Consider the following 170,366-nt stretch of genomic DNA (forward strand, 5'->3'; position numbering starts at 1 on the left):
ACCTTCTTCGCGGGCGCAGCCGGGCCTTGCAGGGTGGCCGCCTGGGCGTCCACCGGTTTGTTCTTTTGCATCTGGCGCAGCAGCACGTCCGCCAGGCCGATACCGCCGCCCTCGCGAGACAGGGAAACCGCCAACTGCTGGTCGTACATTTCCTGGTACTGCTTGGCCGCCGGGGTATTCAGCGGGTTGTCCTTGCCCAGGGCTTCGGTGGCCGAACGCATGGACTTGAGCATCTCGCCGAGAAACAGCGACTCAAATTCCTGCGCGACCTTGCGCATGTTGCCGTCGCTGTTCTTGTCGCCGACCTTCAACTGGTTAAGCCGGTTGAGGTCGGAATAGGAACCCGAATCCGCCGTGCTGGTCAGGCCGCTCTTGCGCATGTCCATGGCCATGGCGTCAGATCACGATCAGGTCGGCTTGCAAGGCGCCGGCCTGTTTCAATGCTTCGAGGATCGCCATCAAGTCGCCGGGCGCTGCGCCCACCTGGTTCACCGCACGGACAATCTCGTCCAGGGTGGTGCCGGGGCCGAACTTGAACATCGGCTTGGCTTCTTGCTGGGCATTCACCCGCGAACGGGGTACCACGGCAGTCTGGCCGTTGGACAACGGGCCAGGCTGGCTGACGATCGGGTCTTCGGTGATGGTCACGGTCAGGCTGCCGTGGGTCACGGCCGCTGGCGAAACCTTGACGTTCTGGCCGATCACGATGGTGCCGGTCCGCGAGTTGATGATGACTTTCGCCACCGCCTGGCCCGGGTCAACCTCAAGGTTTTCCAGCAGAGACAGGTAGTCCACACGCTGGCTTGGGTCCAGCGGTGCCGTCACACGAACCGAGCCGCCATCGATGGCCTGGGCCACGCCCGGGCCGAGCAGCTCATTGATCTTGTCGACCACGCGCTTGGCGGTGGTGAAGTCAGAGCGGTTGAGGTTCAGGGTCAGGCTGTTGCCCTGGTTGAAGCCGCTGGGCACGGTGCGCTCCACCGAGGCACCACCGGGAATCCGCCCGGCCGACGGCACGTTGACGGTGATCTTCGAACCGTCGCGGCCTTCGGCATCAAAGCCACCCACCACCAGGTTGCCCTGGGCAATGGCGTAGACGTTGCCGTCGATACCTTTTAGCGGCGTCATCAGCAAGGTGCCGCCGCGCAGGCTTTTCGAGTTACCCATGGACGAGACGGTGATATCGACCACCTGCCCCGGCTTGGCGAACGGCGGCAAGTCAGCGCTGATGGACACCGCCGCGACGTTCTTCAACTGCACGTTGCCCGAGCCCGGCGGTACCTTGATGCCGAACTGCGAGAGCATGTTGTTGAAGGTCTGCAGGGTGAACGGGGTCTGGGTGGTCTGGTCACCGGTGCCGTTAAGCCCCACCACCAGGCCGTAGCCGATCAGCTGGTTGGACCGCACGCCGGAAATGCTCGCGATGTCTTTCAAGCGCTCGGCCTGGGCGCCTGCGCTCAGGGCCAGCAGCAACATCGCAGCCATCAGCTGTTTGAAGTTCAAAGTGATCACCTAGAAAGGGAACAGCGGGCTAAGGAAGAAACGGTCAAACCAGCCCGGCTGACTGGCGTCAGCAAACGAACCCGTACCCGAGTAGGTGATGCGTGCATCGGCAATCCGTGTCGACGGCACGGTGTTGTCGGTGGAGATATCGTCGGCGCGAACCATGCCCGCAATGCGCACCAGTTCGTCACCGGTGTTGAGGGTCATCCACTTCTCGCCGCGTACGGCGATGATGCCGTTGGGCAGCACGTCGGCCACGGTCACGGTGATCGAACCGGTCAGGCTGTTGCCCTGCCCTGCCGCACTCTTGCCGTTGGTGGCACGGTCGCCGCTGTAGCCGGCGTCCAGGCTCAGGTCACCGCTGCCCAGCGGGTTGTTGGTGTTCGGTACACCGCCAAACAATGAAGTCAGGCCGATGCTGGTCTTGCTGGTCTTGCCGATCTGCGAGTTGGCGTTCTTGCTCGCCTGGGTCTTCTCGTTCAGCGTGATGGTGATGATGTCACCGACCCGGAAGGCCTTGCGGTCGCTGTACAGGTTCTGTTCGAACCCGGCCTGGTAGATCGAGCCATTGTTGGCGGCCGCCGGCAACGGCGTGCGCGGCAACACCGGCGCATAGTACGGGTCATTGGGCTTAGGCGTCGGGGCGACACAGCCCGCGAGCACAGCAATCCCACTCAATGCCAGAACAGAAACATAGCGATTCATGACCCATACCTCACGGTGTTGCAGGCGCCTTCAAGGGCGCCCCATAGACTTGATTACAGATTCTGCGTTACGAACGAAAGCATCTGGTCGGCGGTGGAAATCACCTTGGAGTTCATCTCGTAGGCGCGCTGAGTGGTGATCATGTTGACCATCTCTTCAACGGTGCTGACGTTGGACGTTTCCAGGGTGCTTTGCAGGGTGGTACCAAAACCGTTGAGGCCCGGGGTGCCGATTTGCGGCGCGCCGCTGGACGCGGTTTCCAGGAACAGGTTGTTACCGATCGCCTGCAGGCCGGCTGGGTTGATGAAGTCGGCGGTTTGCAGGTTGCCGATCACCTGGGACGCCGGGTTGCCGGCCACGGTGATCGACACGGTGCCGTCGTTGCCGACGGTGAAGGTCTGGGCGTTGTTCGGCACGACAATCGCCGGCTCCAGCGCGAAGCCATTGGCGGTCACGACCTGGCCGTTGGAGTCCAGGTGGAACGTACCGTCACGGGTGTAGGTGGTGGTGCCGTCCGGCTGCAGGATCTGGAAGAAACCCTTGCCGTTGACTGCCAGGTCGAGTGGCTGGCCGGTCTGCTGCAGGTTACCGGCGCTGAAGTTCTTCTGGGTGCCAACGATTGCCACACCGGTACCCAGTTGCAGGCCCGACGGCAATTCGCTGTCCTGGGTCGACTGGGCGCCAGGCTGCTTCTTGATCTGATAGAGCAAGTCCTGGAACTCGGCGCGGTCACGTTTGAAACCCGTGGTCGACACGTTGGCCAGGTTGTTGGAAATGGTGGTCAGGTTGGTGTCCTGGGCGGACAGGCCTGTCTTGGCAACGTATAGAGCCGGAAGCATGTTCTTCTCCTTCGTGCGCCTGTTTTATGGCGCCGCGCTACAAAAATTAGTGTGTGGCTGCTATCAGCTCATCGCCAGGACGCGGGTCATGGCCTGGTCGTCTTCTTTGGCGCTGTTCATCATCTTGATGTGCAATTCGAACTGCTTGGACAGGGCCAGGACTGCCGTCATTTCTTCGACGGCGTTCACGTTGCTCGCCTGCAGGAAGCCCGACGTCAGCTTGACGTTGGCATCGGCCTGGGCCGGCTGGCCATCCTTGGTGTGGATGGTACCGTCGAGGCCCTTGGTCATGTTCTTGAGGTCGGGCTGCACCAGCTTGATCCGGTCCACTTCAGCCATCACCCGCGGGCCTTCGCCCATGGCGCGGATGCTGATGGTGCCGTCCTGGCCGACTTCGATCTGCTGCTGGGGCGGCACGGCAATCGGGCCGCCGTTGCCCATGATCGGCATACCGTTGCCGGCCCGCAGCACGCCCAGCGCATCGACGTTCATGCTGGCGCTGCGCACGTAGGACTCACCGCCATCCGGGTTTTGCACGGCCATCCAGCCATCACCGCTGACGGCCACATCGAGGTCACGGCCGGTTTCAATCATCGCGCCAGGGGAAAAGTCCGTGCCTGGGCGCTCGGTCAAGGCAAAGGCCCGCGCCGGAAAGCTGTCACCGAACACCGGCATCGAGCGCGCCTGTTCCAGGTCACGCTGGAAACCATTGGTGGAAACGTTCGCCAAGTTGTTGGCGTGGGCCTTCTGCGCCAGTGCATTCTGGCTGGCGCCGGTCATTGCCACGTAAAGGTACTTATCCACGCTCTTTCCTCTTTCTGACGGACGCTTGCCGCCCACCGCTGTACTGATGAGGCTTAAGCAATTTGCGAACCAACTTTTTGAAATGAGGAAAAGTCCAGGCGGGGCGGGGGTTTGCCGGCAGGTGGCAGCTGAGGGCAGCAGGAAGAGAGTCGAAAAAACGGCGGACTTATGCCGCTAACGGCAAGTGCAGGTATCAAGACCGACAAAGATCAACTGTAGGAGCTGGCTTGCCTGCGATGGCGGTGTATCAGCTACCACTTGTTTTGCTGACCCGCCGCTATCGCAGGCAAGCCAGCTCCCACAGGCTTAACCGCGTTCGGCTTTGACGACTTCGTAGTCGCGCAATTTGTTGGCGATGGTGGTGTGGGACACGCCCAGCCGCTTGCCCAACAGACGGCTGCTGGGATGTTCGGCATACAACTGCGCCAGCACCGCCTTTTCAAAGCGCCCGACGATCTCCTCCAACCCGCCTTCCAGGGAAAAATCCCCCAGCGGCTGGCGCACGCCATAGTCCGGCAGGCGAATGTGCTCGGCCTTGACGGTGCCGCCCTCACACAGCGAAACCGCCTGGAACAGCACGTTCTCCAACTGCCGCACATTCCCCGGCCAGTGGTAATGGCTGAGGCGTTCCATCGCCGCCGGTGCGAGCTTGGGCAGCGGGCAGCCGATCTGCCGGCTGGCCTGATCCAGGAAGTGCTCCACCAGCGGCGGCAAACCGTCGAGGCACTCGCGTAGCGGCGGGATATGCAGCGAGAGCACATTGAGACGATGGTAAAGGTCCTGGCGGAATTCGCCCCGGGCGCACAGTTCGGAAAGGTCCACCTGGGTCGCGCAGATCACCCGCACATCCAGGTACACCTCTTCATCACTGCCTACACGGCGAAAGCAGCCGTCCTGCAGAAAGCGCAGCAACTTCACCTGCAACCGCGCGCTCATTTCGCCGACGCCGTCGAGAAACAACGTACCGCCCGCCGTCAGCTCCAGCAGTCCCAACTTGCCCTCCGCCCTCGCCCCTTCAAAGGCGCCGGGACCATAGCCGAACAACTCGGTCTCGGCCATGGACTCGGGCAAACCGGCGCAGTTGAGCGCCATCAACGGCGACTGGCCGCGTGGGCTGGCCAGGTGACAAGCGCGGGCCAGCAACTCTTTGCCGGTGCCGGTTTCGCCTTCTATTAATAGAGGCGCATCCAACGGTGCCATGCGCCGAGCCTCACGCACCACGGCGGCCATGACCCTGGAGCTTTGGAAAATGCTGTCGAAGCCGCGCAGTTCCTGCTTGCGCACATTGTAGATACGCTCACCCACCCGGTCGGCGCGGTGCAGGGTCAGTACGGCGCCGGCCATGGCTTCGCTGTCGTCATGCTCGGAGGATTGCAGCGGCGCAATATCGGCCAGGAATACATCGCCCTTGACCTTGACCCGCAGGCCGTTGATTCGCGATTTGCTGGCCCGTACCAGTTCCGGCAAATCGAAATCTTCGGCGTAGCGTGACAACGGAATGCCCGGCACCTCATCCACCCGTACTCCGAGCAACTGCGCCGCCGCGCGGTTGGCCGCGACGATGGAGCCGCCCATGTCGATGGACAGCACCGGAAACTCCAGCGCCCCCAGCAGCGCGTTGAGCTCCATATGCCGACGCTCGCTGGGCATCAGCCCTACCCGCTTGACGCCAAATACCCCGGCAATCGCCTCGAACTGCGGGCGCAATGCCTGGAACTGCAGGTTCACCAGGTTCGGGCAATAGAGGTAGATGGCGTTGCCGTGCTCGCCACCGACCTCGCCCTTGGCAACGTTCACGCCGTACTCCACCAGCAGGTTGAGGATGTCCCGCAGGATGCCGATGCGGTTCTGGCAATGCACTTTGATACGCATGAGAAGGCCCGAAGAGGTGGAGTCGCTGCGTCTTTTTGCCGCTGGCCGCAGATAATCGTCAAGATTATGTGACAGCTGCGAGGCGATTCACACCCAAAATACGCCACAGGGAGAACGAATTGCCTCAGCCGTAACGAAAACTTTACGAATCTCAGTAACTTTTCCTACAAAAGCATGGCGCAGGAGGATGGCTTCCTGGCCCAGGCGGCGTATCAATAGGCTCATCCCAGGACATAACAAGAACGAATGCCTAGCAGGAGAGCAGTATGAAGCAGACGCAGTACGTGGCCCGCGAGCCCGACGCGAACGGTTTTATCGACTACCCGCCCGAAGAACACGCGGTGTGGAACACCTTGATCACGCGCCAACTGAAAGTGATCGAGGGCCGCGCCTGCCAGGAATACCTGGACGGCATCGACAAGCTCGGCCTGCCCCACGACCGCATTCCACAGCTGGCGGAAGTCAACAAAGTGCTGGCCGAGACCACGGGCTGGCAAGTCGCCCGGGTGCCGGCGCTGATCCCCTTCCAGACTTTTTTCGAATTGCTCGCCAACAAGCAGTTTCCGGTGGCGACGTTTATTCGTACCCGTGAAGAGCTGGATTACCTGCAGGAACCGGACATTTTTCACGAGATCTTCGGCCATTGCCCACTGCTGACCAACCCCTGGTTCGCGGAATTCACCCACACCTACGGCAAGCTCGGCCTGGCCGCCACCAAGGAACAGCGCGTGTACCTGGCGCGCCTGTACTGGATGACCATCGAGTTCGGCCTGGTGGACACGCCCGAAGGCCGGCGCATCTACGGTGGCGGCATCCTGTCTTCGCCCAAGGAGACCGTGTACTGCCTCTCGGACGTGCCCGAGCATCAAGCCTTCGACCCGCTCGAAGCGATGCGCACGCCATATCGCATCGACATCCTGCAACCCGTGTACTTCGCCCTGCCCAACCTCAAGCGCCTGTTCGAAGTGGCGCAGGAAGACATCATGGGCATGGTCGAACGCGGGATGCAGTTGGGGCTGCACGCACCGAAGTTCCCGCCCAAGCCAAAAGCGGCTTGAACTGCGGCTTTTAGGGCCAGGTGAGTCTGTTCCCTGGCCCCGCGTTGCTTTAGGGTGACGCTACTGACGACCGTTTCCAAATACTCGATTTCAGGAATACCCACATGACCACGTTGAACCAAGCCCACTGCGAAGCCTGCCGCGCCGACGCCCCGCAAGTCAGCGACGAAGAGTTGCCGGTGCTGATCAAGCAGATCCCCGACTGGAACATCGAAGTACGCGATGGCGTGATGCAGCTGGAAAAGGTCTTCCTGTTCAAGAATTTCAAATTCGCCCTGGCCTTCACCAACGCCGTGGGCGCGATCTCCGAAGCTGAAGGCCATCACCCGGGCCTGCTCACCGAATGGGGCAAAGTCACCGTGACCTGGTGGAGCCACTCCATCAAGGGCCTGCACCGCAACGACTTCATCATGGCCGCGCGCACCGACGAAGTGGCCAAGGATGCCGAGGGCCGCAAGTAATGCATTTCGACGCAATTGGCCGGGTGCCCGGAGACCCGATCCTCGGGCTGATGGAGCTGTATGCCCAGGACCCGAACCCGCTCAAGTTCGACCTCGGCGTGGGCGTGTACAAGGACGACCAGGGCCTGACGCCGATCCCGCATTCGGTGAAACTGGCCGAGCAGCGCCTGGTGGAGCAACAAACCACCAAGACCTACATCGGCGGCCATGGCAACGCCGCGTTCGGCTCGCTGATCAGCGAGCTGGTGCTGGGCGCCGGTTCGCCACTGCTGAGTGAACGCCGCGCCGGCGCCACCCAGACGCCTGGCGGCACCGGCGCGCTGCGCCTGAGCGCCGACTTTATCGCCCACAGCCTGCCCGGCCGTGGCGTATGGCTGAGCAACCCGACCTGGCCGATCCACGAAACCATCTTCGCCAAGGCCGGGCTCAAGGTCAGCCATTACCCGTACGTGGGCAGCGACAATCGTCTGGACGTAGCGGCAATGCTGGCCACCCTGTCGACGGTGCCTGAGGGCGATGTGGTGCTGCTGCACGCCTGCTGCCACAACCCGACCGGTTTCGACCTGTCCCACGATGACTGGCGCCAGGTGCTGAAGATCGTCCAGGAACGTCAGTTGCTGCCGCTGATCGACTTTGCGTATCAGGGTTTTGGCGATGGCCTGGAACAGGATGCATGGGCCGTGCGGCTGTTCGCGGCTGAGCTGCCTGAAGTGCTGATCACCAGTTCCTGCTCGAAGAACTTCGGCTTGTACAGCGACCGTGTCGGCGCGTTGATTGTGTGCGCGGCGGACGCCGAGAAACTGACGGATGTGCGCAGCCAGCTGGCGTTCATTGCGCGTAACTTGTGGTCGACGCCGCCGGACCATGGTGCTGCTGTGGTGGCGACGATTCTCGGTGACGCCGGGCTGAAAAAGCAGTGGGCCGAGGAAGTGGAAGCGATGCGGGCGCGGATTGCGCAGTTGCGCTCCGGGCTGGTGGAGGCGTTGGCGCCCCATGGGTTGTCGGAGCGGTTTGCGCACATCGCGGCGCAACGCGGGATGTTTTCCTATACCGGGTTGAGTGCGGACCAGGTGAAGCAACTGCGGGACAAGCACAGCGTGTATATGGTCAATTCCGGGCGTGCGAACGTGGCGGGGATTGATGCGACGCGGTTGACGCTGTTGGCCGAAGCCATCGCGGATGTTTCCCACACCTGACTGAAGAAACCGGCTCCAAATGTGGGAGCGGGCTTGCTCGCGAATGCGGTGGGTCAGTCGAATTATCTGGTGACTGACCCACCGCATTCGCGAGCAAGCCCGCTCCCACATTTAGACCGAGTGAGTCTGTGGGTTTGAGGCTTAGCCCGCGACCATTTCGGCCTTTAGCTGTGCCTCTTTCGCCTGGGCATCCGCCAATCGATACAGCTCGATATGCCCGTCCCAGTGCTCGATCAGCGCCGTGCACGACTCCACCCAATCCCCGCAATTGAGGTAGTCCACCTCGCCCACCTTGCGAATCTCCGCATGGTGGATGTGCCCGCACACCACACCATGCAATTCGCGCTTGGTCACTTCATGGGCGATCGCTTCTTCAAAATCACTGATAAAGCTCACCGCCGTCTTGACCTTGTGCTTGAGGTACGCCGACAACGACCAATAGCCGTAGCCATAGCGCGCCCGCCAGTGGTTCAACCAGCGGTTGAGCGTGAGGGTGAATTCGTAGGCCGAATCGCCAAGGAACGCCAGCCAGCGGTGATACCGGGTGATCACGTCGAACTGGTCGCCATGGATCACCAGCAAATGCCGGCCATCGGCAGTCACGTGCACCGCTTCGTCCACCAACTGGATATTGCCAAGGATCAGCTTCGAATAACGCCGCAGGAATTCATCGTGGTTGCCGGTGACGTAGATCACCTCGGTGCCGCGCTTGCTCATGGTCAGCAGGCGGCGGATCACGTTGGTGTGGGCCTGGGGCCAATACATGCCGCTGCGCAGCTTCCAGCCGTCGATGATGTCGCCCACCAGGTAGACCTTGTCGGCGTGGTAGCCCTTGAGGAAATGCGAGAGGTGTTCGGCCTGGCAATCCCGAGTGCCCAAATGCACGTCGGAAATCCACAGGGTACGCACGCGTTGCTTGCGGCTGGGTTTGGCGAGTTCGGCGCTGGTCATGGGCATGCCTCACGGTGTTTTCGCGAGCTTGCGCCCACGGGATTAATAGCCCATGACAGTGTTGCGTCAGTCTGATGACAGCGCCCACAGGCGGCGAAGCGATGTAAACTGCGGGCCTGCCCAGGAGACTGCGATGAGACCCAACCTCACGCTACGCCACTACCCCGATGCGCCTATCGCCCATAGCCACGACCATGCACAGCTGGTGTTTGGCCTGTCCGGGCACCTGGACTTCGAGGTGGATGGCCGGGGCGGCCAGGTTCAGCACAGCAGTGTGATGGTGCTGCCCTACTCCGCCCATCACGCATGCCGCAGTCGCGATGGCAGCCGCTGCCTGGTGCTGGACGTGCCCGATGAGCACTGGCTGGCGCAGTCCCTGGGCGAGCATGCCGACGCCAGCCGCCGCTTGCTCGACCGGTGCGCACACCTGACCCTCGACAATCGCCAAAGCCAACTGGTGCAATGGCTGGCAAGCAGCCCGGTGGACGATCCGCTGATCGCCCAGCAAGGCGCCGTATTGCTGCTGGCCAGCCTCAACCTTGCGCAGCCGCCGGTGGGCAAGCGCCTGCCCTATGCCGCGTTCGATGCGCATATCCAGCGGCACGCCGCGCACCCACTGCAAGTGGCGGACCTGGCGAAGCTCGCCGACCTGTCCGTCGCCCGCCTGCATGCACGGTTTATCGCGGAAAGCGGGCAGACGCCGATGGACTACATCCGCACCCGTCGCTTGCAGATGGCCCGCGGCCTGCTGCGCGACAGCCAGCTGCCGATCGGCGAGATTGCCGCGCGGGTGGGCTATGGTTCGCAAAGTGCATTTGCTGCGGCGATGTTGCGCGAGTTTGGCCTCTCGCCCCGAGCCTTCAGACGAGCACCGCCCGGTGTAGGAGCTGGCTTGCCTGCGATAGCATCACCGCGCGCTATCTGAACGACCGAGTTGTCTGCATCGCAGGCAAGCCAGCTCCCACAGGGATCTTCACCAAGCAAGAGTCCTGCGACAAAAGCCGCGAGCCCAACGACAGACGCGAATGCCTGCAACCCTCTAGACTGCGATCCTGTAAACCCGTCGTTTAAGGATCGCAATGACTCCCCGCACAGCCCTCGGCGCCCTGCATATCGGCGCATTGATGTTTGGCCTCACTGGTGTGTTCGGCAAACTGGCGGCCGCTTCGCCGGCGATTATCGTGTTCGGCCGCGCCGCGTTCGCGGTCATTGCCCTGGCGATCTTTGCGCGCTTTGCCAGCAACACGCCCTGGCAGAAGCTGCAAGCCCGCGACTGGCGCCGCCTGCTGGTCAGCGGCCTGCTGCTGGCCGGGCATTGGGTGAGTTTCTTTATTGCGGTAAAGGTCGCCGGTGTGGCCATCGCCACCTTGGGCTTCGCCACCTTCCCGGCGTTCACGGTGATTCTCGAAGGCCTGATTTTCCGCGAGCGGATTCGCGCCAACGAGATCCTGCTGGTGGTGCTGGTGAGCATCGGCCTGGTGCTGGTCACGCCGGATTTCAATCTCGCCAGCCAGGCCACCAGCGGCTTGTTGTGGGCGGTCGGCTCCGGGTTGTTGTTCTCGCTGCTGTCGCTGAACAACCGCGCCAGTGGGCGCATCCCGCCGGTGCAGGCCGCCTTGTGCCAGAACGTGGTGGTAGCGCTGTGCCTGTTGCCCGTCGCCGCGCCCGGGCTGGCCGAAGTGCGACCACTGGACTGGCTGTGGATCGGCCTGCTCGGGGTGTTCTGCACCGGCCTGGCCCATAGCCTGTTTGTCGCCAGCCTCGCGGTGCTCAAGGCGCGCACGGCGGCGGTGGTGTTTGCCATGGAGCCGGTGTACGGCATCACCGCGGCCTGGCTGCTGTTTGCTGAAACGCCGACCCTGCGCATGCTGATGGGCGGCGCGCTGATCATCGTGGCCATCGTGGTGTCCGGGCTGATGGGCGGCGCCAAACCGGCCAAGCAGCCGGCCACCACGGCCGAGGTTCACTGAGTACGGTCGTTATGCCCCAGGTCCCGTTGTGGGTCGATCTGGTCGCGCACTCTTTGCTTGAGCACCTTGGCTTCCGGGAAGCCCCCGTCGGCCTTGCGTTCCCAGATCTGCACACCGTCGCAGGTAATCCGAAACGCACCGCCGGTGGCCGGCTCCAGGGCCACTTTGCCGAGGTCATCGGCGAACGTGCTCAGCAGTTCCTGGGCCAGCCAGGCGGCGCGCAGCAGCCACTGACACTGGGTGCAATAGGTGATGACAATCTCGGGCTTGGCCGCTGACATGAATTGACTGGCTCCTGCTTGGCGGGTTGAAAGGATCGAGTGGCTATAATACCGGCCTTTATCGTCCTGCCTTGAGATTGATGATGCGCCGCCTGTTGTCCTGCCTGTTGCTGTGCCTGTTCCCTGTCCTCGTCCAAGCCGTCGAAAACCCGCGCCCGAAGATCGGCCTGGTGCTCTCCGGCGGTGCCGCCCGTGGCCTGGCGCACATTGGCGTGCTCAAGGCCCTGGAAGAACAGGGCATCCACATCGATGCGATTGCCGGCACCAGCATGGGTGCGGTGATCGGCGGGCTGTACGCCTCGGGCTACAAGATCGACGAGCTGGAAAAACTCGCGCTGAACATCGACTGGAAGCTTGCCCTGTCTGACGCGCCACCGCGGGAAGACGTGCCATTCCGGCGCAAGCAGGATGACCGGGATTTCCTGGTCAAACAGAAACTCAGCTTCCGCGACGACGGCAGCCTCGGCCTGCCACTGGGGGTGATCCAGGGTCAGAACCTGGCCTTGCTGCTGGAAAGCATGTTCGCCCACACCAGTAACGTGCGGGATTTCGACAAGCTGCCGATCCCCTTTCGCGCCGTGGCCACCGACATCACCAGTGGTGAAAAAGTGGTGTTCCGCAAAGGCCACCTGCCCCAGGTGATCCGCGCCAGCATGTCGATCCCGGCGGTGTTTGCCCCGGTGGAGCTGGATGGCCGGCTGCTGGTGGATGGCGGCATGACCGATAACATCCCGCTGGATGTGGCGCGGGAAATGGGGGTCGACATCGCCATCGTCGTCGACATCGGCACCCCGCTGCGCTCACGTAAGCAACTCAACACCGTGGTGGACGTGCTCAACCAGTCCATCACCCTGATGACCCGGCGCAATTCCGAAGAACAACTCAAGGCCTTGGCGCCCCGCGACGTGCTGATCCAGCCGCCCCTGGCCGCCTACGGGGTGACGGATTTCGGGCGCGCCAAGGACATGATCGACGCGGGCTACCGCGCCACCCGCGCACTCGACGTGCGCCTGGCGCACCTGCGCCCGGCCGAACCGGTGGACCCGTCGCTGGTGGCCGCGCGAACGCCCGGCGAGCGCAACCCGGTGATCACCGCAATCAAGGTAGAGAACGACTCCAAGGTGGGCGACGAGGTGATCCGCTACTACATCCGCCAGAACCTCGGCGAGCCCCTGGACCTGGCCCGCCTGCAAACCGACATGGGCACTCTGTACGGCCTGGATTACTTCGAACAGGTGCAATACCGCGTGGTGAAAAAGGGCAAGGACAACACCCTGGTCATCAGTGCCCGGGGCAAACGCAGCGGCACCGACTACCTGCGCCTGGGCCTGAACCTGTCGGATGACATGCGCGGCGACAGCGCCTTCAACCTCGGCGCCAGCTACCGCATGAACGGCATCAACCGCCTCGGCGCCGAATGGCTGACGCGGGTGCAGATCGGGGACAAGCAGGAGCTGTACAGCGAGTTCTATCAGCCGATGGACACCGGTTCACGCTACTTCGTCGCGCCCTATATCAGTGCCCAGGCGCAGAACGTCGAACTGATTGAAGACAATAACCCGATCTCCGAATACCGCCTGGAACGCTACGGCTTCGGCCTGAACGTGGGCCGGCAGATCGGCAACAGCGGCGAGATTCGTTTCGGCGTCGGCGAGGCCTGGGGCAAGGCGGATGTGCGCATTGGCGACCGGAATTCACCGAGCATCAACTTCAGCGAGGGTTTCTATGAGCTGAAGTACTCCTTCGACTCGTTCGACAACGTGTACTTCCCCCATACCGGCGAAGACATTGGCCTGGCCTTCCGGGAGTTCGAACCGGGGCTGGGTTCGGACCAGCGCTATCGCCAGTGGGAGTTCAAGCTGGACAAGGCCATGAGCAGCGGGCCGGACACACTGATCCTCGGCGGGCGCTATGGGCGCACCCTGGATAAGTCGGACGTGGTGATTTCCAGCTTCCTGCTGGGGGGCGCGCGGCAGCTGTCGGGCTTCCGGGAGGATGCGATTGCCGGGCAGAACATCAGCCTGATGCGCGCGGTCTACTATCGCCGGCTGACGCCGCGGTCTTATTTGCCGCTGGATTTCCCGTTGTACCTGGGCGCATCACTGGAGCGAGGGCGGGCTTGGAACAACGACAATGAATACGACAGCGGGTACATCAACGCCGCCAGTATTTTCCTGGGGTTTGATACGCCGCTGGGGCCGTTGAATTTCAGTTATGGGTTTAACGATGACAGTCAGCAGGCGGTGTACCTGAACCTGGGGCAAACCTTCTAACTACGCCGCAAAACCCATGTGGGAGCGGGCTTGCTCGCGAAGGCGGTGTGTCAGTCAGCACATGTATTCACTGACACTCCGCCTTCGCGAGCAAGCCCGCTCCCACATTTTTGATCTTCTGTGTACTTGGGATCAGGACTTCTCGAGATTTCCGAGGATGTGTTCATGCACCCGCATGCACACCCGCAGATCCTCTTCATCGACACCCACAAACAGCTCATGGCGCAAGGCCGTGGCGATGGTCTCGATCTGCTCGATCAGCGGCTTCGCGGTGTCGCACAGCACAATGCGCTTGGCGCGGCGGTCTTCCACCACGGCCTGGCGTTGCACCAGGCCCTGGCTTTCCAGGCTGTCGAGCAAACGGGCCAAGGTGGGCCCCTCTACCCCGACGCTCTGCGCCAGCTCACGCTGGGTAGGCGGTTCGGTAAAACGGGCCAGGTGCAGCAGCACCAGCCAGCGTGCCTGGGACAGTCCCAAACCTGCCAAGCGGCGATCCAGCTCGGCACGCCATCCTCGGGACATATGCGCCAACTGCATGCCAAAACGGTGTTGATCGGTTAACGGCATAAAAAACTCATGGATTAGACTGAAAATAAAGTGTGGCTAATTATTAGTCAGCTAAGCATGACCCATGCCAGTAGGCAAGACCCGGTATGTACTGATTCGTTACATTGTCGTAATTGGCACATCAAATCTCGAATTCCGACTGCAAAGCGGCCCTTACGCAGTACAAAACGCCCTCGGGAACGCGGCCGGTAAACAGCGGCGCAATCTCGGAAACGGGTGGCAATTCGCCTTCTCCGTCCAGAAATGCATCCTGGATTTCACCGAGCAAATCTTCCGGCAGATCAAGGGCCTGCTCCAACGACAACTGCTGCTTGCCAATGGACTCGGCGAGCAAGGTGTAGACGTTCTTTTCCGAGCACTGCAGCTGCCCGGCAATCTGGATCGGGGTCATGCCGGCACGGGCGAGGCTGATCAACTCGTGGCGGATGTCGGCGACCTCTTTCGGCGCCTCGACCTGGCCGCCGAGCACTTCGAGGAAGGCCTGGCCATAACGCTCCAGCTTGCGCGCACCGACGCCGCTGACCCTGGCCATCTCGCCGAGGGTAGTGGGATGGTCGCGGAGCATTTCCAGCAAGGTGGAGTCCGGGAAGATGACGTAAGGCGGCACGCTGTGTTCCTGCGCCAACTTCTTACGCAGCGCGCGCAGGGCTTCCCACTGTTCGCGCTCTTCGAAACGCACCAGTTGGCTGGCCTGGCTGGTGCTGCTCTTGGCGGTGGTTTGCGGCTTGAGGTCGCGGCGCAGCTCCAGGCTGACTTCGCCCTTGAGCAGCGGCCGGCAACTGTCGTTCAGGCGCAGGCCGCCGTAGCCTTCCAGGTCGATGTCCACCAGGCCACGGGCGACCATCTGCCGGAACAGCGAGCGCCACTCGCCTTCGGCGCGGGCCTTGCCCACACCGTAGACCGAGAGTTTTTCGTGGCCGAAGCTGCGAATCTTTTCATTGTCCTTGCCCAGCAACACGTCCACCAGGTGGCCGACGCCATAGCGCTGGCCGGTGCGGTAGATCGCCGACAACGCCTGGCGCGCCGGCTCGGTGGCGTCCCAGGTCTGCACGCCGTCCACGCAGTTGTCGCAGTGGCCGCAGGGCTTGGGCATGTCTTCGTCGAAGTAGGCGAGCAAGGTCTGGCGACGGCAGCGGGTTTCTTCACACAGCGACAGCATCGCGTCGAGCTTGTGCTGTTCCAGGCGCTTGTGGCGCTCGTCGCCTTCGGAGTTCTGCAGCATCTGCTTGAGCATCACCACGTCTTGCAGGCCGTAGACCATCCACGCATCCGCCGGCAGGCCGTCACGGCCGGCACGCCCGGTTTCCTGGTAGTACGCCTCAAGGGATTTGGGCAAATCCATGTGGGCCACGAAGCGCACGTTGGATTTGTCGATGCCCATGCCGAACGCGATGGTGGCGACCATGATCAGGCCTTCCTCGTTGAGGAAGCGCTTCTGGTGGTAGGCCCGCAGTTCGTTGGGCAAACCCGCGTGATACGGCAGTGCCGGGTAGCCTTGTTCACTGAGGAATGCGGCGACCTCATCGACCTTCTTGCGCGACAGGCAATAGACAATGCCGGCGTCGCTGCGCCGATCGGAGAGGAACGCCAGCAACTGCTTGCGCGGCTGTTCCTTGGGCACAATGCGGTAAAAGATATTCGGCCGGTCGAAGCTCGAGAGGAAGCGCTCGGCGTTCTGCAGGTGAAGGCGCTCGACGATTTCTTCGCGGGTCCGCTTGTCGGCGGTGGCGGTCAGGGCGATGCGCGGGACGTTGGGGAACAGTTCCGCCAGTTGGCCCAGTTGCAGGTATTCACGACGGAAATCGTGGCCCCATTGGGACACACAGTGGGCTTCGTCGATAGCGAACAGGGCGATTTCCAGACTCTGCAGGAACGCCAGCATCCGTGGCTGCACCAGGCGCTCGGGGGCGAGGTAAAGCATCTTCACTTCGCCGCGCTTGATCCGGGCGGCGAGGTCGCGCTGCTGTTCGGCGCTGAGGGTGGAGTTCAGCGAAGCGGCCGCCACGCCGAGCTCTTCAAGGGTGGCCACCTGGTCGTCCATCAGGGCGATCAACGGCGACACCACCACCGCAAGCCCTTCCCGCAGGAGTGCCGGTACCTGGAAGCACAGCGACTTGCCGCCGCCGGTAGGCATCAGGACAAGGGCATCGCCGCCGTTGGCCACGCGCTCAATGATCGCACCCTGGCGGCCACGAAAACTGTCGTAGCCGAAGATGTCCTTGAGGACGCGTTGAGCCTGCTCGAGCATGAAAAACTCCAAATATCGCCGAAATCCCTCTGTACAGGCTGGTCGAAAAAGCACGCTTGAGCGGGAAATAATCCGTAAGCGAACTTTTCCCGCGACTGGCGCTTGGCCTGCAGGGGCATCACAAAACGCGGCAGTATACCCGAGCGTTACCCGGCAAAGGGTGCCGTTGGTGAATTGCCGCCGGGCTCAAATACCTCTCAAATCTGTGCTGCGGCTGGCCTGGCAGCTCAAGAAAGCCTAGAATTGCCCATCGTTTATTCCCAAGGTAGTCCGTCAATGTCCTTCGCTGAGCAACTAACCCGCCTGCAAGCCTTCCTCGATGCCGATGAGCTGCACGACGAGGCGCTGGACTACGTGGCCGCCCACGGCTATCTGACCGCGCTGTCGATCTGCTCCGATGTCGTTCCCGACCGTGAATGGATCGACGCCCTGTTCTCCGAAGAGCCTCACTACAGTGATGCCGCCCAGCGCGAAGAAATCGAATCGACCCTGCTGGCCCTCAAGGCTCACATTGGCCGCCAACTGGCTTCCGATGAAGAGTTCGAACTGCCTTGCGACCTGGACCTGGGCGAAGACCCGGACGACTCCGAACTGCGCGGCTGGTGCATCGGTTTCATGGAAGGCGTGTTCCTGCGTGAAGAGGCCTGGTTCGAAACGGCTGAAGAAGAAGTCAGCGAAATGCTGCTGCCGATCATGGTCGGTTCCGGCCTGTTCGACGAGCAACCTGAGTTCTCCGACATCGCCGCCGACGCCAACCTGATGGACGACATGATCGTTCAGATCCCGGAAGCGCTGACCGCCCTGTACCTGCTGTGCAACGCACCTGACGAAAAGCCGGCGATCCTCAAGCCTCGCCACCACTAAGACCGTTGCCCGTGGCGCCCATGGGCAACCGTTCCGCGATCCTGCGTTACGTTCTGCTGGCCATCGGCTGGTTGAGCGTGGCGCTCGGGGTAATCGGCATCTTCCTGCCGGTGCTGCCCACTACCCCCTTCCTTCTGCTGGCTGCCGCCTGCTTTGCCCGTAGCTCCCCGCGCTTCTACCGCTGGCTGGTGGAACACCCGCGCCTGGGGCCGTGGATTCGTGACTATCTGGATGGCAACGGGATTCCGCTCAAGGGCAAGGTGTATGCCATTGGGTTGATGTGGGTGAGTATCGGGTTTTCCTGCTACCTGGTGCCGCTGATCTGGGCGCGAGGGTTCATGCTGACCAGTGCGGTGTTGGTGACGGTTTATATTTTGCGGCAGAAGACCTTGCCCAAGGCACCGCAGGACTAAATGTGGGAGCGGGCTTGCTCGCTCCCACATTTTTAATCCAGTCGCTTCAGAGGGATCAACGCATCGGCGGCAAGCCATACGCCGCCAAATCAAAGTCAGCCAACTTGCGAATAATCTGGTCGGCATGGTGATACTTGCTGTCCGCCATCGCCTCATCCGGCACCGCAATCGCGGTCATGTGCGCAGCCTTCGCCGCTGTCACGCCAAACGGCGAATCCTCAAACACCAGGCAATCCTCTGGTGCCACACCCAAGCGGCGCGCCGCCGTTAGGAAGATATCCGGCGCCGGCTTGGCCGCCCCGACCTCCGGGTCATCCGCCGTGACGATAGTGTCGAACAGCCCAAACCACTCACGGTGCAGCGTGGTCTTGTGGCCAAACGAATTGCGCGACGAACTGGTGCCCACGGCAATCGGAATGTTATGCGCCTTCAAGTGCCGCACCAGCGCCTCAGCACCCGGCATGCCCAAGGCCTTGGGGAAACGCTCGCTCATCAGCGGCTCGCGGATCACCAGGAATTCTGCGGGGGTAATCGGCAGGTCCAGCGCCTTGACCACGTAGTCGGCCAGGTCCTGGGCGCCGCGACCAATGATGTGCTGCTTGATCCCCCAGTCATAGGTACGGCCATAGCGTTCGGCGATGATCTGTGTGACTTCGGTGTAGATGCCTTCTGTGTCCAGCAACAACCCGTCCATATCGAAAATGACAGCCTTGATCGGGACAGCGGTACGCGGTGCATTCATCACTACAGATCCGTGGGCAAAAGGACTAAAAGGATTCAGCACAATAACGGCCAGCGTTACCTGCAAGCAACCGTTACGGCCTTGTGCCGAATCCAGTCAGTGCTTCACTCGGGAAAATCCGCCCCCTCAGTTACCTCAGCCCACGCATCAAAATCCGCACTCAGCGCCTTCACCTTGGTCCGCGCAAAGGTCAACGCAGCCTTGCCCAGCAACAGGCGCAATGGCGGTTGCTCAGCCTCCACCGCCTTGACGATGGCAATCGCCGCGCGCACCGGATCACCCGGCTGCTTGCCGCTGTAGTTGCGAACCATATTGGCCCGTGCCACCGCCGTTTCCTTGTAGTCGGCAATCCCGTGAGCCGCCTCGTTGGCCGAACGCCCGGCCCAGTCGGTGCGGAACGGGCCCGGCTCGACCAGCAACACCTTGATCCCCAACGGCGCGACTTCCTGGGACAGCGCCTCGGAAAGGCCCTCCACCGCAAACTTGGTCGCATTGTAGAAACTCAGCGACGGGAACGCCGCCACACCGCCCACCGAGGAAATGTTCACGATGCTGCCCGAGCGCCGGGCGCGCATGCCGGGCAAGGCCGCGCGGGTCATGGCGCTCAAGCCCCACACGTTGATTTCGAACATGTTGCGCACGTCATCCAGGTCGCTTTCTTCGAAGGAGCCGAAGTAGCCGACACCGGCGTTGTTGACCAGTACATCGATATGGCCGAAACGTTCTTCAGCTGCTTTGACAGCCGCCTCGACCTGGGCCTGGTCGGTAACGTCCAGCGTCAGGACCAGGGCGTTTTCTTCGTGACCGGCAACGATGTCTTGCACCTGCTGCGGATTACGCGCGGTGACCACGGTCGGGTAGCCGAGGCTCAGGGTGTGCAACGCCAGCTGGCGGCCGAAACCGGTGGAGCAGCCAGTGATGAACCAGACGGGTTTTGCGGTGGAAGTCGTCATAAAGGGCCAATCCTCGTGTGTGTAGGAAAAGTATGCGCGCCGCTGTTCTTGCTAAAAAGATGCATAATCCACAAGGCCCTTTCGGAAATACCACACAATGGACACGCCCGATTTTCAGCAGTTGCGACTGTTCCTGCAGGTCGCCCGCTCGAAAAGCTTCACCCAGGCGGCCGACGCCAGCAGCCTGTCGGTGTCGACCGTCAGCCATCGCGTGCGCGCCCTCGAGAAACAGTTGGGTGTGCAACTGCTCAACCGCACCACCCGCAGCGTCAGCGTGACCGAGGCCGGCGAGCAGTTGATCCAGAAGATCACACCGCTGCTGGAAGAACTGCAAACCAGCCTGCACAGCGTAGCAGCGGCGACGGTCGACGCCGCCGGCACCTTGCGCCTGAACATTCCCTCCACCGCCAGCCGAATGGTCCTGCAACCGTTGCTCCAGCGCTTCCTGCGCAAATACCCGGGCATCAACCTGGAAGTGGCGGTGGACAACAGCCTGGTGGACATCGTCGCCCAGGGTTTTGACGCGGGCATCCGCTACGACCATGTGCTGGCCGAAGACATGGTGGTGGTGCCGGTGGCGACGCAGTTGCGATTCGTCATCGTCGCCACGCCGCAGTATTTGCAGGGGCGCAAACTGCCCACTCATCCCCACGACTTGCTGGAGCATGAGTGCGTCAACTACCGCAGCGCGCAGACCGGCTCGCTGCACCGCTGGGACTTTGAAAAAGCCGGCAAGCAGATGCGGGTTACGGTAAAAGGCCGGCTGGCGACCAACGATGTTGAATTGATGGTGCGCGGTGCGCTGGACGGGTTTGGCTTTGCCTACGTGGCGCGCTCCAGCGTCGAGCAGTACCTGCAACGCGGTGAGTTGGTGGAGGTTTTGGACGACTGGATTGCCCACAGCGCGCTGTATTTGTATTACTTCAACCGTACGAACACGCCGAAGAAATTGCGGGTGTTTATCGAGTTCCTGAAGGAAGAATTCGGGACCTGATCCATTCAAAAAGCGAACCCCATCATGCTCTACCGCTTCGCCGCCGACGGCCTGGTGCTGTTTCATTTGTCGTTCATTCTGTTCGTGCTGTTTGGCGGTTTGCTCGCCCTGAGATGGCGGCCCGTGATGTGGCTGCACTTGCCCGCTGCTGCCTGGGGCGTTGCGGTGGAAGTGTTCCACCTGCCCTGCCCGCTGACACGCTGGGAAAACCTGTTTCGCCACCTGGCCGGGCAGGACGGTTATGGCGGCGGGTTTATCGAGCATTACATCCTGGCCCTGATCTACCCGGCCGGGCTGACGCCGCAGATTCAATTGGGGCTGGGCGCGCTGGTGCTGTTGATCAATATCGCGGTGTATGTGCGGCTGATCAGGCGCGCTTAGGCAAGCAGCCGATACCCACCAATGTCGCCTCAACCGCCTCGTCCAAAGGCGTGTGCGGTTCGCTGCCCAATATCTGTACGAGGCGGCGGTTGTCCATGCGCACCTCGGTTTGCCACAGGTAACGCATTTCCTGCATCTCGCGGAAGGTGGTGATAAAGGGCGCGGCCAGTTTCAGCAGCCACCACGGGAAAGCACGTACAGAAGGCTGTTGGCCGGTCCTGCGTGACACCACCCGCTGAATCGCCTGGCTCATCTGCCGACCATCGGCATCTATGTGCCCCGCCATATGAAAACGGGCGAAGGCATCAAGGCTGTCGCGGCGTGCAATCAACTCGACCATGGTCCTCGCCACATCAGGCAGGTAAGCCCACTGATGCCCCACGCCTGGTGCTCCCGGATAACTCACGCTGGCCACCGGTTTTGCGGGTTTGACCAGGCCTTGGGAAAACCAGCTGCTGCCGGCCTTGGCGCCGAAAAAATCGCCTGCCCGCACGATCAGCGCTCGTGCGCCCTGCCGGGTCGCCTCAAGCAAACGCTGCTCCAGCTCTACCCGGATCGCGCCCTTGCGGGTAAGGGGATGCTGCGGCGAATCTTCCTCCAACCGCGCGAATGCATCAGGCCCGAAGTTGTACACCGTGCCCGGCAAGACAATCGTCGCCCCTTCCGCGACTGCCGCCGCGATGCTGTTGTCGATCATCGGCAGCACCAGCTCCGCCCAGCGCTGGTAACCGGGCGGATTCACCGCATGCACGATCACCGAACAACCCCGGGCCGCTGCGACGACTTCCCCACGGTTCAGCGCATCACCTTTTATCCAGGTGAAATCGGCGTTCTGTTTGTGGGCCTTATCCACATCCCTCGTCAGGGCACATACCTGCCAGCCGGCAGCGAACAACTGCCGCGCCACCTCGCCACCAATCCCGCCTGTCGCGCCCAATACCAGAACCTTGTTCATGCTTTTTCCCCTGAGGGTTGTGTGATGGGGCGATTCTGTTCGCCGGCGAGCTATAGAGGAATTGCCGAAGATCATCCAGACGCTATACATTTATGCATGGCATCAAATATTGGTTGGGAGCTTTACCGGTCGTTCCTCGGGGTACTCAAGGAAGGATCGTTGTCGGGGGCCGCACGGCAGCTCGGCATCACGCAGCCCACGGTCGGGCGGCACATCGCTGCGCTGGAAAAATCCCTCAACGTGGTGCTGTTCACCCGCTCCGCCAGCGGCCTATTGCCCACGGCGGTCGCCCTCACCCTGCGCACCCATGCCGAAACCATGGAAACCACGGCTGCCGCCCTCGAGCGCGCCGCCTCTCCACAAGGCCCCGAAGTACGCGGCGTGGTACGGGTATCTGCCAGCGAAGTGATCGGCGTGGAAGTCCTGCCGCCGATCATCACCCGACTGCGCCAGCAGCACCCGCACCTCAGGGTCGAACTGGTGCTGAGCAATCGCCTGCTGGACCTGCTGCAACTGGAGGCCGACATCGCTGTGCGAATGGTCCGACCCAGCCAGGAACAACTTCTGGCGAAAAGGATCGGCGTTATCGAAGTCGGCCTGCATGCGCGCAACGACTACCTGCAACAGCATGGCATCCCCCAGGGCCTGAATGATCTCTCAGCTCATTCAGTCATCGGCTACGACCAGGAAAGCGCCTTCATCCGCAGCCTGGCCGTCAAAGGCTTCGACCGCAGCGCCTTTTCCCTCAGCAGCGACAGCGACCTCGCACAACTGGCCCTGATCCGCGCCGGCGCCGGCATCGGTGGCTGCCAGGTCAAACTGGCCCGGCAAGACGCCCGCCTGAGCCGAGTGCTGCCGGACGCATTTGCCCTGCAACTGGACACCTGGGTCACCATGCACGAAGACCTGCGCAACAGCCCGCGCTGCCGCGTCACCTTTGACGCCCTGGTGGCCGGTTTGCAGCATTACGTACAGGATTGAGACAGCTTCGCTGGTGAAGAATCAGAGTCCCTCAAACCCTTCATAGACGCCCCCATGTCCGAAGCCTTCGAAGTCCCCAGCCCCCACGAAAAACACGTCGAACACGCCACCGAACATGCCCACCGCAGCGGAGACAATTTCGCCAGCCGCATCGCCGTGATGACCGCCATCATGGCCACCGTCGGCGCCATGCTCAGCTACCAGGCCGGCTCCACCGAAAGCGAAGCGGCGATGGACAAAAACAACGCCGCCATCTTCAAGACCGAAGCCGCCAACCAGTGGAACTACTACCAGGCCAAATCCAGCCGGCAGAACCTTGCGGAGCTGGCGACGCATATTCCGGGGGTTGATGCCAAGCACTACACCGACGAGATCGAGCGTTATAAAACCCAGAAGGAAGACGTGCGCAAACAAGCCGAAAAGCTCGAAGCCACCTCGAAGGAATGGGATGAAAAGTCAGAACAGGCGCTGCATCAGCATCACCGCTGGGCGCAGGCGATGACCGCGATTCAGATCGCGATTTCGCTGGCGGCGATTACCTTGCTGACAAGGAAGGAATGGTTGAAGCGCATGGCGTATACCGCCGGTGGTGTGAGTGTGGTGTTGGGTGGGATGGCGTGGTTGCATATTTAGGTTCCATCCTGCCATCGCTATATAGTAAAACGCATAACGCCTGACACTATAAAGCCGAGGAAAAGCCGGTGACCGCACAATCATCCAAGGAAGCTGTGGGCGTCGCCTACAGCATCGACTCAATGCGCTACGCCCAGGCCATGACTTGGCGCGCCATCGAAGCTCTGTCCAAACTCATCCGCCCCGGCATGCTCGAATCCGAAGCCCGCGAGCTCGGCAAAAAAGTCCTCGCCGACCTCGACATGCAGCGCATCTGGCACCCGCTGCTGGTGCGCTTTGGCGCCAACACCCTCAAGACCTTCAAGGAACGCTCCGACGGCGACCCGGTGCTGGGGGAAAACGACATCTACTTCATCGACATGGGCGCCGTTTGGCAAGGCCATGAAGGTGATGCGGGGGCGACCTTCAGCACCGGTAACGACCCCGAGCTGAAGGCGTGTGCGAGCGCGGCAAAAGAGTTGTTTGATCGGGTTGAGCGGCGCTGGAGGAACGATAAAGTCGTCGGCCTGGAGCTGTATCGTTTTGCCGAAGAGCAAGCGAAGGCAATGGGTTGGGTGCTGAACCTGGACATCAAAGGGCACCGTGTCAGCGACTTTCCCCATGCGATTTACCGTGGCGGTGATCTTGGGGATTTTGACCAGTATCCGAATGAAGGGCTGTGGATTCTGGAGATACAGATCGCGCACCCGAGCGGGGCTTATGGTGCGTTTTACGAAGATTTGCTGGCTTAATTTTTCAAGGAATAAAGATGGAACGCTCGACCGAATTTCCCGTGCTGCTGTTTTCCTACGGCACGTTGCAGGACAAGGCTGTGCAGTTGGCCAACTTTGGTCGGGAGTTGGTGGGCCAGCAGGATGCGATGCTGGGGTATTCGACAAGCTGGGTAGAGATTACCGATCCCGAGGTATTGGCTGCGAGTGGCAAGACCCATCATCCGATTGTTTCGCCGAGCGGGCGGAATGAGGACAGTGTTGAGGGGATGGTGTTTCAGATTACCGAGCAGGAGCTGGCGGCGGCGGATGCGTATGAGGTGTCGGACTATAAGCGGGTTTCGGTGGGGCTGGCTTCGGGGTTGACGGCTTGGGTGTATGTGCAGGCTTGAGAGCGTGCAGTTGATCAATCGGAGTGATTTCCTACAGATCAATCGGAAGGCATGCCCTGCCGGGTTTGTGAGGTGGAGCATATAGTTCGCCGGTCGCGTACATGGCGACCGGGTTTGGCGACTCGACTACTAAGACGGCAGAAGCTTCCCGGCTAATTTGCGGGATGCTCCTGCGCGCAATAAGCTACCCAATGGTAGCTGTGCGTGGGAGACCTTCGGGTCTGCCGGCATTGTCCGTCTTGTTCCGGTTCGCCAACCCGCGTACGGCTGCCACCTTTTGTTTGGCGACAAATGTGTGGCTGCTCTCCTCCATTAAGAGAACGGACATCACATATGAACCAATACATGGCCCTCACCAGCAACGATTGCGAGACACCTGCCCTTTTTGTAGATACCACTGCGCCGCTGGACGTTTTGCTGGACGCTGCTGGGTATCGAATTCGTGCTGTTACTCAAGTTCTTGAAAATCTGGCACTGCGTGCGGAAATCAGCAGCGATACGGTTGTGCTCAGTGACTTTTCGCTACTGTGCTCGATTCCGTTGCGCGATGGTTGTGATTTGCTGGATGTTATAGGTCGGCGTATGGCCACGCAGTGTTCCTAAACCCATTGGCTTAATTTTCCTTAGCACAACCACATATTCAAACCCCAGAAACCACAAAACCCCTGATTTCTCTCGAAATCAGGGGTTTTGTTTACATCGAATTTGGCGGTGAAGGAGAGATTCGAAAGTACCCGCACCCTCGATCGCTCAGCCGAGGCCCCGGAATACAAGGGCTCCAGCGGTGCCGGTTGCGAGAAAGCATTCCCACGCCATTCCCACGGGCCTCAGATTGCACCGCGTTACGCGTGCGCATCACACGTGTAGGGGGGTGAGATTCGAAATCTAGAGGGGGGCAAAAAAAAGAGTAACATAAGTAATCCTGACCGTTTTTCACGCTCAAGCCATTGAAATTTAAGGTTTTTGCATTCCGACCAAAAAGTAATTTTTAAGTAATATTGAAGTAATCTGATTACTCTTTATAAATGTAATTCTCATTCTTATAAAAACCCTTTAAAAACAATAGCTTGGAAAATATTACCCTTTCAATTACTTCTCTGTTACTCCTTTTTGTAATACCGAACCCCACGGAATATGCGGCCTCCAGCCCATTACCCATACGTGGTTACTGAAATTACTCTTTTTGAAATACCCCCCCTCTACCTGCATAGCAACGCATCCAGACCTTTCGAAGGAATCCCCCCTCGGTGCAGGGTTCCGCAGGCTTTCAACCTCCCCACAATGCCAAGCAAGCGCCCAGCCTGAGCTGCCGGAAGTAGTCCGCAGGGGCGCAGAAAAACGACCCATTTAGCCCGCAGGCGAGGTGGGGGGACGACGGCGCGCGCTGGGTGATGAAGCACGTCACCGCCCCAATTGTGGCACGTCACTGCCCCGCCTGTGGCACGCCAACTCCCCGACCTGGCAGCCGCGAGCCGGGCCTGTCCCGGCTGCGACTGCGCGGTAGGCCAAACATGCTGAAAGCCCCGTGCTTATTGGCCCACGCAGCTCCCTACGCTTGCCGTGACAGCCAGCAAATGCTATGTTGGAGTGGGTTTTTTCATGCTGCTGAAGGGCAAACTTTCATCTATCTCAGCTGACATTTCCCTGCCAAAAACCTCTCTCCCCTACAGCTCGTCGCCTCAAATCGCGCCAGAGTCAAACCTCAATTACTGTATGCGTATACAGTATTGGATTCGCACTCATGAACAATGACGACGACACCTTCGGATGGCTGGGCCTTCCTACCCCGTTGGAAATGTACCGACAGCACTGCCGCCTACTGGAGAACGAGATCCAGGAACTGAACGCGCAGCTACGCAAAGCGCGGGCGGATGTTTTCGGTATCAGCCAGATGCTGTTGGACGCCCAGGCAAAGAACGCAGAGTTTGCTGGCTACCTTCGTCAGAAGGGTGGTGAAGCGGCTGAGATGCGGCAGCAGATCTCAAAGCTGACAACGTCCGACAACTTAAGCAGGCAAAAAGCAGATTGTTTGCAACAGATCATCAATGAAATGAGGCTTGGACCGATCACGATTGTCTAAGATCAAACGGAGAGGGCCTGACTATGTGCGGAAGACTGTCGCAGTACAGAGGAATCCATGACTTTGTTGCGGCACTGAGCATGCCCAATGCCTTGGCAAACTCGGTGGGTGATCAGCCGATCGAGCGATACAACGTAGCCCCAACCACCCAGGTGGCGTTACTGCACCTGCAGGGTGACCTGCTGCACGCTGATGCGGTTCGGTGGGGATGGAGGCCGCACTGGGCGAAAGACCGTGCCGCGCCCATCAATGCACGCGTCGAGAAAGTCGCCCACGGGCCGTTCTTCCGGGCGATCTGGCCACACCGGGCGATCACACCTATCGACAACTGGTTCGAATGGGTAGATGAAGGTGGGCCAAAGAAACAGCCTTATCTGATCCGTAGGCGGGACGGCTCGCCGATCTTATGCGCGGCCATCGGCCAACTACCTGACGCCGATGAAGGCCCAGGCGAGCATGACGGCTTTGTGATCATCACCGCCGACAGTGCCGGCGGCATGGTGGACATTCACGACCGAAGGCCCGTGGTACTGGCACCTTGCCTTGCCCGGGAATGGCTTGACCCGGCAACGCCGAAAGAGCGTGCCGAGCAGATGGTGTTGCACCAGGGCGAGCCGGCCGAGGCCTTTGAATGGTTCAAGGTCAGCGCCGCCGTGGGCAACGTGAGAAGCAAGGAAGCCAGTTTGATTCAGCCAGTGCCCTAGAACAGCCCCCCCAGTGCCGCCGGCTCCCAATTCATGATTACCAGCTCTCCGCTGATCTCGGCCTTCCCCTGCCGCTGATTGGTAGTGCTGTAACGAATGTCCACGGTTTCAAAGTGAAACCCCTCAAACACCCGTCGAATATCAGGGTGGTCGTTGATACTGACCATCACCTTACCCTTGCACCGCCGCATGAAATCGGCCATCCGCTCATAGTTTTCAAAGGGGAAGTCCACGCCATAGCCGGCGGTCTGCCAGTAAGGCGGGTCCATGTAATGGAAGGTGTGCGGCCGGTCGTAGCGCTCAGCACATTCAAGCCAGCCCAGGTTCTCGACATAGGTGCCAGACAGCCGCTGCCAAGCTGCAGACAGGTTCTCCTCGATCCGCAGTAGGTTAATGGCTGGGCCAGTTGTTGCGGTACCGAAGGTCTGTCCACTGACCTTGCCGGCGAAAGCATGGTGCTGCAGGTAGAAAAAACGCGCTGCCCGCTGGATGTCAGTGAGCGTTTCCGGCCTGGTCATTTTCTGCCATTCGAACACCTGGCGGGAGCTGAGCGCCCACTTGAACTGGCGCACGAACTCTTCCAGGTGGTTCTGCACGACCCGGTACAACGTCACCAGGTCGCCGTTGATGTCATTGAGAACTTCCACCGGCGCTGCCTGGGGGCGCATGAAATAAAGCGCGGCGCCTCCGGCAAAGACCTCGACGTAACATTCATGGGGCGGAAACAGCGGAATAAGACGATCTGCCAGGCGACGCTTGCCGCCCATCCACGGGATTATAGGTGTGCTCATAAGTGATCCTTGTTTCGACAATTGGATTCGCTTAGGCTTCGCACCCCCTGCGCAGTGGGGCGAGGCCTTGGTTGGAGCACTCGGCATGTACGAGTGTTTCAGCGTCGAACCGGTGTTGACGCACCGGTTCGTCGCCTCGTTTACTGCGCGGGGGTACTACTTCCCCCCTGTTGGAAGCTCAAATTCCTTGAAGCTGACAACCTCTTCACCCAGCCACTCGTTTACCTGGGCCAGCCTCGCCTGCAACGGCTCCAGCTCGTTGACCGCCCAAACCTCAGCTGCCTCCCGCAACGACCCAAAACCGCCCGCGTTCTGCGGCACGATGCCCATCAACTGCGGTGGAATGCGCAACGCCGCGAGCAAGTCGTCGCGGCTGATGTTCTTGATCGAGCTGAATTCGTCCTTGGCAGCGACCTCACTCACCGGGATGAGCTGAATGCCGTCCTTCTTCCCGGCCGGCGCGTAAACGAACAGATTTCGAAAGTTGCCTGGCCCTTTCGAGTTCTTCAGCGCGGTGCGTAGGGAATCGATGTCCTCTTCCTTCTGCGCTGCGTCGGTCATGTACAGGATGAAACCGGCGTGACTGCCGTTGTTGTAGTACTTGCGCCGGAACAGCGTGGCGCTCTCGTTGAGCAGTGCACTTTGCAGCGCTGCCAGCCACTCCGGCAGGCCGTAGATCTCCTGGTTGATATCGGCCTCGCGCAAGTGACAGATCGAGCCGGGGGCAAACTCGTGCTCGTCCTTCCAGCCACGCACCTGGTAATAGGTCTCCATGTCCACACCCCGGCGCATGTACTTCGCCAGTGGAGGCAGCAGGCCCATGGTGTTGCGGAGCATGTTGTTGCGCTTTTCCAGGTAGCAGTTGCCACACCAGAGCCAGTCCAGGGCGAACTGCTCAAAGGCCTGGCGACTCAACAGCCGGTGGGGAACAAACGTGCGGGCGAGCATGTTCCGCTTGAAGTTCAGCCCCGACTGGAGGTACACGCTGGCCCTGGTCGTTTTCGCCAAGCCGTCCATGGACATCGGGGTTTCAAACCAACGCCCGTTGGCCCAGCACTCCAGATAGTCGAGGATCTCCCGGCTATCCAGCACGGGAGCGGGATCACCGAAAGTGAACGCTTCAACCGGCCCGGACTCAGGCGGTAGCAAGTCCCCTTCAATGGTTGGCTGAGCGGTGGCCAGCTGGGTACCGCGCTTACGTCTGCTCATCAGTAGGACTCCATAAATCCGGTATTCGCCGTGGTCTGCCCTTCAAGGGGTTCGTTGTGCAGTGCGTGGAACAGCGCCCACGCCAGGTCGGCATGGCCCGTCTCGTCTGTGCGACCGGCCGTGTAAGTGAACATGCGCCCGGAGGCGGTGATTGTTTTGCGGATAGCCATCAATGACTGGGCCATATCCGTCCAGCCTGCATCGAATTCCAGACGGCCGTTTTTGATGACGTCATAAGCCTTCAGCACCAGGCGGGTTTTGACCTCGGGCGAGTAGCTGAACGTGGTGATGTTCGGGAAGAACTGCTTCACCAGCTGCGCCACGCCGGAACCCATGCCGGTGATATCGATCCCGATGTAGGTCACCCAGTAGCGTCGGGTGACCTGGCGAATGGCTTCGGCCTGGGCGGCAAAGTCCATGCCGCGGAACTGGTGTTTCTCCAGCACCCTGAACTTGCCGCCAGGCACCATGGGCGGGCCGATTACCACCAAGCCAGCGCTGTCACCATTCTCTGCTGGGTCGTAACCCACCCAGACCTGACGATCCCCGAACGGACGCGCGGCAAACGGTTTGTAGTCCTCGGCCCAAAGGTCCCAACTGTCCACCATGCACGGCTGCAACATCGCAAGCGGGAAGATGCTCGCCCCGTCGTCGATGAACTGGCACATCAGCAGGTTCTGGAATGCCTCGGCGTCGTACTCCTGGCGCAGCTCGTCGAGGTCGAACAGGTCGCAGCCACGGTCTTCCGCGTCGAGGATGGTGACGATTTGCCGCCAGACACGGTCCTCACACAACCGTCCCTGCTGCAGCGCGTCATGGGAGACATCGATTTTGACCCGTTGCGCCGCCGGTTTGCCTTTGTTGAACCGCTCGCCCGTCCAGAACGTATAGGCCTCGTGCGCCATGCTGGAAGGCGTCGAAAAGTAGGTTCGCCGGTACTGCTTCTGCATCGCCATGCCACTGGCGACCTTGTTCAGCTCCTTGAACTTGAACGTCCAAAAGAATTCGTCGAAGTAGAAATTGCCGTGGTAGCCCTGGGCGGTCCGAGCGTTGGTGCCCAGGAAGTGCAGCTCCGCACCATTCCCCAGAATGATCGGATCGCCCGTCAGCTCGACACCCACAACCTCGCGGGCAAAGGCCTGAATATAGGCCTTGAAGATATGCGCCTGGTTTTTTGAGGCCGACAGGAATATCTGGTTGCGGCCAGTCGTCAGCGCATCGATCAGCGCTTCGCGGGCGAAGTAGTACGTCGCGCCGATCTGTCGTGATTTGAGGATCGCTCGGGTTCGCTGGTTACCCGCTTTGTACCAATCCAACTGATAACCGAAGCAGCCGTCAATGAACGCCTCGGTCAGTTTTTCGACGTGTTCTTCGTCGAACTCGTTGCGCTTCGGTGCCTTCTTCGGCCCCTCGTTGCGCTTGGCCAGGTTCGGATTCAGCTCGGTTTCGGTACCGCCGTCGTTGAAACGCTGAATGCGGGCTTGCCGCTCCAGCTGGCGGTGCAGCAGGTCAATTTCCTTGTAGTCCGATCCTGACTTGGGGTCCTTCAGGATCAACTGCACCAGGCGGGCCTCGGTCGCCGCCTGGATACGTTCCAGAGGTGTCGCCCGGTCCCATTCGTCGCGGGCCTTCCAGCTGTGCAGGGTCTTTTCTTTCTCCCCGATCAGCTCGGCGATCTCGCACACGCGATAGCCCTGCCAATACAGGTGCTTGGCATGGCGGCGGTGATCAGTGGGCAATTCGACGATGGCATTCATGGCGCAGATGCTGCCGCCCGCGCGCGAACAGTTCTTGCTCCCGTCCTTGTAGTCCCGCGATCTACAACAGTGCCTCGTTGCCCGTCGCGCTCGCGCTCAACAACATGCGCTCATCGCCAAGGCACACAGCCACCGCTCTGAGGATTCACGCATGGCCGGCAAAACCGACAACCCAGGCAAAAAACAGCTCTCCAAGTTCTTCCGCGTCGCCGTCGAAGGCGCCACCACCGACGGTCGCCAGATCGAACGGCAATGGCTGGTCGATGCCGCCGAGACCTACAGCCAGAACACCTACGGTGCGCGAGTGTGGATCGAGCATATGCGCAGCCTGCTGCCCGACAGCCCATTCCGTGCTTACGGTGACGTGGTCGCGCTGAAGACTGAAGAAGTCGATATTGCCGGGGCCAAAAAGCTCGCCCTGTTTGCCCAGATTGAGCCGACCGCCGACCTGGTCACGATGAACAAGGCGCGGCAAAAAATGTACACCAGCATCGAGATTCGTCCGAAGTTCGCCGACACCGGGCGGGCCTACCTGGACGGCATCGCGGTTACCGATACCCCTGCCAGTCTGGGCACCGAGATGCTGACGTTCAGCGCTCAACACCCGGACATGAACCCACTGGCAGCCCGTAAGCGTGATCCTGGCAACCTGTTTTCCGAGGCTGTCGAGATCGAACTTGAATTCGAAGAAGTTGAGGACGAAAGCGGAAAGGTCGTAGGCCTGTTCACCCGCGTTCTCGAACTCCTCGGCAAGAGCAAGGACAAGGAAGGCAAGGACGCCGCTCTATTCACTGAACTCGGCGAAGCCGTCGAGGCCATGGCGGAGCATGTCGCCAGCCAGGGCGAAACCTTCGCCGCCGAAAAGACCGCCCGCGAAAAGTTGCAGATCGCCCACGACAAGCTATCCGCCGACTTCTCGGCACTGGTTACTCAGCTCGAAAAAACCCCGGACACCACGGGACAAAAAACGCAGCACTCCGTTCGCCCGCCGGCTACGGGCGGTGACGGCGCGCTCGTCACCGACTGCTGATCCACCAAACGGACAACACCCAGCCAAGGAACATCGGAGAACACCATGCGTAACGATACCCGCGTCATGTACAACGCCTACCTGCAACAACTCGCGCAACTGCATGGCGTGAGCGACGTCACCACCAAATTTACCGCCGCACCGAGCGTGGCCCAGACCCTGGAAACCCGTATTCAGGAGTCCAGCGCCTTCCTCAGTGCCATCAACGTGTTTGGCGTGTCCGAGCAGTCGGGTGAAAAAATCGGCATCGGTATCGACGGCACCATCGCCAGCACCACCGACACAACCGTCAAGGACCGCGAGCCGCGCGACCCGAGCGGACTGGACAACCGGGGGTACGTCTGCACCCAGACCAACTTCGACACCGGCATCCGTTACCAGAAGCTGGATCAGTGGGCCAAGTTCAAGGACTTCCAGGCGCGTATTCGCGACGCCATCATCAAGGCCCAGGCACTCAACCGGATCATGATCGGCTGGAACGGCACCAGTCGTGCCGCCACCTCCAACCCGACGCTCAACCAACTGTTGCAGGACGTCAACGTTGGCTGGCTGGAGAAAATGCGCCTGGAAAACCCTGCTCGTGTGATGAAGGAAGTCGTCGACGGCAGCGGAAAGATCCAGATCGGCGCCGGAAAGGACTTCGAAAATATCGACGCCCTGGTCGTGAGCATGGTCAACGAGTTCATCGAGCCCTGGTATCAGGAAGACACCGACCTGGTGGTGATCTGCGGTCGCCAACTGTTGGCCGACAAGTACTTCCCGATCATCAACAAAACCCAGGCGCCGACCGAAATGCTCGCGGCCGATATCGTCACCAGCCAGAAACGTATCGGTAACTTGCCCGCAGTGCGCGTGCCGCACTTCCCGCCCAACGGCCTGCTGGTGACCCGCCTCGACAACCTGTCGATCTACTGGCAGGAAAACACCCGGCGCCGCACCGTCGTCGACAACGCCAAACGCGACCGCATCGAGAACTTCGAATCGGTCAACGAAAGCTATGTGATTGAAGACCTGGGCTGCGCTGCCATGGCCGAAAACATCACTCTGAGCTGAGGCGGGCAACCATGACCAATCCTTGCCGCCGCCACTTCCAGCGCGTCACAGCAGCCGTTGCAGCGGCTGCCGTGGCCGGTCCTGCGATGACCATGGAAGGCGCATCTGTTTACGAGCTGCACCTCGCCAAGCTCCAGCAAGACTATCTGCGCCTGAAACAGGTGCAATCGACCGAAGGCAAGGCGGAACTGAAACGGCAATTGCTGCCTGAGTATGTCCCCTACGTGGAAGGTGTTCTCGCCGAAGGCAAAGGCGCCCAGGACCAGGTGCTGACCACGTTGATGGTCTGGCGCATGGACGCCACAGACTTTGCCGGTGCCCTAGACATTGCGGAATACGTGATCCACCACGCGCTGCTGATGCCTGACCGCTTCGAACGCACCACCGGCACCATCGTCGCGGAAGAAATCGCCGAAGTGGCGCTGAAAGCGCAGAAGGCCGGCGGAACCTTTGATCTGGATCTGCTGCTACGCACCGAGCAGATAGCAGGTGACGAGGACATGCCGGATCAGGCCAAGGCCAAGCTGCACCTGGCACTGGGTAAGGCGTATGCCGAGAAAGTTTCCGACGAGGATCCAGCAGGAAACCGCCTGATCGTCCTCGGCACTCTGGAGTCCGCCAAAACCCACTTGGCCCGCGCCATCGAGCTGAACACCAACTGCGGTGGCAAGAAGGATTTGGAGCGCGTTGAGCGCCTCCTCAAAAAATTTGCTGCTCCCAGCAGCTAACTGAGCGTCCCCACGCACCCCGCCGGCTCGGGGCGGATCGGCCAGGCCGCTCCTCCTGAACGTGAAGCCCCGACCACCGGCGACCCATTTTGAGTGCTGTTCCATGAGCGCATTTGTAGCCAGCGGCCCAGTCACCGGCGGTCACATCAACACCGACCCGTTCTGGCCCTCAATCGACCTTGAGCAGCTCCGCGCCACTCTACGCATCGACAACAGCGTCACTCCCGCTCGCCTGGAAACGGCCGTAATCGCTGCAGCGATCAACCTCAATCGCGAGCTGAAGTCGTGGAAGGCCCAGCAGCTGGCCGCCGGCTACACCAAGCTGGCCGATGTCCCAGACGACAAGATCAACGATGTATCGGTACAGGCCCACCTATACCGGCGTGCGATCGAGGCCGGTACCGGCGCCGAGGTTTGCGAGCGGTACCGCGACTACAGCGCAACCAACACCGGCACCGATAAAGCAGAAGAAACAGCCCCGACCATCGACGACTACCGCCGCGATCTGCGCTGGGCCGTGCGTGACTTCCTCGGTTTAAGCCGCACCACCGTGGAGTTGATCTGATGCCCGTCGCTGTCCGCACGAACCAAAACGACACCGTTGACGCCCTCTGCTGGCGGTTCTACGGCCGTACTGCTGGCGTCACCGAGGCCGTGCTTGAAGCCAACCCCGGCCTGGCTGACTACGGCCCCATCCTGCCGCACGGCCTTGTCGTCAACATGCCCGAAGCCCAAACCAGCGCGCCCCAGCGGCAGATGGTGCAGCTATGGAACTGACCCTCTGCAACCAAGGAAACCCACGACATGGCTGATCCGACTTCCAGCGTTGTGTCTGGCCTGCTCATTGGCTTGGGCCTGGCCAGCGTCACGCCAGTCATTGATGACGGGGCACTATTTGGCGCCATCCTCGGTGCCTGGCTAGTTACCAGCACCAAGCATGACCTGAAGGTCTGGCAACGGCTGGGCTCACTATTCCTTTCGGCCGGTGTGGGCTACTTATTCGCGCCAATGGCTTTACAGGCAATTCCGTTTATCACCAGCGGTGGCAGCGCCTTTATCTGTGCCCTGGTGGTCATCCCCATCAGCATCAAACTGATGGTTTGGGTGGAAAAGGCGGATATCTGGGACATCTGGCGTCGCATCAGAGGGGGCACCTGATATGCAGAACATCGAATTGGCTGTTCAAGTCATCACGGCAATCGCCTACCTGCTGAGCGCCCTGCGCCTGGCTTGCTACACCCGAGGAGATGCACGATATCGGCGCAGTATTTCGCTACTGGCGAGCCTGTTTGGCGCCACATTGTGCATCTGCGGTCTGGAAATTCTCCTTGACCGCCAGCCCACCAGCCTCTGGCAGGCCGTGTCCAGCGTTCTGCTCTGCACCCTGATATTCCGTTCACGCGGCAACGTCGCCGCCCTGTTGAGGCCCAGCGCATGACCACCACCCTCCGCCACGGCGACCGCTCGCAAGCGGTGCTGATGCTGCAAAAGAATCTCAACAAGCACGGTGCCAACCTGGCGCCGGATGGTGACTACGGCGACGCCACCGAGGCCGCCGTCCGCGCGTACCAGGTCACGGTGGGCCTGGTCGCCGACGGCGTCGCCGGCACCAAGACTCAAGCCAGTCTTGCAGGTGGTGACTGTACCCAACTGCTGCGCAACAACGACCTGGTGCTAGCTGCCGAACGTCTCGGCGTACCGCTTGCGAGCATCTACGCGGTCAATGAGGTGGAATCCAAGGGCAAGGGCTTCCTCGACAACGGCAAGCCAGTAATCCTGTTCGAACGCCACATCATGTACCGCCAGCTCGCCACGGCTCGAAACGCGGGCGATGACCCAGCCGAACTCAAACGTCACGCCGACCAGCTCGCCGCCGCCAACCCCGCCCTGGTCAACCCAAAGCCAGGCGGATACATCGGCGGTACCGCCGAGCACCAACGCCTGGCCATGGCCCGCCTGATCGATGACACCTGCGCCTTGGAGTCGGCTTCCTGGGGCGCCTTCCAGATCATGGGCTTCCACTGGAAGCGCCTCGGCTATGCCAGCGTGCAGGACTTTGTGGCGGCAATGAGTGCCGGCGAATCACAGCAGTTTGACGCCTTCACCCGCTTCATCGAAACCGACCCGGTGCTACACAAGGCCCTGAAAGCGCGCAAATGGGCCGAGTTCGCCAAGCTCTACAACGGGCCGGATTATCTGCGCAATCTCTACGACACCAAGCTCCAGCGTGCCTACGAGCGGCACGCAGGCTGTGAGTGCGGACAAGGGGTGGCGGCATGATCGACTTCGACGCGGTAGAAAAACTGCGGGTGCAGGATGGTGACGTGCTGGTGGTGCCCGCGTCGTCCGAACATGACGACATGCAGCTCCTGGCCGAGTCCATCCAGATAATGAACGGCGCCCGGGCCGTGATCGTGCGTGGCCCCATCAAGCAGCTCGACACCGCAGCCATGAACAAACTCGGCTGGTACCGCGCGTGAGCACCCTGCGCCAGGCCCTGTATGGCCTCGCCCTGCTGGGCGCCCTGTCGCTGATTATCTGGGGCCAGCAACAGCGCATCAATGCCGCAGAGAACAAGACCAAGCTTGCAGCAAAGGAGGCCACGGATGCCCGGAAGGACGCTGACCGCAACCTGGAAACCGCCAACACCCTCATCGCTACCTTGAAACAGGAGCGCGACGCCCAGAGCAACCTGCGCGTCCAACAGGATCAACTGCGCCAGGGTCTGGCGAAACGCGAGCGAACCATAGAGGACCTGAAACGTGAAAACGCCGAACTACGCAACTGGGCTGATCAGCCTTTGCCTGACGCTGCTCGCCGGCTGCGCGAGCGCCCCGCTCTCACCGGCGCCGCAGCTTACCGTGACTGGCTGTCCGGCCGTGGTACCGTGCCAACTACCAGCGACCAGCCCGCGCAATAACGGTGACCAGTTGAGCGATTTGGACCGCGCGGAAGCTGCCTGGGCCGACTGCGCCGCCCAGGTCGACATGGTCTACAAGCAACAGCAGGCCCAACCATGAACAAGCCCGAAAGCCTGCGCGCCCACCTGCTAGCCACCGTTGCCGAGTTCAAGCACAACCCCGACCGCCTGCTGATATTCATCGACAACGGTAGGGTTCGTTGCACCGCTGCCCATACCCTGTCGTTTGAATACAGCTTTGACCTGCAGATCATCCTCACCGAGTTCGCCGGTCATCCCGATAGCGTGATCCTGCCAATTCTGGGCTGGCTCAGCGTCAATCAATCCGAACTGCTGGAAAGCCTCGACAAGGTCAAGAACGGTATTCAGTTCGAAGCCGACATCCTGGACAAGAACAAGGTGGACCTCAGTATTACTCTGCAACTGACAGAGCGCGTCGTCGTGGGCAATGACGACCAGGGCAATACCACTGTCAAACACCCGAACGAACCACAGTACGTGCCGGGCTACCTCGATCCGAATTGGAAGCCGGGGGCCCAGGGCAACACCAGTGAATGGATTGTGCCCGATGGCAAGTAACCTGGAGGCGCTGGAGACCTGGGCAGCGGTTCTACTGGCACGGTTGGAGCCTGGGGAGCGCAGCAAACTGGCTCGGACCATTGGACAGGAGTTGCGCCGCAGCCAGCAGAAACGAGTGATGGCTCAGGAAAACCCGGACGGGAGCAAGTATGCCCCTCGCAAAAAGCGGGACCTGCGAGGGAAGCAGGGACGGATTCGCCGAAAGCTGGCGATGTTCAAGAAACTACGGACGGCTTCATATTTGAAGGTCCGTGGTGATAGCAATGCCGTAACGGTTGGGTTCACCGGCCGTATTGCCCGCATTGCCAGGGTTCACCAGTATGGTTTGAAGGATCGTGCAGAGCCTGGCGCTCCTGACGTGCGCTACGAGCAGCGGGAGGTTTTGGGGTTCACTGATGCTGACCTAGATTTAATTCGCGATAGCCTGCTCGCACACCTGACACTGTAACTCCCCCTCCTACAAGGCGACGAAGCTGCACCCGCACGCGCGTGGCGTCACCATCGCCGCCATGAACGATTTCGCCGCCTTTGCCCGCATGCTTGAAAATCTCATCCGCTTCGGCGTCATTGACGCCGTGCAGATGGAGCCTCCCCGTGTGAAGGTGAAAACCGGCGAACTTACGACTGCCTGGCTGCCTTGGATCGTCCAACGCGCCGGAGCCGATCAGGTGTGGGACCCTCCGACCATGGGCGAACAAGTCATGTTGTTCAGCCCATCCGGTCAACTCGCCAATGGTGTAGTTGTCACAGGCCTTTTCAGCGACCACATCCCCGCCAACGGCAACCGCCCTGGCCTACACCGCCGCACCTACGCAGACGGCACGGTGATCGAGTACGACAGTGTCGCCCATCACCTCAACGCGACCCTGGCCAACGGCGGTACCACCAACCTGGTAAGCACGGGCGGCATCAATCTCGTCGGCGATATCACCCATCAGGGCGACTACATCCAAACCGGAAACCAAAACGTCACCGGCACCGTGACCGTTATCACCGACGTAATCGCCGCCGGCATCAGCCTGGTCAACCACCCCCACGGCGGCGTGATGCCAGGCAACGGTAAGACGGGGAAACCAGAATGAACCGAGAAACCGGCGCCGCCATCGGTGAGCTGGACCATATCGCCCAGTGCTTGACTGACATCCTCACCACCCGCATCGGAAGTCGCGTTATGCGCCGCGAATACGGCAGCCTGCTGCCCGAGCTGGTGGATCACCCCTTCAATGACGTCACACGCCTGCGGGTGTATTCAGGCGCGGTCATGGCCCTGATGCGCTGGGAACCGAGGGTGAGCCTCAGCCGTGTGCAATTTTTGGGTGCCACCCTTCAAGGCCAGTCAGTGTTGGACCTGGAGGGCAGCGTGGTCGACAGCAATGAACCGTTCAGCCTAAGCCTGCCCCTCCAGCTCGGAGGCAGCGTATGAACACCTTCGCCGCCATCGACCTCAGCCTGTTGCCCGCTCCGCAGATCGTCGAGCAGATTGATTTCGAGCAGATCCTCGCCGAGCGCAAGGCCTACGCCATCAGCCTCTGGCCGATCGAAGAACAAGCGAAAATTGCCGCGCGTCTCGAAATGGAGTCGGAGCCACTGACCAAGCTGCTCGAGGAGAACGCTTACCGCGAAACCATCTGGCGTCAGCGGGTCAATGAAGCGGCAACCGCCAACCTCATCGCATTCGCAAAGGGCAGCGATCTGGAGAACCTGGCAGCGAACTACAACGTCAAGCGCTTGGTGATTCAACCAGCCAACACCACGGCTACGCCGCCGATCCCGCAAGTGATGGAGACCGACGACAGCCTGCGCGAGCGCACGCAAATGGCCTGGGAAGGCCTCAGCACCGCCGGCCCACGTAACAGCTATATCTTTCACGCCCGCGCGGCGGATGGGCGAGTGGCCGACGCCACGGCTGAAAGTCCATCGCCGGCAGTCGTGGTGGTGACCGTGCAGGGCATGCTGGTCGACGGCACGGCTGAGCCGGGCTTGCTGGAGGTGGTCAAGACTTACCTCAGCGACGACGACCGCCGCCCCGTGGCCGACCGGCTGACGGTTCAGGCGGCGCAGATCCTGCGCTACCAGGTCAAAGCCAAGCTCTACCTACTCACCAGCGGGCCTGAAACCGAACCTGCCCGCGCTGCAGCGGAACAGCGCCTGCGCGCCTATGTGCACCAGCGTCGCCGGTTGGGCATGGAGGTCTCCGAATCTGCGATCCACGCCGCGTTGCACGTTGAAGGTGTGCGCAAGGTCGAGCTGGAGAACTGGACCGATATCGTCGCTACGCCTTACCAGGCCCCGTATTGCTTTGCCATTCAGCTATCGGTTGGGGTGGAATGATGGGCGCCCAACACCTGCTGCCTGGTAACTCGACGCCGCTGGAACGCCAGGCTGCAGTAGCGTTAGCGCAGATTCAGCGGGTGCCCATCCCACTGCGCCTGCTGTGGAATCCAGACTTGTGCCCGCTGGCCGTCCTGCCCTACCTCGCCTGGTCCTTCTCTGTGGACCGCTGGGACAGCACTTGGTCGGAGGCCACGAAGCGCGCGGCCATCCGTGCCGCGTACTACATCCATTCGCGCAAAGGCACCGTTGGCGCCCTTCGCCGAGTGGTCGAGCCGCTGGGTTATCTCATTGAGATTATCGAGTGGTGGCAGACCGTCCCGAACGGTGAGCCAGGTACGTTCGCACTCAAGGTTGGCGTCCTCGATACCGGCATCACCGAAGAGATGTATCAGGAACTCACCTTCCTGATCGATGACGCCAAGCCCCGCAGCCGGCACCTCACCGGGCTCGCCATCAGCCTCGAAACACGAGGCCTACTCGGCATTGGGGTGACCGTCTACGAGGGCGATGAAATCAACGTTTACCCGCCCACGCAACACGACATTGAAGTCACCGGCTATCTCGGCGCCGTTGGCCGCGAACACACCATTGATACCCTGGACGTGTACCCATGATCGATTCCAACTCGCAATTTTTTGCAATTCTGACGGCTGTTGGCGAAGCCAAACAAGCCAATGCAAACGCCCTGGGCGTTCCGTGGAAACTCACTCAGATGGGTGTCGGCGATGCGAGCGGCACGGACCCCATTCCCAATCGCCTGCAAACCAGACTGATCAACGAGCGCCGACGTGCGCTGCTCAATCAGCTCAAAACCGATCCTGCCAACCCCTCAGTACTGGTCGCCGAACAAGTTATCCCCGCCGATGTAGGGGGCTGGTGGGTGCGTGAAATTGGTCTTTACGATTCCGACGGTGATCTGGTCGCGGTAGCCAACTGTGCACCGAGCTTCAAGCCGCTGTTGGCTCAAGGCTCTGGCCGCACGCAAATCGTGCGCATGAACTTCATCGTTTCCAGCATCACCAACGTGGTGTTGAAGATTGACCCCGCAATTGTCTTGGCAACACGGGAGTATGTAGACCTGTCGATTGATTCGGTGCTGCCGGCCAACAAGACGCCTGGCACCTATTTTCAAGTGACAACTGATAAGCGCGGCGTAGTGCAGTCTGGGCGCAATCCCAGCACCCTGGAAGGGTTTGGGATTACCAACGCCCTGGCTATTGGTCAGTACGGGCTGGGTGGTACCACGGCGCCGGAAATGGGTATCGATACTGTCGGGTTGCCGGGTGGCTTCTATTACTTTGGGGCCGGTAACACCAGTTTCGGCAATAACATCGGCCTGGTAAACATCCCCTACGGCGCAAAAACCTACGCCGGCCAAATAGGTTTTGAACAGGGCAACATTGAGCCACGGGTATTTGTTCGCGGCTGCAAAGCGTCCAACACCTGGGGCATGGCGCGAGAGCTATGGCACGCCGGTAACTTCAACCCGTCACTCAAGGCGGATCTGGCCACTACCCTGGCAGGTTATGGCATTACCAATAGCTATACCGCCACGCAGATCGACACGGCGCTGAATCTTAAAGCTCCCGCGAACAATCCGATATTGACCGGCCTGCCGGAGTGTCCTACCGCTCCTACAGGTTCAAATAACAGACTGATCGCTAACGCGGCATTTGTTCAAAAAACGGTTCAAGACGCGATTACGGCGGTAATGGATGGCGCGCCGGGCGCCCTTGATACGCTTAAGGAACTGGCGACGGCACTGGGTAATGACCCGAACTTCTCGACGACGATACTGACGGCGCTTGGCACCAAAGCGGATAAAGCCACCAGCTTGGCGGGTTACGGCATCACTGACGCCGTGAAAACCGGACAGTACGGTGTGGGCGGATCCACTGCGCCTACGGCAGCCATTGACACTGTGGGCTTGCCTGGTGGGTTCTACTACTTCGGCGATGGAAACACCGGGTTTGCCAATAACGTTGGCCTGGTGAACATCCCATACGGAAACAATGGATACGCGGGCCAACTTGGCTTTCGCCAAGGGTTGGTTGAGCCTGATATCTATGTGCGTGGCGCCCGCGCAGGCGGTGTATGGGGCAATACACGCAAGCTGTGGCACAGCGGCAATCTTGATCCCAACACCATTATGCCGCCTGGTACCACCATGACCTTTGCAGGGCCTACAGTGCCGCCAGGTTTCCTGAAGGAAAACGGCGCCGCAGTGTCGCGTGCGGCCTACGCGAACCTCTTTGCAGCGATTGGCACAACCTATGGTGCAGGCGACGGTAGTACGACTTTCAACCTGCCCGATAGCCGAGGCGAATTTATCCGTGGAGCAGATGACGGTCGAGGCGTCGACCCAGGAAGAACTGTAGGCAGTTGGGCAGACTCGCAAAACAAGGATCACAACCATCTCTACGGTGCGATTCACAACAACAGCTACGGCCTCAGCGCAACCGGCATTGCAGGTGTGAGCCCTGGTCAGGCGCAGTATGCGACCTCGTCTTCTGGCGGAAGCGAATCGCGCCCACGCAGCACCGCACGACTTATGTGCATCAAATATTGAGGTGATCCATGAATGATTCTGTACTGGTGGTGCATCAAGCCCACCCTGTGACTGGTGAATACCTTGGGCCATGCCAGGCCGATCCTGATCCTCTGGTGGAGGGAAACTGGCTGATTCCTGGTATGGCATTTGTTGAAAAGCCACCTGAGCCAGAGCCAGGCTTTGCGGTTGTGCATGTTCCTGGGAACGATGAGGTGTGGACTCAGCTCGCAGACCATCGCGGCACCGTGTACCAGAAAGAAACGGGTCAGCCGACGCAGTGGGAAACTTTTGGTGCTCTCCCTGACTTTGTCACTGACAAGCCATTCCCAGGTATGGGATTTCGTTGGGGTGGCCAGGATTGGCTACTTGACGAAAACCTGCGTCAAACTGGCTTGATCAACGCCGAGCGCCAATGGCGCGATAGCGAAATCGAGTCGGTCAAATGGCTGCGAGAGCGCCATCGAGATCAGCAGGAAATTGGGGTAACGCCTTCTCTTTCAGCGATTCAATTTAACGAGCTACTGGTCTACATTCAGGCCTTGCGCGATTGGCCGCAGGCTTCCACCTTCCCATCAATGGATGACCGCCCCACCCCACCGGCATGGATCGCCGATCAGTCACAGTAGTCGCAAGAACCTGTAATGCCTCTCCCTACAAGCCCCCGCGCTCGCCCAACCGGCGCGCGCGCGGCAGCCTGTGCACTGTCATTCCATCACAGCGCAGGCAACCACCCATGGCCGGTTCAGACTATCTCCACGGCGTGCGGGTCATCGAACTCAACGACGGCACCCGCCCCATTCGCACCATCCCCACCGCAGTCATCGGCCTGGTATGCACGGCTGAGGATGCAGACCCACTTATGTTCCCGCTGGACACACCTGTCCTTCTGACCAGCGTTCAAGCCGCCATCGGCAAAGCCGGTGTGAAGGGGACCCTTGCGTCCAGCCTGCAGGCAATTGCCGATCAGACCAAGCCATACACAATCGTGGTGCGGGTCAAGGAAGGCGCTGACGAAGCGACCACCACCAGCGCCCTGATCGGCACCACCACGGCCGACGGCAAATACACCGGCATGAAAGCTCTGCTCGCCGCCAAGGCCCGCGTGGGCATGACGCCGCGCATCCTTGGCGTACCAGGCCTCGACAGTTTGCAGGTGGCTACGGCTTTGGTGTCGGTTGCCCAAGACCTGCGCGCCTTCGCGTACGTCAGCGCCTGGAACTGCAAAACCAAGGAAGAGGTGGTCGCTTACCGCGAAAATTTCGGCGCCCGCGAAGCCATGGTGATCTGGCCAGACTTCCTCAATTGGGACACCGTCACCAGCAAGACCGTTACCGCCTCGGCAGTTGCACGCGCCCTGGGCCTGCGGGCGAAGATCGATCAGGAAACCGGCTGGCACAAGACTCTCTCCAACGTTGCCGTCAACGGCGTGACCGGTATCAGCGCCGACGTGTTCTGGGATCTGCAAAACCCGGCTACCGATGCCAACTACCTCAATAGCAACGAGGTCACGACCCTGATCAACGAGGGCGGCTTCCGCTTCTGGGGTAGCCGAACCTGCAGCGACGATCCGCTGTTCGCCTTCGAAAACTACACCCGTACCGCGCAGATCCTCGCCGATACCATGGCCGAGGCGCACATGTGGGCTGTGGACAAGCCCATGCACGCCTCCCTGGTGCGGGACATCCTTGAAGGCATCAACGCCAAGTTTCGCGAGCTGATCGCCCAGGGCTACCTGATCGGCGGCAGCGCCTGGTACCCGGAAGATATCAACGACAAGGACACCCTGAAGGCCGGCAAGCTGACGATCGATTACGACTACACGCCTGTGCCGCCGCTGGAAGACCTCACCCTGCGCCAGCGCATCACCGACCGCTACCTGATGCAGTTCGCCAGCCAGATCAACGGCTAAACCGGGGCTCCCCGCGAGGGGAGTTGACCCGTTGCCAAATACCCGGAGAAGACCGCCATGGCTATGCCACGCAAACTCAAGAACCTCATGTTGTTCAACGACGCCAACATCTACAGGGGGGTGGTGAAGTCCATCACCCTGCCCGTGCTCGGCCGCAAGATGGAAGCCTATCGCGGCGGTGGCATGAATGGCCCGGTCAAGGCTGACCTTGGCTTTTCCGACGACGGTATCCAGTTCGAATGGAAGACAGGTGGCCTGGATCTGATCAGCCTGAAACAGTTCGGTATGGCCAACGCGTCCGGTGTGGCCTTGCGCTTTGCAGGTGCCTTTGAGCAGGACGATACGGGAGAAGTCAGCGCCGTAGAAATTGTCGTCCGTGGGCGTCATGAGTCCATTGAAATGGGCGAAGCAAAGCCAGGCGAGGACACTGAGCACACCATCAAAACAAGCTGCACCTACTACAAGTTGACCGTCGACAACGAAGAGATCATCGAAGTCGACCTGCTCAACTTCATCGAGAAGGTTGACGGTGTTGACATGCTGGAGAAACAGCGTAACGCCCTCGGCTTTTGATAGCCCCACCGCGCCATAACCGTTTGCCCATCACTAGGAGCTTTACTCATGGACACCGCAGCTACCGCACAGACTGACGTTAAACCATTGGTCGACGACAACACCGTTATCCTCGATACACCGATCCGTCGTGGCACAACCACCATCGACAGCATTAGCCTGCGCAAGCCAAACTCGGGCGAACTGCGCGGCGTTAGCTTGGCCGAGTTGCTGAACATGGACGTTGCTAGCCTCCTCAAAGTGCTGCCGCGCATCAGCACCCCGACCCTTACGGCCGTCGAGCTTGCCGGCATGGACCCTGCCGACCTGTTCATCCTCGGCAACAAGGTGTCTGGTTTTTTGTTGCAGAAGCAACTGAAGACGGATGCATCCCTCGTTGCGTAGAAGACGCCATGGCCGATCTGGCCGTGGTTTTTCACTGGGCGCCGGGTGACATGGATCAGCTGGGCCTGCAGGAACTGATGGACTGGCGCGAACGGGCGCGTATTCGGAGCAGCGTCGATGGCAAATGATTTAAAACTGCGGGTGTTGCTTGACGCCATCGACAAAGCAACCGGCCCGTTGAAGAAAATCACCGGGGGCAGCACCGAAACGGCCCGCGCACTCAAGGCCGCTCGTGACCGCCTGAAAGAACTCAACACCCAGCAGAAAGATGTGAGCGCCTGGCGCTCCCAAAAAACTGCCGCCGACGAAACCAAGCAATCTCTGGACGCCGCCCGCGAACGAGTTAAAGCCCTCAGCCAGCAATTCGCCGCGACCGGCGCCCCGACCAGAGCAATGACCAAGGACTTTCGCGCAGCTGTGCGCGAAGCCCAACGCCTAAAACAAGAACACCTACAGCAAGGCATACAGCTCCAGGGGCTGCGGTCCAAGCTTTCCGATGCAGGTATCAGCACCAAAAATCTTAGCACCCACGAACGTCAGTTACGTGAGCAGATTAGCGCCACCAACAACAGCATTGCTGAGCAGGGGCGCCGTCTGCGAGCCCTGAACGCCAATCAGGAACGCGCAGCAAAAACCCGGGCACGCCTCGACAGCACATACAGCGGGCGCAAGCAGTTCGCCGGCAACGCTGCTATGGCAGGCGCCGCCGGTATGGGCACGGGATACGCCATCGGCCATGGCCTTTACGCGCCTCTACAAGAGGGTAAACAGTTCGCGCTTGAAGAAAACCGTGTTGCCGCCCTGGGCCTGGGCAAGGAAGACACCGGCAAAGCGATTGAGTTTGCCAAGCGCATGAAAACCTACGGCACCAGCGTGACGGAAAACCTAACGTTGGTTCGGGATGCAATGACGGTGTTTGCCGACGAGCATGAAGCGGAAATGGTTGCTCCCAAATTGGCGAAAATGAAGTTTGCCAACCACGCGATGTACGGTGAGGAAGAAGGCTCTGAGAACGAACGCAAGTTCATGGATATGCTCAAGGTGATTGAGCTGCGCGGTGGCCTGGCCAGTAAAGAAGCGTTCATCAATCAAGCCGATATCGTGCAGCGCATCCTTACCGCCACCGGTGGCCGTGTTGGGCCGAATGAATGGCTGAACGTGATCAAGACCGGCGGTGTAGCGGCCAAGGGCATCAAGGACGAAGCGTTCTACTACCAGATGGAACCGCTGGTGCAGGAAATGGGTGGCCATCGTGTGGGTACAGCGATGATGAGCGCCTATTCCAACATCTACCAGGGCAAGACCACCAAACGTGCGGCGAACAATCTAGAACAACTGGGCCTGGTCGACCCGGCCAAGGTCAAGCATGACAAGGCTGGGCAAATTGCTTTCCTCGACGTCGGTGCGATCAAGGGCAGTGAGCTGTTTCGTGAGAACCAGTTCGAGTGGATGGAGAAAATCCTGCTGCCGCAGCTGGCCGCCAAAGGCATCACGGACAAGAAGCAGGTGCTGGATAGCATAGGCAGCATTTTCTCCAACCGAACCGCCTCCAACCTGTTCGCGCAGATGTACTTGCAGCGTGAGCAGATCCACAAAAATGCCAAGCTCAATGCCGGTGCCGACGGCATCGACCAGCTCTACGACAAAGGCATGAACACCGCTCAGGGTGCTGAGCTGGAACTGCTCGCACAAAAAGCCAATGCCTACCGGGAAATGAGCGACGCGATTCTGCCCACCTACGTCGAGGCGCTGAAAAGCATCACCGCAGCGATCAAGGGCGTCACCGCATGGATGAAGGAGAACCCTGCAGCCGCCGCTGCCATGACGAAAACCCTGATGGTGGTCGGCGTGCTGGCGGGTGTCTTCGGTGCGCTAGCCTTGACCCTGGCCAGCTTGATCGGACCCTTTGCCGTGGTCAGCTACGGCATGGGCTTGTTCGGCCTCAAGAGCGCCGGGGTGGTTGCCGTCGCCCAGCGGCTGTTCCCGACATTGGTTGGCCTCGCCAAAAACGCGTTCCCGATGCTAATGCAGGGCATTCGCTTGCTGGCCGGGACCATGGGCGGCGCGCTGCTGACAGCAATTCGGATGGTAGGCATTGCCCTGTGGGGCCTTGCGGCTAATCCGATCGTTCTGATCATCGCCGCCGTTGTCGCCGCAATTGCCGGCGGCGCCTACTTGATCTACCGGAACTGGGACGCAGTGAAGCTATATTTCAGCAACGCCTGGACGGAGATCAAGGCCGGATTCGATGGCGGCATCGGCGGCATCATCGCCACGCTGGTGAACTTCAGTCCGTTGGGGCTCGTGTACCAAGCCTTCGCCGGGGTACTGAGCTATCTGGGTATTGAGCTGCCGTCACGGTTCACCGAGTTCGGCAGCATGATCGTCAATGGGTTGGTGAACGGCTTGATATCCGGCATGGGCTTGGTGAAAGACACCATCGTATCGATCGGAGACTCGACCATTGGGTGGTTCAAGGAAAAGCTCGGTATACACAGCCCATCGCGGGTGTTTGCGGAGCTGGGCGGCTTCACCATGGCGGGACTGACACAGGGGCTCGAAAACGGTGAAGGGGGGCCACTCACCGCACTGAGCAAGTTCAGCAAACAACTCACTGCCGCCGGCGCAATGACCCTGGGCACGATGAGCGGAACGGCGCTGGCAATTGATGACCGCCCGCCCATCAGCGCGATGAGCAGCCCCACTTACGACAGCCACGATCAGTACGAAATAAACATCCATCCCAGTCAGGGTATGGATGCCATGGCAATTGCGCGGGCCGTGCGTGCGGAACTGGCCCGTGTTGAGAGCGAAAAAAACGCCCGTACACGCAGCAAACTGTCAGACCTGGAGTAACCCCGCATGATGCTCGCCCTCGGCATGTTCGTGTTCAGCCTCTCAACCGCCGCCTATCAGGAACTGCAGCGCCAAACCGAATGGCGTCACGCCAGCAACAATCGGATCGGTGCCGTACCCGCGCGGCAGTTCCTTGGGCGTGGCGACGACACCATCACGCTGCCAGGTGTGATCCTGCCTGAGCTGGCGGGCAGCGGCCTCAGCCTGGACGCCATTCGATTGATGGCTAACACCGGCAAGGCCTGGCCTATGGTCGAAGGCAGCGGCCGCATTTACGGCCTATGGGTGATCGAAAGTCTGAGCGAAACCAAGACTATTTTCTTTAGCGACGGCACGCCTCGGCGCATTGAATTCAGCCTGTCCCTCAAACGTATCGATGATGACCGGATCGACCTACTGGGCGCCGGTACCGCCGTCGGCGTGAATATCCTGCGCAGGTTGCTATGATCGACGCCGCCCTTTCCCGTGTGACCGGGTTTCTGAAAGACACGGTCGACCGCTACAAACGCGATGCGGCGTATCCGGTACCGGCTTTTCGCGTGACCGTCGACGGCAACGACATCGCCCAACTCATCAGCCCGCGGTTGATGAGCCTTGAATTGACCGACAACCGCGGCATCGAAGCCGATCAGCTCAGCATCACCCTCAGCGACCACGATGGATTGCTGTCGATTCCCCCCAAGGGTGCGGTGGTGCGGTTATGGCTGGGCTGGAGTGACACCGGCTTGGTCGACAAAGGCACCTACACCGTCGACGAGATCGAACACAGTGGTGCGCCGGATATGCTGAGCATCCGCGCTCGCTCGGCAGATCTACGCAAGGCCCTCAAAACCAAACGCGAGCGCAGCTGGAGCAATACCACCCTCGGCGACGTCTTGGGCGATATCGCAATAGGCAACGGCCTCACCGCCACCATTGCCGGTGCGCTCGACGGTCTGCCCATCCTGCAGCTCGATCAGGCGAACGAATCTGACGCCAACCTGATCAGCCGCCTGGGTGAAGAGTTCGACGCGGTGGCCAGCGTCAAAGCGGGATGCCTGCTGTGCATGCCAGCCGGTGGTGGCAAGACCGCCAGCGGCCTGGACCTGCCCCACATCACCCTCACCCGCGCCGACGGCGACCAGCACCGCTACCTGTTGGCTGACCGCGACAGCTACGACGGTGTGCGTGCCTACTTCTACGACGTGAACAGCGCCAAGAAGCAGGAAGCCATTGCCGGCGGCGGCGAAAACCTCAAAGACCTGCGCCACACCTACAGCGACAAGCAGTCTGCCCTTCGTGCTGCCCGGGCGGAATTCAACCGCCTGCGCCGTGGCAGCGCGACCCTCAGCTACACCCTGGCGGTGGGCCGTCCCGATCTGATCCCGGAGCTGACCTACACGCTGCAAGGCGTGAAGGCTGAAATCGACGAAATCATCTGGTACGGCGGCAACGTGCAACACAACCTCAGCCCGGACAACGGCTACACCATGAGCCTGGAGCTGGAAAGCAAGTTGCCGGAAGACACCGTCGATGACCTGGCGGTGGAGAACAAACTGGATTACACCGGGATCATCGCCTACTACCGGGATGACAAAACCGGGAAAGAGAAAACTATGACGGCCGGGGACCAGGATAAGCCTCGGCGTCTGCTGTGGCTGTACGCCAACAAGAACACGGCCAAGCGGGCTGTGGATCGGGAGTGGAAGCGGCTTCAGGCGACGAAGGCTGAAACGGGAGGCCCTGCGGACGGCGGGGCCAAGGTGTAGGAAGGTTACTCGGCGAACACGGTAATGGTCGTGCCACCACCGTCACGGGCAAAGGCCTGGCATTCGATGGCCAGTCCTTTTTGCTCGACGGTCGCAATCTCGCTATCGTCTTTCAGTGCCTGTTGGCGGCATTGCTTGGACGCCTTCACCACTTCGGCAGCGGAGCGTTTTGATACCAGGCCGCCAGTACGGCCGACAAGGTCATAAAACGCTTGATCAGGGGCTGGGCCATCCCAAGTAACAGCAACGTTGGGAGCACCCAAGGCACAACTGAGCGACAGCGCGATATTCGGACCGTCACGATACTCGGTGGTTTGTTTGCCCTCAGTTTGCTTGACCTGGGAAAGGTGGCGTTCCTGCTGGAGCGCAGCGAGAACATCGTCGCAGGGTTCTGCCAGGGCGTTTGTGGAGAGTGCAAACAGCATCAGGCCGGTGAAGGCGCCCATCAGTACGTCAGTTTTCACAGCATTCCCTCTATGGATCATTCCTTGAGACCGTCGGATCTTTGGTGTTGCCAAAGCACATAGGCTATTTGGCAATCACTAATTCGGCAATAGCGCAAGCCTCATACTGGCAGCATCAGCCTCTTTAAAAAGCCCGGCGAACCGGGCTTCCCCTCCTACTGAGCGTTCAAGAGTGCATCAATAAAGCGCAGCACGTCGTTCCGGTGTTCCTCGCTCAACTGCCTGAACACCTTCACCAAGTGAAGCTCCGCGTGTGTAAAACGCTGTTCTTCACCGCTTGCGGTTTGATTGGTCTCTGCATCGCTGTTCACCAACATGTTCTACTCCCTTTACAACACGTAACGGGCGCCCGGCACTATCGGTAGTGCCGTCGAAAACACCCGGCGAACGAGCGATTCTCAGCATGTTTTGGTGTGCCACCACCCCCGCCATGCAAAAAAGGCAACGAACACTTTGGGCAGAGAAATAAGTCAGTGCAGTCCACAGGAACTAAGGCCGATTGGCCGCCGCAGACCTAGAACGAGACAAAAGTTTAAGTAGTAGTAGAGATTGCTAAAGCGCTCGTCAGCCTCTGGACGGATGCTTTATCGCCCTCCGATAGGGATCGGTAGTTTTCTAGAATTCGAGACTCAGCACTGTCAATCCCATCTTTCGACAGCAAGGTCTTCGCGCCTGTCAGCACGTACTGAATGTCCACACCCGCTCTCTCAAGAGCCGCCAGGTATCGCAAATCGGGCGAATTAGCGCCCTGTTCGTAAGCCTTCTGTGTCCCTCGGCTGACACCTCCGAACGCCCCGAAATCAGTCTGACTAAGGCCCAAACGGTCGCGCTCTTCTTTTAGGCGATCGCCCACCCCATCAGAAATGTACATTTTTATGAGCAACCCTTATTGACTTGTATATTTTTCTGTTCAAAAATGCCCTCACACAAACACGAACGAACACACATGAACACTATGCCCGCCCCTCTGACACCCGAGCAAGCCCGCGCAGCTCTTGACCGCAAGGGCGTCAGCATTGCCGAGTTCTGCCGTACATATGAGTTGAACAGAAATTTGGTCAGTGACCTGCTTAACGGCCGCAAGAAAGGTCGTCGTGGCGAAGCACACCGGGCGGCGGTATTGCTCGGGATCAAAGACGGCGTGATTACAAACTAGGGCCTCTGGCTCCAAGGGGATACCAGAAGATGAAACGCCCAGTTCTAGACAGCAGAAAAAGCGTCGTCATGGCCGTGATCGGTGCCTACCCTGGCGGTCGGTCGTACGCCTCGGCAGACCTCGGCATGCCGATTAAGAAGTTCGACAACCAGGCCTACGAAAATGCAGGTAGTCGCCCGCTGACCGACGAGCATATTCACCGCCTGGAGAAGGTTGCCGGTACCACCTTCCTACCGGACTACATCGCCTCAATGTACGGCGGCATGTTCGTACCGCTGAGCCTCCCGGAAACCCTGGACAACGTTGAGCTGTACACCCGTTCGCTCAAAGCCTCGGCCAAGCGCGGCAGGGTTGACCAGATCATGTCTGCGGCCCTGGATGACGGAGTCATCGAAAAGCGCGAGGCCGACGCAATCATCGCCGCCCTGGTCACCTACATGTCGGCTCGTTACGCCGAGGTGTTCGCGACTATCCAGCTTTACAGCCAGGGAGCTGTCTAGTGAGTACTTACAAACTCGTCTGCCCTTGCTGCAACAGTTCTATGCGCATCCGTACCTCCGAGGGGCAGACGCCTTGCTTCCGCTCGATGTACTCGGAATGCACCAACTTGCTGTGCGGTGCCACCTTCTCCGGGTCGTTGGTTTGGGAATATCAGCTCAGCCCGTCCGGCATTGAGCGGCCCCTGACGGTTTTGCCCACGGCTCCCACAAAGGTTCGGCTACTTGCACGTCAGAACCTCAAGTCGAAAAACGATCAACCCGATCTGCTGGACCAACTGGAAATGGAGCGCGCGTGATGAACCTCGATCAACAGACTCATGACTACCGCAGCAGCATGCAACAAGCTGCTTTCGCTTACCTGCAACGCCACGAGGCTGAACACCTGGTGGATTCCGATTTGCTGTTCGATCGCTGCATTCGCCACCTGACACTTGCGTTGGAAGTTCCGGTGTTCATGGCGCCAAAGCTTGTTCACAACGCCTGGACTGAACTGCAAATGATCAAAAAGCGTCGTTGGATCGGCGTCGACTGGGCCACCGGGGCTGACAGCACCCGTGTACACCTGGTGGACGTTCTCGCAGATCAACGCTTCCCAGTTCCGGCTCGCTTTCTGCCGCAAAAAATGCTCGACCAGCGCAACGCCGTACACAAGCCACACCCTCAGTAACGCTTCCTTTTAACCCCCCGCCCTGCCCCATTCCCAATGGGTTTGGGTGAGCTTTGCCCGCAATCCGAGGTGGACCATGGAAATCGACATCGCCATCACCGCAAAACTGCCCCGCGACCAGGCAGAGGCCCTGCTACAGGACCTGCGCGCGCAGTACTCGGCGCAGCTCAACGAGCACTGGTATGACGATCGGTTTCGCATGATCCCCGAGGGTTTGCGGCACGGCTCATTGCTGGTGGCCTTCCCCGGGTTGGCAGCAAGAAAAAGCCTGATGGGCGCCCTTAAACACAGTCTCGACGAAGCGAAGTAAGCCACGATGGAAATGAAAGAAAGGCTGCGCGCCGACGTCATCCAACGCATTGAGCGGGATTACCAGCTCAAGCACATGCGCGGCACCGAATATATGCGTAAGGGTGTTTGCCCTGCCTGTGGCCAGAAGACCCTCTACACCTTCTACGACTCGCCCTGGACACTGATCTGCGGACGGCCGGAAAAGTGCGACCACCGCGTCCATGTGAAGGACGTTTACGACGACTTGTTCAACGACTGGAGCAAGACCGCCCCGTCGACGCAAGACAACCCCCAGGCCACGGCACGCGCATACCTTGAATTTGCACGGGGCTTCAAATTTGAGCTGATTGCCGGTTGGTTCACCCAGGACAACTACTGGGATGGCCGGCTAAACATCGGCAGCGCCACAGTACGTTTCGCCCTGGAAAAGGGTGGGTACTGGGAACGGCTGATCGATCGGCCAGATCGCTTCGGCAAGATGAAAGCGCGCTTCCGCCCCACCGGCGATGGTTTGTCCGGCTACAAAGGCGTCTGGTGGTGCCCGCCGAGCGTCGACCTGCTGGAAGTCGACGAGCTGTTCATAGTAGAGGGAATTTTCGACTCCATTGCACTGGTGCACAACGACGTGCCAGCCGTGTCGATGATGTCCAGCGCGCCCTGCCCCATCGACTCACTCAAGGCTCTGGCCAAGCTGCGCCACGATGCCGACAGGCGCTTGCCGGTACTTGTGTGGGCATTGGATAACGAGCCTGTCGCCAAGGCCAACATGCGCCGTTGGGCGAAGGAAGCGCGCGAGCTGGGCTTCACCTGCAAGGCTGCGGTGATCCCACAGCCCAATGGAAAAAAGGTTGATTGGAACGACCTGCACCTACGGTGGAAGCCGATCGAGGGCGACGACAAGCGTGCCGAGCGGATCGAACAGGATCTGGACGAAGCCCGTCACCACGGCGATTTGCTGCTGGCTGACTCGGCTGAAGAAAAGGGGTTCCTCATTTACCTGCGCGACGAGCGCAAGGAATTCAACTTCACCTTCCGCAAGCGCCTTTACTGGTTTCGGCTGGACCTTGAGCGGTACGACCGTGCCATGGCCGATCTGGAGAGTTCAGACCGCCATGAGGACCAACTGCTCAACGACGACCAAAAGCGCTACAAGGCACTGCGCCAATCTGGCTCGGTGACCAGCATCGCCAACTGCAATTTCCAGGCGCTGTATTACATGCGCAACGACCTCACAGATGAGGCCTGGTACTACTTCCGTATTGAGCGCCCGCAAGGGCCGGCCATCAAAAGCACATTCACTGCCAAGCAGCTCACTTCGGCGCCTGAGTTCGCCAATCGCCTGCTCAACGTCTCCAACGGCGCGATGTTCGAGGGTAGCGCCCAGCAGTTGAAACGGATCCTGGCGCCGCAGCTCGATTGCCTGAAAACCGTCAACACCATCGAATGGATCGGCTACAGCCGCGACCATGGAGCCTACGTCTTCAACGATCTTGCTTTTCACGGCGGCAAGGTCCAGGTGCGCAACAAAGAAGACTTTTTTGACCTCGGCAAACTGAGCATCAAGTCACAGAGCCAGTCGCCGGTGTTGCACATCAACACCGACCTCAATGCCTACAACGAAGGTTGGTTCGACATTTACTGGCGCTGCTTTGGCGTACAGGGCCTTGTGGTACTGGCCTGGTGGCTGGGTGCATTGCACGCAGAGCAAATCCGCCAGATCCACAAGTCACTGATGTTCCTAGAGCTGGTGGGTGAAGCCGGCTCGGGCAAGACCACCCTGGTGGAGCTGCTGTGGAAGTCGGTCGGGCGGACTGATTACGAAGGCTTCGACCCGTCCAAAGCGACGGCCGCAAGCCGTGCGCGCAACTTTTCGCAGGTCAGCAACCTGCCGGTCGTGCTGATCGAGTCGGAGCGTGAGCAAAAGGAGGGCCAGCCGGTTAAACACTTTGACTGGGACGAACTGAAAACCGCCTACAACGGCCGCAGCGTTCGCTCCACGGGCGTGAAAAACAACGGCAACGACACTCACGAACCGCCATTCCGGGCCGCCCTGCTGATAGCTCAGAACAACCCGGTGAACGCTTCGGAACCGATCCTGCAGCGTATCTGCCATGTGCATCTGACACGCGAGCACCACACCCCGGAAACCAAGCAGTACGCCGAACAGCTGGAGCGTATGCCGATGGACAGCATCAGCGGCTTCCTGGTCAAGGCACTGGAACGCGAAACCGAAACCATGCGGCTGATGGAGGAAAACACCTCCGGCTACGAGCAGGAGCTGCTGGCCCAGCCTGGCGTGCGCACTGTGCGTATAGCCAAAAACCACGCCCAACTGCGCAGCCTGGTGGATGCACTCGCCGGGGTCGTTCCCCTCGGCGAGCGTCGCAAAGCCCTTGCACACGCCGAAATCAGCCGTATGGCCTTGGAGCGGCAGCAGGCGATCAACGCCGACCACCCGACCGTGCGCGAGTTTTGGGACCTGTACGACTTCCTCAATGGCATGGACGAGAAAGGCGCGCTCAACCATGCGCGGCGCGATGGCCTTATCGCCGTGAACCTGAATGAGTTCGTGGAGATGGCTGCCAACAAGCGGCAGCAGGTTCCCCCGCTGAGCGATCTGAAGCGCCTGCTCAAGACCAGCAAGTCACCCAAGTTTCTGGAGTCGAACAAGCCCGTCAATTCAGCGCGCCAGGTCGACGCATTCAACGCCAGTAAAACCATTCGCTGCTGGGTATTCCAGGGCGTGTAACCACCGCAAAAACAGGAGCAACACCATGCAAAACGAACTCAAATCGGCTATTCGCTTCAATGATTTTGTCGCCTACTTCGGCGCCAGAGGGGTAGTTGCTTTGGCCTGGTGGATGGGGGCTGCGCATGCCGCCCGTATCCGTGAAGACCAGAACAGCTTCCCGTTCCTTCAGATCAACGGCGCCGCCGGCAGCGGTAAGTCGCTGATGCTGGAGTACCTGCAAAAGTTGAACGGCCAAACCCCTTATGCACATTCGCTGGCTCACGCTACCCAGGCCGCACGGGCTCGCATCTACGCCAACGCAGAAGGGCCGATCGTCATTTGCGAACACCACGATGAGCCAGAACAACCCTTCGATTGGGATGAACTGAAGCCGCTCTATAGCTCCGGCGACGTCATCAGCCAGGAGGGAGGTGATCGGACCCAGCGCGTGACCTTCAAGGGTGCTCTCGTGATCACTGCAAACCAACCGTTGGAGTGCAGTGAGGCGGTCCGCAGTCGAATGGTTGTGGTCGATCTTTCAGGTGCCGACGCCCATACGCCCAGAATTCGGCCCGAGGCTATCGGCGACCTCAACGCAAACGAGGCAAGTGCATTCGGTATCAAGGTGGCTCAGGCAGAAGACTGGATTTCCAGCACCATCAAAGTTTTTTTGCCCGGTTACCAGGGGCAGCTAATGCACAAATACGGACCACGCCTGAACGCGCGCACCGCACTCAACTGCGCGCAAATGCTCGCTCTGCTCGACCTGCTTTGCTCTCTTCTCGCGATCCCGCAGGACGTCCAGCTTGATGCCAGGAAGGTGGTTCACGACATCGCTTTCCTCGACACCATTCCTTATTGATCCGGCCTTCGAAAGGAGAATCCGCATGAATACGCCTGCCCAAACCCAACAGCCCAACTGGTTTAAGCAGTTGCAAGAGTTTGAAGCCAAGCGCCCCGCCATCCGCAAGGCCGGTATTGAGGCACTGAACCGCCTGATCCCTGTCGCCCGGCGTGATACAGGCCAAAGCGCCGTGATTGGCCGGTTTCTACTCGGGCTCTACAACGGCCACGACTACCCCTTCGTGCTCACCAGCCTGCGCGGCCTCGACACCGCACTGTTCGACGACTGCCTGGCGGTGCTTCAACTGGACTACTCGCCAGAGCAAGAGGTGCATACGTACCTCCCCGATGGCGATGCCATCTGGGAAGAACTGATAGGGACATGGGCATGAAATGGGCGCCGAAGCGCAATAGAGACGGGCAACTCCAGCAGAACTGCTGGGTGACCGACAGCGGCTACACCGTCGCGTTGTGCCGGTTACCAGAGTCGCGCTACCCCGTCACTCGGCCAGGGGGCGAACTGCCCTTCGCTTATGCGAAAGACCGGGACGAAGTCATAACGATCATTCAGCAAGACCAGGCCAACCCGGCCTGAAAGATGGTGTCGAGGAGCGCCAACTCCCCGACACCTACCACCCAAAGGAGACGCACCATGCAAGTGAATCACCCCCAAAGCAGCACCGCAGAGGCTACCACAACCCCACTCGCCGTCGGCGATAAGGTCAGCTACGTCGCAATCAGTGGTGGCGGTCGCAGCTACCGTTTCAGCGCGCGAAAAGCCGTCATCCAGGCAATCGACGGCAACGTCGCCACCTTGCGTAGCGCCAATGGCCGCACTACCAAGCAGCCGCTGAGCAAGTTGACACCAGATGGCCAGCCCAACGCGCTGACACGAATGCTCATGGGAGGGCAGTGACCATGTCCGATTTTTTCTACAAGTCCAGCGAGCCCGCAACAGTTGCCATCGTTCGCGAGTTTTACGCACAGAAGGACATCCTGATCGCCCAAACGGCTGTGCTTGGCTCAATGTTCGGCGGAAAAGTTGCACCGATGCGAGATATCACTTCTCACTTTGCTGGTGGTGTGAAACTTACAGGCGGTGCTGAGCTGGATGCGCACTGGTGCCGCCCTGATGACTATGGCTATCGCTCACTGCGCAGCACCGCCAAGCTTGCCAAAGGCATGTCGAAGGAAGATCGCGCAGCAGTTCGGGCTGAGCATGAACGCCTGGTTGCCTTGTGGGCAGAGCATTGCCCAAAAAGGCTCAGCTCCCATGAGTATTGGCAGCGGTTGGGGGTAAACACAGGCCACTTGCTCATGAGCGGCGGGGTCAAGCTTGAACTCGACGGCACCGCGTACTTTCACCTGGGCTTTCAAATCAATGAAGCCGAGCACCTGGCCAACGTGGCGGCTGGGAAACCATCCTGTGGGTGGATTGACGGCGCGGTAGAGATACTGGCAAGCCAATACGAGTCCGCACGCGTGGCGAAGCTGGGGCAACGATCATGACTGTTTTCCTGCTGCTTTACTTGTGCGCGGATGCGACCCGCACAGATTGCCAGGTGGTGAAGGCTAATAGCTGGAGCGGCCCTTACGCCAACGAACAATGCGCCGCCGCCGTGCCAGGCCTGACCAAGGCACTGACTGCGCCCAACCGGGAGCGGCACCGGTTCGTTTGCGAGACTCAGGGCGCCGTGGCGAAACCTGCAGAACATACGGCTCAGCCGGCTCGCATTCATCAATCGTTTCGGATGTGAGGGGGGGGTAACCAATGACGATTACATCACCGGTCATCCGTTACCACGGTGCGAAGTTCCGGCTCGCACCGTGGGTGCTGCAACACTTCCCACAGCACACTTGCTACGTCGAGTCATTCGGTGGCGCCGCCGGCGTGCTGATGCAGAAGGTCCGATCATATGCCGAGGTCTACAACGACCTGGACGGCGATATCGTGAACCTCTTCCGAGTGCTACAGGATCAAAATTCCCGATCAGGACTTGTTGAACGCCTAGTGTTCACACCTTATTCGCGGGAAGAATTTGAGTTGTCGTGGGAGCCTTGCACCGATCCGATAGAACGCGCCCGCCGAACGATCATCAGGGCTCAGATGGGCTTTGGCTCTGCCGGCGCGACCAAGGGAGTCACGGGTTTTCGTATTGACACCAAACGCCAATACGGCACAGCCCAGTCACTATGGGCGGGCTACCCCGATCAACTTGCAGAGGTTGGCCAGCGGCTGAGTGGAGTGTTGATCGAGAACAGGCCGGCGATCGAGGTTGTTAAGGCGCACGACGGGCCGCAGACCCTGCACTACGTTGACCCGCCCTACGTGCACGACACCAGATACAAGGGTGCATCTAGCGGCAGGTACTACAAGCACGAAATGGATGACGCGGCCCATCGGGAATTGCTGGCAGTTCTGCTCGAGCTAGAAGGCATGGTGGTTCTGTCTGGTTACCCAAGCGACCTGTATTCCGAACTGCTACCAGGCTGGGCTAGTTACGGTACTTCCGCTCGTATCAGTGCCGGGCGCGGCTCCGCAACCCGAACTGAATGCATATGGATGAACCCCCAGTGCCATTGCCAGTTGAATCGCCTATCGCTGTTTGGAGAACTCAGATGAATAACCCGCGCATCATCTGCCAGTTCAGCTGCGGGGCAGCGTCGGCCGTGGCTACCAAACTGGCGCTGACTCAATACGGCGCAACGCACGACGTGCACGTCATCAACGCTTTTTTAGCCAATGAACATCAAGACAACCGCCGCTTTTTGCTGGACTGCCAGAAGTGGTTCGGTCAGGAGGTCGTCCAGCTTCGGGACGAGAAATACGGGGCTGACATTATTCAGGTTTTCCGTCGCGAACGGTTCATGAAGGGCCGAAACGGTGCGCCCTGCACCAAGCTGCTGAAACGTCGACTGCTCGATAGCTGGAAGCAGCCGGGAGACATGATGGTTTTTGGATACACCGCTGAGGAGGCAGATCGCTTAGACGACTTCCGCGACAGAAACCCGGATCGACCTGTTATTGCCCCTCTGATTGACGCTGGCCTGGGCAAAGAGGACTGCAAGGCAATGATTTTGCGGGCGGGTATTGAGCTGCCGCTGATGTACCGATTGGGCTACGACAATGCCAACTGCATCGGCTGCGTGAAAGGCGGTGAAGGCTACTTCCGTGCAATCCGGCAAGACTTCCCGGAGCAGTTCGAAGCGTTGTGCCAGGTCCAGGACGAGCTGGGCGAAGGTTCATACCTTTTCCGTGATCGAGCCACCAACGTGCGTTTTTCCCTGCGCGACCTGGGCGACGGTCCGGTACGGCGCAACGAAAAAATCCCGGCTTGTTCGTTTTTCTGCGAGATGGCCGAGGCCGATATCGCTCAGGAGGATCATACATGACGCATAAATGCTACCGACGCGATCCAGAAGTGCGCGCCATCACCGATCTGGTGAGCGATGAGCAAATGCAAGCCGCTTTCCAAGGCACCAACTTCGGACACACAGACTTCCGTGGCCTGTTGGCTCAGGGCTGCATAAAGGCGTTGGCCGGTTGGCACCAAGGCCACACCCTGACAACCATTCTCGACGAGTTGCGCATGATTAACTGGAACAAGCAGACCAGCAAGATCAAGGTTACCGCCAAAGGTCGCCACTACATTTGGCTCGCTTTCCAAAGCCGTCCGGGGGTGTAGCCGTGAACAACGGTAAATCCTTCCCCTGGAACCTCGACCTAACGGGTGTCTGCGACCAATGCAACAGATCCCGCGCCCACGGCAACCACCAGAAGTGCAGCAAGGCGCGCCAGGCGGCCAACGCCAAGCGCCGGGCAGAGGAGGCCCAAACCGGGGTCACACCGGCACCTAGAAAAAGTGCCAGCCTGTTCTGGTTACTTCGCCAGCAGTGATCGGCAACACTAAACCCGCAATACATCAGGCCCGGCGACGGGCCTTTTTTCTTCCTGTTGGAAGAATCTTTCGATACATCGCGTGGGGACGCATATGGCAGATGGCGTAGAGGCCCGTGGCAATTCGGTACGGGTCTATTTTCGTTTCAATGGCGAGCTGTGCCGGGAGCTGGTGCCCGGCGGTAACACACCAGAAAACCGGGAGCATGCAAAGCGCCTGGTCACAGTGATTGAGTACGAAATCCAGGCCGGCACCTTCGATTACCGCCGGCATTTTCCCGAATCGACCAAGCTGGCCGAGAACACATTCGGGCATTACCTGGACCTTTGGCTCACGATCAAGAGCAACAGCGTGGCCGCTACCTCTTTTCGTGGATATAAGAACAAGGCCGAGGTTCATGTGCGGCCGCGCTGGGGTGACGTTCAGATCGATCAAATTGACCACCTGGACCTGCAGGAATGGATTCAGGGGCCGCTGTCGAAGCGGCTGAAGAACAAGACCATCCGCGACATCATCAGTAATGTGCGCCAGGTGTTCCGGTTGTACCGCACCCGTAAGAAGGTCGCGCACGACCCAACCGAGGGGTTATTCGTCCGCCTACCCGATCCCGAGGCGCCCGACCCATTCACCAGGGCGGAAATCAAGCAGATCCTCGAAACACCCACCAGCCGGACCCAAGAGCTGCTGATGGTGCAGTTCATGATTTGGGCAGGCCCACGTGTGTCGGAGACCATTGCGCTGGCCTGGGAGGACGTCGATCTGAAACAGGGGACAGTGACTTTCCGCCGGTCCAAGGTGCGCGGTGCCTACCGCGTGACGAAAACCCGGCGCTCTACGCGCAAGGTGCGTCTGCTTGAGCCAGCGTGGGATGCACTGCGCAAACTGGACGCCATCAACCAGCTCAAGACTGTGGACACTGTCGACGTCGTCGAGCGGGACAATAAAACCGTCCGCAAGCACAAGCTGCACTTTGTATTCCTGAACACCAAGAGCGGCCTGCCGCACGTGAGCGACTTTGTCGTGAGAGACAGGTTCTTCAAAGCGCACTTGAAAGCGGCCGGCGTTCGTTATCGTGGACCTGGCCAGTGTCGTCACACCTACGCCAGCCAGTTGCTCACCACCGGCGTGGCTTCGGTTGACTGGATCGCGGAGCAGATGGGGCACACCAGCGCTAACATGATCCGGCAGCACTACGGCATGTGGATCAATGAAGACGGTCCGGACGTAATCGGTTTGCTGCAGATAGCGCTTAAATTATGACGCGTAAGGGCACTCCAGCAGGCAGGCCGCGGGCCTGCCCAAAGGTGTTGAAGTCAGAGCCTGAATACTGGATAAGCTGATCAAGATCGGCCAGGCAGGCAGACCTATTCGTTTTCGTTATCGGCAGCATCGAAAAGTTGGCTACGAGCCGCTTGGCGGAGCTGGTATGCAGCTCGTTTCGCGTCGATGTCTTCAATTACTTCTTTCATGCTCTTGTCTCGACTCCACTCTCCGGGATCGAGAACTGGTGCCGGAAATCCAGCATATAAACGAAGTTTCTCCGCTAAATCAGAAGCGTGGAGCCCTAGCACAGCATATCCCCGCTGCCGTGCTTGGAAGAACTCGATATGATCTGGTGGATCAGGATTGAATTCATTTATTCCAGCAAGGTTCCCGTTTAGCTGATCTTGCTCATCGGGAAGTCTGAGAATCGAATACATCAAGTCTTTCGGCAGGAGCTTCCAACTGACGTTGATATCTAAAGGCCTGAACTCTGGCGGTTTTGCAACAGTGACATATTCACCCCCCACCCCTGCCGGTTTACCTTGCTCGGTGCCATCGTCCATGGCGACCTCGCAACATCCGCTGGCAAATCGGTCCAAATGAGAAACAACGATAGCGCCCAGGTACGTAGTTTCTTGAATTTCTCTCGAATGGTTCGCGCGCCGTTCCTTAAAAGCGACGAGACCGTTGCCGAGTAGAACCCCAGTGATGCCCGCGATAGCTGAAATAATGGCTGAAACATGGGCAGGCTCCATGACTTGCTCTCCGCTTAATTAAGATCGTGCAGGTATTCTAGACACAGATTCGATACTAAAAAGCGGTTCCCTTGACAGGTTGTCAGCTGAGCATCGGCATTTTCTACGCCGCGGGAAAAGCCTTCGAATTCAAGAGCGTTCCGTCGGTATAAATTCGGCCTCACAAAAAGACACTACACCTGCACTAAGCGGCGACAAAGCTTACTGGGACGATGCCCGCATTCCCATAGATGTTCCCATATGGGCCTTTTTTGCCCCTCTGAAAACACAAAACCCCTGAAAACTTTAACGTTTTCAGGGGTTTAGTCGTTTCAAATTTGGCGGTGAAGGAGAGATTCGAACTCTCGATACAATTTCTTGTATACACACTTTCCAGGCGTGCTCCTTAAGCCACTCGGACACTTCACCGTATCTCGTCAAACTGATTCAGTCTGTCGAGGCGCGCTAATGTAGTCGAAAGCTTTTCCGATGGCAAAGGTTTTTTTCAGAATTTTCATGCGCTTAGGCGGTTATGCCGTTCCAGCCCTCTGTGGCGCCATGCGCACCACGGCGATTCTGCCATTCTCGGGCACTCGCGGCGCTTGTCTATAGTAGCTGCTGCGCCTTGCCGAAGGCCGCCTGCGGGCGGGCATGGGGGAAAAGTCTGACTGGGTAGTCAGTCATGGCGCTTTACCAGGGCGGGCGCGGTGGGTAACGTCTGCCGTCTGTCCTTCTATTACAAGCATTACAAGGAATCGCGTCATGAGTGAGTTGATTGCCTACCACCTCGAAGACGGTATCGCGACCCTGACCCTGAGCAACGGCAAGGTGAATGCCATTTCGCCGGCAGTGGTCAGTGCGTTTAATCAAGCGCTGGATCAGGCCGAGAAGGATCGGGCGGTGGTGATCATCACGGGCACGCCGGGGATTTTGTCCGGTGGCTATGATTTGAAGGTGATGACCGCCGGCCCTAAAGAAGCGGTGAGCCTGGTGACGTCGGGTTCGACCCTCGCCCGCCGCCTGTTGTCGCACCCGTTCCCGGTGATCGTGGCGTGCCCCGGGCACGCGGTGGCCAAGGGGGCATTCCTGCTGTTGTCGGCGGATTACCGGATCGGTGTAGACGGACCGTTCAGCATTGGTCTGAATGAAGTGATGATCGGCATGACCATGCACCACGCCGGGATCGAGCTGGCGCGGGATCGTCTGCGCAAGTCGGCGTTCCACCGTTCGGTGATCAATGCCGAGATGTTTAACCCGCAGGACGCGTTGAGCGCCGGGTTCCTGGACAAGGTGGTGGCGCCGGAAGCGTTGCAGGCAGCCGCACTGGAAGCGGCTCGCCAGTTGAAGAAGATCAATATGAACGCCCACAAGCACACCAAGCTGAAGGTGCGTAAGGCGCTGCTGGAAGCCCTGGATGACGCGATCATTCAGGACCAAGGGCACTTGGGTTAATCAAACCTACGCCTGCTGAATCGAAGCCCGACCTTGAGTCGGGCTTTTTCTTACAAAGAATTCCGGATTGCCTACAACCGCTCTAAACAGTGTCTGTCACAGCATGTTGAAACATGCGCTTAAACATCGCCTATCTCCTGACTCTATAGGGGCAATTGCCGAATACAGTGCACATCCGTACACTGCGCCACCTTTTGTCCCGATGGTCCGTGTCGATGCTTTTTTTGTTACGCATGTTGTTGATGGGCCTGCATTTTATGATTGCGGGCGTACTGGGCGTGCTGCTGGGGATCTGTCGGCCGTTCAATCCGGACAACAGCCGTTACTGCGCGCGCCTGTATGCGGTGCCGGCGATGTGGCTATTGCGCCTGCGAGTGAAGGCCGATGTCGACTCGCTGCGTAACAAGCCCAGCAGTTGCGTGATCATCGCCAACCATCAATCCAACTACGACCTATTTGTGTTCGGCACCGTGGTGCCGTACCGCACGGTGTGTATCGGCAAGAAGAGCCTGAAGTGGGTGCCGTTGTTCGGACAGTTGTTCTGGCTGGCGGGCAATGTGTTGATTGACCGGGGCAATGCGCACAAGGCGCGGCGTTCGATGCTGACCACCACCCACACCTTGCAGCATGCCGACACCTCGATCTGGGTGTTCCCGGAAGGCACGCGCAACTTCGGTGAAACCCTGCTGCCGTTCAAGAAAGGCGCGTTCCAGATGGCGATCGCCGCAGGCGTGCCGATTGTGCAGGTGTGTGTCAGCACCTATGTGAAGCAGATGAAGCTCAATAGCTGGAACAGTGGCGATATTCTGATTCGCTCGTTGCCGCCGATTCCTACGAAGGGGCTGACGATGGATGACATGCCGCTGTTAATGCAGACCTGTCGCGAGCAAATGCGCGACTGCATCGAGGCGATGGACCGCGAGCTGCAAACCACGCCTGCAATCACGGCTGAACCCCGCCGAATTTGCTGACTCTGATTGGGCAGGGCAGCTAAGCTGCCTGACAGTTGTCATCTGCCATTCAAGAAGAAGCGATCAGCACTATGGGTAGAGTTGTTGCGGCCGCCGTCTATAGCGCCGGAAAGAAAGTCACTGATATCACCCTCGACGAAGGCGCCGCGTGGGCCGCCAAGCCTGACCACTTTGTGTGGATCGGGCTGGAGGAGCCCAGCGCGCTGGAACTGGCCAACCTGCAGCGCCAGTTCAACCTGCACGAACTGGCCATCGAAGACGCCCTGGAAAAACACAGCCGGCCCAAGCTTGAAACCTTCGGCGACGCGCTGTTTATCGTGACCTACTCACCGGTGCGCGATAACGGCAAGCTGGAGTTTATCGAAACCCATATCTTTGCCGGCAACGGCTACATCATCACCGCCCGCAACGGCCACTCGGCATCCTACGGCTATGTACGCCAGCGCTGTGAGGCGCGACCGCTGTTGCTGGAGCATGGGGAAGATTTCGTACTCTATGCGCTGCTGGATTTTGTTACCGAGAACTACCAGCCGGTGAGCGAGGCGATTCATGCCGAGGTCGATGAACTGGAGCGCAACGTGTTGTGCAACTCCCTGAGTGAAGCGGATATCCAGAAGCTCCACGGCCTGCGCCGCGATGTGCTGCGACTGAAGCGCTATGTGGCACCGATGGTGGAGATCAGTCAGGAATTGCAGAAACTGAGCTTCCCGTTTATCGACAAGAACATGCGTCCGTACTTTCGCGATGTGCAGATTCACGTCACCCGGCAGATGGAAGACCTGACCACCTTGCGGGATATCGCCAGCCAGACCATCGAGATTGGGGTGTTGCTGGAAGCCTCGCGCCAAAGCGTGGTGCAACGCAAGTTTGCCGCGTGGGCAGCGATTCTGGCGTTCCCGACGGCGGTGGCCGGGATTTACGGGATGAACTTCCAGAACATGCCGGAGCTGCAATGGCACTATGGGTATTTCGCGGTGCTGGGGTTTATTGCGGTGGGGTGTACAAGTTTGTGGGCCAGCTTCAAGCGTTCAGGCTGGCTGTAGGAAAACTGCTGTTGTGGCGAGGGAGCTTGCTCCCGCTGGGGTGCGAAGCGCCCCCAAGGCTTGCGACTGCTGCGCAGCCGAACGGGAGCAAGCTCCCTCGCCACAAAAGGCTCGTCAATCAACCCGAATAGTTAGGCCACGTCCGCTTTTGGTTTGTGCGCCACAAACCGCATCATCCATTCCGCCACGGTAACGCCGTGATGGTCTCGCTCCAGGCTGGCCACACCGTTGGTGTAGACCTTCTCCCCCAGCGTTGTCTGAAGAATCTCCAGCAACTCGCGGGAATAGTCGTGGATAAATTCCGGGTGGCCCTGGAAGCACAGCACCTGGTCTTCAATGTGGTACGCCGCAAACGGGCAGAACTCGCTGGAGGCGATCACGGTGGCGTTTTCCGGCAAGGTGGTGACCTGATCCTGGTGGCTGATCAACAGCGTCAGTTCTTCCACCACCGGGCTCATCCACGGTGCCTTGGCGTTCAGTTTGTAGTCATGGATGCCCATGCCCCAGCCCTTGGTCGCCCGCTCGGTCTTGCCACCCAACAGCAGCGCCAGCAACTGGTGGCCGAAGCAGATGCCGATCAGCTTGTCGCCGCGGGCATGGCGGTCCAGCAGGTAGGTCTTGAGGGTCTGGATCCACGGATCGGTGCCAAAGGAGTCGGCCTTGCTGCCCGTCACCAGGTACGCGTCGAACACTTCTTCATCCGCCGGGTATTCACCCTGCACCACGTTATAGATGACGAACTCGGCGGCAATCGGCTGTTTGGAGAACAGGCGCTTGAACATCTGCCCGTACCCTTGGTACTGATCGATCAGCCCAGGACGCAGGATATCGGTTTCCAGGATGCACACGCGTAACGACATAAAAAATACCTGACACGGCGATGGGAATAATGAACACCCCCAGAGCCTGCCTTGAAATACCCTTTCAAGGCAAGCCCCGCACATGCCCAAAAGCGTCAGAAGGTCGCGTTCTGTGCAGCTTTCTCCAACAGCAGCGCCGGCGGCGTGAAGCGCTCACCATATTGCTCGGCCAGGTAGCGGGCGCGGGCGACGAAATCGTTCAGGCCGTACTGGTTGATGAATTGCAGCGCTCCGCCGCTCCAGGCGGCAAAGCCGATACCGAAGATCGAGCCGACGTTGGCATCAGCCGTCGACATCAACACGCCCTCCTCCACACAGCGCACGGTTTCGATGGCCTGGATGAACAGCAAACGGTCGCGCACGTCTTGCGGCGAGATCTGTTGGCCGGGCTTTTCGAAGCGGCTTTTCAGCTCCGGCCACAGGTGTTTCTGCCCGCCCGCCGGGTACTCGTAGAAACCGCCACCCGCCGCCTTGCCCGGGCGCTTGTATTCATTGAGCAACAGGTCGATCACGGCAAACGCCGGGTGCTGCGGTAACGGCTTGCCTTCGGCCTGTAAGTCCTTGGCCGTCTGTTGACGGATATGGCTCATCAGGCTGAGGGAAACTTCGTCAGAGACCGCCAGCGGCCCCACCGGCATGCCGGCCTTGCGCGCCTCGGTCTCGATCATCGGTGCGGCCACGCCTTCGCCGAGCATGGCGATACCTTCATTGGTGAAGGTGCCGAACACCCTTGAAGTGAAGAAGCCGCGGCTGTCGTTGACCACGATCGGGGTTTTCTTGATTTGCAGTACGAAGTCGAATCCCCGCGCCAGGGTTTCGTCGCTGGTGCGGGCGCCCTTGATGATTTCCACCAGGGGCATTTTTTCCACCGGGCTGAAGAAGTGCAGGCCGATAAACTTGCCCTGGTCTGGAACGGCGGTGGCTAACCCGCTGATGGGCAAGGTGGAGGTGTTGGAGGCGATCACCGCTTCGGCACCCACCACGCTTTGCGCGGCCGCCGAGACCTTGGCCTTGAGTTCCCGATCCTCGAAGACGGCTTCGATGATCAGGTCGCAGCCGGCAAGATCGGCGTCGGATTCGGTAGGAACAATCCGCGCGAGGATGGTTTCCCGCTGTTCGGCGGTCAATTGCCCACGCCCGACCTTCTTGTCCAGCAACGTGGCCGAGTGGGCCTTGCCCTTCTCTGCCGCCGCCTGGCTGATGTCCTTAAGCACCACCTCAATGCCCGCCGAAGCGCTGACGTAGGCAATGCCCGCGCCCATCATCCCGGCGCCGAGCACGCCGACCTTGCGTGTCACATACGGCGCAAAGCCCTGGGGCCGCGAACTGCCGGCATTGATTTCATTGAGCTGGAACCAGAAGGTGCCAATCATGTTTTTCGCCACTTGCCCGGTGACCAGCTCGGTGAAGTAGCGGGTCTCGATCAAGTGCGCGGTGTCGAAATCCACCTGGGCACCTTCCACGGCGGCGCAGAGGATTTTCTCCGGGGCCGGGAAGCAGCCGTTGGTTTTGGCGCGCAGGATCGATGGCGCAATGGCAAGCATTTGCGCGACTTTCGGGTTGGACGGCGTACCACCCGGGATCTGATAGCCCTTGATGTCCCAGCGCTGTTTCGCCTCGGGGTTGGCCAGAATCCACGCCCGGGACTTGGCCAGCAGCTCGTCTCGATCTGTCGCCAGCTCATCAATCAACCCGGCTTGCAGCGCCTGCTGCGGCGTAATCTTTTTGCCTTCCAGCAAGTAGGGCAAGGCCTTTTCCAGGCCCAGCATCCGCACCATGCGCACCACGCCGCCGCCGCCCGGCAAAAGCCCGAGGGTGACTTCCGGCAGGCCAATCTGTACCGACTTGTGGTCCAGCGCCACGCGGTGCTGGCACGCCAGGCAAATCTCCCAGCCACCGCCCAGCGCTGCGCCGTTGATCGCGGCCACTACCGGTTTGCCGAGGGTTTCCAGGGTGCGCAGTTGCGCCTTCAGCACCAACACGCTGTCGTAGAAATCCTTGGCGTGGGGCTTGTCGACCTTGATCAGTTCATTAAGGTCGCCGCCGGCAAAGAAGGTCTTCTTCGCCGAGGTGATGATCACGCCCGCAATCGAATCCTTCTCGGCGTCCAGGCGGGCGACGGTGGCCGCCATGGCCTCGCGGTACACCCCGTTCATGGTGTTGGCGCTCTGGCCGGGCATGTCGATGGTCAGCACCACAATCTGGTCCTGGCCCTTTTCGTAACGAATGGCATCGGTCATGACTGATTCCTTAGGCTCAGAGGCGTTCGATGATAGTGGCGATACCCATGCCGCCGCCGACACACAGGGTGGCCAGGCCATAACGCTGCTGGCGCACCTCCAGCTCATCGAGCAAGGTGCCGAGAATCGCGCAGCCCGTGGCGCCCAGCGGGTGGCCCATGGCGATGGAGCCACCGTTGACGTTGACCCGGGCGGCGTCGATGCCCATGTCCTTGATGAACTTGAGCACCACCGACGCAAACGCTTCGTTGACCTCGAACAGGTCGATGTCTTCAACCCGCAAACCCGCCTTGGCCAGTGCCTTGCGGGTTGCCGGTGCCGGGCCGGTCAACATGATGGTGGGGTCGGTACTGGTGACAGCGGTGGCGACGATCCGCGCCCGGGGTTGCAGGCCGAGTTCGCGACCTTTTGCTTCAGAACCGATCAGCATCAGCGCCGCGCCATCGACGATCCCGGAACTGTTGCCCGGTGTGTGCACGTGATTGATGCGTTCGACGTGGCTGTAGACCCGCAACGCCGTGGCGTCGAAGCCCATCTGGCCCATCATTTCGAAGCTGGGCTTGAGTTTGCCCAGGCCTTCGAGGGTGGAATCGGCACGGATGAATTCGTCCTGATCCAGCAGCACAATGCCATTTTGGTCCTGCACGGCGATCAGCGACTTGTTGAAGGAACCGTCTGATCTGGCCCGCGCCGCTTTCTGCTGTGAGTGCAGGGCAAAGGCGTCGACGTCCTGGCGGGTGAAGCCTTCCAGGGTGGCGATCAGGTCGGCACCGATGCCTTGCGGGGTGAAGTGGCTGTGCATATTGGTTTGCGGGTCGAGCACCCAGGCGCCGCCGTCACTGCCCATGGGCACTCGGGACATGGACTCGACGCCGCCCACCACCACGAGGTCTTCAAAGCCGGAGCGCACTTTCATCGCGCCGAGGTTCACGGCTTCCAGGCCCGAGGCGCAAAACCGGTTGATCTGCACCCCGGCGACGCTGATATCCCAGTCCGCCACCAAGGCGGCGGTCTTGGCGATGTCGGCGCCCTGGTCGCCAATCGGTGTGACACAGCCCAGGACGATGTCATCCACTTGCCGGGTGTCGAGGTCGGTGCGCTTTTGCAGTGCCGTCAGCAAACCGGCCACCAGGTTCACCGGCTTGACGCTGTGCAGGGCGCCATCCGCCTTGCCTTTGCCCCGGGGCGTGCGTATCGCATCAAAGATCAAAGCTTGGGTCATGACGTCCTCGAATCACTATGCAACGAATCGTGCCCTTACCTTAGGCGCCGGGGCGCCGGATTCAATGACCGAACCGCTCATTGACCTTGACGCTCACGCTCAGACGAACGGTAGGAGGCTACGGGAATCGGCTGATTAATCGTTTTAGCTGTCTAGCCGTAGGGCTGGCGTCTGGCTGGCAATTGGCCTCATGCCTTTTTAATAAGTTTTATTCAGGCGATGAGATGAAATGGATCTAAGCCATATAGAACGAGGGCTCTAAGGTTGAATCTGTAAGAGAAGTTAAAGGTTGCTGCCGGGTTTTGCTGGAGCACCTGTAGGAACTGTAAGAAAAGAGTCATGTAGCACCGTCATAGTTGAATCGACCGGCACGCATTTGACGCTCAGGAATAACAACAAAAGGCAGTCAGCCATGTTCAAGCATTCGAAAGTACGTCAGGCGGGACTTATTCTGTTCGCCACCACCCTGATTCTGATCTTGCCCAACCTCACCAAGGTCATTGGGTGACCTCTCACACTCCACATTCTGCGCAGACACAGCGCCAGGATCGCAGCCTTTGGCAGCGCCTTTCGGGATATTGCGTATAGCGATCCCGTCAGGAGCTGCCGTTTTGCGCGCCGATATTTTGTGATTTTGCGGTATCGTGAGTTCCACCGCCTTTTCCGATATGTGGCCCTTTCTTGAAACAGATCATCGTCCTCCTGATCCTGCTGCTGGCCTTGCCGGCGCACGCCGCGAAATTGACCGTCGAGCTGGATCACGCCAGCAAAACCTGGGAAACCACCGAACTGCTCAAGCGTCCGGATGTGCAGACGGTGCAGATCGTTGATGACGTTTCCTACAAGCGCAACATGACGTATCGCGCAGTGCCGCTGGCAGCACTGTTGCCGGGCATCACGCCGGAAAATCATCTGCAGGCGGTGGCCCTCGACGGCTTTGCCGCGGAACTGACGGCGGCACCGCTGCTATCAAAAAGCGGCGCGCGGGCCTGGCTGGCGGTGGAAGATCCGGCGCATCCGTGGCCGCCACTGGCAGACGGCAAGCCCAGTGCCGGGCCGTTTTATATGGTGTGGACCGATCCACAAGCCGGGCATATCAGCCCTGAGCAGTGGCCGTTTCAGATTTCCGGGATCAAGCAGTTGAAGACGGTGGCGGAGCGCTTCCCGGCGTTGTTGCCGGATCCGAAACTGGCGGCGAATGACCCGGTGAATCAGGGGTTCGCACTGTTCCAGAAGAACTGCCTGGCATGTCATCGCCTGAACGGGGCCGGCGATGCGCAGGTGGGGCCGGACCTGAATATTCCTTACAACCCCACTGAATATTTTGCCGGGGATTTCCTCAAGCGCTACATCCGCGATCCGCAAAGCATGCGGCACTGGCCACAGGCGAAGATGCCGGCGTTTGCCACCAGCGTGTTGCCGGATGCGGACCTGGATCTGCTGGTGGGGTATTTGAAGCATATGGCGGGCAGAAAGCAGCCTTAAGGCTCGGGTAAACCTGTGGCGAGAGAGCTTGCTCCCGCTGGGCTGCGCAGCAGCCCCAATCAGGCAATCACATTTCTCCAGAGAGAACTCGGGGGCATGCTTTGGGGCCGCTTCGCAGCCCAGCGGGAGCAAGCTCCCTCACCACAAAAAGCTTTCCTGGCACAGAGAGCTTTCCTGCTACACAAAGCTTCCTCTCTCTCCCGGAATCCTACTGCTGCTGCACCGAAATCGAAAAGCATGCGGCACTGGCCACAGGCGAAAATGCCCGCGTTTGCCGCCAGCGTGCTGCCGGATGCGGACCTGGATCTGCTGGTGGGGTATTTGAAGCATATGGCGGGCAGAAAGCAGCCTTAAGGCTCGGGTAAACCTGTGGCGAGGGAGCTTGCTCCCGCTGGGCTGCGCAGCAGCCCCAATCAGGCAATAACATTTCTCCAGACAGAACTCGGGGGCATGCCTTGGGGCCGCTTCGCGGCCCAGCGGGAGCAAGCTCCCTCGCCACAAAAAGCTGTCCTGGCACGGAGAGCTTTCCTGCTACACAGAGCTCCCTCTCTCCCTGGATCCTACTGCTGCTGCACCGAAATCACCGGTGTCGGCGCTACAAATACCTTGGCATGCATCTGCTCATGCCCTCCCCCACGACGCATGCCTCGTACCGGGCAGGCGTCCAGGTAATCCAGACCCACCGCCAGCTTCAAATGCCGCTCCGGCCGCGCCAGTTGATTGGTCACGTCAAAACTGTACCAGGCGTCATCCAGCCACGCTTCAGCCCAGGCATGGCTGGCGAGGTGCTCGCAGTCTTCGCTGTACAAATACCCCGACACATAACGCGCCGGAATCCCCAGGCTGCGGGCACAGGCGAGGAAGGCGTGGGTGTGGTCCTGGCACACCCCGGCACGCCCGGCAAACGCCTTGGCCGCACAGGTGTCGACTTCGGTAGAGCCGGGCGAATAGGTCATGTACTGGTTCAGCGCGTGCATCAGGTCGATCAATGCGCTGCGGTCGCGGCGTTGATGGCAATGCTTTTCGGCAAAGCTGCGCAGGGCCTCGTCCGGTTCGGTCAAACGGGTGCAGCGCAGGAACGGGAAGGCCGACTGGCTTTCATGTTCGGCCTCGCGCAATTCGTCGATATCCACCTGGCCACGGGCGCCAATGATGATGGCTTCATGGGGCTCGTCCAGGGTCAACACGTGCAGGATGTTGCCGAACGGGTCCAGTTGCGCCCGTACCGGCCGGGGCAAGTCCAACTGCCAACTGAGGACATGCTGGCGCTCGCTGTCGTGGGGCGTGAGCCGCAGGTACTGGATGCTGGCACGCACCTGGTCTTCGTAGTGGTAGGTGGTTTCGTGGCTGATGGAAAGTCTCATGCCGCCTCCAGGTAGGAACTGTAAATAGCATCGCCCAACTCGCGCACGAGCGGGATGAAGTCGGTCAGCCAAGCGTGCAGGCCTTCCTCGAGAATTTCGTCGATGGCTGTATAGCGCAGGCGTGCGTCCATTTCCGCTGCCAGGCGTTGGGCCGGGCGACCGTTGATGCCGGGCAGGCTGCCAAGGATCTGGTCGATCTCTTCACTGCAGGCCCGCAGCGACCGCGGCACGTCGGCGCGCAGCAGCAACAGTTCGGCGACTTGCCGGGCGCCGGGGGCATCACGGTAGATCTCGGTGTAGGCCTCGAACGACGACAACGCCCGCAACAACGCACTCCATTGATAGTAGGCATGGGCGGTACCATCGGTGACCGCTTCGGCCTGGTCGCCGGCCATTTCATAGCGGGCGTCGAGCAAGCGCAGGGTGTTGTCGGCGCGCTCGATAAAGGTGCCCAGGCGAATAAAACGAAAGGCGTCGTTACGCATGATGGTGCCGTAGGTGGCACCGCGGAACAGGTGGGAACGTTCCTTGACCCACTCGCAGAACCGGCTCATGCCGTAGCGGCTCAGGCCTTGCTGGGCGATGTCGCGAATTTCCAGCCAGGTGGCGTTGATGTTTTCCCACATGTCGGCGGTGATTCGCCCACGCACGGCATGGGCACTGGCGCGTGCAGCGCCGAGGCAGCTGTAGATGCTGGCCGGGTTGGCAGCATCCAGGGCGAAGAAGTGCAGCAGGCGTTCGGCGTGCAGTTCACCGTGGCGCTCGCGGTAATCGTCGAGGGTGCCGGTGATCAGCAGCGGCATCGCCAGTTCATGCAGGCCATCGCCGCGCCCGTCCTGGGGCATCAGCGACAGCGAATAACTGACATCGAGCATCCGCGCGAGGTTTTCCGCGCGCTCCAGGTAGCGTGACATCCAATACAAATCCGAGGCAGTTCTACTCAACATATTTCAATCCTCGACCACCCAGGTGTCTTTGGTGCCGCCGCCCTGGGACGAGTTGACCACCAGCGAACCTTCCCGCAGCGCCACACGAGTCAGGCCGCCGGGCACCACACGGGTTTCCTTGCCTTGCAGCACAAACGGGCGCAGGTCGATGTGGCGTGGCGCGATGCCGTTTTCGACGAAGGTCGGGCATGTCGACAGGCACAGGGTCGGTTGCGCGATATAGGCGTGGGGCTTGGCCTTGATACGTGCGCGGAAGGCTTCGATTTCCGCCGCCGAGGCGGCCGGGCCGACCAACATGCCATAGCCACCGGAGCCCTGGGTTTCCTTCACCACCAGTTGCGGAAGGTTGGCCAGTACGTGGGACAGTTCACTGGGATTACGGCACTGGAACGTCGGAACATTCTTCAGGATCGGTTCTTCATCCAGGTAAAAACGGATCATCTCGGTGACGAAGGGGTACACCGACTTGTCATCCGCCACCCCGGTGCCGATGGCATTGGCCAACACCACGTTGCCCGAGCGATACGCCGCCAGCAGGCCCGGTACGCCGAGCATGGAGTCCGGGTTGAAGGCCAGCGGGTCGAGGAACGCGTCGTCGAGGCGACGGTAGATCACATCCACCGCCTTGGGACCATCGGTGGTGCGCATGAACACGCGGTCATCACGCACGAACAGGTCGGCGCCTTCCACCAGTTCCACGCCCATTTCCCGGGCCAGGAATGCATGCTCGAAGAACGCACTGTTGAAACGCCCAGGCGTCAGCACCACCACACTGGGATTATCCAGCGGGCTGGAGCTTTTCAGGGTGTCGAGCAACAGGTTGGGATAGTGGTCGATGGGCGCGATGCGCTGGGCCGCGAACAGTTCGGGGAACAGGCGCATCATCATCTTGCGGTCTTCGAGCATGTAGCTCACGCCGCTGGGAGTACGCAGATTGTCTTCGAGGACGTAGTAAGTGCCGTCGCCATCGCGTACGAGGTCGACACCTGAGATGTGGGAATAGATATCCCGATGCAGGTCCAGGCCCTGCATCGCCAACTGGTACTGCTCGTTGGCCAGGACTTGCTCGGCGGGGATGATCCCGGCCTTGATAATGCGTTGTTCGTGGTAGAGGTCGGCGAGGAACATGTTCAGCGCCTTGACCCGCTGGATGCAGCCGCGCTCGACGATCCGCCATTCACTGGCCGGGATGCTGCGGGGGATCGTGTCGAAGGGGATCAGGCGCTCGGTACCTTGCTCATCGCCATACAAGGTGAAGGTGATACCGGCCCGGTGAAACAGCAAATCGGCTTCGCGCCGGCGCTGGGCCAGCAGTTCGGCCGGCGTGTCGGCCAACCAGCGGGCGAATTCGCGGTAATGGGGGCGCACCTGCCCTGCCCCGTCGTACATCTCATCATAATAAGTGCGGATCATGCCGTACTCCTTGTCACCCGGACGCCAGAACCATCGCAAGGCCCGTGCCAGCGGCATAAACACTTAAGTATCAATCAGTTGGATATAGACGCAGGTCTCATCGCACCGTCCCGGTGCAGCAAATGCCCGCTGTCATGGGCGGCGCCTCATTGCAATGCAGGCCATGACTATCACCAGCATAGTCAGAGTTGATTTCACTGCCCGGCAAACCCCGCGGATAATCACCTCCATCAGCTGAACAGGACGCGTCCTACAGCCTCATCCATTGCGCATTACCGTTTGTACCGAATCGCTCTCCTCCTTTGCGATCTTCCCTTTGGCCACCCTGCTCGGGTGGCTTTTTTTTGCGTAGGATTTTTCCCGCGCCAGAAACAAAAACGGCCGACCCAAAGGTCAGCCGATACGCTGTGTTGTTGCTCATGTCGCTACATGGGTAACCCACGCACCTCCTGTTTCACGCCCCATCCCTCGATGATTCCGCCCAAGGGCTCGACCACCGCCTCAAAGTCCTGCTCGAAGTCTCCTATGCCGTCGTAGGTGGCGAACATGATTTTGCTCAATTCCAGGTACCAGGCGCCGTCATCCCGTGCGCTGACCTGGGCATTCAGGGATTCCCCACGAAACCGACCCGCAGCCCGCCGCGCACGTTCCTCATCCGGGAAAATGGCGTAGAACTCGATGGGATGGAAACGCGAGAAGTCAAAGCCGCCCTCTTTCATGCGGCGCAACACGTTGGTGCTGATGTCTTCTTGATAGGCTGTGCTCATGAAACGTCCTCCTCAAACCGATGGATAGACTTTCCGTGCTTCCCAAGGCCCGCGCTGCAAGGGCGCGGGTGTTACGGCAGTGACGTCGCCGCTGGGAGACAAGCATGTAGCTGACAAGACCAGACCTTAGCGATTCATTCGCTGATCTCCATTGCAGAGTAGCGCGAAGCTATCACCTCCACCAGAGTCTGTTTAAAGGCGTACAGGGAATGTTCAGGCGGCGGGGTCGACCTTGAGGTCTTTGATGCTGTTTTGATCTTTCAGAATCTTGACCGTGGGTTCGGCAATACGCCCCTCCAGATCGTTGAGATCCAGTTCCTCCAGCACCGGTGATACGCGGGCGCGAACCAGGCGCGCGGCTTCTTCAAGCGTGGGTTTCTGCTCGCACTCGAATTGCTCGACTACCGACTCACCATGATCATTGGTGAAGGAAACGTTCCACTTTGGCATCAGAGCCTCCTCGATAAAACCCATGGGTGGGCTTACATCTATCTGGACCTTGAGGGCCTGGAAATCGTTCCACTCAAGGCAGGAGGCACCTGATCAACTGCAGTTATTTTTCAGCGTGTTCTTTCAGGGCTTTCAAGGTGTTGAACGGTGCGTCCACCACGAACTTGTTGGCCAACCAAGACGGCACGCTGCCACCTGGCTCGGTGTGCACCTGGTAGGTCACTTCGGTCAGGTTGTCGCCTTTAGGCACCAGCTTCCAGTAACCATCGACCTGGGCTACGCGCACATAGCCTTTGACTTCTGGCTGGTAGGTCGGCACTTCCAACAGCTTGCGGGTGACGGTGCCGTCGGCAGCCTTGGTGGTGGTGATTTCCAGGATCGAGTCACGATCGGTCACCGGGAACGGTGCCTTGAACTGGGTGTAGGTCCAGCTCTTGTCGCCTTCCTGCTTGAGCAGTTTCTGCGACTTGCATTCGTGGATCCAGGAGCAGGCCCCCGCCACGTCTTCCTGCAGCGCCTGGATCTTGGCCAGCGGCGCCTTGATGGTCGTCACACCGCGATAAGCCTTGTACTTGGAACCGGCAATTTCACTCAAGGACACTTTGATGCCGTCTTCATCCTTGGCCGTCTGCCAGTCTTCAGCATGCGCTGCGGCAGCGAACAACGCGGTAAAACCGCACAACACAGCAATTCGTTTCAGTGAACCCATGGTCTTATTCCTTATTGTTGAAGTTCAGTACTTTGAACAGCCCACTAAGCCGCCGTCATCTGTTCCCACCAGCCGATCAACCTGATCGCTTCTGCCTGGCTACTGCCGCAGACCTCGATATCCGCCTGGAACGAACTACACACTGCGGGCCGCTCAGGCTGGCCAAACAACTGGCACAGTTGTTCGACCGAAAGATGCAGGCAGCGTTCGCCCGCCGGTTTGCCGGCAGGCATTCCCGGCAACGGAGAACTGATGGATGGGGCAATGCAGCAAGCGCCACAGCCTTCACGGCATTTCATGACGAACAGATCCTCGACAACTCAAGTGTTGATGGCCACGTAAGACTACGCCCTTAAACAGACGTTTTAAATTGGCTTAACAGGGGTTTTTCACCGAAAACAAAAGTGACTGACCAGTCTGCGACAGAAGGTCAGGGGTGCGCGTCACGTTTACTCGTCGGGTTTATTGCTTGAACTGGAAATCCAGCGCCGCACCTTCAACTTCGCGGCGTTCTTCGTTGCGCAGTTGCAGCTGCATTTCATTGCTGAGCAGGCGCCCGTTGATCTGGAAGGCACTGTTGTCAGTGGGCTTTTCGGCAAACATCGGCGGCAGCAGCGGCACGTTCTTCGGCTGCGGCATGGTGCCGAGGGGTTGCAGGTGGCGAACCATGTTCGACGGCAGGCTCAAATCCAGCTCCGCGGGCGGCAGCGGCGTCTTGGCGACTTCGTGGGCCGACTTTGACTTGCTGGCGATAGGCGCACGTTTTTTAACCGGCGTTGCTTTCTTTGCGGGGGCTTTCTTCGCGACCGGTGCCTTCTTGGCCGCAGCGGCTTTTTTCGCCGGCACCGTTTGCTGGGAGCTGGCAGCAGGCACCGCTTCACTAGCGGGAGCCGCCAGGACAGCGCCAGCGTTACACAGGCTTAACACGCAGATCAGCAGGGCAGCAGGAAAGGTATAAGTCATATCGCCAGCAGCATTAACGGCAGAAGGCCATATGCTCGCTTGTTGAGGACGGTATGACAAGCATGGTAATTAGCCAGCTACCCGTCGTGTCCCCTTTCCATGCCTCAAAAACCCGCCGCAGTTTCCTGGCATAACTGGCTTGCCAGCATCCCGAGGGTCATCAAGGCGCGCTCCGCCTCGCGGTTCCACGGGGTGCCGCAGTTCAGGCGAATACAGTGGTTGAACTGTTCCGTATTACTGAAGATCAGCCCCGGTGCAATGCTGATGCCCTGCTGCAAGGCGCGCACGTGCAGTTCCTGGGTATTGACCCGTCCAGGCAAACTGACCCACAGGATAAAACCGCCGGTCGGGCGGGTCATCTGGGTGCCTTCGGGAAAATACTGCTGCACGGCCAGCTGGAACGCGCTGAGGTTCTTGCGGTACTCCTGGCGGATATAGCGCAGATGGCGGTCGTAGCCGCCATTCTCCAGGTACGCCGCCGTGCCCATCTGGGTCACGCTGCAGGCCGAATGGGTGCTGAACATTTGCAGGCGCTGGATTTCCTGCTGGTACTTGCCGGCAATCATCCAGCCAATGCGAATGCCCGGTGACAGGGTCTTCGAGAAACTCGAGCAATAGATGACCCGGTCCAGACGGTCGTAGGCTTTCAGGGCCTTGGTGCGGCCCAGTTCGAACATCAGTTCGCCATAGATATCGTCCTCGACCACCTGGATATCGAAATCCGAGGCCAGGCGCAGCAACTGTTTCTGCCGCTCTTCGGGCATGGTGCCGCCCAGGGGATTGCTCAGGCGCGTGGTCAGCACCAGGGCCTTGATCGACCATTGGTTGGCTGCCAGTTGCAGGGCTTCCAGGCTCATGCCGGTGGCCGGGTCGCTGGGGATTTCGATGACCTTCAGGCCCAGCAGATCGGCCAGTTGCAGCAAGCCGTAATAGGTCGGCGATTCGGCGGCGATCAGGTCGCCGGGGCGGGTCAGCACCCGCAGCGACATCTGCAATGCATCGACACACCCATGGGTGATCACCACTTCGGAGGGGTCGACCACCACCCCGGCATCGCGCATACGGATCGCCACCTGGCGCCGCAGCGGCTCGAAACCCGGGCTGAACATGTAACTGAACGCCCGCGGGCTCTGGAAACGCGTGACCTTGGCCAGTTGCTGATGCAGCGCGCGCACGGGCAGGTAGTCGACACTCGGCACGGCGGCGCCCAGCGGGAACACGCCTTCGCGACGGGATTCCACCAACACCTGTTGAATGATGCTGCTGCGGGTGACCAACCCTGGACGCTCGACCCGGGCGATGTCCGGCGTGGGCGCAGTGAGCGCCGGCGTCTGGTGCACGTAATACCCGGACTGCGGCCGCGCGCGAATCAAACCCTGGTCTTCCAGGTTCGCGTAGGCCTGCAACACGGTGGCGTGGCTGACGTTGAGCTGGGAGCTCATTTTGCGTACCGAAGGCACGCGCTCGCCCGGTTGATAGACACCGCGGCGGATATCCTCAGCCAGCTGCTGGGCGATACGTTGGTAGAGCAACAGATTGGTCATGACGCAGCACTCGATTTCACGGGTATTTTATTTTTGTGTGAAACATACCGGCACAGTTTAGAAGTGTACGGGGACAGTTGCCACAATAGTCGAGCGCGGGCGGCAGTGATAGAAAAAACTGTAAGGGTTGCGAACTGAATCGCGGGCATAAAAAACCCGATCATTGATCGGGCTTATGTGGGAGCTGTCGAGCTTCAGCGAGGCTGCGATGCAGGCGCTGCGGTCTCGCAGGTGCACCGAGGCGATCCTGTCGCAGCCTCGCTGGGGCTCGACAGCTCCTACAGGAATCACCCCTCCATCTTGAACAACAGGTTCAGCGAGCAGCGCCCAGCTGGCCTTTTTCGTCGGAGAACACAATTTCTACCCGACGGTTCTGCGCCCTGCCCCGCTCAGACGCGTTGGCTTCGACCGGATACTGATCGCCGTAGCCTTCGACCTGAATGCGTTTTTCGTCGATCCCCAGGTCGCTCAGTACATCCGCAACCGCTTGAGCGCGGTCCCGGGACAGTTTGATATTTTCCTGTTCGCCGCCGGTATTGTCGGTGTAACCCTCGATGCGCACCACGCGCTTGGGGTTCAGTTGCAGGAACTGCACCACTTTGAGCACGGTGCGGTTGGCCGAGTTTTGCAGCTCTGCATCACCCGTATCGAACAGCACGTCACCCAGGGTCATCACCAGCCCGCGATCAGGCTGAACGGTGGTCAGGCTGGATATCTGCGCCTCAATCCATTTGCCCTGTTGCTGAACGCTGGAGAGCTTGGCTTCACGCAGGGCCAGTTGCAGGCGCTGGCGTTCCAGCTCCAGCTTGACCCCACGCTCCTGATTGAGTGCCTGCTCGGTGTGTTCCCGGGCAATCGCGCTGTAGCGCTGGCTCAGGTAGGCGTAATGCGCCACATCGGCGCCGCTGCCCCAGAAGCTGGAGAAACGGTCGGCACGGGCCAGGGACTCACCGGCGCGAATCACGTCCTTGGGTGCGATACGCAGCACATTCGAATCTTCCTTGACCTTCTGGAAGTCAGTGCTGGCCTGTTGCAAGGCGAGGTTACTGTCGGGGTGCGTCGCACAACCACCCAGCGCACTGCCCAGCAACACCACACAGCTCAACCCACGCATCAACGGGCTCATTGGGCGTCTCCCAACTGCAACTGCTTGCGCAGGCGGGTGATGCGGGTGTTGAGCACGTTCAGTTGCTCCTGGCTTTTGCGGGTCAGCACCCGCGCTTCCGCCAGGCGGGCGTCCAGCTCGGCTTCTTCAGCCTGCATGCGGGCGTCCTTGTAGGATTCATCGGCCATGTCGGCACGGGCCTGGGTGAACTTGTCTTCCGCCAGCTTCAGCTCGGGCGAATCGCTGGCAACGGCGCCCACGGCGCTGGCTTGTTCCAGGGCTTGCTGGGTCAGGCGCATCTGTTCATTCGGCGCAGGATCGGCTGCACATCCCGCCAGAGCTACAACGGCGAGGGCCGCGAAAAGAGGTCGAATAGTCACTGAAAATCCCTACTTTGTTGGGGTGCCGACGGGTTGCTGCAACTGCGCTTTCCAGCGCTCAAGATTGCTCTGCAGCGCGGTTTCCGCCAGACCGGACGCGGGCAATTCTGTCATCTTTTTGGCGAGCTGTCCGCGCAACCACGGATCGTTGCAGGCGGAGTTGTGGGAAATGGCCAGGTACAGGCCCGGCTGGTCGATGGGGATTTCCCGCGCCACCAGGTCGTTGCTCATGCCCAACGTCTGGGCCATGGCCATGCCGGAATAACGTCCGGCGAGCACGTAGTCCACTTCTCCCAATAGCAGTTTCTGGAACGCCGGGGTCAGGCTGGGCAGGCGCTGCAGGGTCAGTTGCTCACCGGCGAAGGTTTCAAAGTCGCGGCTCAGGCGCGCCCTTTCCGACACCGCGCCCTTGTGGCCCTGCAGGTCGCTGGCCTGGCTGTAGGCCAGGGAGGAATCCTTGCGGGTCCAGACCAGGTAATCGGTTTGCACCAATGCCGGGTGGATGTAGTCGAGGGAGTCCAGGGCGTCGAGGGTCAATGGCGCGTCGGCGAGGATGTCCATGCGCCCGCTGCGCACTTCTTCCAGCGCCAGGGAACGTTTGCCGCCGTAAAGCAGGTCGATTTTCACCCCGAGGTCCTTGGCCACTTGCTGCAGCATGTCGGCGGTGGCGCCGATCAAGTGCGTGGGGTCCTGGGGATCACGCCACAGATAAGGCGGGGCGTCCGGGCTGCCGGTGATCACCAGGCGATCACATTTGCCCGCCGCCAGCGACACCGTCGGCAGCAGTGACAGGGCCAGCAGTACAGTCCAGGGACGCAATTCCATGGCAGGGTTCTCCAGTTGAAAAATTACCGGGCAAAAAAAAGCCCGGTCAAAAGACCGGGCTCTTTATAAGTGAAGCGGCTGGATTAGACCAGCTTCTCCAACTCGGGTACGGCTTCGAACAAGTCCGCCACCAGGCCGTAATCAGCCACCTGGAAGATCGGTGCTTCTTCGTCCTTGTTGATCGCAACGATCACCTTGGAGTCTTTCATACCGGCCAAATGCTGGATCGCGCCGGAGATACCGACGGCGATGTACAGCTGTGGCGCAACGATCTTGCCGGTCTGGCCGACCTGCATGTCGTTCGGTACAAAACCTGCGTCGACGGCAGCGCGGGAAGCGCCGACCGCAGCGCCCAGCTTGTCGGCCAGGGCGTACAGGTGCTTGAAGTTGTCGCCGTTCTGCATGCCGCGGCCGCCGGAAACGACGATCTTGGCAGCGGTCAGTTCCGGACGATCGGACTTGGCCAGCTCTTCGCCAACGAAGCTGGAAGTGCCAGCGTCGTGGGCAGCAGCCACAGCTTCAACCGCAGCCGAACCACCTTCAGCTGCAACCGGGTCGAAACCGGTGGCACGCACGGTGATGACTTTTACCGACGCAGTGGACTGCACGGTCGCGATGGCGTTACCGGCATAGATCGGACGCTTGAAGGTGTCGGCGCTTTCTACCGAAACGATCTCGGAGATCTGGTCAACGTCCAGTTGCGCAGCAACGCGCGGCAGGATGTTTTTGCCGTTGGAGGTGGCGGCAGCCAGGATGTGGCTGTAGCCAGCGCCCAGCTCTGCTACCAGCGGCGCAACGTTTTCCGGCAACTGGTGAGCGTAGGCTGCGTTATCGGCAACCAGTACTTTGCTCACGCCAGCGATTTTGGCAGCGGCCTCAGCCACGGCACCAACGTTTTGGCCAGCGACCAGGACGTGGATATCACCACCGATTTTGGCGGCGGCGGCGACAGTGTTCAGGGTGGCCGGAGCCACGACCTTGTTGTCGTGTTCTGCGATTACCAAGATAGTCATGGTTAGATTACCTTCGCTTCGTTTTTCAGTTTCTCGACCAGTTCAGCCACCGACTTGACCTTGATGCCCGCGCTGCGTGCAGCCGGCGCTTCGACTTTGACGGTCTTGTTGGTGGAGGCGGTGGAAACGCCCAAAGCATCCGGAGTCAGCACTTCGAGAGGCTTCTTCTTGGCTTTCATGATGTTTGGCAGGGACGCGTAGCGCGGCTCGTTCAAACGCAGGTCGGTGGTGACGATGGCCGGCAGTTTCAGGGAAACTGTCTGCGCGCCGCCGTCGATTTCGCGGGTCACGGCAACCTTGTCGCCGCTCACTTCGACTTTCGAGGCGAAGGTGCCCTGGCCGTAACCGGTCAGTGCAGCCAGCATCTGGCCAGTCTGGTTGTTGTCGCTGTCGATGGCTTGTTTGCCGAGGATCACCAGCGATGGCTGTTCCTTGTCGACAACGGCTTTCAACAACTTGGCAACGGCCAGGGAAGTCAGCTCTTCAGCGGATTCGACGAGGATGGCGCGATCGGCACCCAGCGCCAGGGCGGTACGCAGCTGCTCTTGAGCAGTGGTCGGACCGATGGAAACGACGACGATTTCAGTCGCAACGCCTTTCTCTTTCAGGCGTACGGCTTCTTCCACGGCGATTTCGCAGAAAGGGTTCATCGACATCTTGACGTTAGCGAGGTCGACGCCGGAATTGTCCGCCTTGACGCGAACTTTCACGTTGTAATCGACAACGCGTTTGACAGCTACAAGAACCTTCATGGATTCCTCGTTACTCTCCGGTGAAAAGAAAGTCGCCTAGGCGAACCTGGCGGTTTGATGCTCATCGGCACACAAGGGCACCTCCAAAAACACCGGCAATCGTCGGCGGGGGACCTTGCTCACGGGAGTGATGACCGTTCGTCAGCGGTGACTGAGAGGTCATTCATTATCGTGGCGTGTAAACTGCGCGCCATCGTGGCTCGCGCGTCACCCTTATTTGCCTTCAGCCTGTCTTTCGAGGTGGCCTTGAAACCCACAGTCTGCCTACGGGATGCGCAAAACCGACCGTATATTGACCGGAACGCCTATTCCGGTCAATACGGCAAAATGGTCAGTTATAAGCCGCGTTGCTTTGATTTACCTAGCTTGCGGGCAATTCAAACAAACGTTTGTATTGGACGCTGAGAGTGGTGTAGATATAATGCGCCACCTAGAGAGAAAGGTGGGTCGTCCCCTGCCCCTTGCATGAGATTGATGCAGGCATTGTGGGACGGATTACCGAACCTCCACCCATTAGAAAAAAAAGCCGTTGAGCCTTGAGTAGGAGATAGCCTGTGGAACGCGAATACATGGAATTCGACGTGGTCATCGTCGGCGCTGGCCCGGCAGGCCTGTCTGCCGCCTGCCGATTGAAGCAGAAGGCCGCCGAAGCCGGTAAGGAAATCAGCGTCTGCGTGGTCGAAAAAGGCTCCGAAGTCGGCGCTCATATCCTGTCCGGTGCCGTGTTTGAACCCCGTGCCCTGAACGAACTGTTCCCGGACTGGAAAGAACTCGGTGCACCGCTCAACACCCCTGTTGTGCGTGATGACATCTATGTACTGCGCTCCAGCGAAGCTTCCACCAAGGTGCCTGACTTCTTTGTGCCCAAGACCATGCACAACGAAGGCAACTACATTATTTCCCTGGGCAACCTGTGCCGCTGGCTCGCCCAGCAGGCCGAGAACCTGGGTGTGGAAGTCTACCCGGGCTTCGCCGCCCAGGAAGCGCTGTTCGACGAAAACGGCGTGGTGCGCGGGATCATCACCGGTGACCTGGGCGTCGACCGTGAAGGCAACCCGAAAGAAGGCGTCTACACCCCGGGCATGGAACTGCGTGGCAAGTACACGCTGTTCGCCGAAGGTTGCCGTGGCCACATCGGCAAGCAACTGATCCAGCGCTTCAACCTGGACAGCGACGCCGACGCCCAGCATTACGGCATCGGCCTGAAGGAAATCTGGGAAATCGACCCGGCCAAACACCAGCCAGGCCTGGTGGTGCACACCGCCGGCTGGCCGCTGGACATCATGAGCGCCGAGAACACCGGCGGTTCGTTCCTCTATCACCTGGAAAACAACCAGGTGGTCGTCGGCCTGATCGTCGACCTGTCCTACAGCAACACCTTCCTGTCGCCATTCGACGAGTTCCAGCGCCTCAAGCATCACCCGGTGCTGGCCCAGTACCTGGAAGGCGGCAAACGCATCAGCTACGGCGCCCGCGCCATCTGCAAAGGCGGCCTGAACTCGCTGCCGAAAATGGTGTTCAAGGGCGGCGCGCTGATCGGCTGCGACCTGGGCACCCTGAACTTCGCCAAGATCAAGGGCAGCCACACCGCGATGAAGTCCGGCATGCTCGCCGCTGACGCCGTGGCAGACCGCCTGTTCGCCGAATCCGAAGGCGGTGACGAACTGACCGCTTACGTCGACAGCTTCAAGAACAGCTGGCTCCACGAAGAACTGTTCGCCAGCCGCAACTTCGGCCCGGCGATGCACAAGTTCGGCCCGATCATTGGTGCCGGCTTCAACTGGTTCGACCAGAACATCCTCGGCGGCAAAATGCCGTTCACCCTGCACGACACCAAGCCGGACTACGCCTGCCTCAAGCTGGCCAAGGACAGCAAGAAAATCGACTACCCGAAACCCGACGGCAAGCTGAGCTTCGACAAGCTGAGTTCGGTGTTCATCTCCGGTACCAACCACGAAGAAGAACAACCGTGCCACCTGAAGCTGAAAGACCCGAGCATCCCGATCGGCACCAACCTGCCGCTCTACGATGAACCGGCGCAGCGCTACTGCCCGGCCGGCGTGTATGAAGTGATCACCAAGGAAGACGGCGAGAAGCGCTTCCAGATCAACGCCCAGAACTGCGTGCACTGCAAGACCTGTGACATCAAGGACCCTTCGCAGAACATTACGTGGGTGACGCCGGAAGGTGCGGGTGGGCCGACTTACCCGAATATGTAAATCCGCTGCTTGAACAGAAGGCTCCCAAATGGGGGCCTTTTTTATAGCCCGGAAAAAGACCCATCGACTCGATCAAATGTGGGAGCGGGCTTGCTCGCGAAAGCGGTGTATCAGTCACAGATGTTTTGGCTGAACCACCGCTTTCGCGAGCAAGCCCGCTCCCACATTTTTGACCGAATTGTGCCCGGGAGAGTTATGCCGCCCGCTCATCCCCGGGGCTGCGCTCGAAGTAGCGCTTGTACTCCCGACTGAACTGCGACGTGCTCTGATACCCCACACTGTGGGCCGCCTGCGCCACGCCCATGCCTTCCACCAACAGCAACTGCTGTGCCTTGAGCAACCGCAGACGCTTGAGGTACTGCACCGGCGACAACAGCGTGCAGCGCTTGAAGTGTTCGTGGAAGGTCGACGCACTCATGTGCGCATAACCTGCCAATGTCTCGATATTCAGCGGCTCGGCGTAATGGGCATGCAGGTGATTCAACGAAGTCGCCACCCGCGAAAACTGCCCCTGCTGCTCCACCAACGCCCGCAACACATCCGCCTGTGGCCCGCGCAATGCGGTGAACAATAATTCCCGCACCCGCGCCGGACCCATGATCCGGCTCTCCAGCGGATCGTGCAGGCACTGCAACAGGCGTTCGACACAGCCGCGCATGGCGTCGTCCAGCACCACCGAACTCATCGACTCCAACGTTTGCGCCGCTGGCGGTGGCCCGCTCTGGATCCCCATCGCCATCACCAACTCACCCAGCACCACCCGATCAATGCCCACCGTCACCCCCAACAGCGGTGCATTCGGCATGGCAAAAGTCTCGCATTCGAACGGCACCGGCATCGCCTGGATCAGGTAATGCCCCGCGCCGTACTCCAGGGTACGCGGGCCCAGGTACGCGATCTTGCTGCCCTGGGCGACGATCATCAGGCTCGGTTCATAAATCTGCGGGCCCCGCGCCACGTCGCAACTGGCACGCAATACCTGCACGCCCGGGAGGTTCGTGGGCGAGAACCCATCACGGGGTGTCAGGGGTTCGATCAAGGCAACCAACGCGGCATTGGCATCGACATGGCGGGTCAACAACATGGCAAAAACTTCGCGAAAAAGGGGATGAGACCATCATCGCAGGTCTGGCGCCACAACGATCCAATCCAGGTGCACTCCCGGACGAATAGGCATGAGACTCGGAGCAATCGCCATGGCCGCACCCAGGCACGGCGCGGAGAATGCGCCACCTCACCTGTTACTGCACCTGCGAGGTTTCTCCATGTACACCGCCATCGGTTATGCCGCTCAATCGGCCACCACTCCCCTCGCCCCCATGTCCTTCGAACGCCGCAGCCCGCGCGCCGATGACGTGGCGATCGAAATTCTCTACTGCGGCGTCTGCCACTCCGACATCCACCAGGCACGCAACGAATGGGGCATCGCCGTGTACCCGCTGATGCCGGGCCACGAGATCGTCGGTAAAGTCACCGCCGTCGGCGCCAGCGTCACCGCGCACAAAGTCGGCGACCTGGTGGGTGTTGGCTGCATGGTCGACTCCTGCCGTCACTGCGACGCCTGCCACGCGGACCTCGAGCAATACTGCCTCGAAGGCCCGACCATGACCTACGCCACCCCGGACCGGGTCGACGGCAGCAACACCATGGGCGGCTACTCCGACAGCATCGTGGTCAGCGAGCACTTCGTGGTGAAGATCCCGGCCAAGCTCGACCTGGCCAGCGCCGCGCCGATCCTCTGCGCCGGCATCACCACTTACTCGCCGCTCAAGCACTACGGCGTGAAGGCTGGCGACAAGGTTGGCGTTCTGGGCATGGGTGGTTTGGGCCATATGGGCATCAAGTTCGCCAAGGCCATGGGCGCGGAAGTGACGCTGTTCACCCGCTCCGCGAGCAAGGCTGAAGAAGGCCGTCGCCAGGGCGCCGACCACGTGATCGTGTCCACCGACGAAGCCCAGATGAAAGCCGCTGCCGGGCATTTCGACTTCCTGCTGGACACCATCCCGGTGCAGCACGACTTGAATCCCTACCTCGACGTACTGCGCTTTGACGGCGCGCACATCCTGGTAGGTTTGATCGAGCCGGTCGACCCGCCCGTCAACGCTGCCAAGCTGGTGCTGGGCCGCAAGGTGCTGGCCGGTTCGTTGATCGGTGGGATTGCCGAAACCCAGGAAGTCCTGGATTTCTGCGCCGAGCACGGCATCACTTGCGACATCGAGATGCTCGACATCCGCCAGATCAACGAAGCCTACACCCGCATGATTGCCGGTGATGTGAAGTACCGCTTCGTGATCGACATGGCGACCCTGAAGGCCTGATCATGATCGTTCCCACGCTCTGCGTGGGAACGCATGCTGTGACGCTCTGCGTCACCGTTGCGCAGGGCTCAAGTCCTTCTGGACGCGGAGCGTCCGAAGCGGCATTCCCACGCGGAGCATGGGAACGATCACGGCCTGATCAGGCCTTCGCGCCCAACTCCGCTGACAGCCGTGCTGCGACCTGTTTGATCACAGGGATCAGCTCGGCCATTTTCTCCAGCGGCATGTAGGGCACGGTACTGGCGATGCTGATGCCGGCGACGATTCGCCGGCTGGCATCGCGCACCGGTGCCGCGACACAACGGATCGACGGTTCGTTGTCTTCCAGATCGAATGCATAACCGCCCGCCACGTATTCCTGCATGCGCTGTTCAAACTGCGCCCAGGATTGCTCGGGGTGCTGCGGCCACTGCAGATTCTTCCCGCCCGTCGGCAAGCTGACCTGATACAGGCGCTGCCACTCTTCCACGCTGTCATCCAGCAACAACGCCTTGCCGATCCCGGTGCGCGCCAGCGGCATGCGATGGCCGACGCGCGAGCGCATTTCCGGGCCGTTGCGGCCAGGGTTCTTGTGCAGGTACAGCACGTCGTCGTATTCGCGAATAGCCAGGTGGATGGTATCGCCGGTCAACGCCGACAACTCGTCCAGATACGGCACCGCCAGGCTGACCAAAGGCAGTTCTTCACGGGCCTGGAAACCCAGCTCGATCAATTTGGGGCCCAGCAGATAACCGACTTGCGGCACTACGCGCAGGTAGCGTTCTTCCACCAGGCAACTGGCCAGGCGGTGAGTGGTGCTGCGGGTGGTGCCGATGCGCTTGGCGATTTCCTTCAGATCCCGCGCACCGGCCGCCACTGCCTGCACCACGCCCAGGCCACGAAGCAGGGTTTGAGTGCCGGTGGGCGCGGCTTCTTTGACGGGAGTTTGGGCGTTTTCCTGCATATCGGGCCTATTGGGAAGTACGAAAACGGCGAGCATTATGGCAAATGCGGACCAGCAAAACAGAGGAGATCAAAATGTGGGAGCGGGCTTGCTCGCGAAGGCGGTTTTCCAGTTAATGCATACGCTGACTGACACACCGTTTTCGCGAGCAAGCCCGCTCCCACATTGGTCGTGTGGCGCCCTTTTTATCGCTGTTTCATGCGGTCGATAATCACCGCCAGCAACAGGATCGAGCCGCGAATCACGTATTGGTAGAAGGTGTCGATGTTCTTCAGGTTCATCGCGTTCTCGATGATCGCCAGAATCAGCACCCCGGCAATCACATGCCGGATCATCCCGATTCCGCCGCTCAGCGACACCCCGCCCAGCACGCACGCCGAGATCACCGTCAGCTCGAACCCCTGGCCAATCATCGGTTGCCCCGAGGTCATCCGCGACGCCAGGATCACCCCGGCCAACGCGCCGATCACGCCGTGCACGGCAAAGATGATGATCTTGGTGCGATCGACATTCACCCCGGCCAACAGCGCCGCTTCCTGGTTGCCACCGATGGCCATGGTGTTGCGCCCGTAGGTGGTGTAGTTCAGCAACCAGCCAAAAAACACAAAGCACAGCACGGTGATGACGATTGGCACCGGCACGCCAAACAGCTGGCCGTTACCAAAGACGAAGAAGTTTTCGTCCATCACGCCGACCGCCTTGCCGTTGGAAAAGATATACGCCAGCCCACGCACGATCTGCATCGTCGCCAGCGTCGTGATCAACGCGTTGATCCGCAGCTTGGCGATCACGATGCCGTTGATCAGTCCCACCACCAGGCCCATGGCCAACGCCGCCGACACGCCGAAGAACACGCTGTCGGTGTCGCGAATCACGATCCCCGCCACCACGCCCGAACAGGCGATCACCGAACCCACCGACAAGTCGAAGTGCCCCGACGCCAGGCAAAACAGCATGGTGCAGGCCGCAATCCCCACAGTGGAAATCGCCAGACCCAGGCCACGCATGTTCAGCGGCGAGAGGAAGTTGTCGATGAAGATGGCGCTGAGCACAAAGATGCTCAAGGCCGCCAGCAGCATGACCCAATCATCAAGAAACTTGCGCTGGTTGAACCCCGGCCAGAAGCTTCTTGCGGTTTTTACCTGTGACATACCCACCTCGTATTCTTCAGTCCCGCGTACGCGGAAGAGCCAGTTGCAGCAGCCGTGCTTCGTCCGCTTGATCGCGGGTCAATTCGCCGGTCAGGGCGCCTTCGCTCATCACCAGGATGCGGTCGGAGATGCCCATCACTTCCATCAGGTCGCTGGACACCACGATCACCGCGATGCCACTGGCCGCCAGGTTATGAATGATCTGGTAGATCTCCGATTTCGCACCGATATCGATGCCGCGGGTCGGCTCGTCCAGCAGCAACACTTTCATCGGCATCGACAACCAGCGGCCGAGAATCGCCTTCTGCTGATTGCCGCCCGACAGGAACAGAATCGGCTGGTCCGCCGACGGCGTGCGCACGTTGAGCGCGCTGATCTGCCGCTGGGCGTTGGTGCGTTCCCAGCCGCCCTGGATCAGCCAGCCGAAGCGCGCATGGTCACGCCGCGCACTGATATTGATGTTCTCCGCAACACTCGCGCGGGGCACGATGCCTTCCTTCTTGCGGTCCTCGGGGCAGAGCAACACCCCCGCCGCAATCGCATCCCGTGGTGTCTTGAACGTCTGCGCCTGGCCATGCAGCACCAGGGTCCCCTGGGTGCTGCGGGACAGCCCGGCGAGCAGGCGCAACAACTCTGTGCGCCCGGCCCCCACCAGGCCGAACAGCCCGAGAATCTCGCCCTTGTTCACCTGCAGGCTCACCGGTTCCTGCAACCCCGGCCCGAGCAAACCTTCAACTCGCAGCGCTTCACCGCAGTGCTCGCGCGGCCGGTAGTCGTAGATATCCTGGATATCGCGCCCGACCATGCAGTTGACCAGTTGGTCGACGTTCAACTGCGTCATGTCCTCGAACGTGCGCACGAAGCGCCCGTCCTTGAACACCGTCACCGCGTCGCAAATGCGGAACACCTCCTCCATGCGGTGCGACACGTAGAGGATCACCCGGCCTTCATCCCGCAGCCGGGCGATGATCACCATCAGCCGCTCGATCTCACGGGCCGAGAGGCTGCTGGTGGGTTCGTCGAACGCAATCACATGGGCGTTGCGCGACATGGCCTTGGCGATTTCCACCAGTTGCCGCTGGCCGAGGGACAGGCTGCCCAGGCGCATGTTCGGATCGATTTCATCCGCCAGGCCCTTGAGCAGTTCCCGTGCCTTGCGCACCATCGCGCCGCGATTGACCACGCCAAAGCGCGACGGCATATGCCCCAGCAGCAGGTTCTCGGCGACGGTCATTTCCGGCACCAGTTGCAGCTCCTGGTGAATCACTGCGATGCCGCTGGCGATGCTGTCGGCCGCCGACTTGAAACTCACGCTGCGTTCGCCCAACTGCAAGCTGCCGCTGTTGGGCGGATAAAAACCGCCGAGGATTTTCAGCAAGGTCGACTTGCCCGCGCCGTTCTCGCCCATCAGCGCATGCACCGAATGGGGCCGCGCTTCAAAGCTGATCTGCGCCAGGGCCTTCACCCCGGGAAACTCCTTGCCGATGCCGTTGAAGCGCAGGCTTTCTGCTGCGGCGCTGTTCATTTCCACAGACCGATCTTGCTCAACTCTTCCTTGAAGTTGGCGCGGGTGATCAGGGTCACGTTATCCAGTGCGGTGAACTTGGCAGGCTCAGTGCCTTTGGTCACCCACTCGAACATCGAGGTCGCGGTTTTATAGCCGGACGCATCGGGGCTGAGCAGCATCGAGCCGTAGAAACCGGTGTCGGATTTCTTCAGTTCTTCGATGGCGTCGGTGCCGTTGATGCCCACGCCAATCACGTTTGTGGCCTTGAAGCCGGCGCTTTCGGTGGCGCGTACGCCGCCCAGTACGGTGCTGTCGTTCATGCCGCCAATCAGCAGGTTTTTCGCACCGCTGGGCAGTTTCACCAGGGCCGAGTTGGTGGAGTCCATGGCGCCCGGCACGTCGAGGGTTTTTTGCGCGGTGAACAGGATATGGTCAACCGGCAGGCCGGCGGCCTTGAGGCCTTCTACCGACCCGTCGGTGCGTTTCTTGCCGGTTTCCAGCTCGTCGAAGGTATTGATGACGGCGTAGGTGTCCTTCCAGTCCCAGTTGCGATGCTTGGCTTCGGTGGCCATGGCTTCGCCTTGTTTCTGGCCGATCTTGTAGGCGTCCAGGCCGACGTAAGGCACGTCTTCCATGGGCTTGCCCTTGGCGTCGACGAAGCGGTCGTCTACCGCCAGCACTTTGAGGTTATTCAGCTTGGCCTTGGCCATGATCGCAGGGCCGAGGGACACGTCCGGCGGGCAGATCACGAAACCCTTGGCGCCGTTGGCGGCCAGGGTATCGATGGCGGAAAGGGTTTTCTCGCCGTCGGGCACGGCGATCTTGATCACGGTGAAACCATGGTCCTTGCCGGCTTTTTCAGCGAAGGCCCATTCGGTCTGGAACCAGGGCTCTTCCGCCTGCTTGACCAGGAAGCCGATCTTTACTTCTTCGGCAGAGGCCAGGCCGCTGAGCGCCATCGTGAGGGCAAGGGTGCCTAGTGTTTTCTTGAGCATGAACCACCTCTTCTTGTTATTTGGAAAAGTTTTAATCGTGGTACATCACCGACCGCCCACCATCGATCATCAGGCAGGTGGCATTGATAAAGGGCGCCTCATCGGTCGCAAGAAACAGTGCCGTCATCGCCACTTCAATCGGCTGGCCGATGCGCTTGGGCGGGTGCAGGTCGAAGGCACGCTGGCGCTCGGCGTGCGGGTCGGCAAAGCCGTTCCAGTAATCGACGTTGAGTTGGGTTTCGATATAGCCCGGCGCGATGGCATTTACGCGGATGCCCTTGGGCGCGTATTCGATGCCCAGCGCGCGGGTCAGCCCGAGCAAGCCGTGCTTGGCCACCGGGTACGGGAAGCAGCCGGGAATGATGTGGCTGGAGTGGGTGGAGGCGATGTTGATGATGTTGCCGATGCCTTGCTCGATCATGTGCGGCAACACGGTACGGCAGCCGTACCAGGCGCCGTCGAGGTCGATGGCGAAGCAGCGGCGCCAGTCTTCGTCGGTCATTTCCAGCGGGTCGCGGAACACGTTGACGCCGGCGCAATTGACCAGCACATCGACGCGGCCAAAGCGTTCGATGGCTACGTCCACCAGGGCGCGCCATTGATCCTTGGAAGTGATGTCGACAGGTTGTGCGTAGATCTCGGCGCCGTGTTCGCGCCAGTGGGCGGCGACCTGCTCGACCTTCTCGCCCTGGATATCACCGATCACCAGGCGCGCCTGCTGAGCCTGGAAGCAGGCGACGATAGCCTCGCCAATGCCTTGGGCGGCACCGGTGATGACCACGACTTTGTTCTTCAGTCGCTCGCCGTAAGTCGGCTCGGGCACCGGAGGTAACGACAACGGTTGTGCCTGCATCGCTTCACCTGTTTTGTTTTTGGTAGTGAGTGCTGATGCGCAAGACTATAAACCCAGAAACCGGAACATCTCAATATATAAATTATCATCCCATATAGTGAGCAAATATATAAAAAAACCGGCTTTAAAAGCCGGTCCTTTATGCACACTTAACCCTGTGCGAAATCCCTGAGGGCGTCGCCTTCCATGCGGTAGCGTACCCACTCTTCCTGGGGCTGGGCGCCGATGGATTTGTAGAACGCGATGGCCGGCTCGTTCCAGTCCAGCACGCTCCACTCGAAACGCCCGCAGCCGTTGTCACAGGCGATTTTCGCCAGGTGGCGCAGCAACTTCTTGCCTGCCCCGCCACCGCGTTGCTCGGGGTTGATGTACAGGTCTTCGAGGTACAGGCAGTTGCTGCCCAGCCACGTGGAATAGCTGAAAAAGAACACCGCAAAGCCGATCGGCAAACCGTCGCGCAGGCAGATCAGGCCGTGGGCGGTGGCACCTTCACTGAACAGGCTGCGCTCGATGTCCACCACGCTGGCGATCACTTCGTGCCGGGCTTTTTCATAGTCGGCAAGCTCGGTGATGAAGGTCAGGATCTGCGCAGCATCGCTGGGCACGGCGGGGCGAATCTCGATGGTCATGGGCAGGCCTTGTCAGGGAAAGAGAGCACACATACTAAGGCGCTTTAATGACCGATTGCAGTGCAATTTGATTCGCGGCTAACCTGCAGGCCATCGACCTTTGAGAATCCCCATGCCCTTCACGCCCTTGACCGACCTCGCCGCGACGTTATTGCCTCACGCCCTTGAGCCTTCGGAAGACGGCGCCCACGACCTGTCCCACTTGCAACGGGTGTGGCACAACGTGCGGTCGATCCAGGCAGAGGAAGGTGGCGATCTGGAGGTGCTGCTGGCGGCGGTGCTGCTCCATGACTGCGTCGCGGTGGAGAAGAATTCGCCGTTGCGTTCCAAGGCCTCAACATTGGCGGCGGACAAGGCCGGGCAGATTTTGCAGGGGCTGGCGTGGCAGCCCGGGAAGATTGCAGCGGTGACCCACGCCATCGAGACCCACAGCTTTTCGGCGGGCCTTATTCCGGTGACGCTCGAGGCAAAGATCATGCAGGATGCCGACCGTTTGGACTCCCTCGGCATGATCGGCGTGGCCCGCACATTTTACATCGCCGGGCGCATGGGCAGCGGGCTGTATGACCCGGCTGACCCAACGGCACAGCATCGCGAGTACGACGACAAGCGCTTTTGCCTCGACCATTTCCAGACCAAGCTGCTGCATCTGGCGGGCGGATTTCAGACGCCGACGGGGCAACGCATGGCCCTGGCGCGCCATGAGCGGTTGAAGGGTTTCATGAACCTGTTCATCGAAGAAATAGGCACGCCATACTCCGCTGCGGGCTAACGCAAGCGCCGCGAACCACAGAACAATCCCACGTGCCGTGCATGGTAAAAAGTTGGGCATAAATCCAACAGACGCAAGGCTCCCCCATGCACGCCTCACCTGCGGTCGGCGGAAAACTGTTCGCCCTCTTCTGCCTCGCCAGCTACCTGCTTTCCCTGTCCTATGGCTCGACATTCTTGCTGTCGCTGCTGATCCATTCGCGCGGCGGCAACGAACACGACGCCGGCAGCGTGATCTCCATGGCGATGCTCAGCACCTTTGTGGCGGTGCTGGTTTCCGGGCATCTGGCCGACCTGCTGGGGGCTGCCAGGTCGATCGCCCTGCTCGGCGTATTGCTGGTGGTGGCGTGCCTGGGCTTTGCGCTGGCGCCGGGGTTCGGCGAGGGCTTGATGTTCTTTGGCTTGTCGTTGGGATTGGGCTGGGGCGTGTTCTACACGTTGGGGCCGATCATCGTCGCGATGCTGGTGGAACCGGCGCAACGGGCCAAGTATTTTGCCCTGCTGTCGGGCAGCATGATGACCGGAATCGGCTCCGGGCCACTGCTGGGGCGGGCGGCAAGTGCCCTGGATTTTTCGCTGACGGCGGCCTTTCATATAGCAGCGCTGGCGAGCTTGGTAGGTGTGCTGATTTTCTGGCGACTGGGTCGCGCGCTGAGTCAACACACCGCGCCGGCGGCGAAGATTTCCTGGTCGGCGACACGCAAGGTGCTGTCGTCACGGGCGGTGTTCGCGATCATCATGGTGGGCCTCGGCGGTTGCGTGTTTGGCGGGCTGTCGAGTTTCCAGACCAGCTACGCGGCGTTGCACGGGCTGGACTATTCGCTGTTCTTCCTGGGCTTCATGAGTGCGGCGATTACCAGCCGCCTGCTGATCGCCGGCATCGTGGTCAAGCGTGATCCGTATTGGGCGGCGTGTGTGTTGTCGGGGTTGATGCTGGTGTCGATTTTCCTGTTCGGGTTCAGGGTCAGCGGCAACTACAGCTACCTGCTGGCAGCCGTCACTCTGGGCGTCGGTTACGGCCTGACGTATTCGGTGATCAATGGTTTGGCTGCGAACGAGGCACCCGCTGGCACCACCTCCCAGGCGTTGCTGTTGTTCAGCCTGGCGTACTTTATCGGGGTGTTCGGTTTCCCGCTGCTGGCGGGCAAGGTCATCGTCGAATACGGCATGCCGACCCTGTTGATGAGCGTACTGGCGGTGGCGCTGCTCAATTGGCTGATCACGGTGGCGCGGTTGATCTGGCGCCGAATCTCGTCACACAAAATCTTACAAGCGACCTAAGACCGTTCGTCGGTATCGAGGCACGAATCACAAACGGGGGCGGACCAATATCAGGTAAGGACATTAATCATATGGAGACACCATCATGACGACTTCCAAATTTGCCGCCCTCGCCCTCACCGGTTTGCTGTCTGCTGTTTCGCTGAGCAGCTTTGCCGCCTCAACCTCCACCGGCCCGACGAATCCCATCGGCAGCCCGGAAAATCCTGCCACCCAAAAGTCCCAGGACTCCATGGGCACCGGCAGCAAAGCGATTGATGGCGGTTCCACCGTGGACCCGAGCGGCACTGACCCACGCGTCCAGGGCAATGACCAAAATCGCCAGGGCTTGGGCACTGATGTTGAAAACGGAAAAATGGGCACCGGTACCGGCAAGAGCGTCACGCCGGGTGGCGACGACTCCAATGTTCCCGGCGCGCCAAAACAGCCACACCCTTAAGCAAGTATCAGTCAGACGAACACCCAACCATTTCCCAGTGAAGAGGTATGCATGAACGTCGATCACAACCTTGAAAAAGAAGTCCTCACCCGTCTGCTCCACGCTCATCCCAGTGGGTTGGGCAAAGAAGTGCTGGACAACTACCGAGGTGAAAAAGTGGTAGCCAGCGCCTTGGCCACCTTGCAGGACCGCGGGTGGATCAAGGAAGGCCATGTGACCTGCAACGATGCCGGGGAACACTCGCTGAACCTGCCGATCAAGCTCACCGCGTCCGGCGTGGAAGCGGCTCGCAAGCTGGAAAGCGAAGCGGGCCAATAACACACCTTGCCTGGTCTGGCCCTCGTATTTTGTATGAGGGCCAGAAGGAGTATCGCAATGCCTCGTGGAAGCAAAGCCAAATACACCACCGAACAGAAGCGCAAGGCCGCCCATATCGAAGCGAGTTATGAGCACCAGGGCTTGTCGAAAGAAGAAGCCGAGGCGCGGGCCTGGGCCACCGTCAACAAGCAGTCTGGCGGCGGCGAAAAGGCCGGCGGTTCAGGCCAGCGCAAGGCGCCGGCAAAGAAGTCCCAGGACCGGCATGAGTCGGCCAAACGGGCTGCGGCCAGCCGTGAGGGGCATCCGCGTAACAGCCGGGTTTCGCTGGGTACGCAGACCAAGGAAAGCTTGCTGAAGGAAGCGCGTGCCAGGGACATTCCCGGGCGCTCGACCATGCGCAAGGATGAGTTGATTGAGGCGCTGAAAAAGGCCGGTTAAAGCGGATCAAAATGTGGGAGCGGGCTTGCTCGCGAAAGCGGTGTATCAGTGCCAGATTCATTGGCTGAGCCACCGCATTCGCGAGCAAGCCCGCTCCCACATTTTTGGTCGGGTTTTCACCCAAGGAATCAGCGGTGGGCGGCCACCAGTAGCATCATTGGGCGCTCAAGCTCTTCTGCAAGTGCGGGGCGGGCTTTCAGGTCCGCTTCGCTCGGGCCCCACTCGTCGACATGAGTCAGGGTAAACCCCGCCTGGATCAACAGCGTCAGCAACGTGCCCACGGTGCGATGTTGCTTGATCACACCCTCCGCCAGCCAGTTTGTCACCCGTGGTCCTTGCAACTGGTAGCTGTCCACCGGCCAGCTCTTGCGCCCTTGCTCATCAATCAGCCAGCCCGGTTGCCGGGGCGCCATGAAAATCGGGTGCTCGATGGAAAACACCAACCGCCCGCCCGGGACCAGCGCTTGATGGATGCGCGCGAACAGGCCTTTCAGATCGACGATGTAATGAAACGCCAATGAGCTGTAGGCCAGGTCGAAAGTGGCGTCAGGCAGCTCGAGTTTTTCCAGGTCGGCAATGGCGTAGGTGATGGCCGACGACGAAGTCATCTCCTTTGCCCGCGCCAGCATTTTTTGCGAGACATCCAGCCCCAGCACCTGCTCGGCGCCCTGCTCCCGGGCCCAGCGACTGAACCAGCCGTAGCCGCAACCCAGGTCTACCACTTTCAATCCCGACATGGGCGGCAGCATGGATTGCAACGCCGGCCACTCCGGCGCGCCGGCGAGGCCTTCTACCGAGCGGCCCATTTTGCTGTAGCCCTCGAAGAAAACCTCGGTGTCGTAGATGTTCTGAGTCATGACGCTGCTCCGTGCTGAATGGCGACTATTCTGCCGAATCAGCCCTCGCTCAACAACGCATCCACTTCAGCCGTGCCCGGTGAGGTGGCCGGCCCCCAGCGCGTGACCGCCAAGGCCGCCGCCGCGTTCGCGCGACGTGCCGCGACAGCTGGCGCCAAACCATTGGCCAGGCCGGCGATAAACACCCCGGCGTGAGCATCGCCGGCACCGTTGCTGTCCACCGCCTTGACCTTGAATCCCGGCACATGCTCGCCCTGGCCATTACGGCTGATCCAGCAGCCATTCGGCCCATCGCGCACCACCAGCAAGGGGTCGGCGGGCAAGTGCTCGTTGAGCTTGAGCAATGCCCCCGCCAGATCGCTCGCGCCGGTAAAGGCCAGCGCTTCCGGACCGTTGCTGGTCCAGATATCGATACGCGGCAACAGGGCGACCATCAAGGCCGAGTCCGGTGCCTTCACCAGCGGGCCCGGATCGAACACCACCTTGATCTCGCGCGGCAATGCCAATAGCCAATCGAGCAACGCCTTGGCCTTGCCTTCCAGCAGCAGGCTGTAGCCGCTGACGTACACATAGTCGTCGTCGCCGGGCACCGCATTGGCCAGGTCTTGCGCCAGCAAGTCACCCTCAGCACCGATATGGGAAATGAAGGTGCGCTCGGTAGTGGCTTCGGTCAGGGACACACACAGGCCTGTGTCCTTGTCGTCGCTGGCGGCCAGGGCCATTTCAATGCCCTCGGCCTGCATCGCCGCGCGCGCCAGGTCGCCGAAGCGGCCGGTGCCATGGCGGCCCAGGTAGACCACCGGCAAGCCGTTGCGTCGGGCCGCGGCCATCACGTTGAAGCCACCGCCGGCTTCGAAGCTGGCGGAGTTGGCCAATACATCGCCACCGGTGGCAGGCAATGTGTCGAGGGACATGACCAGGTCAACGATGACCTGGCCGCTGTGCAGCAATCTAGACATTAGCGCTCTCTACCAAAGCCGGGCGACGATCAGCCGCGCCACCCAGTACCGCATAAATCCCGCCGGCCACCAGGAAGGTGACGATCCAGCCCAGGCCGTTGTGGCCCAGCCACGAATCGGACAGCGGACCGGCGAACCAGATGTTCTCGGCCGTGGTGCCGATGGTGGTGAAGCTGAAGCCCAGCACGATCGCAATCGCCCAGGCGCCGAACGCACGCCATTCAACTCCGCCACGGTACCAGTAGGCGCTGCTTGGCGTTACGTCCAGCAGGTCTTTGGGGCTGTAGTAGTGGCGATGAATCAGGTCGACGACAAAGATCCCGACCCAGGCGGTGATCGGTACCGCCAGCAACGAGATGAAGGTGATGAACGGGCCGTAGAAGCTGTCGGCGATCAGCATGAAGTAGATCGAACCGGCGAAGATCGCAACGATGTCGACGATCACCGCGTGCACGCGCTTGACCTTCAAACCGAGGGTCAAGGTGGTGAGCCCCGCCGAGTACACCGACAGGTTATTCGACAGCAACAGCCCGCCAAACGCGGTGATCAGGTACGGCACCGCCATCCAGGTCGGCAGCATGTCGCGAATCGCGATGATCGGGTCAGTGGCCGACGCCAGGTCGTTGTTGCCCACCGACAGCAAACCGCCGAGGGTGATCAACAGCACCAGCGGAATCCCCGCACCGAATGCCGCAGAGGCCACAAGGCGCACGGCCTTGACGCTGCGGTGCTGGTAGCGCGACATGTCGGCACCGGCGTTGGCCCAGCCGATACCCGTACCGGCGGCCATGGTGCCGATGCCAATGATCATCGCGCTCAACGGCGCAGGCGTGGCGTTGAACACCGCGCTCCAATCGATGGTGGCGCAGAGGAAACCGCCCACCAGGATATTCAGTGCGCCGAACACGTAGGTGGCCCACTTCTGGATCACCAGCAAGGTGGCATGGCCCAGGCCCGACACGGCGAGGGTCAGCAGCACGAAGATGCCGATGAACAGCAGGGTCAGTACCGGAGCGCTTTTGGCGGCAACCGGCGAATTGAACAGGATCGAACACAACGACAACAGCACGAACGCAGCCGTAGTGGTGTTGACGGTTTCCCAGCCGAGGCGCGACATCAGCGACACCAGCGTCGGCCCGATATTGCCGCGTACGCCAAAGATCGCCCGGGACAGGGTCAGGCTCGGTGCACGGCCACGACGGCCGGCGATGGAGATGATGCCCACCACCGCAAACGAGCCGGCGGCGCCGAGGATCGCCACGATGATTGCCTGCCAGATCGCCAGGCCGCGAAACGCTACGAGGGTCGCGCCCAGGGGCAAGCCGAGGATGCTGATGTTGGCCGCAAACCAGACCCAGAACAGTTGCAGCGGATGGCCGTTGCACTCGCCTTCCGGGACCGGCTCGATGCCGCGTGTTTCCAATTGCCCGGCGCTTTGGCCGGAAGAGGACGTACTCATGGTGGGGTGCTCCTGATGCCTGTTTTTTTGTGGTTGTGGCAGGTTGGCAAGTTGAATCTGTGTGCCGGTCTTCCTGACTCGACTGGATCAATGTGGGAGCGGGCTTGCTCGCGAAAGCGGTGTGTCAGGCAACGCATGTGTCACTGATGCACCGCTTTCGCGAGCAAGCCCGCTCCCACATTTTTTAATCTGCGGTGCTCAGCGCAGATCGAGCAGGCCTTGGACCAAGGGTTCCAGGTCCAGGCGGTTGACCTGCTTGACCTGTTCGATCATCGCCTCAGGCCAGCACTGCATCCCCAGGCACGCACCGAGCATCGCGCCGAGAATCGCGGCGATGGTGTCGGTGTCGCCGCCGAGGCTGGCGGCCATGCACAGGGCTTCGATGGCGTTCATTTCACCCACCGCGACTTGCTGCGCGAGGGCAAACGACACCACCACCGATTCCTGGGACGCCACGGAGGTGCCGATCAATTCGTAAAGCAGGTCGGTAAACAGCGCCTTGTCGCCGCTGTCGACGCTCAAGGTGCGCGCCCAACTGATGCGGGTGGCGATGCGCCCGCCGGCAATCCAGTGGCCGTGGTTTTCCGCCTGCTGGGCGATCTGCGTGCCGATGTTCAGCGCTTCGCCCAGATCGACGCCGTTGATCCCGGCGGAAACCACCGCCGCCACCGCCGCCGCGCTGGAGATGCCCAGGTTGGTGTTATGGGTGACCTGGCACGCCTGGATCACCGCCTGGATAAACTGCGCCGGGTCGTTGACGTCCGCCGCGATGCCCACCGGGGTGATGCGCATGGCGGCGCCGTTGGTGGTGCCGTAGCGACCGGACTCTTCCGGGGTATGGCCCGCCAGGATCATGTCGATCGCACGCTTGGTCGAGGGGCCCAGCAAATCCTGGGAACCCTTGGCGCGCATCACCGCTTCCCAGTCGATCAAACGTTGGGCGAGTTCGGTGGGTTCAATCCTGCCCTGCCCGTCCACCAGCAACTGGCCGACGAGGATGGCCTGTTCGGTGTCATCGGTGATCGAGCCCTTGGGCATGTTCGGCGCGATCGGCTGATCGGCGTCGGCATCTTCCAGGCCGGTGATCGCGCCGAAACGCGCCTTGACCTGCTCGCGGCTCAGGGACTGGGTGGGCATGCCCAACGCATCGCCCAAGGCCAGGCCGTAGAAGGCGCCGAGGGCGCGGGTGGTGGCGGTCATGTCGGTGTTCCAAATTGAAGGTGCAAGCGGAAATGCAGAGGGTCGAGCAGGCTTTCGACGGATTCCATGAAGCGGTCCTGGCGGTCGTAGGTGGTGCGCAGGGCCTTGAGGAACACCGTGCCCACCGGGCGCCCCAGGAGCTGGGCGTCTTCTTCGTTCAGAGGCTCGGCACCGATCCATTGGTTGCCGGTGGCGCCGACATAGCCATAGGCCGCCAGGGTGATGGTCAGGGAATTATCGATCAGGCCGACTTGCGGCAGGCTTTCCAGGCCACCCGAGGCCGGCATCAGCGAGCGCTCCAGGGACACGAACGTGCCGTCGGCAGCGCGACGGCGGCGGTCGAGGGCGATGAATTGGTCGCTGCCGTGACGGCTGAGCAGGTCCGGGCGGGTGACCGCTTCCAGGCGCAGGATTTCGGAGGTCACCACCGCGCCGGTGTCGGCCAGGGCTTGGGCCCAGCCGCTGCGCTGGTCGAGCACCATGCCGTCGAAGGTGACGATGGAGCCGACACCGCTTTGGGTGGCGATGTAGCTGCGGCGCTTGAGTTCGGCCAGGGCTTCACGCAGGGTGCCGCGGCTGACGGAAAACTCTTCGGCCAGTTGGTGCTCGCCCGGCAGCAGGACACCGTCAGCCATCACTCCACCCTCGATACGGCGGATCAGCTCGTCGACGACGCGTTTTTTCTTATCAAATCGGACATGTCTAATCATGTACAAATTGATAACCGAAAGCGCCCGGCTACAGCAAGCGATTTATTTCAGGGAGAGCGAGAAATCAGCCTCAGGGCTCCAGGCCGATGGGGAAAAATACCCCGCCGCTCCAGACGCCAAGCCAGTTCTTACCGTTGATCGGACGGGTCACCGCCAACTCCACCAACTGATAGAACGCATTGCGATGGACCAAGGCTTCGAGGTTGGTGCGCACCCGCAGGTACGGCGAGGGTTCCTGGGTTTCCGGGTCAATCATCACCCGCAGCGGATGTTCGATACCGGCTTCGACCTGTTCATCGACATTGGTGGTAAAGCGCAGGACTTGGCTCTCGCCCTGCCCTTCGACTTCCAGGGTCACGGCGACAAAGGGCGCGTCATCGACCTTGATCCCGACCTTTTCCACCGGGGTGATCAGGAAATAATCATCGCCATCGCGGCGAATGATATTGGAGAACAGCTTGACCATCGGCTTGCGGCCAATCGGCGTGCCCATGTAGAACCAGGTGCCGTCGCGGGCGATGCGCATGTCGATATCGCCGCAAAACGCCGGGTTCCACAGATGCACCGGCGCGGGCCCCTTGCCCTTGGGCAATTGCGCCAACAACTCATTGGCCTTGGCCGAATCGGTCATGCTGCTCTCCTTGTGTCTTACTGATCGCTCATGCCCAACAGGCTGCGCGCGTAGTGCGCCAGGGGCTTGCCGATCAGATCATCAGGCTTGTTGTCGTGGAACGTCAGTAAACCGCCACGGCTGTGAATGCGCACAGTATCAATCAAATACTGGGTGCTGGTCTCGATCAACATGACCTGAATGGTGCCGGTGTCGATGCCCAGGCGATCCACCGCCTCCTGGTCAGACCATTCATCGGCGTTACCGATCCGGTCATCCGCCTGGGCAAAGCGGCAGTACAGCAGGTAATGCGCACCGGCCGCGCGGGCTTCAGACATCGCCTGTTCCAGGCCTTCGGGTTTGCGGGCGCGGCGGACCATCGGAAAATATTCGACAAAGCCGTTGAAGGCTTCCTCGGCCACCACGTTAGGCCGCGGATAAGCACTGCCCGGCGGGGTGAAGGCGCCCTGGGCGATGAAGACGAAGGAGTCCGGCTGTATGCGGACCGAATTGACGCGGCGAGTATCGCTGTGGTCCAGCAGCCCGGCATCGCTCATCTGATAGCGCGTGCCTTCGGCCATATCACTGACGGTCATGCAGCCACCCAGCGCGAGTGACGCCAGCACCAAAACCAGACTACGCATCCTAATTCTCCAAAGGCCGGTGACGGAAAACCGGCGAATGGGCACGAGATGCAGATTTTGCGCCAGCTTGCGAGACTAGCCGCCGATGATCTTCATGATGGTGGCGCCGCCGGAGAAGGCCACTTCCTGCTTGTCACCCAAGGCCTTGACCAACAAGCGCTGCAAGGCCGGCAGGGCCTGGTGGCGGGGTTTGTCCAGCAGGTCGCCGACGTAGTGGCGGTTGCTCGACGACAGGCAGCCATGCAGCCAGCCGGTGGACGACAGGCGCAAACGCGAACAGGTCCGGCAGAACGGCACGCTTTCGTTGGCGATGACACCGAAGAAACCTTTGCCGGGCACTTCGTAGCGCACGGCAGTGGCGTCCACCGGGGCGTTGGCTTGCAGGTATTCGTACTGTTCGCCGATCAGGCTGAGCAATTGCTGGAGGCTGACGAATTGCTGCAGGAACGCGTTGGAATCGTTGGCCAGGTGGCCCATGCGCATCAATTCGATAAAGCGCAACTCGTAGCCACGCTCCAGGCAGTAGTCGAGCAGCGGCATCACCTGGTCGAGGTTCTGGCCGCGCAGCGGCACCATGTTGACCTTGATCTTGATTCCGGCGGCGCTCGCCTGGTCCATGCCATCGAGCACGGTGGCCAGGTCGCCACCGCGAGCGATGCTGCGGAAGGCGTCGGCGTCCAGGGTGTCGAGGGACACGTTGATCCGGCGAATCCCGGCGTCCACCAGCAGCGGCAGTTTGCGCGCCAGCAGTTGGCCGTTGGTGGTCAGGCTGATATCACTGAGCCCCATCTGCCCCACCGCGCCCATGAAGGCTTCCAGCTTGGGGCTGACCAACGGTTCACCGCCGGTAATCCGCAGGCGCTCGATGCCGGCGGCCTCGATCAGGTACTCGACACCCCGCGCCATCGCCTCGGCCGACAGTTCGTCCTGCGCAGCCACCAGCCGCTTGCCGTTGGGCACGCAGTAGGTACAGGCGTAATTGCAGGCTGAGGTCAGGCTGATCCGCAAATTGCGGAATCGCCTGCCTTGACGATCAACGATCATGGATCACTCCGGCAGAGGATAATTCGGGCGCGCTAAAACCTGACTGAAAAATCAAGTTTTAGCAAGGTCCTTGCCTGAGTATATTCCTGGGTTACTGCGCTGGGCAGGAAATCATATCGCCATCACGCTGGCGAATGATTCAAGTGGCCGGCGTTTCGGCGTTCGGCAAATCAGTGCTGTGCTTGCGCTTGTTGCCCATGCGCACGCCGATGTCCATCAGGAACTGGAAGAAACCTTCCTGGTCTTCCAGCACATTGCTCCAGAACGGCGAGTGGTACAACGCCACGGCGCCGTGCACCAACGCCCAGGCGGCGCAGTAGTGGAAATACGGTGGCACGTCTTCGAGCTTGCCTTCGCTGATACGGCCCTTGATCAGCAGGGTCAGGCGTTCGAAGTTCGAGGCACGGATCTTGTGCAGCTCCTCGACCATTTCCGGCACCTGATGGCCCTTCACCACTTTTTCTTCCAGGCGATCAAACAAGCGGTAGCGCTGCGGGTCACGCATGCGGAACTCGAAGTAGGCGCGGGACAGCGCTTCCTTGTCCTTGTCGACATCGGCCGAGTGCAGCAGCTCGTTCAGGTCGCGCTCGTAGTCGAGCATCAGGCGCAGGTAGATCTCGGCCTTGGACTTGAAGTGCTTGTAGATGGTGCCTTTGCCGATACCCACGGCATCCGCAATCATCTCGACGGTGACGCTGTCTTCACCCTGGTCGAGGAACAGCTTGAGTGCGGTGTCGAGAATTTCCTGCTCGCGGCGGCGAAACTCACGGACCTTGCGGGGTTCTTTGTGCATAAGAAAAAGGTCTGCAGAGATGGATATTGGAAGGGCGTTCGCTCCCCAAGCCGTGCTTGTCGGAACGTTTTACCCGGTGCGCGGGATTATCCCGACTGAACGGTCGTTGGGCAACGCCTATATGAACAACCTTTGCACTTAACTTACAACACGCCAACGAATGTGCCGATTCGAGTCAGAAATAAAACAGGTGATTGGCGCGTGTGCATCGCATCCAATGAGAACTCAACCGAAGCGGGCGTATTCCAAATCTGTTTAAAAAACGATCAGATGTGGCTGGACTGAATCGGATACTGATCAATACTTGAAATGTCGGCGTGGCATCTCCCCCAAGTGACGCGTCGACCTGGGTACCGACGGACTGCGTACCCTTGTTTTACTCCTAATGGTCTTAGCCCGGATTCACCCCCCAGAACCCGGGTTTTTTTTGCCTGCGATTCAGTGGCCGACGTGGGCCAGCGGGAACAGGCGCTTGAAGTTTTCGGTGGTCTGTTCGGCAAAGCGCTCGTAGGACTCGCCCCGCAGCATCGCCAGGTAATCCGCCACATCCCGTACGTATTCCGGCAGGTTGGGTTTGCCGCGATGGGGAATTGGCGCCAGGTACGGCGAATCGGTTTCCACCAGCAGGCGGTCTGCCGGGACCTGGCGTGCAACATCGCGCAGGGCATCGGCGTTGCGGAAGGTCACGATGCCCGACAAGGAAATGTAGAAACCAAGGTCCAGCGCGGCCTTGGCCATGTCCCAGTCTTCAGTGAAGCAATGCAGCACACCAGCCTGGGGCAGCGCGGCTTCGCGCAGCAGGGTCAGGGTGTCGGCACGGGCGCCACGGGTGTGGACGATCACCGGCTTGCCAGTCTGCTGGGCGGCTTGCAGGTGCAGACGGAACGACGCCTGCTGCAACTCGGCAGCTTCCGGTTCGTAGTGGTAATCCAGGCCGGTCTCACCGATGGCCACCACGCGTGGGTGATTGAGTTCGCCGAGCAGCCAGTCGAGGGCCGGGGCTTCGCCGGGCTTGAGGTCCAGCGGGTGAACGCCCACCGAGCAGTCGACGTCGGCATAACGATCGGCCAGGGCTTTGACGTCGGCGGCGTTTTCCGCGCTGACGCCGATGCACAGGAAGTGCCCTACCCCGCGCTGGCGCGCAGCTTCAAGGGCGGCGTCGAGGGAGCCGCCGTGCTGGGCCAGGTCGAGGCGATCAAGGTGGCAATGGGAATCTACGAGCATAGGGATCTACAACTTGAGTCACGGAAAGTGTCTGGCCAACGATACACCCGTCGGCCACTGAAATTAACGGCGGCCGAGCAAACCGACCCACTGCACCAGCAAGGCCTCAAGCAACAGCACGCGATTGAGGTTGGCCTTGCCGAGGACCTTCTGGCGTTGGGCGAGGATCCAGTCCTGGATGTTCAGCACCTTGTCCTGGGCGCTCTTCTGCGCCAGGTATTGCACGACTTTGCGCATGTCCGGCAGCCCAAGGCCGTTTTCGTCCTGGGTCAGCTGGTAGCGCAGGATCAGGCTCGACCAGTCGCAAAACCAGTCGAACAGCAGCAGCAAGGGAATGTCTTTCCAGGCGCTTTCGGCCAGTTGCGTGGCCGACACTTCCTGCTTGAGCAGTTTCTTCACCCCGTCCACCACCAGCGCACGCTGTTCACGCACGCCCTGGGCCTGGAGCTTGACCGCCGCCAGGGGCGAACCGGCCGCCAGGGTCAGCAACTCGACGCGCTCCGCCTCGCCGCAGTCCGGCAACGCCTGGGCCAGCCACTGCAGGCTCATGGCTTCGCTCGGCAACGGGCAGGCCTGCTGCACGCAGCGGCTGCGAATGGTCGGCAGCAGGCGGCTGGACTGGTGGCTGACCAGCAGCAGCACGGTATCGCCGGACGGTTCTTCCAGGCTCTTGAGCAAGGCATTGGCGGCGTTGATGTTCATCGACTCCACCGGTTCGATCAGCACCACCTTGCGCCCGCCCATCTGCGCGGTCTGCACCACGAAGCTGACCAGATCACGCACCTGGTCGACCTTGATCGCCTTGTCGGCCTCTTCCGGTTCCAGCAGATAGTTGTCCGGGTGGCTGCCGGCCTTGAGCAGCATGCAGGATTTACATTCGCCGCAGGCTTCCAGGCCGTTGGGCCGCTGGCACAACAAGCTGGCCATCAGCCGCTCGGCCAGGGCGCGCTTGCCGATGCCCACCGGGCCGTGGAGCAGGTAGGCGTGGGCGTGCTGGGCACGGCCCGCCAGTTGCTGCCAGAGGCTGTCCTGCCATGGATAGGCTTCAGCCACGGACACGCTCCACAAGCTTCGGCAACAGGGCGTCAATGCACTGCTGAACCTGAGTCAACGGTTGTGCGGCGTCCAACAGGTAGTAACGAGCGGGGTCGGCTTCGGCGCGCTTGAGAAACGCGCCGCGCACAGCTTCAAAAAAGACTCGGGTTTCCAGTTCGAAACGATCGAGGCGACCCCGGGCGGTGGCACGGGCCATGCCGACTTCCACCGGGAGATCGAACACCAGGGTCAGGTCGGGCCGCAAATCGCCCTGGACGAAGGTCTCCAAGGCCGCAATGCGCTCCAGGGACAAGCCACGACCGCCGCCCTGATAGGCATAGGTGGAATCGGTAAACCGGTCACAAATCACCACGGCGCCCCGGGCCAGTGCCGGGCGAATGACTTCGGCCAGGTGCTGGGCGCGGGCGGCGAACACCAGCAACAGCTCGGTGTCGGGGTTCATCTGTTCGTCGCCCGGGGTCAGCAGCACTTCACGGATACGCTCGGCCAGTGGCGTGCCGCCAGGCTCACGGGTCAGCAGCACCTCGATACCTTCGGCGCGCAGGCGCTCGGCCAGGTATTCACGATTGGTGCTCTTGCCGGCGCCTTCCGGGCCTTCCAGGGTAATAAACAAGCCAGTCACAGGCAGTCCTTAGTCAGAGTCATTGCGGGCTTTGCGGTGCGGCGTCATCGGGTGCCGGAGCCGGCTCGGCGGGCGTATCCAGCGGCGCGTCCGCAGGCTTTGCCGCCGGCGCCGGGCTGGAACGGTAATCGGCGCGACGCTTCATCTGGAACTCACGCACTGCTGCGTTATGCGCATCCAGGTTATCCGAGAAAATATGGCTGCCATCGCCTCGGGCAACGAAATACAGGCTGCTGCCCGCCACCGGGTTCAGCGCAGCATGAATCGCCTCCCGCCCGACCATGGCGATCGGCGTCGGCGGCAGGCCGGCGATCACGTAGGTGTTGTAGGGCGTGGCTTCCTTGAGGTGTGCGCGGGTCAGCTTGCCGGTGTAGCGCTCACCGAGGCCGTAGATCACCGTCGGGTCGGTTTGCAGCAGCATGCCGATCTGCATGCGCCGCACGAATACCCCGGCGATCTGGCCGCGCTCTTCCGGCACGCCGGTTTCTTTCTCCACCAGCGAGGCCATGATCAGCGCTTGATAGGGGTCGGTGTACGGCGCATCGGCCGCGCGCTTGCTCCACTCCTGGGCGAGGACATCGTCCAGACGGTTGTAGGATTTTTTCAGTAGTTCGACGTCGCTCATGCCGCGCACGAAGCGGTAGGTGTCCGGGAAGAAGCGCCCTTCAGGAAATACGCCCGGGTGGCCGAGTTTTTCCATCACCTCGCTGTCACTCAGGCCGGACAGGGTCTGCTCGATCTTTTCATGCTTGGCCAGGGCCGCGCGCACCTGGCGGAAGTTCCAGCCTTCCACCAGCGTAATGCTGTACTGCACCACTTCGCCACGCTGCCACAAGCCGATCAGGCCCTCGGCGGTGAGGCCCGGGGTCATGCGGTATTCGCCGCTGTGCAGCGGCTGGCCGTCGAGGTTGAAGCGCCAGTAGAGACGCAACCAGAACGCATCCTTGAGCACGCCGTCATTTTCCAGGCGATTGAAGGTGCCGGTGGGCGTCGCGCCAGCCGGTACGTCCAGCAATTGCTCCTGGGTCAGATTCAAGGGCTGCTCAAGGGCCGAGTTCAGCTTCCAGGCCGAAGCGCCCAGCAGCAAACCCGCCAGGACCAGACCGATCTCCAGCAACAATACAAATTTACGTCTCAAATCAAATATCCAATAGTGCGCGAACAATGCCCTGCAGTTTACGGGTGAGCGGCCCAACCGGCCAGCTCATCGCAGCACATCCGCGCACCGGCCAAATGCCATATACGCTGTTGCACACCAAGACTTCATCGGCCTGTTGCAGCTGCTCAAGGCTGATATCGGCCACGCTCGTCGGAATGCCCAACGCCTGCGCCTGGGCCAACACCTCGGCCCGCATGACGCCGGCGACGCCGCAGCGTTTCAGATCAGCGGTCAGCAACACGCCGTTACGCACCAGAAACAGGTTGCTGAAGACGCCTTCGATGACTCGACCGGACATATCCAGCATCAAACCTTCGGCGTGTTCGGCATCCTGCCATTCGGCGCGGGCGAACACCTGTTCCAGTCGATTGAGGTGCTTGAGGCCGGCGAGCAACGGTTGCTCGGACAAACGCGTGGTACACGCAAACAGGCGGATGCCTGACGCTGCATGTTCCGGGGGATAAGTGGCAGGTGGACTGCCTTGCAGAATGCGCCGCGCCGGAGCGCCAGCACTGATGCCATAACCGCGCTGGCTGTCGCCACGGGTTAGGATCAACTTGAGTACACCGTCACCGAGGGCAGCGGCGTAGGCCAGCAATTCGCTGCGGATCAGGGGTTGATCCGCAACAATCGCCAACCGCCTGCAACCTTCTTCAAGGCGCTGCAGGTGGCGGTCAAGCAGCACGGGCTGCCCGGCCTTGACGGCAATGGTCTCGAACAGCCCATCACCGTATGCCAGGCCACGGTCTTTCAGGGGCACTGCGCCCGCCGGCTGACCGTCGACCCAGCTCTCCATCACTCGGCGAACCGGCGGAACACCAGGGAACCGTTGGTACCACCAAAACCGAACGAGTTGGACAGCACCACGTCGATCGGCATCTTCTGCGGCTCGTGAGGCACGAAGTTCAGGTCGCAGCCCTCATCCGGTTCATCGAGGTTGATGGTCGGCGGAGCGACCTGATCCTTGATGGCCAGCACGCTGAAGATTGCCTCGACCGCGCCCGCCGCACCCAACAGGTGCCCGGTCATGGACTTGGTGGAACTGACCGCCAGCTTGTAGGCATGCTCGCCGAACACCGACTTGATGGCCTCGGCTTCCGCCAGGTCGCCGGTCGGGGTCGAAGTGCCATGGGCATTGATGTACTGCACCTGGTCAACGTTGACCTTGGCATCACGCAACGCATTGGTGATGCAGCGTGCAGCACCCGCGCCGTCCGACGGAGGCGAGGTCATGTGGTACGCATCACCGCTCATGCCGAAACCAATCAGCTCGGCGTAGATGGTGGCGCCACGGGCCTTCGCGTGCTCCAGCTCTTCGAGTACCAGCGCACCGGCACCGTCGGCCAGAACAAAACCGTCGCGGCCCTTGTCCCACGGACGACTGGCACGGGTCGGCTCGTCATTGCGGGTCGACAACGCACGGGACGCGCCGAAGCCGCCCATGCCCAAACCGCAGGCGGCCATCTCGGCACCGCCGGCGATCATCACGTCGGCCTCGTCATAGGCGATATTGCGCGCCGCCATGCCGATGCAGTGAGTGCCCGTGGTGCACGCCGTGGAAATGGCGTAGTTAGGCCCCTGGGCACCCAAGTGGATGGACAGGAAACCGGAAATCATGTTGATGATCGAGCCAGGCACGAAGAACGGTGAAATTCTGCGAGGGCCGGACTCATGCAGGGTGCGGCTGGTTTCTTCGATATTGGTCAGACCGCCAATACCCGAACCCATGGCCACGCCGATGCGCTCACGGTTGGCGTCGGTGACTTCCAGGCCGGCATTACGCACTGCCTGAAAACCGGCTGCCAGGCCGTATTGAATGAACAGGTCGAGTTTGCGGGACTCTTTGACCGAGAGATATTCCTCGACATTGAAGTCCTTTACCGAGCCGCCAAAACGGGTGGAATAGGCAGAAAGGTCCGTGTGTTCGATCAGACCAATACCACTGCGGCCAGCCAGAATGCCCTGCCAACTGCTCGGCACATCCGTACCCAGTGGCGACAACATACCCATACCGGTGACTACGACGCGTCTACGCGACACAGCACTCTCCTTTTTCTAATGACGACACTTTGCATCAGGCTTAAAGGAAAAAACCGCACGCCATAGGGCAGTGCGGTTTTTCCATCACAGCAAGCGACGATTACAAACTATTACGCCTGGTGGCTAGTAACGTAGTCGATAGCAGCTTGAACGGTAGTGATTTTTTCAGCTTCTTCGTCCGGGATTTCGGTCTCGAATTCCTCTTCCAGAGCCATCACCAGCTCAACGGTGTCAAGGGAGTCGGCACCCAGGTCTTCAACGAAGGAAGCGCTGTTGGTCACTTCTTCTTCTTTAACGCCCAGTTGCTCGGCAACGATTTTCTTGACGCGCTCTTCGATGGTGCTCATACCTTGTTTTCACTCCTAATGGACAAATTCAGGCAGCTGGCCAGTGGGTAAGTGTATAGAAAGACTTTTCAGCTTTTCAACTGAAAGCTTCACCCTCGTACCCTATTGGCCATCTGCCTATAAATAGATTGCAGCTTTATAACGGATTTTAGACAGCTCGTATGACATTTTTTTGAAGCGATCCGTCACAATTTAACTCATGTACATCCCGCCGTTCACCGGGATTGTAGCCCCAGTCACGTATGCCGCACCGTCGGATGCCAGGAAAGCGACCACATTCGCGATCTCTTGGGCCTGGCCCAGACGGCCCAGCGGAATCTGCGTCAGCAACGCTTCACGCTGCGCTTCAGGCAATTCGCGGGTCATATCGGTGTCGATGAACCCTGGGGCCACCGAGTTGACCGTAATCGACCGCGAGCCTACTTCACGCGCCAATGCACGGCTGAAACCTTCCAGACCGGCCTTGGCGGCTGCGTAGTTTACTTGGCCTGCGTTGCCCATGGCACCCACAACAGAGCCAATATTGATAATTCGACCCCAACGAGCCTTGGTCATGCCGCGCAAAACACCCTTGGACAGGCGAAACAGACTGTTCAGGTTGGTATCAACGACGTCATGCCACTCGTCGTCTTTCATACGCATCATCAGGTTATCGCGGGTAATACCGGCATTGTTCACCAGAATAGCCGGTGCACCGAATTGCGCCGTGATTTCAGCCAATACGGCCGCCACGGACTCATCGCTGGTCACGTTAAGCTCAAGACCGGTGCCCTGGACGCCGTTTTCCTTCAGCGTCGCGGCAATACGTTCAGCGCCGGCGGCGGAGGTTGCGGTACCGATGACCACAGCGCCCAGACGGCCCAGCTCCAGGGCGATCGCCTGGCCAATGCCACGGCTTGCGCCGGTGACCAGTGCAACTTTACCTTGCAGACTCATGCAGGCTTCTCCTAGGTTCGGAAATTAACGTCAGGCCAGGGCTGCGCGAGCGGCAGCGAAGGCATCCGGGGTATTGAGGTTGGAAGTCGACACGCCTTCGGCGCAACGCTTGTTCAAGCCGGCGAGGACTTTGCCCGGGCCGCACTCTACCAATTGGGTGGCGCCGTTGGCGGCCAGGGTCTGCACCGACTCAACCCAGCGAACCGGCTTGTACAGCTGTTCCAGCAGATCGCGCTTGAGGGTTTCCAGGTCAGAGGCCACGGCGGCACTGACGTTCTGCACCAACGGAATCTGCGGCGCCTGCCAGTTGATCGCAGCGATCGACTCGGCGAAACGCTCGGCAGCCGGGCGCATCAGTTCGCAGTGGGACGGCACGCTGACCGGCAACGGCAACGCACGCTTGGCGCCACGGGCCTTGCAGCTTTCGATGGCGCGCTCTACCGCCGCCTTGGCGCCGGCGATCACCACCTGGCCAGGGGAGTTGAAGTTCACGGCGCTGACCACTTCGCCCTGGGCCGCTTCGGCGCAGGCGGCAATCACGTCAGCATCTTCCAGGCCGAGAATGGCAGCCATACCGCCCTGCCCGGCAGGAACCGCTTCCTGCATCAACTGGCCACGACGCTCCACCAGCTTGACCGCTTCACCGAGGGTCAGGCTGCCAGCAGCTACCAGGGCGCTGTATTCGCCCAGGCTATGACCGGCAACGTAGGCCGGACGTGCGCCGCCTTCAGCCAGCCACAGACGCCACAGGGCGATGGAGGCGGTGAGGATGGCGGGTTGGGTCTTGTCGGTTTGATTGAGCAGCTCTTCCGGCCCTTGCTGGGTCAGTGCCCACAGGTCGTAACCCAAGGCATCGGAGGCTTCCTTGAAAGTGTCCAGGACCAACTGATGTTCCGCGCCCAGCTCGGCCAACATGCCGAGGGACTGCGAACCCTGCCCTGGAAAGACGAATGCGAGGGATGTAGACATGTAACAAGCCCCTAATGATCTGGTCGTCGGAAATTGGCACCCCACACGTGGGAGCGCAAGAAACTGACAGATTGGATGGTCAATTGAACTGGCCGGTCACATTTAAGCATTTCCGGCCCGATTCGCCTAAGGCAACAGATCCTCAAGGCGGCCGTGCAAGCGTTGCGGCAGGTTTTCCTGGATCTCGATCAAGGCGCGCTGGATGGCACTTTGAAAACCCTGCACCCCCGCCGAACCATGACTTTTCACCACGATGCCCTGCAACCCGAGGAAACTCGCACCATTGTGCCGCGCCGGAGCCAGGTCAGCCTGCAAGCGCCGCATCAAGGGCAGCGCCAGGGCGCCCACCAGGCGTGACGCCAGGTTGCGCTTGAACAAGGCCTCGATGCGCGCAGCAATCATCGTCGCCAGGCCCTCGCTGGACTTGAGCAGGATATTGCCGACAAAACCGTCGCATACCACCACGTCGGCTTCGCCGCGGTACAGACCGTCACCCTCGACAAAGCCGATGTAGTTCAGGCCTCGCGCGCTTTGCAACAGCGTCGCCGCCAGCTTGACCTGCTGGTTGCCCTTGATGTCTTCGGTGCCGATATTCAGCAGCGCCACCCGAGGCCGGGCCACGCCCAGCGCTTCGGCCGCCACCGAGCCCATCAGGGCAAAGTGCAGCAGATGCTCGGCACTGCAATCGACGTTCGCCCCCAGGTCCAGCAACTGGCAATAGCCCTGCTGGGTCGGAATAGCCGCAACCATCGCCGGCCGGTCAATGCCCGGCAGGGTTTTCAGCACATGCCGGGACAACGCCATCAACGCCCCGGTATTGCCGGCACTGACACAGGCCTGGGCCTTGCCGTCGCGTACCAGCTCAAGCGCCACCCGCATCGAAGAATCAGGCTTGCCGCGCAAGGCCTGCGCAGGCTTTTCATCCATGGTGATGGTTTCGCTGGCCGGTGTAATAGTCAGCCGCGCGCGATCCACCGCCGGATGGCTGGCAATCAGTTCTTCAAGTAAGGAGGGTTGACCGACGAGGGTCAGGTGCAGCGAGGGCGTGGCAGACAGGCAAGCAATGCAGGCCTGAACAATGCTGCGGGGACCGAAGTCCCCGCCCATTGCGTCAATCGCGATGACTTGAGCAGACAAGTGATTACTCGTCAGCGCCCTTGTCGATCACTTTACGGCCACGGTATACGCCTTCTGGCGATACGTGGTGACGCAGGTGAACTTCACCGGTGGTTTTTTCTACAGACAGAGTGCTTGCCGTCAGGGCGTCGTGCGAACGACGCATGTCACGGGCAGAGCGGGATTTTTTGTTCTGCTGAACAGCCATAATTGATTAACTCCTAAACGTTTGGGTCACGCTTTAACTGCGCCAATACACTGAACGGGTTGGACCGCGTTACCTCGTCCTCGCTCGGTTCGGGCTCATCGAGACCCGCCGGCTGCTGGCATTCTTCCGGATGATGAGCAGGCACAATGGGCAAGGCGAGCAAAAGCTCCTCCTCGATCAGTGACTGCAGATCCAAAGGATCTTCGCCCAGTTCCAGCACGTCATAACCTTTCGGCAACGACTGGGTATTCGCACCCTCTTTCACCACAGCATAACTGCATTCGCTGTGGATCGGCAGGGTGACCAGCTCAAGACAACGCTGGCAAACCATTTTGACTTCGGTGTCGATAAAGCTGTGGATTACCACAGACTTACGTTCATCTCGTTCAAAAACGAATTTAGCCTGCACCGTACCGACAGTGTCGGAAAGCGGGTCGCAGAGTCTCTCCAAATCGGCCAGGAGCAGCTCACCTTGAAGGGTGGTGCCACGATCAGCCAATTTGCGCGGGTCAACGTGAGGTGGAATCGGGTCATTCAACATAGGCGCAGCATTATAGGGATGCACCCGGCCATGTCAAAGGAAATTCAGCCCTGTCCGTCACCGGGCCTCCCCGCTAGAATCCGCGACTGCCTTGAGGAGACGCCCATGCTGCCTTTATTACTCGCTTCCAGCTCGGTTTATCGCCGGGAATTGTTGAACCGCCTGCACCTGCCGTTCATCTGCAGCTCGCCGGATATCGACGAAAGCCACCGCCGGGACGAGTCCGCTGTGGAGCTGGTCAAGCGCCTGGCCGAGGAAAAGGCCCGCGCCCTGGCTGACAGCCATCCGGGCCACCTGATCATCGGCTCGGACCAGGTCGCCGCGCTCGACGGCCAGATCATCGGCAAGCCCCACACTTTCGAGAAGGCCCGTGAGCAACTGCTGGCGGCCAGTGGCAAGCGCGTCAGCTTCCTGACCGGCCTGGCTGTACTGAACAGCGCCACCGGCCATTGCCAGGTCGACTGCATCCCCTTCACCGTACACATGCGCACGCTGGACGCCGCACGCATCGAACGCTACCTGCGCATCGAGCAGCCCTACGACTGCGCTGGCAGCTTCAAGGCCGAAGGCCTGGGGGTGAGCCTGTTTCAAAGCACCGAAGGTCCAGACGCCACCAGCCTGGTCGGACTGCCGCTGATCCGACTGGTGGACATGCTACTGGCCGAAGGCGTACAGATTCCCTGAGAACACCACAAACGAATGTGGGAGCTGGCTTGCCTGCGATGCAGACACCTCGGTACATCAGTTGCACCGAGGTGATGCTATCGCAGGCAAGCCAGCTCCCACACTTTGAGCCTTGTCGCGCTCAAGATCTCAGCGCAGGGTCGGACCCTGAAAGCCCATCCACATCGCCAACTGCTCAGCCACACTGGCACCCAGCTTCTTGGAGAAACGATCAAACGGCGATTCCTGAACAGTGAAGTCCACCAGTTCTTTCTCGCCAATCACGTCCCGCGCCACCGAACTGGCACTGCCCAGGCCATCGATCAAGCCCAATGGCAGCGCTTGCTCGCCAGACCAGACCAGACCGGAAAACAGCTCCGGATGTTCCTTATCCTTGAGCCGGTCACCGCGCCCCTGCTTCACACTGGCGATGAACTGCCGATGAGTGGTATCCAGCACACCCTGCCAGAACTGGGTTTCATCCGCCTTTTGCGGCTGGAACGGGTCCAGGAACGACTTATGCTCACCTGACGTGTAGGTACGACGCTCAACCCCGAGCTTCTCCATGGTGCCGACAAAGCCATAACCGGCCGCCGTCACACCAATCGAACCCACCAGACTGGCCTTGTCGGCATAGATCTGGTCGGCAGCACTGGCGATGTAGTAGGCACCCGAGGCACCCAGGTCGGAAATCACTGCATACAGCTTGATGTCCGGGTGCAAGGCGCGCAGGCGACGAATCTCGTCGTACACGTAACCCGATTGCACCGGACTGCCGCCCGGGCTGTTGATGCGCAGGATCACAGCCTTGACCTTGGAGTCCTCGAAGGCCGCCCGCAGGCTGCTGACGATGTTGTCTGCACTGGCAGACTCCTTGTCGGCAATCACTCCGCGCACTTCGATCAACGCCGTGTAATTACCGCTTCGGGTGGCGCTCTTCTCCATGTCCATCAGCGGACTGAACAGCACCAGCATGCCCAACAGATAAATAAAGGTCAGAAGCTTGAAAAAGATCCCCCAACGCCGGGAGCGGCGCTGCTCCTGAACACTGGCCAGCAAGGTCTTCTCCAGCAACTTCCAGCTTCTGTCATCGCCATTGTTATTGGCATTGGCCTTCTCAGGCGCTTTCCACTCATCGGTCATGCCATCTACCCCAGCAAAGACTTAATGGGCCCGGCTGAGCCAGGCCTGCAATTCAGAAAAACGGTCAATTGTCAGGCGCGGCTCGTAGGCCTGCAACGCCTGGGCAGATTGGGCGCCGTAGCTGACCGCCACGGAGTCCATGCCAGCATTACGCGCCATCATCAGGTCGAACGACGCATCACCCACCATCAACGCCTGCCGAGGCGACACGCCACATTGAGCGAGGATCTGCTCGAGCATCAGAGGGTGGGGCTTGCTGGCGGTTTCGTCCGCCGCACGGGTGGCGTCGAAATAATCTTCCCAGCCATGAGCCTTGAGCACCCGGTCCAGGCCGCGACGGGCCTTGCCGGTCGCGACCGCAAGGTGATAACCGTCGGCGCGAAATGCTTCCATGGCCTGCGCCACGCCTTCAAATAGCGGCGAAGGCTGGGCGTCGAGCGCCATGTAGTGATCGGCGTAGTGCTGACGAAACGCTATCAGCTCGTCATCACCAATCTCCGGGTACAGGGTGCGGATCGCTTCCGGCAGGCCCAGGCCAATAATGCCCTTGACCGCCAGGTCGTCGCACAATGCATAACCGGAACGGGTCGACGCCGCGTGCATCGACTCGACAATCCGACCAATGGAATTACACAGCGTGCCATCCCAGTCAAAGATCAACAGCTTGTAGTCAGGGTGCGACACTCAGGCGCTCCACGGTCTTGGCCCACATTTCATCGACAGGCGCTTGCAGCTTCAATTCGCCACCATCGGGCAGCGGCACGGTCAGCATGTAGGCGTGCAGGAACAGGCGTTTGCCACCCAGGTCGCGGATTTCCTTGGAGAAATCTTCATCGCCGTATTTGGTATCGCCGGCAATGCAGTGCCCCGCATGCAGGGTGTGCACACGAATCTGGTGGGTACGGCCAGTGACCGGCTTGGCCTCGACCATGGTGGCAAAGTCACCAAAGCGGCGCAGCACCTTGAACAGGGTCAGCGCCTCCTTGCCCTCCTCGTCCACCTCGACCATGCGCTCGCCGGAACGCAGGTTGCTCTTCTGCAACGGCGCGCGCACGCTCTTGATCGAGGTGGCCCAGTTGCCACGCACCAGCGCCATGTAGCGCTTGTCCACGCCATCACCGCGCAGGGCGGCATGCAGGTGGCGCAACATGCTGCGTTTCTTGGCGATCATCAACAGGCCGGAGGTGTCACGGTCCAGACGGTGGACCAGCTCCAGCTCCTTGGCATCCGGGCGCAACTGACGAAAGGCTTCGATCACCCCGTAGTTGAGGCCGCTGCCACCGTGGACCGCGATGCCACACGGCTTGTTGATCACGATCAGTGCCTTGTCTTCGAAGACAATCGACGCTTCAAGGCGCTGCAACAGGCCCTGGGCCAGTGGGACCGGTTCGTCACGCTCAGGCACCCGCACCGGCGGCACGCGGACGATGTCGCCCGCCTGCAGCTTGTACTCGGGCTTGATCCGGCCTTTGTTCACGCGCACTTCGCCTTTACGCAAAATGCGGTAAATCAAGGTCTTGGGCACGCCTTTGAGCCTGGCAAGAAGAAAGTTGTCGATGCGTTGGCCGGCATATTCCGGCGAGACCTCGAGCAGCTGGACGCTGGGGGTCTGGGGGGCGGTAGTCGTCATGGCGGCGATGATAACAATTTTTTATGGAATTGAAGCACTTAATCATTGCTGCTATAGTCGCGAACGCCGCCAAAAGCGGCCTGGACAGAGGACTAGCGGCAAACTGCCGGCCCTGACCATCGCAATTCATCAGGACGCGAGGCCGTCCTACGGGGCTTTCGCCACCCTGGAAGGCTCGAGATTGTAACAAGCGCAGGTGACATGAGGCCTGAAGCGAGTGCAAAAAGCAGAGTGATTACTCGCCTTTTGCGCCGATATTTACGGCCAGTTCACAAAGTGCAGTCAGTCTGGAGCCAGACCACGGCGAATGCTTCGGAAACAACGCCTGTTACGAGCTGAGTGAGAGCACAATCGCCCACACCCGGTCTTGTTTAGCCATGAGCGTGGACTCCCCATTGGAGAACACGGTAAATGCCAACCCGCTGCGGATTCTGCGCGCGGCAGCACCCGAATTATCAGGGATACGTGTAGGGTGGAGATGCACAACCGTCGGACTGTGTAGCACTAGGCTTATATTTAGACGCTTCATCTCGTCCACAGTCGCCGGTTGATTCCTCCTCCTGACTGAGTGCTTAAGTCACCACAGCAAGCAGGAAGCGTACGTCGCGATACCGCCCATTTTGGCGGGTATTGCTGGACACTGGAGTGGCCAACCACTCTTGACGCACCTGACACCGACCGTGAGAAGTCGTGTGTGCCGAACGCCGTTTCCGGCAGCCCGGAAACCGACGGTACAACATGAAAAGAATGCTGATTAACGCAACTCAACCCGAAGAGTTGCGTGTTGCACTGGTAGACGGCCAACGCCTCTACGACCTGGACATCGAGTCCGGTGCACGCGAGCAAAAGAAGGCCAACATCTATAAAGGCCGGATTACTCGCATCGAACCAAGCCTTGAGGCTGCCTTTGTCGATTTCGGCTCCGAGCGCCATGGTTTCCTGCCCCTCAAAGAAATCTCCCGCGAATACTTCAAGAAATCCCCTGAAGGCCGCGTGAACATCAAGGACGTCCTGAGCGAAGGCCAGGAAGTCATCGTTCAGGTAGAAAAAGAAGAACGTGGCAACAAGGGCGCCGCCCTGACCACCTTCATCAGCCTGGCTGGCCGTTATCTGGTCCTGATGCCGAACAACCCGCGTGCCGGCGGTATCTCCCGTCGCATCGAAGGCGAAGAGCGCAACGAACTGCGTGAAGCGCTGAACGGCTTGATCGCTCCGGCCGACATGGGCCTGATCGTGCGCACTGCCGGCCTGGGCCGCAGCAGCGAAGAAATGCAGTGGGACCTCGACTACCTGCTGCAACTGTGGACCGCTATCAAGGAAGCGTCCCTGGATCGTTCCGCGCCATTCCTGATCTACCAGGAAAGCAACGTGATCATCCGCGCCATCCGCGATTACCTGCGCCAGGACATCGGCGAAGTGCTGATCGACAGCGTCGAAGCCCAGGACGAAGCCCTGACCTTCATCCGCCAGGTGATGCCGCAGTACGCCAGCAAGATCAAGCTGTACGAAGACAGCGTTCCGCTGTTCAACCGTTTCCAGATCGAAAGCCAGATCGAAACCGCTTTCCAGCGCGTCGTCGAACTGCCTTCCGGCGGCTCCATCGTGATCGACCCGACCGAAGCCCTGGTGTCCATCGACATCAACTCGGCGCGTGCCACCAAGGGTAGCGACATCGAAGAAACCGCCCTGCAGACCAACCTGGAAGCGGCTGAAGAAATCGCCCGCCAGCTGCGCCTGCGTGACATCGGCGGCCTGATCGTGATCGACTTCATCGACATGACCCCGGCCAAGAACCAGCGCGCCGTGGAAGAGAAAGTCCGCGAATGCCTGGAAGCTGACCGTGCCCGCGTACAGGTCGGCCGCATTTCGCGCTTCGGCCTGCTGGAAATGTCCCGTCAGCGCCTGCGTCCATCCCTGGGTGAAAGCAGCGGCATCGTCTGCCCGCGTTGCAACGGCACCGGCATCATCCGTGACGTTGAATCGCTGTCGCTGGCGATCCTGCGCCTGATCGAAGAAGAAGCCCTGAAAGACCGCACTGCCGAAGTGCGCGCCCAGGTGCCGATCCCGGTCGCTGCGTTCCTGCTCAACGAAAAACGCAACTCGATCACCAAGATCGAACTGCGCACCCGCGCCCGCATCGTCATCCTGCCGAACGATCACCTCGAGACGCCGCACTTCGAAGTGCAGCGCCTGCGTGATGACAGCCCGGAAGCCCACGTCAACCAGTCCAGCTACGAAATCGCTGCTGCCGCTGCCGAAGTGGAAGAAGTCCAGCCAGCCGCTGCGACCCGCACCCTGGTTCGCCAGGAAGCCGCCGTGAAGACCGCGCCAGCCCGTGCCAACGCACCGGTTCCGGTCGAGGCAGCTGCGCCGGTTGCCGCACCAGCTGCCCTGCCTGAGCCAAGCCTGTTCAAGGGTCTGGTGAAGTCGCTGGTCAGCCTGTTCGCCACCAAGGAAGAGCCGGTGGCTCCAGTTGTGGTCGAGAAGCCTGTGACTGAACGCCCTGCACGCAATGAAGAGCGTCGCAACGGTCGCCAGCAGAGCCGCAATCGCAACGGTCGCCGTGACGAAGAGCGCAAGCCTCGTGAAGAACGTGCACCCCGCGAAGAACGCGCCCCACGTGAAGAGCGCCAACCGCGCGAAGCCCGTGAAGAAACACCAACCGTAGCCCGTGAAGAGCGTGCACCACGCGAAGAACGTGCACCGCGTGCTCCACGTGCTCCACGTGAAGACCGCAAGCCACGTGGCGAACGTGAAGAACGCGTGCGTGAACTGCGCGAGCCGTTGGATGCCGCTCCAGCCGTAGCCGCTGCTGCTGCCACCGCTGCCACTGCTGAAGAGCGTCCAGCTCGTCAGCCGCGTGAAGAACGTGCGCCACGCCCTCCTCGTGAAGAGCGTCAACCACGTGCCGAGCAAGCGGCTCCAGCCGGTGAAGAAGAAGAGCTGCTGTCCAACGAAGACCAGCAACAGGAAGACGGCCAGGACAACGCCGAAGGCGATCGTCCACGCCGCCGCTCCCGTGGCCAGCGTCGTCGCAGCAACCGTCGTGAGCGTCAACGTGATGCCAACGGCAACGAAATCGAAGGCTCGGAAGAGACCGGCGAAGCCAACGCAGCCGCTACCGGCGAACCGACTGGCGCCGAACTGGCTGCCGGCCTGGCCGTTACCGCTGCTGTCGCCAGCTCGGTCATCAGCGCACCTGCTGAAGCCCAGGCCAACGAGCAAGCTGAAGCAGCCACCGCTGCCATCCAGGAAAACACTGTTGTAGAGACGCCAGCCGTCGAAGCGCCAGTGGTTGAAGCAACGACCCCGGTCGAAGCCCCGGTTGTTCCGGAAGTGGAAGTAGCTCCGGCTCGTCACGTTCGTGAAGTTCGTGAAGTTCGCGAGCCTCAGCCTGAAATCGACGTGGTTGCCGAGCCTGCCGTGGTTGTTGAACAACCGCCCGTGGTTGAAGCTGCCGTTGAAGCACCGGTAGCCGAGCCAACCCCTGAAGTGCGTGAAGTTCGCGAAGAACAGACCGCCTTCCAGTGGTCTGCCGAACCTGCCCCGGTGGTTGAAGCGGTTGAAGCTCCAGCGCCTGCGCCAGTGGTCGAAGAAGCTCCAGTGCCAGTCGCTGAAGTGGTGGTCGCTGCTGAACCTGTGGCCGTTGTTGCCGAGCCTGCGCCAGTGGTTGAAGCGCCAGTGGTTGCCGAAGTGGCAGCCCCGGTGGTTGAAGCCGCTCCGGCCAGCGCCCTGACCGAAAATGGCCGTGCGCCGAACGACCCACGCGAAGTGCGTCGTCGTCGCAAGGAAGCTGAAGCGGCTGCCGCTGCTGCCAAGGCCGCTGCCGAAGCCGCTCCAGCCGTCGCTGAAGTTGCCGAGGCAGCCCCTGCTCCGGTCACCGAAGCCGTGGTTGAGCACAGTGCCCCTGCCATCGACGAGAACGTACGTTCCGTTGAAGAAGTGGTAGAGCACCACCCTAAGGCCCAGGAAGAAGAGCACGAGCCTAAACCCCTCGTCTGATTCCATCGGCCACTAAAAAGCCCCGCCTGAGTGATCAGGCGGGGCTTTTTTATGCCCGTTACATCAGTTAGCGGTAGTCCAACAACCCTGGCACATCGACGTCCCACAACACACCGGGATCATCGACTACGACTTCCTGCACCGAAGCCTTGGCAAATAACGGTTTTGCTCCGCGGTCTCCGGTCAGCGCGATCAAGGCCGGACCGAATGAACGGCCAAACCCCACGGGGTGCCCGTACTGACCTGCATGCACCGGGGCGCTGATACCGTCTTCCTCCAGGCCTGCCATCACTTGCTCGATACTTGCCGGCAGGACAAACGGCATATCCCCCAACACCACCAGCCAACCAGCCGACGGCCCACTGGCCGCCACCGCTGCGGCGATGCTGTCACCCATGCCCGGCGAGCGCAAAAGCAATACTTCGCAACCGTGCACCTTAGCCAACCGAATCACTTCGGTGCGATCCGGTGACGTCACCAGCCAACGTCTCGTAGCCACAGGCGGCAGATTCACCAATACCTGCTCGATCACCGACCGCGTGATGCCATCCCGGCCCACGCAGGGCGCCAGCAACTTGTCCTGATCGGCACCCGCCTCGGCCCGAAAACGACTGCCCTGCCCCGCCGCCAGGATGATTACGGCGATGCCCGTCAACTGACCGCTGCCTGCAACGGCTTTTTCTGCAGCAGATCGATCCCGTTCTTGATGGCGACGATTTCCGCCATCAACGACAAGGCGATTTCCGCCGGCGTATGGCTGCCGATATGCAGGCCAATCGGCCCATGCAGCCGCGCAATGGCGTCCGCACTGAGCCCCAGTGCCGCGAGGTTTTCCCGGCGCTTCTGGCTGTTGACCCGCGAACCCAGCGCGCCTATGTAGAACGCCCGGGAATTGAGGGCCGTCAGCAACGCCATGTCATCCAGGCGCGGGTCATGGGTGAGCGCGACAATGGCGGTGCGTTCATCGGTCTGGATATTCAACACCGCTTCATCCGGCATACCCGGCACAAAGCGCCCGTGCTGCTCCTCCCAGCCATAAACAAACTCCTGGCGCGGGTCGCAGATCAGCACTTCGAAATCCAGCAACCGAGCCATTTCCGCCACATAACGTGACAGCTGGCCCGCGCCGATCAGCAGCAGGCGCCAGCGCGGACCGTAAATCGCGCGCAAACGCTCGCCGTTGAAGCTGACCACATCGGTCTTGCTCGCACCGCTCAACACCACCTCGCCGGTGGCCAGGTCCAACTCACGGGCGACAATCTCGTGGGCCTCACAGCGCGCCAGCAGTTCAGCTACCCAACCCGGATCACTCACCCGCTCTTCGGTGAGACGCAGGGTGCCGCCACACGGCAGGCCAAAACGCGCCGCTTCGTCCCGGGTGACACCGTAGGTGACAAGCTGCACCGGCGGCCCGTCGTCAGGCAGCCGACCGTCCTGCAACCGGGCGATCAAGTCGTCCTCGATACAGCCGCCGGACACCGAGCCAATCACCACCCCGTCGCCGCGCAAGGCCAGCATCGCCCCCGGCGGACGCGGGGCGCTGCCCCAGGTCTGGACCACGCTGTACAGCACCACTCGCTGCCCGGCGAGGCGCCATTCCAGCACGCTGCGTAATACATTCAGATCAACACTGTCCATCAGGCTTTCGCCTCCCGCCAACCTTGCAACTGATTTTGATAAACAGCATCTATGGGTTGATCAAAAATATCGGTAGTCAGCTAAGTTAACTCACCGGCAATAAAAAAGCCCTGCAATGCAGGGCTTGGTGCGTCAAAAAACAAGCTTAGTTCAATAGCGATTCGGCTCCATTTCCAGCACCACCTTGAAGCGCTTTTCGATGTCCTGCTGGATACGCAGCGCGAGCCCGGCAATGTCCTGGCCGCTGGCCGCGCCGTAGTTCACCAATACCAGTGCCTGCAAGCGATGCACGCCGGCATCGCCATCGCGAAAGCCTTTCCAGCCGGCCTTGTCGATCAGCCAGCCGGCGGCCAGTTTCATCTGCCCGTCGGCCTGGGGGTAAGCCACCAGGTCCGGGTATTGACGCTGCAACTCGGCAGCCAGTGCCTGGGACACCAGCGGGTTCTTGAAGAAACTCCCCGCATTGCCGAGCACCGCCGGGTCGGGCAGTTTCTCGCTACGAATGCTGCAAATCGCGCGGCTGACATCGCTGGGCGTGGCCTGCGCGATGCCTTGCTCGGTCAGGCGCTGTCGCACCGGCCCGTATTCAAGTTTCAGATGCACGGCGCGGCTCAGGGCAAAACGCACCCGCAGGATCAGCCAGCGCCCCACTTCGTGCTTGAACAGGCTGTCGCGGTAGGCAAAGTTGCACTCGGCCAGGCTGAAATCCCGCAGTTCGCCGGTCTGGCGATCAAGGGCGGTCAGGCCGCTGAATACATCCTTGATCTCTACACCGTAGGCGCCGATGTTCTGCATCGGTGCGGCGCCGACCGTGCCGGGAATCAGGCTGAGGTTTTCCAGGCCGGAAAAGCCCTGGGCCAGGGTCCACAGCACAAACGGATGCCAGGCTTCGCCCGCTTCGGCCTCAACCACGACCTGCACGCCATCGTCGTGCAACACCCGGATGCCCTGGCTGGCCATGCGCAGCACCAGTGCGTCAATATCCTGGGTCAACAGCAAGTTGCTGCCACCGCCAATCACCAGCAACGGCAGTTGTTGCTCGGCGGCACAGGCCAGGGCCTCACGCACGTCGGCGTCATTGTGGGCCTCGGCAAACAGCCGGGCATGCACGTCGATGCCAAAGCTGTTGAACGGCTTGAGCGAAACCTGTGCCCGTACCTGCAAAGTCATAACCGGCCCTTCAATTCAATCACCAACAGGTCACAGGCGCGCTCGATCAGGTCGAGGACAGTTTCAAAGCCCTGGTCACCTTCGTAGTACGGGTCCGGCACTTCATCCACCATCCAGTCGTAGCGGCGCAGGAACAGGTCCAGGTCCGCCTTGCCCTGAGCCGGCTGCATGGCCTTGAGGTTGCGCAGGTTGCTCTGGTCCATGGCGAGGATCAGGTCGTAGCGGGAAAAGTCGGCACGCGACACCTGTTGTGCACGCTGGGCCGACAGGTCGTAGCCGCGTTGCAGCGCTGCACGCTGGCTGCGCTTGTCCGGTGGGTTGCCGACGTGCCAATCACCGGTACCGGCAGAGGCCACTTCAACCTGATCGGCCAGGCCGGCTTCGCGCAATTTGTGGCGCAGAACGCCTTCGGCCGTGGGCGAACGGCAGATGTTGCCCAGGCAGACGAACAGAACCTGCATCAGGCCCCCAGCAGGCGACGGACGCGCTCGAGGTCTTCAGGGGTGTCGACGCCCGCCGGCGGCGCTTCCAGGGCATCGCCCACATGAATGCGCACGCCGTGCCACAGGGCACGCAGTTGTTCCAGGGATTCGGTATTTTCCAGCCAGCACGGGCCCCAGCTCACGAAGTCGTGCAGGAAACCGGCGCGGTAGGCGTAGATGCCGATGTGGCGACGGTAAGGCACGCCAGCCGGCAGCACGTCAGGCTGTTTGGCGAACGCATCCCGCGCCCACGGCAAGGTAGAGCGACTGAAGGTCAGCGCCAGGCCATTGATGTCGCTGACCACTTTCACCACGTTGGGGTTGAACAGGGTCTCGATGTCTTCAATCGGCTCGGCCAGGGTCGCCATGCGCGCTTCGCCATGGGCTGCCAGGTTGGCCGCCACCTGATCGATCACGCTGGGCGGAATCAACGGCTCGTCACCTTGCACGTTGACCACGATGGCGTCCGCCGCCAGGCCCAGCTTGGTGGCCACTTCGGCCAGGCGGTCGGTACCGGAGTTGTGGTCTTCACGGGTCAGCACCGCTTCGGCACCAAAGCCTTTGCAGGCCTCGATGATGCGCGGATCGTCGGTGGCCACCACTACCCTTTCGGCGCTGCTTTTGCAGGCCTGTTCCCACACCAGCTGGATCATCGGCTTGTTGCCGATCAGTTGCAGCGGCTTGCCGGGCAGGCGGGTGGAGGCGTAGCGGGACGGGATGACAACGGTGAAGGCGGTGGTCATTTATCCAGGCGCTCGTCGGTGGTCAGGGTGCGGGCTTCGCTTTCGAGCATTACCGGAATGCCATCACGAATCGGGTACGCCAGGCCGGCGCCCTTGCTGATCAGCTCGGTTTTGTCGGCGCTGAGCTTGAGCGGACCCTTGCAGATCGGGCAAGCGAGGATATCGAGCAGTTTGGTGTCCATGAGTATGTCCTGGAGAGCAGCGTTTTAAGGCAAAAGGCGAGCGGGCAGCAAGCGCATCAACTGCGTGTCGAACCAGGCGATAAACGCCGGTGACGGTGCCGCGTCCACCGCAAGGTACCACCAGTCGGGCCTGGCAAAGGCGCGGCACTTCACCGCGTCCTTTTCAGTCATGACCAACGGCAGTGCCGGTGTGAAATTCAAGACCTCGGCGCTGTACGGCGCGTGGTCGGCAAAAGCATGGGGTATTGGGCGCCAGTGTAGCGTTTCAAGGGTATTGAAGAAACGTTGCGGGTTGCCGATGCCGGCCACCGCATGTACCTGCTGCCCCACCGGGAAGTGTTCGACGGGTTTACGCTCGCCGGTATGCAGGTTGACCAGCGCGGCAGGCAACAGACGGAAGGCATAGCCGTCGTCACGGTCAGAACCTGCGCCGTTGTAAAGCAGCGCATCGACGCTCTGCAAACGCTCGACCGGCTCACGCAACGGCCCCGCCGGCAGGCAGCGACGGTTACCCAGCCCGCGGGCGGCGTCAATCAACACCAGTTCCAGATCACGGGCCAGGCGGTAATGTTGCAGGCCGTCGTCGGAGAGGATCAGGTCGAGGGTTTCGCTGGCCAACAGCGCCTTCACGGCGCGGCTGCGGTCGGGGTCGATCATCAGCGGCACGCCGCTGCGCTGCACGATCAGCAAGGGTTCGTCCCCCGCCACCGCTGCGGTTTGATCGGCCTCTACGCGCCATGGAAACTGTGGCGGCTTGGCGCCATAACCGCGGCTGACCACACCGACGCGCAAACCACTGCGCTGGCAATGGTCGATCAGCCAGAGAATCATGGGCGTCTTGCCGGTGCCACCCACCGTGATATTGCCTACCACCACGACCGGCACCGGCGACTGATAGATCTCGCCCTCGCCCGCCAGGAACCGTGCGCGCTTGCGCTGCACCACCCGGCGATAGAGGGATTCCAGCGGCTGCAATAACGCAAGTGCAGGATGGCCTTCGTACCAGGCCTTGAGCAAACGATCAGTCATGGCCATCAGGGTTGGCTCGCCGCCTCGACGGTGGTCATGCGCAAATGGCTGAAGCCGAGCTTGCCGGCAGCGTCCATCGCCGTGATCACGGCCTGGTGCTTGGTGTTGCCATCGGCGCTGATGGACAGTGGCAAGTTAGTGTCGCCACCGGACTCCTTCTGCAGTGCTTCCATCAGGCTGGCCAGGTCATTTTTCTCCAGCAACTGGTTATTCACCGAGAACACGCCATCGGCGCTGATGGCGATGTCCAGTTGCTTGGCCTGCTGGTCTTCCGCCGGCGAACCGCTGACGGCTTCCGGCAGGTCGACGCGCAGCTGGGTTTCCCGGGTAAAGGTGGTGGTGACGACAAAAAACAGCAGCAGGATAAACACCACGTCGATCAACGACGCCAGGTTGATATCGACGTTTTCCCGTTGCTTGCGACGAAATTTCACGCGTTGCCCTCAACCAGGTCCACGTCACGGTCGCCCTGTACCACTTCCACCAGCTTGATGGCTTCCTGCTCCATGCCCACCACCAGTTCGTCGATGCGCCGTTGCAGGAAACGGTGGAAGAACACCGAAGGAATACCGACCATCAGGCCCGCCGCCGTGGTGATCAAGGCCTTGGAAATACCACCGGCCAGCACTGCGGCGTTGGTGGTCATGCCCGACCCCATGAATGAGCTGAAAATATCGATCATGCCCAGCACCGTACCGAGCAGGCCGAGCAACGGTGCCATGGCGGCGATGGTGCCCAGGGCATTGATGTAGCGCTCCAACTCATGGATGACCCGGGCGGCGGCCTCTTCGATGCACTCCTTCATGATCTCGCGACCGTGCTTGGAGTTGGCGAGGCCGGCGGCGAGGATTTCACCCAGGGGCGAGTTGGCGCGCAGTTCCTTGAGTTTTGTCTTGTCGAGCTGCTTGTTCTTGATCCAGCCCCAGACCTGGCCCAGCAGGTGGTCAGGCGTTACACGGCTGGCACGCAGGGTCCACAGGCGTTCGGCGATGATGCCGAGTGCGGCGATGGAACTCAAAATGATCGGCAACATCATCCAGCCGCCGGATTTGACCAATTCCCACACAGTGAATGTCCCCTCGAAAAAGTGCGCCACTTTACCATAAGGGTCCGGTGGAAGGGCTGGCCTGCCCCAGAGCATCCTGTCGCAGGGGCCGCTCTTTGGTAACGCTGTTTTGCGGCGGGCGCTCGCGCCAGAAACGCCGCTGGCTGCGCGCGGCCAGCGGCGGCTGGAAGGTGCCCAGTCGCAGGCGGAGTGCGCCTTGCTCGGCACTGTCATAAATCGCGCTGCCCACGGCCTGGTAACGCTCCAGCACCTGTGGATGCGGGTGGCCAAACCCATTGCTGCGCCCCCGGGAAATCAACACGGCCTTGGGTGCCAGGCGCTGTAGAAAGGCCCATGACGACGAGCTGCGGCTGCCGTGGTGCGGCGCTTGCAGCCAATCGACAGGAGCGCCCATGGGAGTGGCCAGCAATGCCCGCTCGGCGTCATGGTCAATATCCCCGGTCAGCAACAAGCGCTCGCCATTGGCCTGCACCCGTAACACGCAGGACATCTGGTTACCGTCCGTCGCATCAGGCCATTGCCATAGCTCGAACCTCACGCCGTCCCACTCCCACTGCTCGCCGCTGACACACGCCTGGGTACCGAGCGAGGCCGGCAGCCGTGCCGTCTCACCGCCCACCACACGCTTGACCGGCAACCCATGGGCGACGGCCAACGCGCCGCCGGCATGATCGGCATCGGCATGACTGAGCAGCATCACGTCCAGCTCTGCGACCCCCAGCTTGCGCAACGCAGGCAATACGACACGCGCGCCAAGATCGAACTCACCGGAGCGCGGCCCGGCGTCATACAGCAGTACATGGTTGCGGGTACGCAGGATGATCGCCAACCCCTGGCCGACATCCAGTTGCACCACCTCGACCAGCCCATGAGGTATCGACTCCCGCGGCGGGAACACTGCCAGCAGCAACATCGGCCAGCCCAGCAGCCGAAACGGGACGCCCTTGGGCAGCAATAACAGCACCGCCCCCAGCAGGCTCACCAGCCAATAGCCAATGGGCACTTGCGCCGGTATCCAGGCCGGCAAGTACTGCGCCAGCAGCGCCAAGGCCTTGAACAGCCCGTCCAGTGTGCCGCCCGCCAGCCATAACAACCCCTCTCCTATATAAGGCAGCGGCAATAACACCGTACCCAGCAAGGCCAGGGGCAGCACCACCAGGCTGATCCACGGCACCGCAACCAGGTTGGCCAGCGGCCCGCTCAGGCTGATAGGCAGGCCGAGCACCAGCAGCAGCGGAAACAGGCCGATGGCAATCATCCATTGGGCGCGGGTCCAGGCTTGCCACAAGGGCCAGGGGCCCAATCGGCCACTGAACGCCAAAATCAGCACCGCAACAGCCGCAAAAGACAGCCAGAACCCCGGCTGCAGGCTGGCCAACGGTTCGAGGATCAGCACCGCGTCCAGCGCCAGCAACAGCGGCCACCAGATTCCCAGGTGACGAAACCGCAGACGCCACAGCAATACCAGGCCCACCATCACACAGGCCCGTTGCACCGGCACCTCGAAACCTGCCAGCAGGCCGTAGCCCAGCGCTGCAGCAAACGCCAGGCCGCAGGCCCAGGGCAGCCACGGCAAAGGTTTCGGCCAACCCCCGTAGCGCGCAAGACCGGCGACCAGGCCATAGATCAACCCCGCCAGCAGGCCGATGTGCTGCCCGGATATCACCAGTAAATGCACGGTGCCAGTGGCTTGCAGGACCCGCCAATCCTCGGCGGCCAACCCGGAACCATCGCCGAGCACCAGCGCCGCCAGGCCCGCCTCTCGCCCCTGGGCATCCACTGCCAGCAGCCGCTGGCGAATCCCGTCGCGCCAGGCATGTCGTGCCGGTGCCAGCAGTTGGCCGTCCTTGACCGAGCCGGTGGCGCCAATCCGCTGGGCCAGCAGCCAGGCTTCATAGTCAAAGCCATCGGCATTGAGCAATCCGGAAGGACGCTTGAGAGTCACCGCCAGTCGCCAGCGCTCACCGCTCTTAACCGGTGGGCCGCCGCGCCAGGACACGCGAATGCGCTTGGGAAGCAGGTCCTTGCGTGACCGGCTGTCGGTCAGTTCGAAGCGCACACCGTCGCCCATCTGCTGCGGCAACCCGCTGACACGCCCCTCCACCCAGCGGGTCTGGCCATCCAGATGCGGGGCCAACCGGTCATCCAGCGCCCACTGCGCGCTGAGGCATGCCCAGCCCAGGCCAAGCAGGAAAAACCCCAGCGGATAGGTACGAAAAGGCAACAGCATCAGGGCCAGCACCGGCATCAGCAACAGCCAGCCGCCGGACGGCAACGCGGGTAAAAAACGCAAGGCGAGCAGCCCCAGCGCGAGTGCGAACATCCCTGTTCTCATGGATCTTTCCTTGAAAGCGACCCATTGAGTCTTAGCCGGGCTAGCGGTGTGGCCTATTATTATTTGTCACAAAGTCTGAATTTCACGTTCGTGGAATGCGGGCATACTTGCCCCTCGAACTGACCTGGACCCCTTATGCCACGGCGCTTATTCAAACGGTACATGCCCGATCCGACCAGCATTCGGGAACACAAGTCCTTACGCTTTCTCGGCAAGTTGCTGCATGACCCGAATCTCTGGCACCTCAATCGGCACTCGGTCGCGCGGGCCATGGCCGTTGGCCTGTTCGCGGCATTCATCCCCATTCCCTTGCAGATGCTGCTGGCAGCGGTCCTCGCCATCAGCGTGCGCGGCAACATGCCGATTGCCGTGAGCCTGGTCTGGCTGACCAACCCGATTACCATGCCGCCGGTGTTTTTCTGCACCTACATGACCGGGGCCTGGCTGATGAATGTGCCACCCCGCAGCATGCCCGACGAGCTGACCTGGGAATGGATCAGCGGGCAGTTGTCGACGCTGTGGCAACCGTTCCTGCTGGGCTCGGTAGTACTGGGGCTGGTGATGGCGGTGCTGGGTTATTGCCTGACCATGGGCTATTGGCGCTGGTGGGTGGCCCGACAGTGGAAAAAACGCAAACAGCGCAGGTTGTAACCGTTAGCGCGCCAGCAAGCGCATGTGCACACGTAAACCCTGGCCGGTATTTTCCGCCCACAGGCTGCCGTCCTGACGCTGCACAGCGTTGCGCGCAATGCTCAAGCCCAGGCCAAAGCCGCCGTCGCCGGGCCTTGAACCGTCCAGCCGGGTGAATGGCGCAAAGATTCGCTCCAACTCCACCTCATCGATCCCGCCGCCCTGGTCTTCCAGCCACAAGTGCCAGTGATCCCCCTCACGCTGCCCGCCCAATTGCACCGTTCCGTCTTGCGCAGAGTGCCGGATGGCATTGCGCAGGATGTTCTCCAATGCCTGGGCCAGCAGGTTCAGATGACCGCGCACCCAGCAGTCGGCCCCCAGCTCGCACTGCAAGCGTGAAGCCGGCCAGCCACTTTCAAAACAGGCGTTTTCCCGGAGCATGTCCCACAGCGCCTGCACCTGGATGTCTTCCTTGGGCAACGGCGCGCGCTCGGTGTCGAGCCAGGCCAGTTGCAGGGTGTCCTCCACCAGGCGCTGCATGCCGTCGATCTCCCTCCCCAGGCGCTCGCGCAGTTGGGTCAGGTCCTGCTCGCTGTCACAGGCGACGCGCAAACGGCTCAACGGTGTGCGCAGCTCATGGGACAAATCCCGCAGCAGTTGCTGTTGCAGGGCCACGGTGCCTTGCAGGCGTTCAGACATCTGGTCAAACGCGCGGCCCAATTCCCCCAGTTCATCCTGGCGGCTGGTGGTGTCGCGGGAAAGCCGGGTGCCCAGTTGATCGGCACGCCAGGCGTTGGCCTGCTCTCGCAGGTGGTTGAGAGGCATGATCAACAGCCGGTAGAGACCGATGCACAGCAGCAGGGTGAACAGGCCGGGAATCACGCCATTGGTGACGATCCGCCAGAACAGCTGGTTTTGCCCGGGCATGAAACGCCGCGGCAATTCGATCACCAGGGAGCCCGCACCCGGGTCGAGCGGGAACGGGATTTTCAACCACGGCAGGCCCTTGGCATGCCGGCTGACGGGCCAGTCCAGGCCGCGCAGGAAGGTCAGGCGCTGGCTCTCCTTGTCCGTCAGTGGGTAGCTGCTCAGGGATTGCAGGTCGTTGCCGATGACCCCCACCCAGGTGCGCTCGCGCTGGCCCAGGGTGTGCAACCATTCGTCCACACCGGCGTTGCCGCCCTTGTTCCAGGCCAGTTCCGCGCCAGCGGCATAACCGCTCAGGGTGGCGCGGGCCTCGCTGGACAGAAAGGCATTCTGCTCTTCCATATACCGGCCCCATGACCAACTGAGCCAGATCATCAGCAAGCAGAACGCGATCAGCAGGCAGGCCAGTTTCCAGAATAACGAATGCTTGCCCGGCAGCCGTGTGAGGGAGGCCTTAAAGCCTGTCATCGTGACCGCTCAACACATAGCCCTTGCCCCACACCGTGCGCACTTCCCGCTCGCTGTAGCCGACAGCCTTGAGCTTGCGACGAATCTGGCTGATGTGCATGTCCAGGCTGCGGTCATGGGGCGCATAGCCGCGCTGGAACACATGCTGGTAGAGGAAGGCTTTGCTGAGGACTTCTTCGGCGTTGCGGTGCAGGGTTTCCAACAGGCGATATTCGCTGCGGGTCAGGCCGGCCCACTGCTCCCGGTGAAACACATCACACAGCTCGTCATCGAAACGCAGGCTGCGGGCATCGCCGCGCACCGCCGCCAGGGCCGGCAACGGCCGCCGGTCCAGGGCGACCCGGCGCAGGATCGCTTCGATGCGCACCCGCAACTCGGCCATGCTGAACGGCTTGGGCAGGTAATCGTCGGCCCCCAGGCGAAAACCGCTGATGCGATCGGCTTCGGCCCCCAGGGCCGACATCAGGATCACCGGCATCGAATGGCTCTGGCGCAAATGCGTGAGCACCGACAAACCGTCCATGCCCGGCAGCAGGATGTCCATCAACACCACGTCGAAGCGCTGATCGCGGGCCATTTGCAGGCCCTGCTGGCCATTCTGGCACCAGGTCACCTGGAAGCCACAGAGGCCCAATTGCTCATGGACATAGGCGCCAAGCACAGGATCGTCTTCAATCGCCAGGATACTGGGTAAGCCAAGTGCTGCGGGATTCATTAGCGTCTGCAAGTCATTCTCAATGACTGATTATTCAAGATTGCCCCCCCATGAGCAACCGCCGCCGGGCGTCCGGCGGCCCAAGGTTTGCCTCAGGTCATTAATTTTGCAAGATTCCCCGCCGCGCAAATGGCTACACTGCGCAGGTGGCGCGGGCCGGATGCCTGCGTGGAATTCGACAACAGTGTGGTAGCAGGAGAGTGGCGTGCTTAAAAGAATGGGGATAAAAGGCCGCGTACTGTTGCTGACCTTATTGCCTACCAGCCTGATGGCGTTGCTGCTGGGCGGGTACTTCACCTGGATGCAGCTTTCGGAGTTGCAGTCGCAGTTGCTGCAACGCGGCGAGATGATCGCCGAGCAACTGGCGCCGCTGGTGGCCCCGGCCCTCGGCACCAGGAACACCGACCTGCTGGAACGCATCGCCACCCAGTCCCTGGAACAAACCGATGTGCGCGCCGTATCGTTCCTCGGGCCCGACCGCACGCCCCTGGCCCACGCCGGGCCGACCATGCTCAACCAGCCGCCCATCGGCAACAGTTCGCACCTGTTGCAGCGCACCGGCAATGACGCCACCCGTTATCTGCTGCCGGTGTTCGGCCGCCATCGCAACCTCGCCGGTGAACTGATCCCGGATGAATCCGACCGCCTGCTCGGCTGGGTCGAGCTGGAACTGTCCCACAACGGCATGTTGCTGCGTGGCTACCGCAGCCTGTTCGCCAGCCTGCTGCTGATCGCCATCGGCCTGATCTGCACGGCGGCCCTCGCCTTGCGCATCAGCCGTACGATCAACTCACCGATCGGCCTGATCAAACAGGCCGTCGCGCAACTCAAGGACGGCAATCTCGAAACCCGCTTGCCACCCCTGGGCAGCCAGGAGCTGGATCACCTGGCCTCGGGCATCAACCGCATGGCCGAGACCCTGCAAAACGCCCAGGAAGAATTGCAACACAGCATCGACCAGGCCACCGAAGACGTGCGGCAAAACCTCGAAACCATCGAGATCCAGAACATCGAGTTGGACCTGGCCCGCAAGGAAGCCCTGGAAGCCAGCCGCATCAAGTCGGAGTTTCTGGCCAACATGAGCCATGAAATCCGCACGCCGTTGAACGGCATCCTTGGTTTCACCCATTTGTTGCAGAAAAGCGAACTGTCACCGCGCCAGCTGGATTACCTGGGCACCATCGAAAAATCCGCCGACAACCTGCTGGGCATCATCAACGAAATCCTCGACTTCTCGAAAATCGAGGCCGGCAAGCTGGTGCTCGACAGCATCCCGTTCAACCTGCGGGACTTGCTGCAAGACACCCTGACCATCCTCGCCCCGGCCGCCCACGCCAAACAGCTGGAGCTGGTGAGCCTGGTCTACCGCGACACGCCGCTCGCCTTGGTGGGTGACCCGCTGCGGCTCAAGCAGATCCTCACGAACCTGGTGAGCAACGCGATCAAGTTCACCCGCGAAGGCACCATCGTTGCCCGCGCCATGATTGAAGACGAACAGGAAGACAGCGTACAACTGCGCATCAGCGTGCAGGACACCGGCATCGGCCTGTCGAACCAGGATGTGCGGGCGCTGTTCCAGGCGTTCAGCCAGGCGGACAATTCGCTGTCACGCCAACCCGGCGGGACCGGCCTTGGCCTGGTGATTTCCAAGCGCCTGATCGAACAGATGGGCGGTGAGATCGGCGTCGACAGCACGCCGGGAGAAGGCTCGGAATTCTGGATCAGCCTGAACCTGCCGAAAACCCGTGACGATATCGAAGACCTGCCCTCCGCGCCGCTGCTGGGCCGGCGCGTGGCGGTGCTGGAAAACCACGAACTGGCGCGCCAGGCCCTGCAACATCAGCTGGAAGACTGCGGCCTGGAAGTCACCCCGTTCAACAGCCTGGAAAGCCTGACCAACGGCATCACCAGCGCCCACCAGACCGAACAGGCGATTGACCTGGCCGTGCTGGGCATCACCGCCAACGACATTCCGCCGGAGCGTTTGAACCAGCACCTGTGGGACCTCGAACACCTGGGCTGCAAGGTACTGGTGTTGTGCCCGACCACCGAACAGCTGCTGTTCAACCCCTCGGTGCCCAACCCCAACAGCCAGTTGCAGGCCAAGCCCGCGTGCACCCGCAAACTGCGTCGCGCCCTGGCCGACCTGATCAGCCCGCGCCCGCTGCGCAGCGAACCCGGCGAGCCCCTGTCCAGCCGCGCGCCGCGGGTGCTGTGTGTCGACGACAACCCGGCCAACCTGCTGCTGGTGCAAACCCTGCTGGAAGACATGGGCGCCAAGGTCCAGGCGGTGGAAAGCGGTTACTCGGCCATCGAGGCAGTGAAGCAGGAAGCCTTCGACCTGGTGCTGATGGACGTGCAGATGCCGGGGATGGACGGTCGCCAGAGCACCGAGGCAATCCGCACGTGGGAAAGCGAACGCCATGGCACACCGTTGCCCATCGTCGCGCTGACGGCCCATGCGATGGCCAACGAAAAACGCGCCCTGCTGCAAAGCGGCATGGATGATTACCTGACCAAACCCATCAGCGAACGGCAACTGGCCCAGGTGGTGTTGAAATGGACCGGGCTGGCCCTGCGCAACCAGGGCCCGGACCGTGGCACCGAAAGTTTCGGGCATGCCACGCAATTGCCGGTGCTGGACCATGAAGAAGGTTTGCGCCTGGCGGCCGGCAAGGCGGATCTGGCGGCAGACATGCTCGCGATGCTGCTGGCCTCGCTGGAAGCGGACCGTGAAGCGATTCGCGTCGCCCGTGACGCCAATGACCGCAACGCCCTGATCGAACGGGTGCACCGCCTGCACGGCGCCACCCGGTATTGCGGCGTGCCGCAATTGCGTGCGGCCTGCCAACGGGCCGAGACCCTGCTCAAGCAGGACGACGCCAAGGCCATGCCGGCCCTGGATGAACTGGACATGGCGATTGCCCGGCTGGCCAGCGAGGCGCGGGTCAGCGCGTAAACTTTCGGGGTAATGTGGACAGGGAGGCTTGCTGTGGCGAGGGAGCTTGCTCCCGCTGGAGTGCGAAGCGCTCCCAGGATTTTGGGGCCGCTGCGCAGCCCAGCGGGAGCAAGCTCCCTCGCCACAACAAGCTCCTCACCACAGCAAGCTCACTCACCACAGACAAGCCCCCTCGCCACAAAATCAGCTTTCCATCATCAAGAAGGAATATTTGATGCGCATCATCCTCTTCAGCAGCCAGACCTACGACCGCGACAGCTTTCTCGCCCAACCGCTGCCCGAAGGCATGCAGCTGCAATTCCAGCCGGCCCGGCTGAACCTCGACACCGTGGCCCTGGCCGAACACCACGAAGTGGTCTGCGCCTTTATCAACGATGACCTCAGCGCCCCGGTGCTGGAGCAGTTGGCCAGCGGCGGCACCCGCCTGATCGCCCTGCGTTCCGCCGGTTACAACCATGTCGACCTGCCCGCCGCCAAGCGCCTGGGCCTGACCATCGTGCGGGTGCCGGCCTACTCGCCCCATGCGGTGGCCGAACATGCGGTCGCGTTGATCCTGGCCCTCAATCGCCGCCTGCACCGCGCCTACAACCGCACCCGCGACGGTGACTTCAGCCTGCACGGCCTGACCGGGTTCGACCTGGTGGGCAAGACCGTCGGCGTGGTCGGCACCGGGCAGATCGGCGCCACATTCGCCAAGATCATGGCCGGGTTCGGCTGCCAGTTGCTGGCGTACGATCCCTATCCCAACCCGCAGGTCGAAGCCCTCGGCGCCCGGTATGTGAGCCTGCCGCAGTTGCTGGGCGAGTCACAGGTCATCAGCCTGCATTGCCCGCTGACGGCGGACAGCAAACACCTGATCAACGCCCAAAGCCTCGCCCATATGCAGCCCGGCGCGATGCTCATCAACACCGGGCGCGGCGGCCTGGTGGACACCCCGGCGCTGATCGACGCACTCAAGGACGGCCAGCTCGGCTATCTGGGGCTGGATGTGTATGAAGAAGAGGCCCAGCTGTTTTTCGAAGACCGCTCGGACCTGCCCCTGCAAGACGACGTATTGGCGCGCCTGCTGACCTTCCCCAATGTGATCATCACCGCGCACCAGGCCTTCCTGACCCGCGAGGCGCTGGGGGCGATTGCCGGCACCACCCTGGCCAACATCGCGGCGTGGGCTGGCGGGCAGGCGCAAAACCTCGTCGAAGGATGATCAGCGGTCACATAGCCGCGCCATGATGGGTAGCGACGCATGATAGGATGCCGCGCCTATTTGGAGGATCCATGGCCGAACACGATTTCCGCTTCAGCTTGCTGAGCCCGCAACACACCCTGATCGAATGCCGGGCCCTGGTGCCGGGCCGTTATCAAGTCACCGGCAACGGTGGCTCGATCAAGAACGGCGACGTTCTGATCGTCACCCTGCGCGGCAGCAAAACCCTGTCGATGCGCCTGACCGTCGAAGGCGATGCGCGCTACTCCATCCGCCCGGCGGGCCAGTGGGTCGCCATGGCCCAGGGGCCGAAATTCGGCGAACTGGAGATTCACACCTGGAAGGTCAACTGCGACAGCTGCGACAACGTGCTGGAGTTTGAATTCGCGGTGGAAACCAAGCTGACCAAGGAGCCGCTGCAACCGGCCGCCACTGCACGGGTTACCGAGTTGGGCTGGGCCACCCTGGGTGACAAGCACCGCTGCCCGAAATGCCAGCAGGCCGCGCAATGAAAGCCCTGCTGATGCTGGCCGTGCTCGGCGCAGGCCTTGCGGGCTGCGCCAGCGACGAGGTCAAGCTCAAGCAGGATCACAGCTACGTGGTGGAATGGATCGGTGAGCGGCCGCTGATGGATTACGCCCACCTGACCGTGACCCTCGGCGCCGATGGCCGGGCCTATGGCAATGGTGGCTGCAACCATTGGTTTGCGCCCTACACCCTGGACGGCGACAAGCTGAGCTTCGGCAAGGTCGGCAGCACCCGCAAACTCTGCGCCGAAGCGCTGATGGAGCAGGAGCACCGCTTCTTCCAGGCCCTGCAGGGCGTGCAGCGCTGGGACATTTCGCCGATCGAACAGACCCGCTTCTGGCCGGCGGATGGCAAGCCGTTGCGGTTGTGGCTGGAAGAAGGCTGATCTGAAGGCGCAACACATCTAAATGTGGGAGCGGGCTTGCTCGCGAAAGCGGTGGATCAGTCGATGTATCCGGTGACTGTCACACCGCATTCGCGAGCAAGCCCGCTCCCACATTTTTTATCCGCGCAACGCCTTGAGCTTGGCCAACACCCCTTCCGCCGTCTGCTCACCCATCAGTTGCTCGCGCACCTTGCCCTTGTCATCAATGATGTAGGTCACCGGCAGGGCTTCACTGCGGGGAATGTCGAAGATCCCGTCCGGGTTCTGCGCCAGTACGGTGAACTTGATGCCCAGCTTCTCGCTGGCGCTCTTGAGCTCTTCACCCTGGACGTTGTCGAAATTCACCCCGAACACCCCCACCGACTGGCCCTTGAGCTGTTCGGCCAAGGCGTTGAGTTCCGGGATTTCGGTACGGCACGGGCCACACCATTCGGCCCAGTAGTTAACCACCAGCCATTGCTTGTCCAGGCGCTCGGCGGCCACTTTCTGACCATATTGGTCAACGCCATAATCATTGCCACAGCCGCTGAGCAGCAGTGTGCCGATGATTGCCAATGCGCCTAACAGTCGCCTCGTCATGGGGTAATCCTTCGTAAAAATGAACGTTGGCTGCGGCCTATCGCCTCTCATGGTTTAAGGACGCGGCGCAGCGCGGGTAGAATACCCGCCACCTTACGCAAGATGCGACCCGCACATGACCGATCTGACGCTTTATCACAACCCGCGCTGCTCGAAATCCCGCGGTGCGCTCGAACTGCTGGAAGCCCGTGGCCTCACACCGACGGTGGTGCGCTACCTGGAAACCCCGCTCGACGCCGCGCAATTGCAGGCCCTGCTGGGCAAGCTGAACATCAGCGCGCGGCAACTGCTGCGTACCGGCGAGGACGAATATAAAACCCTCAACCTGGGTGACACCAGCCTCAGCGAAGCACAGTTGATCGCTGCCATCGCCGCTCATCCGAAACTGATGGAGCGCCCGATCCTCGCCACCGCCGACAAGGCCGTGATCGGCCGCCCACCGGAGAACATCCTGGAGCTGGTTTCGTGAGTGCGCCGTATGTGCTGGTGTTGTATTACAGTCGCAACGGTTCAGTCAGCGAAATGGCCCGGCAGATTGCCCGGGGCATCGAGCAAGCCGGGCTTGAGGCGCGGCTGCGCACCGTGCCGGCCATCTCCAGTGAATGCGAGGCCGTGGCGCCGGACATTCCGGTCGACGGCCCGCTGTACTGCAGCCTCGACGACCTGAAGAACTGCGCAGGCCTGGCGCTGGGCAGCCCGACCCGTTTCGGCAACATGGCCGCGCCGCTCAAGTACTTTCTCGACGGCACCAGCAACCTGTGGCTGACCGGCGCCCTGGTCGGCAAGCCGGCAGGTGTGTTCACCTCCACCGCCAGCCTGCACGGCGGCCAGGAGACCACGCTGATGTCGATGCTGCTGCCGCTGCTGCACCACGGCATGCTGATCACCGGACTGCCCTACAGTGAACAGGCGCTGCTCGACACCAAGGGCGGCGGTACGCCTTATGGCGCCAGCCACCATTCCGGGGCCGACGGCAAGCGTGCGCTGGATCAACACGAGATCGCCCTGTGCCGCGCTCTCGGCCTGCGCCTGGCGAAGACCGCTGCGCTACTGGAGAACGGCCGTGGCCAGGAAGCCTAAGGTACTGCCGCCCCAGGCCTGGCTGGAGCCACGGGTCAAGGCGATGCGGGCGTTGAGCCTGCTGGCGTTCCTGGGATTGGTGGGGCTGCTGTGTGCCTACTACCTGGCGTTCGCCGATCTGCATGGCGCGCGGCCGTGGGTGATTCTGCTGATCGAATTGGTGCCGCTGCTGTTGCTGGCGCCGGGGATGATCCTGGGCAGCGCGCGCGGGCATTCATGGATGTGCTTTGTGGTGAACCTGTATTTCATCAAGGGCGCGCTGGCGGCCTATGACCCGAACCGGCAGTGGTTTGGTGTGCTCGAGATGCTGGCGAGCCTGGCGGTGTTCTGCACGGCGTTGATGTATGTGCGGTACCGGCATCAGCTGAATCGGCGGTTGGCGGGGGAAGGATTGCCTGCCTGAATACACTTTTCGGGCAAAGCCGCAATCAATGTGGCTGGGGAGATTGTTTGAGAGGGAATCCGTTGTGGCGAGGGAGCTTGCTCCCGCTGGAGTGCGAAGCGCTCCCAAGATTTTGGGGCCGCTACGCAGCCCAGCGGGAGCAAGCTCCCTCGCCACAGCAAGCTCTCTCCCCACTGGGTATTTTCGGGCTTAGTGGTTGACGGTATACGCCAGCATCATCGACAACTGGCACATCGGCCGCCCGCTCTCGGCATGCCACTGGTTGAATGCGCCCTGCACCGTGGCCAGGTCCCGCAGGCTGGTGGGCACCTTGTCGACGATCTTCTGCGCATTCAGCGCCGCCACCACGTCATAGCTCGGCACGAACGTGTCCTTGCCCACCATCCGCAAAAAGCGCGGCGCCGACAGCCCGCCCAACTGGTGGCCGTGCTTGCTCAGGTACTTCCACAGGCCGACGATATCGGTCACCGGCCAGTCGGCAATAAACCCGCCGAAGCTGCCTTTTTCCTTCTCGATATCCAGAATCATCTGCGCATTGCGCGGCACGCTCTTGAGCTTGCCCAGGTGACGGATGATGCGCGTGTCCTGCATCAGCCGCTCCAGGTGCTCGGCGCCCATGAGCACGACTTTTTCCGGGTCAAACCCAAAGAACACCTGCTCGAAGGCCGGCCACTTGGCGTCCACCACGCTGTGCTTCAGGCCGGCGCGAAACACCCGCAGCGACAAGGTCGACAGGTAGCGGTCATCGCTGATCTTGCGCAGTTTCGCCGGGGTCAGGGGCACAGGCAGGTGGGCTTCCAGCTCGGCCGCCGAACCAAACCGGTTCAGACAATATTCGTGCAGCCACTTGTAATCGCGCATGCCCTCTCCTAAGGATTGAAATGAAAACGGCGCCCAGGAGCGCCGTCTGTCAGAGCGGTGAAAACACTCAGAGGTTCACTACGTTGACGAAGCGCGACGCCGCACTTTCGTCGATACGCAAGCTGGTGAAGTCGAACAGGTTACGGTCGGCCAACTGCGACGGCTGCACGTTCTGCAGACTGCGGAAGATGCTGTCGACGCGGCCCGGGGTCTTGCGGTCCCAATCCTGGAGCATGTCCTTGACCACCTGGCGCTGCAGGTTTTCCTGGGAGCCGCAGAGGTTGCACGGGATGATCGGGAATTGCTTGAGGTCGGAGTAGGCCTGGATGTCCTTCTCATGGCAGTACGCCAGTGGGCGGATCACCACGTTGCGCCCGTCATCGGCCCGCAGCTTGGGCGGCATGGCCTTGAGGCTGCCGTTGAAGAACATGTTGAGGAAGAAGGTTTCGACGATGTCATCGCGGTGATGACCCAGGGCCATCTTGGTCGCGCCGATTTCGTCGGCAAACGTATAGAGCGTGCCACGGCGCAGGCGCGAGCACAGCGAGCAGGTGGTCTTGCCTTCCGGGACCAGCTCCTTGACCACCGAATAGGTGTCTTTCTCGACGATGTGGTACTCGACCCCCAATGCCTTGAGGTAGGCCGGCAGCACATGCTCGGGAAAACCCGGCTGCTTCTGGTCCATGTTCACGGCGACGATGTCGAACTTGATCGGCGCGACCTTTTGCAGGTGCATCAGCACGTCGAGCATCGTGTAGCTGTCCTTGCCGCCGGACAGGCAGACCATGACCTTGTCGCCCTCTTCGATCATATTGAAATCGGCGACTGCCTCGCCGGCCAGACGACGCAGGCGTTTTTGCAGTTTGTTCTGGTTGACCGTAAGAGTGCCCATGGCGCTTGGATCCGCGAAAGGTGTGTGACGAAAAGCCGGGTATTTTACCGGGATGGACGACCGAGTTCCAATGTGGGAGCGGGCTTGCTCGCGAACGCGAAGTGTCATTCGCCAGGTGTTTAGCTGACCCACCGCATTCGCGAGCAAGCCCGCTCCCACAGTTGACCGCATTCCAATCAACAGACCCCGCCGCGATTAAGCCCAATGTTTACAGCGCAATTTGCTCTAAAGCCCCACACTTTTTCCGGTCATCACTTCCTATACTGCGACATAAGGTCGCACATATATCCAGACCTTTCAGGCCAATTGGCCCGTGGGCGCTCCGCTGGGGGGCGATGGTAATAACGACAGGAGTGACTGGCATGATCCATCACGTCGTGGGACTTTTCACCCACCCCGATCAGGAATGGCGGGAAATTCGTGGCGATAAAGAAGAAAGCATCGGCCACATGTACCTCACCCACACGCTGATTCTCGCGGCCATCCCCGCTGTCTCAGCCTTTATCGGTACCACTCAGGTGGGTTGGGTCATCGGCAGCCGCGCCCCGGTGATGCTGACGGTGGAAAGCGCGTTGTGGATGACCCTCATGTCCTACGCGGCGATGCTCGGCGGCGTGGCGGTGATGGGCGCGTTCATTCACTGGATGGCCCGCACCTATGACGCCAACCCCAGCATGGCGCGCTGCGTGGCGTTTGCCACCTACACCGCGACACCGCTGTTTATCGGCGGGCTGGCGGCGCTGTACCCGCATATGTGGCTGGGCATGGTGGTGGGCACGGCGGCCATTTGCTACACGGTGTATCTGCTGTACGTGGGGCTGCCGACCTTCATGAACATCCACCCGGACGAGGGCTTCCTGTTTTCCAGCTCGGTACTGGCGGTAGGCCTGGTGGTGCTGGTGGCGATCATGGCCTTTACCGTGATCGTCTGGGGGCTGGGCGTAGGCCCGATCTACACCAACTGACGCGGTTTACCCGCAGGAAAAGCCACCGCAAGGTGGCTTTGTGCGTTATGCATGACCATTCGGCGCCTGACAGATTCGGATACACCCTTGTTTGCGGCATACTGGACGTCTCTGGAGATATGTACAGCATGCCCGAGCAACTCAATACCCGCGTCGAAGATTGTTTCCTGCAAGCCGAATCCTTTTTCAAACGAAGCTTCAAACGCCCCCAGGTCAGCCTCAAGCTGCGGGGCCAGAAGGCCGGTGTCGCGCATTTGCACGAGAACCTGCTGCGCTTCAACCCGCAGCTCTACCGTGAAAACAGCCAACACTTCCTTAAACAGACAGTCGCCCATGAAGTGGCCCACCTGATTGCCCACCAATTGTTCGGCGAGCGCATCCAGCCCCATGGCGAGGAATGGCAGTTGATCATGCGTGGGGTTTACGAACTGCCGCCGGACCGCTGCCACACCTATGAAATCCAGCGGCGGCGCGTCACGCGGTATATCTACCGCTGTCCGTGTGCCGACAGTGACTTCCCGTTTTCGCCCCAGCGTCACGGGTTGGTGGGCCAGGGGCGGCGGTATTTGTGCCGCAGGTGCCGGCAGACTTTGGTGTTTACCGGGGAAACCCGCGTCGAGTGAGGTTTGTGGTGCTTGTATGGCCCTCTTCGCGAGCAAGCCCGCTCCCACATTTGATCGCATTCCAACGATGGAACTCGGTTGAATGTGGGAGCGGGCTTGCTCGCGAAGGGGCCGGCCCAGGCGCTACTGAATCACCTTGGCACGCCGCAAATCGTCTATCTGCTGAGCACTGAATCCCAACTCCGCCAACACCTCATCACTGTGGGCGCCCACTGCCGCGCCTATGTGCCTGGCCGCCGGCAAGCCCTCGGAGAACTTCAGCGGGCAGGCGATTTGCGCCTGGCTGGAACCATCGCCCCGCGGCACCTGGCTGACCAGCCCCCGGGCTTTCAACTGCGGGTGTTCAACGGCCTCGCTCAGATTCAGCACCGGCTCGACACACGCATCAATCCCGGCAAACAGCTCACACAGCTCATCAAAGCTGCGTTTCTCGAACTCGACCTGCAGCGCCAGCTTGAGGGCTTTCTGCTGCTCGGGTTTGGGCGATAGGCCCATTGCCGCCAATTCAGGGCGGCCAAGGGCCGTACACAACTGCTGCATAAACGCCGGCTCCAGACTGCCCACCGACAACCAGCGTCCTTCCCGCGATCGGTAATAGTCATAGAAACTGCCGCCATTGAGCACCTGGTTCTCCCATGCCGGCTCCACGCCGCACGCCAGGTAACCGGCACCGGCCATGGCATTCAGGCTGAAGGCGCAGTCGGTCATGCTCACGTCCAGGTATTGCCCCACCCCACTGTGCTGCCGGGCAATCACCGCCGCCAGCAAACCGATCACCGCATGCAACGAGCCGCCCCCCACATCCGCCAACTGCACACCCAAGGGCAACGGCCCGCTGTCCTGGCGCCCGGTGTAGCTGGCAATGCCTGCCAGGGCCAGATAATTGATGTCATGGCCGGCGCGATCCTTGTAGGGGCCGGTCTGGCCGTAGCCGGTGATGGAGACGTAGATCAGCTTTGGGTTGATCGCCTTCAACGCCTCGTAACCCAGGCCCAGGCGCTCCATGACCCCGGGGCGGAACTGCTCGAGGACGATGTCGTAGTCCGCCACCAGTTGCCGCACGATCGCCACCGCCTCGGCCTGTTTGAGGTCCAGGGCCAGGCTGCGTTTGTTGCGGTTCAGATAGGCATGGCTGGCCGACACGCCCTGGTCATGGGGCGGCAGTACTCGCAGCAGGTCCATGCGTGTGGGGGATTCGATGCGCAACACCTCGGCGCCCATGTCGGCCAGCAGCAACGAGGCGAACGGCCCCGGCAGCAAGGTGGAGAAATCCAGTACTTTGAGGGACGCCAAGGGACCTGACATGCGGACTCCGATTCCGATTCGATTGGCCACAGAGTAGGCAAACCCGGCGGTCGGCGGCAATCACATAAACCATCATCCGAAGTGACTGATGCTTCCCGAAGGCATAAAAAAACCCATCCGAAGATGGGTTTTTCACAAACGCTGCAGCCTTACTTGACGGCAGTTGGAGCCGGGCCTTCGGCCACGCCCAGGTCGTCTTCTTCACGGGTGTCGGAGATACCGCGACCACCGGAAGCCAGTTCGACTTTCAGCTTGTCTTCGTCCAGTTCCTTGACCCACTTGGCCACAACCAGGGTTGCAACAGCGTTGCCAACCAGGTTGGTCAGTGCGCGGGCTTCGGACATGAAGCGGTCGATACCGAGGATCAGCGCCAGGCCGGCAACCGGCAGGTGGCCAACAGCCGACAGGGTAGCGGCCAGTACGATGAAGCCACTACCGGTCACGCCAGCAGCGCCCTTGGACGACAGCAGCAGTACCAGCAACAGGGTGATCTGGTGGGTGATGTCCATGTGGGTGTCAGTCGCCTGGGCGATGAACACGGCAGCCATGGTCAGGTAGATCGAAGTACCGTCCAGGTTGAAGGAGTAGCCAGTCGGGATAACCAGGCCGACTACCGACTTCTTGGCGCCCAGGCGTTCCATCTTGATCAGCATGCGTGGCAGTGCGGATTCGGACGAGGAAGTACCCAGTACGATCAGCAGTTCTTCACGGATGTAGCGGATCAGTTTCAGGACGCTGAAGCCGTGTGCGCGGCAGATGGCGCCCAATACCAGCACCACGAACAGGATGCAGGTGATGTAGAAGCAGATCATCAGCTGACCGAGCTGCACCAGCGAGCCTACGCCGTAGGCACCGATGGTGAACGCCATGGCGCCCAGGGCACCGAGTGGCGCGAGCTTCATGATCATGTTGATGATGTTGAACATGACGTGGGCGAAACGATCGATGAAGTCCAGCACCGGCTTGCCGTAGGCACCCAGGCGGTGCAGGGCGAAACCGAAGATCACCGAGAACATCAGCACTTGCAGGATGTCACCGGTAGCGAACGCGCCAACGATGGTGTTCGGGATCACGTTCAGCAGGAAGCCAACGATGCTCTGGTCGGCACCGGCAGTCACGTAGGCCGCGACTTTGGAGGCGTCCAGGGTAGCCACGTCGATATGCATGCCGGCGCCCGGTTGCACGACGTTGACCACGACCAGGCCGATCAGCAGGGCGATGGTGGAGACGATTTCGAAGTACAGCAGCGCGTAGCCGCCGGTCTTGCCGACCGATTTCATGCTTTGCATGCCAGCGATGCCGCTGACAACGGTGCAGAAGATGATCGGGGCGATGACCATTTTGATCAGCTTGATGAAGCCGTCACCCAGTGGCTTGAGGGCCACGCCGGTCTGCGGGTAGAAGTGACCGAGCAAAATACCGATAACGATTGCAACGATCACCTGGAAATACAGGGATTTGTACAGTGGCTGACGAGTCGTCATTGCAAAGTTCCTCAATCGTCCCGTGTGGCAAATATCCGCCATTGCCCACGACACTTGAATTGCGAACCCTCCTGCACTGGAGGGATTTGTTGTTTGAGAGCCTGCTCGAGGCGGTCTCCCTGCGCTCTGTATCGCAAGCGTCGTGCCACTTCTGCTGAAACCCCCTGAAGGCCTTTAGACATCAGCGCTCGGGCGATTTCCAGCTTAAGGTTATGCCTACAGACAGTGGCGGATTTCCGCCTGCTCGCCTGATCTCGTCCTACAATTTGGCGGATATCCGCCTTGTTGCACCCGCCCGGGGTGGCTAACATCCGCCACTCAATGGACGAGGCCCCTCATGCGTGAACGAACCATCGCCAGTCACTACGCCCGAGCCGCCCTCGGCGGTGCTCGCCGGGCCGGCTACGATTATTCGGGCCTGCTGCAGCAAGTCGGCATCACTGCGGAACTGCTGAGCGAGCCCCGCGCCCGCATCGCCCCCGAGCAATTCACCCAGTTGTTGCAAATGCTGTGGCTGGCGCTGGATGACGAATACCTGGGCTTCGCCGAAGGCCCGAGCAAGCGCGGCACTTTCGCCATGATGTGCCACGCGCTGATTCACTGCCGCACCCTGGAGAAGGCTCTGGAACGCGGCTTATTATTTTATAGCCTATTCCCGCAGGGTCCGCGCTGGCGTCTGACACGTGAAGGGGAAATGGCCCGCCTGAGCCTGGACGATTCGCAACTCTGGGACCCGGATCACTTCCTCAGCGAATGCCTGCTGGTGATCTGGCATCGACTCGGCAGTTGGCTGATTGGCCAGCGCATCCGCCTGCACCAGGCCACCTTCAGCTACCCGACGCCGCCCCACGCCGGTGAGTACGACTTGCTGTTCCCCTGCCCACAGGTATTCGCGGCGCCCACCAGCAGCCTGGTGTTCCCCAGCCGCTACCTGAGCCTGCCGTTGTTGCAGGACGAGCGCACCCTCAAGCATTTCCTCGAACGCTCCCCGGCCGACCTGCTGTCGCGGCCGGATGAAGGCGACAGCCTGAGCAGCCAGTTGCGCCGCCTATTGAGCCGCGACCGCACGCCCTGGCCCGACCTCGAAGCCGTCGCCCAGCACCTGCATATCAGCCCGCAGACCCTGCGTCGGCATTTGCGGGAGGAAGGCACCAGCTTTCAGGCGCTCAAGGATGAGTTGCGCCGGGACATTGCGATCTATCATTTGGGGCGGGCGGATTTGTCGTTGCAGGAAATCGCCGAGCAGCTGGGGTTTTCCGAACCGTCGGCGTTTCATCGGGCGTTCAAGAAGTGGACCGGGTTGACGCCGGGGGCCTATAGAGCACAAGAAACCTAGGTGTGTATTGATGCGACTGGCCTCTTCGCGAGCAAGCCCGCTCCCACATTTGACCGAGTTCCACCTTGGGAATGCCATCGAATGTGGGAGCGGGCTTGCTCGCGAAGAGGCCGGCACAGCCAATAAAGATCAAACAGCCGGGAAGTGAATCTTGAACGCAGCCCCACCCAGCGGTGAATCCCCAAGGGTCAGCCGGGCGCCATAGCTTTCAATGATGTCCTTGACCACCGCCAGGCCAATCCCCTGCCCCGGATGCTGGCGGTCGAGCCGCTCGCCCCGCTGCAGGATGCGCGCACGCTGGTCCGGCGGCACGCCGGGGCCATCGTCTTCGATGCACAACTCGGTGCCCTCCAGGCTTTCCTGCAAGGTGATGCGCACTTCGCTCAGGCACAGGCGATAGGCGTTCTCCAGCAGGTTGCCGAGCAGTTCCAGCAAGGCGCCCTTCTCGATCGGCACGTCGCATTCGTCCGGCAGTTCAAAGGCGACCTTCACGCCCTTATCGCGATAAACCTTGTCCAGCGTGTCGCACAGGCTTTGCAGCACCGGCTCCAGCCGCACCTGGTGGCGCACCAGGCCGCTTTTACGCAGGCTGGCGCGCTGCAATTGGTAGCTGATCTGCTGGCTCATGCGTTCGATCTGCGATTGCAGTACCCAGGCCTGGTCCCGATCTTCGGGGCGCTGGGCCATGTCTTCACTCACGCCTTGCAACACCGCCAACGGGGTTTTCAGGCTGTGGGCCAGGTCATCCAGGGAATCGCGGTAACGGGTGCGTTGCTCCCGCTCGCTGTGGAGCAACCGGTTCAGGGAGCCGGTCAGGCGCAGCAGCTCGCGCGGGTGTTGCTCGCTGAGGCTTTCCCGGGTACCGCCTTCGATTTCATCCAGTTCCTGGCTCAGCCGGCGCAGCGCCTGCAGGCCCCAGGTCAGGCCCAGCCACAACAGGGTCAGCAGCACCAGCAAGGCGGCGCCGAAGCCCAGGTAGAGGTTTTCCCGCAGGCCTTCGAGGGTCAGTTGGTATTCACGCACCGGTTGCAGGGCGACGATACTGAACGCCGCGCTCTTGCCGCCCAGCAGCTTGACCTCGACGTCATAGACAAAAAATTCCTGGCCGTTGGCCTCGCGTATCCGCGCAAATTCGTTGCCGCGCCCGTCATAGCGCGGCTTGTAGTTGATGTTCTCTTCCTGTGTGGCGCGCGACCGCCAGACCAGATGGCCTTCGCGGTCATAGATGTAGCCCAGCAGGCGGCTGTCGGTGAGGTTGAAACGCTCGTCCGGCAGCTGCGCGGGCATCAGCAGGCGATTGTTTTCAACCCGGGCAGCCGAAATCAGCGTGGTGACATCCGACGCCAGGCGCTGCTCGATGGAGTCCTGCAGGGCCAGGCTGAAGGCGCCCTGCATGGCCGGCAACAAGGCCAGCATAAACAGCACGGCCAGGATGGTGGCCGCGAGCATCAAACGTACACGTAGCGAGCGAATCAACGGCAGCGCTCATTGAACAGGTAGCCCAGGCCACGCACGGTGTCGATCGGCTTGAAACCCGCCGGGCCTTCCAGCTTGCGGCGCAGGCGGCCCACCAGCACTTCGATCACGTTCGGATCGCGCTCGTCGTCATCGGGGTAGAGCTGTTCCATCAGGCGGTCCTTGGCGACCACTTGCTGGTGATGCCGCATCAGGTATTCGAGGATGCGGTATTCGTAGGCGGTCAGCGCCAGTGGCTGTTCGTCGAGGGACGCCTGCTTGCGATTGAGGTCCAGCAGCAACGGCCCGGCGACGATGGTTGATTGGGTGAAACCGCTGGAGCGGCGCAACAGTGCGTTCATCCGCGCTTCCAGCTCTTCGAACTGGAACGGCTTGACCACGTAGTCGTCGGCACCTGCTGCCAGGCCTTCAACCTTGTCCTGCCAGTTGCCACGGGCGGTCAGGATCAGGATCGGGAAGGTCTTGGCCTGGGCGCGCAATTGGCGGATCAGGTCCAGGCCGCCCATGCCGGGCAGGCCCAAATCGATGATCGCCAGGTCGTGGTTGAATTGCCCGGTCTGGTACAGCGCCTCTTCGGCGTTGGCGACGGCCTCGACCACGTGACCGCTGTCGGTAAGGCGGGTCAACAGGTGATGGCGCAGCAACGCCTCATCTTCGACAACCAGCAATTTCATAAAGCTCTCCAAGGCAAATCAACTTTCCAACTGGGGTATATCATAGCGGCCCTGCAGGTCTTGCTGGCGCAATTTACTGCCGTTGAAGTGACCTGACAGGTTTTCGTTGCCCACGCGATAGTCTGACTGCGGGGTGTGCTGGCCCAGGGACTGGCCCCATGGAGCCGCCTGTTCACCGGCATCTTCGAAGCTCACCCGCTGGAGAAGGCTGTAGGGCTTTTTGCTCTTCTCCTTGGAGAAACCCGCGAAACTCGAATCAGAGGCCTGGACGCCAGCGGTGGCGCTGAGCATGGTTAAGGCCAACATCAGCTTCTTGATCGCAGTCATGGTGCTACCTCATACGCTTGGGCTTTGGGTACGGGGCCAGACTACGCAGACGCCCCTGAACTCCCCCTGAACACTCTCTGAACCTGGGCTGAACCGAGGCCGGCTACTGTGTAAAGAGTTATTTACGTATCCCCGGCCGCAGGCTATCCAGCGGCCCTGCAACTCGGCAAAATACCCGGCATGAATTCCCTACCCGCCTGCTGCACCCCACTTGACGCCCATTGGCCGTTGCCCGATGCCTTGCCCGGCACGGTCTTGCTGAGCACCCGTTTTGACCCGGCCCTGCTGACCATCGGCGATTTCCAGCGCAGCGCCGTGCCGCCACCCGCGAGCATCCAGCGTTCGGTGGCCAAGCGGCAGGCGGAGTTCCTGGCCGGTCGCCTGTGCGCCCGCGCGGCCCTGCAACAGCTGGACGGGCTGGATTGCGTGCCGGCGATCGGCGAGGACCGCGCGCCGGTCTGGCCCGCGCACATCAGCGGTTCGATCACCCACAGCACCGGCCATGCAGCGGCCATCGTCGCCCACAAGACACAGTGGCGCGGGCTGGGGATGGACCTGGAGAACCTGCTGCCCCTGGAGCGGGCGGAACGCCTGGCCGGGGAAATTCTCACTCCGGATGAATTGCTGCGCATGGCCGCCGGGCCGCGGGAGCAGGTTGCACAACTGGTGACGCTGACGTTTTCGGCGAAAGAGAGCCTGTTCAAGGCGCTCTACCCGATCGTGCAGAAGCGCTTTTATTTTGAGCATGCCGAGTTGCTGGAGTGGTCGGATACCGGCCATGCGCGGCTGCGGTTGCTGACGGACCTGTCCGCAGAATGGTGCCATGGCAAGGAACTGGAGGCGCAGTTTGCGGTGGATGAGGGGCAGTTGTTGAGCCTGGTGGCCGTCCAGGCCTAGACCTTCTCCTGATCCCGTGGCCAACTCAGGCTGAAACACGCGCCACCCAGATTGTTGCTCTTGCTGATCAACGCCCGGCCGCCGTGCCAATAGATGATCCGCCGCACAATGGATAACCCCAGGCCGTGCCCACCCGACGCGCGGGTCCGGCTGTCATCCAGGCGCAGGAACGGCGTGAAAATCCGCTCCCAGGCACTTTCCGGTACGCCCGGCCCGTCGTCTTCCACGTCGATGCGGCAACGCACCTGGCCCACCTGGTAACTGATCAGCACCTGCCCCTGGGCGTGGCGCATGGCGTTGCTCACCAGGTTTTGCAGGGCACGGTGCAGGTAGCGCGGCTCGGCCTCCACCCATGCATCATCCCAATGCGCCGAGGACAGGCAGATGCCCCGCGCCACGTTGATTTCCGGGCGCAGCGGTGACAGTTCATCAATCACCTGATCCAGCAACGCATTGAGGTCGACCCGCTGGAAATTCAGTGCCGGCGCCCCCTGTTCCAGCCGCGCGTAGGTGAGCATTTCGTCCACCAGGCCATCGAGGTCCTGGATGTCGCTGTCCATGCCCTCCATATACTTGCGCCGCGCTTCAGGCGTGGCCGCGTCGCCGATCATCTCCAGGCCGAACCGCAGGCGCGCCACCGGGGTGCGCAGTTCGTGGGACACCGCCCGCACCAGTTCGCGCTGAATTGCCAACAGGCGTTGCAGGTGCTCGGCCATGCCATTGAACGCTGCCGCCAGGCGCCCCACCGAATCGGCGCCGCGGGCCGGCACCCGCACTTCCAGGCTGCCTTTGGCGATGCGCGTGGCGGCGGCTTCCAGGCCACTCAGACGCCGCTCCAGCTGGCGCACCAATAAATAGACGATCAAGCCGATCAAGGTCAGGCTGATCAGCGCAATCAGGATCAGCCATTGCGCCGGGTACGGATTCATCTGATACAGCGGGCCGATTTCCAGGACCCACGGCGTGCCGACCATGCCGGCAAATACCCGGATCGAATCCCCGCCCTTGCCCAGGGCCATCACGGTATCGCCTTCGGACACGCGGCGGCGCTGGTCTTCGTCCATATCAGCCTGATTGAGCATCACCAGGTGCATCTCGAAACCAAAGCCCTTGGCTTCCTTCAGGTCTGCGAGTTTCTGCGGTTGCTCCGCCACCGGGAAACGCACCAGCTCATCGGCCAGCAGGTAAATCGTCGCGCGGGCCAGTTGTTCGCTGATTTGCTGCACCTCACCGGTCAGCAACAGTTGCTCCTGGTCACTGACCAAGCGCAGTACCCTGGCCGCATGAGGCCCGGTTTGCTCCACCAACACCTGGCCGCGTTGCAGACGGGTACGCTGGGTCAGGTCCAGGTGCGCCTCGGCCACGGTCTGCAATTGCAGCGGGATACCCAGCAAGCGCTCCCACACTGCCAGGGCACGGCGGCGCTCGATGGCACTCATGGGTTGCAGGTTGTCGCCCATCAGCGCGAAGGTGCCGTGGGCCAGGCGCTCGCGGTACTGGCCGCTGCGCACTTCATTGAGCAGGTGCAAGGCCAGTACGCCGAGCAACGCCACCAGAATCAGCGCCGCGCACATGCCGCCGTAGATGCGCAGGAAGATTGAGTTCACGGCGTCAGGTCAGCCGCAGCTTCGGGGACGAACAGGTAGCCTTTGCTGCGAATGGTCTTGATCAGGCGTGGGTGGATCGGGTCGTCGCCGATTTTCGGGCGGATGCGCGAGATGCGCACGTCGATGGAGCGGTCCTGGCCGTCATAGCCAATGCCGCGCAAGGCGGTGAAGATTTCTTCCCGGGACAGGATCCGCCCGGCATTCGCCACCAGCAACCACAGCAGGTCGAATTCGGCGCTGGTCAGTTCGATGCCGCCCTCATGCAGCCAGGCTTCACGCAGGGCGTTGTCCACCACCAGCGGGCCGAATTGCAGGCGCCGCTGTTTTTCGGGGAGTGCCGGCTCGACGCTTTCGCTGCGCCGCAGCAGGGCCTGGATGCGTGCCAGCAACAGGCGAGGACGCACGGGTTTGCACACGTAATCGTCGGCGCCCATGTCCAGGCCCAGCACCTGGTCCATGTCGTCGGTGCGCGCGGTGAGCATCAGGATCACCCCGTCGTAGCGCTCGCGCACCTTGCGGCAAATGCTCAGGCCGTCTTCACCGGGCAACATCAGGTCGAGGATCACCAGGTCCGGCTGCTCGGCGATGATCCGCGCCGCCGCGAGGGCGCCATTGCCTTCCACCGACACCCGCAAGCCGTTGCTCTCCAGGTAGTCACGGGTCAACTCGGCCAGTCGCTCGTCGTCCTCGACAATCAATACCTGCCAGGCTTCTTGCTCCATGCGTTACCTCGGTTCTAATTATTGTAGGGGCGGGTTTGCCCGAGAAAACTCGAGGGCGCCGCGTTTATTCAGGTTTCCAGCGTCATCGTTGACGTCCTTCGCGGGCAAGCCCGCTCCTACAGTTGTCATGTAGGCGAGGCATAAACTGTATGGATAACCGCCGATTGTAGCAACGGGCCGGCCCTCTGCCACAAGCGCGCAAATGCGTTCGGACATCGTGTTTTTTTGTGATAGGGTTCGCGCCCGCAAAAATCCAACCGGTTGTTTTTACCTCGGAATATTCGGTGACAAACGGCGCAATGCAGCAGTACTGCGGCCTACACGGCCATTCCACGTTTCATACACATTTTACCCACAGCGTTATCCACAGGTAGTCCGTTGCTAAGCCCCCCAAAACGCATTATCTTGTAGGTCGTCGCCAAAAAAACCCTACATGTAGGGTTTTCAGCGAAAAGACCAAACACAAATCAGACAAGAAACTCAAGCTCTTTCTTGCTCCTGTTTGGTGAACTTAAGCCTTTTTCAGAAGACCAAACCGCGCACGCGGATGGCAGCCGTTTTCTGCCCCGATCAGGCGAAAACGGTACGGGTGTTGCAGTACGAAACTGTCACCCACCAGGAATACGGTAAAGAGCCCCAAGGCTTGTAACCGAAGACTTCGGCATGGAAGCGGCGCGAACAGCTCCCTTCCTCCTGTCCCGAAGTTGTTATGCCAGGCCCCTGGCCTGTTGTAAGTGCTTCAGGACGGAACGGTGGGCACCGTGATGGTGCCCAAATAAATATAGAATGTGGAGACAACCCCCCATGCAAACCGACACAACTCGCGAGAACCCGCAGGGCTCCGTGCCGCAGGCCGCTGATTCGAACCTGGATCTGTCCGCCACCGCGCCCGGCCAATTGCGCGTGATCAAGCGTAACGGCACTGTCGTTCCTTACACCGATGACAAAATCACCGTCGCGATCACCAAAGCGTTTCTTGCAGTTGAAGGCGGCACCGCTGCTGCCTCGTCGCGCATCCACGACACCGTTGCCCGCCTGACCGAACAGGTCACCGCAACCTTCAAGCGTCGCATGCCATCGGGCGGCACCATTCACATCGAAGAAATCCAGGACCAGGTCGAACTGGCCCTGATGCGTGCCGGCGAGCAGAAAGTCGCCCGCGACTACGTGATCTACCGTGACTCGCGCGCCAAGGAACGTGCCGTACGTTCCCCGGCCGAAGAAGCTGCCGTACAAGCTCACCCGTCGATCCGCATCACCCTGGCCGACGGTACATTTGCACCGCTGGACCTCGGCCGCCTGAACACCATCATCACCGAGGCCTGCGAAGGCCTGGAAGAAGTCGATGGCGACCTGATCCAGCGCGAAACCCTGAAGAACCTGTACGACGGCGTGGCCCTGACCGACGTCAACACCGCACTGGTGATGACCGCCCGTACCCTGGTCGAGCGTGAGCCGAACTACTCGTTCGTCACCGCGCGCCTGCTGATGGACACCCTGCGTGCCGAAGGCCTGGGCTTCCTGAAAGTCGCCGACAGCGCCACCCACCACGAGATGGCCGACCTGTACGCCAAGGCCCTGCCGGCCTACATCGCCAAGGGTATCGAATTTGAATTGCTGAACCCGATCCTGGCCACCTTCGACCTGGAAAAACTCGGCAAGGCGATCAACCACGAGCGCGACCAGCAGTTCACTTACCTGGGCCTGCAAACCCTGTACGACCGTTACTTCATCCACAAGGACGGGATCCGCTTCGAACTGCCGCAAGTGTTCTTCATGCGCGTGGCCATGGGCCTGGCGATCGAAGAGAAGCAGAAAGAAGACCGTGCCATCGAGTTCTACAACCTGTTGTCGTCCTTCGACTACATGTCGTCGACCCCGACCCTGTTCAACGCCGGTACCCTGCGTCCACAGCTGTCCAGCTGCTACCTGACCACCGTGCCGGATGACCTGTCGGGCATCTACCACGCGATCCACGACAACGCCATGCTGTCCAAATTCGCCGGCGGCCTGGGTAACGACTGGACCCCGGTGCGTGCACTGGGTTCGTACATCAAGGGCACCAACGGCAAGTCCCAGGGCGTTGTACCGTTCCTCAAAGTAGTGAACGACACCGCCGTAGCCGTGAACCAGGGTGGCAAGCGCAAGGGCGCTGTATGTGCCTACCTGGAAACCTGGCACATGGACATCGAAGAGTTCATCGAGCTGCGCAAGAACACCGGTGATGACCGTCGTCGTACCCACGACATGAACACCGCCAACTGGATCCCTGACCTGTTCATGAAGCGCGTCTTCGATGACGGCAAGTGGACCCTGTTCTCGCCATCCGAAGTACCGGACCTGCACGACCTGACCGGCAAGGCTTTCGAAGAGCGCTACGAGTACTACGAAGCCCTCACCGAATACCCGGGCAAGGTCAAGCTGTTCAAGACCATCCAGGCCAAAGACCTGTGGCGCAAAATGCTCTCCATGCTGTTTGAAACCGGCCACCCATGGCTGACCTTCAAAGACCCGTGCAACCTGCGCAGCCCGCAGCAGCACGTGGGCGTGGTCCACAGCTCGAACCTGTGCACCGAGATCACCTTGAACACCAACAAGGACGAGATCGCCGTTTGCAACCTGGGCTCGATCAACCTGCCGAACCACATCGTCAACGGCAAGCTGGACACCGCCAAGCTGGAACGCACCGTGAACACCGCCGTTCGCATGCTCGATAACGTTATCGACATCAACTACTACTCGGTACCCCAGGCGCAGAACTCCAACTTCAAGCACCGTCCGGTCGGCCTGGGCATCATGGGCTTCCAGGACGCGCTGTACCTGCAGCACATTCCTTACGGTTCGGACGCTGCAGTCGAGTTCGCCGACAAGTCCATGGAAGCGGTCAGCTACTACGCGATCCAGGCTTCCTGCGACCTGGCCGACGAGCGTGGCGCCTACGAGACGTTCCAGGGTTCGCTGTGGTCCAAAGGCATCTTGCCGCTGGATTCGCAACAGATCCTGATCGAGCAACGTGGCCAGAAGTACATCGACGTTGACCTGAACGAATCCCTGGACTGGGCGCCGGTACGTGCCCGTGTGCAGAAAGGCATTCGTAACTCCAACATCATGGCCATCGCACCGACCGCCACCATCGCCAACATCACTGGCGTGTCGCAGTCGATCGAACCGACCTACCAGAACCTGTATGTGAAATCGAACCTGTCGGGCGAATTCACCGTGATCAACCCGTACCTGGTTCGCGACCTGAAAGCCCGCGGCCTGTGGGACTCGGTCATGATCAACGACCTGAAGTACTACGACGGTTCGGTGCAGCAGATCGAGCGCATCCCGCAAGAACTCAAAGAGCTCTACGCGACTGCCTTCGAAGTGGACACGAAGTGGATCGTCGACGCCGCCAGCCGTCGTCAGAAGTGGATCGACCAGGCTCAGTCGCTGAACCTGTACATCGCCGGCGCATCGGGCAAGAAGCTCGACGTGACCTACCGCATGGCCTGGTACCGTGGCCTGAAAACCACTTACTACCTCCGTGCCCTGGCTGCCACCAGCACCGAGAAGTCGACCATCAACACCGGCAAGCTGAACGCTGTTTCCAGCGGCGGCAACCACGGTGATGATTCGGTTCTCGCCGCACCTGCCGGCCCGGCGCCAGTGCCTAAAGCCTGCGCGATCGACGAGCCGGATTGCGAAGCTTGCCAATAAGCTGAGCACACCCTGGGTCTAACCACCCAAGGTTGAAAAACCCCCGATAGGCCTACGGCGTATCGGGGGTTTTCTTTTGCCTGGAACAACACCGTCGCGATTCGCGCAGGTATTTCACCTCCTTGAAAACATCGGTGGGCTTCTGACCGACGTGCATCATGGCGACCTTTATCGCTGAAACAGTGATGCAGTTGCCGCCAGGGCCCTGACTGAATCCGCTCCAGATATCGCCCGGTTGGCCTTGTACCGTTCCGACAGCCGTGTATCCGCCTGTGACGCCCCCGCCTATAGGCGTTATCTGAACGTCCAAAAAAAAGCCCCTCACGCGAGGGGCTTTTCGGTAAAGCGAGTTAAAGCGACAACATCAGGTCATCTGAATGATGGTCTGCATGATGGTGCTTTGGGTGGAGATGGTCTTGGCGTTCGCCTGATAGTTGCTCTGGGCCTTGATCAGGTCCACCAGCTCGTTGGTCAGGTTGACGTTGGAGTTCTCCAGGGAGTTGGCCACGATCGAACCCAGGGTGCCGACTTGCGGGGTATCAAAACCCGGCTGGCCCGACGCGAAGGTTTCTTTCCAGGTGGTGCCGCCGGCTGGCTGCAGGCCCTGCTCGTTGTTGAAGCTGGCCAGGGAGATCTGGCCGATGGCCTTGCTCTGCTGGTTGCTGAACGTGGCGAACAGTACGCCGCTGCCGTCGATTTTCAGCCCGGTGATTTGCCCGGTGGCGTAGCCATCGGTGGTCGGCGGGTTGCGGTAGGTGGCGGAGTTGTACTGGGTGATGTTCCCCATGTTGACGGCCACGCCGTCTGCGTTGGCGGCCGCACCGTTAGGCGTCCAGACACCATTGACCAGGCCGCCCGGCTTCCAGTCGGAAATGGTCAGGGTGGTATTGGAAGCGGTGGCTGGCGGGGTAACGATCCCGGTCAGCTTGCCGGAGGTGTCAAACGACAGCGTCGAGGCGACTGGCGCTTTCACGTCAGTACCGGTGCCGCTGATCGGCGAGCCGTCAGGGTTGCGCCCATCGATCAGGGTGTAGGACTTCCAGGTGTTGGAGTCGGTCTTCACCAGGTACTGCACCATCGGATGCGCGTTGCCCTGCGTATCGTACAGCGTGGTGGAATATTGAGTGGTGAAGCTGTCCGATTTGGTCGGATCAAACGGGTGCGCCGTCTGGTCGATCGCCGTCTCGGAGGAGTTCAGGTTACTGGTGGAGTCCACCTTGCTCGAAGCCTTCGGTGGCAGGTACGACAGGTTGAGCTGCAGGTCGGTCAAGCCGCCCTTCTGGATGTTGCCATCGGCATCCGCTGCGTAGCCTTGCAGGCGCGAGGTGCCGGTGTTGTTGGTGATGTAGCCGTCCTTGTCGGCCCGGAACGCACCGTTGCGGGTGTATTCCAGCGAACCGTCGCTGCCCTTCTGCACGAAGAAGCCGCCGCCCTGGATCGCCATGTCGAGCGTGCCGCCGCTGTTGTTGACGTCACCCTGGGTGAACTGCTGGGACACGGCCGCCAGGTTCACGCCATTGCCGATGCTGTTCTGGCCGGTACCCAGCTTGGAAGCCGCGTAGATATCCGCGAATTCCGCACGGGACGACTTGAAGCCGGTGGTCGCGACGTTGGCGATGTTGTTGCCCGTCACGTCCAGTTGTTTGTTGGCCGCATAGAGGCCGCTAAGGCCGATGTTAAAAGACATTGTTCTCTCCTTTTGCCGTATTTAGCCGGCTCTATGTACCGATAGTCTGAATTTGCGACAGCTTGATACTGCCCAGGCCGCCCGCCAGGTTCAGCACCATTTCAGCGCCGTTCGTGCCCAGGGTTACGCTGGTCACCGTTGCCGGCAGCGAGGTGGCGAGGGCCACCGAGTCACCCTTGTCATTCTTGGTGGTGGCATTGAAGGTGTAGGTGCCGGGTGGCGCCGTCTCACCCGCATCGGTCTTGCCGTCCCAGACGAAGCTGGAGTTGCCGGCGCTCTGGGCGCCCATGTCGATGGTGCGAACGACGTTGCCATCCTTGTCGGTGATCTTGACGGAGACGTTGCCCGTCGCCGCCGTCACCGCCACGGAACCGGTCATGCTCTTGCTGGTATCCACCATCGCCTTGTCGGTCTGGGTGATGACCGAACGCCCCACCAGCGACGAAGCCTGCAGCGCCTGGGAGGAGCTGAAGTTGCTGGAAATCGCATTCACCGAGTCATTCAGGTTGTTGATGCCTTCCAGACTGCTGAACTGCGCCAACTGTGCGACGAACGCGCCATTGTCCTGGGGCGACAGCGGGTCCTGGTTTTTCAGCTGGGTCACCAGCAATTGCAGGAACGCGTCCTTTCCCATCGCCTGGTTGCCCGTCGCCGACTTGGCGGCGTCACCGACGCTGGTGTTATCTGTCGCCGTCTTGACCTTGGAGTTAAAAAGGTCCTGGACTGCCGTGTTCGTCGAACTGTTATCAACAATGGCCATTATTTGGCGCCCCTTATCACTGACCCAGGGTCAGGACCTTCTGCATCATGGTTTTGGCGGTGTTCATCATTTCCGCGTTGGTCTGGAACGAGCGGCTGGCGGAAATCATGTCGGCCATTTCCTCGACCACGTTGACGTTGGGGTAGTACACGTACCCTTTTTCGTTCGCGGCAGGGTGGTTCGGCTCGTAGCGGGCTTCGAGGTTGCTCTGGTCTTCGACCACACCGAGCACCTGCACGCCCTGGCCTGCGGCATCCTGGTTCTGGAACAGCGAATCGCCGCTGCCACTCTGGCCGCCCTGGCCGCCCTGGAACATGGTGGCGAACACCGGGTGCCGGGCGCGGTAGGTCTGGTCAATGCTCGAAGACACGGTCTCGGCGTTGGCGATGTTACTGGCGACGGTGTTGAGGCGCGTGGTCTGCGCACTCATGCCACTACCGGCAATATTGAAAACACTGGCGAGGGACATGGCTTATTCTCCACGCAGGGCTGACATCAGCCCTTTGAATTTGCTGTTGAGCAGGGTGAAGCTGGCCTGGAAGTTCACTGAGTTCTCGGCGTAGGCCGATTGCTCCAACTGGGCGTCCACGGTGTTCTGGTCGATCGACGGTTGCATCGGCGTGCGATACAGCAGCGACTCGTCACCATTGCCCAGGCCTTGCGCCTCGATATGACGGCTGTTGGTCATGTTCAGGGCGAAGGTGCCGTTCTTGGTCTTGTCTTGCTGGGCGGCGAGCACGGCAGAGAAGTCCAGGTCCCGAGCCTTGTAGTTCGGGGTGTCGGCGTTGGCGATGTTGTTGGCCAGGACTTCGGCACGCTGGGCGCGAAAGCCCAGTGCTTGTTCGTGGATACCGAGCGCTTTATCGAAGCTGATGCTCATGGCGGAAACCTTTAGGGGCTGACCTGCTTTTCGTAACAAGGATTTAGCAAGGGCCATGCCAAGTTGCTTGAGCCCCGTAAATCAAGGGTTTGAGAGGGAATTGCCGGCGGCAATGCCAGAAAAGCGGCAAAGGGTTTCCGCGAAACGCCAGTAAAGCGGCAATGAGGGCTTGCCGCTTTGCGGCCATAAAAAAGGGAGGCCTGTGCAGGCCTCCCTTTTTGTCCAAGCACTCATCACTTGGCCTGGTAAATGATTCCAGGACTGCACTGCACCATCTGGTAATGATCCGGCAAACCGTTCAGCGCCTCGGAAGCCCCCAGGAACAGATAACCGCCACGCTTGAGGGTGCCGTGGATGCGCAACAGAATGTCTTTCTTCACCTCGGCCGAGAAGTAGATCAGCACGTTGCGGCAAAACACCATGTCGAACTTGCCCAGGCTGGCATAACTGTCCAGCAGGTTGAACGAACGAAACTCCACCCGGCTCTTGATCGGCGCCTTGACCGCCCAACGCCCTGCTCCCTTGGGATCGAAGAAACGCTGCAAGCGCTCCTGGGACAACCCGCGCCCCAGCGCCAGGCTGTCGTACTCGCCGGTCTTGCAGTTGGTGAGCATGGTGCCGGACAAATCCGTGGCCACGATTTGCGCCCCGGCCTTCAACTGGCCCATGTTGGTCCGCTCGAACTCATCGATGGCCATCGAAATCGAATACGGTTCCTGTCCCGACGAACAGGCCGCCGACCAGATGCGCAGGCGCTGGCCGGGAGCGGCCTTGATCGCCTCGGGCAGCACCTTGTTCTTGAGCACTTCAAACGGATAGGTATCGCGAAACCACAAGGTTTCGTTGGTGGTCATGGCGTCGACCACCATCTCCTTGAGCCCGCTGCGTGGCTGGCCCTGGATCCGTTGCACCAACTCCCCGAGGGACTTGATGCCTTGCTGCTCCATCAGTTTGTTGAGACGGCTGGATACCAGGTACTGCTTGTTTTCACCGAGCAATATGCCACAGGCCTTTTCCAGGAAGACCCGGAACTGTTCGAAATCCAAATTACCCGTAGACAATGATACCGCCTCTTAAATCGTGTGACCGCCAGGGAAAAGGCCCCTAGCCGTGATCTGCTGCCTTGATCCGGTCGACTACCCGGGATGCCAGGTCATCAGGGCGGAATTTGGCCAGGAAGTCATCGGCACCGACCTTCTTGACCATCGCCTGATTGAATACACCCGACAACGAAGTATGCAGGATGATATGTAGTTTTTGCATGCGTGGGTCGTTGCGTATCTCGGCCGTGAGGGTGTAGCCGTCCATTTCCGGCATCTCGATGTCGGAGATCATCATCAGGAATTCTTCTTCCGGCTTCTTGCCCTCATCCACCAGCTTGCGCAGGTAATCCAGGGCCTGGCGACCGTCATTGAGCGCGACCACTTCGACCCCAACGGTCTGCAGGCAACGGGACACCTGCTTGCGCGCAACCGAAGAATCGTCCACCGTCAGCACCCGCAGTGAGATCGCCTTGTGCGCGGTTTCGGCGTCTACCACACCCACCGATATCGCCTCGGAGGTCGGGGCCACTTCGGCGAGGATTTTCTCCACGTCGATGATTTCCACCAACTGGTTGTCGACCCGCGTCACCGCCGTGAGGTAGTGATCGCGACCGGTGCCCTTGGGCGGCGGATGGATCTCTTCCCAGTTCATGTTGACGATGCGCTCCACCGAGCGCACCAGGAAACCCTGGGTCTTGGTGTTGTACTCGGTAATGATCACGAACGGGCTCTCGCGGTCCTGCAATCCCGCCGAACCGGTGGCCATTGCCAGGTCAAGAATCGGGATGGTCGCGCCACGAATGTTGGCCACACCGCAAACCACCGGGCTGGACTTGGGCATTATTGTCAGCTTGGGACACTGCAACACTTCGCGAACCTTGAAGACATTAATCCCGTACAGCTGCTTGCCGTCCAGACGGAACAACAGCAACTCCAGGCGATTCTGCCCCACCAGCTGTGTGCGCTGGTTCACTGAATCCATTACACCGGCCATGCCCAGACTCCTACGCTAAAACTTAGGGGTACGACGCGTACCCAACACTAAACGGCACGAGCTTTGCTTTTTTATTGGCCATGGACATCAAAACGACAGTTTCCCGACGCCTCCGATCCCCACAGTACCGCAGATTGCTCTGCGTCTCGATGGCGTTGCTTGCCTTGGCTACGGGCCAGCCGGCCCGCGCCGATAACGTCACCTTGCCTGATCTGCTTATCGGCGTCACTCAAGGCTTTCTTGAGTTCACTGTAGAAGATTATCTGGCCACGACGCAGACACCGGGCCGCTACGAAATCCAGGTCAACCAGCTGGATCCGCGCCTGCGCATGCCCATGTGCGACAGAGAATTGACAGCTTCCCTGGAAAGCCCCGCCCAGCCCATCGGGCGCGTGACCGTGAAAGTGCGCTGCGAAGGCGCCTCGCCCTGGACGGTGTTCGTGCCCGCCCAAGTCAAACTGTTTCGCGAAGTGGTGGTGGTGACGCGCCCGCTGAAACGTACCGGAATCATTGGTTATGATGACGTCGCGATGCGCGAGCGCGACATCAGCATGATCACCCAGAGCTACCTCACGTCCCTTGACCAGGCACTCGGGCAGAAACTTACCCGACCAATGGTTGCTGACCAGGTGATTACCCTGGTCCATCTCGAGCAGGCCGAAGTCGTGCGCAAAGGTGACCAGGTGGTGATTTCCGCCAGCAGCGGTGGCCTGAATGTAAAAATGCCGGGGGAAGCCCTGTCCAACGGCGGCATGAGTGAACAGATTCGCGTCAAGAACCTGAATTCCAACCGCGTGATCAAGGCCCGGGTGACTGCGCCGGGGCAGGTTGAGGTGGCTTTATAGATCACTGGCATCGGACGCCAGCTTTTCCTACACTGTGCGCAAAGCGGCATCGCGCATAGGTTTATTGTCAATCGAGCCTAAAGTTTGTCCGGGTATGGCCGAAAACATGGCAAGCGTCCAAATACCCAGAGGTTTTTTTAACATGGTCATCGATTTCAGTCGTTTGAATAACGCCCTGCCAACGCCCGGTTCTTCGCGCACCAACGGTGCCAAAGACAGCGTTGAAGCCAAGTCCCAGCCTCTGCCTGCCAAGACAGAACAGGCCGGTGCGAGCCAAAGCGGGGAATCGGTACACCTGAGCAATGAGGCTCAACAGTTGCAGAAGGTCACTGACTCGCTGAGCGATCAGCCAGTTGTCAATAAAGCCCGTGTGGCCGAATTGAAACAGGCGATTGCCGATGGCAGCTATAAGGTCGACAGCAACCGTGTAGCCAGCAAACTGCTTAACTTCGAAGCCGAGCGCTAGGCAAAGGCCTGCGCCAGGCTTTTGGACGCTTAAACCCCAAGGCCAGCCATGCACGACGAAAACTTGCTACAACTGATCATTGAAGACCTGCCTCCCGCACAGCAGCTGCTGGAGCTCCTTCGAGAAGAATCACTGGCCCTGTACGGCCGGGACATGCGCATGCTGGAAGAAATCCTGGCGCGCAAGCAATCGCTGATCGTCCTGCTGGAACAGCACGGCAAGAAGCGCAGCCAGATTCTGATCAGCCTGGGCCTCACGGCCGACCACAAGGGCCTGGAACAACTCGCCAGCCACTCCACGGTGGGCGACCAGTTGCTGGCCCAGAGCAAAGAACTCAACCAGTTGCTGACCCTGTGCCAGGAAACCAACCTCCTCAACGGCCAGGCCATCCAGCTTCAGCAAGCCACGACCGCCAATCAGTTGCGTATCCTCCACGGCGGCGAGCCTCCGGCTCTCTACAACGCTCAAGGCTCCACCTCACGCCTGGCCAAGCCAAGCACCCGCAGCCAAGCCTGAAACCAGTTTGAGCGCGCCCTATCCAAGTCGCGCCACATACTGGCAAAATGACATCACTTGCGTGTAGTCGTATTTTGTCTGGAGATGGAAGAACCGTGTTCAACACCCTTAACGCGGAAGATGCTCCGCAGCCACCCAAGGTACTCACCACGCCGCTGGAAATCGCTGGCACCTTGCGGATGCTGCAAGAAAGCCATGATCCGCTGATCATCACCTTCCATGAACGCAACCAGCGGTTTCAAAGCTACCTGGTGGAAATCGACCGGGACAGCAAGACACTGGCCCTGGACGAAATGGTCCCGCGCGACGGCGAACGCTACCTCGAGAATGGCGAAGCTTTCCGGATCGAAGGTTTTCACGAGGGGGTGCGGGTAGCCTGGGAAAGCAACGGCACCCTGACCCTCGATGAAGCCGGCGGCCATCGTATTTACCGCGGCAGCATGCCTGGCGAGGTGATTTACCATCAGCGTCGCAACGCCTTCCGCGCGGCGTTGAAGCTGGCGCAACTGGTGAGCGTCGAACTGGGCGGCGACAAACTCAAGGCCCCCATCAGCGGCAAGTTGCTGGATATTTCCGCCACCGGCTGCAAATTGCGCTTCGAAGGGGATATTTCCGAGCGCCTGCAACTGGGCCAGGTCTACGACCGATTTATCGCCGCGCTACCCTTTGGCAGCATGACCACCTCGGTAGAACTGCGTTACCTGCACTTCGAAGAAAGGATCAACACCACCTTCGCCGGCCTACGTTTTCATAACATGAGCGGGCTGGTGCAGCGTCAGGTCGAGCGGTTTGTGTATCAACTGCAGCGTGAAGCGCGGCGGTTTGACAAGGACGACGACCTTTAAACAATAAAGGTCGCGACAAAAAAACGGGCAGTCCCTCAAGGGGGCTGCCCGTTTTTGCTTTCAGGGGCGCGCCCTGCTCAAGTCATGGGGGTGATCATCCGGGTCCGGATGCTCTGGTGGCTCGGTGACAGGCTCCGGCTGATCCAGTTCGGGATCGACTTCCGGCTCGGGATCCACAACGGCGGTCTGCATCTGGTCCTGCACCACCTGTTCGTCCACTCGCGGATCGAGGCATGCTACCAGGGGCGAACTGGACATGCTGTCGGGCATCGCCACGTGATGCAGCGGTGCGTCGTCCACCTGATGCAGGTTGGTGACCGCCTTGGGCCGGATGCGCCACACCAGGATCAATGCACACACGCTGAAAAACGCATACAGCATATGGCTGCCGAACAGCTTCATCACCACACCGGCCAACAGCGGGCCGACACTGGCGCCGATGCCGTAGGTCACCAGCAACATCGCAGTGAGCGACACCCGGCGATCACCCTCGACGTGGTCGTTGGAAAACGCCACGGCCAGCGGGTACAGGCAGAACTGCACCAGGGAACAGAGAAAGCCCGCGACGAACAGCACTTCCAGTGGTACCTGGGTCATGATCGCCAACGGCAACGCGGCCACCGCCAAGCACAAGGCGAAACAGCGAATCAACAGCGCGCGGTCATATCGATCGGACAGCCAGCCCAATGGCCACTGCACCAACAGCCCGGCGAAAATGCAGCTACCCATGAACAGGCCGACCTGCTCGGTGGTCAGCCCTTGCTGAGACGCGTACAGCGGCGCCAAGCCGTAGAACGAGCCGACGATCAGCCCGGCCCCCAACACCGTACTGAGGGACTGCGGCACCCGCTTGATAAAGAAGCGCGGCTCCATCGGCGCTGGATGCAGCGGCGCCGGGTGAATACGGCGAGTCATGGCCACCGGCACCAGGCACAGCGCAAAACACAGCGCGACCAGCATCAGCAACTCAAGCCCCAACTGCGGGTGCATCACAAGGATCAACTGGCCCAGCACCAGGCCCAGGTACGAGGCGATCATATAGCCGCTGAACACCGCACCGCGTTGCTTGGCTTCAGCCTGTTCGTTAAGCCAGCTCTCGATGACCATGTACTGGCACATCATGCCCAGGCCGACAATCATCCGCAGCACAATCCAGGCTGGCAGCCAGTTGATCAGCCCGTGGCCCAACACCGCCGCGCCGACGATCCCGGCACAGGTGGCGTAGGCCCGGATATGCCCGACGCGGCCAATCAGGCGGTGACCGATCTTGCCCCCCAACACCAGGCCAAAATAGTTGGCGGCCATCAACGCACCGACCCACAGGCTGTCGACGTGATCTGCCGCCAGGCGCAAGGCCAGGTAAGTACTGAGCAGGCCAGAGCCGATCAGCATCATCAGGGAAGCAAAATAAAGGGCTCGAAAAGGTTTCCAGATCTGGCGCATCGGCGTTCCGAGCGGCTCCTTGCTGTGGGTGTCAGGACTACCGGAATGATAGTCCCGGGTCGTCGGGTCCGGACAGCCAAAACATGCGGTTGCCGGGGAATATTTTGCTCATGCCAATTGGCTACGTGTCAGACGCTCGCCAGTCACCCGCGAGGTACACGATGCAGACGAATACTTGCGCCGCCCCGTTCTTGCCTCCCGTGTGAACCTCAAACGCGGGCAAGGTTCGGTTGGTGTTTGAAAAGTCTGCCGCACTCAAACGCCCGGCCACAAAAAAGCCCCGCCAGATAAATCTGATCGGGGCTTGCGGACGTCGAGGCCGCATGGGCAGCAACGGTGAAGTGGTGTCCCAGGGCCGGTTCGAACGGCCAACCTTCCCCTTAGGAGGGGGATGCTCTATCCAATTGAGCTACTGGGACTAATGACAGCCAACCGGCGATGGGCACGGCGACGGACGGCGTGCATGTTAACGGCGCAGGTGAATTTTGTCATGTCGTCCGTTGGCTTTTTGAGTGTAGGCCCATGCCAGTGACAGCCGGTGGTATTCCGCTCAACGATTACGGACGGTTCGGACCATCGTGCAAAATGCACTCCCCCAAAATGCCATCATTGCAAATTGCAACAGCATGGCAATCTGGACGCTATATAAATGTATGATTTTAAAGGATTTATTGTCAATTAAAGACTGGCACGACACCTGCAATCCTTTATCCTACAAATACAGTCCGGCCCAGCCATCTGCGGAGAACATGCACATGAACAGCGCACTTCTACTAGCCCTCAATACCGTTGCACTGGCTGCGCTGGTGATGTTCCATTTTCAGTCCACCACTTCCGACGACGCCGCGCAGGTCAGCCAGGCGATTCCCCATCACCTGCAGCAGCGCCCGCAACTGGCTGTCATGAAGCCGAACATGCAATCCCCACTGCAACTGACCCAGGGCACTCAAGCTGCTCCTGCCGCTGAACACTGGGTTTTCTGAACCGCTTACCGGAGCATTCCATGAACAAGTCCGCCTGGCTGTTTCTGACCCTGGCACTGGCCGCCGCCGGCCTCGGCCTGAACGTATTGTCGCAAGACGTACAGACAGTCTCCTTCGTCGCCGCCGGCGTGTTTGGCAGCCTGTGGGTATTGGCAGTCTTCATTGGTCGGCGCATCAAATTCGATCCCGTACTGCGCTGAATCCCTCCGCTCGTCGCCCTCGCTAAAATCGCTGCCACGCCTCGGCTCGTCCGTCCGGACAGCCGACCATATGTCGCTCCGCATTCGTAAATTGGCAATTTGCCACTAATCTTAAAGTTAAGGGCAAAAGGCCATATTGCTATAGGATGTGCGCCCGAAAAGCCTTTTGCGCCCAGGGTCTGCGGGCTCAACACTCATTTGGGTGCGTCCGCGGAAAGTTTTCCAACCAGTCCGCAAATTTTGAAATGAGTACTGGCATAAAGCCGGTAGCCGGTTCAATATTTGTCACAGAATTGACGCCAAGGAACTGGCAAATCTGAGGCATGATGCGGCCTCTTTGCAATTCAGGTTGAACATTTGGCAGCAAACCTTGTCCTAACATGCATCTTGCGGCCAATTCCAAAAACCGCTCCCCTGAACTAACCGGTTAAATATGCGGATTCCACGCTGACTCGGACACCCATTCCACGCGCATCCGGACAGTGATTCCACGCTGATCCGGACACTCATT

The 170,366-nt window shown here is 60.7% G+C and carries 188 protein-coding genes, 2 tRNA genes and 2 pseudogenes (1 of these 192 only partly in view); 93 read left to right on the top strand and 99 right to left on the bottom strand.

Translation table 11 applies throughout. The annotated features are described in order from the left end of the window. The 6 genes from flgJ to AC3WKX_RS02110 all read right to left on the bottom strand — a co-directional run. Positions 1-392, bottom strand: the 5' end (the start) of a protein-coding gene (gene flgJ, locus AC3WKX_RS02085) for a flagellar assembly peptidoglycan hydrolase FlgJ (RefSeq protein ID WP_102604681.1). It extends 871 nt beyond the left edge of the window; only the first 392 of its 1,263 coding nucleotides appear in the window; its start codon is at positions 390-392; its stop codon lies off the left edge, out of view. Between the two features lie 4 nt (positions 393-396). Further along, positions 397-1,485, bottom strand: coding sequence for a flagellar basal body P-ring protein FlgI (locus AC3WKX_RS02090; RefSeq protein ID WP_032899355.1), 1,089 nt, complete (start codon positions 1,483-1,485; stop codon positions 397-399). Positions 1,486-1,512: 27 nt separating this feature from the next. Next, positions 1,513-2,208, bottom strand: coding sequence for a flagellar basal body L-ring protein FlgH (gene flgH, locus AC3WKX_RS02095; RefSeq protein WP_003214607.1), 696 nt, complete (start codon positions 2,206-2,208; stop codon positions 1,513-1,515). A gap of 53 nt (positions 2,209-2,261) precedes the next feature. Next, positions 2,262-3,047 (bottom strand): flagellar basal-body rod protein FlgG, encoded by a 786-nt coding sequence (gene flgG / locus AC3WKX_RS02100; RefSeq protein WP_003214609.1) that lies wholly within the window; start codon positions 3,045-3,047, stop codon positions 2,262-2,264. 63 nt (positions 3,048-3,110) lie between these two features. Next, positions 3,111-3,851: a flagellar basal body rod protein FlgF gene (locus AC3WKX_RS02105; protein ID WP_003214611.1), complete on the bottom strand. Its 741-nt coding sequence runs from the start codon at positions 3,849-3,851 to the stop codon at positions 3,111-3,113. A gap of 306 nt (positions 3,852-4,157) precedes the next feature. Beyond that, on the bottom strand, positions 4,158-5,723 hold the full coding sequence (locus AC3WKX_RS02110) for a sigma-54-dependent phenylalanine hydroxylase transcriptional regulator PhhR (protein WP_003214613.1): 1,566 nt from the start codon (positions 5,721-5,723) through the stop codon (positions 4,158-4,160). Between the two features lie 266 nt (positions 5,724-5,989). Between AC3WKX_RS02110 and phhA the strand changes: the two genes are divergently transcribed. From phhA to AC3WKX_RS02125, 3 genes are all read left to right on the top strand, one after another. Beyond that, entirely contained in the window at positions 5,990-6,781 is a 792-nt protein-coding gene (gene phhA / locus AC3WKX_RS02115; RefSeq protein ID WP_003214615.1) for a phenylalanine 4-monooxygenase, read from the top strand. A gap of 104 nt (positions 6,782-6,885) precedes the next feature. Next, positions 6,886-7,242 carry a 4a-hydroxytetrahydrobiopterin dehydratase gene (locus AC3WKX_RS02120; RefSeq protein ID WP_010166022.1) on the top strand — a complete coding sequence of 119 codons (357 nt, stop codon included), beginning with the start codon at positions 6,886-6,888 and terminating at the stop codon, positions 7,240-7,242. Further along, on the top strand, positions 7,242-8,438 hold the full coding sequence (locus AC3WKX_RS02125) for an amino acid aminotransferase (protein WP_102604680.1): 1,197 nt from the start codon (positions 7,242-7,244) through the stop codon (positions 8,436-8,438). Before AC3WKX_RS02120 ends, AC3WKX_RS02125 begins: the two co-directional genes overlap by 1 nt. Positions 8,439-8,579: 141 nt before the next feature. Here the strand turns inward: AC3WKX_RS02125 and AC3WKX_RS02130 are convergent, their stop codons facing one another. Then, on the bottom strand, positions 8,580-9,389 hold the full coding sequence (locus tag AC3WKX_RS02130; RefSeq protein WP_003214618.1) for a UDP-2,3-diacylglucosamine diphosphatase: 810 nt from the start codon (positions 9,387-9,389) through the stop codon (positions 8,580-8,582). A 133-nt stretch (positions 9,390-9,522) separates the two neighbouring features. Between AC3WKX_RS02130 and AC3WKX_RS02135 the strand changes: the two genes are divergently transcribed. Both AC3WKX_RS02135 and AC3WKX_RS02140 read left to right on the top strand, forming a co-directional pair. Continuing rightward, positions 9,523-10,314, top strand: a complete 792-nt coding sequence (locus AC3WKX_RS02135) for an AraC family transcriptional regulator (protein WP_102606513.1) — start codon at positions 9,523-9,525, stop codon at positions 10,312-10,314. A gap of 154 nt (positions 10,315-10,468) precedes the next feature. Next, positions 10,469-11,359, top strand: a complete 891-nt coding sequence (locus tag AC3WKX_RS02140) for a DMT family transporter (protein ID WP_003214622.1) — start codon at positions 10,469-10,471, stop codon at positions 11,357-11,359. On the opposite strand, the gene AC3WKX_RS02145 is transcribed toward AC3WKX_RS02140, so the two are convergent. Then, positions 11,353-11,640, bottom strand: a complete 288-nt coding sequence (locus tag AC3WKX_RS02145; RefSeq protein ID WP_003214624.1) for an Rdx family protein — start codon at positions 11,638-11,640, stop codon at positions 11,353-11,355. The two genes, AC3WKX_RS02140 and AC3WKX_RS02145, sit on opposite strands and share 7 nt — an antisense overlap. An 83-nt stretch (positions 11,641-11,723) precedes the next feature. Here AC3WKX_RS02145 and AC3WKX_RS02150 point away from each other — a divergent pair, with 83 nt between their 5' ends. Next, positions 11,724-13,913: a patatin-like phospholipase family protein gene (locus AC3WKX_RS02150; RefSeq protein WP_003214625.1), complete on the top strand. Its 2,190-nt coding sequence runs from the start codon at positions 11,724-11,726 to the stop codon at positions 13,911-13,913. Between the two features lie 132 nt (positions 13,914-14,045). Here AC3WKX_RS02150 and AC3WKX_RS02155 read toward each other — a convergent pair whose 3' ends face one another. Next, entirely contained in the window at positions 14,046-14,480 is a 435-nt protein-coding gene (locus tag AC3WKX_RS02155; protein ID WP_004371158.1) for a MarR family transcriptional regulator, read from the bottom strand. 121 nt (positions 14,481-14,601) lie between these two features. After that, positions 14,602-16,728, bottom strand: a complete 2,127-nt coding sequence (recQ, locus tag AC3WKX_RS02160) for a DNA helicase RecQ (RefSeq protein WP_004371161.1) — start codon at positions 16,726-16,728, stop codon at positions 14,602-14,604. A gap of 276 nt (positions 16,729-17,004) precedes the next feature. On the opposite strand from recQ, the gene AC3WKX_RS02165 reads away from it, so the two are divergent. Both AC3WKX_RS02165 and AC3WKX_RS02170 read left to right on the top strand, forming a co-directional pair. Then, positions 17,005-17,592, top strand: a complete 588-nt coding sequence (locus tag AC3WKX_RS02165) for a UPF0149 family protein (protein ID WP_004371163.1) — start codon at positions 17,005-17,007, stop codon at positions 17,590-17,592. A 20-nt stretch (positions 17,593-17,612) separates the two neighbouring features. Next, on the top strand, positions 17,613-18,005 hold the full coding sequence (locus tag AC3WKX_RS02170) for a YbaN family protein (RefSeq protein WP_102606413.1): 393 nt from the start codon (positions 17,613-17,615) through the stop codon (positions 18,003-18,005). A 55-nt stretch (positions 18,006-18,060) separates the two neighbouring features. Here AC3WKX_RS02170 and AC3WKX_RS02175 read toward each other — a convergent pair whose 3' ends face one another. Both AC3WKX_RS02175 and AC3WKX_RS02180 read right to left on the bottom strand, forming a co-directional pair. Beyond that, positions 18,061-18,747 carry an HAD-IA family hydrolase gene (locus AC3WKX_RS02175; protein ID WP_004371166.1) on the bottom strand — a complete coding sequence of 229 codons (687 nt, stop codon included), beginning with the start codon at positions 18,745-18,747 and terminating at the stop codon, positions 18,061-18,063. A gap of 104 nt (positions 18,748-18,851) precedes the next feature. Next, positions 18,852-19,700 carry an oxidoreductase gene (locus tag AC3WKX_RS02180; protein ID WP_087692746.1) on the bottom strand — a complete coding sequence of 283 codons (849 nt, stop codon included), beginning with the start codon at positions 19,698-19,700 and terminating at the stop codon, positions 18,852-18,854. A gap of 97 nt (positions 19,701-19,797) precedes the next feature. Here AC3WKX_RS02180 and AC3WKX_RS02185 point away from each other — a divergent pair, with 97 nt between their 5' ends. Both AC3WKX_RS02185 and AC3WKX_RS02190 read left to right on the top strand, forming a co-directional pair. After that, positions 19,798-20,694, top strand: coding sequence for a LysR family transcriptional regulator (locus tag AC3WKX_RS02185; RefSeq protein WP_004371170.1), 897 nt, complete (start codon positions 19,798-19,800; stop codon positions 20,692-20,694). Positions 20,695-20,718: 24 nt separating this feature from the next. Continuing rightward, complete coding sequence (locus tag AC3WKX_RS02190; RefSeq protein ID WP_087692747.1) at positions 20,719-21,075, top strand: DUF2784 domain-containing protein; 357 nt, start codon at positions 20,719-20,721, stop codon at positions 21,073-21,075. Here the strand turns inward: AC3WKX_RS02190 and AC3WKX_RS02195 are convergent. Further along, on the bottom strand, positions 21,062-22,030 hold the full coding sequence (locus AC3WKX_RS02195; RefSeq protein ID WP_102606414.1) for an SDR family oxidoreductase: 969 nt from the start codon (positions 22,028-22,030) through the stop codon (positions 21,062-21,064). The two genes, AC3WKX_RS02190 and AC3WKX_RS02195, sit on opposite strands and share 14 nt — an antisense overlap. 96 nt (positions 22,031-22,126) lie before the next feature. Here AC3WKX_RS02195 and AC3WKX_RS02200 point away from each other — a divergent pair, with 96 nt between their 5' ends. The 7 genes from AC3WKX_RS02200 (at position 22,127) to AC3WKX_RS02230 (ending at position 27,530) form a co-directional block, all read left to right on the top strand. Further along, positions 22,127-23,011 carry a LysR family transcriptional regulator gene (locus AC3WKX_RS02200; RefSeq protein ID WP_102606415.1) on the top strand — a complete coding sequence of 295 codons (885 nt, stop codon included), beginning with the start codon at positions 22,127-22,129 and terminating at the stop codon, positions 23,009-23,011. Positions 23,012-23,065: 54 nt separating this feature from the next. Beyond that, positions 23,066-23,644, top strand: coding sequence for a DUF4337 domain-containing protein (locus AC3WKX_RS02205; protein ID WP_008434886.1), 579 nt, complete (start codon positions 23,066-23,068; stop codon positions 23,642-23,644). Positions 23,645-23,712: 68 nt separating this feature from the next. Beyond that, positions 23,713-24,375 carry a M24 family metallopeptidase gene (locus AC3WKX_RS02210; protein WP_102606416.1) on the top strand — a complete coding sequence of 221 codons (663 nt, stop codon included), beginning with the start codon at positions 23,713-23,715 and terminating at the stop codon, positions 24,373-24,375. A 17-nt stretch (positions 24,376-24,392) separates the two neighbouring features. After that, entirely contained in the window at positions 24,393-24,746 is a 354-nt protein-coding gene (locus AC3WKX_RS02215; protein ID WP_008434891.1) for a gamma-glutamylcyclotransferase family protein, read from the top strand. Between the two features lie 333 nt (positions 24,747-25,079). Further along, positions 25,080-25,349: a hypothetical protein gene (locus tag AC3WKX_RS02220; protein WP_004371186.1), complete on the top strand. Its 270-nt coding sequence runs from the start codon at positions 25,080-25,082 to the stop codon at positions 25,347-25,349. Positions 25,350-26,487: 1,138 nt separating this feature from the next. Beyond that, positions 26,488-26,826: a hypothetical protein gene (locus AC3WKX_RS02225; protein ID WP_057709724.1), complete on the top strand. Its 339-nt coding sequence runs from the start codon at positions 26,488-26,490 to the stop codon at positions 26,824-26,826. A gap of 23 nt (positions 26,827-26,849) precedes the next feature. Next, complete coding sequence (locus AC3WKX_RS02230) at positions 26,850-27,530, top strand: SOS response-associated peptidase family protein (protein ID WP_102604847.1); 681 nt, start codon at positions 26,850-26,852, stop codon at positions 27,528-27,530. On the opposite strand, the gene AC3WKX_RS02235 is transcribed toward AC3WKX_RS02230, so the two are convergent. From AC3WKX_RS02235 to AC3WKX_RS02245, 3 genes are all read right to left on the bottom strand, one after another. After that, complete coding sequence (locus AC3WKX_RS02235; RefSeq protein ID WP_102604846.1) at positions 27,527-28,321, bottom strand: DNA adenine methylase; 795 nt, start codon at positions 28,319-28,321, stop codon at positions 27,527-27,529. The genes AC3WKX_RS02230 and AC3WKX_RS02235 overlap by 4 nt on opposite strands. 156 nt (positions 28,322-28,477) lie before the next feature. Further along, positions 28,478-29,530, bottom strand: a complete 1,053-nt coding sequence (locus AC3WKX_RS02240; RefSeq protein WP_102604845.1) for a phage portal protein — start codon at positions 29,528-29,530, stop codon at positions 28,478-28,480. Further along, entirely contained in the window at positions 29,530-31,287 is a 1,758-nt protein-coding gene (locus AC3WKX_RS02245) for a terminase ATPase subunit family protein (RefSeq protein WP_102604844.1), read from the bottom strand. The genes AC3WKX_RS02240 and AC3WKX_RS02245 overlap by 1 nt, the downstream gene beginning before the upstream one ends. A 151-nt stretch (positions 31,288-31,438) precedes the next feature. Between AC3WKX_RS02245 and AC3WKX_RS02250 the strand changes: the two genes are divergently transcribed. The 26 genes and pseudogenes from AC3WKX_RS02250 (at position 31,439) to AC3WKX_RS02375 (ending at position 49,952) form a co-directional block, all read left to right on the top strand. After that, entirely contained in the window at positions 31,439-32,317 is an 879-nt protein-coding gene (locus AC3WKX_RS02250; protein ID WP_102604843.1) for a GPO family capsid scaffolding protein, read from the top strand. A gap of 45 nt (positions 32,318-32,362) precedes the next feature. Then, positions 32,363-33,370 (top strand): phage major capsid protein, P2 family, encoded by a 1,008-nt coding sequence (locus AC3WKX_RS02255; RefSeq protein WP_102604842.1) that lies wholly within the window; start codon positions 32,363-32,365, stop codon positions 33,368-33,370. Between the two features lie 11 nt (positions 33,371-33,381). Beyond that, positions 33,382-34,098, top strand: a complete 717-nt coding sequence (locus AC3WKX_RS02260; protein ID WP_102604841.1) for a phage terminase small subunit — start codon at positions 33,382-33,384, stop codon at positions 34,096-34,098. 103 nt (positions 34,099-34,201) lie between these two features. Beyond that, entirely contained in the window at positions 34,202-34,663 is a 462-nt protein-coding gene (locus AC3WKX_RS02265) for a head completion/stabilization protein (protein WP_102604840.1), read from the top strand. Beyond that, positions 34,663-34,875, top strand: a complete 213-nt coding sequence (locus tag AC3WKX_RS02270; RefSeq protein ID WP_057709715.1) for a tail protein X — start codon at positions 34,663-34,665, stop codon at positions 34,873-34,875. The genes AC3WKX_RS02265 and AC3WKX_RS02270 overlap by 1 nt, the downstream gene beginning before the upstream one ends. Before the next feature lie 27 nt (positions 34,876-34,902). Then, positions 34,903-35,256 (top strand): putative holin, encoded by a 354-nt coding sequence (locus AC3WKX_RS02275; protein WP_102604839.1) that lies wholly within the window; start codon positions 34,903-34,905, stop codon positions 35,254-35,256. A 1-nt stretch (position 35,257) separates the two neighbouring features. Continuing rightward, entirely contained in the window at positions 35,258-35,536 is a 279-nt protein-coding gene (locus AC3WKX_RS02280) for a phage holin family protein (RefSeq protein ID WP_102604838.1), read from the top strand. After that, entirely contained in the window at positions 35,533-36,378 is an 846-nt protein-coding gene (locus AC3WKX_RS02285) for an N-acetylmuramidase domain-containing protein (protein ID WP_102604837.1), read from the top strand. The genes AC3WKX_RS02280 and AC3WKX_RS02285 overlap by 4 nt, the downstream gene beginning before the upstream one ends. Continuing rightward, a complete protein-coding gene (locus tag AC3WKX_RS02290) occupies positions 36,375-36,578 on the top strand; it encodes an RraA family protein (protein ID WP_010176293.1) in 204 nt (67 codons plus the stop codon). The genes AC3WKX_RS02285 and AC3WKX_RS02290 overlap by 4 nt, the downstream gene beginning before the upstream one ends. Then, positions 36,575-37,018 (top strand): Rz-like lysis system protein LysB, encoded by a 444-nt coding sequence (gene lysB, locus AC3WKX_RS02295; RefSeq protein ID WP_102604836.1) that lies wholly within the window; start codon positions 36,575-36,577, stop codon positions 37,016-37,018. The genes AC3WKX_RS02290 and lysB overlap by 4 nt, the downstream gene beginning before the upstream one ends. Beyond that, positions 36,933-37,118 (top strand): annotated as a pseudogene (gene lysC, locus AC3WKX_RS02300) (Rz1-like lysis system protein LysC); the annotation flags it as partial. The gene lysB and the pseudogene lysC, both read left to right, overlap by 86 nt. Next, positions 37,115-37,597, top strand: coding sequence for a phage tail protein (locus AC3WKX_RS02305; protein ID WP_057709710.1), 483 nt, complete (start codon positions 37,115-37,117; stop codon positions 37,595-37,597). The pseudogene lysC and the gene AC3WKX_RS02305, both read left to right, overlap by 4 nt. Beyond that, a complete protein-coding gene (locus AC3WKX_RS02310; protein ID WP_057709709.1) occupies positions 37,587-38,045 on the top strand; it encodes a phage virion morphogenesis protein in 459 nt (152 codons plus the stop codon). The genes AC3WKX_RS02305 and AC3WKX_RS02310 overlap by 11 nt, the downstream gene beginning before the upstream one ends. A 61-nt stretch (positions 38,046-38,106) precedes the next feature. Beyond that, on the top strand, positions 38,107-38,679 hold the full coding sequence (locus AC3WKX_RS02315; protein ID WP_102604835.1) for a phage baseplate assembly protein V: 573 nt from the start codon (positions 38,107-38,109) through the stop codon (positions 38,677-38,679). Continuing rightward, positions 38,676-39,020: a GPW/gp25 family protein gene (locus AC3WKX_RS02320; protein ID WP_102604834.1), complete on the top strand. Its 345-nt coding sequence runs from the start codon at positions 38,676-38,678 to the stop codon at positions 39,018-39,020. Before AC3WKX_RS02315 ends, AC3WKX_RS02320 begins: the two co-directional genes overlap by 4 nt. Beyond that, positions 39,017-39,928 (top strand): baseplate J/gp47 family protein, encoded by a 912-nt coding sequence (locus tag AC3WKX_RS02325; protein ID WP_102604833.1) that lies wholly within the window; start codon positions 39,017-39,019, stop codon positions 39,926-39,928. Before AC3WKX_RS02320 ends, AC3WKX_RS02325 begins: the two co-directional genes overlap by 4 nt. Next, on the top strand, positions 39,928-40,545 hold the full coding sequence (locus tag AC3WKX_RS02330) for a phage tail protein I (RefSeq protein WP_102604832.1): 618 nt from the start codon (positions 39,928-39,930) through the stop codon (positions 40,543-40,545). The genes AC3WKX_RS02325 and AC3WKX_RS02330 overlap by 1 nt, the downstream gene beginning before the upstream one ends. After that, positions 40,542-42,500 (top strand): phage tail-collar fiber domain-containing protein, encoded by a 1,959-nt coding sequence (locus tag AC3WKX_RS02335; protein WP_102604831.1) that lies wholly within the window; start codon positions 40,542-40,544, stop codon positions 42,498-42,500. Before AC3WKX_RS02330 ends, AC3WKX_RS02335 begins: the two co-directional genes overlap by 4 nt. 8 nt (positions 42,501-42,508) lie before the next feature. Further along, entirely contained in the window at positions 42,509-43,108 is a 600-nt protein-coding gene (locus AC3WKX_RS02340; protein WP_102604830.1) for a phage tail assembly chaperone, read from the top strand. A 107-nt stretch (positions 43,109-43,215) separates the two neighbouring features. Next, on the top strand, positions 43,216-44,391 hold the full coding sequence (locus tag AC3WKX_RS02345; RefSeq protein WP_057709702.1) for a phage tail sheath protein: 1,176 nt from the start codon (positions 43,216-43,218) through the stop codon (positions 44,389-44,391). 57 nt (positions 44,392-44,448) lie between these two features. Continuing rightward, on the top strand, positions 44,449-44,964 hold the full coding sequence (locus tag AC3WKX_RS02350) for a phage major tail tube protein (protein ID WP_102604829.1): 516 nt from the start codon (positions 44,449-44,451) through the stop codon (positions 44,962-44,964). A gap of 48 nt (positions 44,965-45,012) precedes the next feature. Continuing rightward, complete coding sequence (locus AC3WKX_RS02355) at positions 45,013-45,348, top strand: phage tail assembly protein (protein ID WP_057709700.1); 336 nt, start codon at positions 45,013-45,015, stop codon at positions 45,346-45,348. 8 nt (positions 45,349-45,356) lie between these two features. Continuing rightward, positions 45,357-45,476, top strand: coding sequence for a GpE family phage tail protein (locus AC3WKX_RS02360; RefSeq protein ID WP_102604828.1), 120 nt, complete (start codon positions 45,357-45,359; stop codon positions 45,474-45,476). Beyond that, the gene (locus AC3WKX_RS02365; RefSeq protein ID WP_102604827.1) at positions 45,466-48,204 is read left to right on the top strand and encodes a phage tail tape measure protein; all 2,739 of its coding nucleotides are present in this window, start codon (positions 45,466-45,468) and stop codon (positions 48,202-48,204) included. The genes AC3WKX_RS02360 and AC3WKX_RS02365 overlap by 11 nt, the downstream gene beginning before the upstream one ends. Before the next feature lie 6 nt (positions 48,205-48,210). Next, a complete protein-coding gene (locus tag AC3WKX_RS02370) occupies positions 48,211-48,651 on the top strand; it encodes a phage tail protein (protein WP_057709698.1) in 441 nt (146 codons plus the stop codon). Beyond that, positions 48,648-49,952 (top strand): phage late control D family protein, encoded by a 1,305-nt coding sequence (locus tag AC3WKX_RS02375; protein WP_057709697.1) that lies wholly within the window; start codon positions 48,648-48,650, stop codon positions 49,950-49,952. Before AC3WKX_RS02370 ends, AC3WKX_RS02375 begins: the two co-directional genes overlap by 4 nt. Positions 49,953-49,957: 5 nt before the next feature. Here the strand turns inward: AC3WKX_RS02375 and AC3WKX_RS02380 are convergent, their stop codons facing one another. From AC3WKX_RS02380 to AC3WKX_RS02390, 3 genes are all read right to left on the bottom strand, one after another. Continuing rightward, the gene (locus AC3WKX_RS02380) at positions 49,958-50,398 is read right to left on the bottom strand and encodes a hypothetical protein (protein WP_134327138.1); all 441 of its coding nucleotides are present in this window, start codon (positions 50,396-50,398) and stop codon (positions 49,958-49,960) included. 173 nt (positions 50,399-50,571) lie between these two features. After that, positions 50,572-50,733 carry a hypothetical protein gene (locus AC3WKX_RS02385; protein ID WP_157255539.1) on the bottom strand — a complete coding sequence of 54 codons (162 nt, stop codon included), beginning with the start codon at positions 50,731-50,733 and terminating at the stop codon, positions 50,572-50,574. 215 nt (positions 50,734-50,948) lie between these two features. Continuing rightward, positions 50,949-51,287 (bottom strand): helix-turn-helix domain-containing protein, encoded by a 339-nt coding sequence (locus AC3WKX_RS02390; protein WP_057709695.1) that lies wholly within the window; start codon positions 51,285-51,287, stop codon positions 50,949-50,951. A gap of 84 nt (positions 51,288-51,371) precedes the next feature. Here AC3WKX_RS02390 and AC3WKX_RS02395 point away from each other — a divergent pair, with 84 nt between their 5' ends. The 17 genes from AC3WKX_RS02395 (at position 51,372) to AC3WKX_RS02475 (ending at position 61,763) form a co-directional block, all read left to right on the top strand. Further along, on the top strand, positions 51,372-51,572 hold the full coding sequence (locus AC3WKX_RS02395; protein WP_057709827.1) for a DNA-binding protein: 201 nt from the start codon (positions 51,372-51,374) through the stop codon (positions 51,570-51,572). Between the two features lie 29 nt (positions 51,573-51,601). Next, entirely contained in the window at positions 51,602-52,072 is a 471-nt protein-coding gene (locus AC3WKX_RS02400; RefSeq protein ID WP_102604826.1) for a YmfL family putative regulatory protein, read from the top strand. Next, positions 52,072-52,368 carry an ogr/Delta-like zinc finger family protein gene (locus tag AC3WKX_RS02405; RefSeq protein WP_057709693.1) on the top strand — a complete coding sequence of 99 codons (297 nt, stop codon included), beginning with the start codon at positions 52,072-52,074 and terminating at the stop codon, positions 52,366-52,368. The genes AC3WKX_RS02400 and AC3WKX_RS02405 overlap by 1 nt, the downstream gene beginning before the upstream one ends. Next, positions 52,368-52,739 (top strand): hypothetical protein, encoded by a 372-nt coding sequence (locus AC3WKX_RS02410; RefSeq protein WP_057709692.1) that lies wholly within the window; start codon positions 52,368-52,370, stop codon positions 52,737-52,739. The genes AC3WKX_RS02405 and AC3WKX_RS02410 overlap by 1 nt, the downstream gene beginning before the upstream one ends. 76 nt (positions 52,740-52,815) lie before the next feature. Next, positions 52,816-53,049 (top strand): hypothetical protein, encoded by a 234-nt coding sequence (locus AC3WKX_RS02415; RefSeq protein WP_057709691.1) that lies wholly within the window; start codon positions 52,816-52,818, stop codon positions 53,047-53,049. A gap of 12 nt (positions 53,050-53,061) precedes the next feature. Continuing rightward, positions 53,062-55,779 carry a toprim domain-containing protein gene (locus AC3WKX_RS02420; RefSeq protein WP_173883017.1) on the top strand — a complete coding sequence of 906 codons (2,718 nt, stop codon included), beginning with the start codon at positions 53,062-53,064 and terminating at the stop codon, positions 55,777-55,779. Positions 55,780-55,804: 25 nt separating this feature from the next. After that, entirely contained in the window at positions 55,805-56,623 is an 819-nt protein-coding gene (locus tag AC3WKX_RS02425) for a hypothetical protein (RefSeq protein WP_102604824.1), read from the top strand. Positions 56,624-56,648: 25 nt separating this feature from the next. Beyond that, positions 56,649-56,996: a DUF7673 family protein gene (locus AC3WKX_RS02430; RefSeq protein ID WP_102604823.1), complete on the top strand. Its 348-nt coding sequence runs from the start codon at positions 56,649-56,651 to the stop codon at positions 56,994-56,996. Further along, entirely contained in the window at positions 56,993-57,199 is a 207-nt protein-coding gene (locus AC3WKX_RS02435) for a hypothetical protein (protein ID WP_102604848.1), read from the top strand. Before AC3WKX_RS02430 ends, AC3WKX_RS02435 begins: the two co-directional genes overlap by 4 nt. A 57-nt stretch (positions 57,200-57,256) precedes the next feature. Further along, on the top strand, positions 57,257-57,520 hold the full coding sequence (locus tag AC3WKX_RS02440; protein ID WP_102604822.1) for a hypothetical protein: 264 nt from the start codon (positions 57,257-57,259) through the stop codon (positions 57,518-57,520). A 2-nt stretch (positions 57,521-57,522) separates the two neighbouring features. After that, positions 57,523-58,113, top strand: a complete 591-nt coding sequence (locus tag AC3WKX_RS02445; protein WP_102604821.1) for a Mu-Gp12 family protein — start codon at positions 57,523-57,525, stop codon at positions 58,111-58,113. Next, a complete protein-coding gene (locus AC3WKX_RS02450) occupies positions 58,110-58,361 on the top strand; it encodes a hypothetical protein (RefSeq protein ID WP_102604820.1) in 252 nt (83 codons plus the stop codon). Before AC3WKX_RS02445 ends, AC3WKX_RS02450 begins: the two co-directional genes overlap by 4 nt. Before the next feature lie 14 nt (positions 58,362-58,375). Continuing rightward, positions 58,376-59,227, top strand: a complete 852-nt coding sequence (locus AC3WKX_RS02455) for a DNA adenine methylase (protein ID WP_102604819.1) — start codon at positions 58,376-58,378, stop codon at positions 59,225-59,227. Continuing rightward, complete coding sequence (locus AC3WKX_RS02460) at positions 59,224-59,997, top strand: hypothetical protein (RefSeq protein ID WP_102604818.1); 774 nt, start codon at positions 59,224-59,226, stop codon at positions 59,995-59,997. The genes AC3WKX_RS02455 and AC3WKX_RS02460 overlap by 4 nt, the downstream gene beginning before the upstream one ends. Then, on the top strand, positions 59,994-60,290 hold the full coding sequence (locus tag AC3WKX_RS02465; protein WP_102604817.1) for a hypothetical protein: 297 nt from the start codon (positions 59,994-59,996) through the stop codon (positions 60,288-60,290). The genes AC3WKX_RS02460 and AC3WKX_RS02465 overlap by 4 nt, the downstream gene beginning before the upstream one ends. 2 nt (positions 60,291-60,292) lie before the next feature. Beyond that, a complete protein-coding gene (locus AC3WKX_RS02470) occupies positions 60,293-60,502 on the top strand; it encodes a hypothetical protein (protein ID WP_102604816.1) in 210 nt (69 codons plus the stop codon). Positions 60,503-60,596: 94 nt separating this feature from the next. Then, positions 60,597-61,763 carry an Arm DNA-binding domain-containing protein gene (locus AC3WKX_RS02475; RefSeq protein ID WP_102604815.1) on the top strand — a complete coding sequence of 389 codons (1,167 nt, stop codon included), beginning with the start codon at positions 60,597-60,599 and terminating at the stop codon, positions 61,761-61,763. A 104-nt stretch (positions 61,764-61,867) separates the two neighbouring features. On the opposite strand, the gene AC3WKX_RS02480 is transcribed toward AC3WKX_RS02475, so the two are convergent. After that, entirely contained in the window at positions 61,868-62,521 is a 654-nt protein-coding gene (locus tag AC3WKX_RS02480; protein WP_102604814.1) for a hypothetical protein, read from the bottom strand. A 318-nt stretch (positions 62,522-62,839) separates the two neighbouring features. Next, positions 62,840-62,929: transfer RNA gene (locus AC3WKX_RS02485), tRNA-Ser, on the bottom strand. A gap of 333 nt (positions 62,930-63,262) precedes the next feature. Between AC3WKX_RS02485 and AC3WKX_RS02490 the strand changes: the two genes are divergently transcribed. The 3 genes from AC3WKX_RS02490 to AC3WKX_RS02500 all read left to right on the top strand — a co-directional run bounded on the left by AC3WKX_RS02490 (position 63,263) and on the right by AC3WKX_RS02500 (position 65,966). After that, positions 63,263-63,952, top strand: a complete 690-nt coding sequence (locus AC3WKX_RS02490) for a crotonase/enoyl-CoA hydratase family protein (RefSeq protein ID WP_102604813.1) — start codon at positions 63,263-63,265, stop codon at positions 63,950-63,952. Positions 63,953-64,167: 215 nt separating this feature from the next. Continuing rightward, positions 64,168-64,923 (top strand): lysophospholipid acyltransferase family protein, encoded by a 756-nt coding sequence (locus AC3WKX_RS02495; protein WP_004371188.1) that lies wholly within the window; start codon positions 64,168-64,170, stop codon positions 64,921-64,923. Positions 64,924-64,994: 71 nt separating this feature from the next. Continuing rightward, positions 64,995-65,966 carry a magnesium and cobalt transport protein CorA gene (locus tag AC3WKX_RS02500; RefSeq protein ID WP_004371189.1) on the top strand — a complete coding sequence of 324 codons (972 nt, stop codon included), beginning with the start codon at positions 64,995-64,997 and terminating at the stop codon, positions 65,964-65,966. A 131-nt stretch (positions 65,967-66,097) separates the two neighbouring features. Here the strand turns inward: AC3WKX_RS02500 and AC3WKX_RS02505 are convergent, their stop codons facing one another. The 3 genes from AC3WKX_RS02505 to AC3WKX_RS02515 form a co-directional block, all read right to left on the bottom strand. Further along, the gene (locus AC3WKX_RS02505) at positions 66,098-66,826 is read right to left on the bottom strand and encodes an amidotransferase (RefSeq protein WP_008434897.1); all 729 of its coding nucleotides are present in this window, start codon (positions 66,824-66,826) and stop codon (positions 66,098-66,100) included. 95 nt (positions 66,827-66,921) lie between these two features. After that, complete coding sequence (locus tag AC3WKX_RS02510) at positions 66,922-69,066, bottom strand: 3-hydroxyacyl-CoA dehydrogenase NAD-binding domain-containing protein (RefSeq protein ID WP_102604812.1); 2,145 nt, start codon at positions 69,064-69,066, stop codon at positions 66,922-66,924. A gap of 16 nt (positions 69,067-69,082) precedes the next feature. Then, on the bottom strand, positions 69,083-70,288 hold the full coding sequence (locus tag AC3WKX_RS02515; RefSeq protein WP_102604811.1) for an acetyl-CoA C-acetyltransferase: 1,206 nt from the start codon (positions 70,286-70,288) through the stop codon (positions 69,083-69,085). A gap of 681 nt (positions 70,289-70,969) precedes the next feature. Between AC3WKX_RS02515 and AC3WKX_RS02520 the strand changes: the two genes are divergently transcribed. After that, on the top strand, positions 70,970-71,773 hold the full coding sequence (locus AC3WKX_RS02520) for a c-type cytochrome (protein ID WP_102607487.1): 804 nt from the start codon (positions 70,970-70,972) through the stop codon (positions 71,771-71,773). A 231-nt stretch (positions 71,774-72,004) separates the two neighbouring features. Beyond that, positions 72,005-72,127 (top strand): annotated as a pseudogene (locus AC3WKX_RS02525) (cytochrome c); the annotation flags it as partial. 206 nt (positions 72,128-72,333) lie between these two features. On the opposite strand, the gene AC3WKX_RS02530 reads toward AC3WKX_RS02525, so the two are convergent. The 14 genes from AC3WKX_RS02530 to AC3WKX_RS02595 all read right to left on the bottom strand — a co-directional run bounded on the left by AC3WKX_RS02530 (position 72,334) and on the right by AC3WKX_RS02595 (position 84,005). Then, positions 72,334-73,137, bottom strand: coding sequence for a transglutaminase family protein (locus tag AC3WKX_RS02530; protein WP_004371203.1), 804 nt, complete (start codon positions 73,135-73,137; stop codon positions 72,334-72,336). Continuing rightward, on the bottom strand, positions 73,134-74,084 hold the full coding sequence (locus AC3WKX_RS02535; protein WP_004371204.1) for an alpha-E domain-containing protein: 951 nt from the start codon (positions 74,082-74,084) through the stop codon (positions 73,134-73,136). Before AC3WKX_RS02535 ends, AC3WKX_RS02530 begins: the two co-directional genes overlap by 4 nt. A gap of 3 nt (positions 74,085-74,087) precedes the next feature. Further along, positions 74,088-75,497 carry a circularly permuted type 2 ATP-grasp protein gene (locus tag AC3WKX_RS02540; protein WP_004371206.1) on the bottom strand — a complete coding sequence of 470 codons (1,410 nt, stop codon included), beginning with the start codon at positions 75,495-75,497 and terminating at the stop codon, positions 74,088-74,090. A gap of 425 nt (positions 75,498-75,922) precedes the next feature. Further along, positions 75,923-76,264 carry a ribonuclease E inhibitor RraB gene (locus tag AC3WKX_RS02545; RefSeq protein WP_003193463.1) on the bottom strand — a complete coding sequence of 114 codons (342 nt, stop codon included), beginning with the start codon at positions 76,262-76,264 and terminating at the stop codon, positions 75,923-75,925. Positions 76,265-76,477: 213 nt separating this feature from the next. Next, a complete protein-coding gene (locus tag AC3WKX_RS02550) occupies positions 76,478-76,738 on the bottom strand; it encodes a hypothetical protein (protein WP_004371213.1) in 261 nt (86 codons plus the stop codon). A 79-nt stretch (positions 76,739-76,817) separates the two neighbouring features. Beyond that, positions 76,818-77,423: an START domain-containing protein gene (locus tag AC3WKX_RS02555; RefSeq protein ID WP_004371215.1), complete on the bottom strand. Its 606-nt coding sequence runs from the start codon at positions 77,421-77,423 to the stop codon at positions 76,818-76,820. 44 nt (positions 77,424-77,467) lie between these two features. Further along, the gene (locus tag AC3WKX_RS02560; RefSeq protein WP_004371217.1) at positions 77,468-77,722 is read right to left on the bottom strand and encodes a YkgJ family cysteine cluster protein; all 255 of its coding nucleotides are present in this window, start codon (positions 77,720-77,722) and stop codon (positions 77,468-77,470) included. 163 nt (positions 77,723-77,885) lie between these two features. Beyond that, on the bottom strand, positions 77,886-78,386 hold the full coding sequence (locus AC3WKX_RS02565; RefSeq protein WP_102369692.1) for a translation initiation factor 2: 501 nt from the start codon (positions 78,384-78,386) through the stop codon (positions 77,886-77,888). 104 nt (positions 78,387-78,490) lie between these two features. Continuing rightward, a complete protein-coding gene (locus AC3WKX_RS02570; RefSeq protein WP_008434911.1) occupies positions 78,491-79,930 on the bottom strand; it encodes an aminotransferase-like domain-containing protein in 1,440 nt (479 codons plus the stop codon). A gap of 313 nt (positions 79,931-80,243) precedes the next feature. After that, entirely contained in the window at positions 80,244-81,056 is an 813-nt protein-coding gene (locus AC3WKX_RS02575) for an OmpA family protein (protein ID WP_004371220.1), read from the bottom strand. Then, entirely contained in the window at positions 81,053-81,415 is a 363-nt protein-coding gene (locus AC3WKX_RS02580; protein WP_008434912.1) for a DUF4398 domain-containing protein, read from the bottom strand. The genes AC3WKX_RS02575 and AC3WKX_RS02580 overlap by 4 nt, the downstream gene beginning before the upstream one ends. Before the next feature lie 9 nt (positions 81,416-81,424). Continuing rightward, positions 81,425-82,240, bottom strand: coding sequence for a substrate-binding periplasmic protein (locus AC3WKX_RS02585; protein WP_102369693.1), 816 nt, complete (start codon positions 82,238-82,240; stop codon positions 81,425-81,427). An 83-nt stretch (positions 82,241-82,323) separates the two neighbouring features. Beyond that, positions 82,324-83,253, bottom strand: coding sequence for an electron transfer flavoprotein subunit alpha/FixB family protein (locus AC3WKX_RS02590; RefSeq protein WP_004371223.1), 930 nt, complete (start codon positions 83,251-83,253; stop codon positions 82,324-82,326). Positions 83,254-83,255: 2 nt separating this feature from the next. Next, a complete protein-coding gene (locus AC3WKX_RS02595) occupies positions 83,256-84,005 on the bottom strand; it encodes an electron transfer flavoprotein subunit beta/FixA family protein (protein WP_004371224.1) in 750 nt (249 codons plus the stop codon). Between the two features lie 554 nt (positions 84,006-84,559). Between AC3WKX_RS02595 and AC3WKX_RS02600 the strand changes: the two genes are divergently transcribed. Continuing rightward, on the top strand, positions 84,560-86,224 hold the full coding sequence (locus tag AC3WKX_RS02600; RefSeq protein ID WP_087692763.1) for an electron transfer flavoprotein-ubiquinone oxidoreductase: 1,665 nt from the start codon (positions 84,560-84,562) through the stop codon (positions 86,222-86,224). A 193-nt stretch (positions 86,225-86,417) separates the two neighbouring features. Here the strand turns inward: AC3WKX_RS02600 and AC3WKX_RS02605 are convergent, their stop codons facing one another. Next, complete coding sequence (locus tag AC3WKX_RS02605; protein ID WP_102604809.1) at positions 86,418-87,308, bottom strand: AraC family transcriptional regulator; 891 nt, start codon at positions 87,306-87,308, stop codon at positions 86,418-86,420. Between the two features lie 181 nt (positions 87,309-87,489). Here AC3WKX_RS02605 and AC3WKX_RS02610 point away from each other — a divergent pair, with 181 nt between their 5' ends. Continuing rightward, positions 87,490-88,542, top strand: coding sequence for an NAD(P)-dependent alcohol dehydrogenase (locus tag AC3WKX_RS02610; RefSeq protein ID WP_102604808.1), 1,053 nt, complete (start codon positions 87,490-87,492; stop codon positions 88,540-88,542). A gap of 139 nt (positions 88,543-88,681) precedes the next feature. On the opposite strand, the gene AC3WKX_RS02615 is transcribed toward AC3WKX_RS02610, so the two are convergent. The 6 genes from AC3WKX_RS02615 to AC3WKX_RS02640 all read right to left on the bottom strand — a co-directional run bounded on the left by AC3WKX_RS02615 (position 88,682) and on the right by AC3WKX_RS02640 (position 94,620). Beyond that, positions 88,682-89,485 (bottom strand): IclR family transcriptional regulator, encoded by an 804-nt coding sequence (locus AC3WKX_RS02615; protein WP_004371229.1) that lies wholly within the window; start codon positions 89,483-89,485, stop codon positions 88,682-88,684. 185 nt (positions 89,486-89,670) lie between these two features. Beyond that, entirely contained in the window at positions 89,671-90,636 is a 966-nt protein-coding gene (gene araH / locus AC3WKX_RS02620; protein WP_004371231.1) for an L-arabinose ABC transporter permease AraH, read from the bottom strand. Positions 90,637-90,652: 16 nt separating this feature from the next. Then, positions 90,653-92,161 carry an L-arabinose ABC transporter ATP-binding protein AraG gene (araG, locus tag AC3WKX_RS02625; protein WP_004371233.1) on the bottom strand — a complete coding sequence of 503 codons (1,509 nt, stop codon included), beginning with the start codon at positions 92,159-92,161 and terminating at the stop codon, positions 90,653-90,655. Further along, positions 92,158-93,138: a substrate-binding domain-containing protein gene (locus AC3WKX_RS02630; RefSeq protein ID WP_008434927.1), complete on the bottom strand. Its 981-nt coding sequence runs from the start codon at positions 93,136-93,138 to the stop codon at positions 92,158-92,160. Before AC3WKX_RS02630 ends, araG begins: the two co-directional genes overlap by 4 nt. Before the next feature lie 31 nt (positions 93,139-93,169). Continuing rightward, the gene (locus AC3WKX_RS02635) at positions 93,170-93,991 is read right to left on the bottom strand and encodes an SDR family oxidoreductase (protein WP_004371237.1); all 822 of its coding nucleotides are present in this window, start codon (positions 93,989-93,991) and stop codon (positions 93,170-93,172) included. Between the two features lie 149 nt (positions 93,992-94,140). Further along, the gene (locus AC3WKX_RS02640; RefSeq protein WP_004371239.1) at positions 94,141-94,620 is read right to left on the bottom strand and encodes a GNAT family N-acetyltransferase; all 480 of its coding nucleotides are present in this window, start codon (positions 94,618-94,620) and stop codon (positions 94,141-94,143) included. A 112-nt stretch (positions 94,621-94,732) separates the two neighbouring features. Between AC3WKX_RS02640 and AC3WKX_RS02645 the strand changes: the two genes are divergently transcribed. From AC3WKX_RS02645 to AC3WKX_RS02665, 5 genes are all read left to right on the top strand, one after another. Then, complete coding sequence (locus AC3WKX_RS02645; protein ID WP_102604807.1) at positions 94,733-95,392, top strand: HD domain-containing protein; 660 nt, start codon at positions 94,733-94,735, stop codon at positions 95,390-95,392. 86 nt (positions 95,393-95,478) lie between these two features. Beyond that, positions 95,479-96,672 (top strand): MFS transporter, encoded by a 1,194-nt coding sequence (locus AC3WKX_RS02650; RefSeq protein ID WP_102604806.1) that lies wholly within the window; start codon positions 95,479-95,481, stop codon positions 96,670-96,672. An 85-nt stretch (positions 96,673-96,757) separates the two neighbouring features. Next, complete coding sequence (locus AC3WKX_RS02655; protein ID WP_102604805.1) at positions 96,758-97,111, top strand: hypothetical protein; 354 nt, start codon at positions 96,758-96,760, stop codon at positions 97,109-97,111. Between the two features lie 51 nt (positions 97,112-97,162). Further along, positions 97,163-97,429, top strand: a complete 267-nt coding sequence (locus AC3WKX_RS02660) for a hypothetical protein (RefSeq protein WP_004371249.1) — start codon at positions 97,163-97,165, stop codon at positions 97,427-97,429. Positions 97,430-97,486: 57 nt separating this feature from the next. Beyond that, positions 97,487-97,867: a Rho termination factor N-terminal domain-containing protein gene (locus tag AC3WKX_RS02665; protein ID WP_004371251.1), complete on the top strand. Its 381-nt coding sequence runs from the start codon at positions 97,487-97,489 to the stop codon at positions 97,865-97,867. A gap of 128 nt (positions 97,868-97,995) precedes the next feature. Here AC3WKX_RS02665 and AC3WKX_RS02670 read toward each other — a convergent pair whose 3' ends face one another. From AC3WKX_RS02670 to AC3WKX_RS02770, 21 genes are all read right to left on the bottom strand, one after another. After that, positions 97,996-98,724 carry a class I SAM-dependent methyltransferase gene (locus tag AC3WKX_RS02670; protein WP_004371253.1) on the bottom strand — a complete coding sequence of 243 codons (729 nt, stop codon included), beginning with the start codon at positions 98,722-98,724 and terminating at the stop codon, positions 97,996-97,998. Positions 98,725-98,762: 38 nt separating this feature from the next. After that, on the bottom strand, positions 98,763-99,683 hold the full coding sequence (locus tag AC3WKX_RS02675) for a PfkB family carbohydrate kinase (protein WP_102604804.1): 921 nt from the start codon (positions 99,681-99,683) through the stop codon (positions 98,763-98,765). Beyond that, a complete protein-coding gene (locus AC3WKX_RS02680; RefSeq protein ID WP_063027958.1) occupies positions 99,676-101,142 on the bottom strand; it encodes a purine-cytosine permease family protein in 1,467 nt (488 codons plus the stop codon). Before AC3WKX_RS02680 ends, AC3WKX_RS02675 begins: the two co-directional genes overlap by 8 nt. Positions 101,143-101,340: 198 nt before the next feature. Then, entirely contained in the window at positions 101,341-102,342 is a 1,002-nt protein-coding gene (locus tag AC3WKX_RS02685; RefSeq protein WP_102604966.1) for an ADP-ribosylglycohydrolase family protein, read from the bottom strand. Continuing rightward, the gene (locus AC3WKX_RS02690) at positions 102,339-103,052 is read right to left on the bottom strand and encodes a GntR family transcriptional regulator (RefSeq protein ID WP_080673275.1); all 714 of its coding nucleotides are present in this window, start codon (positions 103,050-103,052) and stop codon (positions 102,339-102,341) included. Before AC3WKX_RS02690 ends, AC3WKX_RS02685 begins: the two co-directional genes overlap by 4 nt. A 70-nt stretch (positions 103,053-103,122) precedes the next feature. After that, complete coding sequence (locus AC3WKX_RS02695; protein WP_102604967.1) at positions 103,123-103,683, bottom strand: DUF1285 domain-containing protein; 561 nt, start codon at positions 103,681-103,683, stop codon at positions 103,123-103,125. Positions 103,684-103,700: 17 nt separating this feature from the next. After that, the gene (locus AC3WKX_RS02700; protein WP_063027950.1) at positions 103,701-104,306 is read right to left on the bottom strand and encodes a DUF4823 domain-containing protein; all 606 of its coding nucleotides are present in this window, start codon (positions 104,304-104,306) and stop codon (positions 103,701-103,703) included. A 75-nt stretch (positions 104,307-104,381) separates the two neighbouring features. Continuing rightward, a complete protein-coding gene (locus AC3WKX_RS02705) occupies positions 104,382-105,350 on the bottom strand; it encodes a GTP 3',8-cyclase MoaA (protein ID WP_004371275.1) in 969 nt (322 codons plus the stop codon). Between the two features lie 139 nt (positions 105,351-105,489). Further along, a complete protein-coding gene (locus AC3WKX_RS02710; protein ID WP_004371278.1) occupies positions 105,490-106,143 on the bottom strand; it encodes a TetR/AcrR family transcriptional regulator in 654 nt (217 codons plus the stop codon). A gap of 438 nt (positions 106,144-106,581) precedes the next feature. Then, on the bottom strand, positions 106,582-107,367 hold the full coding sequence (locus AC3WKX_RS02715; RefSeq protein WP_102604968.1) for a TatD family hydrolase: 786 nt from the start codon (positions 107,365-107,367) through the stop codon (positions 106,582-106,584). 63 nt (positions 107,368-107,430) lie between these two features. Next, positions 107,431-108,420 (bottom strand): DNA polymerase III subunit delta', encoded by a 990-nt coding sequence (locus AC3WKX_RS02720; protein WP_004371282.1) that lies wholly within the window; start codon positions 108,418-108,420, stop codon positions 107,431-107,433. After that, a complete protein-coding gene (gene tmk / locus AC3WKX_RS02725; protein WP_008434959.1) occupies positions 108,413-109,045 on the bottom strand; it encodes a dTMP kinase in 633 nt (210 codons plus the stop codon). The genes AC3WKX_RS02720 and tmk overlap by 8 nt, the downstream gene beginning before the upstream one ends. 19 nt (positions 109,046-109,064) lie before the next feature. Further along, entirely contained in the window at positions 109,065-110,183 is a 1,119-nt protein-coding gene (mltG, locus tag AC3WKX_RS02730) for an endolytic transglycosylase MltG (protein ID WP_023659249.1), read from the bottom strand. A gap of 1 nt (position 110,184) precedes the next feature. Then, on the bottom strand, positions 110,185-111,000 hold the full coding sequence (gene pabC, locus AC3WKX_RS02735) for an aminodeoxychorismate lyase (RefSeq protein ID WP_008434963.1): 816 nt from the start codon (positions 110,998-111,000) through the stop codon (positions 110,185-110,187). Then, the gene (fabF, locus tag AC3WKX_RS02740) at positions 111,000-112,244 is read right to left on the bottom strand and encodes a beta-ketoacyl-ACP synthase II (protein ID WP_004371291.1); all 1,245 of its coding nucleotides are present in this window, start codon (positions 112,242-112,244) and stop codon (positions 111,000-111,002) included. The genes pabC and fabF overlap by 1 nt, the downstream gene beginning before the upstream one ends. A gap of 110 nt (positions 112,245-112,354) precedes the next feature. Next, entirely contained in the window at positions 112,355-112,591 is a 237-nt protein-coding gene (acpP, locus tag AC3WKX_RS02745; protein ID WP_004371293.1) for an acyl carrier protein, read from the bottom strand. A gap of 192 nt (positions 112,592-112,783) precedes the next feature. Then, positions 112,784-113,527 (bottom strand): 3-oxoacyl-ACP reductase FabG, encoded by a 744-nt coding sequence (gene fabG / locus AC3WKX_RS02750; RefSeq protein WP_004371297.1) that lies wholly within the window; start codon positions 113,525-113,527, stop codon positions 112,784-112,786. Positions 113,528-113,557: 30 nt separating this feature from the next. Then, complete coding sequence (fabD, locus tag AC3WKX_RS02755; RefSeq protein ID WP_102604969.1) at positions 113,558-114,496, bottom strand: ACP S-malonyltransferase; 939 nt, start codon at positions 114,494-114,496, stop codon at positions 113,558-113,560. Between the two features lie 126 nt (positions 114,497-114,622). Then, positions 114,623-115,633, bottom strand: a complete 1,011-nt coding sequence (gene plsX / locus AC3WKX_RS02760) for a phosphate acyltransferase PlsX (RefSeq protein WP_080673274.1) — start codon at positions 115,631-115,633, stop codon at positions 114,623-114,625. A gap of 4 nt (positions 115,634-115,637) precedes the next feature. Continuing rightward, positions 115,638-115,820, bottom strand: coding sequence for a 50S ribosomal protein L32 (gene rpmF / locus AC3WKX_RS02765; protein ID WP_004371305.1), 183 nt, complete (start codon positions 115,818-115,820; stop codon positions 115,638-115,640). Positions 115,821-115,833: 13 nt separating this feature from the next. Then, entirely contained in the window at positions 115,834-116,361 is a 528-nt protein-coding gene (locus AC3WKX_RS02770) for a YceD family protein (RefSeq protein WP_004371317.1), read from the bottom strand. 105 nt (positions 116,362-116,466) lie between these two features. On the opposite strand from AC3WKX_RS02770, the gene AC3WKX_RS02775 reads away from it, so the two are divergent. Next, positions 116,467-117,045, top strand: a complete 579-nt coding sequence (locus tag AC3WKX_RS02775; protein WP_008434969.1) for a Maf family protein — start codon at positions 116,467-116,469, stop codon at positions 117,043-117,045. Between the two features lie 129 nt (positions 117,046-117,174). Here AC3WKX_RS02775 and AC3WKX_RS02780 read toward each other — a convergent pair whose 3' ends face one another. Genes AC3WKX_RS02780 through rluC form a run of 3 tightly spaced genes read right to left on the bottom strand, consistent with a single transcriptional unit; the run spans position 117,175 to position 119,797 of the window. Further along, positions 117,175-118,167 carry a S49 family peptidase gene (locus AC3WKX_RS02780; protein WP_102604970.1) on the bottom strand — a complete coding sequence of 331 codons (993 nt, stop codon included), beginning with the start codon at positions 118,165-118,167 and terminating at the stop codon, positions 117,175-117,177. Between the two features lie 21 nt (positions 118,168-118,188). Continuing rightward, the gene (locus AC3WKX_RS02785; RefSeq protein WP_004371323.1) at positions 118,189-118,851 is read right to left on the bottom strand and encodes an HAD-IA family hydrolase; all 663 of its coding nucleotides are present in this window, start codon (positions 118,849-118,851) and stop codon (positions 118,189-118,191) included. Beyond that, on the bottom strand, positions 118,838-119,797 hold the full coding sequence (gene rluC, locus AC3WKX_RS02790) for a 23S rRNA pseudouridine(955/2504/2580) synthase RluC (RefSeq protein ID WP_004371325.1): 960 nt from the start codon (positions 119,795-119,797) through the stop codon (positions 118,838-118,840). The genes AC3WKX_RS02785 and rluC overlap by 14 nt, the downstream gene beginning before the upstream one ends. A gap of 738 nt (positions 119,798-120,535) precedes the next feature. Here rluC and rne point away from each other — a divergent pair. Continuing rightward, complete coding sequence (rne, locus tag AC3WKX_RS02795) at positions 120,536-123,799, top strand: ribonuclease E (RefSeq protein ID WP_173883030.1); 3,264 nt, start codon at positions 120,536-120,538, stop codon at positions 123,797-123,799. Positions 123,800-123,866: 67 nt separating this feature from the next. On the opposite strand, the gene AC3WKX_RS02800 is transcribed toward rne, so the two are convergent. The 10 genes from AC3WKX_RS02800 to AC3WKX_RS02845 form a co-directional block, all read right to left on the bottom strand. Further along, positions 123,867-124,454, bottom strand: coding sequence for a nucleotidyltransferase family protein (locus AC3WKX_RS02800; protein WP_102604972.1), 588 nt, complete (start codon positions 124,452-124,454; stop codon positions 123,867-123,869). Continuing rightward, a complete protein-coding gene (locus AC3WKX_RS02805; protein ID WP_008434978.1) occupies positions 124,451-125,437 on the bottom strand; it encodes an XdhC family protein in 987 nt (328 codons plus the stop codon). The genes AC3WKX_RS02800 and AC3WKX_RS02805 overlap by 4 nt, the downstream gene beginning before the upstream one ends. A gap of 150 nt (positions 125,438-125,587) precedes the next feature. Further along, positions 125,588-126,607, bottom strand: a complete 1,020-nt coding sequence (gene murB, locus AC3WKX_RS02810; RefSeq protein ID WP_102604973.1) for a UDP-N-acetylmuramate dehydrogenase — start codon at positions 126,605-126,607, stop codon at positions 125,588-125,590. Then, positions 126,604-127,068: a low molecular weight protein-tyrosine-phosphatase gene (locus AC3WKX_RS02815; protein ID WP_102604974.1), complete on the bottom strand. Its 465-nt coding sequence runs from the start codon at positions 127,066-127,068 to the stop codon at positions 126,604-126,606. The genes murB and AC3WKX_RS02815 overlap by 4 nt, the downstream gene beginning before the upstream one ends. Then, a complete protein-coding gene (gene kdsB / locus AC3WKX_RS02820; RefSeq protein WP_008434982.1) occupies positions 127,068-127,832 on the bottom strand; it encodes a 3-deoxy-manno-octulosonate cytidylyltransferase in 765 nt (254 codons plus the stop codon). Before kdsB ends, AC3WKX_RS02815 begins: the two co-directional genes overlap by 1 nt. Continuing rightward, positions 127,829-128,014, bottom strand: coding sequence for a Trm112 family protein (locus AC3WKX_RS02825; RefSeq protein WP_003174668.1), 186 nt, complete (start codon positions 128,012-128,014; stop codon positions 127,829-127,831). The genes kdsB and AC3WKX_RS02825 overlap by 4 nt, the downstream gene beginning before the upstream one ends. Before the next feature lie 24 nt (positions 128,015-128,038). Beyond that, a complete protein-coding gene (gene lpxK / locus AC3WKX_RS02830) occupies positions 128,039-129,049 on the bottom strand; it encodes a tetraacyldisaccharide 4'-kinase (protein ID WP_008434985.1) in 1,011 nt (336 codons plus the stop codon). Then, positions 129,049-129,477: an ExbD/TolR family protein gene (locus AC3WKX_RS02835; RefSeq protein WP_004371361.1), complete on the bottom strand. Its 429-nt coding sequence runs from the start codon at positions 129,475-129,477 to the stop codon at positions 129,049-129,051. The genes lpxK and AC3WKX_RS02835 overlap by 1 nt, the downstream gene beginning before the upstream one ends. Beyond that, on the bottom strand, positions 129,474-130,109 hold the full coding sequence (locus AC3WKX_RS02840) for a MotA/TolQ/ExbB proton channel family protein (RefSeq protein WP_004371363.1): 636 nt from the start codon (positions 130,107-130,109) through the stop codon (positions 129,474-129,476). The genes AC3WKX_RS02835 and AC3WKX_RS02840 overlap by 4 nt, the downstream gene beginning before the upstream one ends. Before the next feature lie 31 nt (positions 130,110-130,140). Continuing rightward, positions 130,141-132,432, bottom strand: a complete 2,292-nt coding sequence (locus AC3WKX_RS02845; protein WP_102604975.1) for a DNA internalization-related competence protein ComEC/Rec2 — start codon at positions 132,430-132,432, stop codon at positions 130,141-130,143. Positions 132,433-132,579: 147 nt separating this feature from the next. On the opposite strand from AC3WKX_RS02845, the gene AC3WKX_RS02850 reads away from it, so the two are divergent. After that, positions 132,580-133,095, top strand: coding sequence for a DUF2062 domain-containing protein (locus tag AC3WKX_RS02850; protein WP_004371367.1), 516 nt, complete (start codon positions 132,580-132,582; stop codon positions 133,093-133,095). A 3-nt stretch (positions 133,096-133,098) separates the two neighbouring features. Here the strand turns inward: AC3WKX_RS02850 and AC3WKX_RS02855 are convergent, their stop codons facing one another. Together AC3WKX_RS02855 and AC3WKX_RS02860 are read right to left on the bottom strand one after the other, a co-directional pair. Beyond that, the gene (locus tag AC3WKX_RS02855; RefSeq protein WP_102604976.1) at positions 133,099-134,469 is read right to left on the bottom strand and encodes a sensor histidine kinase; all 1,371 of its coding nucleotides are present in this window, start codon (positions 134,467-134,469) and stop codon (positions 133,099-133,101) included. Then, the gene (locus AC3WKX_RS02860) at positions 134,456-135,184 is read right to left on the bottom strand and encodes a response regulator transcription factor (protein ID WP_102604977.1); all 729 of its coding nucleotides are present in this window, start codon (positions 135,182-135,184) and stop codon (positions 134,456-134,458) included. The genes AC3WKX_RS02855 and AC3WKX_RS02860 overlap by 14 nt, the downstream gene beginning before the upstream one ends. Positions 135,185-135,389: 205 nt before the next feature. Here AC3WKX_RS02860 and AC3WKX_RS02865 point away from each other — a divergent pair, with 205 nt between their 5' ends. The 4 genes from AC3WKX_RS02865 to AC3WKX_RS02880 all read left to right on the top strand — a co-directional run bounded on the left by AC3WKX_RS02865 (position 135,390) and on the right by AC3WKX_RS02880 (position 140,260). Next, the gene (locus tag AC3WKX_RS02865) at positions 135,390-138,143 is read left to right on the top strand and encodes a response regulator (RefSeq protein WP_008434994.1); all 2,754 of its coding nucleotides are present in this window, start codon (positions 135,390-135,392) and stop codon (positions 138,141-138,143) included. A gap of 214 nt (positions 138,144-138,357) precedes the next feature. Further along, positions 138,358-139,347: a 2-hydroxyacid dehydrogenase gene (locus tag AC3WKX_RS02870; protein ID WP_008434996.1), complete on the top strand. Its 990-nt coding sequence runs from the start codon at positions 138,358-138,360 to the stop codon at positions 139,345-139,347. A 71-nt stretch (positions 139,348-139,418) separates the two neighbouring features. Then, the gene (locus tag AC3WKX_RS02875) at positions 139,419-139,859 is read left to right on the top strand and encodes a hypothetical protein (RefSeq protein WP_004371378.1); all 441 of its coding nucleotides are present in this window, start codon (positions 139,419-139,421) and stop codon (positions 139,857-139,859) included. Next, positions 139,856-140,260 carry an META domain-containing protein gene (locus tag AC3WKX_RS02880; RefSeq protein ID WP_004371380.1) on the top strand — a complete coding sequence of 135 codons (405 nt, stop codon included), beginning with the start codon at positions 139,856-139,858 and terminating at the stop codon, positions 140,258-140,260. The genes AC3WKX_RS02875 and AC3WKX_RS02880 overlap by 4 nt, the downstream gene beginning before the upstream one ends. Before the next feature lie 117 nt (positions 140,261-140,377). Here AC3WKX_RS02880 and AC3WKX_RS02885 read toward each other — a convergent pair whose 3' ends face one another. Then, positions 140,378-140,839: a TlpA disulfide reductase family protein gene (locus AC3WKX_RS02885; protein ID WP_004371382.1), complete on the bottom strand. Its 462-nt coding sequence runs from the start codon at positions 140,837-140,839 to the stop codon at positions 140,378-140,380. Between the two features lie 115 nt (positions 140,840-140,954). Between AC3WKX_RS02885 and arsC the strand changes: the two genes are divergently transcribed. Genes arsC through AC3WKX_RS02900 form a run of 3 tightly spaced genes read left to right on the top strand, consistent with a single transcriptional unit; the run spans position 140,955 to position 142,322 of the window. Next, positions 140,955-141,308, top strand: a complete 354-nt coding sequence (arsC, locus tag AC3WKX_RS02890; protein ID WP_008435325.1) for an arsenate reductase (glutaredoxin) — start codon at positions 140,955-140,957, stop codon at positions 141,306-141,308. Then, entirely contained in the window at positions 141,305-141,919 is a 615-nt protein-coding gene (gene wrbA, locus AC3WKX_RS02895) for an NAD(P)H:quinone oxidoreductase (RefSeq protein WP_004371390.1), read from the top strand. The genes arsC and wrbA overlap by 4 nt, the downstream gene beginning before the upstream one ends. Continuing rightward, positions 141,903-142,322: a DUF2069 domain-containing protein gene (locus tag AC3WKX_RS02900; protein WP_102604978.1), complete on the top strand. Its 420-nt coding sequence runs from the start codon at positions 141,903-141,905 to the stop codon at positions 142,320-142,322. The genes wrbA and AC3WKX_RS02900 overlap by 17 nt, the downstream gene beginning before the upstream one ends. Before the next feature lie 189 nt (positions 142,323-142,511). Here AC3WKX_RS02900 and AC3WKX_RS02905 read toward each other — a convergent pair whose 3' ends face one another. Next, positions 142,512-143,183 (bottom strand): DNA-3-methyladenine glycosylase I, encoded by a 672-nt coding sequence (locus AC3WKX_RS02905; protein WP_004371396.1) that lies wholly within the window; start codon positions 143,181-143,183, stop codon positions 142,512-142,514. Positions 143,184-143,250: 67 nt separating this feature from the next. After that, a complete protein-coding gene (gene ttcA / locus AC3WKX_RS02910) occupies positions 143,251-144,075 on the bottom strand; it encodes a tRNA 2-thiocytidine(32) synthetase TtcA (RefSeq protein WP_102604979.1) in 825 nt (274 codons plus the stop codon). A gap of 362 nt (positions 144,076-144,437) precedes the next feature. Between ttcA and AC3WKX_RS02915 the strand changes: the two genes are divergently transcribed. Both AC3WKX_RS02915 and AC3WKX_RS02920 read left to right on the top strand, forming a co-directional pair. After that, a complete protein-coding gene (locus tag AC3WKX_RS02915) occupies positions 144,438-145,040 on the top strand; it encodes a Yip1 family protein (protein WP_004371402.1) in 603 nt (200 codons plus the stop codon). Positions 145,041-145,168: 128 nt separating this feature from the next. Beyond that, entirely contained in the window at positions 145,169-145,663 is a 495-nt protein-coding gene (locus AC3WKX_RS02920; protein ID WP_004371405.1) for a SprT family zinc-dependent metalloprotease, read from the top strand. Positions 145,664-145,786: 123 nt separating this feature from the next. Here the strand turns inward: AC3WKX_RS02920 and AC3WKX_RS02925 are convergent, their stop codons facing one another. Both AC3WKX_RS02925 and AC3WKX_RS02930 read right to left on the bottom strand, forming a co-directional pair. Then, positions 145,787-146,968 carry a CaiB/BaiF CoA transferase family protein gene (locus tag AC3WKX_RS02925; protein WP_102604980.1) on the bottom strand — a complete coding sequence of 394 codons (1,182 nt, stop codon included), beginning with the start codon at positions 146,966-146,968 and terminating at the stop codon, positions 145,787-145,789. 149 nt (positions 146,969-147,117) lie between these two features. After that, positions 147,118-148,452 (bottom strand): dicarboxylate/amino acid:cation symporter, encoded by a 1,335-nt coding sequence (locus AC3WKX_RS02930; protein ID WP_008435307.1) that lies wholly within the window; start codon positions 148,450-148,452, stop codon positions 147,118-147,120. A gap of 337 nt (positions 148,453-148,789) precedes the next feature. Here AC3WKX_RS02930 and AC3WKX_RS02935 point away from each other — a divergent pair, with 337 nt between their 5' ends. Then, positions 148,790-149,788 (top strand): AraC family transcriptional regulator, encoded by a 999-nt coding sequence (locus AC3WKX_RS02935; protein ID WP_003214223.1) that lies wholly within the window; start codon positions 148,790-148,792, stop codon positions 149,786-149,788. Positions 149,789-149,917: 129 nt separating this feature from the next. On the opposite strand, the gene AC3WKX_RS02940 is transcribed toward AC3WKX_RS02935, so the two are convergent. The 3 genes from AC3WKX_RS02940 to AC3WKX_RS02950 are packed head-to-tail and all read right to left on the bottom strand — an operon-like array spanning position 149,918 to position 152,265. Continuing rightward, positions 149,918-151,264 (bottom strand): ATP-binding protein, encoded by a 1,347-nt coding sequence (locus tag AC3WKX_RS02940; RefSeq protein WP_023659245.1) that lies wholly within the window; start codon positions 151,262-151,264, stop codon positions 149,918-149,920. Next, positions 151,261-151,938, bottom strand: coding sequence for a response regulator transcription factor (locus tag AC3WKX_RS02945; RefSeq protein WP_003214228.1), 678 nt, complete (start codon positions 151,936-151,938; stop codon positions 151,261-151,263). The genes AC3WKX_RS02940 and AC3WKX_RS02945 overlap by 4 nt, the downstream gene beginning before the upstream one ends. Before the next feature lie 18 nt (positions 151,939-151,956). Beyond that, a complete protein-coding gene (locus AC3WKX_RS02950; RefSeq protein WP_003214230.1) occupies positions 151,957-152,265 on the bottom strand; it encodes a hypothetical protein in 309 nt (102 codons plus the stop codon). Positions 152,266-152,445: 180 nt separating this feature from the next. Here AC3WKX_RS02950 and AC3WKX_RS02955 point away from each other — a divergent pair, with 180 nt between their 5' ends. Further along, the gene (locus tag AC3WKX_RS02955) at positions 152,446-153,162 is read left to right on the top strand and encodes a 4'-phosphopantetheinyl transferase family protein (protein WP_102604981.1); all 717 of its coding nucleotides are present in this window, start codon (positions 152,446-152,448) and stop codon (positions 153,160-153,162) included. Here AC3WKX_RS02955 and AC3WKX_RS02960 read toward each other — a convergent pair. Both AC3WKX_RS02960 and AC3WKX_RS02965 read right to left on the bottom strand, forming a co-directional pair. After that, the gene (locus AC3WKX_RS02960) at positions 153,159-154,769 is read right to left on the bottom strand and encodes an ATP-binding protein (RefSeq protein WP_008435298.1); all 1,611 of its coding nucleotides are present in this window, start codon (positions 154,767-154,769) and stop codon (positions 153,159-153,161) included. The two genes, AC3WKX_RS02955 and AC3WKX_RS02960, sit on opposite strands and share 4 nt — an antisense overlap. After that, positions 154,766-155,491 (bottom strand): response regulator, encoded by a 726-nt coding sequence (locus tag AC3WKX_RS02965; RefSeq protein WP_008435295.1) that lies wholly within the window; start codon positions 155,489-155,491, stop codon positions 154,766-154,768. The genes AC3WKX_RS02960 and AC3WKX_RS02965 overlap by 4 nt, the downstream gene beginning before the upstream one ends. 804 nt (positions 155,492-156,295) lie before the next feature. On the opposite strand from AC3WKX_RS02965, the gene AC3WKX_RS02970 reads away from it, so the two are divergent. Next, complete coding sequence (locus tag AC3WKX_RS02970) at positions 156,296-159,193, top strand: ribonucleoside-diphosphate reductase subunit alpha (RefSeq protein WP_008435294.1); 2,898 nt, start codon at positions 156,296-156,298, stop codon at positions 159,191-159,193. Between the two features lie 364 nt (positions 159,194-159,557). Here the strand turns inward: AC3WKX_RS02970 and flgE are convergent, their stop codons facing one another. The 6 genes from flgE to AC3WKX_RS03000 all read right to left on the bottom strand — a co-directional run bounded on the left by flgE (position 159,558) and on the right by AC3WKX_RS03000 (position 164,557). Next, positions 159,558-160,880: a flagellar hook protein FlgE gene (gene flgE / locus AC3WKX_RS02975; RefSeq protein ID WP_003214240.1), complete on the bottom strand. Its 1,323-nt coding sequence runs from the start codon at positions 160,878-160,880 to the stop codon at positions 159,558-159,560. A 31-nt stretch (positions 160,881-160,911) separates the two neighbouring features. Continuing rightward, a complete protein-coding gene (gene flgD / locus AC3WKX_RS02980; protein WP_003214242.1) occupies positions 160,912-161,640 on the bottom strand; it encodes a flagellar hook assembly protein FlgD in 729 nt (242 codons plus the stop codon). A gap of 16 nt (positions 161,641-161,656) precedes the next feature. After that, entirely contained in the window at positions 161,657-162,109 is a 453-nt protein-coding gene (gene flgC / locus AC3WKX_RS02985) for a flagellar basal body rod protein FlgC (protein ID WP_003214244.1), read from the bottom strand. Positions 162,110-162,112: 3 nt separating this feature from the next. Continuing rightward, positions 162,113-162,520 carry a flagellar basal body rod protein FlgB gene (flgB, locus tag AC3WKX_RS02990; protein WP_003214246.1) on the bottom strand — a complete coding sequence of 136 codons (408 nt, stop codon included), beginning with the start codon at positions 162,518-162,520 and terminating at the stop codon, positions 162,113-162,115. A 233-nt stretch (positions 162,521-162,753) separates the two neighbouring features. Beyond that, positions 162,754-163,581 (bottom strand): protein-glutamate O-methyltransferase CheR, encoded by an 828-nt coding sequence (gene cheR / locus AC3WKX_RS02995; RefSeq protein WP_003214248.1) that lies wholly within the window; start codon positions 163,579-163,581, stop codon positions 162,754-162,756. A gap of 43 nt (positions 163,582-163,624) precedes the next feature. Then, positions 163,625-164,557, bottom strand: coding sequence for a chemotaxis protein CheV (locus tag AC3WKX_RS03000; RefSeq protein ID WP_003214250.1), 933 nt, complete (start codon positions 164,555-164,557; stop codon positions 163,625-163,627). 80 nt (positions 164,558-164,637) lie between these two features. Between AC3WKX_RS03000 and flgA the strand changes: the two genes are divergently transcribed. The 4 genes from flgA to AC3WKX_RS03020 all read left to right on the top strand — a co-directional run bounded on the left by flgA (position 164,638) and on the right by AC3WKX_RS03020 (position 167,229). Next, a complete protein-coding gene (gene flgA, locus AC3WKX_RS03005) occupies positions 164,638-165,402 on the top strand; it encodes a flagellar basal body P-ring formation chaperone FlgA (protein WP_032899382.1) in 765 nt (254 codons plus the stop codon). Positions 165,403-165,544: 142 nt separating this feature from the next. Then, the gene (flgM, locus tag AC3WKX_RS03010) at positions 165,545-165,868 is read left to right on the top strand and encodes a flagellar biosynthesis anti-sigma factor FlgM (protein WP_003214254.1); all 324 of its coding nucleotides are present in this window, start codon (positions 165,545-165,547) and stop codon (positions 165,866-165,868) included. Positions 165,869-165,916: 48 nt separating this feature from the next. Then, entirely contained in the window at positions 165,917-166,384 is a 468-nt protein-coding gene (flgN, locus tag AC3WKX_RS03015; protein WP_003214256.1) for a flagellar protein FlgN, read from the top strand. A gap of 95 nt (positions 166,385-166,479) precedes the next feature. After that, positions 166,480-167,229: a flagellar brake protein gene (locus AC3WKX_RS03020; protein ID WP_003214258.1), complete on the top strand. Its 750-nt coding sequence runs from the start codon at positions 166,480-166,482 to the stop codon at positions 167,227-167,229. A gap of 60 nt (positions 167,230-167,289) precedes the next feature. Here AC3WKX_RS03020 and AC3WKX_RS03025 read toward each other — a convergent pair whose 3' ends face one another. Next, positions 167,290-168,672 carry an MFS transporter gene (locus AC3WKX_RS03025; RefSeq protein WP_003214260.1) on the bottom strand — a complete coding sequence of 461 codons (1,383 nt, stop codon included), beginning with the start codon at positions 168,670-168,672 and terminating at the stop codon, positions 167,290-167,292. A 342-nt stretch (positions 168,673-169,014) separates the two neighbouring features. After that, a tRNA-Arg gene (locus tag AC3WKX_RS03030) sits at positions 169,015-169,091 on the bottom strand. 336 nt (positions 169,092-169,427) lie between these two features. On the opposite strand from AC3WKX_RS03030, the gene AC3WKX_RS03035 reads away from it, so the two are divergent. Continuing rightward, on the top strand, positions 169,428-169,655 hold the full coding sequence (locus AC3WKX_RS03035; RefSeq protein ID WP_102604982.1) for a hypothetical protein: 228 nt from the start codon (positions 169,428-169,430) through the stop codon (positions 169,653-169,655). A 20-nt stretch (positions 169,656-169,675) separates the two neighbouring features. Then, a complete protein-coding gene (locus AC3WKX_RS03040; protein ID WP_003214263.1) occupies positions 169,676-169,855 on the top strand; it encodes a PA3371 family protein in 180 nt (59 codons plus the stop codon). Positions 169,856-170,366: the final 511 nt, after the last annotated feature.

The organism is Pseudomonas sp. GP01-A4 (genome assembly GCF_058780865.1).

Coding starts and splice junctions, on each gene's coding strand:
- AC3WKX_RS02845 (WP_102604975.1), bottom strand. CDS start 132,432: ATGTTCGCACTCGCGCTGGGGCTGCTCGCCTTGCGTTTTTTACCCGCG.
- flgA (WP_032899382.1), top strand. CDS start 164,638: ATGGACATCAAAACGACAGTTTCCCGACGCCTCCGATCCCCACAGTAC.
- AC3WKX_RS02635 (WP_004371237.1), bottom strand. CDS start 93,991: ATGCAGGCACAACCGTTGTCGTTACCTCCGGTGCCCGAGCCGACTTAC.
- AC3WKX_RS02350 (WP_102604829.1), top strand. CDS start 44,449: ATGGCTATGCCACGCAAACTCAAGAACCTCATGTTGTTCAACGACGCC.
- AC3WKX_RS02425 (WP_102604824.1), top strand. CDS start 55,805: ATGCAAAACGAACTCAAATCGGCTATTCGCTTCAATGATTTTGTCGCC.
- AC3WKX_RS02555 (WP_004371215.1), bottom strand. CDS start 77,423: ATGGGTTCACTGAAACGAATTGCTGTGTTGTGCGGTTTTACCGCGTTG.
- AC3WKX_RS02545 (WP_003193463.1), bottom strand. CDS start 76,264: ATGAGCACAGCCTATCAAGAAGACATCAGCACCAACGTGTTGCGCCGC.
- AC3WKX_RS02815 (WP_102604974.1), bottom strand. CDS start 127,068: ATGCAGGTTCTGTTCGTCTGCCTGGGCAACATCTGCCGTTCGCCCACG.
- AC3WKX_RS02680 (WP_063027958.1), bottom strand. CDS start 101,142: ATGAGTACGTCCTCTTCCGGCCAAAGCGCCGGGCAATTGGAAACACGC.
- AC3WKX_RS02780 (WP_102604970.1), bottom strand. CDS start 118,167: ATGACCGATGAGTGGAAAGCGCCTGAGAAGGCCAATGCCAATAACAAT.
- AC3WKX_RS02255 (WP_102604842.1), top strand. CDS start 32,363: ATGCGTAACGATACCCGCGTCATGTACAACGCCTACCTGCAACAACTC.
- AC3WKX_RS03025 (WP_003214260.1), bottom strand. CDS start 168,672: ATGCGCCAGATCTGGAAACCTTTTCGAGCCCTTTATTTTGCTTCCCTG.
- AC3WKX_RS02305 (WP_057709710.1), top strand. CDS start 37,115: ATGAACAAGCCCGAAAGCCTGCGCGCCCACCTGCTAGCCACCGTTGCC.
- rpmF (WP_004371305.1), bottom strand. CDS start 115,820: ATGGCTGTTCAGCAGAACAAAAAATCCCGCTCTGCCCGTGACATGCGT.
- AC3WKX_RS02345 (WP_057709702.1), top strand. CDS start 43,216: ATGGCCGGTTCAGACTATCTCCACGGCGTGCGGGTCATCGAACTCAAC.
- AC3WKX_RS02360 (WP_102604828.1), top strand. CDS start 45,357: ATGGCCGATCTGGCCGTGGTTTTTCACTGGGCGCCGGGTGACATGGAT.
- AC3WKX_RS02670 (WP_004371253.1), bottom strand. CDS start 98,724: ATGACTCAGAACATCTACGACACCGAGGTTTTCTTCGAGGGCTACAGC.
- AC3WKX_RS03040 (WP_003214263.1), top strand. CDS start 169,676: ATGAACAAGTCCGCCTGGCTGTTTCTGACCCTGGCACTGGCCGCCGCC.
- AC3WKX_RS02190 (WP_087692747.1), top strand. CDS start 20,719: ATGCTCTACCGCTTCGCCGCCGACGGCCTGGTGCTGTTTCATTTGTCG.
- AC3WKX_RS02500 (WP_004371189.1), top strand. CDS start 64,995: ATGGGTAGAGTTGTTGCGGCCGCCGTCTATAGCGCCGGAAAGAAAGTC.
- AC3WKX_RS02150 (WP_003214625.1), top strand. CDS start 11,724: ATGCGCCGCCTGTTGTCCTGCCTGTTGCTGTGCCTGTTCCCTGTCCTC.
- AC3WKX_RS02170 (WP_102606413.1), top strand. CDS start 17,613: ATGGGCAACCGTTCCGCGATCCTGCGTTACGTTCTGCTGGCCATCGGC.
- AC3WKX_RS02490 (WP_102604813.1), top strand. CDS start 63,263: ATGAGTGAGTTGATTGCCTACCACCTCGAAGACGGTATCGCGACCCTG.
- AC3WKX_RS02455 (WP_102604819.1), top strand. CDS start 58,376: ATGACGATTACATCACCGGTCATCCGTTACCACGGTGCGAAGTTCCGG.
- AC3WKX_RS02570 (WP_008434911.1), bottom strand. CDS start 79,930: ATGACCAATCTGTTGCTCTACCAACGTATCGCCCAGCAGCTGGCTGAG.
- flgN (WP_003214256.1), top strand. CDS start 165,917: ATGCACGACGAAAACTTGCTACAACTGATCATTGAAGACCTGCCTCCC.
- AC3WKX_RS02850 (WP_004371367.1), top strand. CDS start 132,580: ATGCCACGGCGCTTATTCAAACGGTACATGCCCGATCCGACCAGCATT.
- AC3WKX_RS02395 (WP_057709827.1), top strand. CDS start 51,372: ATGCCCGCCCCTCTGACACCCGAGCAAGCCCGCGCAGCTCTTGACCGC.
- AC3WKX_RS02375 (WP_057709697.1), top strand. CDS start 48,648: ATGATCGACGCCGCCCTTTCCCGTGTGACCGGGTTTCTGAAAGACACG.
- AC3WKX_RS02335 (WP_102604831.1), top strand. CDS start 40,542: ATGATCGATTCCAACTCGCAATTTTTTGCAATTCTGACGGCTGTTGGC.
- AC3WKX_RS02495 (WP_004371188.1), top strand. CDS start 64,168: ATGCTTTTTTTGTTACGCATGTTGTTGATGGGCCTGCATTTTATGATT.
- AC3WKX_RS02195 (WP_102606414.1), bottom strand. CDS start 22,030: ATGAACAAGGTTCTGGTATTGGGCGCGACAGGCGGGATTGGTGGCGAG.
- AC3WKX_RS02770 (WP_004371317.1), bottom strand. CDS start 116,361: ATGTTGAATGACCCGATTCCACCTCACGTTGACCCGCGCAAATTGGCT.
- AC3WKX_RS02435 (WP_102604848.1), top strand. CDS start 56,993: ATGAAATGGGCGCCGAAGCGCAATAGAGACGGGCAACTCCAGCAGAAC.
- fabG (WP_004371297.1), bottom strand. CDS start 113,527: ATGAGTCTGCAAGGTAAAGTTGCACTGGTCACCGGCGCAAGCCGTGGC.
- AC3WKX_RS02970 (WP_008435294.1), top strand. CDS start 156,296: ATGCAAACCGACACAACTCGCGAGAACCCGCAGGGCTCCGTGCCGCAG.
- AC3WKX_RS02185 (WP_004371170.1), top strand. CDS start 19,798: ATGGACACGCCCGATTTTCAGCAGTTGCGACTGTTCCTGCAGGTCGCC.
- AC3WKX_RS02610 (WP_102604808.1), top strand. CDS start 87,490: ATGTACACCGCCATCGGTTATGCCGCTCAATCGGCCACCACTCCCCTC.
- AC3WKX_RS02130 (WP_003214618.1), bottom strand. CDS start 9,389: ATGACCAGCGCCGAACTCGCCAAACCCAGCCGCAAGCAACGCGTGCGT.
- AC3WKX_RS02660 (WP_004371249.1), top strand. CDS start 97,163: ATGAACGTCGATCACAACCTTGAAAAAGAAGTCCTCACCCGTCTGCTC.
- AC3WKX_RS02165 (WP_004371163.1), top strand. CDS start 17,005: ATGTCCTTCGCTGAGCAACTAACCCGCCTGCAAGCCTTCCTCGATGCC.
- AC3WKX_RS02280 (WP_102604838.1), top strand. CDS start 35,258: ATGCAGAACATCGAATTGGCTGTTCAAGTCATCACGGCAATCGCCTAC.
- AC3WKX_RS02135 (WP_102606513.1), top strand. CDS start 9,523: ATGAGACCCAACCTCACGCTACGCCACTACCCCGATGCGCCTATCGCC.
- AC3WKX_RS02275 (WP_102604839.1), top strand. CDS start 34,903: ATGGCTGATCCGACTTCCAGCGTTGTGTCTGGCCTGCTCATTGGCTTG.
- AC3WKX_RS02205 (WP_008434886.1), top strand. CDS start 23,066: ATGTCCGAAGCCTTCGAAGTCCCCAGCCCCCACGAAAAACACGTCGAA.
- ttcA (WP_102604979.1), bottom strand. CDS start 144,075: ATGGGCACTCTTACGGTCAACCAGAACAAACTGCAAAAACGCCTGCGT.
- AC3WKX_RS02430 (WP_102604823.1), top strand. CDS start 56,649: ATGAATACGCCTGCCCAAACCCAACAGCCCAACTGGTTTAAGCAGTTG.
- AC3WKX_RS02665 (WP_004371251.1), top strand. CDS start 97,487: ATGCCTCGTGGAAGCAAAGCCAAATACACCACCGAACAGAAGCGCAAG.
- AC3WKX_RS02775 (WP_008434969.1), top strand. CDS start 116,467: ATGCTGCCTTTATTACTCGCTTCCAGCTCGGTTTATCGCCGGGAATTG.
- AC3WKX_RS02875 (WP_004371378.1), top strand. CDS start 139,419: ATGGCCGAACACGATTTCCGCTTCAGCTTGCTGAGCCCGCAACACACC.
- AC3WKX_RS02685 (WP_102604966.1), bottom strand. CDS start 102,342: ATGACCGCCACCACCCGCGCCCTCGGCGCCTTCTACGGCCTGGCCTTG.
- AC3WKX_RS02920 (WP_004371405.1), top strand. CDS start 145,169: ATGCCCGAGCAACTCAATACCCGCGTCGAAGATTGTTTCCTGCAAGCC.
- AC3WKX_RS02285 (WP_102604837.1), top strand. CDS start 35,533: ATGACCACCACCCTCCGCCACGGCGACCGCTCGCAAGCGGTGCTGATG.
- flgB (WP_003214246.1), bottom strand. CDS start 162,520: ATGAGCATCAGCTTCGATAAAGCGCTCGGTATCCACGAACAAGCACTG.
- AC3WKX_RS02915 (WP_004371402.1), top strand. CDS start 144,438: ATGATCCATCACGTCGTGGGACTTTTCACCCACCCCGATCAGGAATGG.
- recQ (WP_004371161.1), bottom strand. CDS start 16,728: ATGCTCGAGCAGGCTCAACGCGTCCTCAAGGACATCTTCGGCTACGAC.
- AC3WKX_RS02925 (WP_102604980.1), bottom strand. CDS start 146,968: ATGTCAGGTCCCTTGGCGTCCCTCAAAGTACTGGATTTCTCCACCTTG.
- AC3WKX_RS02885 (WP_004371382.1), bottom strand. CDS start 140,839: ATGACGAGGCGACTGTTAGGCGCATTGGCAATCATCGGCACACTGCTG.
- AC3WKX_RS02320 (WP_102604834.1), top strand. CDS start 38,676: ATGAACCGAGAAACCGGCGCCGCCATCGGTGAGCTGGACCATATCGCC.
- AC3WKX_RS02825 (WP_003174668.1), bottom strand. CDS start 128,014: ATGGACACCAAACTGCTCGATATCCTCGCTTGCCCGATCTGCAAGGGT.
- flgE (WP_003214240.1), bottom strand. CDS start 160,880: ATGTCTTTTAACATCGGCCTTAGCGGCCTCTATGCGGCCAACAAACAA.
- AC3WKX_RS02540 (WP_004371206.1), bottom strand. CDS start 75,497: ATGATCCGCACTTATTATGATGAGATGTACGACGGGGCAGGGCAGGTG.
- AC3WKX_RS02450 (WP_102604820.1), top strand. CDS start 58,110: ATGACTGTTTTCCTGCTGCTTTACTTGTGCGCGGATGCGACCCGCACA.
- AC3WKX_RS02460 (WP_102604818.1), top strand. CDS start 59,224: ATGAATAACCCGCGCATCATCTGCCAGTTCAGCTGCGGGGCAGCGTCG.
- rne (WP_173883030.1), top strand. CDS start 120,536: ATGAAAAGAATGCTGATTAACGCAACTCAACCCGAAGAGTTGCGTGTT.
- AC3WKX_RS02855 (WP_102604976.1), bottom strand. CDS start 134,469: ATGACAGGCTTTAAGGCCTCCCTCACACGGCTGCCGGGCAAGCATTCG.
- AC3WKX_RS02325 (WP_102604833.1), top strand. CDS start 39,017: ATGAACACCTTCGCCGCCATCGACCTCAGCCTGTTGCCCGCTCCGCAG.
- AC3WKX_RS02945 (WP_003214228.1), bottom strand. CDS start 151,938: ATGAAATTGCTGGTTGTCGAAGATGAGGCGTTGCTGCGCCATCACCTG.
- phhA (WP_003214615.1), top strand. CDS start 5,990: ATGAAGCAGACGCAGTACGTGGCCCGCGAGCCCGACGCGAACGGTTTT.
- araH (WP_004371231.1), bottom strand. CDS start 90,636: ATGTCACAGGTAAAAACCGCAAGAAGCTTCTGGCCGGGGTTCAACCAG.
- AC3WKX_RS02880 (WP_004371380.1), top strand. CDS start 139,856: ATGAAAGCCCTGCTGATGCTGGCCGTGCTCGGCGCAGGCCTTGCGGGC.
- AC3WKX_RS02310 (WP_057709709.1), top strand. CDS start 37,587: ATGGCAAGTAACCTGGAGGCGCTGGAGACCTGGGCAGCGGTTCTACTG.
- AC3WKX_RS02420 (WP_173883017.1), top strand. CDS start 53,062: ATGAAAGAAAGGCTGCGCGCCGACGTCATCCAACGCATTGAGCGGGAT.
- AC3WKX_RS02090 (WP_032899355.1), bottom strand. CDS start 1,485: ATGGCTGCGATGTTGCTGCTGGCCCTGAGCGCAGGCGCCCAGGCCGAG.
- AC3WKX_RS02145 (WP_003214624.1), bottom strand. CDS start 11,640: ATGTCAGCGGCCAAGCCCGAGATTGTCATCACCTATTGCACCCAGTGT.
- AC3WKX_RS02870 (WP_008434996.1), top strand. CDS start 138,358: ATGCGCATCATCCTCTTCAGCAGCCAGACCTACGACCGCGACAGCTTT.
- AC3WKX_RS02465 (WP_102604817.1), top strand. CDS start 59,994: ATGACGCATAAATGCTACCGACGCGATCCAGAAGTGCGCGCCATCACC.
- pabC (WP_008434963.1), bottom strand. CDS start 111,000: ATGGAGAGCTGGGTCGACGGTCAGCCGGCGGGCGCAGTGCCCCTGAAA.
- AC3WKX_RS02235 (WP_102604846.1), bottom strand. CDS start 28,321: ATGAGCACACCTATAATCCCGTGGATGGGCGGCAAGCGTCGCCTGGCA.
- AC3WKX_RS02700 (WP_063027950.1), bottom strand. CDS start 104,306: ATGCGTAGTCTGGTTTTGGTGCTGGCGTCACTCGCGCTGGGTGGCTGC.
- AC3WKX_RS02245 (WP_102604844.1), bottom strand. CDS start 31,287: ATGAATGCCATCGTCGAATTGCCCACTGATCACCGCCGCCATGCCAAG.
- AC3WKX_RS02650 (WP_102604806.1), top strand. CDS start 95,479: ATGCACGCCTCACCTGCGGTCGGCGGAAAACTGTTCGCCCTCTTCTGC.
- AC3WKX_RS02640 (WP_004371239.1), bottom strand. CDS start 94,620: ATGACCATCGAGATTCGCCCCGCCGTGCCCAGCGATGCTGCGCAGATC.
- AC3WKX_RS02560 (WP_004371217.1), bottom strand. CDS start 77,722: ATGAAATGCCGTGAAGGCTGTGGCGCTTGCTGCATTGCCCCATCCATC.
- AC3WKX_RS02225 (WP_057709724.1), top strand. CDS start 26,488: ATGAACAATGACGACGACACCTTCGGATGGCTGGGCCTTCCTACCCCG.
- AC3WKX_RS02240 (WP_102604845.1), bottom strand. CDS start 29,530: ATGAGCAGACGTAAGCGCGGTACCCAGCTGGCCACCGCTCAGCCAACC.
- AC3WKX_RS02805 (WP_008434978.1), bottom strand. CDS start 125,437: ATGGACAGTGTTGATCTGAATGTATTACGCAGCGTGCTGGAATGGCGC.
- AC3WKX_RS02315 (WP_102604835.1), top strand. CDS start 38,107: ATGAACGATTTCGCCGCCTTTGCCCGCATGCTTGAAAATCTCATCCGC.
- AC3WKX_RS02905 (WP_004371396.1), bottom strand. CDS start 143,183: ATGCGCGATTACAAGTGGCTGCACGAATATTGTCTGAACCGGTTTGGT.
- AC3WKX_RS02690 (WP_080673275.1), bottom strand. CDS start 103,052: ATGATTAGACATGTCCGATTTGATAAGAAAAAACGCGTCGTCGACGAG.
- flgD (WP_003214242.1), bottom strand. CDS start 161,640: ATGGCCATTGTTGATAACAGTTCGACGAACACGGCAGTCCAGGACCTT.
- AC3WKX_RS02510 (WP_102604812.1), bottom strand. CDS start 69,066: ATGACCGATGCCATTCGTTACGAAAAGGGCCAGGACCAGATTGTGGTG.
- AC3WKX_RS02125 (WP_102604680.1), top strand. CDS start 7,242: ATGCATTTCGACGCAATTGGCCGGGTGCCCGGAGACCCGATCCTCGGG.
- fabD (WP_102604969.1), bottom strand. CDS start 114,496: ATGTCTACATCCCTCGCATTCGTCTTTCCAGGGCAGGGTTCGCAGTCC.
- AC3WKX_RS02480 (WP_102604814.1), bottom strand. CDS start 62,521: ATGGAGCCTGCCCATGTTTCAGCCATTATTTCAGCTATCGCGGGCATC.
- AC3WKX_RS02630 (WP_008434927.1), bottom strand. CDS start 93,138: ATGCTCAAGAAAACACTAGGCACCCTTGCCCTCACGATGGCGCTCAGC.
- AC3WKX_RS02710 (WP_004371278.1), bottom strand. CDS start 106,143: ATGCACAAAGAACCCCGCAAGGTCCGTGAGTTTCGCCGCCGCGAGCAG.
- AC3WKX_RS02175 (WP_004371166.1), bottom strand. CDS start 18,747: ATGAATGCACCGCGTACCGCTGTCCCGATCAAGGCTGTCATTTTCGAT.
- AC3WKX_RS02565 (WP_102369692.1), bottom strand. CDS start 78,386: ATGACTTATACCTTTCCTGCTGCCCTGCTGATCTGCGTGTTAAGCCTG.
- flgC (WP_003214244.1), bottom strand. CDS start 162,109: ATGTCCCTCGCCAGTGTTTTCAATATTGCCGGTAGTGGCATGAGTGCG.
- AC3WKX_RS02400 (WP_102604826.1), top strand. CDS start 51,602: ATGAAACGCCCAGTTCTAGACAGCAGAAAAAGCGTCGTCATGGCCGTG.
- AC3WKX_RS02220 (WP_004371186.1), top strand. CDS start 25,080: ATGAACCAATACATGGCCCTCACCAGCAACGATTGCGAGACACCTGCC.
- AC3WKX_RS02230 (WP_102604847.1), top strand. CDS start 26,850: ATGTGCGGAAGACTGTCGCAGTACAGAGGAATCCATGACTTTGTTGCG.
- AC3WKX_RS02370 (WP_057709698.1), top strand. CDS start 48,211: ATGATGCTCGCCCTCGGCATGTTCGTGTTCAGCCTCTCAACCGCCGCC.
- arsC (WP_008435325.1), top strand. CDS start 140,955: ATGACCGATCTGACGCTTTATCACAACCCGCGCTGCTCGAAATCCCGC.
- lpxK (WP_008434985.1), bottom strand. CDS start 129,049: ATGGCCATGACTGATCGTTTGCTCAAGGCCTGGTACGAAGGCCATCCT.
- AC3WKX_RS02440 (WP_102604822.1), top strand. CDS start 57,257: ATGCAAGTGAATCACCCCCAAAGCAGCACCGCAGAGGCTACCACAACC.
- AC3WKX_RS02605 (WP_102604809.1), bottom strand. CDS start 87,308: ATGTTGTTGACCCGCCATGTCGATGCCAATGCCGCGTTGGTTGCCTTG.
- araG (WP_004371233.1), bottom strand. CDS start 92,161: ATGAACAGCGCCGCAGCAGAAAGCCTGCGCTTCAACGGCATCGGCAAG.
- flgH (WP_003214607.1), bottom strand. CDS start 2,208: ATGAATCGCTATGTTTCTGTTCTGGCATTGAGTGGGATTGCTGTGCTC.
- acpP (WP_004371293.1), bottom strand. CDS start 112,591: ATGAGCACCATCGAAGAGCGCGTCAAGAAAATCGTTGCCGAGCAACTG.
- AC3WKX_RS03000 (WP_003214250.1), bottom strand. CDS start 164,557: ATGGCCGGTGTAATGGATTCAGTGAACCAGCGCACACAGCTGGTGGGG.
- AC3WKX_RS02355 (WP_057709700.1), top strand. CDS start 45,013: ATGGACACCGCAGCTACCGCACAGACTGACGTTAAACCATTGGTCGAC.
- murB (WP_102604973.1), bottom strand. CDS start 126,607: ATGACTTTGCAGGTACGGGCACAGGTTTCGCTCAAGCCGTTCAACAGC.
- AC3WKX_RS02265 (WP_102604840.1), top strand. CDS start 34,202: ATGAGCGCATTTGTAGCCAGCGGCCCAGTCACCGGCGGTCACATCAAC.
- AC3WKX_RS02180 (WP_087692746.1), bottom strand. CDS start 19,700: ATGACGACTTCCACCGCAAAACCCGTCTGGTTCATCACTGGCTGCTCC.
- AC3WKX_RS02140 (WP_003214622.1), top strand. CDS start 10,469: ATGACTCCCCGCACAGCCCTCGGCGCCCTGCATATCGGCGCATTGATG.
- AC3WKX_RS02410 (WP_057709692.1), top strand. CDS start 52,368: ATGAACCTCGATCAACAGACTCATGACTACCGCAGCAGCATGCAACAA.
- AC3WKX_RS02515 (WP_102604811.1), bottom strand. CDS start 70,288: ATGACCCAAGCTTTGATCTTTGATGCGATACGCACGCCCCGGGGCAAA.
- AC3WKX_RS02595 (WP_004371224.1), bottom strand. CDS start 84,005: ATGAAGGTTCTTGTAGCTGTCAAACGCGTTGTCGATTACAACGTGAAA.
- AC3WKX_RS02965 (WP_008435295.1), bottom strand. CDS start 155,491: ATGGAGCAAGAAGCCTGGCAGGTATTGATTGTCGAGGACGACGAGCGA.
- AC3WKX_RS02200 (WP_102606415.1), top strand. CDS start 22,127: ATGGCATCAAATATTGGTTGGGAGCTTTACCGGTCGTTCCTCGGGGTA.
- AC3WKX_RS03035 (WP_102604982.1), top strand. CDS start 169,428: ATGAACAGCGCACTTCTACTAGCCCTCAATACCGTTGCACTGGCTGCG.
- AC3WKX_RS02505 (WP_008434897.1), bottom strand. CDS start 66,826: ATGTCGTTACGCGTGTGCATCCTGGAAACCGATATCCTGCGTCCTGGG.
- AC3WKX_RS02445 (WP_102604821.1), top strand. CDS start 57,523: ATGTCCGATTTTTTCTACAAGTCCAGCGAGCCCGCAACAGTTGCCATC.
- AC3WKX_RS02535 (WP_004371204.1), bottom strand. CDS start 74,084: ATGTTGAGTAGAACTGCCTCGGATTTGTATTGGATGTCACGCTACCTG.
- AC3WKX_RS02550 (WP_004371213.1), bottom strand. CDS start 76,738: ATGGGTTTTATCGAGGAGGCTCTGATGCCAAAGTGGAACGTTTCCTTC.
- AC3WKX_RS02715 (WP_102604968.1), bottom strand. CDS start 107,367: ATGCTCGTAGATTCCCATTGCCACCTTGATCGCCTCGACCTGGCCCAG.
- rluC (WP_004371325.1), bottom strand. CDS start 119,797: ATGACGACTACCGCCCCCCAGACCCCCAGCGTCCAGCTGCTCGAGGTC.
- AC3WKX_RS02250 (WP_102604843.1), top strand. CDS start 31,439: ATGGCCGGCAAAACCGACAACCCAGGCAAAAAACAGCTCTCCAAGTTC.
- AC3WKX_RS02655 (WP_102604805.1), top strand. CDS start 96,758: ATGACGACTTCCAAATTTGCCGCCCTCGCCCTCACCGGTTTGCTGTCT.
- AC3WKX_RS02950 (WP_003214230.1), bottom strand. CDS start 152,265: ATGACTGCGATCAAGAAGCTGATGTTGGCCTTAACCATGCTCAGCGCC.
- AC3WKX_RS02955 (WP_102604981.1), top strand. CDS start 152,446: ATGAATTCCCTACCCGCCTGCTGCACCCCACTTGACGCCCATTGGCCG.
- AC3WKX_RS02585 (WP_102369693.1), bottom strand. CDS start 82,240: ATGGAATTGCGTCCCTGGACTGTACTGCTGGCCCTGTCACTGCTGCCG.
- AC3WKX_RS02930 (WP_008435307.1), bottom strand. CDS start 148,452: ATGACGACTCGTCAGCCACTGTACAAATCCCTGTATTTCCAGGTGATC.
- AC3WKX_RS02575 (WP_004371220.1), bottom strand. CDS start 81,056: ATGAGCCCGTTGATGCGTGGGTTGAGCTGTGTGGTGTTGCTGGGCAGT.
- AC3WKX_RS02330 (WP_102604832.1), top strand. CDS start 39,928: ATGGGCGCCCAACACCTGCTGCCTGGTAACTCGACGCCGCTGGAACGC.
- AC3WKX_RS02340 (WP_102604830.1), top strand. CDS start 42,509: ATGAATGATTCTGTACTGGTGGTGCATCAAGCCCACCCTGTGACTGGT.
- AC3WKX_RS02215 (WP_008434891.1), top strand. CDS start 24,393: ATGGAACGCTCGACCGAATTTCCCGTGCTGCTGTTTTCCTACGGCACG.
- AC3WKX_RS02270 (WP_057709715.1), top strand. CDS start 34,663: ATGCCCGTCGCTGTCCGCACGAACCAAAACGACACCGTTGACGCCCTC.
- AC3WKX_RS02415 (WP_057709691.1), top strand. CDS start 52,816: ATGGAAATCGACATCGCCATCACCGCAAAACTGCCCCGCGACCAGGCA.
- kdsB (WP_008434982.1), bottom strand. CDS start 127,832: ATGACCACCGCCTTCACCGTTGTCATCCCGTCCCGCTACGCCTCCACC.
- AC3WKX_RS02935 (WP_003214223.1), top strand. CDS start 148,790: ATGCGTGAACGAACCATCGCCAGTCACTACGCCCGAGCCGCCCTCGGC.
- AC3WKX_RS02675 (WP_102604804.1), bottom strand. CDS start 99,683: ATGTCTAGATTGCTGCACAGCGGCCAGGTCATCGTTGACCTGGTCATG.
- AC3WKX_RS02645 (WP_102604807.1), top strand. CDS start 94,733: ATGCCCTTCACGCCCTTGACCGACCTCGCCGCGACGTTATTGCCTCAC.
- AC3WKX_RS02695 (WP_102604967.1), bottom strand. CDS start 103,683: ATGACCGATTCGGCCAAGGCCAATGAGTTGTTGGCGCAATTGCCCAAG.
- AC3WKX_RS02390 (WP_057709695.1), bottom strand. CDS start 51,287: ATGTACATTTCTGATGGGGTGGGCGATCGCCTAAAAGAAGAGCGCGAC.
- AC3WKX_RS02860 (WP_102604977.1), bottom strand. CDS start 135,184: ATGAATCCCGCAGCACTTGGCTTACCCAGTATCCTGGCGATTGAAGAC.
- AC3WKX_RS02530 (WP_004371203.1), bottom strand. CDS start 73,137: ATGAGACTTTCCATCAGCCACGAAACCACCTACCACTACGAAGACCAG.
- flgM (WP_003214254.1), top strand. CDS start 165,545: ATGGTCATCGATTTCAGTCGTTTGAATAACGCCCTGCCAACGCCCGGT.
- AC3WKX_RS02155 (WP_004371158.1), bottom strand. CDS start 14,480: ATGCCGTTAACCGATCAACACCGTTTTGGCATGCAGTTGGCGCATATG.
- AC3WKX_RS02475 (WP_102604815.1), top strand. CDS start 60,597: ATGGCAGATGGCGTAGAGGCCCGTGGCAATTCGGTACGGGTCTATTTT.
- AC3WKX_RS02110 (WP_003214613.1), bottom strand. CDS start 5,723: ATGCGTATCAAAGTGCATTGCCAGAACCGCATCGGCATCCTGCGGGAC.
- AC3WKX_RS02615 (WP_004371229.1), bottom strand. CDS start 89,485: ATGCAGGAAAACGCCCAAACTCCCGTCAAAGAAGCCGCGCCCACCGGC.
- flgG (WP_003214609.1), bottom strand. CDS start 3,047: ATGCTTCCGGCTCTATACGTTGCCAAGACAGGCCTGTCCGCCCAGGAC.
- AC3WKX_RS02290 (WP_010176293.1), top strand. CDS start 36,375: ATGATCGACTTCGACGCGGTAGAAAAACTGCGGGTGCAGGATGGTGAC.
- AC3WKX_RS02365 (WP_102604827.1), top strand. CDS start 45,466: ATGGCAAATGATTTAAAACTGCGGGTGTTGCTTGACGCCATCGACAAA.
- AC3WKX_RS02120 (WP_010166022.1), top strand. CDS start 6,886: ATGACCACGTTGAACCAAGCCCACTGCGAAGCCTGCCGCGCCGACGCC.
- AC3WKX_RS02705 (WP_004371275.1), bottom strand. CDS start 105,350: ATGATCGTTGATCGTCAAGGCAGGCGATTCCGCAATTTGCGGATCAGC.
- AC3WKX_RS02260 (WP_102604841.1), top strand. CDS start 33,382: ATGACCAATCCTTGCCGCCGCCACTTCCAGCGCGTCACAGCAGCCGTT.
- AC3WKX_RS02385 (WP_157255539.1), bottom strand. CDS start 50,733: ATGTTGGTGAACAGCGATGCAGAGACCAATCAAACCGCAAGCGGTGAA.
- AC3WKX_RS02590 (WP_004371223.1), bottom strand. CDS start 83,253: ATGACTATCTTGGTAATCGCAGAACACGACAACAAGGTCGTGGCTCCG.
- AC3WKX_RS02380 (WP_134327138.1), bottom strand. CDS start 50,398: ATGGGCGCCTTCACCGGCCTGATGCTGTTTGCACTCTCCACAAACGCC.